Origin of the sequence: Sphaerisporangium sp. NBC_01403, from assembly GCF_045040145.1 — a bacterium.
Lineage (GTDB): Bacteria > Actinomycetota > Actinomycetes > Streptosporangiales > Streptosporangiaceae > Sphaerisporangium > Sphaerisporangium viridialbum.
Genome location: NZ_CP109534.1, coordinates 3,533,506 through 3,764,191, shown reverse-complemented (window position 1 = coordinate 3,764,191; position 230,686 = coordinate 3,533,506). Strand labels below are relative to the sequence as shown.

Sequence of the window (230,686 nt, the reverse complement as noted above, 5' to 3'; positions counted from 1 at the left end):
CAGCCCGGGCAGGTGCGCGAAGGTGCCCCACAGGCACTGCGAGTGCTGCGCGCCCGAGCCGATGCAGCCGCCCGCCGTCTTGATCACCATGGGCATGGCGACCCGGCCGCCGGTCATGTACCGGATCTTGGCCGCGGCGTTGTAGACCTGTTCGAGGCAGACGCCGATGAAGTCCACGAACATGATCTCGACGACCGGCCGGTAGCCCTCCATGGCCAGGCCCACCGCCATGCCGGTGAAGGCCATTTCCGAGATCGGGGTGTCGCGCACCCGGTCCCGGCCGAACGCCTTCTGCAGGCCGCGGGTGCTGCCGAAGACGCCGCCCTGCAGGCCGACGTCCTCGCCGAGCACCAGGACCCGGCTGTCACGCTCCATCTCAAGGCGCAGCGCCTCGGCGATGCTCTGCGAGACGTTGATGTTCCGTACGGCGGTGCCGGTGCTCATCAGATCAGGCCTTTCCGGGCGGCCGCGAACACGTGGTCGCGGGCGGTGGCGGGGTCGGGCAGTGGGTCGGCGCGGACCTCGGCGAGCGTGGCGGCGATCGCCGCCGTGACCTCCGCCTCAACCGCGTCCAGCTCGGCCTCGGTGGCCGCGCCGCGCGCCAGGATCCGCTCCCGGGTCAGAGGCAGCGGGTCCTGCTGCTGGCGGCGGCGGTCTTTCTCGCCCGCCGGGCGGTACAGGTCGAGGTCACCCTCGTAGTGGCCGCGGAACCGGTAGCAGGTGGCCTCGAGAACGGCCGGGCCGTGCCCGGCGCGGGCGTGCGCGACCGCCTCGCCGAACGCCTCCGCGACGGCCTCTACGTCGAGCCCGTCCACCCGCCGCCCCCAGGCGCCGTACGCGGCGGCCCGCTCGGCCAGCGTGGGCGTGGCCGTCGACTCCTCGAACGGCACCGAGATGGCCCACTCGTTGTTCTCGATCAGCACGACCAGCGGCAGCCGCCAGGCGCCGGCCATGTTGAGGCTCTCGTGGAAGCCCCCGGTGTTGGCGCCGCCGTCGCCGGTCACGCCGACCGCGACCGAGTCCCGGCCCTCGATCCGCGCCGCGTACGCGTGGCCGAGCGCCACCGGCAGGGTGGACCCCACGATGCCGGTGGTGGAGAACCGGCGTTCCAGGTCGAACAGGTGCATGTGGCCGCCGAAACCGCCGCACAGCCCGGTCGCCCGCTCGTAGATCTCGGCCAGCATCGGCCTGACCGGTACGCCCTTGGCCAGCGCGTGCAGGTGGTTGCGGTGCGTGCTGACCAGGGCGTCGTCGTCGCGCAGCGCACCGATCATGCCCGCCGCGACGGCCTCCTGGCCGATCCCGATGTGCAGCTCGCCGTGGATCTCCCTGGTGGGCACGCCCGCCAGGCACGCCTCCTCGAACCGGCGCATTCGCACCATGGCGAAGTATCGCTCCACCAGCGTCGGACCGTCCATGACCGTGGCTCCTTCTCTCTCGTTCCGGGTGCGCGTCGTGCCCTCGCCGTCCCGCCTCCCTAGTGGCTGGGACACGGTTGTTCCTCCAGCTCGACGACCGTGCGGGAAGGCGTCCAGCAGTACGCTGCACGACCCTCGGCGTACTCCGTGACCCGGCCGATCAGCTCGCCGCCCGCGGCCGTCAGCTCGGCCAGCGCGAGGTCGATGTCGTCCACCAGGTAGGCCGTGTGGCCGATTCCCGGCCACACCGGCAGCCGCGGGTCGGCTCCCGCCGGCACGTCGTGGAAGGCGAGCAGCTCAAGCCGCTGGCCGCTCACCGGCGAGACACACTGCGCGAGGTCGCAGCGGATGCCGGGCAGCCCGACCGTGGCGCGGATCAGGTCGGTCATGCCGCGTGCCTCGAAGACCACCTCGAAGCCCAGCGCCCGCCGGTGGAAGTCGACGGCCTCGTCCAGGTCCGGTACGACGACGCCGCTGTGGTGCCACGTCCAGGTGGCCACGGCGCCCGCGCGGGCCGGCCGGGGCATGGCGGCGGTGTACTCCCGCCAGCCTCCGTAGGGGGAGATGTCCAGGTGGACGCCCTCGGCCAGCTCGCGCGGGTAGAGGATGCCGCTGAGCACGCGGCCGTCGGCCAGCTCGACCGGACCCCGGTACAGACCGGGAGGCTCGCCGTCCTCGACCCGGCGCAGCACCTCGGCCGGAACCCGGTAGACCTCCCCGGCGACCGAGACGCCGCGTGGTCCGGCCTCGTGCGGCGGCAGCCGGTACATGCCGGGATGCACGTCGCCGATCGAGTGCACCCGGTAGTGCGGCGCGGTGCGCGCCTCGCCGAGGAATTCGGCGCCCGCCAGGTTGGGGTGCAGCGCGAGACCGCGCATCAGGGTTCCGTTGACGAAAAGGTCCACGGCCTCTTCGGTGTCCACGTGACTGCCCTCCAGGGGTGGTGGTCGGTGGTGGCTCATCGGGCGATCGCGTACGCGCTGCGCCGGGGGTCGGCGCCCGCGGCGAGGACGCGCCGCTCGCCGTGGCGCGGGGGGATCAGATCGCCCACGGACTGCACGGACCCGGCGTCGAACTCGTAGGCCGGCCAGGGCCGTACCCGGTGCCCGCGCGCGGCGAGGCCGTCGCGCACCGTCTCGGGGACGCGGTCCTCGACCAGCAGCAGGCCCTCCCCGGAAGGATGCGGGTGAAAGCCGCCCGGGTAGCTGGAGCCGAACACCCGCGGCGCCTCCACGGCCTGCTGCGCGGTCATGCCGAAGACCGTGCCGTTCAGGAACGCCTGGAGCATCGCCTGGACGATGACGTCGCCGCCAGGGCAGGCCATCGCGGTGACCGACGGGTCCGCGGTGCCTTCCGATGTGCACTCCGCGCCGCCGTTGAGGTCGCCCAGCGCGATCAACGCGGCCGGGGTGACGCACGGCCGCTTGCCGGGCGCGACCGCGTTCGGATGGCCCGCGACCAGGCGGCTCTGCACGCCCCGAGGGGAGCAGAGGATGCCCAGCCCGGGGATGATCGGCGCGCCGTCGATGGTGTCGCTGGGCGAGGACGCGAACGCGGTGCCGTCCCCGTCCATCACCACCACCGCGGTGGTGGAGCCCAGCCGGGGCGTGCCGGACGGCAGGGTCGGAAGGTTCGGCAGCGCACGCGTGCCGATCCTGGCGCGCAGCGCGTCCAGGTGGGCGGGGGCGAGCAGCTCGGCGGGATCGAGCCCGGTGTGCGCCGGGTCGCCGTAACACCGCTCACGCTCGGAGAAGGCCAGCTTGAGCGCCTCGGTCACCAGGTGCAGGTACTCCTCGCTGTTGTGACCGGCCGCCGCCAGGTCGTAGCCGTCCAGGATGCCGAGCGCCTGCGCGACGATCAGGCCCTGGCTCCACGACGGCGTGACGTGTACCGAGCGGCCGGCGAACCGCACGGCCGGAGCCGCCGCGACCTCGGCGGCGTATCCCGCGAGGTCCTCGGCGTCCAGGAAGCCGCCCGCGCCGGTGACGAACGCGGCGATGGCCCGCGCGGGCTCTCCCCGGTAGAACGCGTCATGCGCCGCCCGCAGGCCGCCCGCCCGGTCCGCACCTGCGCGCAGCGCGGCGCTCTCGGCGTCGGCCAACGCGCGCAGCAGCGCGGCGAGCTCGGGCTGGACCAGCCGCTCGCCCACTCGTGGAGCGCGCCCGCGCGGCCAGTACACCGACCGGCTGGACTCCCAGGCCCCGAATCCACGGCCCATCACGGCCAGGCTTGCGGCTGTGCGCATGTCGACGGGGAAGCCCTCCTCGGCCAGCGCGATCGCGGGAGCGGCGGCCTCGGCGAAGCCGATCGTGCCGAACTCCCGCAACGCGGTGATCCAGCCGGACGGCGCGCCGGGCACGATCGACGGCGCCCCGCCGAGCGGCAGCGCCCCGCCGTACCGGGCGAGCAGCGCGTCCAGGGTGGCCTCACGACCCCACACGCCGACCCCCGCCACGCTGTGTACGGTGCCGGACCCGGCCGGTCGGACCAGGATCGGCGCGATGCCGCCGAAGTTGGCCATGTCCACCTGCACCACGTTGGAGGCCAGGCCGGCGGCGACCCCGGCGTCCACCGCGTTGCCGCCGCGTCCGAGCACCTCGGCGGCGATCTGGCTGACCAGCGGGTGCCCGGCCACCACCGCCCAGCGCTCGCCGAGCAGCGTGGGACGCATCGACTCCGCTCCGGGGAAGACACCGGGCACGATCCCGCCGCCCATTCCGGCGCCCTTGCGAGGCGTTCCGTCCCGTCCCCCAGCACCCGCCCCGCCGTACGGCTCGGCGGCGTCGGAGCACTCGAACCCCTGCGCGATGGTCATCGTCCGTCCTTCCTCGTCCCGTCCCGCGGCCCGCCCGCGGCCGTCACGCCGCGCATCAGCCCGCGTACGGCGGGACCGGCATCCCGCGCACCCCGACGTCGGCGGCGAACACCGCTCCGGCCTCCGGCTCGGCTGCGAGCTGCCGCCCGTCCATCTCGACCCGGCCCGTGGTGATGTACAGCCGGTCCAGCTCCGTGCCACCGAACGCGCAGCTGGTCACCTGGCGGACCGGTAGCGGGACCGTCGCGTCGTGGCTGCCGTCCTGCCGGTAGCGGCGCACCTGCCCGCCGCGCCACAGCGCGACCCAGACCCCGCCCTCGGCGTCCACCGCGAGCCCGTCCGGCACCCCGGCCTCGTCCTCCACGGTGACCCACGCGCGGCGGCCGCTCGCCGTACCCGTGGCCGGGTCGTAGTCCAGCACGTCGACTCGCCGGGTGGCGCTGTCCACGAAGTACATCCGAGTGCCGTCCGGTGACCAGCCGATGCCGTTGGCGACGCTGGTCCGGTCCAGGATCCGCTCCGGCGCCGCCCCGCCGGGGGCGATGCGATGCAGCCCGCCGCGGCCGGGAAGCATGTCTGCGTCGAGTGTGCCGAACCACAGGCGCCCGGCCGGGTCCACTCCCGCGTCGCCGAGCCGGTTTCCCGCGGGCTCGCCCGGCACCTCGACCGTCCGCTCTTCCACGCCCGCCGCGTCGAGCAGCGTCAGGCCGGACCGCGCGGCCACGACCAGCCCTCCGTCCACGCGGGGCAGGACCGCGCTGACCGCGTGCCCGAACTCGCGGAACGAGGTCTCCCCGGTGTCCGGCACGTGCCGGTAGACCCGGCAGCGCAGCACGTCGACCCAGAGCAGCGTGCCGGTCGCCGTGTCCCAGGCCGGGCCCTCGCCCAGCAGGTCCTCGGCCCGGCAGACGGGCTCGGCCAGAACCGGAAGCACGCGCATCATGCCTCCACCCCGGCGAGCAGGCCGCGCAGCGGCTCCTCGTGCGCCGCGAGAGCGGTCAGCCGGGCGGCACGTGCGGCCCGGTCGGCGGCGAGCGTCGCACGCAGCCGCGCCCGCGCGGCGTCCGCCTCGGCATGGCACCGGGCCACCCCGGACTCCACCAGGCGGCGTCCCCCGCTGAAGACGTCGGCCACGTCCGTACGAGCCGTGTCGTACACGATCCGGTCCACCACGTCGCCGCGCCCGTGTCCGGACGCGACCGCGATCAGGTCGGCACGGTACCCCGGTGCGATCCGGCCCAGCCGTGCCCCGTGACCGGTCGCCGCGGCGCCGCCCTCGGTCGCCAGCGCGAGCACCTCCCGCGGGGTCAGCGGCCCACCCGCCCGTTCCGCGGTCGCCAGCGCGGCACGCATCTCCGCGAACATGTCCGGGGCGGACTCGTGCTGGCTGTCCAGGCCGAGCGCCACGTTCACCCCCGCGTCCAACCAGGCGCGTACCGGCGCGTCCCCGGACCCGAGCCTCCGGTTGGAGGTGGCACAGTGAACAAGCGCGGTACCGCGCCGCGCGAGCAGCCCGATCTCCGCACCGGTCAGCCAGACCCCGTGCGCCGCCGACAGGTTCGAGCCGAGCAGGCCACAACGGTCGAGCATCCCTGTCGGGTCCCCCTCCGCCGACCAGTCGCGCTGGTGGCGGCTCTCCAGCAGGTGGGTGTGGACGCGGAGTCCGCCCGCGGCGCAGCGCCGTAGCGCGGCGAGCGCCGCGTCCGAGCACCACTGGGGCGCGACCGGCGCGACGCCGAGCCGTACCCGCCGGGTGCCGCGCAGGTCGGCGGCGGCGAACAGACCGGGGAAGTCGGCGGGGGCCACGCCGCGCCCGGGCGCCGCCAGCCGCTCGGCCCCCCGCCAGGCGGCGTGCGCCCGTTCGGGCAGGAACTCGCTCCGGTCGGTGAGGCCGAGCGCCAACTCGGCGCGCAGCCCCGCCTTCTCCAGCGCGGAGACCACCGCGCCGACGCCCGCCGCGTACTCGTCCGGCGGGGCGAAGGTGTGGTGGATCGCCTGAACGGTCGTCACCCCGGTGGCCGCCAGGTCCGCTGCCGCCACCAGCGCGTCGTTATGGGGATCGAGCGCGGTCGTCCCGGTGAGCCGTACGACCCAGATCTCCAGGCACGCGTCGGCGACGCCCTGCTCGGCCAGTGGCAGTGCGCGCAGGTGCGAGTGCGCATCGGTGAAGGCGGGCAGGACGGTCCCGTCCAGGGTGACCGTACGGTCCGCCGGCACCTCGCCGGCCAGGTCGGCGAACGGCGCGACCCTGACCACCGTGCCGCCCTCCACGAGCACCCCGGCGTCCTCTACCTGTACGGCACGGGCGTGGGCCAGGAGAGCACGGCAGCGCAGGAGGAGGGGCCGCTGCCCGCGATGGGCGCCCATCACCGCGCCGCCCATCGCACCAGCCGCCGCTCCGCCACCGTGACCAGGGCGAAGACCAGCCCCGCCAGGACGGTGGACGTGAGGATCGCCGCCCACATCTTCTCGGACTCCAGCGCGAGCGCCGAGCTGATCACGAGCTTGCCGAGGCCGTTGCCGCCGATGACCCATTCGGCGGTCATCACGCCGAGCACCGCCGCGGGCGCGGCGATCCGCATGGCGTCGAAGAACGCCGGCATCGCCGCCGGCAGCCGTACCCGCCAGTAGACGGTCAGCGGGCCGCAGTCGAGCACGTGCATCAGCTCCAGCGCCTCCCGCTCGACCGAGCGCAGCCCGAGCAGCACGTTGACCAGCGTCGGGAAGAACACGATGAGCGCGGCCACGACCACCGTGGACGCCGTGCCACGGCCGAACGCCAGCGTGATGAAAGGCGCCAGCGCGACGATCGGGATCGCCCGCAGGGTCAACGCGAACGGATAGAGCAGCGCGGCGAGCACCGGCGAGGCCGAGATGAGCAGCGCCAGCACAAGACCGGCCGCGTTGCCCGCCGCGAAACCCGCCACGACGGACACAGCGGTGGCCCGGGCGGCGTCGAGCACCGCAGCCCAGTCCGCCGTCGAGACGATCGCGGTGGGAGCGGGCAGCACGTAGGAAGGCGTGCCGGTGGCCCTTACCACGACCTCCCATACGACGAAGGTCAGAAGGATCACCAGCGCGGAGCCGGCCAGGCCGCGGGCGCCCGAGGGCAGGCCGGGCGACCGGCGGCGCGCCCGGGAGAGTGTCTCGGTGGCCATGCTCAGCGCTCCTTCGCCGCGTCGACGGAGGCGTGCCACGGCGCTGCCACTCGCGCGACCAGCTCGAACACACCCACCAGCAGGCCGGTCACCGCGGTGGAGAGCACAAGCGCGGCCCACAGCTCCGGGATCTTGTAGCCGAACATCGCGTACAGCAGCGCGAGCCCGAGCCCCTGGTCCGCGCCGACCCATTCCGCGATCATCGCCGCGATGAACGCCGCCGGAGCGGCGATCTTGAGCGAGGCGGCGAACGCCGGCAGCGCGTACGGCAGGCGCAGGTGGCGCAGCGTGCGCAGCCGGCCGGTGCCGAGCACCTGGCCCAACTCGATCACCCGCGTGTCCGTGGCGCGAAGCGCCCCTGTGAGGTTGACCAGCACGGGGAAGAACGCGGCCAGCAGCGCCACCGCGGCCTTCGAGCCGAAGCCCAGGCCGAGCGAGGCGACGAGCGCCGGGGCGAGCGCGATGACGGGGATGCTGTACAGCATCAGCGACAGCCGGTACAGGCCGTCGCCGACCAGCCGGAACCGGTCCATGAGCAGCGCGAGCACCAGCGCGAGCACGACGCCGCCGGCGAACCCGGCCGCCGCCTCGCCCATGGTCGTCACGGTGTTGGTCAGGTAGCCGTCCCGGCCGCGCCACAGAGTGGCCAGGATCTCGGTCGGCGCGGGCAGCACCCCACCCGGACGGTAGAAGGCGCGTCCGCACGCCTCCCAGGCCAGGAGCACCGCCGTGTACCCGGCCACCGCGATCGCGACCGTGGCCCTGCGGCTGATCCGGCCACCGCCGAGCGCGCCGCCGCGGCTCATGGCCCGGTCCCCTCGTACGCCTCGGTCAGCAGCCGCGTCAGCGTGCGCTCGTAGGCGACGAACTCCGGTAGCAGCATGGTGTCCGCGTCGCGCGGGCGGGGCAGGTCGATCTGCAACTCGGCGATGACCCTGCCGGGCCCGCACCCCAGGACCACCACCTGGTCGGACAGGAACACCGCCTCGGAGACGTTGTGGGTGACGAGGATCGCGGTGGTGCCGGTCTCCAGCCAGATGCGCTGCAGTTCGTCGTTCATCTGCCGCCGCCGGATCTCGTCCAGGCCGTTGAACGGCTCGTCGAGGAAGAGCAACCTCGGCCGCAGGATCAGCGCGCGGGCGATCGCCACCCGGCGGGCCATGCCGCCGGAGAGCTTCGCGGGCAGAGCCTTCTCGAACCCCTTGAGGCCGACGAGGCGCAGCAGCTCACGCGCCCGCTCCTGCCGCTCCGCCTTGGCCACCCCGGCGACCTGCAGCGGCAGCTCGACGTTGGCCTGCGCGGTGCGCCACGGCAGCAGCACCGGATCCTGGAAGACGAAGCCGAACTCACCGGCCCGCCTGGCCTCCTCGGGGGACCGGCCGAACACCTCGACGGAGCCCGAGGTCGGGCGTACCACGTCGGCGAGGATGCGCAGCAGCGTCGACTTGCCGCAGCCGGACGGGCCGATCAGGGTGCTGAAGCCGCCCTCACGGATCGTCAGGGAGATGCCCTCCAGCGCGGTGAACGGCGTGCCGCCCACGTCGAACCGCTTCCCGACGCCCGTGGCGTTCACCACGCCGCGCGCCGTGCCGCCTGACACGTCGTCCTGCCGCGCCGGTACGCCTGCCCGGGCCCTCACGCCCGGGTCCCGGGTACCAGGCCGAGCAGCCGCGCCAGGTTGGCGCCTTCCACGAGCGCACGGTCGGCCTCGTCCGGAACGGCACGCGCGATCTTGGCGCGTTCCAGGTCGAAGTGGCTGCCCGGCCAGTCGGTGCCCATCACCAGGCGGGACGCGCCCAGCCGCCGGTAGGCCATCTGCACCTCGATGAGCTGGGTGCCCGAGGTCTCCAGGTAGATGTGCTCGTTACGCTCGGCGACGAGGATCGCCTCGTTGACGTTCCAGATCGTGCCCATGTGCGCGATCAGCACCGGTACGTCGGGGAACCCCTTGGAGATCTCCTCGATCGACAGCGGCGCGCAGAACGGGTCGTCCAGCGCGTTCACGAGGACCACCAGCCCAGCCTCCCGGCAGGCCGCGAAGATCGGGTCGAGCAGCCCGTGGTCCGCGAAGTGGTAACCGTGCATCGTCGGGTGCAGCTTGAGCCCCTTGAGGCCGTACTCGCGCCCGCAGGCCAGCACGGTCTCGACCGCGTCCGGGCGCCGGGGGTCCACCTGACCGAAGCCGACGATGCGATCCGGGTGCGCGGCGACCGTCTTCGCGATGAACGCGTTGTCGATCATCTGGCCGAGGGAGCAGCCCACAGCCATGTCGACCCCTGCGGCGTCCATCGAAGCGATCATGCTCTCGGGGGTGTAGGACTCGGCGGTCAGGTAGTCCGAGGTCCCCCCGGCCTGCCACACGTTGTTATAGGCGTCGATGATCACGGGTTCTCCGCTCGTGGTGGTACCGATCTGAGGTCGGCGGATCGGGCTTGCCGCCGCCGGGACTGCTCGGCCGTACCGGATATGCCGGGTGCCGCGTGCGGACGTCAGGTCAGCAGCGAGGTACGCCCGCCGTACGCGGCGTCCAGGACGGAGGTGGTGACCACGTCGGCGACGTTCGGCTTGCTGCTGATCGTGCCGGCCGCCGCCAGCTCGTCGATGATGTTCCGCATCTTCGCCGGGTCGACCCGAAGCACCCCCTTGGGCGAGGCGATCAGATCCTTCTGGAACTCGGCGGTGGCGGCCTCGTTGTCGGCGTCCAGACCGCTGGTGTTCCACTTGGTGGCCACGAGCCGCCCGATCTCCTCCGGGTTGGCGTTCATGTACTCGTAGCCCTTGATCGTCGCGCGCAGGTAGCGGACCAGGTCGTCGTGGTTCTTGTCCAGGTTGTCCCGTGTGGTCACCAAGACGTTCCCGTAGCTGTGCACGCCCAGGTCTTCCAGGTACAGCACATGTACGTCCACGCCCTGCCGCTTCAGCGCCACCGCCTGGGAGGTGGCGTACCCGGAGTACCCGGACGCCTGGCCGGTGGTCAGCTGCGTCGGATCGGTGCCGGCGGGGATGAAAGTGACGCCCTTCACCCCGGCCTTCTTCACCAGCGACTCGAACTGCTGGCGCGAGGCCTCGGTGACCGCGATCGTACGGCCGGCGAAGTCCTGGATGCCAGAGATCGGGTCGTCGGCCTTGCTGAGGATGGCGAACGGCGAGGTCTGGAAGATCGCGCCGTAGATCACCAGCGGCTGGCCCTTGGCCGCGGCCACCAGCACGTTGGTGTTGTCGTCGTCACCGGTGAACGCCTTGCCCGAGGCGATCTGCTGCCACGACAGGATGTTGGGACCGCCCGCGGTGAAGGCGGCCTCGATCTTCTCGGCCGCATAGTAGCCCTTCTCCTGGGCGGCGAAGTACCCGCCGAACTGGGCCAGTTTCAGCCACCCGAGCTGGGCGTTCAGCTTCAGCGTTCCGTCGGCGGATGTCGTGGTGGTGGAGCCGCCCGAGCAGGCCGACAGCAGCCCGCCCGCGGCGAGTAGCCCGGCCCCGGCGCCGAACAGTTTCAGAACGTCACGGCGTCCACGGGCACTTCCGGCGATTCGGGGCGAGGTCTCCATGGGGGTCCTCCGGGGGGATCGGTGGCAGGGAGGCTGCGGATGTGCAGCGGAACCTGCGGTTTCGTGCCCTCAACCCTCGCAACGCCGCCGTATTTTGGACAACAGCCGAATTGTCAGTGGATTGGCCGTAACACTTGACGAAGTGTCCATGGCGAAACAGCACGGCCGACGAACGGCAACGGCCGGTCCTGGCAGTTCGAGAGCCGCCCCCGTCAGGGAAGCAGGGCGCCGGTACAAGGAAGTACCACTAGCCTCCCGATCTGTGACATGCCCAGCTCAGGGCAGCCCTCGATCCGGCCGTCGGCCCAGCTTGGGACGCGGGGGATCGGATAGATTCCCATATGGAAAGTTCAGCCCTGTACGAGCTGTGTGACCACCTCGCCGATCGCGGGCCGCAGCTCGGCCGGTGGAGCCGGCAACTCGCGCACCAGCCGCAGCACGGCGACTTGCACACCATGCAGTTCTTCAGCATCTCGGACTTCAAGCTGTACGCCGCCGCCCAGCAGGCGGGTCTGCCGATCCCGTCATACGACGGGGACGATGTGGCCCGGCGCGCCCGGGACGACAACGCGCTCGCCGCGGCGCTCACCGTGGCGGCCACACTGACGGCGCAGTCGGGTCAGGCGCACACCAGCCCGCACGAGGTCAGCGGGCCTAGTCTCGGCACGGTCGTAGGGTCGATCCCGGCGGCGCGGATGAGCGACACGATCGCCGAGGCGCTCAATCGGCAGGTCGGCGCCGCCTACAGCGAGGCCTTCGGCCGGATGCTGCACTACCTGCGGCGGGCCCGGGTGAGGCGGGTGGACCTGCGGACGGCGGCGGCGCTGGGCTTCACTATGCCCGGAGAACCACCGAGGTGGCTGCCCGTGGCTCCCCTGGGTAGGTCTCCGCGCAGTCCGGCTTCGACCGCCTCTCCACCATCACCTGGACAGTGAAGAAGAAGTCCTGGCTGTGTGGGAACACGCACCAAGGTTGGGCGGACGCGATGTCGCGCATCACCGAGGCGCACAAGTACTGATCATCACTGTCTTTCCGGGAACGAGGTAATTCACCATGCGTGCCGTCACTCGCGCCGTCTTACCGGCTGTGATGATCGCGATCGTGGCCACCGCCGGCTGCGCGAGTGAGGGCCCACGGCTGACCGTCGTGAACCACGATGACGAGGACGACGTCACCATCGGCGTCACCCTGCCCAACACCGTCGCCCACCGGCCCTACTCGCTGGGAGGCTGGAGCATGTGCCTGGACCGACCCGGGGCCGTGAGCATCGAGAAAGCCGAACTGATACGCCCGGAAGGCGACATCCGCCTGGCGGCATTCTCCTCTCGCCTTCACGGCGATCACCCATTTCTGGGCAGCGAGAAAAAGCCGCTGACCTCGCTCGGGTTCCCCGCGCGCAGCCCGGCCGTCACCACCCCCTGCCCCAAACGCGGCCAGCACCCTAGTCAATGGGGGCCCACCACAGAACTCGGTCTGCAGTACACCAAGGACAGCGACGCCACCGCCCGCGCAGAGGGCGTCCGCCTCACCTACACCTCGGCAGGCGAGCGCCGCGTCGTCGACTTCTCCCTGATAGTCGAACTGTGCGCCCCCAAGGACACCACCACGACTAGTTGCAAAGAGATGTACAAAAGCCTGAACGACTCCTCCTGAAACGCCACCTCCCCTGAGGAACTCCCCCCACCGCCTTCCGGGGGAGGGACGCCATTTACCCCTTCGGGTACACCACCCGCCCCTTCGGAGGGAGGTACGCCGTTGGGCTCTTCGGGAGTGGAGGGACGCCTGGAGTTCTTTGAATCGCGCCGCCGGGCCGGACCGCCGCCCTCCCTGCCAATATGGATAGAGGTAGCAAACAGGCATAAAAGTCTGTGCTGAGGGTGGGGAAGGAGTCATCCCTTCGTGGGAGTAAGTGAACAGGATCCGCAGATCCCTGACCCCCAGGTGCGTGAGCGGGCCGGCGCCCGCCGCTACACCGCTGCTTACAAGGCCCGGATTCTGGAGGAGTACGACCGGCTCGATAAGGCCGGCAAGGGCGCGCTGATGCGTCGCGAAGGTCTGTACTCCTAGCTGATCTCCAGCTGGCGGACTGCGCGGGATCATGGTGCCGAGCAAGCACTGGCCCGGCCGGTCGGCCGCCCGAAGGCCGACCCGCAGGACAAGCAAATCGACGCTCTGCAGGCGGAGGTCGAGCGAGGGCCAGTTCCTCCATCCCGTGTGCGACCACGCGGGAGCGGAACCAACTGAGCCCCCTCGGACCTCCGAGCGTCGCCCCGGGGCCGCACATGGCCGGCAGGGGAGCCGGGTCCTTGATCACAAAGTGGGTGAATGGCCGGCGCTCGCTGATCCAAATCGGCGCTGGCTCTCGGAAAAGGAGTGACCAGGTCCGGGGAGTGCCGGCGATCATCCTGCTTGGCTGGCGCGCATGATCCACAGTCGACTGAGCAGAATCCTGGCCACGATGGTGGCGGCGGCCACCATGACCACATCGCCGGCACCGGCGCACGCCGCGGGCGACGCGGTCTCCAGGGTCGAGGCGTACCTGAACGGCATCAGGACGGAGCCGGGGAGGCTCCGTGAGTTCGCCTTCGACCTGCCGAAGGGCGCCGACGTCCACGCGCACCTGTCGGGCAGCGTGCCGACCCGGGGGCTCCTCGGCTCCGCCATGCGCGACGGCCTGTGCGTCGACACCACCTCCTTCGTCGCCTCGGCCCCGCCGTGCCGTGCCGGGCAGCGCCCGGCCCGTGACGCGGCCACGGACCTCTCGTTCGGCGACGACGTCGTGCGGGCGTGGTCGATGCAGGGCTTCACCCCGGGCAGCGAGTCGGGACACGACCATTTCTTCGCGGCGTTCGGCAAGTTCGGCGCCGCGTCCGCGCACAAGGGCGAGATGCTGGCCGCCTACGCCTCCCAGGCGGCGGCGGAGAACCAGTTCGCCCTGGAGGTAATGTTGTCCCGCCAGTCGGGGAAGATCGGGGAACTCGCCAAGAAGGTCGGGTTCAACCCCGATCCGGCGCGGCTGCGCGAGCGGCTGCTGGCCGGCGGCGCGATGGCCGCGATCGTCAAGGCGGCGCGCGAGGACGCGGACGCGGACCTGAAGGAGATGCGCGCCGCCCTTCAGTGCGGCAAGGAAGGCGCCGACCCGGGCTGTGCGCTGCCGCTGCGCTTCATCCTCCAGGTCACCCGCACGAGCGCTCCCGAAGTCGTCTTCGCCCAGATGGTGCTCGGGTTCGAGCTGGCCGAGGCCGACCAGCGCTACGTGGGCGTCAACCTGGTCGCCCCGGAGGACGACCCGGTCGCGCTGCGCGACTACCGGCTGCACATGAGCATGCTCGGGTACCTGCGCGGCGTCTACTCGAAGGCCCACATCTCCCTGCACGCGGGCGAGCTCGCCTCTGGCCTGGCTCCGGCCGCGGACCTGCGGTTCCACATCGGAGAGGCCGTACGCACGGGCAAGGCCGAGCGCATCGGGCACGGCGTCGACGTCGCCGGCGAGGACGGGTCGGCGGGCCTGCTGGCCGAGATGGCGCGCAAGCACGTGCTCGTCGAGATCGCCCTCACCAGCAACTGCCAGATCCTGCAGGTGTGCGGCGACCGGCATCCGTTCGCGGCGTACCGCGAGGCGGGGGTTCCCGTCACCCTCGTGACCGACGACGCGGGCATCGAGCACACCGACCTGAGCAGTGAGTACGTACGGGCGATCACGACCTACGGGCTGCGCTACGCCGATGTGAAGAGCATGGCGCGCGCCGCGCTCGACCACGGTTTCCTCCAGGGCCGCGGCCTCTGGCGCGCGCCCGACGACTACACTCCCGCGCCGGAGTGCGCGGGGACGCCCCTCGGTGGCGCGTCGCCCCCGGCCGCGTGCAAGGCCCTGCTGAAGGCCAGCCCCAAGGCGGGCGCCGAGTGGAACCAGGAGGCGGCCTTCACCGCCTTCGAGGACCGCTACGACGGCTGACACCCGACCCTGACGACCCGGCGCCCCCCGCCGGACATGAACGCGGGCGGCGGGGGTTGGAGGACGGCACAAGGGATCGGATCGGATTCGTCGTGGAGACCGAAGTAGCCGCGACGAGCGGTGCCTAGTGTTCGGGCATGCCTCGCCTCTCCCTCAGCGACCTCTACCGCATCGCGATGCCGGGGGACCCCCGGCTGTGCCCGGACGGGAGCGCCGTGGCCTACACGGTCACGACCGCCGACGAGCAGTCTGACGAGAATCGTTCCGAGATCTGGCTCGCCGCCCCCGGCGCCGAGCCGAGGCGCCTGACGGGCGGCCCGCGCGACTCCTCCCCGCGCTGGTCGCCCGGCGGGCGCTCTGTCGCCTTCCTCAGGGCGGTGGACGGAAAGCCGCAGGTCCACCTGCTGCCGATGGACGGGGGCGATGCTCGCGTCCTCACCTCGGCGCCGCTCGGCGCGGGCGCGGCCGTGTGGTCCCCGGACGGGACCATGATCGCGTACAGCGCGCCGCACGGCGACCTGAACCCGCACGCCCCCGTCGTGGCCGACCACCTGGAGTACAAGGCCGACGGCATGGGCCTGCTGCGCGGGCTGACCATGCACCTCTTCGTGACCACCGTGGACTCGGGTGAGACCCGGCAGGTCACCTCGGGCGACTTCCACGCGGGGGAGCCGTCCTGGTCGCCGGACGGCAAGCGGCTCGCCTTCACCACGAGCATGGAGGCCGACCGCGACCTGGCCGTCGGCGGCGCGGTCTACTCGGTGGACGTCTCGGGCGGCGAGCCCGAACGGCTCACCAAGGCCGACGTGATCTGCGCGGGCGCGTGGTGGCTGGGCGAACGGCTGCTGGTCGCCGCGTTCGGCGGTGGCCCGGTGGGCCACACCCGCCTGTACGACCTCGGGACCGACGGGCTCGTGGAGGTCGAGACGGGACTCGACCGCAACATCATGATGGGAGCCCCCGGCTATCCCGGTGCCGCGCCCCAGCTCGCGGGGGACGACCTGATCTTCTGCGCCAGGGACGGCGGCTTCACCCACCTCTACCGCGCACCCGGCGAGAAGATCATCGGCGGGGACCAGGTGGTCTCCGGCGTCAGCGCGGCGAACGGCAGGATCGCCTACGTCGCGGCGACCCCGCACAGCGCGGGGGAGGTCTACCTCACAGGCTTCCCTGGCGACCGGGCGGATGACGCGGGCACGACGCGGCTCACCGCCCACGGGCTCACCGGGGTCGAGCTGTTCACCCCCAGGGCCCGTACCTTCACCGCACCCGACGGCACGCCGGTCGAGGGGTTCGTGCTGCGGGACGAGACGCTCACCGGGCCGGGCCCGCTCCTGCTGGACGCGCACGGCGGCCCGCACAACGCCTGGGCGCCGGTCTTCGACGGCGTCCACCTCTACCACCAGGTGCTCGCCGCGCGGGGCTGGACCGTGCTGACCCTGAACCCGCGCGGCAGCGACGGGTACGGCGAGGCGTTCTTCACCGCCGCGCTCGGCGCCTGGGGCATCGCCGACACCGGTGACTTCCTCGGCCCGATCGACGAGCTGGTCGCCGAGGGGGTCGCCGACCCCGAGCGGCTCGCGGTCACCGGCTACAGCTACGGCGGCTACATCTCCTGCTGGCTGCCCACCCAGACCGGCCGGTTCAAGGCGGCCATTCCGGGCGGGTGCGTCAGCGACCTGACCAGCATGGCCGGCACCTCCGACGCGGGTCATTACCTCAAGACGCACGAGTGCCACGGCGACCTCGCGGCGCAGTCCCCGCTGACCCACGTCGCCCGGGTGACCACGCCGACGCTGATCCTCCAGGGGGAGGAGGACCACCGGTGCCCCGTCGGCCAGGCCGAGCAGTGGTTCGCCGCACTGCGCGAGCAGGGCGTGCCGGTGCGGCTGGTCCGCTATCCCGGCGGCTCTCACCTGTTCATCCTCAACGGCCGCCCGTCCCATCGGGTGGACTACAACGAAAGGATCGTCGAGTGGCTGGAGCAGTGGATACCGGTCGTTGGCACGCCCGTCTCGAAGGGCTGATCGCCGAATACGACGTCCCCGGCGCGAGCCTGGCCTTCCTGCACGAGGGGGAGGTGCACGAGTTCGCCGCGGGAGTGCTGAACACCGACACCGGGGTGGAGGTCACCACCGACTCCCTCTTCCAGATCGGCTCGGTCACCAAGGTGTGGACCGCCACGCAGATCATGCTCCTGGTCGAGCGGGGTGAGCTGACGCTCGACACCCCGGTCGCCGAGGTGCTGCCGGACTTCCGGGTGGCCGACCCGGAGGTGAGCAAGACCGTCACGATCAGGCACCTGCTCACGCACACCTCCGGCATCGACGGGGACCTGTTCCTCGACACGGGACGCGGCGACGACTGCGTGGACAACTACGTGCAGGCGTGCGCCGACCTCGCCCAGAACCACCCTCTCGGCGTCACCCACTCGTACTGCAACTCCGGGTTCATCATCGCCGGGCGCGTCGTCGAGCGGCTCACCGGCAAGGTCTGGGACGCCGCGCTGCGCGAGCAGATCATCGAGCCGCTCGGCCTGACCCACACCTGGACCCTGCCGGAGGACGTCCTGCGCTACCGCGCCGCCATGGGCCACATGGACGGCCGGCCCGCCCCCGCCTGGGGCCTGATGCGCTCCTGCGGCCCGGCCGGGCTGATCTGCGCCAGGCCCGCCGACGTCGTGGCGTTCGCCCGCGCGCACCTCGGCACCGGCCTGCTCGCGGACCCCCGGGCGATGTGGGAGCCGCAGGTGGACGTCCCCAACCCGTACGCCATCGGCAAGCAGTGGGGCATCGGCTGGATCCTGGACGAGTGGGACGGACGGCGGGTCGTCTCCCACGGCGGCAACACCATCGGCCAGGCGGCCATGCTCTGGATGGTGCCCGACACCGAGACGGTGGTCTGCGTGCTGGCCAACGGCGGCCACACCGGGGCCTTCCATCACGCCGTGGCCACCGAGCTCTTCGACGACCTGCTCGGCCTGGCCGTGCCGCCCGTGCTCGGACCGCCGGCCGAGCCGTTCGAGACCGACGTCCAGCGGTACGCCGGGGTGTACGAGCGGGCGGGCGCCCGGATGACGCTCACGGCCCGCGACGGCCGGCTCTCGCTGTACGCCGAGCCGACCGGCGCCCTGGCGGGGCTGCAGCCTCCGATGGAGTTCGACCTCGTCCCGGTGGACGACACCACCTTCGTCGGCCGCCCGGACGGCGAGCCGCAGTGGGTGTCGGCCGTCTTCTACGAGCTCGCCGACGGTTCCCCGTACGTCCACCTCGGCGTGCGCGCCACCCCGAAGATCGCCTGAGGAGCCCGGCATGTTCGAGGACCTGCGAAAGCGTTTCGACGAGGCGGCCCGGCTCCACGGTGTGCCGGGCGCCGCCCTCGCGGTGTGGAAGGGCGGCGAGCTCGTCGAGGTCGCCACCGGCGTGGTGAACAGGAACACCGGCGTGGAGACCACGCCCAACAGCGTGTTCCAGGTCGGCTCCACCACCAAGGTCTGGACCGCCGCCCTTGTCATGCAGCTTGTGGAGGAGGGGCTGGTCGAGCTGGACCGGCCGGTCCGCGAGTACCTGCCGGAGTTCGCCGTCGCCGACGGCGCGGAGAAGGTCATCACGGTCAGGCACCTGCTCACCCACACGGGCGGCTTCGACGGCGACCTGTTCGAGGACACCGGGCGCGGCGACGACTGCCTCGACAAGTACGTGGACTACCTGCACGGCGCCGGTCACGTGCACGCGCCCGGTGCCCTGTTCTCGTACTGCAACGCCGGCTTCTGCGTCCTCGGCGCGCTGGTCGCGCGGCTGCGGGGCGTCACGTGGGAGACGGCGATGCGCGAGCGCCTGCTGGAGCCGCTCGGCGCCACGCACTGGGCGCTGCTCGCCGAGGAGGCCGTGCTCTTCCGGGCGGCGGCCGGGCACGTCGGGCCCGAGGGGACGGTCCACCCGTCCTGGCAGATGCCGCGCTCCAATGCCCCCGCGGGCTCCACCATGTGCCTGGCCCCGCGCGAGCTGGTCCGCTTCGGCCGGATGTTCACGGCGGGCGGCCTGGCCGAGGACGGCACCCGGCTGCTGTCGGAGGAGTCGGTGGCCGCCATGCGCACCAGGCAGGTCGGCGTGCCCGGGGTCTCGGGGCTGCTGGCCGACCGCTGGGGGCTTGGGTTCGAGCTGTTCGACTGGGGCGGCGAGGTCTTCGGTCACGACGGCGGGACGATCGGGCAGAGCACGTTCTGGCGGGTCGTCCCTGAAGCGGACTTCGTCGTCGCGATGAGCGTCAACGGCGCCGGGTTCGCGGGGCTGCTCGCCGACGTGGTGCTGCCGTTGATACGCGAGGCCACCGGGCTCGCCGTGCCGGGCTTCCCGGTGCCGGCCGGAGCGCCTGCGGCCGTGGACCTCACCCCCTACACCGGCAGGTACGAGGGGCCGGTGATCGCCTACGAGGTGGCCGAGGCGGACGGCGGCCTGGAGGTGGTCATGATCCCCGGCGAGTTCATGGCCAAGGCGGGGACCCCGCGCACCACCACGCGCTTCGTCCACCACGGCGAGCACTCCTTCATCGCCGCGGAGCCGGAGGAGGGCAGGCACGAGACGCTCACCTTCGTGGTGGAGGACGGCCGCGCGGCCTACATCCACAACGGGCGGGCGCTGCGCCGTGTGCTCGGTGACTGAACACCTTCACCAATGATGTCCGTCTATGTCCACTATCGTACGAAAATGAGGGATCAGCCACGCGCCAGCCTGCGGCGCATCCTGGAGGATCTGGGGAGCACCGTGCTGGACGTGGCGGCCTCCCCCGGCGAGCTCGACGCCGAGGTCACCGGCGTGCACATCTACGACCCCCTCGATGAGCTGCTCCTGCCGGCGGGGGGCATCCTCCTCGCCGTCGGAGTCGACCGCGCCGAGCAGATCTGCACCCTGCTCGACGCGGCGGGCCCGGCGGCGGGCATCGTCGTCAAGCAACCGGTGGACGCCGACGACCTCGTCCGCGCGAAGGTCCTCGAGACCGGGGTGGCGGTGCTGGGCCTCACCAGGGCCGCCTCCTGGGCGCAGGTGGCCGCGCTGCTGCGCTCGCTGCTGGCCGAGGGCGAGCTCACCGGGGAGGGGGAGCCCCCGCTCGACGACCTGTTCGCGCTGGCCAACGCCGTGTGCGCGCTGCTGGACGCGCCGGTCACCATCGAGGACCGGTCCTCGCGGGTGCTGGCGTACTCCGGCCGGCAGGACGAGGCCGACCCGGGCAGGGTGGAGACCGTGCTCGGCCGCCAGGTGCCGGAGCGGTACCGGCGGATGCTGGAGCAGCGTGGATTCTTCCGGCAGCTCTACCAGAGCCGCGAGCCGATCTACATCGAGCTGGACGCCGACAGCATCAACCGGGCGGCGGTGGCCGTGCGGTCGGGGGACGAGATCCTCGGCTCCATCTGGGCGGCGGTGCGCGAACCGCTGAGCGGTCAGCGCCGGCAGGCACTCGCCGACGCCGCCAAGATCGTCGCGCTGCACGTGCTGCGGCAGCGTGCCGGGGCGGACACGCGGCGACGGCTCCAGGCCGACCTGCTGTCCACCGTGCTGGCGGGCGGCGGGGACGCCGCCGAGGCCGCCGGCCGGCTCGGCGTCGCGAGCGAGCGGCTGTGCGTGCTCGCCGCCCAGCTCAGCGGCGGCCCCGACCTCGACGCCGCGCGCAGGGAGAGCGACAGGCAGCGGTTCTGCGACGCGCTCGGCCTGCACGTCGGCGCCATCCATCCCAAGGCCGCCGCCGCGATGATCGGCTCGGTGGCCTACGCCGTGCTGCCGGTGCACGCGGGCGGTGAGGAGGAGGCGCGGGCCGTCCGGGTCGCCGAGAGCTTCCTGGCCCGCGTCGGTCCCCGGCACGCGGCCAACATCGGAGTCGGGCGCATGGCCCGCGACCTGGCCGAGGTGGCCAGGTCGCGGGCCGACGCCGACCGGGCGCTGCGGGTGCTGCGCGCCCGCGACGCCTCCGGCGCGGTCGCGGGCTACACCCGCGTGCACTTCGAGTCGCTGCTGCTCCAGCTCTCGGACCTGGTGCGGGCCGAGGAGCAGACCCCCACCGGGCCCTACCAGCGGCTCCTGGCCCACGACGCCGAGCAAGGCAGCGAGCTGGTCGCCACCCTGCGGGCCTACCTGGACGCCTTCGGCGACGTCAACGCCGCCTCGGCCAAGGTGCACGTGCACGCCAACACCTTCCGCTACCGGTTGAAACGGCTCATCGAGATCAGCGGCCTCGACATGGCCGACCCCGAGGCCCGGCTGGCCGTGACGCTCCAGATGCGGATCTTCGGGCGCTAGCACGACGAGCCTCCCGCTTTTCGTGGATGGGAACGAAGAAGGACGGCGCCGAACCGGCGAATGTGGGGCATCACCCCCAGCTTCCTGGAGCCCCGATGAGAAACACAGCAGCGGCGGCCGTGCTCGGCGCCCTCAGCCTGTTCGCGGCCGCCTGCGGTGGCACCGCGGGCACCGAATCAGGCGGATCCGCCGGCGGCGGCACGTTCACCTTCGCGATCAACAGCGACCCCGGCGTGCTGGACCCGGCCATGGGCGTGCTCTCGGTCACCAACACCGTGCTGTCGTTCGCCTACGACACGCTGGTCTACAACGGGCCCGATGGAAAGGTCCTCCCCGGGCTGGCCGAGAAGTGGGACGTCAAGCCCGACTCGGTGACCTTCACCCTCCGCAAGGACGTCACCTGCTCCGACGGCTCCAGGCTCACCCCCGCCGACGTGGCCGCGAACGTGAACCACATCGCCGACCCCGCCACCAAGTCGTCCGTCTACGGCGTGTTCATCCCCATCGGGATGAAGGCCGTGGCGGACGACGCGGCCGGGACGGTGACGCTGTCGACCCCCAAGCCGTTCGGCTTCATCCTGGAGAGCACCCCGCAGGTCTTCATCGTCTGCGGCAAGGGGGTCAAGGACCGTTCGGTGCTGGCCCACGCCACCTCGGGTTCCGGGCCCTACAAGCTCACCGAGGCGGTGCCGAGCGACCACTACACGTTCGAGGTGCGCGAGGACTACACCTGGGGACCCGGTGGCGCCACCACCAAGGAGTCCGGCCAGCCCGCCAAGATCGTGCTGAAGGTCGTGCCGAACGAGCAGACGGCGGCCAACCTGCTGATCTCCGGTGGCCTCAACGGCGCGGTGGTGTACGGCGCCGACCGTGCGCGGCTTGAGGCGCTTCCGGGGATGGGCAAGATGGTCCTGCCGGCGGGCAACGGGCAGTTCCTGTACCACCAGGGCGACGACCGTCCCGCCAAGGACCCGGCGGTGCGCAAGGCGCTCACCCAGGCGGTCGACCTCAAGGAGCTCGCCGGCATCGCCTCCGGCGGCACCGGCCGTCCGGCCACCGGGCTGGTGCTGGACCCGCGGCCCTGCCAGGGCGACACCGTCACCGGTCACGTCCCGGCCTTCGACGCGGCCGGCGCGGCCGCCGCGCTGGACGCCGCGGGCTGGAAGGCCGGCCCCGACGGCGTCCGCGCCAAGGACGGGAAGAAGCTGACCCTGCGCCTGCTGTATGGCACCACCCGAGGGGCGGGCGTCCAGGCCGCGGTCGAATACCTCGCGGCGGCGTGGAAGAAGGCGGGTGCCGACGTCACGCTGAACGGTGTCATCGACACCAAGCTGTCGGAGTCGCTCAACGTCACCCAGGACTACGACGTCGTCTGGCTGCCGATCGGTGTCACGCTCCCCTCGCAGCTCGTCGGGTTCATGTCGGGCCCGGCCGCCCCGAAGGGCGGCAACTTCGCCCACATCGCCAACGCCCGCTACGAGAAGCTGGTGTCCGAGGCCGTGCTCAAGCCCGGTGCGGAGGGCTGCAAGCTCTGGCTGGAGTCGGAGTCCGCGCTGTTCGAGAACGCCGACCTGGTGCCGGTCGTGGAGAACACCGTGCTCGTCGCCACCAAGAACGCGAAGTTCGAGCTGGTGGCGGGCCAGTTCTCGCCGACGTCCATCCGGATGACCGAGGCGGGCTGAGTGGCCGGAACCCCAAGCTCCCTCGTGTCCGGCCCGTCCGGCGGGCGGGCCGGCCGGATGCTCGCCGGCCGGGCGCGCGGCGCGTTCGTGCTGCGGCGCGTCGTCCGGTTCGCCGTCTCGCTGGCCGTGCTGCTCGTCGCGTCCTTCGCGATGATCCACCTCATCCCGGGCGATCCCGTGCGCGCCTCGCTCGGCCCGGCCGCGCCGGTCGAGCTGATCGCCGCCAGGCGTGCGGCGCTCGGGCTGGACCTGCCGATCCTGGACCAGCTGCTGTCCTACGTCCGCAACGTGCTCGGTGGCGATTTCGGCACGTCGTTCCTCACCGGGGAGCAGGTCGGCGACGTCATCGCCGCCCGGCTGCCCAGCACCCTCGCGCTCGCCCTGAGCGCCACCGTCGCGGCGCTGCTCGCCGCGGTGCCGCTCGGCATGTGGGCCGCGATCCGCACCGAGAACGGCCGCAACAGGGGCACCGAGGCGAGTTTCACCTCGGTGACCGGCGCGGCCGTCGCCGTGCCCGAGTTCTTCTACTCGATCGCCCTGGTGACCGTGTTCGCGATCGGGCTCGGCTGGTTCCCGCCCGCGGGCAGGGCGGGGCCCGAGTCGTACGTGCTGCCGATCGTCGCCCTGGCCGTCGCGCCCACCGCGATGATCGCCCGCATCTCCCGGGTGGAGACCCTGCGCGCGCTCGGCACCGACTACATCCGGCTGGCGCGCGCCAAGCGGCTGCCCGCCTCCCGGCTGTACGTGCGGCACGTCCTGCCCAACACGCTGACCGCGACCCTGACCGTGGGCGGGCTGCTGCTCAGCAGCCTGATCGCGGGAAGCGTGCTCGTCGAGTACGTCTTCGCCTGGCCGGGCCTCGGCATGCGGGTCGTGGAGTCCATCACCCAGAAGGACTATCCGGTCGCCCAGGGCGTGATCCTCGTCTACGGCGCGGTCGTGCTGGTGGTGAACCTCCTGGTCGACCTGCTTCTCGGTGTGGTCGACCCCACCTCCGCGCTGAAGGAGATTTGATGCGGCAGCTGCTGCGGACCCCCGCCGGGCTCGCCGGGACCATCCTGGTCGCGCTCATGGTGATCCTGGCTATCGCCGGGCCGCCGATCTGGGGCGCCGGAGCCGAGCGCATCGACTCCTCGGCCATCCTCCAGGGGGCCTCGGCCGCACACCCGCTCGGCACCGACAACCTGGGCCGCGACATCCTCTCCCGGGTGCTGGTCGCCGGGCGGCTCTCGCTCACCCTCGCCCTGCTGGCCACGATCATCGGCGCGGCGGCGGGCACCGTGCTCGGCGCGCTTCCCTCGGTGCTGCCCCGCGCCGCCGCCCGCCTGCTCACCGGCGCGGTGAACGCGCTGGTCGCCTTCCCTGGCCTGCTGCTCGCGATGTTCACCGCGGTGATCGCGGGGCTCGGCGCGCGAGGGGCCGTGCTCGGCATCGGCGCCGCCGTCGTCCCCGGCTTCGCCCGGCTCACCCAGACGCTCGCGGCCTCCGTCACCAGAGCCGACTACGTGTCCGCCGCCCGCATGCTCGGCGTCTCCCGGTGGCGGGTCATGACCAGGCACATCATCCCCAACATCGCGGAGCCGCTGATCCTCAACGTCACCCAGGCGCTGGGTGCCGCGCTTCTCGGGCTGGCCGGGATGTCCTTCCTCGGCCTCGGCGTGCAGCCGCCGTCGTTCGACTGGGGACGGCTGCTCTTCGACGGCTTCAGCCGCATTTACACCACCCCGGCGGTCGCCCTCGGCCCCGCAGTCGCCGTCGCGCTCGCGGGCATCGGCTTCAACCTGCTGGGAGACACCCTGGCGAACGCGGCGTCACGGCGTTCCGCGCCGGGCGGGAAGGCCGTACGCCCGCCCGTCCCCGATGCCGGCGGCCTCGGCGAACCCGACCCGGACGCGGCCCTTGAGGTGCGGGACCTGACCGTCTCCTTCCCGGGCGGGGTGACCCCGGTGCGCGGGCTGTCGCTGACCATCGCGCCCGGCGAGATCGTCGGCCTGGTGGGGGAGTCGGGCAGCGGGAAGAGCCTGACCGCCTCGGCGATCGGCGGGCTGGTGCCCTATCCGGGCGAGGTGAGCGTGGGACGGCTGCGGCTGTGCGGCGCCGACCTCGGCGAGCTGTCGGCGCCGGAGCGCCGCAAGCTGCTCGGCACGTCGCTCGCGATGGTCTTCCAGGACCCGATGGCCTCGCTCAACCCGGCGCTGAGGGTCGGCGGGCAGCTCGCTGAAGTGGCGACGGTCCACCAGGGCGCGAGCCGCGCCGAGGCCTGGACCAGGGCACTGGACCGGCTCGGACACGTGCGCATCCCTGAGCCGGGCAAGCGCGCCCGGCAGCACCCGCACGAGCTGTCCGGCGGCATGCGGCAGCGCGTGGTGATCGCGATGGGCCTGATGGGCGCGCCCCGGCTGATCATCGCCGACGAGCCGACCACCGCCCTGGATGTGACCGTGCAGCGGCAGATCCTCAGGCTGCTGCGCGAGGTGACCGACGAGACCGGCGCGGCGACGCTGTTCATCTCCCACGACATCGCCGTGGTCGGAGAGCTGTGCCACCGCGTCGTGGTGATGTACGCCGGGCGCGTGGTCGAGGAGCTGCCGGTCGAGGAGCTGGCCACCGGCGCCGCGCATCCGTACACCCGCGCGCTGGTCGCCTCGCTGCCCGACATGGAGACCGACAGGTCGCTGCCGCTCGCGAGCATTCCCGGCCGCCAGCCCTCGCCCGCCGACGTCACCGAGGGCTGCGCCTTCGCGGCCCGCTGCGCCCTGGCGACCGCCAGGTGCGCCGAGCGCCCACCACTGGCCGAGTACGGCAAGGCGCACCGCGTCGCCTGCTGGGAGGCATGATGATCATCAGGAACCTGACCGTGCGGTTCGGCGCGTTCACCGCCGTGGACGACGTCACGCTGGAGATCCCCGCCGGGGCGACCGTCGGCCTGGTGGGGGAGTCGGGGTCGGGCAAGTCCACGCTCGCCAGGGCGGTGGCCGGCCTCGTGCCGTACACCGGCGGCATCGACGGCGGCGATCCCCGGCGGATACAGATGGTCTTCCAGGACCCGCAGGCCTCACTCGACCCGCGCATGACCGTGGGCGCGTCGGTGGCCGAGGGGCTGCGCCTGCCCAGGGCCGCGCGCGGGGCGGAGGTGGAGCGGCTGCTGTCGCTGGTGTCGCTCCCCGCCGCGCTGGCGGGACGCTACCCGCGCGAGCTGTCCGGGGGACAGCGCCAGCGGGTGGCGATCGCCCGCGCGCTTGGCGCCCGTCCCGAGCTGCTCATCGCGGACGAGATCACCTCCGCCCTGGACGTGTCCGTCCAGGGCGCGGTGCTGAACCTGGTGCGCTCGCTGCGCGAGGAGCTCGGGTTCTCGATGCTGTTCATCTCGCACAACCTCGCCGTGGTGCGGTACGTCTCCGACGTCGTCGCGGTGATGCACCAGGGCAGGCTGGTCGAGTACGGGCCGACCGAGCAGGTGGTGGGCACGCCCGGGGACGGCTACACCCGCTCGCTCATCGAGGCGGTTCCCCGCCTCGGCCGGAGCTGAGAGCCCCCCCGGGGGGGCGTCTACCTGGTGACGGGGGCGGAGAGCCCGCCCCCGGGGGGTTCTAGGTGGTGATCCACTCGGTGGAGGTCGTGACCTCTTCGAGGATGTCCCGGACCGGCTCGACGCCGATGCCGGGCCCCGCCGGGACGTCCAGGTGGCCGTCGCGCAGCTCGAACGGCGGGGTGATGTCGGTGGCGAAGTAGCGGCTCGACCCCGAGGTGTCGCCGGGCAGGGTGAAGCCCGGCAGCGCGGCCAGGGCGACGTTCGCGGCGCGGCCGATGCCCGTCTCCAGCATGCCGCCGCACCACAGGGCGACGCCGTGGGCGCGGGCCAGGTCGTGGACCCGGCGGGCCTCGAGGTAGCCGCCGATGCGGCCGGGCTTGACGTTGATGATCGAGCAGGCGCCGAGGGTGATGGCGGCGGCGGCGTGCTCGGCGGACTCGATCGACTCGTCCAGGCAGATCGGGGTGGCGATCTTACGGGCGAGCGCGGCGTGCTGCACCATGTCGTCGTTCGCCAGGGGCTGCTCGATGAGCAGCAGGTCGAAGGCGTCGAGCTTGGCCAGGTGGGGGGCGTCGGCCAGGGTGTAGGCGGCGTTGGCGTCCACCTGGAGCGGCAGGTCGGGGCCGAAGCGCTCGCGGACGGCGCGGACGGGCGCCAGGTCCCAGCCGGGCTCGATCTTCAGCTTGATCCGGATGTAGCCCTCGGACAGGTAGCCCTCGACGGCGTCGAGCAGCTCGGGAACGGAGTTCATGATGCCGACCGACACCCCGCAGGGCACCCGGTCGCCCGCCGCGCCGAGGAAGGACGCGAACGACTGGCCGCCGGCGCGGAGCCGGGCGTCCAGCACCGCCGTCTCCAGGGCGGCCTTGGCCATCCGGTGCCCCTTGAACGGGGCCATGGCCCGGTTCACGCCGTAGGCGTCGGCGCCCGCGGGCAGGGCGGGGATGAGGAAGCGGCGCAGCGCCTCGGCGGCGCCGTCGGCGTACTCGGAGGAGTAGAGCGGCGCCGACATGGCGACGCACTCGCCCCAGCCCTCGGCGTCGGGCGTGACGACCCGCACGAGCAGCACGTCGCGCTCGGTCTCGGTGCCGAACGAGGTACGGAACGGCCCGACCAGCGGCATCGCGATCCGCCGCAGTTCGATACCAGTGATCTTCATGATGATGTGCCCCCGGCGATCAGGTAGTGCGTTCCACGACATAGCAGGACTTGGAATGGAACCCGGTGATCCGGGCGCCCTCGCGCAACAGGCCTTCCAGCACGTCGCGCACGGCGTGCCGCCACGCCTTGGCGGCGCCGGGATCGGTGCGGCGCAGGCCTTCGATGTCGCCGGGCACCGCCACGAGCACCGTCGCGGCGTCGGTACGGCCGGGGACCGGCCGTCCGTCCCGGTCGGCCAGCCCGATCACCGCGTCCGGCGGGACCTGCGGCGCGTACGGCTCCCGCCGGGCGGCGGCCAGCACCTGCGGCTCGGACAGCCGCCAGATGGCGAGCATCCGGTCCGACTCGTCCCCGGCGTTGATCGCGTCCTCCATGGCGCCGTAGAACGACGGCAGGTACTCCTCGGGACGCGCGCCGAGCTTGGCCAGGTTGAAGTGGGCGTTGCGGCGCACCAGCGGGTCGAAGGTCCAGGTGATCCGGTCCAGACCCCGGCTGAGCGCCCAGGCGCGCTGGTGCAGCTTGAGCGCGAACCCGATCCCCCGGCCGTCCGAGGCGCCGGTGATGTGCGAGTGCAGCACCTGCCCGGCCGGGGCCGCCAGGAAGGCGACCGAGGCGCCGGCGAGGCGGTCGCCCTCGTAGGCTCCGACCACGTAGTTGCCCGCGTGCGACAGTGCCCGCATGAGCTCCACGGTGATGGGCGCGCCGCCCGGGTCGGGGTGCCAGATGCCGTCGAAGAGCCGGTAGACCTCTTCGAACTCCTCGATGAAGTGCAGCTCGCGCAGCACCACGCCGGTCATCCGAGCACCGCCCCGACCAGTCCGGCGAGCAGCCTCGCGCGCACGGGCATCTCGGCGACCAGCGTGTGCTCGTGGGCCGCGTGCGCGCCGCCGCCGACCGCGCCCAGCCCGTCCAGGGTGGGACACCCGACGCCCGCGGTGAGGTTGCCGTCGGAGCCGCCGCCCACGGCCACCCCGCGCAACGGCGGCATGCCGAGGTCCCCGGCGATCCGGCGGGCCAGCTCGAACAGGCCGGCCGAGGAGGCCTCCTCCAGCGGCGGCCGGTTCGGCCCTCCACTCACCCGCAGCCGGGTTCCGGCGAGCCGCGGGGTCAGCGCCCGCACCAGCTCGTCCACCCGCTTCTGCTCCTCGCCGGTCGGGACCCGCACGTCCACCGACACCGAGGCCAGCTCGGGCACGGTGTTGACCGTCGCCCCGCCGGACAGCACGGTCGGGGTGACCGTGGTCGCCCCGTCGCCCATCGCCGCGAGCGCGATGATCTGGTGGGCCAGCTCGACGCCGGCGTTCGCCCCCGCCTGCGGCTCCAGGCCCGCGTGCGCGGACTTCCCGCGCGCGGTGATCTCGTAGGTGGAGACGCCCTTGCGGGCGGTCTTGAGCGCGCCGCCGTCCGCGGCGGCCTCCGGCACGAACGCGGCCGCGCACCCGCGCGCGGAGTCCTCGACCAGCGCGCGCGAGGTGGGAGAGCCGAGCTCCTCGTCCCCGGTGATCAGCACGCACACCCCCGAAAGGGAGGGCAGCGCGGCCAGCGCGTGGAAGGTCTGCACCAGCCCGGCCTTCATGTCGAACACGCCCGGCCCCCGGGCGACCCCGTCCGCCACCGACCAGGGGTGCTCGCGAAGCGTCCCGATCGGCCAGACCGTGTCGTGGTGGCCTACCAGCAGCACCCGGGGCGTGCCGAAGGTCCACCGCAGATGGCTGACCCCGGCGATCACGATCGTCTCCGGACGCGCGCCGAGCATTCTGGTCCCCTGGTCGGCGACCACCCCGGCGCTGCGGGCCACCGCGTGGTGGTCGGCCGAGAAGGACTCGCAGACGACGAGCTCCTCAAGGTCCTGGAGCATCAGGCCGAGGTTCACCGTGGCCGTCCCAGCTCCGCGCGGAACAGCCGCAGCACGTTGCCGCCCACGATCTTGACGATGTCGTCCTCGGGAAGGCCCCTCTTGGCCAGGGCCTCGGTCACCAGGGGCAGGCCGCGCGGCCCGTCGAGCCCCGGCAGGACGGCCAGGGGGTCGATGTCGCCGTAGCCGAAGTCCTCGCAGCAGGGAGGGGTGGTCTCGCTCATGACCTCGCGGACGAAGTCGGGGCCGAGGCCCACGTGGTCGATCCCGCCGACCCTCGCGACGTGCTCGATGTGGTCGGCCAGGCGGTCCACGGTGTGCTCGGCCGGGTCGTCCGACAGGAAGGAGGGGACGAAGTTGACGCAGACCACGCCGCCGGTCGCGGCGACGCCGCGGATCTGGTCGTCGGTGAGGTTGCGGTGGTGGTCGCGCAGCGCGCGTGCGGAGGAGTGGGTCGCCATCACCGGCCTGGTGGCCAGCTCCAGCACGTGCGCCACCCCGGAGGCGCCCAGGTGCGAGACGTCGAAGATCATGCCGAGGCGTTCCATCTCCCGCAGCGCCTCCACTCCGGCGGCGGTGAGCCTGCTGCCGGTGGCGTCCTCACCGCTGCCGTCGGCCAGGGCCGTACGGCCCCAGTGCGCGATCGAGGCGACCCGCACGCCCAGCCGGTGCACGGTGGACAGCAGCTCGACGTCGGCGTCCAGGCCGGGGGCGCTCTCCATCGCCAGCACCAGGGCGATCTTGTCCCGCGCGAGCGCCTCGTCGATCTGGTCGCCGTCCACGCACAGCCGTACCGCGTCGGGGTTGCCCTCGGCCAGCGTGTGCGCGCACTCGATCATGCGCAGGGTCTGCCTGAGCGCGCCCTCGGGGCGGTACTGGTCGTCGATGAAGACCGGCAGGACCTGCACGTTGACCCCGCCCTCGCGCAGCTGGGGCAGCCAGCGCTCGCGGAAGAACGACGCCCACCGACGCGGTGGCCTGGCCGTGACGGCCATCAGCAGGTCGTTGTGGGTGTCGGCGACCACGGCGCGGTGATGAAGATCAACGAACACGGACCAGCCCTCCGGTGGATGTTTGCCGCAACGGTATGACAAGGGAGGGTCACGGAATTCGTCCGCTTCACCTAAGCGGAGCGGGCTGTTCGTCCATTCGGCCAAGGGGCACGCGCAGGGCAGCGGCTCCAGCCGAAGTGGCCGCGCAGAAGGGTGAACTCGCCTCGTCGGACGGTCACCGGCAGCGGCCCGTCGTGAGGCCGGAGACCTTCCAGCCCGCTCCGGCGAAGGGGGACATGAACTGTGACAGCAGGTCGAGGGCGTACCCCTGAACCTGGCCTCCGGGGTCGAGCAGGCTCACCATCTGGGGGCCGTCCGCGCCGCGCAGCGTGATCGAGCCGGCCCGCCTCGCTGCGGCGAACCCCGGCCTGGTGTCGATCGACAGGCAGGCGATCGGGGTGGCGCCGACCTTGAGCGCCTGCCTGGCGCTGATCGGCCGCGTGCGCTGGTCGTAGCGCCGGAACTCCAGCGACGTCGCCGGGCCGAGCCTCAGCGTGTCCTTGAAGACGTCCTTGCCGACGCTGCGCGCGATGCGGACGTCCAGCTTCACGTCCGGCCTGAGGTCGATGCCGCCCGCGCGGATGTCGACGTGGTCGTACGCGCCCTCGAAGCCGGGGGAGATGTACCCGAGCTCGCTCGGCGCCCGCATCCCGAAGGGAATCCTGCCCGGCCGGATCCTCAGCCACGACATGCCGTGGACGCCCAGCGAGACGTCCTCGATCCTGCTCTGGCCGAGCGCGAAGTCACCGTCCAGCCGCAGGGCGAAGAATCCGGTCGTGTACGGGATGTCCTTCCGCACCGCCACCCGCTGCCGCTCCACCGGACCCACGGACAGGCCCGCGTGCACCTCCAGCAGCCTTGTCGCCACCGGCCGTGAAGCCAAGTCCACCGATAAATCGGGATTTATCTTGGCAGTGGTGTCGGAGGCCAGGTCCTTGACGACGAACGAGGCGTCGAGCAGCTCACCCCGCTCCGGCCGGTACACCTGTGACACCAGCGCCCCCTCGACCGCGAAGAGCCCGTCGAGCGTGTTCTCCCCGCCGTCCGCCTTGTACGCGAGCGCCGGCATCCGCAGGCCGGTCCGCGACGCGCCGTCGGCGTCGATCGTGAACGCGGCAGGCACGTCGGTGAACCGCGCGACGCCCGTGCCCGGCTTGGCCGCGCGGGGCGTGAGCGTGACCTCGGCGGTGAGCCGCCTGACCGCCGCTGAGTTCTGGACGCGGAGATGGGTCTTCTTGCCGTACGTGCCGTCGATCGCCACCACCGCGGGGACCGGGTCGACGAGGACCCGGCCCCGCACGACGCCGTACCGGTCACCCGTGTCGGCCTCCGCGAGCGCCTTCAGCGAGGTGATCGTCGCCGCCGGCTCGACCCGGTAGTTCACCTTGATCACGTTGGCGTCGCGCCCGTCGGCGTCCTTGCCCCTGCCGGCCTCGAACGGGCCGACCGACATGCCTGTGATGGAGCGCGGCAGCCCGTCCAGCGTGGCGAGCGCCCTGATCGGCACCGGCGCGAGGACCTCGCTGGCCAGGTACACCTCCAGCTTCCTGACCGCGGGCCGGTACCCGGAGAAGGAGAACGTCCTGCGGGCGGGGTCCACGGTCACCTTGGACGGGAGGCCCGCCAGGCTCACGAACCCCCGGACGCCGAAGCAACCCCGCGCCGCCGCCTCGCCCTTGGCCGCGTCCGTTGAGGCGCCCGTTCCCTTGTCCGCGGGAGTGCTCGCGCCCGCGCAGAACGGGCCCTGGTCCCCGGCGCAGTCCGCCGAGCCGGGGACGCAGCCGCCGTCGGCCAGCGCCACGCCGCTCGCCACCCCCGGCACGCCGGAGATGCCGTTGATCGCGGCCACCTTGCCCAGCCAGACCTGCGCTTTGAGGTCCATCCGCGCGCCACTGGCGCTGTAGGTGACCGGCCCGCCGCCGGCCGCGGACACCTCGATGCCGCCGGGGATCGGGCCGAGGGTGCCGAGCGCGCCGAACCGCAGGTCACCGGCCAGGTACACATCGGCGTCGAGCGCGACGGACTGCCGGGCCGCCTGGAAGGCCGCCTTGAACCCGGCGTCGCTCCCGCCGAACTCCACGCTGGTCAGGCCGTCCACCCGGACGCTGGCGTCCAGATCGCCGGTGGCCGCGCGATAGTGCGCGGCCAGGTGAGGCCCGGACGGAGCCCGCGCGCCGTCATGGTTGGTCACGGCCAGCGTCACCGAGCCCACCGGCCCGGAGACGCCACGGAAGCGGTACGTCCCGTCGCCCCACCCGGCCTCGAACCGCGCGGGCACGCCGGTCGCCTTGGCCGCGACGCTGAAGCGGCGGCCCTGGTAGTCCGCCCGGGCGAAGGCGAGGACCGAGGCCACCGGCCTGTCGGCGGTCCAGTCCAGGCGCCTGCCCGCGAGGTCGGCCACCACCGCGACGTGCCGGTGGACGTCACGTACCGTCGCGTGGACGTCCTCGCCGCCGGTCGGGCCGATCTCCGTCACGTACGCCCGGCTGGCGTACAGCTCGGCCTTCTTCAGGCTCGACGCCGTCGTGACCTCCGCCGACGACCGGTCGCCGAGCCGCCATGACCCGTCGACCCTGGACCGCACCCCGTACAGGCTGCTGTCGATGGTCGGCCCGGCCTTCACGTTGGCGTACGACGCGCGGAGCTTGCCGATCACTCCGCTCGCGCGGTACCGCGCCTTCTTCGCCGCGGGGTCCAGATCGACCTCGACCTCGCGCGGCGCGTTCGAGATGTCCATGCGGAGCAGGTGGGTGCGGTCCACGCTGGCGGCGGCCAGGAACGGCTGTCTCCCCGAGGCCAGCCTGAGCGTGGCGTGCGGCCTGGCTCCGTAGGTCACGTCGAACCCGGCCAGCGCCGACAGCCGGCCGGAGAGGCCCACCTGCCCGCCGTTCTTGATCATCGTGAGGTGGCTCCCGGCCGGCGTCGAGACGGCGCCCCCGTCGCGCTGGAGGACCAGCTCGACGCCGCCGATCTTCGAGCTGGCGGTATGCGTAACCCTGTTTCCAGCTATGTCGTAATAAATCCGCATGTGGGCTGGCAGGTCGGTCAGCGCCATCCGGAACACCGTCTTGGCCGCCGCCCGGTCGAAGTAGACGACGTCCACCGCCCTGGCCCGGGGAGCGGTGTCGACCGTGAAGGCCTCGGACCGGCCGTCCACCGACTCGTACCGCGCGCGGAAGTCGGCGGGGACGCCGGTCAGCGAGCCCTCGATCACCCTGCTGAGCCGCCCGTCGCCGTAGACGAAGTCGTGCAGCTCGGCCCGGCCCATGGGCGCCGTGCCCGCGAAGTGAACCTCCGCGCCGCCCTCGGACGGCCGGGTCAGCTCCACGCTGACCTGAGACCTCACCTTGTCCAGCACGACCTGGGTGAACCGTTCCTCGTACGGCTTCGCCGACCGCCCGGCGTCCAGCACCAGCGCGTCGAGCGCCGACGGCCCCGAGGAAGCGATCTTCATCGTGCCCTCGCGCCTGTCCCCGTCGAACCGCGCGCTAACGGTGAGCCGCTCGGGCACCGGGGACTGCCGCAGGCTGACCACCTTGGGATCGACGGACTCCCTGCCGTCCAGCCCCGCGATGCCCGCCACCGTCGCGACGGACGCGCCCGGCCGCGACCGTCGCACGCTCACCCGTACGTCCGTGACCGCGCCCTGCCCTGCCGCCGCGCCGAGGCGGTAGAGACCCCAGTCCGTGCCGGACAGCGACGCCCCGCGGTGGAACCCGTCGAACCCGATCGACAGCCGCCTGGCCATGGAGCCGTTCGAGGCGGGGATGTCGTACTGCGCCCACACCTGTGCCCTCAAAGCCCTGCCGTGGGTCTCGCTGGTCGCCAGCCGCGTGGTCGCCAGGCCGAGCCCCGCCGCCAGCCGGGCCGTCAGGTCGTCCCGCTGGCGGTCACGCCGGCTCTCGACCTGCCCGCTGGAGGAGTCCTTCGCGCCGGACGGGCCGAGCAGCCCGCCCGTCGTCCTGCCGAGCAGGGAGTCCAGCTCGCGCTGCGTGCTCGCGAGGGCCCTGGCCCTGCTCGCCACGTCGGCGGTGCTCAGCGACGGGACCACGCTCGCCAGCAGGTCGGGCGTGCCGTCCCCTGTCACGTCGGCCGCCACGGGCTTGACCAGCGGCTGCGGCGCCGAGCACGACACCGGCAGGGAGGGCGTCTCCGCGCACAGCCGGTAGGTGACCAGCGGGATGCCCTCCGGCAGCGCGCGGTAGAGCCCCGCGAGGTCCACGCCGGCCGGGGACTTGACCTTCGCGGCAGTCGCGCCGATCGCGCTCGCCGGGGGTTTGGACACGCTCAGGACCCCGGCCCGCTCGGTCGCGGGCAGTAGCCTGCTCGCGTCGGGACCGGGGCGACCGGCCGAGACCAGGCCCTCGGACCTCAGGCGCGCGGTGGCGTTCGCCGCCACCTTGCCGGCCAGTGCGGGCCCGGCCGGAGTGGTCACCGGCGGCGGCTCCGGCCCGATGGGCCGTGCCTGTACCGGCCGGGCGGCCAGGGACGGCCCGTCCGGCACGCTCACCTTGGCCTCCGGCGGGACCACGATCGCCGGCACGGGCTCGATCTTGGGCTTGCCCCCCGTGGCCGGTCCCGCACTGGTGGCGGCGGGAACGCTGGGCGACGAGGCGCCGGCGTGGGCGGCCGCAGGGGGAGCCAGGGCCACGGAACCGGCCAGGGACAGGGACGCGGAGATCACCCGTACCAGCGAGTGCCGTTGGAAAAGCGGCATGACAAGCTCTCCCCGTCGTCCGGATCGCCCACCGAGAAACACGGAAGGAAAGAGCCGACCACAGGGTGACACTTACCGTCAAACTCATCAAATTCATCTGAAAACTTGGCACGTTCCCGAGGCCAGGGGGCCGGGGGCCGTTCACGTGGCCCGGCCCGGCCGCCCGAAGGCCGCCGCTCCGCCGCGCGTGAGAGGCAGGGCCAGGTGGTGTTCCCGGCCCCGCCGTGTTCTCCCCCTTCTGGGGCCGTCTAGGGCAGGGTCCACTTCTGGTTGGGGCCGGTGCCGCAGTCCCAGATGGTGACGGGGGTGGCGTCGGCGGGGTTGTTTCCTGTGACGTCGAGGCATCTGCCGGAGTTGGGGTTGCGCAGGGTGCCGTCGCTCTGGGGGGTCCAGTCCTGCGCGGTGGTGTTGTTGCAGGTCCACAGCTGGACCTTGGTGCCGTTGGCGGTGCCGGCTCCCGCGACGTCGAGGCATTTGCCGAGGGCTTTGAGTTGCCGGCCGGTGACGGTCCAGGTCTGCGCGCCGGTTCCGTTGCAGGTGTAGAGCTGGATCTGCGTGCCGTCGGCGGTGGCGGCTCCCGCGACGTCCAGGCACTTGCCCGCGAGCCCCTTCACCGGACCGGTACGGGACGCGGGGTTGCCCTTGACGAGCGTGAAGTCGTCCAGGTCGAACAGGCCGGTACCGGTGCCGGTGTAGGTCAGGAACAGCGTCTGGACGCCCGAGGGCACGCCCGTCAGGTCGGCCTGCACGTCGGCGAAGGTCTCCCAGCCGCCGGTGTTCGGCACGTTCACCGTGCCGAGCACCGGGCCGGTGGCCGAGCCGGTCCTGACCTGGATCGCGCCCCCCGGGCCACCGGAGACGACCCTCGCCCTGATCCTGGTCACGCCGGTCAGGTCGACGCCCGCGTACGAGGACCAGTCGCCCGGGTCGATGAACCCGAGCGTCTTGCCGCCGTGCGCGCCGGCCTTGTCGAACGGGGTGGCGCCGCTCACTCCGCTGTAGGACTCCGCCTCGACGGTCCTGTCGCCCGTCGCGCCGAGCTCCTTGATCCGGATGTGGCGGAACGCGGCGTCGTCGCCGTCCCCGTGGTTCTGGATGCCGATGTAGCCCTGCTGGAGGCTGCGCGCCGGGTCGGTGTTGGTGAAGTCGTTGATCTTGACGCCGTTGAGGAGCACCTGGACGCGCTCGCCCTCGACCAGCAGCTCGTAGGTGTTCCACTCACCCGGCGGGTTCAGCGCGGCGTCGCGGGCGGCGAGGTCGGCCGACTTGAACCCGTAGACCGATCCGGTGGTGTGGTCGGGGGTGTCGGTCGCGTCGATCTGGATCTCGTAGCCGTTGTTGACGGCCGACCACGGGTCCGCGCTGGCGGGGAAGCCGATGAACACGCCCGAGTTGTCGTCGCCGGCCAGCTTCCAGTCGAGCTTCAGCGAGTAGGCGTGGAACTCCTTGGCCGAGTACCACAGCACGCCGAGCCCGCCGAAGGACGACAGGGTGGCTCCCGCGTTGGTGAACCCACCCGGCCCCGCCTGCGACCAGCCGGTCGTCGAGCCGTCGTACAGGTTGGTGTACCCGGTCTCCGGGCGGCAGTCGGCCCTGGTCTTGCCGGCCGCGTACCGGATGCCGCCGAGGAGCTGCGCCCGGAAGGCGCTCTCGCCGTACGACTCGGCGGTGTGCCCGCCGCCGGTGTAGAACGACCGCCCGCCGCCGTACGACTTGCACCACGTGGTGGGGTGGTCGCCGTTCATCGTGCCGCCGGAGTAGGACGACTCGTCGAGGGTGGCGAGCACGTGCGCGCTGGAGCGGGGGTTGGTCCGGTAGTTGTACCACTCGTCGGTGCGCGTCCAGCTCTGGCCGAGGTGCGCGGTCGCCGCGTGCGCCCGGTCCTCGACCTTGACGGTGGCCTGCTGGATCGCCGGGTGCGAGGAGAACCACGCGCCGACGAGTTCACCGTAGAACGGCCAGTCGTACTCGGTGTCGGCCGCCGCGTGGACGCCCACGAAGCCCTTGCCCGAGCCGACGTAGGACTGGAACGCGCTCTGCTGGGCGGCGTCGAGCACGTCGCCGGTGGTGCTGAGGAAGACGACGGCCGCGTACTGGGCCAGGTTGGCGGTGGTGAACGCGCCGCCGTCCTCGGTCGCGTCGACGGTGAAGTTGTTCGCCGCGCCCAGGTCACGGATGGCCTGGACGCCGGCGGGGATCGAGTCGTGCCTGAATCCCGCCGTCTTCGAGAACACGAGCACCTTGTAGGCGCTGTCGGCCGCCGTCGCCTGGCCCGTCCCGGTGCCGGCGATGATCGCTAAGGCCGCCGCGGCCAGGGTCAGTCCCCGGCGCAGGAGGTTTCTCATCGTGCGCTCCCTGTTGAAGGTGATGGACGCCGGAGCGCCTCCGGTGGGCGGGGCCGCGCGCCGGAGGCGCCGGGGATCAGGGCAGGGTCCACTTCTGGTTGGGGCCGGTGCCGCAGTCCCAGATGGTGACGGGGGTGGCGTCGGCGGGGTTGTTTCCTGTGACGTCGAGGCATCTGCCGGAGTTGGGGTTGCGCAGGGTGCCGTCGCTCTGGGCGGCCCAGTTCTGCGCGGCGGTGTTGTTGCAGGTCCACAGCTGGACCTTGGTGCCGTTGGCGGTGCCGGCTCCGGATATGTCCAGGCACTTGCCGAGGGCTCTGAGCACCTGGCCGGTGACGGTCCAGCTCTGCGCGCCGGTTCCGTTGCAGGTGTAGAGCTGGATCTGCGTGCCGTCGGCGGTGGCGGCTCCCGCGACGTCCAGGCACTTGCCCGCGAGCCCCTTCACCGGACCGGTGCGGGACGCCGGGGTGGTCAGGGTGAACGCGTCGAGGTCGAACAGCGCCCCGGCGCCGCCCTTGAACACCAGGTACAGCGTGGTGGTGCCGGCAGGCGCGTTCGTGAGGTTCCCCGTGACGTCCTGGAAGGTCTCCCAGCCGCCGGTCACCGGCACCGTCGCCGAGCCGAGCAGCGTGCCGGTGCTCGAACCGGCCCGTACCTCCAGCGTGCCGCCCACGCCGGCCGACGAGACGCGCGCGGTGATCGAGGTGGCGCCCTCCAGCACGTACGGCTGGAACGCGATCCAGTCGCCGTTGTGGATGTTGCCGACGGTCTTGCCGCCCTCGGCGCCCGCGTGGGTGATCGGGTCCACGCCGGACGAGGTGCCGTAGTGCTCGGCCTGGCGGTGCTTCGGCTGCAGCGTCGCCTGTGCGGTGCCCTTCAGGCCGCCCGCGTCGGTGTAGTCGGCGGCGAGGACGCCGAAGGTGTTGGCGTCGGTGGAGTGCTCGCCGTCCACCTGGGTCGTGATCGAGCCCGTGCAGCCGGTCTTCGAGGTCATGGCGTGGGCGTGCTGGTCATGGCCCAGCAGGTAGGTCACCGTGACCTTCGAGCAGTCGATCGCCCCGTCCTCGGGGTCGGTGACGGTCACCGCGTAGGAGACCGTGTCGCCGAAGGTGAACGGCTGCCCGTCCTTCGGCGAGGTGAACGTGACCTTCGGGGCGGTGTTGCCCACCGTGACGATCACGCTCGCGGTGCCGGTCGCGCCCTGGGCGTCGGTGACCGTCAGCGTGGCGGTGCGGGTGCCGGCGGTCGTGTAGGAGTGGGAGGGGTTGGCCGCGGTCGAGGTGCCGCCGTCGCCGAATGCCCACGCGTAGGTCAGGGGGCCGCCCTCGGGGTCGGAGGAGCCGGCGGAGGAGAAGTTCACCGTCAGCGGCGGCTGGCCCGAGGTCCTGTCGGCCGTCGCCTTCGCGGTCGGCGCCCGGTTGCCGCCCGCGATGTACTCGATGCGGTACAGCGCCGAGTTGGCGTCGCCGCCGAAGTAGCCGGTGCCGTAGTCGAGGACGTACAGCGCGCCGTCGGGGCCGAACGCCGTGTCCATCACCTGCTTGCCCGTGAACGGGAAGCTGGAGATGGGGCCACGCGAGCCGTTCGCCCCCACCTCGATCGCCTTGATCCAGCCGCGGCCGAACTCACCCGCGAAGAACACCCCGTCCAGGGACTGCGGGAACTTCACGGCGGAGTTCAGGGCGGCGTCGTAGTGGTAGACCGGGCCGCCCATGGGGGACTCGGAGCCGCCCCCGAACTCCGGCGGCGAGCCCGAGTCGCCGCCGTACTTGATCCAGGCCGCCTTCGCCGGCGGCAGGGTGGTCCTACCGGTGTTGCGGAACGAGTTGTTCGTCGCACCGCCCGCGCAGTCGAACTTGGCGCCGGAGGCTCCGGTGGCGAAGTCGTACTCGTTGTAGGTCTCCGCGACGGTGTTGTCGCCGGTGCAGTACGGCCAGCCGTAGAAGCCCGGGCCGGTGATGCGGTCGAACTCCACCTGCCCCCCCGGGCCCCGGGAGGCGTTGGCGGCGCCCGCGTCCGGGCCGTAGTCGCCGAGGTACACGACGCCGGTGGCCTTGTCCACGCTCATCCTGAACGGGTTGCGGAAGCCCATGGCGTAGATCTCGGGCCTGGTGGCCGCCGTGCCGGGCGGGAACATGTTGCCCGCGGGGATCGAGTAGGTCCCGTTGTCGTTCACCTTGATCCGCAGCACCTTGCCGCGCAGGTCGTTGGTGTTGGCCGAGGTGCGCTGCGCGTCGTAGGCGGGGTTGCGGTTGGCGCGCTCGTCGATCGGGTCGTAGCCGTCGGAGTCGAACGGGTTGGAGTCGTCGCCCGTGCTCAGGTAAAGGTTGCCCGCCGCGTCGAAGTCGATGTCACCGCCGACGTGGCAGCAGATGCCACGGTCGGCCGCCACGTCGAGGATCTTCACCTCGCTGCCCGCCTGGATCTTCCAGTCCGGGGTGAGGGTGAACCGGGACAGCCGGTTGACCCCCTGCCACGCCGACCAGTCCGAGCCGGTGGCGGGGGCGTCGCCGGCCGGGGTGGACAGCGGGGGCGCGTAGTAGAGGTAGACGCGCCGGTTGGCCGCGAAGGCGGGGTCCACGCCGACGCCCTGCAGGCCTTCCTCGTCGTGGTTGTACACCGCCAGCTTGCCGACCACGGTGGTGGTGCCCGCGGCGTCGGTGCGCCGCAGCGTGCCGTCGCGCGCGGTGTGCACGACCGAGCGGTCAGGCAGTACGGCCAGGGACATCGGCTCGCCCACCTCGTCGACGCCCTTGGCCAGGGTGACCTGCTGGTAGTCGGCCGGGTTGACGGCAACGGCGTTCGCGGCGGGCGCGCCGGCGGCCAGGACGAACGCCGCGCCGCCGGTCGCCAGGAGGGCGGACAGGGCCACCCTCAGTGTTGGTCTTCTCCTGCGGTGCACGGGAAGCCTTTCCGGTGCTGGGGGGTGTCGTCCAGGGGGCGGCCTGGACGTGGCCGTACGGCACGGCGCGTGCCCGCTGGAGGTCGCGCGCCGAGTCGGTGGGGGAGGTCGGCGTACCGGCTATCCGCGCCGGGGCGGTGATGAGGTCCTGTTTCCGGGGAATTACGGTTCTGTATCCTCCGGAGCCCTTCCGCCGTGACTCTAAGTTCTTTCGATACTTCCGTCTAGCCTTTAGTCCGAAATTTCAGGACTTTAGTTGTGAAAAACATAAGTCCATTCTCGGGAAGATCGATCTACCTGCGGAAGGGCGGGACGGCCGCCGCCCGGCGCGCGGCCGGAGGCTCGGAACGGTGCTTGACCTCAACCATGGTTCAGGTTTCAGACTGTCGTGGGTGGCGCGTCCCTCGCGCCCATCGCCGCGGTGTGACCACTTGGAGGGCCATGATGTCGTTGACACAGGTTGAGGTCGGTTACCTGGGCACGCAGATGCTCGGCCGGCTGGCGACCGTTCAGCCGGACGGGACGCTGCAGGTCAGCCCGGTCGGATTCTCGTACAACGCCGACCTCGGGACGATCGACATCGCCGGCCGGAACATGGCGGCCAGCAGGAAGTACCGCAACGTGGCCGCCAACGGCCGGGTCGCGTTCGTCGTCGACGATATCGCTTCGGTGAACCCGTGGCGGGTCCGGTGCCTGGAGATCCGCGGCTCGGGGGAGGCGATCGCGCGCCCGCTGGACTCCGCGACCGGAGGAGACGGACCAATCATCCGCATCCACCCCGGCCGGATCATCAGTTTCGGCCTCGACGACCCCGCCCTCGACCGCACCGGCCGACCCTGACCGAGGGCGACGTCATCTCAGGGCAGGGCCGGGGGGTCAGCTCACCTGGTGGGGCGAGGCGAAACTGCTTGCGGTCGGTGGTGCCGTCGTCTCGGGTGGCGTGCTCGGCCGCGGTCGCGGTGGCGTACTGCAGCAGCACGTTCACGCCCCAGGCCGCCTGCCCGCCCGGTCGGCGTGCTCCGGAGTTAGGCTCGGCGGGTGGTGACAGAGCTTGATCTCAAGTTGGACGACGGTCGCACGCTGCACGTCTACGACACGGGCGGTGATGGTCGGCTCGCCGTGTTCTGGCACCACGGCACGCCGAACATCGGCGCCCCTCCCGAGCCCCTCTTCCCGGCCGCCGCCGAGCTGGGCATTCGCTGGGTGTCGTACGACCGGCCCGGATACGGCGGCTCCACCCCCCGCCCGGGCCGGGACCTGGCGTCGGCGGCGGCCTGCGCCTCCGGCGTCGCCGACGCACTCGGCATCGGCCGGTTCGCGGTCATGGGCCATTCCGGCGGCGGCCCGCATGCCCTCGCGTGCGGCGCGCTGCTGCCCGATCGCGTGCTCGGCGTGGTCAGCGTGGCCGGCCTCGCCCCGTTCGGCGCGGAGGGGCTCGACTGGTTCGCGGGCATGACGCCCTCAGGCGCGGCGTCCCTGCGCGCCGCCGCCGAGGGGCGCGCGGCGAAGGAGAGGTACGAGGCGGGCGCCGAGTACGACCCGGAGATGTTCACCCCGGCGGATCACGCCGCGCTCGCCGGTGAGTGGTCCTGGTTCGGCGATGTCGTCGGCCCGGCCGTGGCCGCCGGCCCTGGCGGGCTGATCGACGACGACCTCGCCTACGTCGCCCCCTGGGGATTCGACCCCGCGCGGGTGACCGCGCCGGCCCTGCTGCTGCACGGCGGCCTGGACCGGGTCGTGCCCGGCCCGCACGGCGAGTGGCTGGCGCGCCACTGCCCATCGGCGGAACTGCGGTCGTCCCCGGACGACGGGCACAACTCGATCCTCCACTCGGCTCCGGCCGCCTTGAGCTGGCTCCGTGACCATGCTGAGTAGTGCCTGACCTGCGGTTATGTGTGATTCGATATGGATCCCATCCAGATATCGATATTAGACATCAACTGATTCGGTCTGCTTTGCTCCTGCTCTCTGCTGGACGAGAGCAAGGACGGCATCACATGGGGGGCCATGAGCGGCCGGGGGCCGTGTCGAAGGTCGTGCGTCTTGCCGCCGTGGGGACGGCGGCGGGCGTGCTGGTCGCGGGGATCGCGTTGCCGACGGTGGGGGGTGCGGGCTTAGGGCTCATGCAGGCGGCCAACGAGGTGAACCTCAGACCGAAGGAGCTCGCCGAGCCTCCACCGGCCGAGGTCACGATCGTGCAGGACGTCAAGGGCAACGAGATCGCGCGGTTCTACGAGGAGTACCGCCAGGCCGTCACGCTCGACGAGATCGCCGAGGTCATGAAGACGGCGATCATCTCGATCGAGGACTACCGGTTCTACGAGCACGGCGCGATCGACATCGAGGGCACGATCCGCGCGCTGGCCAAGAACCTGCAGTCCGGCGGGGTGAGCCAGGGCGGGTCGAGCATCACCCAGCAGTACGTCAAGCAGGTGCTGCTCAACTCCGCGGACACCGACAAGGAGAAGAACAAGGCGCTGGAGACGAGCTACGCGCGCAAGCTCAACGAGCTGCGGTACGCGATGGCGGTCGAGAAGAAGTACACCAAGGACCAGATCCTGGAGAAGTACCTCAACATCGCCTACTTCGGTGCCGGCGCCTACGGGGTGGAGGCGGCCGCCCGGCGGTTCTTCGGCGTCAAGGCGAGCGAACTCACCCTGCCGCAGGCGGCGACGCTGGCGGGCGCGGTGCAGGACCCCAACGCCACCGACCCCAACCTGGGCAGGAAGCAGCGCGAGCGGCTGCTGAACCGGCGCGACGTCGTGCTGCACCGGATGGCCGAGCTGGGCAAGATCACCCCGGCCGTGGCGGCCAAGGCGAAGGCCACCAAGCTCGGCTACAAGGGTACGAAGCTGCCCGGCGGCTGCGAGGCGAGCGACTATCCGTACTTCTGCGTCTACGTCCGCAGCGAGATCCTGAACAACCCCGACTTCGGCGAGACGGCCAAGGCCCGCGAGCGGTTCCTCAATCGCGGCGGCCTGACGATCAGGACCACGATCGACCCGGCCATGCAGGCGGCGGCGGACAAGGCGATCAGGGAGTGGGTCCGCCCCTCAGACGACCCGGTCGCGGCCGAGGCCCTGGTCCAGCCGGGCACCGGGGCGATCAAGGCGATGGCGGCCAGCCGGGCGTACGGCAGGCGCGGGTCCAAGAACCAGATCTCCTACAACCTCGTCGCCGACGCCGCGCACGGGGGCGGCGTCGGCTTCCAGGCGGGCTCGACCTTCAAGACGTTCACGCTGCTCAACGCCTTGCAGAAGGGCATGAAGCTCGACGACGGCTTCTCCGCGGGCGCCGGCTACCGGGCCTCCGGCTACTCGGCGTTCGAGAACTGCAAGGGCGAGAACATCGGCGACCCGACCCACACCGTCACCAACGACGAGGGCGGCCCCGGCTGGAAGACCCTGCGGACCGGCACCTGGGAGTCGGTGAACACCTTCTTCATGATGCTGGAGCAGCAGGTCGGGCTCTGCGGCACGGTCGAGACCGCGAAGTCGCTGGGCATCCACCGCTCCGACGGGCGCAAGCTCCAGGAGTACGAGACGTTCACGCTCGGCATCAACGAGATGGACCCCGTCACGGTGGCCAACGCGTACGCCGCGATCGGCGCCCGGGGCAAGTACTGCGCGCCGATGGCGATCAGCCAGATCACCGACAGGTACGGCAGGACGACGAAGTACCGGCCCAAGTGCCGGCAGGCGCTCGGCCCCGAGGTCGCAGACGCGGCGGCCGACGTGCTGTCCGGGGTGTTCACCAAGGGCACGATGCGGGCCGTGGGCGGCATCGGCCGCGACGCGGCGGGCAAGACCGGCACCACCGACGGCTACGCCACCGCCTGGTTCGCCGGGTTCACCCCGGACCTGGCCGGCGCGGTCAGCATCGGCGACCCGCGAGGCTCGGGGAACCACAGGCTGAGCGGCGTCACGATCGGCGGCCGTTACTACGGCTCGGTCTTCGGCGCCACGATCCCGGGCCCCATCTGGAAGCGGACGATGCTGGCGGCACTGAAGAACGTCGATCCGACGCCGTTCACCCCGGTCGATCCGGTGAGGTTCGGCGGCTGCGACCGCAACTGCCGCCCCGCCGCGCCCCCCTCGGCCGACGACGTCACCGAGACGGGCCCGTGAGGTCAGGACGTTCGCCGGCGTCTCCGAGCATGACGTCTAGCTGGATGTGGGTCTGCGGCGGCAGGCCACTCACCCGCGCGGCGGGCGCCGTCGTCGCCGTGGAAAGCGGGCTGTCCCCCGGGCGCTTGGTGAAGTTATTGCCTGGTCGGGAAGCCCTGGTCGGTTCTACTCGACGGTTGTGCGGGGAGTGGCCTCCGTTGGGAGGTAATGCCATGGCTGAGAGCAAAACAAAACCGGAGCTCCTCGACGAGAACGATGTAGTCGGGCTGTTGCTCCACCAGCACGCCATGATCCGCGACCTGTTCGCCGAGGTGGAACAGGCGACAGGAGGGGCGAGGGCAGAGTCGTTCGAGCGGCTGGTGCGACTGCTGGCCGTGCACGAGACGGCCGAGGAGGAGATCGTCCATCCCTACGCCCGGCGCAAGATCGACGGGGGAGAGGCGATCGTCGACGACCGGCTCCGTGAGGAGAACGAGGCCAAGCAGTTGCTCACCCTCATGGAGAAGCGCGGTACCGACGACCCATCCTTCGGGCCGAACCTGAATAAACTGCGCCGCGCGGTGACCGAGCACGCGGAGGCGGAGGAGCGCTACGAGTTCACCCAGCTGGTCAAGGAGACGACCGAGGCCGAGCGGCGGGCCATGGCCCTCGGGGTGAGGGCCGCCGAGGCCATCGCTCCGACGCACCCGCATCCCGGGGTGGAGACGGCGACGGAGAACGTCGCGATCGGCACTCCGGCCGCCATCATGGACCGGGCTCGCGACCTGATCCGCCAGGCGATGGGCAAGAAGAAGCAAGACGACTGATCCGCTACCGGGGGCGTATGGCTCACGGGCCGTACGTCCCTGAGGCGTGCCCGCACCATCGCGCCCGGCAGAGATGCCGTTCGACGGTTGAGGCTATCGGACCGCCACTGGACGGCGGGCTACACACACGTGTAGTTTTCTTCATGAGTGAGTAGTCGGTTGTATCCACATACAGGACGGATTCTCGGTGGCGACGAACCGATGGGACCCCGAAGACCTCACCGGTCGTGCCCGGATCAGGGACGCGGCGATGCGCCTCTTCGGCGAGCTGGGCTTCGAGCGCACGACGATCCGGGGGATCGCCGAGGCCGCCGGGGTGTCCTCGGGGCTGGTGCGCCACCATTTCGGCTCCAAGCAGGAGCTGCGCGAGGTCTGCGACGCGCACCTGGTCAAGGTGGTCCGCCGGCTGAACGCCGAGGCCCGGGCCGCAGGGGGCACGATGAACCCCGTCGCGGCGATGGGCCCCTACCAGCGGTATCTGGCGCGCGCCCTGGCCGAGGGATGGGCCGCGCCGCTGTTCGACGAGATGGTCGAGATGGGCGCGCGGTGGCTCGCGGACGCGGACAGGCACCGCCCCGACCCGCCCGACGTCGATCCGAGGGCCCGGGCGGCGGTGATCGCCGCGATGGCGCTGGGCGTCGGCGTCCTCCACCGGCACGTGTCCCGGGGGCTGGGCGTCGACGTGTCGAGCCCTGAGGGCGAGCGATTGCTCTACCGCGCCCTGATCGACGTCTACTCCCACCCCGTGCTCACCCCCGAGGAGGCCGCCTCGGCACGGGAAGCCCTCGACAAGGCCACCCAGGCGGACCGCGAAGCGCGCGAGGAGCATCCCGATGACTGACGCCATCTCGGTGGACTACGAGCGCGACGGCGCGGCGAACGCCGAGGTGCCGCGATGAACACGCTGACCGGCACCGGCGGGCTGGTCCGCCTCGCGCTGCGGCGTGACCGCGTGCTGCTGCCGCTGTGGGTCCTGCTCCCCGCAGTGTTCCCGCCGGTGTACCTGCCGGTCGGCTGACGCGATCTTCCAGGAGGACCGCATGGACAGGATCCCGATCGACTTCACCGGCGTGCGGGTCACCGCGCTCGTCGAGCTGTACCTCCGGTGGCTGGACGCCGAGGACCCGCACCCGATCCTCGGCGACACCTGGGCGGACCGGGTCGTACAGCGGCTGGACTTCGACTTCTCCCAGTTCACGCCCCTGGACATCGGCCGTTACGCCGTCGGCGTCCGGTCACGGGTGATGGACGAGTGGACCGCGGAGTACCTGTCGGGCAATCCGGACGCGGTGGTGCTGGACCTCGGCTCCGGACTCGACAGCCGGGTCTTCCGCGTCGATCCGGCCCCGGGGCATCACTGGTACGACGTGGACTTCCCGGACGTCATCGCGATCAGGGACCGGCTGTACCCCCCGCGCGCGGAGCACACCAGCGTCGGCGCGTCCGTCATCGACCAGGACTGGCTCGCCCGCATACCGCGCGACAGGCCCGTGATGGTGGTGGCCGACGGCCTCTTCCAGTTCCTCGGCGAGGACGAGGTGCGGCGGGTCTTCCGGCAGATCATCGACCACTTCCCGAGTGGGCGGTTCGTCTTCAACATAGGCGCGGCGCTCGTCAAGAAGCGCTATGAGAGCCGGCCTGAGCCGGTCTTCGCGAAGCACGGCGTCACCTTCGGGTGGACCATCGAAGGCCCGCGAGAGGCCGAGAAGCTCGACGACCGGCTCCGCTACGTGGACCAGCGGAGCCTGGCGGAGCCGACTTTGATCAAGCACGCCTCGCTGTACTACCGGATGGTGGTCGCCCTGGTCAGAGCGGTGCCGGCCTGGCGGAACAGCGGCTTCCTCCTCCGCTACCGCTTCTGACGAGCCCGGCGCGTCCGCGAGCGGCGGGACGTACGTGACGGTCCTCTCGCTCTACGTCCCGGACGCCCACGATTCTCCGCGTACGGCCGGTGCGCGCCGGCGTCGGTCAGGGGGCCGGGGTCAGGCCAGGCCGGCGTCGTGGGCCAGGAGGGCGATCTGGGTCCGGTTGTCGAGGGCGAGCTTGGTGAGGATGTGGGAGACGTGGGCCTTGACCGTGGCCACGCTCATGAACAGCTCGGCCGCGATCTCGGCGTTGCTCCGGCCCTGCGCCACGGCGAGGACCACGTCGTTCTCGCGGGGGCTGAGGGTGGCCAGCGCGGCGCGCGCCCGCTGGTAGGCGCCGGCCTGGACGGCCGCGCGGTCCATGAGCCGGCGGGTGACGCGGGGGGACAGCATCGGGTCTCCGGCGGCGACCCGGCGGACCGCCTCGACGATCAGCGGTGGCGGGGTGTCCTTGATCAGGAAGCCGCTGGCGCCGGCGCGCAGCGCGTGCAGGATGTTCTCGTCGGTGTCGAAGGTGGTCAGCACGATGACCTCGGGCGGGTGCCGCCGGCTTCGTAGCCTGCGGGTGGCGGTGATGCCGTCCACGCGCGGCATCCGCAGGTCCATGAGCACGACGTCGGGGGCGTGCGCGTCGGTGGCCGCGAGCACCTCGTCGCCGTCGGCGGCCTCGCCGACCACGGTGATGCCGTGGATGCCGTCGAGCATCATGGACAGCCCCGCGCGGACGAGGGCGTCGTCGTCGACCAGGAGTACGCGCAGCGGACGGCTCACGCCGGCCATGGTAGCCAGGCGCGCAGACGGAACTCGGCGGCGGTCGCCTCGTGGTCGAGCCGCCCGCCGGCGAGCTGCACCCGCTCGGTCAGCCCGACCAGACCGGTGCCCGCGCCGGGTGCGATGGGCGCCGCGGCCCCACCGGCGGGCAGCGGGTTGCGGATGTCGATCACGAGCCGGTCGCCGGGACGGCCCTCCAGCACCACTTGGACCGGCTGGCCGGCGGCGTGCTTCCTGGCGTTGGTCAGTCCCTCCTGCACGACACGGTAGGCGGTGCGGCCCGCGGCGGCGGGCAGGGCGGCCGCGTCCACCACCCCGTCGCGCAACCGCACCTGCCCTCCGGCGTCGCGGGACTCGTCGACCAGCCGGGGGAGGTCGGCCAGTGCGGGCTGCGGCCATCCGCCGGGGTCGTGGTCTTCGGCGGGGTCCTCGTCGCGCAGCAGGCTGATCACCTCGCGGAGCTCGTCGAGGGCCTGGTGCGCTCCGGCGCGGACCACTCCGGCGGCGCGGGAGAGCTGCTCGGGCGGGGAGTCCGGGCGGTACTCCAGCGCACCCGCGTACGTGGCCAGCAGGGACAGCCGGTGGGCCAGCACGTCGTGCATCTCCCTGGCGATGCGGGTGCGTTCCAGCATGCGGGCCTCTGCCACCCGCCGGCCCTGCTCGGCCTCGGCGCGGCGGGCGCGTTCGCGCAGCGAGTCGACCAGCGCGCGGCGCGCCTGGGCCAGCGTGCCCCAGCCGAGCAGCGCGCCGTACCCGACGGTGACCAGGGCCAGCCACCAGCCGAACGAGATGCCCCCGTTGGGCCGCGACAGGCCCTGCACCACGTGCGCCGCGATCCCCGCCGCCGCCGTCGCGGCCGCGACGGGGAAACCGCGCCGCTGGGCGACCTGCAGCGCGCCCAGGGTGGCCGGCGGGGTCGCGGCGGGCGACAGCGCTGCCAGCAGGGTGAGCGCCAGCGCGCCGGTGACCGGCCGCCACAGCAGGACGGGGGACAGGAGGCATCCCAGCACCCCTGACACGATGTCGAGGACCGGCAGCCCCCGCGCCGGGCGCGCGTCGAGCAGGCCCCAGATCGTCGGCGCGACCAGGGCGGCCATGCCGGCGATCACGCCGGCCACGACCGCGGCACGGGGGACGCGCCGCCGCACGGACTCCGCCTCCGCGTCGCAGTGGTTCTCGCCGTTCACCGGCCAAGGGTAGCTCCGGGCATCGGGACGCCGACACCTACCAAAGTCGGTGCCCGGCCCGACCGCGGTCGTACTCGCCGCCGCCGCACGCCCGATGCCGCGACCGGGCCGCGACGGGGACGCTGGGGGCGTGAACCAGACGGGACCGGCCGTGGCCGCCATCAGCGGATGCCCCGCCCGCCCGTTGTCGAAAGGGGAAGCGCAGTGTTGGGCGAAACCACTCCTGCTCATGCCACACCCGGTCGCGCCGGCCGTACCGCCGCGCGGCGGCCGCTGACGGTGGCCGGTGCGACGGTCGCGGCGCTCGCCGTCTGGGCGCTGGCCGATCCGGTGGCGGGAATCGATCTGGCCGTCCGGGCCGGCGGGGCGGTCCAGTCCGTAGGTCCGGCTTCGGTCGCGGTGGCGAGCCTGGTCGCGGGGCTGGCGGCCTGGGCGCTGCTCGCGTCGCTGGAACGGTTGACGAGCCGGCCGGGGCTGATCTGGACGATCATCGCGGTCGCGGTGCTCGTGCTGTCGCTGCTCGGGCCGCTCGGCGCGGTCGGCGCCGCGAGCACGCTGGCGCTTGCAGGCATGCACCTGGTCGTCGCCGCGGTGCTCATCCCGGGCCTCGGACGTTCGGCGCGCGGCTGACCGTACGTCGATGACGAAGCCTCCCAGGCCGCACGAGGGCGGGCCTGGGAGGCGTTCGCGGTGGTGACTAGTAGCGTTCCGCCACGCCTGAGTTGATCTCGGTGAGGGCCAGGGTGGCATCGGTGTAGCGGACGAGGTTGGACAGGGTCGGCGGCTGGGCCAGGGTGGTCTGCGCGTAGCGGACGGCGTCGCCGACCGTGTTCAGGTGCAGCCGCTGGGTCGTGATCGTACGGACGGCGGTGCCCGCGTTGATCCGGCGGGAGGCCATGTTGAACGTCGTGGCCAGCAGTTCCGCGCGCAAGGTGCGCGGCTGCGTCGCCGGGAGGAACAGGACGGCCGAGGCCTCCTGCTGGGACAGTGCGCCGTCGGCGGCGGAGCCGTCGGCCCCGTCGAAACGGGTGTCGGTCGCCTGCGTGCGGGCCAGCACCTCGGGCGTCCGCAGGTCCTGCCGCAGTCCCCACAGCGCCGAGAGCATCGGCAGCCTGCTGGGCGCGACCGCGGTGATCGAGGTCCGCGCCGATCCCGTCGCCGGGGGGAACGTGCAGCCGTTCGCCCCGCCGTAGGACAGGCTCGCCGTCCCGGTCACCGTGGCGCCCGCCTCCATCAGCAGGGTGGGCCGCGCGGTGAACGTGATGGTGCCCGACGCCCCGGCGGCGACCGTGGCGAGGTTCCAGGTCAGCGTCGTGGTGCCGTCGGCGTTCCTGGTCACGGTGGCCGGACGCGGCCCTGTTCCCTGGTCGAGGGCCTGGCTGTAGTAGACGCCGGCGGGCAGCGTGTACTTCAGCGTGGCCCCGGTCGCCGGGGCGCTGCCGGTGTTGCGATGGCCGACCGTGTACGTGATCGCCTCGCCCGCGTTCACCGAGGAGGTCGCCGTGGCGGTCACCGCCATGACTGGCGCGTGCACCTTGGTGGCGGCCGTGGCCGTGTTGTCGGCCAGCGTCTCGTCCAGCTCCGGCTCCCCTTCGGCGTTCCTGCCGGTGACCTTGGCGGTGCTGGTCAGCGTGCTGCCGTCGATGGCCGTACAGGGCACCGTGTACGTGAACGTCTCGGTGGCCGTCTGGCCGTGTGCCAGGTCGCTCAGCTGCCGGGTGACCGGGTCGCCCACGGGTGGCGTGAACGTGACCGAGGTCGCGGTGGACCTGCTTGCCCCCTTGTTCCCGATCGTCACGGTGGCGGTCACCGTGTCGCCGCCGGCGGCGTCGGGCTTGTCGACCGTCATGCCCGCGGTCAGGTCGACCGCCTTGACGCGGAGCACCGCGTCCCCGGTCAGCTCGGGCACGGCCGGGCCGTGCACGCCGTCGGAGAAGTAGCGGCTGCTGGTGAAGTCGTAGACCAGGCGGTCCCAGTCGGGGTTGCTGAGGAGGGTCTCATCACTGGCGGCCTTGTCGCAGTCCGGGCCGAGGGCCGTGATGCGGTTGATGTTGGCGGAGGCGCTGCTGGAGAACGGCGGCCCGTCGCCGGTCCAGTCGATCGGGTCGTCCGCCGGGCCTTTGGCCACCACGCCGCCGACGCCGTAGATGACCGGGCGGACGACGCCCGGGAGGCCCGGGTCGTTGGTCTCGTCGAGGTCGGTCTCCTTCAGGGTCGCCTTGCCGAACCGCTGGTAGTCGAGGGGGCGGCCGGGGTCGATGCCCGCGAACTGCCAGGAGTAGCTCATGACGCTCTGGTAGTTCGGCTTGCAGTTGACCAGGTCGACGGTCCCGTTGTCGTACCGGCCGCCGTGGCCGAGGCCGAAGGTGTGGCCGAGCTCGTGCAGCAGCGTCGCCTGCTCTGCGGCGGCGCGCCCGCCGACCTCGCCGAACATCTTCGTGGTCCAGCGGCCGAGGGACACGACGAAGTCGTTGGAGCCCCGGTCGTCCAGCTCCGCCCGGCCCGAGGTGGTCCCGCTGTCCGTCAGGCCGTTGATGAAGATCCCGTAGCGGAAGTGCAGCCGCTTGTACAGCATGATCTTGTCGCACAGCGGGCCGGCCCGGTCGGCGTCGGTGCCGAAGTTGCCGGTGGCGTCCGGGCCGCAGGCCTTGGCCGGGTTGCCCTGCTTGAGGTCGTCGAAGTCGTCGTACGTGCCGGGGGCGCGGGTGTCGCCGAAGTCGATCGCCTCGGCGAACGGCAGCTCCTCATCGGGTATCAGATGGAGTGCCAGGCCGTCGGCAGATGTCTGGGGGTTGGTCACCAGGGCGTTCGAGAACACCTGCTCGACCCTGGACAGCACGCCGTCCTGTGGCTTCTCGCCGCGCATCCAGTCGATCTCGGCGTAGATGTCGCGCCGGGTGGGGTCGGCGCCGAGGTCGGGCAGCGACAGGTCGATGACGTTGTCGTCGTTGAAGTCGACGCCGCGGTACTCCTCGTAGTCGGTGTAGCCGTCCCCGTCGGAGTCGGTGACGCTGTTCGGGGTGATCTCGATGCACACCTCCACGGCGGGCTGCGGGTCGCTCCCGAAGATCCCGCCGCCCGGCTCGCCGTTGCCGGTGACGCACTGGACGGACGAGGTCATGTCGCCCGAGACGGTGCCGTGGATCATGTTGACCTTGAACCGGGTGTAGGGATCGCCTGCCCGGGGGGAGGTGTCGGCCCAGTCGTCACCCGACGTGGAGTCGTGGTCCTTGATCAGGACGGAGATCTCCTGGTCGACGACCGTGGTCGGGACCTGCTGGGTCAGCGTCCAGAACGGCGCGACCTGCACCTGGTCCTCGGCCGCTCTCGGGGTGGTGAACGTGGGGAAGCCGGCGAAGGTGATCTCTCCGTAGAAGTCGGGGGCGCTCTCTCCGGCGCTTTCGAGTCCTTCGTTGCGGCAGGGATCGACGCAGCTCACCAGGAGGATGCGCACGGTGAGCGGCTGAGTGCTCGCCGCTCTTGCGGGTGTGGCGGTGGCGACGGTCAGGCCCAGGGTGATCATAAGGAGGGCGAGGGCCGTGCGTAGGGGGCCGGTAGACATACCGCCACCATCCGGCCCTTTGGACCGATCCAGCATGAGTACCCCCCTACTCAACCCGCCATCCCGCCCCCCAGACCACGCCTCGCGTCCGGTCGCCCGCTCGAACGTGCGGCATCCGGGGGCGAAGGCTCCTTCATCCCCGCGAGGGGGTGCGACGGCGTAGGAGGAGGCCGGTGGTGGCCGCCAGGAGGAGCAGGAGGCCGGCCAGCACGAATATGCGCCCGTCCGGGCCCGCGTCGCCGCCGCCCCCGGTCTCGGCGGCCCCCGCCGGGGTCTTCGTCACCCTGGTGTTGCCGACCCTTGCGACCTCGGTCTCCGTTTCGGTGGCGGTGGCGGTGGCGGTGGCGGTGGCGGTGGCGGTGGCGGTGGCGGTGCGGGTCGGTGTCGGGCTCGTGGTCGTCGGGGTGGGGCTGCTCGTCAGGCCGTCCGCGGTGACGGTGAGGTTGTAGGTCGTCAGGTCGTCCCGGTTCAGGACCTCGCACTCGATCGACCGCGTATCGGGGCGTGGCCCGAAGTTGATCGCAGCGGGCCTCACGGTTCCCGCGCCCGCGTTGGAAGTCTTCGTCTTCATGCCGACCACCTCTGTCGGCAGCGCGATGATCTCGCCCGCGCTGACCGCGCCGAGCGTGCCGACTCCGGTGGCGGAGGTCAGCTTGGTGATCCCGCTGATGGACGCGTACGCGTACAGGTTGAGGTCACCGGCCAGCCCACCGGCGGGCGCCTTCAACTCGGAGCCCTCGATGTAGGTGCCGCGCCAGCCGATGGTCATCTGCTCGCCCGTCCTGGCGTCGGCCGGCATCGTCAGCTCGACCTTGACCTTGATGTTCTGCGTCTCGGCCATGCCGGTGGCGCACCGGTACTCCACGATGTCGGTGCCGACGCGCGAGCCCTCTCGCGCCTCCGGGACGGCGGCGTGGGCCGGGTGCAAGGAGAGGAGTATGCCACCGGCGAGGGCGGCGGCGGGGAGAAGAACAGAGCGGACGCGCAAGTCGACTCCTGTCAGGACAGATGGGACGCAAGTGAAGACGCGGCCCGAGCGTGCTCGGTTGTCGGCGTCCGTCGCGCGTGATCGTCCCGAGATGCTCGTGGCGCTCCTGGACGGCGCCTCGGCGCGGGTACGCGTCGAGGCGCTCACCGGCCTGGTAGGGCTCGGCCGTACCGAGTACGGGCCGCGCTTCCTGGCCGAGGAGGCGTCGATGATGCGGCTGACCGCGCAGTGGGCGGTTCGCCGGGCGGGTGGGGGAGGCGGAGGGGGCCGTGCCGGTGGAGATCACTCGTCTGCTTCGCTGGCTCATCCGGAGCGGCCCGGGAACGGCCTGAACGACTCCCGGGGGATCACAGGTGGATCAGGCTGCCCAGGTGGTCGATGCCGTCGGCGGTCTCGTCGTCGAACCACAGGCCGCCGGTGCCGAGGTAGCGGAACCGGTGGACGCCCGGGGGGAGGATCACCGAGACGGTGCGGGTGCTGTTGCTGCGGCGCCGCAGTTCATGGCGCCCGGGGCACCAGTCGTTGAAGTCGCCCACGACGCTGACGACGCCCGAGGGATCGTAGGCGGGCAACGCGAAGGTGATGCGGGTCTTACGGCCGAACAGGGGGGTGCGCTTGAGCATCGAGGATCCTCCCGGGTGGTGACGGTTCCCACCCTTTCGCAACGCCACCCAGGGGAGATATACGGACGCCGGTGATGTAACACAGTCTTCACGCCCCCTTCCGATTCCCGCCCGGCCCTGCGAGCCGTCGCTCTGCAATGCGGTCACGCCCCCCCACATCCGTTGTCGATTGGTTGGCAATGCGGCGGGAGCACTGTCGGTGGAGAGGCAGCGTCGGAAGGTACAGGGGTCACCATGGGATCAGACGAGCGGCGGTTTCTCAGCGAGCCAGGAGCGGGAGACCGTGACGGGGTGGTTCCCACGCTGAGGTCCATCAGCGTGGCGGGGGACGGTTCGGTCTGGGGGCTGGATCCGGCGGGCGCGCTGGTCCAGAACACCGAGCACGCCGAGACCTGGCAGCCGCGTCCCGGCTCACCGGCCCGCGTCAGCGCGGCGGCGGACGGCTCGGTCTTCGGGGTCGACGAGAAGGGCGCGCTTCTCGTGTACAGCGGCATCTGGCAGTGGCTCGGCCCGATCCCCGGCGCGACGCTCGCCACCCTCGCGGCCGTGGACGCCGCGACCGTGTGGGGCGTCGACACCTCGGGGGCCGTCCACCGGTACGACGCCGGCGCAGCGACCTGGACCGCCGTTCCCGGCCCCGCGAAGGCGCCGGTCGAGGAGTTGCACGCCACCTCCGACGGGTCGGTCTTCGCCCTGGACGCGTCCGGGGTCCTGTCACGGCTGGATTCGTCGGGGTGGTCACCGCTCACCCCGCCGCCCGAGAGGCTGCGGTCGTTCGGCGCCGGCGCGTCCGGCTGGCTGTGGGGGATCGGCTCGTCCGGCGCGGTCATGCAGTACGACGGCGGGGACGCGTGGGAGAACGTGCCCGCCCCCGGCGAAGACCCCGTCACGTCGATCGCCTGCGGGGACGACATCACGGTCTGGGTGCTCGGCGACTCGGGCACGGTCTACGAGTTCGAGCCGAAGGGGACGCGCTGGACGGCGCTGCCCGCGCCGTCGGCGAAAGGCGTCGCGCGGATGTCCGTCGGCAGCCGCGGCAGCGCCTGGGTCGTCTGCCGCGACGACGGTGTCCAGCAGTACGTGCGGCACCTCAGCCTGTGGAGCACGGCAGGCCTCGACCTGCCGCTCGCCCGCCTGGCGGCGGTGGACCGTACGAGCCTGTGGGGACTCGACGATGCGGGCGGCGTCCACCGGGCGGAGCGTTCGGCCGACGGGTGGGGGCACACGGTGGTGCCGGGCAGGCTGAGCTGGATCTCCGCGGCCGGGAACGGCATCGTCTGGGGCGTCGACGCGGCGGGTACGGCGTACCGGTTCGTGGACGCGCCGGACTACTGGGCACCCGTCGCCCTCCCGGAGGGCAAGGCCACGAGGGTCTCGGTCACCGCCGACGGCGTGGTGATGGTCCTGTGCGGCGGTTCGGTCCTGCGGTACGAGCCTGACGACGGGGACTGGACCAAGGTCGGCACGCCTCCGGAGGGAACGTACTTCACCGACCTCAGCGCCATGCCGGAGGGCGCCGCGTACGCCGTCGACAAGGAAGGCGGGCTCCATCTCTACCTCGGCACCTGGTTCCCGGCGGGCGGCCCGGCGATCCAGGTGTCGGCCGGCGGGGGCGACGTGTGGGTGCTCGACTCGGAGGGCAGGCCTGTGCGGCGGGCGGCCTCGGGCGAATCCATGGAGGCGACTCACGGCAGGCCGGCCAAGGGCGTGGCCTTCTGGGACGCGGAGTCCGTCTTCGACGAGGCGCGGAGCACCCACCTCTGGATCGTCAACCGGGGCGCCGCGCTCGCAGGTCAGGAGCCCGAGGTCGGCGCGCGCCTGCTGGCGCTGGTGCAGCCGTTCAAGGGGAGGCTCGGCAACGCCTTTCACGACAACCTGTGCCAGGGGCTCAACGACGCGGACTTCCTGCCGCAGTACAACAACCCCATGTACGGCCAGGCCACGTACATGTCGCACTTCTACGACCCCGCGAACGACCGGAACTGGTTCGGGTTCAACTTCCCGACGGCGCTGACCGAAGGGACGATGTACTTCGAGCAGGCCGTCGCCGAGTACCAGGCCGAGCGGCTCGGCGAGGCGGGCTACGCGCTCGGCCTGGCCCTGCACTACCTGACCGACCTGACACAGCCGATGCACTCGGGGAACTTCATCGCGGGCATGTCGTGGCCGAACCCCTTCTACCACACCGACTTCGAGAGCTACGCCATGGAGATCCAGTCCACGGTCAAGACGCCCGCGAAGTACCAGGCTTGCGGGCTCGGCACATCGCCCGGACCGTACCTCGTCGTGGCGGCGAAGGCCTCGAAGCTCTACTACCGCAAGGTCGTGCAGGACCCCGTGACCCGCCAGTACGTGTGGTTCACCCCTGCGTACCAGAAGATGGCGGACATAGTCGTTCCCTCGCTCCTGTCGGACGCGGTGACGATCGTCTCGCAGTTCCTCGTGGCCTGGATGCGGCGGGCGCTCGATACCGGCCCCGGCTGGCACTGGGCCGACCTCGGGACCCCGCTCACCTCGACGGTGGCGCGGGGCATCGGGGCGGTGGCGGTACGGGAGAACGCCCGATCGGAGGGCCACCCGTACGTGTTCGTCCAGGGTGCCGACGGCCATCTCTGGCTGAACTGGCAGGACGACCGCGGATGGCACTGGAGGCACCAGGGCGGAGACCTGTCGTTCGGGGTCGGCGTCACCGCCATCCACGACACGCCGCAGGCGGACAGGCCGTACGTCTTCGTCCGCGGCAAGGACGAGAACCTCTGGATCAACTGGTGGACCGGCAAGGAGTGGGTCTGGACCAGGCAGGACGGCACGCCGACGGGGTGCACCGTCACCGCGGGCCTCGGCGCGGTGGCGCTCGCGCGGACGCCGAGCGCGGGAGCCCAGCCGTTCGCGGTCGTGCGATGCGACGACCGCAACGTGTGGGTGAACTGGTGGAACAGCGCTTCCAGCGTCTGGCGCTGGACGAACCTCGGTCACCCGCCCAATGTGGACGTCGCCCAGGCGATGGGCGTGCTCGCGGTGTCGGACGGGCAGAATCCGAACGAGCTCCTCCACGTCTACGTCCTCGGCACCGACGGACGGCTGTGGGGCTGCGTCTCCGACCTGGAGACCTGGCAGTGGACCGACCTCGGCGCGGTGCCCGGCCACGCCATCACCGGCGCGGCGGGCGCGCTGACCGTGCAGGACTGGGCCGGCCAGCCGAACAGGCCGTACGTGTTCGTGGTCGCGGACGATGGGCACCTGTGGGCCAACTGGTCCAACGGCACCGTCCGCCAGTGGAGGGACCACGGCTCAGCGGACGGCAGGCCGGTCAGGCTCGGCCTCGGCGCCGTGACCGTCCAGGACAAGCCCGGCGGTCTGCAGAACCCCATCGTCCTGGTCACCGACGGCGAGGGGTCGGTCTGGGCCAACCGCTGGACCGGCGGCACCTGGGTGTGGGAGCAGCACGGCGGGCTCAGCGCACAGGCCACGGCGGGGCTCGGTTTCATCACAACCAAGGAGTCGCCGACGGCGCCGCAGCAGCCGCGCGTCTTCATGGGGAGCGCCGACGGTCACGTGTACGCCAACTGGTACCGCTAGAGCCGTCCGGCCGGGTGGCACGGGACGCGTCCCACGCCACCCGGCTCAGGGTCGGACGACGAGCCAGAGCACCAGCGCGGCCACCGCAGCGAATGCGACATGTCCGTAGAGTCAGGGAGGTGTCAGGTCAGCGCCTCGCCGGCGGGCCGCAGTTCCCGCTCGTCGGCCTTGGGGGCGTCTGGCAGGTCCAGGCTGTCGCGCAGCTTGGTCGGCTTGAGGAAGAGCGTGGCGACGACGCCGACCACGCTGATCCCGGCGGAGACGAGGAAGATGTGCCCCGTGGCGTCGCCGTACGCCGCGCGGACGACCGTCCTCGCGGCCTCGGGCAGCGCGGCGAGGTTGAGGGAGCCGCCCGACGAGCCGGACGGCTGGATGCCCGCCTTCGCGAAGCCTTCCGCGATGCCGGCGGCCACCCGGTTGGCCAGGACCGCGCCGAGGACCGAGACCCCGAAGGTGCCGCCCAGTGAGCGGAAGAACGTGACGGCGCCGCTGGCGGCGCCCAGCTCCCGCAGCGGGACGGTGTTCTGGATGGCCAGCACGAGGTTCTGCATGGACATGCCGACGCCGATGCCCACCAGCAGCATCCCGCCCGACACGAGCACCAGCGAGGTCTCGTGGTCGATGGTGGACAGCCCGAGGAAACCGAGCGTGAGCACGATCGCGCCCGTCACGATGTACGGCTTGACGTGGCCGCTCCTGGATACGAGCCGCCCGGAGATGGTGGAGGAGAGCAGCACCCCGAGCATCAGCGGGATGGTCAGCAGCCCGGCCTCGGTGGGGCTGTAGCCCCGGCCGATCTGGAAGTACTGGCCCAGGAACACCGCTCCGCCGAACATCGCCATGCCCACCGCGAGGCTGGCGAGGATCGCCAGGGCGGGGGTGCGCCTGCGGACGATGTGCAGCGGCACCACCGGTTCCTTGACCCGCGACTCCACCCAGGTGGCGGCCGCCAGCACGAGCACCCCGCCGCCGGCGATGACCGCGGTCTGCCAGGAGATCCAGTCGAAGGAGTTGCCGACGAAGGTGATCCAGATGAGCAGGATGCTGACGCCCGCGGCGATCAGCGTGGCGCCCGCGTAGTCGACGCTGGTGTCCGGGCGGCGGACGGTGACGACGTGGAGCGTCTTGTGCAGCAGGACGAAGGCGATCGCGGTGAACGGCACGGCGATGAAGAAGCACCAGCGCCAGCCCAGCCACGAGGTGTCGGCTATGAGGCCGCCGAGCAGCGGCCCTGCCACGGTGGCCACGGCCATCACGGCGCCGAGGTAGCCGTTGTAGCGTCCCCGCTGCTTGGGGGTGATCATCGCGGCCAGGACGACCTGGACCAGGATCTGCAGGGCGCCCATGCCGAGGCCCTGCAGGGCGCGGAAGGCGATGAGCTGGCCGGTGTTCTGCGCGAACCCGCAGGCCAGCGAGCTGACCATGAAGATCACGATGGAGATCTGGAGGAGCAGCTTCTTGCTGAACAGGTCGGCCAGCTTGCCCCAGATCGGGGTGGACGCGGTCGCGGCGAGCAGCGACGCGGTGATCACCCAGGTGTACTGCGACTGGGTGCCGTCCAGCGCGCCGATGATCTGCGGCAGCGCCACCGACACGATCGTGCCGCTGATCATCGCCACGAACAGCACGAGGAGCAGCCCGCTCAGCGCTTCGAGGATCTGCCGGTGGCTCATCGGCTCCGCGTCGTGCGCGGTGACCGGTTGTGCGCTCACGCGCGACCTCCGATTCGGTCATTCAGGAAGGGACTCGAACACCATACATGCGCATTGGGCAAGTTTGCGCACTAGGCATGTTTGAAGCAACGGTAAGCTGTCCGTGTCATGACGACCACAGTCGGGTTGCGCGAGCGCAAGAAGGCCGAGACGCGGCAGGCGGTTCACGAGGCCGCGCTGCGGCTGGCCGTGGAGCACGGACTCGACCACGTCACCGTCGAGGCGATCGCCGACGCCGCCAACGTCTCGCGGCGCACCTTCTCCAACTACTTCGCCAGCAAGGAGGACGCCCTCCTCTACGGCGACGAGCAGCGCATCCGCCTCATGGTCGAGCGGGTCCGCGCCCGCCCCGCCGAGGAGCCGGCCTGGCGGGCGTTGAGCGAGGCCGTGCACGATCTCTACCGCGAAACGGGCGGACCCGAAAGGGAGTGGGCCGTCCGCGCCTCGCTCGCCAAGCGGCACCCCTCGCTGCTGGCGAGGCAGCTGGCCAACCACGCCAACCTCGAACGCGAGCTCGCCGAGGCCATCGCCCGGCGCGGCGACGCCGGCTCCGGCACCGGCACGCGGACCCGCGTGATGGCGGCCGCCTTCCTGGTCGCGCTGCGCATCGCCACGCACATGTGGACCGACGAGCACGAGTCGCGCACTCTGGGCGAGATCATGGACGAGGTCTTCGACGAGATGGCCCGGCCCTTCGACCGGTAGCGGGCGTCCCCCCGGCGATCGCGGACGAAAGCAGATTTTTTTCAACTTTCGTAACCTTACGGTGACCTGCTAAAAGCCTCCCCCGCTGAGGGTGATCGGCTGATTTGCCCGCTTGGGCGCCGAGAAAGCGGGCAGGCTTTCCCGCGCCATTGCAGCCGGACTCAGAGGCCGGAGGTGATCGTCGTCCGCACGGGCAAGCGAACGACTCTGTCATGCCGCAGTCGCTTCGGCGCGAGTTCGATCAGATCAGCCAGTTGGAGGACATGGTGACGCCAGCAACCCCTGACAAGCCAAACGAAGAAGTGTCGACCGAACCGGGCGGGCCACGCTGGCGCATCCCACGCCCACTGTTCTTCGCCGCAGCTCTCGTGCTGGCGGCGTCGGGCGGCGTCGAAGCGGCCGCGGCGTCGGCGTCATCGCCTACCACCCCCCCGACGGGGACGCCGACTCCCACGGCGACGATCAGCGAGACCCCGACTGAGAGCCCGACTGAGACCCCCACGGAAACGCCCACCGGGACCCCGACCGAAACTCCGACCGAAACCCCCACGGAAACGCCGACGCCGGCTCCCACCGTCACGGTGTCCGCCGCGGACGCCTGGCGCTTCATCGGCACCCCGCACGGCGAGTTCGTCGTGCCGGCGAAGGGCTGCGTCTTCCCGGTGCTGTTCACCCAGACCGGGCAGGCCACCGTCGTGGCCGAGGACGCGATCACCGTGAAGAGCCAGGACGGCTTCGAGAGGGTGTACGCGATCGGCGACGCCACCCGGACCGTGTCGGGACGGCGGGGCGACACCAAGGTCAAGCAGGGCGACTGGGTGTCGGTGACCTCCGTGGCCCAAGGCGACTCGACGCCGGTCCCGCCCCAGGACGCACCGACGCCGGTCCCGCCAGAGGACGCGCCGACGCCGGTTCCGCCTGAGGACGCGCCGACGCCGGTCCCGTCCCAGAGCGTGCCGACGACCGCGCCGCCTCAGGACTCCCCGACGGCCGTCCCGCCCCAGGGCGTGCCGACGCCGGTCGCGCCTCAGGTGGAGCCGACGACGGCCGCGCCCCAGGGGGAGACGACGACGGCCGCCTGGGTCTTCGATCTGACGCGGCCCAGCAAGAACTTCTGGCGCGGCAAGGGCTGGTGGGCTCCCAAGCACTGGCAGCCGGGCAACCTACAGTGGCGTGCCCCCAAGCCGTGCCCCACCGAGACGCCGGCCCCCACCCCCACCCCGACGGAGACCCCTACCGAGACCCCAACCGCGACTCCCACTGAGACCCCCACCGAGACCCCGACCGGAACCCCCACCGAGACACCGACCGAGACCTCCACGGCCGAGCCGACGGTGACCCAGACCGTGACCGTGCCCCCGAGCCCGGCCCCCTGACCCTCAGCGCCGGTCTTCCGCCAGTGGCCGCGGGCGCGCGCCCGCGGCCACCTGGCCCGGCCGTCCGCGGTGAAGGCCGGGAGCCAGCGTGAGCGTGACGGCGACGGAGGCCGCCGCCAGCAGGGTCATCGCCGTCGAGGGCGAGGTGAACTGGGCGAGGCTTCCCGCCAGGGCGGCGCCCACGCCCTGCATTGTCAGCATGCCGGCGGAGTGCAGGCCGAGCGCGTGCCCGCTCAGCTCGTCCGGCGTCAGCGACATCAGGCGCTCCTGGAGCAGCAGACTGGCCGAATACCCGACGGCGGCGAGCGTGACGGCCGCGACGGCGAGGGGCAGCGCCGGGCGCAGTACGAAGACCAGGTACGGGACGGCGAGCAGCAGGTACAGCGGGATGGGGAGCCGCTCTCTCCACCGGGTGGGGACGAACCGGCCGGTCAGGGTGTCCCCGGCCAGCATGCCGAGCGCGCCGCAGGCGAACAGCAGTCCCGCGTGCCGGGGCGCGTAGGAGACGTACAGGGACTCGCAGCCGACGACCAGCCCGTTGGGCACCCAGAGGGCGAGGTAGACGCGGCGGCGGGGGACCGAGGACCACAGCCGGGCGTTGTTCCGCCAGGTCCCGGCGATCGACGGGCGTCCGGCGGCGCGCGGGGGGCGCCCGCTGAGGCCGAACCGGGAGACGGCCGCGCCCGCGAGGTACAGGGCGGCGCCGACGAGCAGTGTGCCGCGCGGCGACAGGGTGGTCACGAGCACGCCTCCGGTCGCGAACCCGCAGATCTGCATGGTCCCGACGGACATGTTGAGCACCGAGCGGCCGAGCAGGTAGCCCTCCCTGGCGAGGATCTCGTTGAGCAGCCCGTAGCGCACCCCGCCGCCCAGCGAGGCGATCATCCCCTGGCCCAGGAGCACGGTGAAGACGGCCCACACGGGCAGGCCGGGGATGGCCAGAGCGGCGGTGGCGAGCCCGAAGACCAGTGCCAGGCCCGTCATCGCGGCGCGCGGCGGCAGCCGGTCGGCCGCCGACAGCAGCGTCGTCGCACCGACCACCTGCATGAGGGAGGGCCCGAACATGGCGAGGGCGGACAGCAGCGGCGATCCGGTCGCCGTGTAGACCAGCGTGCCCAGGGCAAGGCCGCTCACCGTCTGGGCCGCCACCTGCCCGGCGGACGCGAGGAAGAACGGCGTGAACTCCGGCGTCCGGAAGAGGTCTCGATAGGTGCGCATGGCCGGAGTCTCGGAGATCCCCCCGCGGGGACGTTATTGTTTCGCGGGGAGGCGAAACTTGGGCTGGTGGCAGGTCAACGCGGACACGCTCGCGGGCAGCCGGTTCGTCGTCTCCCCGCTGGCCGAGGCCATCGCGAGCCTGAAGACCCTGAAGCGGGGGACGGCCGCGCACCCGGGGGAGCGTGCCTGGCTCGACTCCCACCGGCCCGCCTACCAGGAGCGGCTGGCCCGTGATCCGATCACCGCGCTGCTCATACGGGCCGCGTTCGCGCCCACCTGGAACGCCGACTTCCTCACCCCCACGCCCACGGGCGAGAGTGAGACCACCTTCGCGCGGGAGCTGGGGCGCGTACGGGAGACTGCGCCCGAGAGCGCCCGCGCCGACCTGACCGTGTCGCTGGGCGGCCCGCTTCCCGCCCGGCTGAACCGCTCCGACCTGCCGGAACGCGCGGCCGACCTGCTGGAGTGGGTGTGGACGCGGACCGTGCTGCCGTACTGGCCGCGGCGCCGGCGGGTCATCGAGGCCGACGTCGTCGCGCGTACGGCGCAGTTGAGCCAGGGCGGGTGGGCCGCGGCCCTGGATGACATGCGCCCAGGGATGCGCTGGCTCGGGGAGAGCCGGCTGCAGATCAACACCCACGCCAACCCGCCGCGAGAGCTCGCCGGGGCGCCGTTGATGTTCGTCCCCGTCACCTCACGCGAGAGCTGGGTCTCGTGGGACGCGCACCGGTACGCCGTGGTGTACCCGTGCTCGGGCGCGCTGGCCGAGGCGGGCCGGGCTCCGGTGCCCGAGGCTCTGGGTGCGTTGCTCGGTCCCGCGCGTGCGGGCGTCCTGGTGCTGCTCGGCACGCCGAAGAGCACCACACAGCTCGTGGCGCTGACCGGCCAGGGGCTCGGGTCGGTGGGCCGCCACCTCAAGGTGCTGCTCGACGCCCGCCTGGTGCGGCGGCGGCGTGCCGGGCGCTCCGTGCTCTACTTCCGGACGGACGCGGGCGACGCCCTGGTGGAGGCCCAGGCCTCCTCGTGACCAGGTGCCCTGAGGCCGGTGTCCTGAGGCGGGTGTCCTGAGGCCGGTGTCCTGAGGCTCAGGCCGCGCCGGCGTCGCGTCGCGGGCGGGCGCCGGGGCCGCGCAGGCCGTCGAGGGCCGAGGTCAGCGACACCTCCAGGTAGGTGATGCGGTCGGTCGCCTGCAGCATGGCCGCGCCGCCGGTGACGGCGGTCAGGATGGCGGTGGCGGCCTGGTCGGCGTCGGTGCTCGCGTCGATCTCGCCGGCCTCCGTCAGGGCCCGTACCCCGGTGGCGAGGTAGGCGTGCCACCGGTCGAGCAGGTCGGTGACGATGGCCCGCGTCGCGGGGTTCCCCTCGCCGAGCTGAGAAGTGAGGGCCGACAGCGGGCAGCTCTGGCGCTGCACGTCGTAGTTCTCGATCACCCGCTCGCGCCAGGCCTGCCACTTGCCCCAGGTGGTCAGGTCGCCGAGCATCGGCTGCTGGTCGGCCAGCACCTGCTCGGCCTCGTGACCGGCCACGGCCAGCATCAGGTCGGCCCTGCCCTCGGGGAAGTAGTGGAACAGCTGGCTCTTGCTCGTCGAGGTCGCCGCCCGGATGTCGTCCAGGCTCACGTTCGCGAGGCCCCGCTCACGCATCAGCGTGGCCGCGCCCTCGACGATGCGCTGCCGGGTGGCAGCGCCCTTGGAAGTCAGCACTCGCTCCATGGACACCACGATAGAAGGCGCGCGGACCCTCGGGCGCGGCCGGAGCATTGGACCGTGCGGTCCAGATGCGTGCTAGCGTACTGGACTATGCGGTCCATTCGGTGGGCCGCCGGCACGTATGACCTGCGGATAAGGGGAGACAGCGGCATGGGCACACGCCTTTCGAACAAGACGGCGCTCGTCACGGGAGCCACCAGCAACATCGGGCGGGCCATCGCGGTCGCGTTCGCCGCCGAGGGGGCGCACGTCGTCGTGTCGGGCCGCAGCAAGGAGCGCGGCGCCGAGGTGGTCGAGCGGATCAGGGCCGCGGGGGGCCGCGCGGACTTCGTCGCGGTGGAGCTCGACGGCACCGCGAGGACCAGCGAGGCCCTGGCCGACGAGGCGACCCGCGTGCTCGGCGGGCGCATCGACATCCTGGTCAACAACGCCGGAATCTACCCCGGCTCGACCACCACGGACACCGACGAGGCGACCTTCGACCGGGTGTACGCGGTCAACGTCAAGGCGCCGTTCTTCCTCACCGCGGCGGTCGCACCCGCCATGGTCAAGGCGGGCGGCGGCACGATCATCAACCTCGGCTCGTGGGTCGCCCGCCTCGGCATCCCGGTCGGCGCGCTGTACAGCTCCACCAAGGGCGCGGTGGAGACGCTGACGAAGGCGTGGGCGGCCGAGTTCGGCCCCGCCGGCGTGCGCGTCAACGCCATCTCGCCCGGGGTGGTCCACACGCCCGTACCGGACGCCGCGCACCCGGGCGACGTCATGATGAAGGGCACTCCTGCCGGCGCCTCGGGCACGCCGGACGCCGTCGCGCACGCCGCGGTGTACCTCGCCAGTGACGAGTCGGCCTTCGTGCACGGCACGGTGCTCGACGTCGACGGCGGCCGCGTCGGCGTGGCCGTCATCGCCGCCTGAGGCATGGCGGTCCCGCCTGAGGCGCGGCCCGTCATGGCCGCCTGAGGCAGGGACGCGACGAGCGCAGGCGCACCGGGCCGAACAGGCCCGTCACGCGCTGGCCGGGGAAGACGAAGTGCGTGGGGCTCACGGCGTCGAGGTACGGCGCCAGGGTCCCGAGCACCAGGATCTCCAGCAGGTTCTCCCCCTCGGCCAGTTCGAGGTCGAACACGTACGGAGAGCACACCCGGATGCCGGCCCGCCCGCCGTTCAGGGTCACCTCGGCGGTGCCGCGCACGCGGCCGAGGTCCAGCACGGCCGAGCCGCCGGACGGGGCGCTGAGGCCGGTCCGGTAGAGGACGCCGCCGCTGTACTCCGCGAGGCCGAGCCCTTCCCAGTCGCCGAGCCCGATCGTCCCCGGGCCGCAGGCGAAGCGGATCGGCCCGGTCAGCGCGGCGCCGCCCTCGAATCCCGGGGAGGCGGAGATCCGCAGCTCGACGCGGGACGCCGAGCCGTCCAGCTCGACGACCGGGCCCTCGCCCAGCCGCACGCCGCCGGCGAAGGCGGTGACCTGGCCGTGCGCGGGGATCTCCATGGTGACGGCCCCCGGAGGGACGTCCACCCACAACCGCTCGACGCGCTCCTCCTCGTACCCGGAGCCGAGGGGCGGCACGGCGAGGACCGCGGGCAGGGCCGTCGCGCAGGACTCGATCCAGCCCGCGCCGGGAAGCGGGTGCGGGCGCCTGCGCAGGTGCAGGGCGGCCGGGTCGCCGTGCTGCCGCCTCCGCACCCGGGCGGAGGCGACCTCGCCGCCGGGCCGCCGGACGGTCCAGCCGGGCCCGGACACGGCGAGGCCGTCGACCAGCACGGCGCCCTCCGTCTCCACCGAGACGGTGTTGGGGCCGGGACGCAGCAGGTGGGAGACGTCGTAGCGGCGCACCCTCGGGATCTCGGCCTCCGCGTAGGGGTCGAAACCGCCCTGCCTGCCGGCCTCCTCGCCGTTGACCCGCACCAGGCAGGGGGACGCCGAGGCGACCTGCAACGGCTCGTACGGCGGTCCCGCCACCTCGACCACCGTCTCCAGGACGGAACCGGTGATCCACTCAGGACGCCGGGCCGTGGACGGATCGCGCACCAGCGAGACGTGCGCCCGGAGCGTGAGGTCCTCGTCGGGGGCGAGCCTGAGCAGCAGCAGGTGGGTGCCGGGTGCCAGCGGCGCCCGGCTCATGGCGAGATAGCCGGAATCGTCCAGCGGGACCTCGTCGCCGTCGACCCACGCGGCCTTCGCGGCGGGTGCGCCGACCACCAACGTGGCCTCCGAGGGGACGTCCACGCGGGCGTGGAACCAGGTGACCTCGCCCGGGGCGACGGTGCCGAAGTCCAGGAACTCCTCCGGCACGTGCCCCTTGGGGCCGAGGGTGTCCCGGTGGACGGGGTCGTCGTGGATGCCGCGCGCGGTGGAGTAGACCGCCGGACGCCAGCCCGCACCCGGGCCGGGCGGCGGGGCGGAGGCCGGAAGCGCGCACCACAGCCCGTGCGGCCCGAACGTCGCGTGGACCGGCTCGCCGTCCGCGTCCTGAAGCGTCCAGCGTTCGAGCTCGGAGGGGCCCGCGGCGCGGCCGAAGTCACCCCAGGTGTCGTCGAGCGTCGGGACGAGCTCCATCTCGAAGGTGTCGCCGAGATCCAGCTCGTGCGGGCGCGGCTCGTCCGGGGGGTCCGCCGGGACGTCCTCGCCGGTGAAGAGCAGCAGCGCGGCGGGCCCGTCGTCGAACGGCACGACCACCTCGACGGCGTCGCCGTTCGCCGTGTACGGCAGCGGGCGCGTCCGCCCGCCGAAGGGGCTCGCCAGCAGCGGGGTTCCCGAGACGCCCCGCACCGTGACGCGCATCTCGCGCCGGTACCGTCCGGGGTCGAAGTCGTAGGAGGCGTCCAGCCAGCCGAGCTCGACGCCGCGCTCGTCCGGCCTGCCGACGCCGACCCGGCTGGCCATCGGGGACGCGGCGGTGAGGAAGACGACCGTGACGCCGTCCACCTCACGCACCAGGGGAGGCACGGGAGCCGCGACACCCGGGACGAAACCGGCGAGGGCCGCGCCGAGGTCCCCGGGGGAGGCGGCGAACGTGGCCTGGCCGGTCGCGAACCGCTCACGAAGGCGGGCGACGGGCGATCCGGCGGCGAGACGCTCCTGCCCAGCTCCGACCGGTCCGCCCGGCCCCGGCGAAGGGGATACGGGCAGGGTGTCCTCGGACGGCGTGCCCACCGAGATCTCCGGGAGCGCGCCGACGGCGATCAGGCGGCCACCGGCCGCCGCGAACTCGTCGAGCCGCCCGGCGGTCCGCTCGTCCAGGACCGTGCAGGCGGGAAGGACGATCACCTCGTAGGACTCGCCGGAGACGGCCAGCCGGCCGCCGTCCACCTCGGCCCGCTGGACGGACTCGTCGTCGATCACGTCCGCGTCCAGGCACAGCAGGTCGAGCGCCCCCGGCACGGTCTGGAACCATGCCATGTCCCCGACCAGCTCGCGGTACACCCGCTGCGACCGTGCCGCCTCCTCCGTCGAACCCGCGGTCGAACCCGGCCGCACGCCCGCCTGCGCGGTGGCGGTGGGGAACAGGACGGCGATGTCGCACAGGTGGCGGCCGAGGGAGAGGGCCGCGCACAGCCTGGCCACCGCGTCGGCGAAGACGCGGTGGTGACGCCAGTACGGCTGACGCCAGTCGGTCGACGGCGGGGCCCACTCCCACCATCCCGCCTTGGTCGTGTAGTAGACGGCGTGCGGGTTGTACAGGTTGGCCCCGGCGCGCAGCCACGGGAGCAGCCAGTCGAAGGTCTCCTCCAGCGTGCCGCCCCAGCCGCTGGAGTGGAACGCCTCGATCCACGTCCGCGGCCTGCCGTACAGGTGGGCCAGCGAGGAGTGCAGGCGGGCGTCGCCGTGGTGGTCTGAGCCCGGGGCGCCGAACCAGCGGTGGGTGCGGGTGTAGTCGGCGTAGAGCTGGACGCCTTCGACGGGGTGCCCGGCGCGGGCGGGGTCCTGCTGGTCGCAGCCGTGCAGCAGGCCGTGCCTGTCGTGCCACTCGGCCAGCGGCCGGAAGAAGGCCTCCTCGGCCAGCTCGGCCCGGGTGCGGTGGTAGTCGCGCCAGAGCGCCGGCTCGTCCGCGTGTGCGCTCAGGCCGGAGGGGTCGCGCGGGAACTCGTAGCCGCGCCGGGCCGCGAACTCGCCGGCGAACGACTCCGACCAGGTGGGCACCGAGGGCAGCTCGTCCTGGAAGGACCCTGCGATCACACTGCCGAACCGGTGGCCGAGGCGGCGCTCGAACTCGCCGTGCACCCGGTCGATGAGCGTGGCGCACGCCGTACGGGACAGATAGTCGAAGCCCCGGCGGGACACGCTGCCGTCGGCGGCCAGCCACTGGCCGGCGAAGGAGGGGTTCTCCTGCACCAGCCGCGCCTGGAGGTCGGCGCCGGAGAAGCCGAGCTGGTCGTAGAACCACAGCAGGACGCCTAGCTCGGCCGCGTCCTCGCACACGCCGTCGAGCAGCTCCCACCAGGGCTCGGAGAAGAACGGCGGGTCGTCGGCGTCCGAGCCGAACAGCGGGCCGGACGGCGCGAGGTTGAGGATGACCAGGTTGTGCACCCCGCCCTCGGTCAGCCGCTCCATCTGCCACCGGAGCCGGTCGCGCCGCAGGGGCTCCCCGCTCCACCACCAGATGGCGGCGGGGGAGTGGCTGCGCGGAGGGTGCCGCAGCACGTCGAAGAGGTTCATCCCTTGAGCCCGCTGGAGAAGCCCTTGATCACGTAGCGCTGGAGCACCAGGAAGACCACGACGATCGGCAGGGCGCCGAGCACCAGGCCCGCGAACACCAGCCCGTAGTCCGACACGTACTGCCCGACGAAGCTGAAGATGCTCACCGGCACGGTCTCGAAGCCGGAGCCGCCGAGGTACAGCAACGGCGTGAAGAAGTCGTTCCAGATGAGCACCGCGTTGAGGATCAGGACGGTGCCGGTGATGGGCCGCAGCAGCGGGAAGACGACCTTGGTGAACGCCGTGAGGTGCGAGGCGCCGTCGATCTGGGCGGCGCTGGCGTAGTCGCGGGGGAGCGCCCGGATGAACCCGGTGTAGAGGAACACCGTGAACGGGAGCTGCACGCCGGTGTAGAACACGATCATGCCGAGGTGGGTGCCGATCAGGCCGAGGTCGGTCACCAGCCGGTAGAGCGGGATCATGCCGAGCTGGAACGGCAGCACGATGCCGAGCAGGAACAGGATGTACAGCCCGTAGCCCAGGCGCGACTGGGCGCGCGCCAGGAAGTACGCGGCGAACGACCCGAGGGCGATCAGCGCGACCAGGCTGACCACGGTGATCAGGGTGCTGTTGACCAGCGAGGGGCCGAGCGCCGCCGACGACCACGCGGAGGAGAAGTTGTCCATGGTCGGCGGCGCGGGCGGCGCCAGCGGCGCCCTGGAGATCTGCTCGGGGTCCTTCAGCGACAGCGTGACGAGCGCGTAGACGGGGAAGAGGAACGCCACCGCCACCGCGATCATGACGAGCTCCAGCAGGAAGGTCCTGGCCTTCACTGGGACACCTCCCGGGAGCGCAGGTAGTAGATCTGGACGAACGACACCGCGGCCACGAACAGCGCGAGCACCAGCGCGATGGCCGTGCTGTAGCCGAACTTGCCGTACACGAAGGCCTGCTTGTACAGGACCGTCGACAGCGTCTCGGTGGCGTACCCGGGACCGCCGTTGGTCGCCGCGAAGACCTGGTCGAACAGCTTCAGCCCGCCGATCGTCGACAGCATCAGGTTGATCGTCACGGCCGGGGCCAGCAGCGGCCAGGTGACGTACCTGAACCGCTGGAACGTCCCCGCGCCGTCGATCATCGCGGCCTCGTGCAGCTCCTTGGGCACGCCCTCCAGCCCCGCCAGGAAGATCACCATGGAGTAGCCCGCGTACTGCCACACGACCATGCCGGCGACCGACCACAGCGCGACCGACGGGTCGCCGAGCCAGTCGACCCGCAGCCCGAGCAGGCCGTTGAGCCCGGTGCCCGGGTCGGGGTTGTAGATGTACTTCCACAGGAAGGCCACCATGACCGGGCTGACGACCACGGGCGAGAAGAAGACGACCCTGAGCAGCGCCCTGCTCCTGATCTTCGTGTTCACGCCGAGCGCGAGCAGCAGCCCCACGCCGTTCTGCACGACGACGATCGCGACGGTCAGCAGCAGGGTGTTGCCGAGCGAGCCGAGCGCCTGCTCGTCGTCCAGGATGGCGCGGAAGTTGGACAGGCCGACGAACGACATGTCCCCGCCGATGCCGCTCCAGTCGGTGAAGGCGTAGACCACCCCGGCGATGCTCGGGTAGAGCACCACCGCCGCGTACACCAGCAATGCCGGGGCGGCGAACAGCCACGGCGGGGACAGGGCGCCGAGACGCCTTCCGCGCTTGGCCGCCGTGACGGTGGACGCCCCGGTGGGCTTGGTGATGACGCTCATCGTTACCGCTCCCTCGGCGGCCCGGCCGCCCAAGGGCCGGGCTGGGGGCCGCCGTCGTGCCTGATCGCTCGCCCGCTCACTTCGCGTAGGCCTCGTCCATCTTCTTCAGCGCCTCGTCGACCTTGATCTTTCCGGCGAGCAGGTCCTGGACCACCGCGAAGTGGGTGGGCTGCACCTCGGCGTTGGGCCAGCGCTGGTCCATGAACGGCACCGCGCGGTCCTTGGTGAAGGGCAGGAACGACTCCACCGCCGGGTCGATGGTGGAGCCGGCGTCCTGGGTCAGGGGGATCGCCGCGATGGCCTTGGCCCAGCGGTTGATGCTGTCCTGCCTGCCGAGGAAGTCGATGAACGCCTTGGCCTCCTCGACGTTCTGGGACTTGGCGCCCGCGCCGAGGCCCACGACCACGCCGGCCGGGATCCAGACCTGCGCGGGGTCGTCGGCGCCGGGCACCGGGAACATCGACAGGTCGTCCGGCGTCTTGGCCGCGTCGCGGAAGGCGGGGAGCACGGCCGAGACCTGGATGGCCATCCCCGCCTTGCCCGTCGCCACCATGGAGGTCTGCTGCTCGAACGTCGTCCCGTTGGGCTTGTCGTTGAAGAAGCCCCGTTGCTGCAGCTCCAGGTACATCTCCATGGCCTGGCGCCATCCCGACTGCGCGAAACTGGCCTGCCCGGCGCTCTGCTTGTCGTCGAAGCCCGGGTCCTTGGCGTACACCGTGGACGGCACCAGCGCGTAGGTGATCAGCTGGGTCACCCAGGGGGTCTGCGCGCCGAGCGCGATCGGGGCCACCCCCGACTTCTTGAGCTTCTCGCAGACCTGGAGGAACTCGCTCCACGTGGTCGGCAGCCGGTCGATCCCGGCCTTCTCGAAGACCTTCTTGTTGTAGATGGCCCCGATGACCGAGGAGCCGGCCGAGTAGATGTAGGTCTTGCCCTGGAGCTGGAAGGCCGGTTTGAACCCGGCGGGGATGGTGCTCGTCCACGACTGGGCGGACAGGTCGGCCAGCAGCCCGGCGGCGGCGATCTGCGACATCGACATCGCGCTGCCGCTTCCGGGGTACACCACGTGCAGGTCGGGGGCGTTGCCCGCGCCGAGCTGGGTGCGCAGCGAGGTCTGCACCTGGTCGGTCGGGGCGTAGGAGGCCGCGATCGACACGTTGGACCTGACCTGCTTGTAGGCGGCCAGCAGGTCCTCCATGGGGGCCTTCTGGTCGGCCACGCCCACGAACTTCAGGCTGGTGGCCCCCGCGGCGCCGGTGCCCGGCGTCCCGCCGTTCGAGGGCCTGGTGGAGCACGCGGCCAGCAGCGCGGCCGACGCCGCGCCGCCCATCACGCGGAAGAACTGGGCACGGCTGATCTTGGCCTGGATCAGCCGGTCGGTCTCACGGGTCATGCTTTCTCTCCTCGGACTAGCGTGAAACGGTGGTCCCCCGAGGGCACCCCGCGGGTGTCGCCGCCGGGCAGGTGGATCGTGGCGCGGGCCCCGGGCGGGATGCTCGCGTGCAGGTGGAAGGCCTCCGGCGAGCGCTCCCAGCGCACGCGGACCGTGCCGCGCGCCGACTCGTGGCTCGCCTCGGCCCAGTCGAGGTCGCCCGGCCTCGGCCGGATCACCACCTCGCTGTACGCGGTCGAGGAGGGCGCCTGGTCGATGCCGGCGACGCCGGTGTACAGCCATTCGCCCACCGAGCCGAGGGCGTAGTGGTTGAAGGAGTTCATGGACGGGGCCCCGACCCCGTCCCACCGCTCCCAGACGGTGGTCGCGCCGCTTCTGACCTGGTGAAGCCAGGAGGGCGCCCCCGTACGGCGCAGCAGCGCGTGCGCCAGGTCCTCCCGGCCCCAGGCGGACAGCACCGGGCACAGCAGGCCGACGCCCAGGAAGCCGGTCGCGAGCCCCGCCGCGGCCACCAGCTCGGCGAGCCGGTCCGCCGCCCGCCTGGCCAGCACCGACGGCAGCAGGTCGAAGGCCAGCGCGAGCAGGTACCCCGTCTGCGTGTCGCCCGCCACCCGGCCGCGCGAGTCCACGAACGTCTTGATGAAGGCGTCCCTGATGTCCTCGGCCAGCGCCTGGTACCGGTCGGCCTCCCTGAGCCTGCCGAGCACCCGGGCGGCGCGTGCGGTGAGCGCGGCGCTGCGGTGGAAGTAGGCGGTGGCGAGCAGCGGCCGGGGGGTCGGGGGACCCGGGGACAGCCAGTCGGCGAAGTGCGGCCCGACCTTGTCACGCCAGATCAGGTCCGGGGGTTGTGCTCCCGGACGAAGTCGACCCACCGGGCCATCGCCTCCACGTTCAGGAAGCCCGGGTCGCCGTAGACCCGGTAGAGGTGCCACGGCACCAGCACCCCCGCGTCCGCCCACCCGGGCGCGCCCTCGTCGGCGACCCCGGTGAGCAGCGGCGCGACGTTGGGGAACCCTCCTTCGGGCGACTGCGCGTCGGCCACGTCGTCCAGCCACTTGGCGAAGAACGCCGCGACGTCGGCGTTCAGGCACGCGGTCGGCAGGAAGACCTGCGCGTCGGCGAGCCAGCCCAGCCGCTCGTCGCGCTGCGGGCAGTCGGTGGGCACGCTCACGAAGTTGCCGCGCTGCCCCCAGCCGATGTTGGCGTGCAGCCGGTTCACCTCCGGATCGGAGCACGCGAAGTGGCCGGTCCACGGGGTGTCGCTGTGCAGCACCACGGCGTGGACGTCCCCGAGCTCGGTGAGGCCGGTCACCTCCGCGTAGCGGAAGCCGTGGTAGGTGAAACGGGGTTCGAAGACCTCGGCGTGCCCCGCGGAGACGAAGACGTCGGTCGCGTCGGCCGTCCTGAGGTTCGCGGTGTGCAGGCGGTCGCCGTACGCCGGGTCCCCGTGTGGCGCCGGGCCGTCCAGCGTCTCGCCGTGACGTATCGCCACGCGCCGCCCGCTCGGCAGCGGCGGCACGGCCAGGCGCACCCGGCCCGCGATGTTCTGCCCGAAGTCCACCAGATGGGTGTCCGGCGCGACGCGGGTGACCGAGCGCGGGGCGAGCCGCTCGAAGGCGCGTACCGGTTCGTCCCGGGAGGCCGTGAGGGTCGCGTGGTCGTCGCCGGTGACCGTCGCGGGGCGCCAGCCGGAGTCGTCGAAGCCCGGCAGGTCCCAGCCCGGAGTCTCCAGCCGGGCGTCGTGGCACTCGCCCTTGAGCAGGTCGGCGTACCTGATCGGGCCACGGGTGGTGCGCCACGAGGAGTCGGTGGGCACCACGCGGGTCGACCCGTCCTCGTAGCGGAGGTGGAGCTCGGCGACGAACTCGGGGAAGAGGCCGTAGTGCTGGCCCGCGCGGCGGGGCGCGAAGCCGACGAAGCCGCTCCACCACCCGTCGGCGACGGTCGCCGCCAGCACGTTGTCCCCGTCGCGTACGAGCCCGGTCACGTCGTACACCTGGTAGTGGACACGTCTGCGGTAGTCGGTCCATCCTGGGGCGAGCTCCGCGTCGCCCACCCGCTCGCCGTTGAGCCGCGCCTCGTACAGGCCCCTGGCGCTGACGTAGAGCCGGGCGCTCGCGGGCACCCGGGAGGAGAACGCGCGGCGCAACCGGGGGCAGGGCAGCAGCCCGTGGTCGTCCAGCGCCTGCTCGCCCCGCGTCGGCGGGTCGACGGGCAGCACCTCGGAGGGGTCGTGCGTGATCCACGAGGCCACCCACATGTCGTGTCCCGTCTCGAACCACGACTCCGCGCCGCCGCTCACGCCGTCGCGCGCCCACACCGTGACGCGCCATTCGTACTTGGTGCGCGGGCGCGGCGGCGGCCCGGCGTACCTGACGCTCACGGACGTGGCGTCCTCCACGCGGCCGGTGGACCAGACGGGCGCCCCCGCGTGGGTGACCTCGACGCGGTACGCCACGGGGTCGTCGGCCTCCCGCCGCGAGGCGAGCCGCCAGGACAGCAGGGGGGTGGGGGACTCCACGCCCATCGGCTCGGTGCGGTGCTCGCAGCGGAGCCCGTACGGCGTCAGCCTGTCCGGCCGTCCGGGCACGTCGGGCACCGGCACAGGGGCACCGGGGACGCGGGCGTCCGGTGCGGGCACGTCGCCGGGCATCAACTCGCTCCTCGCTACACCTTTGTTAAATCTAACGGACTATGGTGTGATTTTGTGATCGGTGGGTGGAGACTATGAGTCGCCCCCGCGAGTGTCAAGAGCGTGAGAGGACCACCGTCGCACATGGGTTCTGAGAACTTCGCAGGCGATCCGGCATGGGCCGGGATCGACATCGGCACGCAGGGAGTGCGGGTGACGATCGTGGACGACAGTGGCGTGCCGCTCGCCACGGGATCGGCCCCGCTGCACAGCTCGCGCGGACCGGGGCGCCGCCACGAGCAGGACCCGGAGAACTGGTGGCGGGCCACGCTCGCCGCGTGCGCGCAGGCGACGGCCACGGTCGACGCGCGCCGGATCCGCGCGCTCGCGGTGTGCAGCACCTCCGGCACGGTCCTGCTGGCCGACACCGCCCTGCGGCCGGTCTCGCCCGCGCTGATGTACGACGACGCCCGGGGCGCCCCTCACGTCGAGCGGGTGACCGAGGCGGGGCGGAGGGTGTGGGACGAGCTGAGCGTGCGCACCCAGGCGTCGTGGGCGCTGCCCAAGCTGCTCTGGCTGGCCGAGCACCACGGGCTGCCCTCGGGCGCCAGGCTGATGCACTCCGCCGACTTCGTGGTCTCCCGGCTGGCGGGTGAGCTCGTCGCCACCGACTCCAGCCACGCGCTGAAGAGCGGCTACGACTCCCTGGCCGAGCGCTGGCCCGAGGAGGTGCTGAGCCGCCTCGGCCTGCCCGTCTCCATGTTCGGGCCCGTGGTGCGGCCGGGCAGCCCGATCGGCCAGGTCGGGGCGGCGGCCGCGGAGCTCACCGGCCTGCCGGCCGGGTGCCTGATCGTCGCGGGCATGACCGACGGGTGCGCGGGGCAGATCGCGGCGGGGGCGCTCACGCTCGGGCAGGGGGTGTCGGTGCTCGGCACGACGCTGGTGCTGAAGGGGGTCAGCGAGCGGCTGCTGCACGACCCGCAGGGCGCCGTCTACAGCCACAGGCACCCCGACGGCGGCTGGCTCCCCGGCGGGGCGTCCAACATCGGGGCGGGGGTGCTCACGGCCGCCTTCCCCGGGCGCGACCTGGCGGAGCTCGACGCCCGCGCGGCCGGCTACGAGCCCTCGGGCGAGATCGTCTACCCGCTCACGGCCAGGGGCGAGCGGTTCCCGTTCTACCGGCCGGACGCCGAGCCGGTCACCGTGGGGCGCGCGGGGAGCGAGGAGGAGCACTACGCCGCGCTGCTCCAGGGCGTCGCGTACGGCGAGCGCCTCGGCCTCGCCGCGCTGGCGCTGCTCGGCGCGCCGGTCACCGGCACGCTGGCGCTCACCGGCGGCGCCACGCGCAGCCGCTACTGGTGCCAGCTCCGCGCCGACGTCCTCGGGATGACCGTGGAGATCCCGAGATACCCGCAGGCGTCGGTCGGCATGGCCGTGCTCGCGGCCTCGGCGGGCGGGTCGCTGAGCGGCACGGCGGGCCGCATGGTGCCGCCGGGGGAGCGGATGCGCCCGAGGCCCGACCGCGCGGAGCGGTTCGACAAGAGCTTCCGGCGCCTCGTCGAGGCGCTGGCGGAACGCGATTACCTGACTTCGGAACTCGCTGAGAAGGCGGTGGCATGACGACGATCTTCCTGGCCAGGCACGGCCGTACGGCCTGGAGCGTGGCGGGGCTGTACACGGGCGTGAGCGACGTGGAGCTCGACGAGAAGGGGCTGCGCCAGGCGGGGATGCTCGCCTCCTGGGCGGCGAAGGCCGAGCTGGGGGAGGTGGTCTCCTCGCCGCTGGTGCGCGCGGTGAGCACGGCCTCCGGGGCGGCGCAGGCCGCCGGGGTGCGCCCGCGCATCGATCCGCGCCTGCGCGAGGTCGACTTCGGCCAGGCAGAGGGGCGGCGGCGCTCCGACCTCGACCCCGAGGTGGTCGGGCGCTTCGAGGCCGACCCCGCGGCCCACCCGTTCCCGGGCGGGGAGGACCCGGTCGCCGCCGCGGCACGGGTCACCGGATGCCTGGCGGAGCTGGCCGGGCGCGGCTCGGGCAGGATCCTGGTGGTCGCGCACAACACCATCCTGCGGCTCGCGCTCTGCCGGCTGCTGGGCATACCGCTGGCCGACTACCGCAGGCGGCTGCCCCGGATCGAGCACGGGTCGGTGACCGAGCTGGGCTTCGGGGCGGAAGGCGCCGCACTCCGTAGTCTCAACGTGCCCTTGAGTGGTTAAGATGCGTGATCCACGAAGTCTTGGAGCGCGAGCGGTGAACTCCCGTCAGCACACGGCCACAGGGGCGACCCGCCGGCAGGCGATGGCCGAGCACGTCATGCGGCAGGGCTCGGCCTCGGTCACCGAGCTGGCGGAGACCTTCGCCGTCAGCGTCATGACGGTGCACCGCGACCTGGACGAGCTGGAGCGCCAGGGCATGGTCCGCAAGTTCCGCGGCGGCGCCACCGCGCAGGCGTCCACGGTCTTCGAGAGCAACATCGTCTACCGGCTCACCGCTCACCAGGCGGAGAAGGAGGCGATCGCCAGGCACGTCGCCGGGCTCGTCGAGCCGGGCAACTCCATCATGCTCGACGACTCCACCACCGCCCTGGCGGTCGCCCGCCACCTCGGGGAGGTCACCCCGCTCACGGTCGTCACCAACTTCCTGGAGGCGATCAAGCTGCTCACCGGGGTCCCCGGCGTGCGGCTGATGGCCCTCGGCGGCGAGTACCACCCGACGCACGACTCCTTCCTCGGGGTGGCGTGCGTGGACGCGGTCGAGGCGATGAACACCGACCTGGTGATCGTGTCGACCTCGGCGGTCTCCGACCGCTACGCCTTCCACCAGGAGCAGGAGATCGTGCTGGTGAAGCGCGCGATGCTCAACTCCGGCACCCGGCGCATCCTCGCGATCGACCACAGCAAGCTCGGCAGGGTGGCGTTGCACAGGGTCGCCCCGCTCGACCTGTTCGACACGATCGTCGTCGACTCCCTGGCGCCCGCCGAGGCCATCGACCGGCTGCGCGAGCGGCATCTCAACGTCCAGGTGGCAGAGATATAACAGGTCGCCTGTTAATTTTCACAGGCCTCCGGTAGCGTTTCCCGACATGTCAGGACTTAATGTGCTGGTGGCCGGCGACCACTTCATCCGGCCCCACGCCGTCTCCGAGGCGCTCAAGACGGCCCTGGGCGACCGCGTCTCGGTCACCGAGCTGGCCGGCCCCTGGCCCATCGAGCCGTTCGGCGAGGTGGGCGAGGTCACCGAGGCCTCAGGGGACGAGGACGAGCTGATCGCCGCGCTGCGCGGTGCGGAGATCGCGATCACCCAGATGGCCCCGTTCACCGAGCGGGTCCTGGCCGCCGCCCCCGGCCTGCGGCTGCTCGTCGTCACCCGGGGCGGCCCGGTCAACGTCAACCTGGAGCAGGCGGCGGCGCGCGGCGTCGCGGTCTCCTGCACTCCCGGGCGCAACGCCCCGGCGGCGGCCGAGCTCGCCGTCGCGCTGACGCTCGCCGTCCTGCGCCGGCTGAACGACGTGCACGCCACCATGGCCGCGGGCCAGTGGCGCTCCGACCTGTACGCCTACGACCGCTGCGGCGGCGAGCTGGACGGCACCGAGGTCGGGGTCGTCGGGTTCGGCGCCATCGGCAGGCGCGTCGCCGCCGTGTTCCAGGCGCTCGGCGCCAAGGTGCTCGTGGCCGACCCGTTCGCCGCGGCCGTGCCCGAGGGCATGGCCCTGGTCGGCCTGCGTGAGCTGCTGTCGCGGTCGCGGGTGGTCAGCCTGCACGCGAGGCTGGCCCCCGGCACGCGCGGCATGATCGGCGCGGCCGAGCTGGCCCTGATGCCCGAGGGCGCCGTGCTGGTCAACACCGCGCGCGGCGCGCTGGTGGACACCGGCGCGCTGACCTCCGCGCTCGCGTCCGGCCACCTCGGCGGCGCGGGCCTGGACGTGTACGACCCCGAGCCGCTTCCCGCCGATCACCCGCTGAGAGGCCTGCCGAACGTCCTGCTCGTCCCCCACCTGGCCGGGGCCACCCGCCAGACGGCCGACCGGGCGATCGGCATGGCCGTCCAGGAGGTGGTCCGCTGGACCCGCGGCGAGCCCCTCGCCTACGAGGTGACCAGGTGATCGTCGGAGTCGACGTCGGCACCTCCGTCACCAAGGCCGTCGCCTTCACGCTCGACGGCGAGGTCACCGCCGTCGCGGCCCGCCCCACGGTCCTCCGCCATCCCGCGTCCGGGCAGGTCGAGCAGGACGCCGAGCAGGTGTTCCGGTCGGTCGAGGGCGTCCTCGCGAACCTCGCCGTCGAGGGGCCGCTGGCGATGGGGATCACCGGCCAGGGGGACGGGCTGTGGCCGCTGGACGCCGCCGGGACGCCCGCCGCGCCCGCCATCTCCTGGATGGACGGCCGCGCGGCCGGCTTCGTGGACGCGTGGATGGCGGACGGCACCTTCGAGACGCTGTTCCGCCGCACCGGCAACGCGCCCTTCCCGGGGGCGGGCGCGCCGCTGCTGGCCTGGCTCGACCGGTTCAGGCCCGGCCTGCTCGACCGCACGGCCACCGTCGCGCGCTGTAAGGACATGGTCATGCAGCGGCTCACCGGGGTGCGCGTGACCGACATGTCGGACGCCTCCAACCTGTTCACGGACCCCCGCACGGGACGGAGGGATCTCGCGCTGCTGGAGGTGTGCGGACTCGGCCACCGGGCCGGCCTGCTGCCCCCCATAGCCGATTCCGGGCCCGCGGCTCCAGGGCCGCCGGTCGGCGAGCTGCTCGCCCCGGTCGGCGGCCTGCCGCCGGGCCTGCCGGTCTCCGCCGGACCGTACGACCTGCCGGCCTGCGCGGCCGGGGCGGGTGTGGCCGGGCCGGGGGAGGGCCTGCTCATCATCGGCACCACGCTGGCCTGCCAGGTCCACGTGGACCGGCTCGACCTCGGCGGGGAGCCCGCGGGCCAGACCCTGCTGTACGGCGGGTCCGGCGGGCCGGGCGGATGGCTTCGCGCCATGCCCGCGATGACCGGCACGGCCGCGCTCGACTGGGTGCTCCGCCTGGTCGGGGCGGGCCACGACGAGCTGGACGGGCTGCTCGCGGCAAGCCCGCCGGGGGCGCACGGCGTGCGGTTCCTGCCCTTCCTGTCCGCGGGAGGCGAGCGGGCGCCGTTCGTGGACCCCGGCGTGCGCGGGCGTCTCGACGGGCTGGAGCTGGCCAGGAGCAGGGCGGACGTCGTCAGGGCCGCGTGCGAGGGCCTGGCCTTCGCGGCCAGGCACTGCTTCGATGCGGCGGGGCTCACCGGCGAGGTCGCCGTGTGCGGGGGAGGAACGGCCTCCGAGGCCTGGCTCCAGATCTTCGCCGACGCGCTCGGCCGGCCGCTGCGGCTGGCCAGGGGCCCGGAAGTGGGGGCGCGGGGCGCGGCGCTGGTGGCCGCCCGGCGGTTCGGCCTCGCGCTGGACGAGGCCGCCTGGACGCGGGGCACCCGATGGTACGAGCCGCGCCACGACCGCGAGGACGGCTACCACCGCTACCTGGACGACGTCGCCGCGCTCCGCGCCATGTGATTGCCCGTGCGCAATTTAAAGTTAGGTCTTGTTAAAAACACATAGATCTTGATAAAAAGTGTGAGCTGTAGCAGATCGACTCCCGCCCATCCCCCCTCTGGGAGACCCATGGACGACGATCGGCGGCTCGCCGACACGCTCGGCGGCACGTCTCGCCGCGACTTCTTCGGCTTCACCGGTGCCGCGCTGGCACTGGCCTTCACCACCCGCCTGGCCGACCCGTGGACGCCTCGCTCCACGCCCGCCCGGTCGGCGGACTACCCCTTCCAGCTCGGCGTCGCGTCGGGCGACCCGCTGCCCGACGGAGTCATGCTCTGGACCCGCCTGGCCTCCCGGCCGCTCGAACCCCTCGGCGGCATGCCCTACGGCAGGCTGAAGGTCGAGTGGGAGCTGGCCGAGGACGAGGCGTTCACCCGCCGCGTCCGCCGAGGCTCCACGTGGGCCACCCCCGAGTACGGGCACTCGGTGCACGTCGACGTGCGCGGCCTCAAGCCCGCCCGGGAGTACTTCTACCGCTTCCGCTCCGGCACGGAGGTCAGCCCCGTCGGCCGTACCAAGACGGCGCCTGAGGCGGAGGCGAACCCCGGCCACCTGCTCATGGCGTTCGCCTCGTGCGCGTCCTGGCAGGACGGCTTCTACACCGCCTACCGCCACCTCGCCGTCGAGAGCCCCGACGTGGTGTTCCATCTGGGCGACTACATCTACGAGTACGGCATCGTCCAGTCGGGCGGCAACCGGGCCACCCCGGTGCCCGACCAGTTCCGGGTGCAGTGCGACACCCTCGACCGCTACCGCATCCAGTACGGCCTCTACAAGAGCGACCCGGACCTGCAGGCGGCCCACCAGGCCGCTCCGTGGATCGTCACCTGGGACGACCACGAGGTGCTCGACAACTGGGCGGGGCGCTACGGCCCCGGCGGCGAGGTCACCGAGCAGGACTTCCTCGTCATCAGGGCCAACGCCTTCCGCGCCTACTGGGAGAACCTGCCGATCCGGCTGCCGGAGACGCCGCAGGGTCCGGACGTGCGGATCTACCGCCGATTCCGCTTCGGCAGGCTCGCCGAGTTCAACGTCCTCGACACGCGCCAGTACCGCGACGACCAGGTCTGCGGCGACGGCCAGCAGGTCGACTGCCTGCCGCGGCTCGACCCCGCGCGCACGATGCTCGGCGACGCGCAGGAGAAGTGGCTGCTGGACGGGCTGGGGAGGTCGCGCGCCAGGTGGAACGTGCTCGCCCAGCAGATCGCGATGTGCCAGCTCGACTACGACCCGGGGCCCGCGCAGAAGCTCAGCATGGATCTGTGGGACGGCTACAAGGCCGCCAAGGACCGGGTGCTCACCGGGATCGCCCAGCGGCGGGTGAGCAACCCCGTCGTGCTCGCGGGCGACCTTCACAACAACTTCGCCGGTGAGCTGAAGGCCGACTTCAACGACCCGTCCTCCGCGACGCTCGGCGTGGAGTTCGTCGGCACGTCGGTCACCAGCGGCGGCAACGGCAACGCCGCGACCGGCCTGCCGGCGGGCGGCCGTGACCCGGTCAACCAGCACATCAGGTTCTCCAGCTACCAGCGGGGCTACGTCACCTGCGACATCACCCCCGGCCAGTGGCGGACCGACTTCAAGGTGGTCCCGTACGTGGACCGGCCGGACGCCCCGGTGTCGACGCGGGGCAGCCTCGTCGCCCTCGACGGCGTCCCCGGCCTGAACACTCCGTGAAAGGGGCCTCCGTGAAGGCGAAGTCTGTGAAGGGAAAAGCGACCATGCGCCGTCCACGTCTCGCCGCCGCGACGGCGGCCGCCACGCTGGGCCTGCTCACCGGGCCCGCCGCCGCCGCGGCGGGGGAGGGCGATCCCGGGCCCGCCGTGCGCTCACCGGAACCCGCGCTCGGGACGTCCGCCCAGGGGCCCGTCCTGCGCGTCCGCCCTGGGCAGCCGGACGGGCGCGGCGGGCTGGTGCCCGTCTCCGGCGCGTCCTCGCTGGTCGCTCCGCTGGGGGTGGATCCGGCCTGTCCCGCGAAGATCGAGCTCGGGGCGCGCAACGAGTCGCGCAAGGCCGTCTACGCCGACCTGTTCGTCGAGGCGTCCCCGCCGCTCGCCGCCTCCCGTCCGATGATCTCCAGCTACCTGCCCGCGGGGTACGAGCTGGGCGCCAAGGTGCTGGTCGGGGTCCCGCCCGGCACCCCCGCCGGCCAGTACGGCCTGAGCCTGAAGGCGGGCGGCCGGGAGCTGAAGGTGCCGGTCTCCGTCGTGGCGGTGGACGACCTCGACAACGGGGGGAACCTCGCGCTCAGACGGCCCGTCACGGCGTCGTCTCAGCACACCAACGCCAACTACCCGGCATGCAGCGTCGTCGACGGCGACCGGGGCTCCAACGGGTGGGCGGGAGGCAACGGCTGGAACGACGCCACCTCAAAGAAGTGGCCCGACACCGTGGACGTCGACCTCGGCGGGGCGCGGCCGGTGTCCCGCGTGGACCTCTACACGCTGAACACCGAGCGCTACCCCGCCGCCTCGGTCGGCCTGCGCGACTGGGACGTGCAGGCCAGGGTGGGCGGGGCCTGGCAGACCGTCGCCCAGGTGCGCGGCAACACCGGCGGGGTCGTCCGCTCCGACTTCGCGGCCGTCACCGCCGACGCCGTCCGAATCAACGCGCTCGCGTCGAACGGCGCCAACGACTACACCCGGATCATCGAGGTCGAGGTGTACGGCCCCTAGGCGTGGAGTGAGGCAGGTCAGGTGAGCGCGGGCTCCTCGATGAGGGCGACGCGGACGGCCGACGGGTCGCCGCCGGAGAGGGGCACCGCGAAGACCGCGGTCCGCCCGTGCGCCGCGTAGACCACGAACCGCAGGCCGTCCTCGTCCCACACGTCCTGGACGTCCGAGGTCAGCCGCGCGGACGCCGAGCAGTACGCGGGACTGCCGTAGAGCAGGCGCAGGGTGACCTCCAGCGGGACGTCCTTCGGTGACACCACGGCGAGCGGCCTGCGCAGCCGTACGAGGAGCCGGCGCAGGGGCGTCAGCCAGTGGCGGTCCAGCTCGGCCGAGAGCGCCAGCAGGGCGGCGACCTCCGCCAGGCCCACGACCGCGAGCGGCGCGTCCAGCGGGTACGGGCCCGCCCAGATCGCCGCGACGCTCATGGCGAGCAGCAGCCCGGCCCGGCCGAAGCCGCGCCAGTTGACCGGGCGGGCGTGCGCGCCCAGGCAGCCGCATGACGACGCGGGCGCGGCCAGGCGGGAGTAGGTGAGGTAGAGGAGGAATCCGGCGGAGACCCCCGTGGCGGCCAGGCCCGCGAGCGGCGAGGGCGGAAGCAGCAGCAACGCCGCCGCCACCGCGAGCTCCAGCACCGCGACGAGCCGGAGCGCCGGGACCGCCCGCGCCGAGCCGACCAGGCGGGCCAGGGCGGTCCGCCCCGCCTGCGCCCGCGTCCGCCGGCTGAGCAGTTTCATCAGGGCGGCCCAGAGCAGGAAGGGGCCGATCACGTACGGCTGCAGCGCGGCGATCCCGTGCATCTGCGGCTCCTAGTGGGGGGAGAAGACGGTGGCGATGTCGACTTCGTTGGTGTCCGGCCGCCAGGCGCCCAGGACCTGCACATGCTGGCCCACCCGCAGCTGCGACAGGTCGGCGGAGGGCGGCGCGTCGGAGTAGACGGCGACCGACTTGCCGGCCACGAGATGGCAGAGGATCTGCTTCCCGTTGTGGTCGAGGTGGACCTTCTCGCTGGTGATGTTCTGGATGTGGCCCTTGACGTTGACGATGTTGAACCACACCGACTCGGCGGCGAGCACGCCGTCCGGCATGCGAACGCCCCGGGCGTAGAGGCCGTCACCCGGCTTGGCCTGGTCGAAGGCGACGGGCCCCAGCTTCCACAGGCTCGTGCCGTCGACGACCCTGATGCGATGGAACACCCAGTTCGACCCGAGGACGAACAGCGTGTTGTCCTTGATGGAGCGGATCCGGCCCTCGGCGAAGTTCGGGTCGGGCGTGCCGGGCTCGACCTCGGGCGCCGCGTTGGCGAAGGCCGCCTCAGGGCCGAGCGACCCGAGCGCGGTGGCGGCGACGATGCCGGCCCCGCCGCCGAGCACGGCGGACTTGAGCAGTTGTCTCCTGCTGGTCATCGGACGCCTCCTAGGGGACCGAGATCTCGCACGGCCGCAGGCCGGTCGAAAGGCTGGCGATCCGGCTGTAGGCGGCCGGGGTGAGGTCGATCAGCCGGTTGCTGGCGCAGGTCGCGCCGCAGCAGCTGCGCTCGCCGCAGAACAGGTCGGTCTGCGGGCCGCAGTCGGCGATGGTGGTGACGACGCTGGTGCCGCTGCACAGGGCCGTGGTCCTGTGGCTGAACCCGCAGGTCCTCCGGGACATCGAGACGCCGCAGCTGTCGGGCCGGGTGATGGCCCAGCAGGCGTCGGAGGTGTTGGGCCAGGCGTGTTGCAGGCTCCCTGAGTTGCAGGTGCCGCAGGCTCCCTTGCCGGTGGTGCTGCACGGGCCCCAGGCCGCGCCGCAGCAGAACCAGGAGACCTCTCCTTGGACGGGTCCGAGTAAGTCGACGGGTGGGTCGGTGGACTGGCTGCGCGCCATGCGCGTTCTCCTTGGGGGTGAGGTGGGGGGTGAGGTCCGGAGTTCCCCGATCTGGTGGTGCAGTTGGCATGAAATTTCCTGACTTGTCCCATGAATAACATGTAATTAAATTTCGTCAATGCCCAAACTTGGGGCGCTTCGGCCCCGGCAGGGCGACCAGGGAACAGGGACGCGCGCGCCCGGCGGGTCGAGGGGACGTGCGCCCGGCGCCTTCGGGGGGTGCTCCGCGTGGCCGGGGTGTCGCGGTGCCATCGCGGCGGGGGAATGGCAACATAACTGTTCGGCTGGTATTCACCCCGTTCCACCGGAGGGGTAGGTCATTCCCGATTTAGCCTGACATGGCTTACCACCCCCCGTACGAAGGACAGTCATGGCCGTTTCCGCCGGCAAGGCACGCTCCCGCAGGGTGCTCCTCTCGATCGCGTCCGCCTTCGGCCTCACCGCCGGCCTGGGCCTGTGGTCAGGCACAGGGACGAGCTCCGCGGCCTCCGTGCCGTCGCCGAGCCACGTGGTCGTCGTCGTCATGGAGAACCACGCCTACTCGCAGGTCATCGGCAGCTCCAGCGCCCCCTACATCAACTCGCTGAAGACCGGCGGCGCCAACCTCACCCAGTTCTACGCCGAGACCCACCCCAGCCAGCCCAACTACTACGCCATGTTCTCGGGAGCCACCCAGGGCATCACCGGCGACGGCTGCGTCACGATCGGCTTCAGCTCCGCCGCGAACCTCGGCTCCGAGCTGATCGCGGCGGGGAAGACCTGGGCGAGCTACAACGAGGGCCTGCCCAGCCAGGGCTCCACGGCCTGCACCAGCAGCAGCGGGAAGTACGCGCAGAAGCACAACCCCTGGTTCGGGTTCCGCAACGTGCCCACCTCCACGGCCTACACGATGGCGCAGTTCCCGACGGACTACACCAAGCTGCCGACGGTCTCCTTCGTGGTGCCGAACCTCTGCAACGACATGCACGACTGCTCGGTGTCGACCGGCGACGGCTGGGTGAAGAGCAAGCTCGGCGCGTACGCGACCTGGGCGAAGTCCAACAACAGCCTCCTCGTGGTCACCTTCGACGAGGACGACAGGCTCAGCGGCAACCGCATCGCGGCCGTCGTCTACGGCCAGCCCGTCATCCCGGGCAGCACGTCCGCCACCACCTACAACCACTACAACCTGCTCCGGACCCTTGAGGACATGGCCGGCCTGACCGCGCACGCGGGCAACGCCGCCTCGGCCTCGGACATCACCGGAATCTGGAGCTGAGCTTGTACCTGGCTGAACGCGGCCCGGCCCCCGGCGCCACGTCCGAGGACGCGCCCCCACCCCGGGCCGGTCGGGCCGCTCAGCCGGGCCGGGCCGCCTGGGCGATCCCCGGGGCCGAGGCCCGATGACGACCCGGGCGCGCCTGGTCACGCTGCTGGTCGCGGTGGCGCTGCTGGCATCCCTCGCCTTCGCTTCGGTGTGGCACGCGGCGCGGCGGGCGGGAGAGCGCGACCGGGCACGGCCGGGCGGCCCGAGCGTCGCCCCCGGCGCCGTCACCCTCGACGGCGAGGGGCGGATGATCTTCCGCAACATGGCGTGGGGGGCGCACCGGGACGAGCTGGTCTCCGTGGCGGCCGCGGACCCGGGAGGGGCGCGCACCTCGGCCCCGATCCGCTGCCTGCGCTTCCACGCGGCGGCCGGCACCGGGGTCTGCCTGCGCAAGGTGGACGGCCCCATGCAGGAGACCTACTTCGCGTCGGTCCTCGACGTCCGGCTGCGGACGCTGCGCGACTACCCGATCGCGGGCATCCCGTCCCGCACGCGGGTCTCGCCGTCCGGGCACCTGGTCGCCTGGACGGTGTTCGTGGGCGGGGACTCCTACGCCGGGAGCGACTTCTCCACCCGCACCTCGATCGTCGACACCCGGACCTGGACGCCGACGCCGACCCTGGAGGCCTACGCGATCGTCAAGGACGGCAGGCCGTACCACGCCTCCGACGTGAACTTCTGGGGTGTCACCTTCGCCGACGACGGGCACTTCTACGCGACCCTCGCCACCAAGGGCGAGACCTACCTCGTGCGCGGCGACATCGCCGCCCGCACGGTCACCACGCTGCGCCCCAACGTCGAGTGCCCGTCGCTCTCGCCCGACGGTACGCGCCTGATCTTCAAGAAACGGGTGCCCGGTCTCAGCCCGGACGAGCCCTGGCGGCTGTACGCGCTGGAGCTGCGCACCATGCGCGAGACGCCGCTGGCCGAGCCGCGCAGCGTCGACGACCAGGTGGTCTGGGCGGGCGACCACACCGTGATGTACGCCCTGGCGGGCGACTTCGGCGCCGACCTGTGGTCGGTGCCCGCCGACGGGTCGGGCGCGTCCAGGCGGGTGGCCCTCGCCGCGCTCAACCCGGCCTTCGTCGGCTGAGGCCGGCGGCCGGAGCCCGGCGGGCGAGCAGGCGCGCGCGGTCCGGCCAGCGCACGGCGTACGCCCAGCCCGCCCGCTCGAACCAGCGGATCAGCCGGGCGCTCGGGTCGAGCTGCCCTCTGAGCACGCCGTGGCGGGCGCACGTCGGCTCGACGTGATGCCAGTTGTGCCAGCCCTCGCCGAGGGTCAGCAACGCCACCCACCGGACGTTGGACGAGCGGTCCCTGGTCATGAAGGGCCGCTCGCCGAAGGTGTGGGCGACGGAGTTCACCGACCAGGTCACATGGTGCACCACGGCGTAGCGGACCAGGCCGCCCCAGAACAGGGCGGTCCACATGCCCGCCCACGACATCGCCCACAGTCCCCCCGCCGCCGCCGGTAGCAGGAAGGACAGCACCGCGACGGCCGGGTAGGCGGAGTCGAACCGCCGGACGTCCGGATCGGCCATCAGGTCGGGCACCCAGTGCTCGCGGCTGGAGCGCCGGCGCGCGGTGAAGAACCACCCGACATGGGCGTGCGCCATGCCCCGCAGCAGGGCGGGGCCGCTGTCGCCGTAGCGCCACGGCGAGTGCGGATCGCCAGGCCGGTCGGCGTACTTGTGGTGGCGGCGGTGCTCTGCCGTCCACAGCGTGACCGGGCCTTCGAGCGCCATGCCGCCGGCCAGCATGAGCGCGACGCGCAGCGGCCTGCGGCACTTGAACGCCCGGTGGGTGAAGTGCCGGTGGTAGCCGATCGCGATGCCGAAGATGCTGATCAGGTACATGACGACGGCGATGACCACGTCGCGCGGGCCGACGCCCCACCCCCAGGCGGCGGGCACGGCCATGGCCAGGATCAGCACCGGCAGGACGACCAGGGCGATGAGGTAGGCGGTGCGGCGCCCGGCCGTGACCGTCACCGTCTCGGCCGTGCCTCGCTCCGGATGGGCCGGCGGGAAGGCCGACATGGTCATGCTCGCTCCCTGTGGTCGTCGGGTCACGTCTGGTGCGCGGTGCGGCCACCCATTCAACGGCCGGGCGGCCGGGCGGCGGGAGTTGCCTGGAAGTGACGCATCAATCACGTACGGCAGGCAAGGGACCGCAATCTGTAGCTATTCTAGGGTCGACGTGACTCGGCGTTCCATCACAACTACGCAAAGTGGCGGTCTCGGCCGGGTCGCGGGTCCGGTGGCGGTTCACACGTGAGACGGAGGGTCCTACGGCATGGGTGCTGTCGATCAGGCGACCGCGGGCGACCATCTGGAGCGGTACGACGCGGCCATGGCCCGCGATCCGATGTCCGCGTTCGCCCTCGTACGGGAGTGGATGCGCACGGACTGGCGCGCCTTCTTCGCGGTGCTGCGCGAGCAGAGGCCCATCTTCGTCACCCCGGCCTTCACCGTCGTGACCCGGTTCGCCGACGTCACCGAGGTGCTCTCCCGGGAGGAGGTCTTCTCGGTACGGGCGTTCGGGCCGCGCCTGGACGCCGCGCTGGGCGGTCCGTTCATGCTCGCCAGGGACGCCACCCCGATGAACTGGCGCGAGAAGGGCCTGATGCAGGTCATGCTCCCTCCCGAGGACGCCGCGCGCCTACGCGGGCTGGCCGGGCGCCTCGCGGACGAGGCCCTGGACGCCGCGTCGGGGCGAGGGCGCGTCGAAGCCGTCGGCGAACTGTTCCGGCACGTCGCCCTGCGCGTGTGCGCCGAGTACTTCGGGCTGCCCGGGCCCACTCCCGAGACCCTGTCGAGGTGGACCAGGGCCGTGGTCACCGACGGCTTCGCCAACTACCAGGGCGACCCCGAGATCCGGGCCGCGTCGGTCCTCGCGGGCGAGGAGATGATGGACTACCTGCGCGGGCTGCTCGCCGAACGCCGCGCCGCCCTCGACGCGGGGCGGGTGCCGCCACCCGAGGACGTCTTCTCGCGCCTCATCCGCACGACGCTTCCCGCCGAACTCGACGCCGGCGACGAGCGCATGCTGATCAACATGGCGGGGCTGCCCCTGGGGTTCCTGGAGAGCGGGCCCGGAGCCATGGCGGAGGCGGTCGAGCAGATCATGATCCGCCCTCACGTGCTGGCGCAGGCCGTGGAGGCCGCCGCCGACCCCGATCCGGCCCGGTTCGACGGCCATGTCTGGGAGGCGCTGCGGTTCAGCCCGTTCTTCAAGCTGCTTCCCCGCGTGTGCGAGCGCGACCACGTGCTCGCCGCCGGCACCCCGCGCCGTACGGTCGTCCCCGCGGGCACGTTCGTGCTCGCGGCCCCTGCCTCGGCCATGTTCGACGCCGACGCGGTGGAGGAGCCCGAGGAGTTCCGCCTCGACCGTCCGGGGCACGTCCGGCTGTTCTTCGGCCACGGCCACCACGCCTGCCTCGGAGTGCACCCCGCGAGGGCCGTCATCTGCGAGGTGGTGCGCCGCCTGCTCCGGCGCCCCGGCGTGCGCCTGCTCACGCCGCCGGACGGTGCGGTGGTCCGCGCCCACGGCATCTTCCCCGACCGGTTCGTCCTCGGGCTCGGCCCGCAGGGGAAGGGGGAGTGACGGTGGAGCCCAGCACGGCCAGAAGCATCGCGACCGACGGCGCCGCCAACCGTCTCAGGTTCCTGGCCCTGACGCGCGGACGCCCGTTGTGGGATCTCGCGCAGCGCGTCCAGCCCGTGCGGCGGCGCCTCAACGCCTCGCTGATCGACCACGCGGTGCGCGAGATGCCGCCACGGCCCGAGCCGCTGAGCACCATGGCCGACTACACCTCGTGGGCCTCGCTGACCGATCGCACGTTCAGCGGGCGTCACATGCCCCCGGTCGCGGGGGCCGGCGGCGGGCGCCCCACGCCGGAGCGCGCCGCCGACCTGTTCACCCGCGGCGACACCATGATCCCGTGTCCCCGGTCGACCGTGCTGTTCGCGTACTTCGCCCAGTGGTTCACCGACGGGTTCCTGCGCGGCGACACCAACGTCCCGAGGGACCCGCGCAAGAACAGCTCGAACCACCACATCGACCTGAACCAGCTCTACGGGCTCGACGCCAGAGCCACCGCCGCCTTGCGCACCTTCGAGGGCGGGCTGCTCAAGAGCCAGACGCTCGACGGCGCCGAGTTCCCTCCCTACCTCTGCGAGAACGGCGCCATCAAGCCGGAGTTCTCCGCGCTGAGCGTGATCCGCTTCGCCGAGCTCACCGTCGCGCGGCGCGACACGCTGTTCGCCACCGGCAGCGACCGGGGCAACATCCAGATCGGCTTCACCATGCTCACCGTGCTGTTCCTGCGCGAGCACAACAGGGTGGCGCGCCTCCTGGCCCGCCACTATCCGCGCTGGGACGACGAGCGGCTGTTCCAGACCACCCGCAACATCCTCATCGTGCTGCTGATCAAGCTGGTGGTCGAGGAGTACATCAACCACATCACCCCGTACCACTTCCGCTTCACCCTCGACCCTCGGCTGTCCACCATGCTGGCCCGCGCTCCCTGGCACCGCGAGAACTGGGCCTCGGCGGAGTTCAACCTGGTGTACCGCTGGCACAGCCTGATCCCCTCCACCCTGTGCGTGGGCGGCAGGGAACTGCCGATGGCGGACACCTTGGTCGGAGGAGCGCTGATCCCCGGTCCCGGTCTCGGCCGGCTGTTCGAGGAGGCGTCCCTGCAACGGGCCGGTCGCATCGGCCTGTTCAACACCGACCCCGTGCTGCGCGAGGTCGACATCGCCAGCGTCGCCGAGTCGCGCGCGCTGAACCTCGCCCCCTACAACAGCTACCGCGAGCACTGCCGCTTCCCCCGCGTGCGCCGCTTCGAGCAGGTCTCCGGCGACGCGCGGGTGGGCGAGGCGCTCCGCGAGCTGTACCGAGGGGTGGACGACCTCGATCTGTACGTCGGCCTGTTCGCCGAGGAGCCGGGGGACGCCAACGCCATGCTGCCGCCGCTCCTCACGAAGATCATCGCCATCGACGCCTTCTCGCAGGCGCTGACCAATCCGCTGCTGGCCTCCCGGGTGTTCACCACCGCGACCTTCTCCCCGTACGGCATGAAGATCATCGCCACCACGCGCACGCTGTCCGACGTGCTCCACCGCAACGTCCCCGAGGACCCTCGGCCGCGCTTCGTGAGCCTGACCAGGCGGGAGGAGCGGTGAACGACCGCGGCGCCCCGGCGGCGAGGCCGCTGCGCACGGCGGCCCGCGAGCTGGCCGAGATCGGGGCGGCGATCCAGGAGACCTCCGCCCACGCCACGGCGGCGCTCGCAGACGGCGCCGTGCTCGGCGCGCTCTGGCGCGCCCCGGCCGAGGGCTACCGCGCGCAGCGTGCCCTGCTGCGCGCGGTGACCGATCGCCGAGGGCTCGGGTACGCGGTCGCGGGCGGCCGGCTGGGCGGGCTCGCGGCCAGGGCGGGCGGCATGGTGGGCGCCGAGAGCCTGGCCGTGCTCATCCTGGCGACCTCGCTGCGGCTGCGCATCGCCGCCGTCACCGAGGACCACCCCGAGCTGGCCGGCGACCCTCTGATGGGCAGGCTCATCGAGGCGGTCGGCGCCGACCGCGACATCCAGTCGCTCAGGGCGCTGCGCGCCCTGCTGAAGGACCGCGGCGCGGTGCGCACCCTCAGCGGGCTCGCCCCGGTCTTCGGCGAGGTTCTCGCCCTGCGGGCCCTGCTGGACGAGAACCCCCTCAACGACACCGCCGCGTGGCTGATCGCGACCGGGGGAGGGTACGCCACCGCCGATCCCATAACCGGCATGAGCAACAGGGCCATAGCGGTGCTCGACACCGGGGAGGGGGCCGCCCGGCGCCTGGAGCTGGACGCCTCCGAGGCCGCGCGGCTGACCTCCCACGGGTCGCTGCTCGGCTTCCTGCGCAACATCGGCGTCGTCGGCACGACCGGGCGCATGCTGATCCAGAGCGTCACCGGCCCGGACGGGGTGGTCCGCCACGTCGTCCAGGTGCCCGGCATGAGGCCGGGGCGGCTCGACAACGACACCCCGCAGGATCTTCTCGGCGCCTTCAGCAGCGCCGTGCTCGACAGCGGGCCCTACAGCCGCGCGCTGGTCAAGGCCATCGACGACTCCGGCATCCCGAGTGGAGCCGAGATCGCCCTGATCGGGCACAGCGCCGGCGGCGCGGCCATCATGAACCTCGCGCAGGACCCTGCGTTCTGCGCCCGTTACACCGTCACCCACGCCGTGGCCATCGGGTCGCCGGTCGACTTCAAGAGACCCGCCGACCCGCGCACCTGGGTCGCCAGCGTCACCAACCAGCACGACATCATCCCCACCCTCGACGGGCAGGGCGCGGGCGGCTGCTTCGACCTGCACCCCGGCTGGTACGTCGTGGACTACTCCGACGCGACCCACCTGTTCCCGATCTGCCACAGCATCGAGCACTACACCGCCAACATCGCCGACGACCTGCCCGAGGCCCGCGACCACATCGACCAGGCTCTCACCCCCTACCGGGGACCGGTCACCCGCTCACAGGCCTACCTCCTGTTCGACCATGTCCCCTACCCCGAGGGCTTTCCCTTCCTCACCGTGCCCACCTACCGGGCCGCCACGCCGGACGGGGCGATCGAGCTGCCGATCAGATGCCAGGACGGAGCCGCCCTCACGGCGTACTTCGCGGTGGATCCCGGTGCGGCGGCGGCCCTGCTGGAGGGCACCGGGCTCGGGCCCGCCGTCCAGGTCGCGGGGCGCGCCCTGGTCGCCGTCCACGCGTCGTCCAACCGGCGCACCAGCATCGGGGCCTACCGCGAGGTGAGCCTCGGCATCGTCGTGCACGACCCGTGGCGGGCCACGTCGCTCAGGGTGTGGCCCGACCTGTTCAGGAGGGCACGCCGCCGGCGCTCCGGCAGTGGGCTGCTCGGCTCCGTGGTGGACACCGAGGCGGTGTCGGCCGTGCCACCGGAGGTCTGGGGGTGCGAGCCGGCTCTGGCCGACCTTCGGATCGAGCTCACCGCGAGGTCCTTCCGCATCGCGGCCGGCGGCCCGGACGGCGGGTTCCTGTCCTTCCGTGGCCGGCTGGGCCCGGGAATCCCGGTGAGGGCCCCCGATCTGGTCGGCTATTCGCACCACGAGGGCACCACGCTGCGGTCGTGCGTCGAGACCCGGGGCCGGGGCCGGGTGCATCCGGCGCCACGGGGCCGCCTGGTCGTCGGGCAGGCGGCTCACCCCATGGCCGGGCACCTGCGGGCGCTGGGCCTCGACGGCGCCCGCCCGGTGCTGTGCCTGTCCGCCCTCGCCAACCAGACGCTGCGGGGCGCAGGTGTCCCGGTGCGCACCACCTGACCGAAGGAGCATTCCGGATGCCCGCCGTTCCAGAAGCGATCGCCGTCCACGCCGGGGTCCTGCGGTCCGACGCCCTCGTGCTCGCCGACTGCGCCGAACGTCTGCGCGACATCGAGGCCCGGCTGGAGGCCGAAGGCGCCGCGCCCGCGTGGCTGAGGGAGACCGTGAACGCCCACATCGCCGCCTGCCTCACGGCCTCCGCCGATCTGGCCGAGGCGGCGACGCGACTGGACGTCTACGCCGACCGCACCCGCCGCTGACCCGCCCGCGCGGCTCGGACGGACGCTTCCTGGCATTCGGCCACTCGGACGCGGGCCCCGCCCGTCAGCGGCGGACGAGGGTGTTGTGGAAGGACCTGACGAGCCACTGGCCCGACTGCTTGACGACGATGCTGGTGTTCCACGAGAGGGTGTTCGGGTGGCAGGTCCGCTCCGAACCGAAGAACACGCAGCCCTTCCTGATGATGAAGGCCGTCGAGGGGTTCAGCAGGTGGATCTTCTCTTCGACGGTGTGGATGCGGCTGTTCTTGAGCTGGTTGCCGAGGTAACGCTGGAACTTGGTCCCGATCTCGTCGCGGGTGCGCAGGTGATCGCCCGTGACGTTCACGAAGTCGGCGTCCGCGGTGTACGTCGCGGCGTACGCCTTGCCGTTGCCTCGGGCCCAGGCGTCGGCCTGCTGCTGCCAGAGCCGGGCCAGGGCGGCGAGCTCGGTGTCGTAGGTACCCGCCGGTCGCGAGCCGGCCGGTGCCGAGCGCGCGTGGCTCGCCGGCGTCGTGGTCCCGGTGGGCGTGACGGCGGCGTTCAGCGCCATACCGAGCCCGCTCGCGAGAGCCAGGCTGATCGTTCTCCTCGCGTATCGATGAATGCCCATCTGTGCCCCGTTCGAAGATGGTGAGGGAGGCGTTTCCCCTGTGACCCGGGCCGTGTGGCGGCTCGCGGTCAGTCTCTGGAGAATTTCCTGAACGACGGGAGCGGCGCGTTCTGCTGCCGCATGAGGGTGTTGTGGAAGGACGTGACCATCCAGCGGCCCGAATATTTGACGGCGAGGCTGGTGTTGATCGATCGCGTGTCCGGGCGGCAGGCCTTCTCGGCGCCGTAAAGCACGCAGTCCTTCCGGAGGATGATCGCCATCGTGGGAGACACGAAGCGCACCTCTTCCTCCATTCGGAGGATATGAGTGTTCTTGAGGTGATTATTAAAGTAGTACTGGATTCTCGTGGCTATCGAGTCGCGGGTGTGGAAGTGCTCGCCCCTGATGTTGATCAGGTCGGCATCGGTGGTGTAACTCCTGGCGTACGCTCCGGCGTCCCCCCGGGCCCAGGCGTCCGCCTGCTGCTCCCAGATGCGGCGCAGAGCCGCGCGGTCTGTGTCGGTCTGGTCCTTCCGCGGCACCCCTGATACGGCCGGTGCCGCCGCGTCCACGGCCGGCGTCGTGGCTTCCCGTGGCGTGGCGGCGCCGATCAGCGCCATCCCGAGCCCGCCGATGAGAGCCAGGCGGATAGTTCTCATCTTGCATCGATGAATGTCCATCCATGCCCCCGTTTGAAGTCCGTGCGTAAACCTATAAGCGGTTCCCCTTCCTTAAGGGCGGCGTCGTGCGAGTCCTCTACCGGTATTCCCCTATGTGTCCGATTTAGTACATCAGGTGGGATATGCCCTATCGCTCGGTGCGCGGAAGGGGCCGAAATGAACCATGTCCCGGGAGGTGTGGCGCCACCCTGGCGAGGAGAGCATCTCTAGCGAGCCTCCGTTGCCGGGGGCGGGGGCCGCGACAATGCGGCAAGGGGGGATGACCTATGCGGATAGCTGTACTTGGGATGGGTCACATGGGCCGCGCGGTGGCCGGCCGGCTGCTCGCGCAGGGGTACGACGTGGCGGTCTGGAACCGTACGCCCGGCAGGGCCGCCGAGGTGACCGGCGCCGGGGCGGCCGAGGCGTCCTCGCCGGCGGAGGCCGCGCGGGGCGCGGAGGCGGTGCTGATGTCGCTGGCCGACGACCGCGCCGTCCTCGACGTCATGGAGGGGCTGACCGGGCTCGACGCCGATCCCGACGGGCCGATCGTGGTCGACATGAGCACCGTCTCCCCGGAGACCTCCCGCAGGCTCCGCGACATGGTCCCCGGGCGCCGCTTCCTGGCGGCGCCGATCATCGGCGCGCCGCAGACCGTCTTCGCGAGCATGGCCTCCAGCCTGGTCGGCGGCGACCGCAGGCTCCTGGACCGGCTGGAGCCCGTCTGGTCGCGGGTCTTCTCCGTCCACTGGTACTGCGGCGAGGACCCCGGGAGCGCGACGGCCTTCAAGCTGCTCAACAACTTCCTGCTGATGTCAGGAGTCGCCGCCCTCGCCGAGGTCGTGGCCGCGGCCGAGGCCGCCGCGCTGGACATGAAGCTGCTGCGCGAGGTGCTCTACCAGTGGCCCACCATCCCGCCCGCGATCCTCAACCGCGTCGACGACGTCATCGCCGGTGAGCACAAGGGGTGGTTCCCCACCCGGCTCGGCGCCAAGGACGTGCGGCTGCTCAACGAGCTCGCGGAGTCGAACGGGCTCTCGCTGCCCATCGCCCGTGTGGTCGAGCGGCGCTACGAGCAGGCGGGGGAGCGCGGCTGGACCGAGGCCGACATCGCCGCCGTCGTGGAGGTGGTCCGCGCGGAACGCCGCCAGGAACCGGGCGTCCCCACAGCGGCGCCGGGCCGGGCATGAACGAGAGGCGGCACCCGGTCATGACCGGGGACACCACCGCCAGGCCGGCGACGGCGCTGGTCACCGGTGCGAACCAGGGCATCGGGCGCGAGATCGTCGCGCAGCTCGCGGAGCTGGGCATGACCGTGCTGCTGGCCGCCAGGGACCCGCGCCGCGGTGAGGAGGCGGCGGCGGAGCTGCGATCGGACAAGGCCGACGTGCGGGCGATCCAGCTCGACGTCACCGACCGCGCGTCCGTCATGGCGGCCGCGCGGCACGTCGGCGATCACTTCGGCGTGCTCGACGTCCTGGTCAACAACGCGGGGATCCTCGGCGACCTGCCCGGGCAGGATCCCGGCGGCGCCGAGGTGGACGTCGTCAGGGAGGTGTTCGAGACCAACGTCTTCGGTGTCATCAGCGTGACGACCGCGATGATCCCTCTGCTGCTGCGCTCGGCGGCGGGACGCGTCGTCAACGTCACCAGCGGCCTCGGCTCGCTCACGCTGATGTCCGACCCGGACGGCCACTTCGCCCGGCGGCCACCCTCGCTGGCCTACGTGCCGTCCAAGACCGCGCTCAACTCGCTGACCGTCCAGTACGCCAAGGCGCTTCGCGAGCACGGCATCCTGGTCAACGCGGCGGACCCCGGCCCGTGCGCGACCGCCTTCACCAGGGGCGTCCCCGGCCTCACCCGCACCGCCGCCGAGGGAGCCGCGGTCGCGGTGCGGCTCGCCACCCTCGGCCCGGACGGCCCGACCGGCGGCTGCTTCGGCGAGGGAGGCCCGCTTCCCTGGTGAGCCGAGCCGCCGGCCCGCCCCGCCATGGAGGCGGGACGGGCCGGCGCGGGTTCAGGCCACTACGGGGTGGCCTTGTCGGGACGCTCGGAGATGCGGATGGCGTTGACGATGGGATCGCCGACCCGCTCGGCGAACCGCACGTTGAGCTGGCCGTCGGTGACCTTCACCGTGTACTGCCGGTTGACGGCGGTGTACGTGCCGGCCTCCAGGGCCAGGTCCAGCGCGGGGATCGCGAGCTGGCCCTCGACGATGACGTCGAAGACGCGCTTGCCCTCGCGCATGCTGCGCGTCTCGGCGAAGCCCAGCTCGACGGTGTACGTGCCGTTGGGCACCTGGTCGAACCGGTACTCCAGCATCTTCTCGCGGGCACGCTTGAACAGCTCCTGCTCGGTGGTGCCCTGGATCGGCTTGCTGCTCGTGCTGGTGCTCGTACTCGTGCCCACGTAGCCCGACCCGCCCGCGACGTACTTGCGGTCGGCGGTCCAGCGGTCGCCGGCGGCGTCGAGGAGGTCCTTGGTGGCGCCCACGTCGATGGCCACCTGGTGCTTGGGCACCACGACGGTCACGAGGACCTCGATCTGCGGGTTCCTGCCGCTCGCCGAGCGCACCAGCAGCCTGCCGGTGCGCACGGTGCCCGGCTGCACGCCCGCGCTGGAGGCGGTGACCTTCAGCGTCACCGACTTGCCGGTGGCCAGATCGCCACCGGCGGGCGTCACGGCCAGCCAGCTCTGCGCGGGATCGGTCACGACGGTGTAGGCCGTGGCCGTGCCCAGGTTGGACAGCTCGACCGTGCCCGTCCTGGTGGTCCCGGCCGGCATCACCAGGGTCAGCTCGCCGACCGAGGCCGTCACGCGGCCGGTGGCCAGGGCGGTGTCGACGCGGGTCACGGCCCCGGCGGTGATCGTGACCTCCTGGCTGAAGGTCCCGTAGTCGGCCTTGGAGACCTGGACCGTGTAGTCGCCCACGAGGATCTGCCCGAGGAACGTGCCGTCCTCCCCGGTGGTGTAGGTCGCCACGTCGCCGACCTTCACCGTCGCGCCCGGCACCGGCCTGCCGTCGTTGGCGTCGGTGACCGTGCCCCTCAGCAGCCCGTGCCGGCTCGCGGCGAAGGTCAGGCTCTGGCCGTCGGTCAGAGCGGCGCTGTTGTAGGAGTACTGCAGCGCGTCGGTGCCCCCCGCGTTCTCGACGCCGATCGTGGCGCTGGTGCCGGAGGCGCGCTCGTTGGTGACGCCCCGGTAGCGGTACCCGATGGAGCCGTCCTCGCCGAGCAGCGCCGAGAACGAGATGCGCTGGCTCGCGTCGGAGTAGAACCGGGCGCCGCGCCATTCGACGACGAAGGTGCGCTTGGGCGCGGTCCCGATGGTGGCGGTGTAGACGCCGGACTGGTCGTCCAGCACCAGGTCGTCCCAGTAGGGGTAGACCGCCCCGTTGGGCGCGGCGGTGGAGGGCAGGGACGTGTTGTTCGCCGTGGTGCTGGAGGCGGTGAAGCTCAGGAACCCGTTGCTGCTGATCCACCCGCCGGTGTAGCCGGTGCCGTAGAAGGGGAAGGTGAACGGCAGCGTGATCGGCTGGGCCGCGTCGTCTCCGGTGAGCGCCTGCTTGGCGGTGCCCGCGACGTAGGTCTCCGAGCCGGACGTGCAGGTGTAGCCGAAGGTGTCGGCGCGGCGCGGGAGCTCGATGTCCTTGGTCAGGTCGCCGTTCACCGTGATCGGCACGGTGAGGCCGCCCGCGCACCGGGACAGCGGCGTCGTCTTCAGGTCGTAGGCGCCGTCCGGCAGGGTGAGCCGGTAGTGGCCCGCGGCGTCGGTGACCGCGCTGACCGGGGTGCCCACCGCGGCGACCGTGGCGCCCACCTCGGGCGCGCCCCCGGCCGTGACCGTTCCCGACACCGTGCCCGAGGGCCGCGGCGCCATCGTCACGTCCTCGGTGGCCGTCTGGTCGGCCACGACGGTGACGGTCGCGGTGGCGTCGTCGTACCCGAACTTCTGGGCGGTGAGCCGGTAGTCGCCCTCCAGCAGGCGGGGCAGCGCGTACGTCCCGTCCTGCGCGGTGGTGATCGTACGGCTCAGCGGACCGGTGACGGTGAGGGTGGCCCCGGCGACCGGCGAGCCCGCCGCGGTGACCGTTCCCTTCAGGCCGCCGAGCGCCCCGGTCGGCGCGGCCTGGACCGCCGCGAGGGCGTCGAGCCTTCCCTCGCCCCAGATGTTGTTGTCGGCGGCCGTGCCGCCGCAGCGGGTGTCGTCGACGTCGATGGCGGTACGGTCGAGCAGCGCCCTGGTGCCGGCGATGTCGCCCTGCAGGGCGGGGGAGGCCGACCACATCAGCGCCACCGTGGCCGCGAGGTGCGGGCTGGCCATCGACGTGCCGGAGAAGCTGTCGTAACCGCCGGGAATGGACGAGCGGACGTCGACGCCGGGCGCCGCGAGGTTGGGCTTGATCTCGCCGTTCTCGCCGGAGCCCCGGGTGGAGAAGCTGGCTATGGCGTTGTTGACGTCGAACGCGCCCGCGCTGTAGCTGGAGATGTACTGGCCGGGGGAGCCGCTGGAGTTGCAGCCGGCGTTGGTGACGTTGCCGTTGGCGAAGGCGGGGAAGATGCCCGCCGCGACCCACGCCTCGACGATCTCCTTGTACCAGGGGTCGAAGCCCGCGCCGCCCCAGGAGTTGTTGACGATGTCGGGTGCCAGGTCGGGGCGCGGGTTGCGGCCGTTCAGGTCGGTGGGGGCGAGCATCCACTGGCCGGCGGCGAGCAGGGAGGCGTCGGTGCAGCTGTTGGTCTCGCACCCCTTGGCGGCGATCCACTTCGCGCCGGGCGCCACGCCGATGGTGTTGGCGCCGCCGTCGCTTCCCACCATGGTGCCCATGGTGTGGGTGCCGTGGTCGTTGTTGTCGCACGGCGCGGCGCTCGGGCACACGCCCGCGGGGTCGAACCAGTTGTAGTTGTGGTCGAGGGTCCCGTCGGTGTTCCTGCCGCGATACTGGGCGGCCAGCGCGGGGTGGTCGAACTGCACGCCGCTGTCGATGCTGGCGACCACGATGCCCTCGCCGCGCACGCCGAGCTCGTTCCACACCTTCGGCGCGTTGACGCGGTCGATGTTCCACTCGGTCGCCTGGACCTTCGCGACCGCCTTGCCGGGCAGCGGCTCGGGCAGCTTGGTGACGCGGGTGGGCTCGATGCGCTCCACCTCGGGCAGCTTCGCGATCTCCGAGGCCAGCTTGGCGCCGCCGGTCACCTGGACGGCGTTGGCGATCCAGAACGGGGTGAAGTCGGCGCGCTCGGCGGTGAGGAGCGCGCGCAGGCCCGCCTGGGACGAGGCGGCCAGCTCGGTCTTGGCCCGGAAGACCTGCTCGGCCTTCTCGATCTTGGTCTTCGCCCGGCGGGCCGAGCTGAGGTCGGCGTCGCTCTTCAGGCGGACCCAGAAGGTGGCCTTGTCGTCCGCCGCCAGCTTCGCGAGGACGGTTTTGTCGATCTTGTCCGGGTCGGGCGCGGCCTGGGCCACTCCCTGGGGTAACAAGAGGGTGAGAGCCGTGAGGGTCCCGATCAGGACCGCTCGCAGTCGTCGTGGGGCGATGGACACGCGATCTCCTTCACGCCGGGCGGGGGTTTCCCGCCGGGGAAAGTGACGTGGGCGGAGCGACGTGATCTTTACCGCCCACGTGGAGAATCGTGAATCGATCATGTCGACTTTTCAAGGACTTGACTCGCCGAAATGCGATTTGTCATAAAAATTAACGCGAACCCCCGCCGGCCCGTACGGACCGGCCCTCGTCAGAACCCCTGGGCGAGCCGGTAGTACGCCTGGTTCCAGCGCAGCTCCTGGGCGAACCCGCGGGAGGTGGTGGCGGCGTCGATCAGGACCAGCTCGACGCCGAGCATGTCGGCGAAGTCGGCCAGCTCCTCGGCCCCGACCGCCGCGGAGAGCACGGTGTGGTGCGGAGCCCCGGCGGTCAGCCACGACTCGGCCGAGACGCGCAGGCTGGGACGGGGCCTCCATACGGCCCGGGCGACCGGCAGGCTCGGCAGCGGCTCGGCGGGGGCGACCACGTCGATCTCGTTGGCCACCAGCCGGAACCGATCCCCCATGTCGGCCAGGCCTGCCACGATCGCGGGCCCGGGCCGGGCGTCGAACACCAGCCGCACGGGGTCCTCGCGCCCGCCGATGCTCAGCGGGTGGATCTCGCACGAGGGCGTTCCCGAGGCGATGGACGGGCAGACCTCCAGCATGTGCGCCCCGAGGATGACCTCCTCGCCCGGCGTCAGGTGGTAGGTGTAGTCCTCCATGAAGGACGTGCCGCCCGCGAGCCCCGCCGACATGACCTTCATCGTGCGCAGCAGCACCGAGGTCTTCCAGTCGCCTTCGCCGCCGAACCCGTAGCCGTCGGCCATCAGCCGCTGGACCGCGAGCCCCGGAAGCTGCCGCAGCCCGCCGAGGTCCTCGAAGTTGGTGGTGAACGCCTTGAAGCCGCCGTCCGCGAGGAAGTGGCGCAGCCCCAGCTCGATGCGCGCCGCGTACCGCAGCGACTCGTGCCGCTCACCGCCCGCCCGCAGCTCCGGGGCGACGAGATAGCCGTCCTCGTACTCCTTGACCAGCGTGGTCACCTCCGCGTCGGAGGCCGCCGCGACCGCGCCGACCAGGTCGTTGACGCCGTAGGTGTTGACCGAGACGCCGAACCGCAGCTGCGCCTCGACCTTGTCCCCCTCGGTGACCGCGACGTCGCGCATGTTGTCGCCGAACCTCGCCACCCTGAGCGAGCCCACGTCGGCGCGTCCCGCCGCGGCCCGTGCCCAGGCGCCGACGCGCGCCACCACCGCCGGGTCGCTCACGTGCCCCGCCACGGTCTTGCGCGGCACGCCGAGCCTGGACTGGATGTAGCCGAACTCGCGGTCGCCGTGCGCGGCCTGGTTGAGGTTCATGAAGTCCATGTCGATGGAGCTCCACGGCAGTTCCCTGTTGGCCTGGGTGTGCAGGTGCAGCAGCGGCCTGCGCAGCGCGTCCAGCCCGGCGATCCACATCTTGGCCGGTGAGAAGGTGTGCATCCACGCGATCAGGCCGCCGCAGTCCTCGTCGGCGTTGGCCTCGAGGCACACCCTGCGGATGGCCGCCGCGTCGGTCAGCACGGGCTTCCACACGACCTCGAAGGGCAGCGACCGGCCGAGGGCGGCGGCGATCTCCTGGGACTGGCCGGCCACCTGCCGCAACGTCTCCTCGCCGTACAGGCCCTGGCTGCCGGTCAGGAACCAAAGCTTCACAGGTGACTCCTCTGTCCATAGACGTTCTGGTAGCGGTCGTGCAGACGGTCGATGTCGGCGGGCGCGATCGGCAGCGGCTCGCCGAGCTGCCGCGCCACGTGCACGGTGCGGGCGACGTCCTCGCACATCACGGCCGCCTTGACGGCGGCCTCCGGCGAGTCGCCGATGGTGAACACGCCGTGGTTCCGCATGAGCACGGCGGGGGAGCGGTGGCCGGACAGCGTGGTCACGATGCCCTTGCCGATGTCGTCGCCGCCGATCAGGGCGAACGGCCCGACGGGGATCTCGCCGCCGAACTCGTCGGCCATCGCGGTGAGCACGCAGGGGATCGCCTCGCCGCGCGCGGCCCAGGCCGAGGCGTAGGTGGAGTGAGTGTGCACCACGCCGTTCACCTGCGGCAGGTGGCGGTAGGCGTAGGCGTGCGCCGCCGTGTCGCTGGAGGGGGAGAAGCCGCCCTCGACCAGGTGGCCGTCCAGGTCGCACACGACCATCGACTCGGGGGTCAGGTCGTCGTAGGAGACCCCGCTCGGCTTGATGACGAACAGGTCGCCGCCGGGCGGCCGCCCGGAGACGTTGCCCGCGGTCCAGGCGACGAGGCCGTAGCGCACCAGCTCGGCGTGCAGCCGGCAGACCGTCTCGCGCAGCTCTTCCAGCATCATGCTCTCGCCTCGTCCCTGACCGCGCGGAGCCGGTGCATGAGCTCCCCGCCGGCGAAGTGGTCGTGCAGGCGGCGGTACTCGGCGTACAGCCGGTCGTACGCGCCGGCGCGCGCGGCGTCCGGCACGTACGCGGCCGTCGTGCGCCTGCCCATCGCGGCCGCGGCCCCGGTGATGTCGTCGTACGCCCCGGCCGCGACGGCGGCGTGGATGGCAGAGCCGAGCGCGGGCCCCTGCTCGGAGCCGATGGCCGACAGCGGGCGGCGCAGCACGTCGGCGTAGAGCTGCATGAGGAAGGGGTTCCTGAGCAGCCCGCCGGCGACGACGAACTCCTCCACCGGCACCCCTGAGCTCTCGAACGCCTCCACGATGACGCGGGCGCCGAACGCGGTGGCCTCGATGAGCGCCCGGTAGAGGTCCTCCGGCCTGGTGGCGAGCGTCTGGCCGACGACCACGCCAGAGAGGTTGTGGTCCACCAGCACCGAGCGGTTGCCGTTGTGCCAGTCGAGCGCGACCAGCCCGTGCGCGCCGACCGCCTGCGCGGCGGCCAGCGAGGTCAGGTACTCGTGGACGCCGAGCCCGAGCCCTTCGGCCCGCTCGGTGTAGGAGGCGGGCACCGAGGTCTCGGCGAACCAGGCGAAGATGTCCCCGACGCCCGACTGGCCCGCCTCGTACCCCCAAAGGCCCGGGACGATCCCGTCGCGCACCACCCCGCACATGCCCGGCACCTCCGCGAGCCGGTCCGAGGACATGACGTGGCAGGTGGAGGTGCCCATGATGGCGACCATCTGGCCCGGCCGCACGGCGTCCGCGGCGGCGGCGGTGACGTGCGCGTCGACGTTGCCGACCGCCACCGCGACGCCCTCGGGCAGGCCGGTCCACTCCGCCGCCCTGGCGGTCAGCCGCCCGGCCAGGCCGCCGAGCGGGGACAGGTCGTGGCCGAGCTTGCCGGTGAAGCCGGCGAACCCCGGGTCGAGCGCGGCCAGGAAGTCCTCGGAGGGGTAGCCGCCGTCCTGGTGGATGCCCTTGTACCCGGCGGTGCAGACGTTGCGGGTCTCCACTCCGGTGAGCTGCCAGACGATCCAGTCGGCGGCCTCGATCCATCGCTCCGCCAGGTGGTAGACCTCGATGTCCTCCTGGAAGACCTGCAGGCCCTTGGCGAACTCCCACTCGGAGGAGATCTTCCCGCCGTAGCGCGGCAGCCAGGGCTCGCCGCGCTCGGCCGCGAGCGCGTTGATCCGGTCGGCGTGCGGCTGGGCGGCGTGGTGCTTCCACAGCTTGGGCCAGGCGTGCGGGCGGCCGGGCAGCAGCTCGCACAGCGGCGTGCCGTCGGCGGTGGCGGGCAGCACGGTGCACGCGGTGAAGTCGGTGCCGATGCCGATGACGCGCGAGGCGGGCACCCCGGCCACGGCCAGCGCCTCCGGCACGGCGGTGCGGAGCACGTCGATCCAGTCCCTCGGCGACTGCAGCGCCCAGTCGGGGCCCAGGCGCACCCCGCCGCCGGGCAGGGTGTCCTCCATGACCCGGTGGGCGTACTCGTGGACCGCCGAGCCCAGCTCGGCGCCGTCCTCGACCCGCACCACGACGGCGCGGCCGGACAGGGTGCCGAAGTCCACGCCGATCACATAGCGATTTTCGTTAACGCTCACATTGACTCTCAGGATCGGGGTCATGGTCAGTGCCGCTCCTTGCGGGCGCCGATCAGGCGCTGCAGGAGGATGAACGCGAACAGGAGCAGGCCGATGAAGATCTTGGTCCACCAGGAGCTGAGGGTGCCCTCGAAGCTGATGATCGTCTGGATCAGCCCGAGCACGAGCACGCCCAGCACGGTGCCGAGCAGGTAGCCCGAGCCGCCGGTCAGCAGCGTGCCGCCGATGACCACGGCGGCGATGGCGTCCAGCTCCATGCCGACAGCGTGCAGGCCGTACCCGGACAGCATGTAGAACGAGAGCAGCACCCCGCCGAGCGCCGAGCAGAAACCGCTGATCGTGTACACCGCGATCTTGGTCCGGGCCACGGGGAGCCCCATGAGCAGGGCCGACTGCTCGCTGCCGCCGACCGCGTAGACGTTCCTGCCGAGCCGGGTGTAGTGCAGCACGTACGCCCCCACCAGCACGGTGACCACCGCGATCACCACGCTGGGGGAGACCCAGACGCCGGCGCCCAGGGGCACCTTGGTCTGCGCGAACGCCGTGAAGGTCGGGTCGGTGATGGAGATGGACTCGGTGCTGATCGTGTAGCACAGGCCCCGGGCGAGGAACATCCCGGCGAGCGTCACGATGAACGGCTGGATCTCGAAGTAGTGGATGATCGCGCCCATCCCCAGGCCGAGCGCCGCGCCGATCACCAGCACCAGCGCGATCACCGCCGGGGCGGGCCAGCCGTGGTGCGTGACGAGGCTCGCCGAGATCATGGTGGACAGGGCGACCATCGAGCCGACCGACAGGTCGATGCCCCCCGTCAGGATCACGAACGTCATGCCGGCCGCGACCACGAGCAGGAAGGCGTTGTCGACGAAGACGTTGAGCACGACCTGGCCGCCGGCGAAGCCCCTGTACCGGATGCCTCCGGCGGCGAACATCGCCGCGAGCAGGCCGGTGGTCACAAGGACGGGCACGTACTTGCGCGGCAGCGCGCGGCCGGCCGCCAGGATGCCGGCGGTCGTCATGCCGGGACCCTCACCTTCTCCTTGGGCGCCGACGGCGCGCGCGGGGGACGCCGGCGGCGGCGGAACGCCTTCTCCCGGAAGGCCGGGGACTGCAGCAGGCACACCAGGGTCACCACCAGCGCCTTGAACAGCAGTGTCGTCTCCGGCGGCACGCCGATCGAGTAGATGGTGGTGGTCAGCGTCTGGATGACGAGCGCGCCGAGCACGGTGCCGGACAGCGAGAAACGGCCGCCCGCCAGCGAGGTGCCGCCGATGACCACGGCGAGGATGGCGTCCAGCTCGATCCACAACCCGGCGTTGTTGCCGTCCGCGCTGGAGACGTTCGAGCTGACCATCAGCCCGGCGACGCCCGCGCACAGCGCGCAGAAGGTGTAGACCATGATGATCACCCCGCGCGAGCGGATGCCGGCCAGGCGGCTGGCCTCGGCGTTGCCGCCGACCGACTCGATCAGCAGGCCGAGGGCCAGGCGGCGGGTGAGGAAGGCGGTGAGCGCGAGCACGGCGAGCACGACGATGATGCAGAACGGCAACGTGAGCCAGTACCCGCCGCCGATGAGCTTGTAGGTGGTGCTGTTGACCGTGATGATCTGGCCGTCGGTGACGAGCTGCGCCAGGCCGCGTCCCGCGACCATGAGGATCAGCGTCGCGATGATCGGCTGCATGCCGGCCCCGGCCACCAGGAAGCCGTTCCACGCGCCGAGCAGCGAGCAGAGCGCGAGGGTGACCCCGGCGGCGGCCAGCACGCCGCCCGCGGAGTTCTGGTCGGGCAGGTCGCTGATCCGCAGGCACGCCAGCGCTCCCGCGATCGCGACGACCGAGCCGACCGACAGGTCGATGCCGCCGGTCGCGATGACGAGGGTCATGCCGAGCGCGACGAGGATCAGGGGTGCGCCGAACCTGGCGATGTCCACCAGGCTGCCGTACAGGTGGCCGTCCTTGATCTGGACGGACAGGAAGCCGTCGGTGAAGGCCAGGTTGAGCAGCAGCAGCGCGACCAGGACGACCACGGGCCACAGCAGCCGGTGCCGCAGCAGGGTCGTCATGAGGGGCCTCCGCTCGCGATGGTCTCCATCAGCGCCTCGCTGGTCAGGTTCCCGCCGTTGGAAAGCTCCGCCACCAGCCGGCGGTCGCGCAGCACGCCGACCCGGTGGCTGAGCCGCAGCACCTCCTCCAGCTCGGCGGAGATGAACAGGACGGCCGTGCCGCCGTCGGACAGCTCGGCCACCAGGCGCTGGATCTCCGCCTTCGCGCCGACGTCGATGCCGCGCGTGGGCTCGTCCAGGATGAGCAGGCGCGGCCGCAGGATCAGCCAGCGCGCGAGCAGCACCTTCTGCTGGTTTCCGCCGCTGAGGTTCCTGACGAGCCGCCCGGGGTCGGCCGGGCGGATGTTCAGCGCCGCGATGTACCTGCCGACCAGCTCCTCCTGCCTGCCCCGCGGGATCGGCCTGGTCCAGCCACGCGTCGCCTGCAGGGCGAGGAGGAGGTTCTCGCCCACGGTCAGGTCGGGAATGAGCCCCTCGGCGCGCCGGTCCTCCGAGCAGAAGGCGATGCCGTGGCCCATGGCGGCCCGCGGGGTGCGCAGGGCGGCCTGCTCGCCGTCGACGCGCACCGAGCCGGTGCTCGCGTGGTCGGCGCCGAACAGCAGCCTGGCGATCTCGGTGCGGCCCGAGCCGAGCAGCCCGGCCAGGCCGACGACCTCGCCCTTTCCGATGGTGAGGGTGAAGGGCTCGATCGCCCCGGCCCTGCCCAGCTCCCTGGCCTCCACCAGCGGCGGGCCCTCCCGCGCCGGCGGCCTGCCCTCCAGCTTCTCGAGGTCGGCCAGCTCGCGGCCGATCATCTTGGCGACCAGCTCCACCTGCGGCAGCTCACCGGTCGGGTACTCGCCGACCAGCCTGCCGTTGCGCAGGATCGTCATGCGGTCGGCGATCTCGTAGACCTGGTCGAGGAAGTGGGAGACGAACAGGATCGCGATGCCCTGGTCCTTCAGGCGCCGCATCACCCTGAACAGCTGGGCGACCTCGCCCGCGTCGAGGCTGGACGTGGGCTCGTCCAGGATCAGCACCCTGGCCTCGACGTCCACGGCCCTGGCGATCGCCACCATCTGCTGGACGGCGAGCGAGTAGGAGGAGAGCGGCGCCGCCACGTCGAGGTCGAGCTCCAGGCGCGCCAGCAGCTCGGCGGCCCGGCGGCGCGTCTCCCGCCACCTGATGCGGCCGAGCCGGCGTGGTTCGCGGCCGATGAAGACGTTCTCCGCGACCGAGAGGTTGGGGCAGAGGTTGACCTCCTGGTAGACCGTGCTGATCCCCGCCCGCTGGGCCGCCAGCGGGCTCGCGAAGGCGACGCGGCGGCCGTCCAGCTCGATCTCGCCCGCGTCGATGTCGTGGACACCGGTCAGCACCTTGATCAGCGTCGACTTGCCCGCGCCGTTCTCTCCCATGAGCGCGTGGACCTCGCCCGGCAGCAGCCGGAAGTCGACGCCGTCCAGCGCCGTCACGCCGGGGAACCGCTTGCCGATCCCGCTCATCCGCAGGATCGGGTCCGGTGTGGCCATGGCGCCCTCTCCTCTTCCTCGTCGTCGTACGGGACGGGCCGGCTGTGGCGGCCCGCCCGGGATCAGTACTTGCGGCTGGGCAGGGCCTGCTTGGCCTGCTCCTGGGTGAAGGCGGTCTCCTCGGTCACCACGCGGGCGGGCACCTGCTCACCCTTCACGACCTTCTTGGACAGGTCCATGAGCTGCGGGCCGAGCAGCGGGCTGCACTCGACGATGTAGTTGATCTTTCCGTCCGCCAGGGCCTGCATGCCGTCGTGGACGGCGTCAATCGTGATGATCTTGATGTCCTCGCCGGGCACCTTGCCGGCGCCCTCGATGGCCTCGATGGCGCCGAGGCCCATGTCGTCGTTGTGGGCGAACAGGACGTCGATCTTGGGGTTGGCCTTCAGGAAGGCGTCCATGACCTCCTTGCCCTTGGCCCGGGTGAAGTCCCCCGTCTGCGAAGCGATGATCTTGAATTTGGGGTCGGCGGCGATGACCTGGCCGAAGCCGGCCTTGCGATCGTTGGCGGGAGCCGAGCCGGTGGTGCCCTGCAGCTCGACGATGTTCACCGGGTCCTTGACGTCCTTGTACTGGTCGACCAGCCACTGGCCGGCCTTCTTCCCCTCCTCGATGAAGTCCGAGCCGAGGAAGGTCCTGTACAGGCTGGTGTCCTTGGAGTCCACGGCGCGGTCGGTGAGGATCACCGGGATCCTGGCGTCCTTGGCCTCCTTCAGCACGGTGTCCCAGCCCGACTCCACGACGGGCGAGAAGGCGATGACGTCGACCTTCTGCTGTATGTAGGAGCGGATCGCCTTGATCTGGTTCTCCTGCTTCTGCTGGGCGTCGGAGAACTTCAGCTCGACGCCCGCCGCCTTGGCCGACTCCTGGACCGACTTGGTGTTGGCGGTGCGCCAGCCGCTCTCCGCGCCGACCTGGGCGAAGCCCATGGTGATCGTGCCGTCGCCGCCGGAGGTGGCGCCGCCGCTCCCGCAACCGGCCAGAGCTGCCGCCAGGGCGGCGGACAGTAACAGCGTCGTGATTCTCTTCACCACTGTGGGGGTCCTTCCTGCTGTGAGCGCCGGGTCCGCCGTCCGGACCGGGCGCCCTGGTCATGTCGCGGACGGTCGGCGCGGAGAGAAGGTGCCGGTCCCGGGATGGTCGTCCCTTCCGTCATCTGGGCAAGACTGTGAACGCTAACAACAATGCCGGTCAAGCGATTTCAGGGTCACGGTATGGTTACGTCGAAACGTGCCGTTAACCGTCCTCGACCGCCGGAACCCCCGCGATTGTGCGCGCTAACAGCGCGACCTCGCCCGTGTCACCGCCCGCCGGGGCATGGGTGTCACGCGGCTCGACCGGCCCTGGGACACTGGCACTGCGCCGTGGGCCGCACGGCCGCCGCGCGCGGCCGGCCCGTACAACGACCGAGTGAGGTAGCCAGTGAGCACAAGGAGCGTTCGCGAGCCGGCCATGACGGACGTCGCACGCCTCGCCGGAGTCTCGCACCAGACGGTGTCACGGGTGCTCAACGGTCACCCGAACGTCCGTGAGCAGACCCGGCTCCGCGTGCGCGCCGCGATCGCCGAGCTGGGCTACCGCCCGAACCGCGCGGCGCGCATCCTGGTCACCGGGAAGTCCCAGGTGATCGGCGTCATCGCGCAGAGCTCCACGCTGTACGGGCCGATGTCGATGCTGTCGGCGTTCGAGCAGGCCACCGGCGCCTCGGGGTTCGCCGTGAGCGTCGGCAGCGTCCGCAGCCTCGATCGCCGCTCCGTGGCCGAGGCCGTCGAGCGGCACCTGGACCAGCGGGTGGCCGGCATTGTGATCATCGCGCCGGTGGTCGCCGCCAACGAGGCCCTGGACGACCTGCCGGCCGACGTCCCGCTAGTCACCATCGACGGCGATCCCGAGCGGTCGATCCCGCTGGTCACCGTCGACCAGGAGGCCGGCGCCCGCGACGCGACCCGGTTCCTGCTCGAAGCCGGCCACCGGACGGTGTGGCACGTGTCCGGGCCGGCCGACTGGTTCGACAGCGCCGGGCGGGTCAGGGGGTGGCGGCGGGCGCTCGAGGAGGCGGGCGCCGAGGTGCCGCCGCTGGTGTCCGCCGACTGGACGGCCGCCTCCGGTTACCAGGCCGGGCAGATGCTGGCCCGGATGGACGAGGTCACGGCGGTCTTCACCGCGAACGACCACATCGCCCTCGGCCTGCTGCGGGCGCTGAGCGAGCGCGGCCGTCGAGTCCCGGGCGACGTGAGCGTGGTGGGCTTCGACGACGTGCCGGAGGCCGGCTACTTCATCCCGCCGCTGACCACCGTCCGCCCGGACTTCAACGCCGTCGCGACGGCGAGCCTCGGCGTGCTGCTGCGGCAGATCGACGAGGGGGAGCGCGGGTGCGAGCGGCGCACCATCGCGCCGGAGCTCGTCGTGCGCGACAGCGTCGCGCCGCCGCGCGGGTGATCGGGCCCCGCCTGCCGCCGGTGACGCCCACCTGCCATTGGTAACGCTCACTCGGACCGGCGCCTATTAGGAATTCCTGGCCCGCGAGGGTTTCCGCCTTGTTACAGCGAAGTTATCGGACGCTATTGACAGGCAAATTGTTAGCGATAACACTAACCGCTCAGGCGTAGGGCGCAGAACGCTCGCCTGACAGGGATACGGGAGGTCGCCGTCCATGCCGGCCGGGCGCGCTCTGGGCCCGGCCCCCGGTCGCGGGCCGCCTCTGCCTCGGCCGATCCAGCGCGGGCCGCGCCCGAGGTCTCCGCCGGGCGCCCGGTTCCACCCCCGCATCGGGCCACCCCACCTCAAGGAGCAGAACGATGAGATTCGGAAGACTGGCGACGGTGGTCTCCGCCCTCGCGCTGGCCTCGGTCACGACGGCGTGCGGCTCCACGCAGAAGACCGCCGACATCCAGGCCTCGTCCGGCACGGCGGGCAACGCCGGCGCCCTGGTGGGCGTCACCATGCCGACCAAGTCGTCGGAGCGCTGGATCCACGACGGCGACAACGTCAAGGCGAGCCTTGAGAAGCTCGGCTACAAGGTCGACCTGCAGTACGCGGAGAACGACATCCCGACCCAGGTCAACCAGCTGGAGAACCAGATCACCAAGGGCGCCAAACTGCTCGTCATCGCCTCGATCGACGGCACGGCCATCACCACGCAGCTCCAGGAGGCGGCCGACAAGCACATCCCGGTCATCGCCTACGACCGGCTGATCCGCAACAGCCCGAACGTCGACTACTACGCCACCTTCGACAACTTCAAGGTCGGCGTCCAGCAGGCCACGTCGCTGCTCGTCGGCCTGAAGCTCAAGACCGCCGACGGCGCGGACGGCTCGGCCAAGGGCCCGTTCAACGTCGAGCTGTTCGCCGGCTCGCCCGACGACAACAACGCCACCTTCTTCTTCAACGGCGCGATGTCGGTGCTGCGGCCGTACATCGACAAGGGCACCCTGAAGGTCAAGAGCGGGCAGACGGACTTCAAGACCGTCGCCATCCTGCGCTGGGACCCGGCCACCGCGCAGAAGCGCATGGAGGACCTGCTGACCAAGACCTACAGCGGCGGCGCGAAGGTCGACGGCGTCCTGTCGCCGTACGACGGGCTGTCGATCGGCATCCTGTCGGCGCTCAAGAGCAACGGCTACGGCACCTCCGGCCAGCCCTACCCCATCGTGACCGGCCAGGACGCCGAGCTGGCCTCGGTGAAGTCGATCATCGCCGGTGAGCAGTACTCCACCATCTACAAGGACACCCGCCAGCTCGCGGACGTCACCGTGAAGATGGCCGACACCGTGCTCAAGGGCGGCAAGCCCGAGGTGAACAACACCAAGGACTACGACAACGGCAACAAGGTCGTCCCGTCCTACCTGCTGGAGCCGGTGATCGTCGACAAGACCAACTACCAGAAGAACCTCGTCGACACCGGCTACTACACCCAGTCGCAGCTGGGCTGACCCACCGGGGTGCGGCGCGGCGCCGACGGCGCCGCACCCCCGCCGTGACATCACGAGAGACGTGAGCGAGATGACCGACGACATTCTGCGGATGCGTGGAATCACCAAGACATTTCCCGGAGTCAAGGCACTTCAGGACGTGAGCCTGTCCGTGCGCCGAGGGGAGATCCACGCCATCTGCGGTGAGAACGGCGCGGGCAAGTCGACCCTGATGAAGGTGCTGTCGGGGGTCTACCCCCACGGCTCGTACGACGGTGAGATCTCCTTCGACGGGGAGCCGTGCCACTTCTCCGGCATCAGGGACAGCGAGCAGCGCGGGATCGTCATCATCCACCAGGAACTGGCGCTCTGCCCCCAGCTGTCGATCGCCGAGAACATCTTCCTCGGCAACGAGCGGGCCACGCGCGGCCTGATCGACTGGAACCGCACCAACCACGAGGCGCGCGAACTGCTGGAGCGGGTCGGGCTGCCGGAGAACCCCGTGACCCCGGTGGCCGACATCGGCGTCGGCAGGCAGCAGCTGGTGGAGATCGCCAAGGCGCTGTCCAAGGAGGTGCGGCTGCTGATCCTGGACGAGCCGACGGCCGCGCTCAACGACGAGGACTCCGCCCACCTGCTCGAACTGCTGCGCGGCCTGCGCGACGGCGGCATCACCTGCGTGATCATCTCGCACAAGCTGAACGAGATCGCGGCCATCGCCGACTCCATCAGCATCCTGCGCGACGGCCGCATGATCGAGACCCTCGACATGAAGGCCGGCCAGGTCACCGAGGACCGCATCATCGCGGGCATGGTGGGCCGTGACCTTTCGCACCGCTTCCCGCCGCACGAGCCGAACATCGGCGAGGAGGCGCTGCGCATCGAGGACTGGACGGTCCACAGCCCCACCCAGCGCGGCAGGGTCGTGGTCTCGGGGGCCGGCCTGACCGTGCACCGGGGCGAGATCGTCGGGCTCGCGGGCCTGATGGGCGCCGGGCGCACGGAGCTGGCCATGAGCGTCTTCGGCCGCTCCTACGGCACCGGCATCACGGGCCGTGTCTACCGGGACGGGCGCGAGGTCCAGATCCGGTCGGTGCGCGACGCCATCAGGCACGGCATCGCCTACGCCACCGAGGACCGCAAGCGCTACGGGCTGAACCTGATCGAGGACATCAAGCGCAACATCTCGGCGGCCGAGCTGTCCAAGCTGGCCCGCCGGGGGTGGGTCAACGAGAACGAGGAGTACCGGGTCGCCGAGGAGTTCCGCGGGAGCATGAACATCAAGGCGCCCAGCGTGCTCAGCGTCACCGGGAAGCTCAGCGGCGGCAACCAGCAGAAGGTCGTCCTGTCCAAGTGGATCTTCACGGACGCCGACGTGCTCATCCTGGACGAGCCGACCCGCGGCATCGACGTGGGCGCCAAGTACGAGATCTACTCGATCATCAACCGCCTGGCCGACCAGGGTAAGGCGGTCCTGGTCATCTCCTCGGAACTGCCGGAGCTGCTGGGCCTGTGCGATCGCATCTACGCGCTCTCGGCCGGCCGCGTCACCGGCGAGGTCCGCCGCGAGGACGCGACGCAGGAACGCCTGATGCACTACATGACGAAGGGACAGGAGTAGATCCGATGAGCGGCATCTCCCACGCCGGCGCCGAGGTCGTCCCGGGCGGGGACTCCGGTCCCGCGCAGCCGCCGAGCCGCGCGTCGCTGCTCGGCATCTCGCTCAACGTGCGGCAGAGCGGCATCTACATCGCGTTCGCGCTGATCGTCGTGCTGTTCTCCGTGCTGACCGACGGCGCCCTGCTGGAACCGCAGAACATCTCCAACATCATCGTCCAGAACTCCTACATCCTGATCCTCTCCATCGGCATGATCCTCATCATCATCGCCGGGCACATCGACCTGTCGGTGGGCTCGGTGGTCGCCGTCACCGGCGCCGTCGCGGCGGTGCTGATGGTCAACTACGGCGTCCCCTGGCCGCTCGCGCTGCTACTCACCCTCGTCGCGGGCGGGGTCATCGGCGCCTGGCAGGGCTTCTGGATCGCCTACTACGGCATTCCGGCGTTCATCGTCACCCTGGCCGGCATGCTGCTGTTCCGCGCCCTCACCCTCACCGTGCTGGGCAACCAGGGCATCGGCCCCTTCCCCGACCCGGTCCGCACCCTGTCCAACGGGTTCACCGACGGCTACCTCGGCAACATCGGGCTCGGCCCGCTGGGCGGTGCCGACCTGTTCAGCCTCCTGCTCGGCGTCGTCGCGGTCGCGGGCATGGTGGCGGCCCAGTGGCGCACCCGCGCCGCGCGGCTGCGCTACGGCCAGGGCGTCGACCCGCTGCCGCTCTTCCTGCTCAAGATCGTCGGTGCGGGTGCGGTGGTCATCGCCATCGTGGTGCAGCTCGCCCGCTTCAAGAACCTGCCATGGGTGCTCGTGCTGCTGGCGCTGCTGGTGCTGGGTTACTCCCTGGTCACCACCCGCGCGGTGTTCGGCAGGCGTATCTACGCCATCGGCGGCAACCTGCAGGCGGCGGTACTTTCCGGCGTCAAGGTCAAGTCGGTGGTCTTCTGGATCTTCGTCAACATGGGCGTGCTCTCGGCCCTGGCCGGCGTGATCTTCGCGGGCCGGCTCAACCAGGCGGGGCCCACGGCGGGCAACGCGTTCGAGCTGGACGCGATCGCGGCGGCGTTCATCGGCGGCGCGGCTGTACAGGGCGGCGTGGGCAAGGTGGTCGGCGCCATCACCGGCGGCCTCATCATGGGTGTGATCAACAATGGCATGTCGCTGATCGGGTCGCCCAGCGAGCGGGTCATGCTGGTCAAGGGCATCGTCCTGCTCGCCGCGGTCGCCTTCGACGTGTGGACCAAGCGCCGCGCCGGAGCGGCCCGCCGGTGAAACCCGCGCCGAGGCGCCTGACCTGCGCGCCTCGGCCGGCCCGGACCTCGAAGCGGAGCTCTCGTGGACTCCGATACACCATCACGCAGTGTCCTTGACGCCGTAACGCGGATAGACCACGCCGTTGCCGCGCCAAGAATGCGAAGTGATGGTATCGCGTTCCTATATTCATGGTCTGATTACCGGCCTTTCCTGCTTGAGGACATAGGCGGCGGCGGGCTCTTCAGGGACACCGAGGGCGTCGCGACAGGCTGGGCCGGGTCGGTGAACCCCCGCGGGCCGGGGTCACTCGTCGGACTTGAACTGGTAGGTGGCGGGAGGCGCGAACGACGGGTCCGGCTCGCCGTACACCAGGGCGATCTGCAGGTGCGGCTTCAGCACGATCGCGGCCGGGTCGCCGTCGAGCTTCTGGCCGTTCACGTAGGTGGTCAGCGTCTTGCCGTTGCCGGCCTTCAGCGTGCCGATCTGGCCGGCCTTCAGCGTGACGCCCCACTCCGTGAAGATCTGGCCGAGGGTGTAGGCCGTGCCCTTGACGTCGGTCTCGATGTGGATCACGCCGCGGGTGTCGTGGGTGTGGACGGCCGCCATCTCCTCTGACCCGGGGTCGATGCCGATGTCGGCGGCGACGGGGACCGGCTTGCCGTCGACGTAGACGTCGAGGTGGGAGTGGTAGTGCTCGGCCATGCCCATGGGCCCGAACTTCAGGCCCGCGGCCAGCACCAGCGGCTTGGGGTTCGAGGGCGCCTCCCACGGCGGGGGCCCGCCGTCCGGAGGCGGCGTGCGGTCGGCGAGGAGGCCGTATCCGAGCCCGCCCAGCGCCAGCACGGCTACGGCCGCGCCGATCACGGCCGCCGTCATGCGGCGCCGGGGCCGGGCCGGCTCCTCGGCGGGCATCTCGGCCGGCTCATCGGACGGCACCGGCGCCACGTACTCCGGGGTCTGCTTGGTCTCGTTCAGGGACATCGGCCGCCTCCACCACACCTGAATGCTTTAGCTGTACCCATGCGTCATACATTGCCGTTTTCGCGGTGGCTTCATTCACCCGCATATCCACCGCATAATCGATGGGCGCGTGAACACACCATTGCACCGGTCGAATTCCGTTGCCCGGCGAATTGAGATTACCGCGACGATCGCGCTACGGGCGGGGCGCGGCGCTGGCAGGAAGTAGCCGGATATAAAGCGTCATCGGGCGCCGAGGAGGCTCCTCCTCGCGGAGCACGCCATGCCGATCGGCAGCGGCCATGACCGGCCGGCCTCGTTTCAGCCCGCGTATCCGGTGAAGTACGGCCACAGGGCGTGCTCCAGAAAGCACGCGAGGATCTTGACGGCGGACCACCAGGCGGGCGGAGGCGCCGGGCGGGTGCCCGCCCGGCGCCTTCTGTTCAGACCAGGTCGAACTGCTCCCAGGTGCCGATCGCGGCGCGGTTGGCGATCAGCGGCTGAGCTCCGGCGTTCTCGGCGCACACGTACTGGCCGTTGGCCTGTGCCCTGAGGCTGATCGAGCCGTTCGGGTTGGTGACCAGCTGGAAGGTCTCCCACGGGCCGACCGCGGCGCGGTTGGCGATGAGCGGCTGAGCTCCGGCGTTCTCGGCGCACACGTACATGTTGTTGACCTTGGCCCGTAGCGCCACGTTGCCGTTGCCGAGGTCGACGCGCTCGAACTGCTGCCCGGCTCCGACGGACGTCCCGTTCGCGATCAGCGCCGAGCCGTTGGCGGCGGTCACGTACCGGCTGTTGGCCCTCGCGCGCAGGGCGACCACCGAGGAGGCCGGGGAGGTGGTCACGCTCACTGCGTTCGACGCGGCGGAGGTGTTGCCGGCCGCGTCACGAGCGGTGACGGTGAAGCTGTACGCCGTCGAGGGGGTCAGCCCGGTCACCGTGTACGGCGTGCCGGGGGCGGTGGCCACGACCGTGCCGCCGCGCAGCACCTGGTAGCCGGTCACTCCCACGTTGTCGGTGGAGGCCGTCCACGAGAGCGACACGGTGGTGGCCGTCTTCCCGGTCACCGTGAGGTTGCCCGGCGTGCTCGGCGGCTGCTTGTCCCCGCTGACCGTCGGTTGGGTGGGGCGGGTGGGGGTGAGGGCGATCTGGCCCTTGAGCATCCGGCCGCCGTCCCCGGTGAGGCGCAGGTAGTAGTCCGAGGAGCACTGGGTGCCGTCCTCGTCCAGGGCCAGCATGCCGGAGTTGGTGGGGACCATGGCCAGGGTCTCGGCGCTCTTGGCGATCTGGTTGCCTTCGTTGTATTCGTCGAACATGGAGATGTAGATGCCCTGGGCGCCGACGCGGACCATGTTGTAGAACTGGCGCCACATGAAGTCGCCGTGGGCGCGCTGGCGGCTCTTGACGTCGCCGGGTAGGACGCAGGGCTGGTAGTCGATGCCGTGGGCGTTGCAGTCGGCTTGGTCGGGTGCGTTGATGTTGGTGTAGAACCTGTCGGTGTCGGCGATGTTGCCGATGCGCCCGACCATCCAGGGCGAGATCATGTTGAAGGCGCGGTAGACGTCGCCGAACCCTGGGCGTGAGTCGTTGATGCCTTCGCGCCAGTAGGTGGGGACTCCGCCCATGACGTAGTAGCCCTGGTTTTTGAACCAGTTGAGGACCTCTAGGCAGGGGGCGGGGGCGAAGGGGCGTTGCGGGTCGTTGAAGCCGAAGCCCCAGATGCCGACGACGGGTTTGCCGTTCTGTTTGGCGTAGGCGGGGGAGGCTGTCATGGCCGCCATTTTGTTGGTCCAGTCGGTTTTGATCTCCGGTTGCATGTTGGTCCAGTCGGAGACGTCGTACATGATGTAGAACTTGCGGCCGTTGGCCTCGGCGGCGGAGCGGACTTTGGTCGCCATGGCGTCGCGGGTGGGGCCTTCGCCGCCCATGGGGTTGAAGCGTTGCAGGGCGGCGGTGTCGATGTTGTTCTCGCGCATCCAGCGGAAGTGGGTGTCGACGGTCTGCTGGTCGTAGGAGGAGAACAGGGTGGCCGGTTGCCCGTTGCCGAGGTTGGCGTAGGCGGTGGGGTAGGTGCGCTGGTATTCGCGCGTGTCGGGCCAGGCCACGATCGTGGTGTTGGACGGGGAGGGGGGCTGGCCCATGTTGGCGCTCCAGTGCCACCATCCGTTGATCGGTGCGGTGTCGCCCGGGCAGGCGAACCATCCCTGGTATCCCACGGTGATCTTCCCGACCACATCACCCACCGGGCTGGCCGCGCTGGCGGCGCTGGTCAGCGCGGACGCCAGCTGCGACGACGACACCGCCGCCAGAGCGGACCCGGACACCACGGAAGTCATGAACCTCCGACGCGAGACGGCCACGTGAACTCCTTCGGGTAAGAGCGACTGTTCGTGCACGCCGCGCCCGCTGGAGGAGGTGTCGGTGAGAGCCCGGACGCCCAGATCGGCGGTCGTCGCTGATCGCGATCGGAGCCGGACGGGCCGGACGGCGATGAGCGCGTGCCGCGTCAGCAGGGAGAGCTCCACGGCCCTCTCCGTGCGGATCGGGCTTCTTCGACAGAACGCCACCAGAAGACACGAAGCGGTGAATGTCATCGCCGAATTAACATCGGACCGCTTGCGAGCATCCTGACAGGATCTGACATGTGAACGCAATACTTGAATAATGCGCTGGAAACGCGTTCGGGCGTCCCGGGAGGGAATGCACAGCTCACGGCCCTGGAATGGATCGGTCCACGGTGAGGTCAGGGTCTGTCGCCGTTCGGGTGGCTCGCGCGAGTCATCGGATCTCTCCGTACCTGGCCGGACGACGTCGAAACGGATCAGGCTCAGGCAGGGGAGGGCTCAGCCGGCCATGCCCAGGGCGAGGCGGGCGGCCAGGCCGGTGTTCCTGCGGTGGCCGAGCTGCCGCACCGCCATCTCCAGCGCCTCCCGCCGGCCGACGAGCACCACCCACGACCTGGCCCTGGTGACCAGGGTGTACAGCAGCCTGCGCCGCAGCATGACCCCCTTGGCCTCGGCCACGATCGGCGCCACCACGAAGGGATACTCGCTGCCCTGGGAGCGGTGCACGCTGATCGCGTAGGCGTGGGTCAGCTCGTCCAGCTCGTCGAAGGAGTACTCGACGGTCTCGCCGTCGTCGGTGCGGATCTCGACCAGCCGCTCCTGGGCGCTCACCGCCGTGACCGTGGCGGTCTCCCCGTTGAACACGCCCTTGTCGTAGTTGTTGCGGACCGGCATGACGCGGTCGCCCGCCCTGAAGACCGACGGGCCCGACCAGTGCTCGGCCGCGCCCTCGCGCGGGGGGTTCAGCCGCTCCTGCAGCCTGCGGCCGAGCTCGGCGGTGCCCGTGGCGCCCTTGCGCATCGGGCACAGCACCTGGACCTGGTCGGCGCCGATGTTCTGCTTGCGGGGGATCGCCTCCGTGGCCAGGTGGACCACCCGCTCGGCCACCCGCTCCGGATCGTCGAGCTCCTCGAACCAGAAGCCGCCCCGGCCCGGCAGCGCCGGCAGCTCGCCCGCCCGGATGCGGTGGGCGGCCTGGACGATGCCGCTGTCGCCCGCCTGCCGGAAGACGCGGGTCAGCCGGATGCGCGGCACCTCCTCCACGCGCAGCAGGTCGGCCAGCACGCTGCCCGGGCCGATGCTGGGAAGCTGGTCGCTGTCGCCGACCAGCAGCAGGTGGCTGCCCGACGGGATCGCGGCCGTCAGCCGGGTGGCCAGCTGCAGGTCGAGCATCGAGGCCTCGTCCACCACGATGAGGTCGGCCTCCGCGGGGGACTGCTGGAACAGCGTGCCCTCCTCGGGCTCCGGCTGCCGGGCGAGCAGCCGGTGCACGGTCATCGCCGGCAGGCCGGTGAGCTCCGACAGGCGCTTGGCCGCCTTGCCCGTCGGCGCGGTCAGCGTCACCGTGCCGCCCATCGCCCGCACCGTCGCCGCGACCACCTTCAGCGTGTGGCTCTTGCCGCAGCCCGGACCGCCCGTCAGGACGCACAGAGTGCTGGTCAGGGCGAGGTTCACGGCCACCCGCTGGTCTTCGTCCAGCCCCTCGTCCTCCGCGAACGGGCGCAGCGGCAGCGTGGAGCGGGCCCGCCACAGCCTGGTCAGCTGGGCCGCCAGCCCGACCTCGCGGCCGTGCTGCTCCTTGGAGTACACCACCACCTGCCCCGGATCGGACGGAGAGGGCTCGGCGACGACCCGCCGCTCGGCCACCAGCGCGTCGACCGCCCGGTGGACCGGCTCGTCCTCCTGCTCGACCAGGCTCGCCGCCTGGGCGACGAGAACGGGCAGCGGCAGGAAGCAGTGCCCGTCGCGCGCGGCCGCGGCCTCCAGCCGGTCGAGGACCGCCGCCTCGACGCGCCGCGGGCTGTTCTCCGGCACGCCCGACCGCAGCGCGATGCGGTCGGCGGTGTGGAAGGCGATGCCCCTGACCTGGCCGATCAGCCGGTAGGGGTCGGAGACCAGGACGTCGTTCGCGTCGTCGCCGTACACCTGGTAGATCTTGGCGGCGAGCAGCGGGCTGACGCCGAAGCCCTGCAGGACGACCATCAGCGAGGCGACGGCCTTCTGCTCGGCCCATGCCTGGACGATCTGCGCCTGCCGCGCGGCGCCGATGTTGACGACCTCCGTGAGGCGCTCTGGCTCGGTGTCGATGACGGTGAGCGTCTCGTCGCCGAAATGGCTGACGATGGCGTGGGCGAGCCTCGGCCCGATGCCGCGGATCAGGCCCGAGCCGAGGTACAGCCTGATGGCGCGCACGGTGGAGGGGACCACCCGCTCGCACCGGGTGACCAGCAGGCGGGTGCCGTGGCGCGGGTGCTCGTCCCAGTCGCCGGCCAGGCGCAGCGTCTCGCCCGGCTGGACCCCGGCGAGCGCACGGCCCGAGGCGACGAACCCGCTCAGCCCCTCGGCGCTCATGCGCGCGACCGTGTACTCGTCCTCGCGGACGAACACCAGCTGCTCGACGGAGGCCTCGACCTCCGTCAGGCGCGGCTTCGCGAGCACGGTCACCGTACGCTCCCCGGGATCAGGTGCGGGTACTTCTCCGCAGGACCCTAGCGCGCGCCTGCGACAGTCCAGGACGTGTCCTCGGCCGGCGCGAGACGAGCGGGGTGGTTCACCGCCGGCTGATGACCGAGTCGCCGACGGCGGCCTCGGTCTGGGCGACGAGTTCCCGCAGGGGCAGTGGAAGGGCGGACATCGCGCCGGACAGGTACGCGGGGTCCTCTTCCCAGAGGACGAGCCGGCCGCCGCCGGTCGCGGCGAGCAGTCCGAGCAGGACGCCGTCCTGGGCGTCGAGCGGCTGGCGGCGCTGGATGGCCAGGTTGAGGCGGCCGACGGGCCACGCCGCGATGTTCGGGTCGACCGGCGCCCGCCTCCGGGTCAGCCGCCCCCTCGGCGGGCCCAGCAGCCCTTCGGCGGCCATCCGGGCCTCCACGTCGGCATGCGCCGTACGCGCGAGGAACTGCAGCCAGGTCCGGAATCGATGCGAGGGCTCCGCGACGATGTGCTCCAGGGCGCTCTGGGTGACCGCGTCGCCGGTGGGCGCCGTGTCGAGGGGGGCGAGCCGTATCTGCCCCGCCGCCAGCCCTACGGTGACCCGTCCGGCGAGCATGAGCTCGCCCACGAGGGCGGCGGCCAGCCCGAGCCCGGTCAGCCGGGGAGCCAGCCGCATTCGACCGGTTATGTCGTCGTGCATAACAAAGAACAGGTCGTTGGCCAGCCGGAGGCCTGAATGATCGACTTCAACCACGAATGGCGATCGTATAGCTGAATTATCAATTCTGTCATTACGTGAATGAAGTTCTAGTTCGAGGTCCCGGTGAGGGCCGTGGGAATTCGGCCACCCGGCCGCCTGGGACCTTCGGCGGTGGGGCGGCGAGCGGCGTGCCACCTGCTGGGGTCCGGCGAGCGGACGCGCGAATTCGGCCCGACCCAAATCCATGACCTGCACGGCGCCGAATACCTGATAGGGGGTGCCCGGCCTGGCGCCGATCCGCCAATCGACGGCCAAGAATGCGTACCTCCCGGAATGCGGACGCGCCACCGGCGCCCGGCACCGTCAAAGCGTTAAGAGGTGGTAACGAAATGAACTCAACTGTTCTTGACGAACCGAATCGACGTGCCCGCAGCCATTGTGTGCTAAGGACGGCGACGCCCTCGCCGAAGGCCGGCCCGGCCCGGGAAGGGACGCGTTCGTCCGAGCATGGGCCGCCGGAGGCGGTCACCCAAATGGGAGGTGAACGCCCTGCGGAGTGCGGACGCCGCGGCCGTACGGGGAAGCACTGCGGTAGGGGACCGGTCTCGACGGCCGATGATCGAGACCGGTTCCCCTGTTCGAGGTGGTCGGTCCTTGGTCAGTTCTGCCCTGCGGCGATGGCCTCGAACTGGTCGGCGGCGGCGACGGTGGGCTCGTCGGCCAGCAGTGCCTCGCACAGCGGGGCGCTCAGCGCGAAGTCGGGTACGCCCGCGGCGGCAAGCGCCGCGACGTCCTCCCGGGAGCGCAGGCTCGCCGCGAGCACCCGCGTCCCCGGCCCGGACAGGGTCCCCGGCTCCGGCACTTCCCGCGTCCCCGGCCCGGTCAGCTCCCGGGTGCGCGGTTCCGACAGGATTCGGTGCATCAGGATGGTCTCGGCGACGCCGTCGTGGCCCTGGTCCGTCATGCGGCCGACGTACGGGGCGATGAAGCGCGCGCCGGCGGCGTCCGCGAGCAGCGCCTGGGTCGCGTGGTGGACGGCGGTGACCAGTACGGGCACGTCCTCGTCCGCCAGGACGCGCGCGGCGGTCAGTCCCTCCCGCGTGGCGGGGATCTTCACGACCGCCTCCGGTCCGAGGCCCCGGATCCGCCTGCCCGCGGTGACGATCTCCCCGGCGGTGGTGCCCAGCGTCTGCATGAAGACCTGCCTGGCACCCGCGCCCGTCGCCCAGGCGAAGACGGCGGGAAGGTCGGCCTGGGTCAGCCCGGCGCGGGCGAGCAGCGCCGGGTTGGTGGTGACGCCGGCGAACAGGCCGGTGGCCAGCAGGGGCTCGACGGCCGAGCGCTCCGCGGAGTCGACGTAGAGGGTCATGGGTCCATTCCTTTGCACGGATCGGTGGACGGTTGGTGCGCGAATCGGACGGGTGGATGCGCGGGGGTTGACGGTGGATCCGCGGACGGTCGGTGCGCGATTCTGTGGAGGAGGCCGCGCGATTCTGGAGGGGGTTGCCCGATTCTGTGGCGGCTGCGCGATTCGGGGATGGCGGCGGGTCAGGCGTTGTGGGCCTGTACGTGTTCGGCGAGTCGCAGGTAGCGCTCCATCAGCGCGGATGAGCCGCCCGGCCGGGGGTCGACGGTCGCGGCCGGAGGCGGGCACCACGCGTCGCGTACGTCCGTGATGGCGGAACCGGAGAGCACCGCCGCCGCCTGGACGCAGGCGCCCCGGGCGCTCGCCTCGGGAGCGTCCCGGGTGATCACCGGGCGGCCGAGCACGTCCGCGAGCACCTGCCGGTAGGCGAGGGAGCGGGCGCCTCCTCCGGCGGCGACGACCTCGCCGGAGGTCGGCACGCCGGCGGCGTCGATCGCCCGGTGCCCGCGCACCAGCCCGAAGATCACGCTCTCGAACACGCTGAGCGCCAGGCCCTCACGCGTCGAGGCGGTCGTCAGGCCCGCCATCACCCCCTGGGCGTTCGGCAGGTCGGGGCTGCGCTCGCCGTCCAGGTAGGCGACCAGCGTGGGCCGTGCCCCGCCGGGGTCGGCGGCCAGCGCGAGGTCGCCCAGCGCCTGGACGTCGACCCCCAGTAGGCGGGCGAAGGTGTCGGTGACCTTGGTGGCGTTGAGCGTGCACACCAGCGGCAGGTAGCCCCCCGCCGCGTCCGCGACGCCGTCCACCCAGCCGGTGGGGTCGAAGACGGGATCGGCGCTGACCGACAGCACCACCCCCGAGGTGCCGAGGCTGTAGGCGACGTCGCCGGTCCGGAGGCCGAGACCGACGGCGCCGAGATGCTGGTCGCCGCCGCCCGGCCCCACCGGCACACCGGGCCGCAGCCCGAGCTCCGCGGCCGCCTCGGGAAGCACGCGCCCCGCGGGTTCTTCGGGGCCCAGCACCCGGGGCACCGCCGCGTCCCAGTCGACGTCCCGCGACACCAGCTCGGCGAGCAGGTCGGTGCGCCATCGGTTCTCGAACGCCGCGTAGTAGCCGGTGCCGGAGGCGTCGGACCGGTCCGTGACGCGCTCGCCGGTCAGCCGGTACGTCAGCCAGTCGTGCGGCACCAGCACGGTGGCGAGGCGTCGCAGGTTGGCGGGCTCGTGCTCGGCGAGCCAGGCGAGCTTGGTGACGGTCAGCGCGGCGGTCGGGGTCAGGCCGGTCGCGCGCACCCAGTTCCCGGCCCCGTAGCGCGCGACCAGGGCGGACGCCTGCGGCGCGGACGTGGTGTCGTTCCACAGCTTGGCGGGCCGCAGGACCCGGCCGGCGGCGTCGAGGGCCACCAGGCCGTGACACTGGGCGGTCACGCTCACGGCGTCGATGGAGCCCGGCCGCACGCCCGCGTCCCGGCAGGCCAGGTCGAGCGCGGCGGCGAAGGCGCCCCACCACGCCGCGGGGTCCTGCTCGCTGAGCGGCGGGTGCGTCACCGGGTGCGGGGCGCGGCCGGTCCCGAGCAGCGCGCCGCCGTCGGCGTCGCGGAGCTCCACGGTGCAGGACTGCGTCGAGCTGTCGACGCCTGCGACGACGGGCATGGTCAGACCGTGCCCCTCGGAACGTCCCCAGGAACCGCCGCGCCGGCGTCGAAGGTCAGCGCGGGCAGCGGGTCGGGGGCGTCGCCGATCTGCCCCACCGCCCCCGACGGATGGCTGTGCAGCACCTGCTCCCACCCGTAGCCGCGCAGCCTCATCAGCACGTACGCGAGCGCGTCGCCCCACACGGCGGTGACCAGCGTCGAGCCCATGGCGATCACCTCGCCGGGGTCGACGCCGGGCGGGCTCTCCAGCTTGACCACCAGGTCGGCGCGGTTCCCGAGCTCGGAGTCCGTGACCGCGGTCAGGGCGATCACCCGCGCGCCGCGCTCCTGCACGCGCGTGGTCAGGTCGTTGATCTCCTTGGACCCGCCGCCGCGCGAGATCGCGATCAGGACGTCGCCCGCCGTGACGGCTCCCATCGTGCCGTGCAGGGCGTCGGCGGCCTGGATGAACAGCGCCGGGGTGCCGCAGACCGACAGCAGGTGGGCCATGCGCCTGGCCACCGCCCCGGAGGTTCCCGCCCCCGTGACGAACACCTTGCCCTCGCAGTCGTAGAGCAGGCGGGCCGCCGTCACGAAGCTGTCGTCGAGCTGGTCGGCGACCGACAGCACGCCGCCCGCTTCCCGCCGTACGGCTTCGCGGCCCTCGGACAGCACATCATTCGCAGCGGCGGCCATCACTGTTCTCTGTTGCCTTTCCTGGGGGGCGGGTCCGGGGTGGGGGATCATGCCGCACCCCACGCGACCCGCCGGAGTTTGACCAGCGAGAGTTCGGAGGCGAGCTGGGTGCCGCCGTCGCACCGCCCGTGCGAGAACGTCACGACGTCGTCGGAGACGTCGAGGATCTCCTCCTCCTCGCTCGACACGACCACGACGGTCATGCCCTGCTCGGAGGCGAGGCGGCGCAGCAGGCGATGGATCTCGGTCTTCACGCCGATGTCCACGCCCTTGGTGGGCTCGTCCAGGAGCAGCAGCCGGGGCTCCTGCGCCAGGGCGCGCGCCAGCAGGACCTTCTGCTGGTTGCCGCCGGACAGGCTGACGACCGGGGCGTCCCGGTCGCCGCGCACGTGGAGCTGGTCCATGAACCGGGTGGCGCTCCGCGCCATGGCACGGCGGTCCAGCACGCCGTACCTGGAGAAGCCGTGCAGCACGGGCAGGACGACGTTGGTGGCGGAGTCGAGCTCGGGCACGATCCCGTCGACCTTGCGCTCCTCGGTGAGGTAGACGACGCCGGCCCGCTGCGCGTGGGAGGGGTTGCGCGGCCGGTACGGCTCGCCGAACAGCTCCACCCGCCCGGCGTCGATCCCGTCCAGTCCGACCAGGGCGCGCAGGAACTCCGTGCGCCCCGACCCGATCAGGCCGTACACGCCGAGGACCCGCCCCGGGTAGGCGTCCAGGGAGACGTCGCTGAGACCGGGCCCCCGGAGGCCGCGCACCCGCAGGCTCGGCCGGGCCCCGTCGGGCGGGGGAGAGACCGGACGCCGTCCCTGGGGGCGCCCTCCGGCCAGGTCGACCAGCTCCTCCGCCGGTAGCTGGTCGTACTGCCCGGCCTCGGCCAGGTGGACGGCGGCCTCCTCGCCGGCGATCGCGCGGACGACGTCGGCGCGGTCGACCTCCTCGACCGGCCCGGCGATCCTGACCTGGCCGTCGACCAGGGCCACGACGGAGTCGGCCACGGCGTACAGCTCGTCGAGCTTGTGGTCGACGAGCAGCACGCCGAGCCCCGACTCCCTGGTCAGGGACTTGATCAGTTCGAGCAGGCGGTCGACCTGCTCGCCCTCCAGGCTCGTCGTCGGCTCGTCCAGGAGCAGGAAACGGGTGTCGCGCTCGGTGGCGACCGCGATCTCCAGGAGCTGGCGGGTGGCCACCGGGTAGTGGCCCAGCGGCCGGTCCACGTCGACCCGCAGGCCGAAGCGGCCGACCAGGTCGCGGGCCGCCCGGCGCATGCCCTCGCCGTCGAGCGTCCGCGTGCCGCGCCGCCGCTCGCGGCCGAGGAACACGTTCTGGGTGATCGTGAGGTTCGGCAGGAGCGACAGCTCCTGGTAGACGGTGGAGATGCCCGCCTTCAGGGCGACCGCGGGGCCGGTGAGCGCTATCCGGCCGCCGTTGACGCTGATCGTCCCCTCGTCCGGCCTGGTCGCCCCGGAGAGAGTTCTGAGCAGGGTGGACTTGCCGGCGCCGTTGTGCCCGACCAGCCCGACGACCTCGCCGGGCCGGACGGTGACGGTCACGCCGGAGAGCACGGGGACGCCGGCGTACCGCTTGACGATCCCCTCGGCGCGCAGGCCCTCCGCCGGTACGGGGGGCGCTCCTCCGGCCGGGGTGGCCGTCGCCGTCGGCCCGTTCACTCAGCCCACCTCGCCCGGCGCGGGCGTCTGGCCCTTGGTGTAGAGCTTGAGCGGGCGGAGGATCTGCGCCTCGGGCTTGGTGCCGCCCAGCCAGGCGGAGATCTGCTCGATCACGCGCTTGCCGTAGTCCTCGGGCTCCTGGGCCACGCACGCCGGGTACTGGTCGGTCAGCGGCTCGTCGGCCGCGCAGAAGCCGTAGACCTTGACCTTCTTGCCGCCGCTCTGGATGGCCTGGAGCGCTCCATAGGAGGCGGGTCCCGTGCTGGTGAACAGGACGTTCACGTCCGGGTTGCCCTGGAGGAGCTCGGTGGTCGCGGCGAGGCTGTCGTCGGGCTTGACGTTGCCGTCCACCTTGGCCACGACCTTGGCGTTGGCGTCGGCGGCGATGGTGTCCTCGAAGCCCTTGTCCCGGGCGACGACCGGGCCCTCGTCGGGCTCGGTGATGAAGCCGACCTTGAGGTCGGCGTCGGCGCCGAGGTCCTTGAGCACCTGCTCGGCGACCTGCTTGCCGCCCGCGGCGTTGTCGGCGCCGAGGTACTGGACGATGCTCGCGCCCTGGGCCTTGAGCGCGGCGTCGTCCACGGTGACGTTCACGGTGAACACCGGCACGCCCGCGTCGTTGGCCAGCTTCACGATCGCCGCGGCGGGCTCGGACTTCACGGGGTTGAGCGCGAGCGCGCACGGCTTCTTCTGGAGCATCGCCTGGACCTGGGCGAGCTGGGCCGCGTCGTCGTCGTTGGCGATCTGGACCTCGGTCTTGAAGCCCGCCGCCTGACCGGCCGTCTCGAAGCCCTTCTTCATGGCCACGTAGTAGGGGTTGGTCAGGTTGGGGAGCGCGACCGCCACGTACTTGGACTCGGCGGAGCACGCCTCGGGCCGGGGGATGCCGCCCTCGGGTGTGCCGGCGCCGGCCTGGGCGCCGGTGTCGACCCCCGTGCTGCATCCGGCGAGGGTCAGCGCGGCGAGCGCCGCGCCGGCGGCGAGGGAGAAACGTCGCTGCATGTGGAATTACCTCCGGTTTTCGAGAGAAACAGCGCCTTCGCCAGGCGAGAGGGATTCGAGCGGTTCATGCGCTGTCGGGCCCGGGGGACCGGAACGGCTGAACAGCCGGGAGAAGTCTGAGAGTGAGAGCTTGCGGCGATAGGTGTCGAGGCTGACGCCGAGCAGGATGATGACGCCGATGACGAGCGGCTGCCAGAAGCTGTCCACGCCGATGACGTTCATGCCGTTGGACACGGTCGCGATCAGCACCGCGCCGAGGAAGGCGCCGGGGATGGAGCCGATGCCGCCGAACAGGCTGACGCCTCCGACGACGGCCGCCGCGATGGAGAAGAACAGCTCGTTGCCCGAGCCGGCGGTGGGGTAGCCGACCATGAGCCGGCTGGTGGTGATCAGGCCGCCGAACGACGCGCACAGGCCGCTGACCGCGTAGACCAGCATGGTGGTGCGCCCGATCCCGATGCCGGCGAGGCGGCTGGTCTCGGTGTTGCCGCCGACGGCGTAGATGTGCACGCCCGTCGCGGTCCTGCGCAGGAAGAAGGTGAGGACGCAGGCGGCGACGATGACCAGCACGACGGGCATCGGGATGCCCAGCAGGGAGCCCCGGCCGATGACCGCGAACATCGGGTCGGTGACCGAGACCGACTTGGCGCCGGTCATGATCTGCGGGATGCTCGCGGCGATGCCGAAGGTGGAGAAGGTCACGATGAACGGCGGGAGCTTCAGGTAGTGGATCACCGCGCCGTTGAACAGGCCGACCGCGATTCCTGCGAGAATGGCCACCAGCGCGGCGATCGGCCACCCGGCCCCTGCCTTCATGACGACCGCCGCCAGCATCCCCGTCATGGCGACGTTCGACCCCGTGGACAGGTCGATGCCTCCCGTCAGGAGCACGAAGGTCTGCCCCAGGGCGAGGAAGGCGATGACCGCGCCGTTGAGTAGCAGGATCTGCAGGTTGTCGACGGTCCGGAAGTTCCCGGACAGCAGGCTCATGACGAGGGCGACCAGGATCAGGATTCCGAAGATCCCGACCTCGTCCGGCATACGGCGTGATCTCACAACTGCCCCTCCCGAGCTTCGCTCATATGAGCGCCAGAGACGCTCGTTTGTGTACTATAGGGTCTATCAAAGTCCGCTAACAAGGCGCACGCGGTCGCAGTGAGGTAACGAATGAGCAATCCAAGCGCTCATATGAGCGCCATTGCCAAGGTGACTCCCGCCGAAAGGAGGCTCATGGCGACCGTCGCGAGACGCTTCTACATCGATGACGTCTCGAAGGTGGAGATCGCCAAGGAGCTCGGGCTCTCGCGGTTCAAGATCGCCCGGCTCCTTGAGCAGGCGAAGAGCACCGGAATTGTGACCATCACTCTAAGGGACGCCGGATATGTCGACGACGTCATGTCCGCCCAGCTCAGCGCACATATGCGGCTCCGCGAGGCGATCGTCGTCGAGACCCTCGGCACCGACGCGCAGGTGCGCGGCCAGGTAGGTGCCGCCGCCGCGACCCTGCTCACCGAGACCCTCCACGCCGGCGACGTCCTCGGCCTGGCGTGGGGCAGAACCCTCACCGCGATGACCGAGGGCCTCACCTCCCTGCCGCCGGTCTCGGTCGTCCAGCTCACCGGGGCCGTCGGCTCCGACCTCGCCGAGTCACCGGTCGAGGTCGTGCGCAAGGCGTCGCTGAGCGCGGGCGGCAAGGCGCACCCCATCTTCGCGCCGCTGGTCGTGGAGGACGCGGCGACCGCCGCGGCCCTGCGGCGGCAGACCGACGTCGCCGCCGCGATGCGGCTGTTCGCCCGGGTGACCGTCGCCGTGGTCGCCGTCGGCTCGTGGAACCCGCCGATCTCGCAGCTCCGCGAGGTCATGTCCGAGGCCGACCGCGCCGAGCTCGCGACCAGGGGAGTGCAGGCCGAGGTCGCCGGCATCCTCATCGACCGCCACGGACGCCTCGTCGGAGAGGACTTCGCCGAGCGGTGCCTGTCCATCAGCGCCCAGGAGCTCCGGCGGGTGCCGCGCGTCATCGCGGTCGCCGCGGGCGCCGACAAGGCCCAGGCCGTGCTCGCGGTGGCCCGTTCGGGGCTGCTGTCCTCCCTGGTGACCGACCGCGCCCTCGCCGAGGCCGTGCTCCGCGAGCCCTACGACCACCCCGCCGGTGGCTGAGCGCATGCGCGTCGCGGGTTCGATGTGGTCGGTCCCCCCAGCCGCGCGGGCCGGTGAGGCGCACCGGCTACGCGAGGCCGGCCTGGAGGTGCTGCACTGGGACACCACAGACGGCGTCTTCGCGCGCGAGGGCGGGTTCTCGGTCGAGGCGGCCGCCGCGATGACCGCGGAGACCGGGCTGCGCGCCGAGGCCCACCTCATGGTCACCGACCCGCTCGCCCGGCTCGACGCGTGGACCGGCTTCTGCGAGCTCGTCGTCGTCCACGCCGAGGCCGAGGGGTGGCGGGCGGCGCTCGACCGCATCGAGCGACGCGGTTCCCGGCCCGCCCTGGCCCTGTCCCCTGGCACCCCCGCGACGTCCGTGCCCTCGCGCGAGCTGGCCGTCCTCACCATGTCGGTCGTCCCGGGGGAGGCCGGCGCGACGTTCGACGAGTCGGCCCTCGCCACCGTGCGGGCCCTCCGGGAGGCCGCCTCGGGAGCCCCCCGCCTGCTCGGGCTCGACGGCGGGGTGACCCGCGACATCGGCATTCGCGCCGCGGCGACCGGCGCCGGGTGGCTGGTCAGCGGCACCGACCTGTTCCGTTCCCCGGCCCCCCGAGCCTGGCTCTCCGACGTACGCGACGCCCATGGCCCGCCCCATGACTGATCGCGAGCGCGGCCGGTCGAGAGAGCCTTCAGCGGCGGCGCGGACGGCCGGTCAGATCTCCACCAGCACCTGGTTGAGTGACTTGCGCACCAGGTCGGGGACCTCGCAGTCGTCCGCGGGGTAGCCGACGGGGATCACCGCGAAGGGCTTCTCGTTGCGGGGCCTGCCCAGCACCTCGCACAGGAACCGCATGGGGCTCGGGGTGTGCACGAGCGCCGCGAGCCCCGAGAGGTGCAGCGCGCTGATCAGCATTCCCACCGCGATGCCGACGGATTCGTCCACGTAGTAATGCTTGCGGGTGGTCCCGTCGGCGGCCAGGTAGAAGCGCTGCTGGAACACGACGATGAGGAACGGGGCGTCCGTGAGATGCGGTTTGTGGTCGTCGGTGCCCAGGGGGCGCAACGCGTTGAGCCATTCCTCGCCCAGTCGCCCGGCGTAGGAGACGCGTTCCTCCTCCTCGGCCGCCGCACGGATCCGCCGCCGTATGCCGGGGTCCTTCACCAGGACGAACGTCCAGGGCTGCTGGTGGGCACCGGACGGCGCGCTCGACGCCACCGCGATCGCGTCGCGGACGATCTGCTCGGGTACCAGGTCCTCCGAGAAACGGCGGACCGACCGGCGCTCGTCCATCCGGCGGCGCAGGTCGGCGGCCGTGGCCAGCCCTTCCGTCGCCGGTATGCGTCGGGGGCGGTAGGAGACCCCCCTGTACTCCTGCCCGTGGGTAGGTTCCCACGCTGGTGTCGACATGATTTGACAATGACAGAATCTCCCCTTCTGTCCACCCACTGCGATGCCCGGCGTCAGGAGCGGAGGGCGCCGGCGGTTTCGTGCTCTCTGGCCGCGGGGGTGGCGTCCCTTCTGGTGAAGGCGAGGTAGATGACGAGGGCCAGGATCGTGACGAGGAAGAGGGCGCTGGTCACGATGGTCCCGAGACCGAGGCCGCCGTCGTCACGGGACTGTGACAGGTAGTCGCCGATGGAGGCGCCCAGCGGGCGGGTGAGGATGTAGGCGATCCAGAAGGCGAGCACGGCGTTCAGCTTGAGGCCGAAGCGCGCGACGGCCACGACCGCGATCAGCACGCCGAAGCCGACCGCCGACAGGGCGTACCCCAGGTCCAGGCTCTCCGCGACGAGGTCGCCGGCCGCGGTGCCGAGGGCGAAGGTGAACAGGATGGCCAGCCAGTAGAAGGCCTCCCGCCGGGTCGTGTAGATGGTGTGGATGGACAGGGTCCGCTCACTGGCGTACCAGGCCGCGAAGGTGGCCGCCAGCGCGACGGCGAACGCGAGGGTGGTCGTCTCCAGCGAGACGCCGAGGTTGTCGGTGAGGTTGTCGGTGATCAGCGTGCCCACGACACTGATCAGGACGACCGCGAGCCAGTAGATCCCCGGCTCGTACTTCCTCGCCCTGAACTGGAAGAACAGGGCGATGATCAGAAGAACGCCCATGACGTAGGTCGTGCTGGTCAGCCCCAGGTTCAGCTTCCCGTTCAGGAAGTCCGCCGCGGTCTCGCCCACGGTCGTGCAAAGGATCTTGATGATCCAGAAGTAGATCGTGATCTCGGGAACCTTGTTGAGCGTCTGGCGGGCCGCTGACCTGGCCCCCGGCCGCCTGTCGGTGGTCATCATGGGCGCCAGGCTGGCACAGCTCACCTGAACGCAACCTGACTGCGTCACCGGCCCCGTCAGGCGCGCGGCAGTCGCACCTGGAACAGCCCTCCGGCCGTGGAGGGGACGGCGACGACGTCGCCCCCGGCGGCGCGGGCCAGCCTGCGCGACAGCGCCAGCCCCAGCCCCGAGCCCTGGCGGAGGTGGGCGGCGCTGCCCCGGTGGGCGGGCTCGAAAATCGTCTCCTCCTCGCCCGCCCGCACGCCGGGACCGTCGTCGGCGACCGTGAAGACCACCGCGCCGTCGTCCCCGGTCACCGAGAGGGTGGCGTGCGCCCGGCCGTACGCGACGGCGTTCTGCAGGAGCGGGGCGAGCATGCGCGACACCAGCTCCTCCTCGCAGCCCACCCGCAGCGCGGGGTCGGCGGGGGCCTCGACGCGGACCCGGCCGTCCACCGCCGCGAGCACGTCGCCGACCTGGCATCCGGCGGTCTCGATCTCGGTACGGGAGAACTCCAGCAGCGTGTCCACCACCCGGGTGAGATCACCGGCGTCGGCCACGACCGCCTGGAGGGCGGTGCGCAGCTCGGCGTGCGGGCGCTCCCGAAGCAGCGCGATCTCCGCCTCGGCGCGCAGCCTGGCCAGCGGGGTCCGCAGCTCGTGGGCGATCTCCGCGCTCAGCCGCCGCTCGTGCCGGAGCGTCGCGGCCATCCGGTCGAGCAGGACGTCCAGGTTCGCGGCGAGCTCGGTGAGCTCGTCGTGCGGTGGCCCGAGCGCGAACCGGTGGTCGAGGTCCCGCTCGCTCCACTCCAGTGCCTGCTGGGTCATCGCCGCCACGACCCTGAGCGCCGCCGTGACCACCCGCCGGGTCAGCACCAGCACCATGAGCAGCACGACGGCGTCCAGCAGGAGGGCGGCCAGCAGGGCGATCCACTCGCTGTGCTCGTACGGCACGCGTGACACGCTCACCACGACGGTGCCCCGGCCGAGCGCGGGCCGGGCGAGCAGCCGCACGTCGCCCGCGTCCCGGAAGACGGCCGCCTTGGTGCCCCGCAGGCCCGCCGCCGCGGCGGCGACCTCCGGCGCCGCGTGCGGCTCGACCACGACCCGGCCCGAGGCGTCGAAGACCCACGCGTTGGTGTCGACCACCTCGTCCAGCGGCAGGTCCTCGACGACGAGGCCGCCGCCGGTGAACTCCAGGGTGGCGAGGACGGCCTCGGCCCGCGAGCGCAGCACGAGGTCGGCGTCGCGGTCGAGGCCGTGCGACAGGACCAGCAGGAACCCGGACGTGAGCACGAGCAGCGCGACGGCGACGGACGCGGTGGTGAGGAGGACGAGGCGTCGGCGCATCACGAAATCCCAGCTAGGTGGTGGCGCATCATGAGATCCGGTAGCCGACGCCGCGGACCGTGGTGATCGCGTCCTCCCTGCCGAGCCGGTCGAGCTTGCGCCGCAGCCTGGTCAGATAGGCGTCCAGGGTGTTGTCGTGCACGATCGCCCCGTCCGGCCACGCCGCCGCGGTGAGCGCGCGCCGCCGGACGACCACGCCGGGCTGCGCGACCAGCGTGGCCAGCAGGCGGAACTCGGTGGGCGTGAGCTGTACCGAGCGGTCGCCCTCGGCGACGGCGTGCCGGGCGGGGTCCAGGCGCATCCCCGAGGCGGGGGAGCGGGGGGCGCCGCGCCGGGCCAGCGCGCGGAGCCGTACGACCAGCTCGGCGAAGGCGAACGGCTTGGCGAGATAGTCGTCGGCGCCCGCGTGGAAGCCCGAGAGCAGGTCGTGCAGGTCGCCCCGGGCGGTGAGCAGCAGCACCGGAGCCCGCACGCCCCGCGCGCGCAACGCCATCACCACATCGCGCCCGTCGGCGTCCGGCAACCCGATGTCCACCACCAGCAGGTCGGGCGGCTCGTCCTCCACGTTCCGCAGCAGCTCCGCCCCGCTCGACACGCTCGTGCCCACCTGGAAGCCCTCTTCCGCCAGCCCTCTGGCCACCAGCGCCCGGAGCTGGGCGTCGTCCTCCAGGATCGCGACGGTGCAGCTCACCCCATCACCGCCCGGCCGCCGGGACGGGGGCGGTCACCGTGGTCTCCGGGCGTCACAGGTCGCGCAGGACGGTCAGCGGGGAGCGGCTCGCGGCCCGTACGGCTCCCGCCCCGGCGGCCAGCAGGGCGGCCAGGCCCAGCCCGGCCACGCCGCCGACGTAGGTCCACGGCACGGCGAGGTGGCTCGGGGCCGGGTCGAAGACCCCGGTGAGGACGGCGACGAGCATCTGCGACAGCGCCCATCCGGTCGCGGCGCCGAGGACCGCCGCTCCCAGGCCCACGAGGCCGACCTCGGCCCAGATGAACGCGCCGAGCTGGCGCGGCCGGGCGCCGAGCACCCGAGCGAGGGCGAAGGTGCGGCGGCGTTCGGTGAAGCCGAGGATCAGCAGCAGGCCGGTGGCCGCGACGGCCAGCGCCAGGCCGTACCCGAGCTCGATCGCGGTGAGGCCGGTCAGGTCCACCGCCGTGAGGCTCGATCCGATGACGCGGCGGGTGGTCTCCAGATCGGAGATCTTCGGTGTGGGGCCGAGCATCGCGCGGAGCCGGTCGGCGACCACGTGCGGCGCCGTGCCGTCGGTGCTGACCAGGAACGTCGTGTCGGAGGCGCCGTTCGCCGCCAGGTAGGAGGAGTTGGCGACCAGGAAGCTGTCACGGGGAGCGGTGGGGAACTCGGTGACGATCCCGGCGTAGTGGAAGGGGACGACGCGCCCGTCCTCGGTCCGGAGCCGGAGCAGGTCGCCGGGGCGGAGCTGGAAGTCGTTGACGGTCTCCTGGCTGACCAGGATGGCGTCCGGCCGCAGGGCCAGCCGCCGGACGACCTCGGCGGCGGTGTGGCCGGGGAAGTAGGCGTCCTGGAGGTGGGTGGCGGGCAGGATGGTCTCCGGGCGCACGCCGTACAGGTCCTGCAGGTCCGCCCCGACGTAGGCGAAGCGGTGCTGGAGCGGCTCCACGCGCGACACGCCAGGCACGGCGGCGAGCTGCCGCTCGGTCGCCGACGACCGGGTGACGGTCACCTCGGCGCCGTTGGTCAGCTCGGCGTCCACCTGGGCCTGCTGCCGGTAGGTGGCGCCGAAGACGGCGGTGGAGACCGCGAAGGCCACCGCGAGCGCGGCCAGGGTCACGGTACGGGCCAGGGGCCCGCGCTGCCGGGCCAGCGTGGCGGAGACCGTGCCCGCGAGGCCCGACGCCAGGGGCCGGGACAGGCGCGTGACGACCGGCCGTCCCGGGCCGAGCAGCAGGCGGGTGAGGCGCCAGATGAGCAGGCCCGCGCCCGCCCACAGCAGTGCCGGGCCCGCGAACGCCCAGTAGTCGACCGAGATCTGCGGCAGCCCCTCCGGGACCAGGACGAGCTGGTAGCCCTTCCGGCTGGTCGCCCAGAACACCAGCAGGGACGCGGCGATCAGCCACAGGTCGAGCCCGTAGCGCAGCCACGCGGGGGAGCGCGTGACCGGGGCGACAGGACGGCGGGCGGCGGCCACGGTGGTGGACCGGAGCGCCGGCAGCAGGACCGTGCCGCAGGCGACGAGCAGCCCCATCACGGACGCCGCCAGAGCCCACCCACCGGCTCCGCCGAAGCCGGGCGACCCGTACAGCGCCCATCCCGTCAGCGCGGTCACGGCGAGACCGGCCAGCGCCCCCGCCACGCCGATCACCAGCGCCTCGGCCAGGGCCAGCCGTACGAACGTGGCGCGCGAGGCTCCCCGGGTGCGCAGCAGCGCCTGCTCGGCCGCGCGCCGCACGGCCCCCGACCGGGTGACCAGCGCGGTGAGCAGGATGGCGAGCACGACCCCCGGCACGCCGAGGAACAGGAACAGCACCTGCGAGTACAGCGCGTCCTCGCGGGCGGCGCCGAGCGCGGCGCCCAGGTTGTCGCCGACCAGCCCCGCGCCGGCCAGGCGGACCGAAAGGTTGCGGGCCGCGCCGGTGACCCGGGTGTAGGCCTCGGCCGGGTCGGCGGGAAGCCGGTGGTCGACGCGCACGTGGAACTGGGTCCTGACGTGGCCGGGGGGAAGCGCGTCGAACAGCCGGTGCCAGTCGGCGGCCGGGAGCAGGAGCACGTTGTCGGGCGGCGCCTGCGGCTGGGCGGTGGGCGGCGCGCCGACGCGCTGGAACAGCGAGTCCGCCTCGGGCAGTTCCACGACGCCCGAGACCTTCACCTGCGCGTCGGGCAGCCCGGGCCTGCGCACGATGACGGTGGACCCCGGGGCGGCGTGCAGGTTGGCGGCGGTCTGCTGGGCGAGCAGCGCGCCGGTGGGCGCGCCGGTGAGCAGGCGCAGCTCGCCGGGGAAGGTGGCGGCGTAGTCGGCGGGCAGGCCGAGGACCTGCCCGGCCCCGGTGGTCAGGGTCTGACCGGCCTGGTGGGCCTCGAACCCGCCGACCCCGGCGAAGTCCACCCGCCGCGAGGTGCCGGGAAGCGGCCCGGGCAGGGTCGCCCCTGACCGGGTCTCGACCTGCCAGTCGACCGGCACTCGCTGGATGGAGCGGGCGGTCATGGTGGCCTTGGCCGTGCTGAGGAACACCCCCAGCGAGGCCGGCAGGGCCACGGCCATCGCGATGCCCGCAGCGGCGGCGGCGAGCCGGCCCGTACGGCGGGCCAGCAGGCCGCGCAGCCAGATCAGGATGAGCATGTGAGGTCTCCTCGCAGCACGCCGGCGCGCATCTCCCACCGCCGCGGCAGCCGATCGGCGATGAGCGGGTCGTGGGTGGCCACGACCAGGGCGGCGCCGAGTTCCTCGGTGACGCCGGCGAGCAGGTCGATGACATGGAGAGCGAGGGCGGAGTCGAGCTGCCCGGTCGGCTCGTCGGCGATCACCAGGCGCGGGGACGAGGCCAGCACGCGGGCCACCGCCACCCGCTGCGCCTGCCCGCCCGACAGCTCCTCGGGCAGCTTGCCCGACAGGTCGTGAACACCGACGGCCTCCAAGGCGCGCAGAGCCTTGCGCCTCGCCTCGGCCTCCGGGTATCCGGCGATGAGCAGCGGCAGCGCCACGTTCTCCACGGCGTCCAGCGGCGGCAGCAGGCTCGGCCCCTGGAAGACCACGCCGATCCGCCCCTGCGGGCGGTCGTCCAGGGCGGGCCAGCGGATCGTCCCCGCAGTGGGCCGGTCGAGCCCGGCGAGCAGGTGGAGCAGCGTGGTCTTGCCGGAACCGGAGGCGCCGGTCACCGCGACCCGGTCGCCGGGCCGCAGCGCGCAGGTCACGCCGTGCACGGCGACCAGCGCCCCGGTGCCCCTGCCGTACGTACGCGCCACGTCCTCGCAGCGCACGAGCTCGTTCATGTCACCCGTCCGTCCTTCAGCGTGATCACCCGGTCGGCCAGCCGCCGTACGGCGGGGCTGTGCGAGGCGATGACCACAGCGGTGTTCTGGGCCGCCCGCTCGCGGATCAGCTTCAGCACCGGGGTCTCGCTGCGCTGATCCAGCTCGCCGGTGGGTTCGTCGGCGAGCAGCAGGGCCGGCCGGTTGGCCAGTGCGACGGCCAGCCCGGCGCGTGCCGCCTCGCCGCCGGAGAGCCTGCTCGGCCGGTTACGGGCCCTGCCGGACAGCCCAAGGCCGCCGAGCAGCTCGTCACGCCAGCCGGGGGCGGTCCGCCCGGCCAGCCGCTGCGCGAGGTCCACGTTCTGGGCCACGGTGAGGTGCTCGATCAGGTTGCCGCTCTGGAACAGCACCCCGACCAGCCGCGCCCGCAGGGCGGCCCTCTCGGCCTCGGGCCGGTGGCTGATCCGGTGGCCGTCGATCCGCACCGTGCCCCCGTCGGGGTCGTCGAGCCCCGCCAGGCAGGCCAGCAGCGTGGACTTGCCCGATCCGGACGGGCCGGTGACCGCCACCACCTCTCCTGGCGCCACCTCCAGCGAGACTCCGCGCAGGGCTCGGGTCTCCTCCTCGGCCGCCCGGTAGAAGCGGTAGAGCTCCTCGGCCCGCAGGATCACGGCGTCCACCGGAAGGAGTCGGATATGGTGCGCCACGGATCGACGTTGTCCGCGCCGACCGGCCCCGACAGGGTGAGCACGGCTTCGCCGCCGTTCCGGCTGAACTCGTAGCGCTCCACCTCGTCCCTGACGACCTTGCCGGTCACCGGATCCGGCGCGCTGTCGGCCCGGTAGACGATCCTCGTGGCCGTGCCCCCCTTCCTGGCCACCTGCTCGGTCTTCCGGACGCCGGCGCTCGCGATCGGGCTCGGAGACGCCTTGAGGAACTCGACGCGGACGCTGTTCAGCTTGTCGGTGAAGCTCGCCCCGGTCGCCAGATCCGTGCGCGCCCACCCTTCCGGCACCTTGACCTCGTACGACCCGTCCGGGGGCCGGTAGGCGAGGAAGACCGTGTCGTCGGGGATGTCACCTGGGGGGCTGGACTCGGTGGGGTGCGAGGTCGGTGCGGCCGAGGCCGGAGGCGAGGGGGCCGGCGGCGACGAGGGGGCGGCGGCCGGCGTTCCGCCTCCGCACCCGCCCAGCACGCCTGCGACGGCGATCGCCAGCACGTAGTGCCGTACTCTCATGCGCCCCAAGGTAGGAAAAGCCAGGACAGCGCCCGCTCAGCCCTCGGTTAGCGAGATGCTCACCCTTGCGCGGCTCGGCACGGGACCGGCCGCCGCGACCAGGCGAACCGGCCGGCCACACGTGGGCCTCCGAATCGTCGATCATCGGCTTGCCATCGGCCTGACCTGGTCATTTCTCGGAAACGAGTCACCATCCGATAAGGCTTGGGAGCTTCGGTTCCCTAGCGTTGAAGCATGGAGATCGACGTGGTGCTGCCCTGCCTGGACGAGGAGGCGGCCCTGCCGTGGGTGCTCGCGCGGATGCCGCGCGGCTTCCGCGCGATCGTGGTGGACAACGGCTCGACCGACGCGTCCGCGCGGATCGCCGCCGAGCACGGGGCGAGGGTGGTGTACGAGCCCCGGCGGGGGCTCGGCGCCGCCTGCCACGCCGGGCTGATCGCCGCGACCACGGACATCGTGTGCTTCATGGACGCCGACGCGACCCTGGACCCCGAGCAACTACCGAGGGTCGCCGCGCCGATCGTGGCCGGCGAGGCTGATCTGGTCCTCGGCCGCCGCGTGCCCCACCTGGGTGCGGCGTGGCCGGTGCACGCCCGCCTGGGCAACGCCGTACTGGCCGGGAGGCTGCGCCGCACGACCGGCGCCCCCCTGCACGACCTCGGCCCGATGCGGGCGTGCCGGCGCGCCGAACTGCTGGCGCTCGGGGTGGCCGACCGGCGCTTCGGGTACCCGCTGGAGATGGTCCTGCGCGCGGCGGCGGCGGGCTGGCGGATCGGTGAGGCCGAGGTGGACTATCTGCCCCGGGTGGGCCACTCGAAGGTCACCGGCACCGTACGAGGGACGTTGCGGGCGATGGGCGACATGCGCCGGGTGATGGCCGGCCGGGACAGCGTCTCCTGAGACCGGGGCGCGCACGGGATGAAGCCCATGGTCAGGACGCCTTCCGGCGCCGTCGATCGATATCGGGCAGAGCGAAGGGGGAGATTGGGAGAGCGCTCTCCATGTCCGAGACTGCCTGGGGGGATCGACGATGTCAAGACTCTTTCCTCGCCGGCTCGAAAACCGCTGCTCAGGCGCGGGTGGCTTGTCCTGATGAGGCGTATCCCCTGCAAGGCACCCCCTGAGTCGCCTCCGGCCGTCGCCGCCCGGCGGATGATCGCGGGACGATGCCGTTTCACGGGTGTGAACAGGACGTTTCAGATTGGTGGAGCCGGGTGTCTTGACAAGCATTGACATGGGCGGCCAATCTCGTTGGAGAGCGCTCTCCCGCCTGCCGTGCCCGTCGGCAGGACACCCCCCATCAGAAGGAGAGGCCGTGCATTCGTCTCGAAGTCCAGTCCGGTTCCGCCTGGGACTGGTCACCGCCACGCTGATCGCGCTCGTCGCGGCCGGCCTGGCGATCGTCGCCCCTGCCATGGCGGCGGACAGTCTGCTGTCGCAGGGCAGGCCCGCGACGGCGTCCTCCGTCGAGGCAGGAGGCACCCCCGCCGGAGCCGCCGTCGACGGCCTCGCCACCACCCGCTGGGCCAGCGCGTACAGCGACCCGCAGTGGCTCCAGGTCGACCTCGGCGCCACGGCGACGGTCTCCCAGGTCGTGCTGAACTGGGAAGGCGCGTACGGCAAGGCCTTCAAGATCCAGACCTCCGCCAACGGCACGACGTGGACCGACATCTACTCGACCACCACCGGCACCGGCGGCAACCAGACCCTCAATGTGTCCGGCAGCGGCCGCTACGTCCGGATGTACGGCACCGCGCGCGGCACCGGGTACGGCTACTCCCTCTGGGAGTTCAAGGTCTACGGCACGGGCGGCAGCGGCTCCACGCCCATCCCCAGCCCGACGTTCACCGACCTGGTGACCCACCACGAGTTCCAGGCCAACTGCTCGTTCACGCAGAACCGGCCCGACGACCCGATCGTCTTCCCGGGACTCCCCGGCGCCTCCCACATGCACACCTTCGTCGGCAACACCACGACCAACGCGAGCAGCAACCTCACGTCACTGCTGGCGGGCGGCACGTCGTGCACCAACCCGCACGACAAGTCGGCCTACTGGTTCCCGAGCTTCTACAACGGCAACACGCTGGTCCAGCCGACGGGACTGCAGGTCATCTACTACAAGTCCGGCATCCTGGAGTACTGGCGGGTGCAGAACTTCCCGCAGGGCCTGCGCTTCGTCGTCGGAAGCCCCAGCGCCACGCTGGAGCAGTTCCGCGACTCGCCCGGCGCGGTCGAGGGCTTCGAGTGCGGGAACATCTCCAAGGTCTGGGACATCCCCACGTCCTGCCCGGCCGGCAGCCAGGTGAACGTCCGCTTCCAGGCGCCGAGCTGCTGGAACGGTGTCGACCTCGACAGCGCCGACCACAAGAGCCACATGGCGTACCCCGTCAACGGCTACTGCCCGGCCACCCACCCGGTGGCGGTGCCGATGCTCGAGTTCAAGATCGCATTCCCGGCGAGCGGTGACCTGTCGCAGGCGCGGCTGGCCAGCGGTCGCGGTTACTCGTGGCACTACGACTTCTTCAACGCGTGGGACAACATGGCCATCCTCAACGCCCTGGTCACCCACTGCATCAACGGCGGGCTCCAGTGCGACCCGCGCGGTTACGACCTGTACCACCCGAACCGCGGCGCCGCCCTCACGCCGAACTTCGAGCTTCCCTGACCATCCCTCCTGTTCGGCCCCGGCCCGGCATGGCCGGGGCCGAACCCGTCCCGATCGTCCCCCGCTTACGTCGCGGCCGGGTGAGAGGCCCCGGCGGTGACCGGGGCGTCCCAGTCGATCCGGTAGCGCTGCTCGGCGCCGAGGGTCTTCTCCGGGTTGAGGAAGGTCTTCATCGCGATGGGCATGAGCAGCCTCATCATCGCGATGGCCCCCGGCCCTAGCGCCTTGCTGTTGTTGGTCTTCGCCGCCCGCGCGGCGACCTTCTCCACCCTGTGGCGGCGCAGCCGCTCGTACGCGGCGAAGGCGGCCGGCACGTCGGGCAGGTCGCGCAGGCAGCGGGCGAGCTGGACCGCGCTCTCGATGGCCAGCGACGCGCCCTGCCCCGAGCTGGAGGACGGCGCGTGCGCCGAGTCGCCGACCAGCACCATCCGGCCGCCGTGCCAGTGCGGCAGCCTCGGCATGATGTCCATCGAACCGAGCGCGAACAGCCGGTCGGCGCTGGTGTGCTCCAGCAGGTCGCGCCCGGGCACGTCGCCGGCGTAGACCTCGCGCAGCCGGCGTAACCACTCGGCCGAGGGCACCTCGCGCGCCTGGGCGGACGTCATCGGCTCCTTGTGCGGCAGGTTGCCGAACCACGCGGTGGTGCCGTCGGGCTGGCTCCAGTACCCGAGGAACGCCCGCCTGCCGAAGACGAAGTACGTGGCGTCGGGCCGGCTCGATGCCGGCCCGCCGCAGTGCCATCGCGGTGACCGGGCCGGCGATGCCGCCGCCGATGACCAGTGCTGTCCTGACCGCTGTCATGTTCCGCTCCCGAAGATCTCCTGCCAGGCCCGGACGTGGTCCGGGTGCTCGAGCGATTCGATGAGGCCCGTGACGAAGCGGCACTCGGCGTCCAGCACCGCGAGGCGGTACTCCTCCTCCACCAGGAACACCCAGGCGACGCCGTCCTCCGAGGCGGCCTGGACGATGGCGCGGGTCTGCCGCACCTGCTCGGTCAGCGCCGAAAGGCGCCGGCCCAGCAGCGCGGCCGACTCCATGGGCGGCAGCACGCTCAGCAGAGACAGGGCGACCCCGAACTGCGGGTACTCCTCCCGCGGGGTGGCGACCAGTTCGCGCATCCAGTCGTAGAACTCAGTGTCAACTATTTTCATCCTCGGCCACGGCCGAGGCGATCCCAACAGGATCCCTGGGTCCCGGTGACGCGTGCGCGTCCGTCCGTCCGTCCACGGCGGAATGGGGAAAATACCCGGGGCGGGAACATCGGCGACACCGTGAGCGGTTCGGCAGGATAGAAGCTGATCTGGGGGTGTGAGCGGATGGCAGGAAGCCGAACGCTGAAGCGGGTTCTCACCGGCGGTGCCGCCGTGGCCGCGGGATGGGCGTTGCACGACATTCCGGCGGAACTGGGCGCGCGTCCCCTCCGGTCCGGGGAGGAGCGGGCCGCCCGCATCCTGCGGTCGCCGCAGTTCAAGGACGGCGCCTTCCGCAATCCCATGCCGGGGGAGACGGGCGTGCCCTCCGGGCCTCCTCCCGGCCTCGTCCGCGAGATGCTCACCGGGCGCGACAAGCGCCGCCCGTCCGCCCCCGTGCCGCTGGTGGCGCCGTCGCGGGCGGTCCCCTCACCGGACGGGCTGGGCGTCGTGTGGTTCGGTCACGCGTCGACGCTGGTCGAGATCGAGGGACGCCGCGTGCTGCTCGACCCGGTGTGGAGCAAGCGGGTCTCGCCTTCGCAGCTCGTCGGGCCCAAGCGGTTGCATCCGGTCCCGGCAGGCCTCGGCGCGCTGCCCGAGGTGGACGCGATCGTGATCTCGCACGACCACTACGACCATCTCGACCTGGCGACGGTGCGCACGCTCACCCGCGTCCAGTCGGCGCCGTTCCTCGTGCCGCTGGGCATCGGCGCGCACCTGGAGAAGTGGGGAGTGCCGAGCGAGCGCGTCATCGAGCTCGACTGGGAAGAGGAGGCGCAGGTCGCGGGCCTGCGGTTCACCGCGACCGCGGCCAGGCACTTCTCGGGACGCACCCTGTCCCGCAACGACACGCTGTGGGGATCCTGGGCGGTCGCGGGCGCCGGGCGCAGGGTCTTCTACGCCGGAGACTCCGGTTACTTCGACGGCTACGCCCGCATCGGCGCCGAGCACGGCCCGTTCGACCTGACGCTGATGCCGATCGGCGCGTACAGCCCGGCCTGGCCCGACATCCACATGAACCCGGAGGAGGCGGTCAACGCCCACATCGACCTCGGCGGCGAGCTGCTGCTGCCGGTGCACTGGGCCACGTTCACGCTCGCCCTGCATCCGTGGGCCGAGCCGGTCGACCGGCTGTGGCGGGAGGCCAAGGCGCGCGACGCCCGCATCGTGGTGCCACGGCCGGGCGAGCACGTCGACGTCGACGCGTCGCCCGCCGTGGACGGCTGGTGGGAGACCGTGATCTGAGCCGTGCCGGGTGAGTCCGGGCCTGGCCGGACTCACCCGGCGGCGTCGTTCAGCCGTCGATGCGGTGGGTGGTCCAGAACGACGACAGGTTCACCGAGGTCGCGGCCTGGGCGGCGGCCTTGAACTCGGCGGTGGTCGAGACGCCGTACCAGTGGGACGCGGCGTAGTTCCTCAGCAGGTTCTCCATCGCCGTGGTGCCGATCGTGCGCCGCAGGTCGTGCAGCGCGCACTTGCCGTAGGTGTACACCACGGTTCCGTACCGGCTCGAATGGGCGTCCCAGTAGGCCATCGAGTTGCTGATCTTCTCGGCCGACGACTGCCAGGAGACGTTGTTCCAGCAGTTGGTGCCCGAGATGTTGTTGTACAGGTCGGTCGCGTAGTCGGTGAACGACTCGTCGAGCCACGGGCTGGTGTACTCGTCGTCGCCGACGATGCCGTACCACCACTGGTGGGCCAGCTCGTGCGCCAGCGCCGTGGAGCTGACGATGTCCAGCACGAAGCCGGGATACTCCATGCCGCCGAACCAGAAGTTGTTGTCCAGCACCACGTCCGCCTCGCCGTACGGGTAGGCCCCGAACCGCCCCGCGTGGGCGACCAGCGAGTTCTTCGCGGTGGTCATCATCGAGCCGGCGTTGGTGGAGCTGATCGAGCTCACCCGGTAGACGTTCACCACCACGCCCGTGGTCGTGGTGCTGGTCGTCTTGACGAACGGCCCGGCCGCCCAGGCGAACTCGCGCACCTTCTTGGCGGTGGCCGTGGTGACCGTACGGCCCGACGTGCCGGGCGTGTCGACGGACGTGCCGGTGGCCGGCACCAGCAGCGAGGTCGGGTGGTCGAGCGTGACCGAGTAGTCGCTGATCAGCCCGTAGAAGGACTCACCGTTGTTGGAGTACGGGTCGAGGTGCCAGCCGCTGCCGTCGCGGACCGCCAGCACCGGCAGCGCGTTGCCGATGAAGTTGTAGGAGCCGTCGCGGCCGAACCGGTCGGCGCCCGCGGGCACCACGATGCTCAGGTCGAACCCGACCGAGGCGCTCTGGTTCTGGTTGAGCGGCGCGGGCAGCGCGATCTTCAGCGCGGTGCAGGAGACCGACAGCGGGGACGGTGTGCCCCCGGTCACGTTGGTCACGGTGATCGGCGTGGACGGGCAGCTTCCGTGGTAGTTGTCCCACAACCGCAGGTAGACCTCGGCCAGCGGGTCCGCGGAGGGGTTGGAGAAGGTGACGCTCTCGTGCCCGGTCCAGGTGCTGCCGGAGGCGTTGCTGGTCAGGGTGACCGTGTAGGAGGGAGACGACGGAGTTCGGGTGCCGTCCACCGCGAAGGCGGCCGGTGGAACACCCCAAACGACGAAGAGTACGGCTGCCGCCGTAGAAATCAGGACTCGTCGCATCATTAGGACGGTTCTCCCTTCGAGCACCGGGACCCCCGATCTGCCGACGTAATGTAACTTTTTGTCAAATGCCGGTCAATGATCGCTTTTCAGCGGTTCTAGTGCGGAACTGTCCCCGCCCGCGGCGGGCGCCGCCGGGGCGGCTCTGACCGAAGGGTTCAAGGTCGCCATGACCGCTGTGACGAGCATGGCGGCGGAGAGCACCAGCACGGCGGCGACGGGGCCGGCCTCGGCGAGCAGGTAGCCGGCACCCAGAGAGCCCAGCGGCATCACGCCCCAGCTCACCGTCATGGAAGCGCTGCCGACCCGGCCCAGCAGCTCGTTGGGCACCAGCGTCAGCTGGAAGGTCCCTATCACCACGTTCCACATCGGACCGATGAACGACGTGGCGGCGCCGATCGCGCCCAGCGCCCACCAGTTCGGCGCCACCGCGAGCAGGGGCAGCAGCGCGGCCCAGATCCAGTTGACGCCGATCACCACGGACCTGGGCGTGAACAGGTGGTGAAGCCACCCGGCCGCGATCGCCCCGAGCAGCCCGCCGCCGCCGTAGATGCCGAGCATCAGGCCGATCTCGGTGGACGAGGCGCCCTGCTCCCGCGCCAGGACGACCAGCACCAGGCTGAGCCCGGCGAAGATCAGGTTACTCGCGGCGACCAGAACGACCGCGGCCCGTATCAACGAGTGACCCCACAGCCAGCGCAGCCCCGCGGTGGTGTCCCGCCACAGTGACCCAGGGGGCGTCGCCCTCCTGTCCTGCAGGTCGCGCCGGACGAACAGCAGGGCCACCGAGGCGACCAGGTAGGAGATCGCGTGGGCGACGAACGGCAGCGCGTGGCCGATCCCGAACAGCAGGCCCCCCAGCGGCGGCCCCGCCAGGGCGGCACCCCGGCCCTTGGCCTCGTTCTGCGCGATCGCGGCGGGCAGCAGCGGCGCCGGCACGATCTTGGGGAGGGCGGCCTCCTCGGCGACGCCGAAGAACACGAAACAGGTTCCCTGGACGAACACGGCGATCGCCAGATGGGTCAGGGTCAGCGCCCCCAGCCAGAAGGCGACCGGGATGCTCGCGATGGCGGCGCACGCGGTCAGCTGGGCGGCCAGCATGATGCGGCGGCGGTTCCAGCGGTCCACGAGCGTGCCCGCCGGCAGGTGCGCGACCAGGTAGGGCACGGTTGCGGCGGCGCCGACCAGCCCGGCGTCCGCCGGGGAGCCTGTCATGGCCAGGACCAGCAGCGGCGCCGCCGTCGCGCTGATCCGGGTGCCAAGGGTGGACACGATCTGGCCGCTCCACAGGGCCATGAAGTCCCGGTTGCGCCAGAGCGACTGCCTTCGTGCGGTGGGGGGTGTCATGTGGTCTCTTCCTGGTCGGGGGTGGGGAAGGCATGGAAGACGACGGTGATGTGCCGGGCTTCCGGTGGCGCCTCGTCGGGGTCCCTGCGCCAGCGACTGAGCAGAGCGATGTACTCCTCGGTGAAACCGGCCAGTTCCTCGGCGGTCAGTGTGGTGCCGCCCAGAGAGGTCATCGCGGCGTCGCCGAACGCGCCGTAGGCGTCCTCGCCGGCGCGGAAGGCCGCCAGCTCGGCCTCGGCGCGGTGCTGCCACTGGCGGCCGACCTCACGCGCCGCGACCTCTGCCTCGGCCTGCAAACCCCGGGGCAGGCGCAGGTCAAGGGGAACGGAGCGCCAGTACTTGCGGCGCCCGGACGAGCGTGCCGTGTCCTGTTCGATGAAGCCGTACCGCGCGAGCTGCCGCAGGTGGTAGCTCGTGGCGCCGCGGTCCTCGCCGAACTCGGCCGCCAGGATGGCCGAGGTGGCCGCCCCGCGATGCTGGAGCCGCGTGAGCAGCCGCTGCCGCAGCGGATGCGCGAGCGCCTTCAACGCCTCCACATCAGACAGCTCGCGACGTCGTATCTCGTGCATGATGAGAAGATATCAATGCAAAGACTTCTTCTCATAGCCCGAGATAGACTCGGCAGCGTGATCGTCCGCCGCCCCGGCCGGAGGCGGCCGCTACGGCAACATCCCCCTGTGGCCTGGGCCGAGGTGACCTGACGTACGGTCCTTGGCCGGAACCGGGTGTGGAAACCGGGCTACAACGGTCCTCTTCCGGCGCGTCACCCCGCCGTGGGCGGCGAAGTAGAGGCTCCAACCCGTCACGGTGAGTTGCGGTTCGGCTACGCATGGGTATCGTTTCGGCACGCGCGAGATCTCGACGTTGTGCACGCGCTCAGCGGTGCGGGCCCGACCGGGCCGCTGAAGCGGGCACCCGACTCTTACCTAATGATCCGGGGAAGCCCCCCGGCGGAGCTGGGCGAAACGAGACCGGAGCGGCTCGTACGGACCGCTCGCCGGGCCGGCGTCGGCCGTGCTCGCGTCCCCCGTCCATCTCCCCAAGTGCTGAGGTGTCGTCGTGATCGGTTTGTGGCGGAAGATACGAAAGACGGGCCGGATGGCCGAGCCGTCGCCCGAGCGGGCCGGTGGCGACACCGTGCCGGCGGCGGCCGAGCTCGGCGGTTCCGTGCAGATACGGCATGTCGACGCGGGCTCGTGCAACGGGTGCGAGGTGGAGATCGCCTCGGCGTTCGGGCCGGTGTACGACGCCGACCGCTACGGGGCACGCCTGGTGGCCTCGCCGCGGCACGCGGACGCGCTGCTGGTGACGGGTCCGGTGACGCGCAACATGGAGGTCGCCCTGCGGCGCAGCCACGAGGCCGTCCCCGAGCCGCGCCTGGTGATCGCGCTAGGCGACTGCGCCAGGAACTGCGGGGTGTTCGCCGGGGCGTACGGAGTGGTCGGCGCGGTCAAGGATGTGCTGCCCGTGGACGTCGAGGTGCCGGGATGCCCGCCGGAGCCCGGAGCCATCGTCGAGGCGCTGCGCGGGCTGACCGGCCGGTGAACGCCGCTGGAACGTTCCTGACCTCCGCGCTGGCCCTGTGCCTGGCCTCGGCGCTGGCCGGGGTGGTGACCCCCCGCCGCGCCAGGCCGCTGGTGACGGGCGTGACGATGGCCTGCGCGGGCGCGGCGGGGGCCTCGGCCGGCGTCGCGGCGCTCGCCGGGCAGACCTGGACGGCCTGGCTCCCCGGCGTGCTCCCCCTGGCGGGCGCGCGTCTCGCGCTCGACCCGCTGGCCGGGACGTTCGTCGCCGTCACCGGCGCGGTGGCCGTGTGCGCCGCGATCTACGGCATCGGCTACACCCGGCACGGGCTGGACGGCCGCGTGGCGCAGGCGACGCCGCCGCTGTTCCTGGCGGCCATGCTGCTGGTGCCCGTGGCGGCCAGCGTGGGCACGCTGCTGGCGGCCTGGGAGCTGATGGCGATCACCTCGCTGCTGCTCGTGCTGGCCGAGCACGCCCGCCGGGCCGCCGTGGGCGAGGCCGCGCTGTGGTACGCCGTGATGACCCACCTCGGCTTCGTGGCGATCCTGGCCGGGCTGGCCGCCTTCGCCGCCGGGGCGGGGGGTGACTCGTTCGTGCGGCTCCGGGCGGCCGAGCCGTCTCCCGCCCTGTCCGGGGTGGTGTTCCTCGCGACGCTGGTGGGCTTCGCCTCCAAGGCCGGCATCGTGCCGCTGCACGTCTGGCTGGCGCGGGCCCATCCGGAGGCGCCGAGCCAGGTGTCGGCCATGATGAGCGCGGCCATGGTCAACATGGGCGTCTACGGCATCGTGCGGGTCGGCATGGACCTGCTGCACGGCGGCCCGGCCTGGTGGTGGCTGCTCGTGCTCGCGATCGGCGCCCTGTCGGCGCTGTTCGGCGTCCTGCAGGCGACGGTCGCCTCCGACCTCAAGCGGCTGCTCGGCTACTCCACCACCGAGAACATGGGCTTGGTCCTGATCGGCGTGGGCGCGGCCGGGTTCCTCGCCGCCTGCGGGAACCCCGTGCTCGCGGGCCTCGCGCTGGCCGCCGCGCTGCTGCACGTCGTGAACCATTCGGCGTTCAAGACGCTGCTGTTCCTCTCGGCGGGCTCCGTCCTGCGCGCCACCGGCACCCGCGACCTGGACGCGCTCGGGGGGCTGCGCGGCCGCATGCCGTACACCACAGCCCTGTTCGCGGTGGGCGCCCTGGCGGCCTCGGCGCTGCCGCCCGGCAACGGGTTCGTCAGCGAGTGGCTGCTGCTGCAGAGCCTCATCCATTCCCTGCCCAGCTCGGGCGTGACGGGGGCGGTGACGATGCCGGCGGCCGTGGGGGTGATCGCGCTGACGGCGGGCCTCGGGGTCGCCACCTTCGTCAAGGCATTCGGTGTGGGGTTCCTCGCCCGTCCGCGCACCCGCGAGGCCGGGCGCGCGGCCGAGAGCCCGCCCGTCATGCTCGGCGGCATGGCGCTCGCGGCGGCGTGCTGCGCGGGCCTGGCGCTCGCGCCCACCGCCGTCCTGCCCGCCCTCTCCCGCACGGTCGCCACCTTGCTTCCCGGATCGGGCGCGGTCGGGGGAGAGGTGACGCTGCGGCTCACCAGCACCGCGGGGACGATGTCGCCGTTGCTGCTGGCCGCCGCGCTCGTGATCGCCGTGGTCGGCGCGCTCGGCACGGTACGGACGCTGGCCCGGCGGCGGGCGCGGCGGCCCGCGCGGCTGTGGGACTGCGGGGCGGGGCCCATGTCACCGCGCATGGAGTACACCGCCACCTCGTTCGCCCAGCCGTTGCAGCGGGTCTTCGACAACGTGCTCGCGCCCGAGAGCGACCTCGACGTCACCCCGGCGAAGGAGTCGGCGTACATCGTGGAGAGCGTCCAGTTCCGCGCCCGCGTGCACGACCGCGTCGAGCGGCGCCTGTACGACCCGGTGCTGGCCGCCGCGGCCTCGATCGGCCGCCGTGCCACCAGGCTCGCGGACGGCAGCGTCCACCGCTACCTGGCCTACGGGTTCTACGCGCTCACCGGCATGCTCATCGTGCTGGCGGTGGTCTGGTGACCGCCCCGGGCGGCCTGGTGGGCCTGGTGGGCCTGGTGGGCGCGGTGGCGCAGGTCGTGCTCGTGGCCGTCGGATCCCCGCTGCTGGCCGGGCTGATGCGGCAGGTGCGCGCCCGGCTGGAGGGGCGGGCGGGCGCCGGGGTGGGTCAGGCGTGGCGTGACCTGCGCAAGCTGTCCAGGAAGCAGGCCATCACCCCGCACGGCACCGGGTGGGTGTTCCGGATGGCGCCCCTGGTGCTCGCCGGGACCGCCCTGGTGGTGGCCGCGGTGATGCCCCTGGTGACCACCCGCTCGCCGTTCGACGGGGTGGCCGACCTGTTCGCCGTGGCCGCCCTGCTGGCCCTCGGGTCGGTGGCGCTGGCCCTCGGCGGGCTGGACACCGGCACGGCGTTCGGCGGGATGGGCGCCAGCCGCGAGGTCACCGTGCTGGCGCTGGTCGAGCCGACCATCCTGCTGTCGGTGTTCGCGCTGTCGGTGCGGGCGGGGTCCACGAACCTCGGCGTGATCGTCACCTCGGCCCTGCGGAATCCGCTGTCGGTGATCTCTCCGGTCAGCCTGCTCGCCGCCGTCGCCCTGGTGGTGGTCACCATGGCCGAGACCGGGCGCATCCCGGTGGACAACCCCTCGACGCATCTTGAGCTGACGATGATCCACGAGGCGATGATCCTGGAGTACGCGGGGCCCGACCTGGCGCTGATCGAGTGGGCGTCGGCGATGCGGCTGTCGGTGCTGCTCGGGCTGCTGGGCAGCCTCTTCGTCCCCTGGGGCATCGCCACCGCCGGGGCGGGGCCGGGCTCCGTGGCCCTGGCCATGGGCCTGCTGGTGGTCAAGGTCGCCGTGCTCGGCACGGTGCTCGCCGCCGCCGAGGTGTTCATGGCCAAGCTGCGCCTGTTCCGCATCCCCGAGCTCCTGGCCGGTTCTTTCATGCTGGCGCTGCTGGCCGTCGCCGCTTCCTGCTTCCTCACGTGAGATGACATGAACGAATCGATGTACGTGCCCTTACTGGATCTCGCCTGCGGGGCGTTCCTCCTCGCGGGGGTGCTGGTGCTGGGGCGGCACGACCTCGCTGCCATCGTCCGGCTGTTCGCCTGGCAGGGCGTCGCCCTGGCCGCCATGGTGCTCGTGCTCGCGGCGCACGAGGGGTCCGCCGAGCTCGCCGTGGCGGGCGTCGCGGTGGGCGGGCTGCGCGCCGGGCTGCTGCCGCACCTCATGCGCCGCGCGCTGGTGGCCGGGGGAGAGGACCGCGAGAGCAGGCCGCTGGTCAACGTGGCCACCTCGTTGCTGGTGGCGGCCGTGCTGGCGATGGTGGCCTACGACATCTCCCAGCCGCTGGTGCGGCTCACGCCCACCCCGTCCACCAGGGCGGTGCCCGTCGCCCTCACCGTGCTGCTGGTCGGGTTCTTCGTCCTGGTCAGCAGGCGCAGGGCCCTGTCACAGGTGGTCGGGTTCCTGCTGATGGACAACGCCATCACCGCGACCGCGTTCCTCACCACCAGCGGGGTGCCGGCCGTGGTCGAGCTGGGCGTCTCGCTGGACGTGCTGCTCGCCGTGCTGGTGCTGCAGGTCCTCACCACCCGCATGCGCGCCGCGTTCGGCGGCACCGACCTGGACGAGCTACGGGAGCTGCGCGACTGATGGACATCCCTCAGGACAAGCAAGAGACGGTGTCCGGCCGTACGTCTCGCCGGCCGCTGTGCGGGGAGGTCGCGTGAGCCTGCTCGTGATCACGCCGATCCTGTTCCCGCTGCTGGCGGCCTGCGGCTACGCCGTGTTCGGCTGGCGGGGCGCGACGGCCTGGCTGGGCGCCGGGGCGGCGGCCGGTTCGCTGGGCGGCGCGGTGGCGCTGGCCGTGGCCACCGCCGCCCAGCCCAGGACGGCCCTGTCGGGGTTGCTGCGGGCCGACGCGCTGAGCGCCTTCATGCTGATCGTGATCGGCGTGGTGGCCCTGCTCGCGGCGCTCGCCGGCCCCGCGTACCTGGCCGCCGAGCTCGCCGCCGGGCGCACCGGGCCCCGTGCCACCCGCCGGTACGGCGTCCTCACCCAGGCCTTCGTCGCGGCCATGGCGGTCGCGGTGCTGGCCGCGAGCCTCGGGGTGCTGTGGGTCGCGGTGGAGGCCACCACGATCCTCACCGCGTTCCTGGTCGGGCACCGCCGTACGCGGCAGGCCGTGGAGGCCGCCTGGAAGTACGTCGTGATCTGCTCGGTCGGCATCACGCTGGCCCTGCTCGGCGTGGTGCTCACGCACTACGCGGCCCTGCACGCCGGAGTGCCGTCGGCCGGCGGGCTCGACTGGGCGGTGCTGTCGGGCGCCGCGGCCGATCTGGACCCCGGGGTGATGCGCACCGCCGTGGTCCTGCTCGTGCTGGGGTTCGGCACCAAGGCGGGGCTGGCGCCGATGCACGCCTGGCTGCCCGACGCCTACGGCCAGACCCCGGCGCCGGTGTCGGCGCTCATGTCAGGGGTGCTGCTGTCGGTGGCGTTCTACGCCATCCTGCGGGTGAAGGTGATCGCCGACGTCGCCCTCGGCGCGGGGTTCACCCGCACGCTGCTCATCATCGCGGCCCTGGCCTCCCTGTCGGTCTCGGCGGCGCTGCTGCTGGCCCAGCGCGACTACATACGCATGATCGCCTACTCCAGCATCGAGCACATGGGCCTGGTGGCGCTCGGAGCCGCCGTCGGCAGCCGGCTCGCCATGGTGGCCGTGCTGCTGCACATCCTCGGGCACGGGCTCGGCAAGTCGGTGCTGTTCCTGTGCTCCGGCCACATCCAGCAGGCCTTCGGGAGCAGCAGGATCGCGGCGGTGAGCGGCCTGGCCTCCCGGGCTCCGGTCCTCGCGGGCGCCTTCGGCCTCGGACTGCTCGCCCTGCTCGGCATGCCCCCGTTCAGCCTGTTCGCCAGCGAGCTCGGCATCGCCCGGGCCGGGTTCACCGCCGGGTTCGGCTGGGCGGTGGCCACGGCGCTGGCGTTGATGCTGGTCATCGGGGCCGGCGTCCTGTCGGGCGGGCGGCGCATGCTGCTCGGCGCGCCCCCGCCGGGAGGCGCGGCGATACGGCTGACCCGCGCCTCCGCCGTGCCGCTGGTCGCGGGCCTGCTCGCCTGCGCCGTGCTCGGCGTCGTGGCGGGCCCGCTGCGCCCGCTGCTGGAGGCCGCCGCGACCATGGCCGGAGCGACCCCGTGACCGGCCGTCTCATCGTGAACGTGCGGGCCGGCGAGCTGGCCGACCGGACGGCACGGCTGCTCGCCGGCGGCTACCGCCTGGCTCTGGTGGCCGCCCACGAGGACCCAGGGGCCCTGCGCGTGGTGTACCTGTACACCGCGGGGGCGCCGGACCGGCGCGCCGAGCTGCACGTGCACCTCGACCCGTACGAGCCGGCGATCCCTAGCCTCGCGGGGCTGTCCTTCCCGGCGGGCCGGTTCGAACGGGAGATGCGCGACCTGTACGGCATCGTCCCGATGCGCCATCCACTGCCCCATCGCCTGGTCCGCCACCACCACTGGCCGAGGGGCTGGTACCCCATGCGCGCCGACGCCGGGCCGCCGCCGGAGTTCGGCGACCCCGAGGGCCCCTACCCCTTCCTCACGGTGGGGGGCCCGGGCGTGTACGAGATCCCCGTCGGCCCGGTTCACGCGGGGCTGATCGAGCCGGGCCACTTCCGGTTCTCGGTGGTGGGGGAGACGATCCTCAAGCTCAAGGCCCGGCTGTGGTTCGTGCACCGGGGCATCGAGAGGCTGTTCACCGGGCGCGACCCGGCCGAGGGCCTGGAGCTCGCCGAACGGGTCAGCGGCGACACCTCCGTCGGGCACGCCCTCGCCTACTGCCTCGCGGTGGAGGAGGCGACCGGGTGCGTCGTCGAGGCCGCGGCGCAGCGCGGGCGGGCCGTCCTGCTCGAACTGGAACGCCTCTACAACCACGTCACCGACATCGGCGCACTGTGCAACGACGTGGGCCACGGCATCCTCAACGCGCACTGCGGGCGCGTACGCGAGCGGCTGCTCAGGCTCAACGCCGAGGTGACCGGCCACCGGCTGCTGCGCGGCGGGGTGAGGCCCGGCGGCGCCGCGCTGCGCGCCCTGCCCGACCTCGCCACGCTGCGTGCCGTCGGCGCGGAAGTGGCCGAGATCGCCGGGCTGGCGCTCGGTCACACCGTCGTGACCGACCGGTTCGCGGGCACGGCCGTGCTGACCGCCGAGGCCGCCGGGGACCTCGGCGCCCTCGGGTATGTCGCGCGTGCCAGCGGCCTGGCGGTGGACGCCCGCCAGGACCATCCCTTCACCGACCTCGGGCCGTTCTCGGCGGCCACCCGTTCCGGCGGGGACGTGCTGGCCCGGTTCCAGGTCCGCGCGGAGGAGATCGCCACCTCCGTCGAGCTGATCGCCCGGCTGTGCGAGGGGTCGGCGCCGGGGGAGACGGGCGGCCGGCCGCCCCGCGCTGGGCGGGCGAGCTCGGGTGTCGGCATCGTCGAAGGCTGGCGGGGGACGATCACGCACCGGGTGGAGCTGGCCGCCGGCGGCACGCTCAGCCGGGTCAAGATCGTGGATCCGTCGTTCTTCAACTGGCCGGCGCTCCCCGTGGCGCTCGGCGGCGCGATCGTCCCCGACTTTCCCCTGGTGAACAAGAGCTTCAACCTGTCGTACGCGGGCAATGATCTGTGACCGGGCGGGGTCCGCGCGAGGGGCGGGCCCCGCCCGGCGGCCGGTCAGAGGTCGCCGTTCTCGATCGCTTCCTTCAGGCCCGCCTGCGTCTCCTGGTGGGAGGAGACGCCGTTGGTCACGGTGAAGTCGATGAGCAGGATGCTCGCCTCGAAGGTGAGGTGCTCGGTGACCCTCGTCCGGCCGTCGCCCAGGTCCGCGAAGACGATCTTCTGGTGCGTGACGACGTTGGGCAGCGACCAGCTGTCGGTCTCGTAGTAGTAACCGCTGTGGTGGATGCGCTGCTGTGCGTGCGTCTTGCTGGTGATGGGCAGGCCCGCGACGACCGGGATCTCCTCGATGGCGGTGAAGTCGATGTAACGCGTGTCGTCCTGGACCCGGTCCTTGTGGGTGACCACGCGCTTGAGGAACGAATGCAGGCCGACATGGTTGTTGACGTTCGAGTACGCGGTGAACACGTGCTCGATCGGCGCGGCGATTTCAATGGATATATCGCGCTTTACCTGGCTTCTTCCCGTGATCGGGAGGGGGGCGCTCGCGCACTGGTAGAACTTGTAGAAGTCCCACGCGGCCTGCCATTCGGCGGCGAGCTGGGCGTCGGTCTCGGGTGTCTCGGCCCGGGCGGGGCCCGAGAACGCGGTCGCGACGAGGGCTGCGGCGAGGAGGGGGGCGGTGAAAAGCCGGAGGAGCTTCTTCATGGAACCTCATGCCAAAAGGGGCGAACAGGGCGAATGCTTTATATCCGATGTGATCGTGGTTGATAAAGCACCGCCCGCCCGGGCATCCCCCGTGGCGGGCCAGAAGAAGGAGACCGGATCACCGCCGTGCTCGGGTGACGGCGGGCCCTCCGCCCGGAGGCGGGGGCGGCCGTCACGGGTCGCGGAGAGGTCCGATCGGCGGGGTCAGGCCCGCGTCATCGCGTCGAGGGTCTCGGTCATGTGCTTGCGCAGCTCGTTCAGGCGCACCTCGATGATGAGGGAGGCGATCTCGGGGTTGGCGGCGATCATGTCGCGCAGGCCGCTGCCGCCGGGGCCGTGCTCGAAGCTGTGGCGGACGATGGTCTTGTCCGGCGAGTCGGCGGGCTCCAGGTCGTAGCGCCAGCGTGACGAGGGGAGCTCGGGGCCGTGCTCGCCGTCCAGCACCACCCAGGCGAACGAGCGGGGGCGCTCGGCCTCGGTGACCACGCAGGTCACCGTCCACACGCGGCCCTCTCTGCGGTTGCGTCCCTCGAACCGCGTGCCCGCCACCGCCACTGAGTCGTCGCCGTCGAGCCAGGCCCCGTACTCGCACTCGGGGCTCCAGTCCCCGATGCGAGACACGGTCGTGACGAGGTCCCAGAGCTGCGCCGGCGGGACGCCGACGATGGTCTCCAGGTCCACCCGTATACCCGTGACGCCGTAGTCCTCCATGCTGACCTCCGCACTCTCGTGGCACCTCACGCGGCGCCGTCCGTCTCGACCGGCTCGTGACTCCTACGATGAACCAGCGGCCCGTAAGGGGCCAGTTCGACGCGGAAAGCAGGGGTCTAAGGGGTAGCGGCCGCGAAGCCCCGAGCCGCGGTCCTGAGCTCTTTACTCTTAGGAAACTTTCCTTTATATTCCTGGCATTCCCCCAGCAAAGGAGTGTCGGCATGCGAAAAACGATCATGGTGGTGGCCACGGCGTTACTAACCGCCGGGATCACGGTGTTCGCCGCCTCACCAGCCCTGGCCCACGGTTACATATCCTCACCGCCGAGCCGCCAGGCCATGTGCGCCCAAGGGCGCGTCGCCAACTGCGGCGACATCATCTACGAGCCGCAGAGCGTGGAAGGGCCCAAGGGGCAGCGGAACTGCCACGGCGGTGTAGCCCGATTCGCCCAGCTCAGCGACGAGAGCAAGCCGTGGCCCGCCACCTCCGTCGGAACCACGGTCACCTTCAACTGGGTGCTCACCGCCCGGCACGCGACCAGCACCTGGGAGTACTACATCGGCGGCACCCGCGTCGCGGTGTTCGACGACCAGGGCCGCCAGCCCGGCGCGACGGTCTCGCACACCGTGAACCTGGCCGGCTTCAGCGGCAGGCAGAAGGTCCTCGCGATCTGGAACATCGCCGACACGGTGAACGCCTTCTACTCGTGCGTCGACCTGCAGATCGGCGGCGGCGGGAACCCGACTCCCACGCCCACCCCGACCCCCACGCCGACTCCCACGCCGACGCGGACGCCCACCCCGACGCCCACCACGACCGCTCCGGGCGGAACCTGGACCGCCGGCACCGCCTACGCGGTGGGTGACCAGGTCACCTACAACGGCGTGCGCTACCGCTGCCTCCAGGCCCACACCGCGCTCGCGGGCTGGGAGCCGCCGAACGTGCCGGCCCTGTGGCAGAAGGTCTGACCCGCTGATGTCCTGCCGGGCGCCGCGTCCCCAGACGTGGCGCCCACCGGGAGACGCGGTCCTCCCGGTGCTCCACGGGGTCTCCACGCTGGAGGTATCTGATGAGACGCGCTGCCCTCGCCCTCGCCGCAGCCGTGAGCCTGCTGGCGCTTCCCGCCTGCGCGGCCGCCACCGCCACGCCCGGATCGCCGCCGGCGGACGCCACCTCGGCACCGGCACCGGCACCGGCCGCGACCGGGCCGGTCAACGACGCCGACGTGATGTTCCTGCAGATGATGATCCCGCATCACCGCCAGGGAATGGCGATGGCCGACCTGGCGAGGACCCGTGCCGTACGGGGCGAGGTGCGGACACTGGCGATGGCGGTCGAGACCACCCAGGGCGACGAGGTGCGCGCCATGACCGCGTGGCTGCTCGGCTGGGGCCGTCCCCTGACGGCGGACGCCCGCGCGCACGACGCCCACGGCGGCCTGCACGCCACCAGCCCCGAGGAGATCACCACGCTCGCGAAGATGACCGGCGCCGAGTTCGAGCGAAGGTTCCTCAACGTGATGATCGCCCACCAGACCAACGCCATGGAGATGGCGCGCGCAGAGGTCGGCGCGGGGATGAACGCCCAGGTGAAGAGCTTCGCCCACCGGATCGACCAGTCGCGCCTGGCCCAGGTCAGGCAGATGCTCGGCGAGCTGAACTGACCGGTGATCTCCGGCCCCCGGCCGGCACGATGACCTCGTCGGCCGAGGGCCGCGGCTAGCTAGGTGTGAGGGGTGGCGGTCACCTGGTCCACCGCCTACTGAGGCGAAGGCCCGTCCCCCGGCCGGGCCTGGGCCTCCCGGGCGGAACGTACGGAGATGTCGGCCAGCCGCGCGGCGACCCCGGTGAGGGCGCGGCCCGAGGGATGCACGAGCCACAGTGTGCGACCGAGGTCGACGTCCACGACGGGGACCGGCACGATCCTCCTGCCGGCGATCTCGCCCGTCACGGCGAGGGAGCTGAGCACCGCCGGTCCGACGCGTTCGGCGACGGCGGCCTTGATGGCGGTGGTGGACGACAGCTCCAGCAGAGGCTCCGCCAGAGGACGCGCGGCGCGCTTCCGCAGCGCCTGTTCGAGGTGGCGCCGCGTCCCCGAGCCGCGTTCACGGCTGACGAGCGGGGTGGCCGCCAGTTCGTCGGGAGTGATCCCGGAGCGGCGCCGGGCCCACGGATGGTCCGGAGCGACGATGACGGTCAGCGTGTCGTGGCCGACGACGCGGGTCCGCAGCCCCTCGGGCACGTCCGGGCCCTCGACGAAGCCGACGCGCGCCGCGCCACTCAGCACGGCCGCGGCGACATCGTCGGAATTGCCCGCCGTCAGCGCCACCGAGGTGTCCGGGGCGGACGAGTGGAGGGCGGCGAGCCAGCGGGGGAGCAGGTACTCGGCGACGGTGAGGCTGGCCGCCACCGGAAGCCGGTCGTCGTGGATCCCGCGCAGCGAGGTGATCCCGGCGTCCAGCGACCAGGCGGCCTCGACGGCGGCGCGGGCCCAGTCGGCGACCAGGGCGCCCTCGTCGGTGAGGCGGGAACCACGGGCGGAACGCTTGATCAACGCGATTCCGAGGCGCCGCTCCAGGCCGCTGATCCGCGCGCTCGCGGTCGGCTGGGAGATGGCGTGGGCACGTGCCGCGGCGCCGACGCTGCCCAGCCGGGCGACCGACAGCAGCAGGTCGAAGGCGGCGAGATCGCTGACCCGGCTCGGCAAAGTCATAGGCCGAGTCTATGGATGCATCCGGTAACGGCCTCTACCGAGCCCGATACGCCGCCACCAGGCTGGACCCATGTCACCTGTGACCTTGTTCCCTCCTCACGCCGGACCCGCTCGCGGCGCGCGCCTCCCCTTCGGGCTGCTGCGCGAACTGGAACGCCCGGCCGACCTGTTCCGGCACCTCGGTCCCAACTGGTACGCCTCGGTCATGGGCACCGGCATCGTGGCCAACGCGGCGGCGACGCTGCCGGTGCACGTGGCGGGGATGCGGACGACGGCCACCGTGGTCTGGGCGCTTTCGGGGCTCCTGCTGGTGACGCTCACCGCCGCCTGGTCCACGCACTGGATCCGCCATCGCGCCGAGGCCAGGGCACACGCCGCCCATCCGGTGATGGCCCACTTCTGGGGAGCGCCCGCGATGGCCCTGCTGGCGGTCGGAGCCGGAACGCTCACGCTGGGGCGCGACTGGATCGGGCTTCCGGCCGCTCTGACCGTGGACATAGCCCTGTGGTCGGCGGGAACCCTTCTCGGCCTCGTCACGAGCGTCTGGATTCCCTACCGGATGATGTCGCGCCACACGTTCGCCGCGGACGCGGCGTTCGGCGGGTGGCTGATGCCGGTGGTGCCTCCGATGGTGTCCGCCTCCACCGGAGCCCTGCTCGTCCCGTACGCGGCGGCCGGCCAGGTGCGGTTGACCCTGCTGCTCGCCTGCTATGCGATGTTCGGCATCAGCCTCTTCGCCGGCCTCATCATCACCACCCAGATCTGGACCCGGCTCGTCCACCACACGATCGGCCCCGCGGCCATGGTGCCCACGCTGTGGATCGTCCTCGGACCGCTCGGCCAGTCGGTGACGGCGGCCAACCTGCTCGGTGGCGTCGCCGTGAGCGCCCTACCGCACCCCTACGCCGCCGCCGCGCGGGCCTTCGGGCTTCTCTACGGCCTGCCCACCTGGGGCTTCGCGATGGCGTGGCTGGCCCTGGTCGCCGCCGTCACCGTGCGGACCGTCCGCGAGCACCTGCCCTTCTCCCTCACCTGGTGGAGCTTCACCTTTCCCGTCGGCACGTGCGTGACCGGCACCAGCGCTCTCGCGGCGACCACCGGCTCGGTCGTCCTCCGGGTCGCGGCCGTGATCCTGTACGCCTGCCTGGTGGCGGCCTGGTTCACCGTCGCCCTGCGTACGGCCGGTGAGAGCGCCCGTGGTGCGCTGTTCCTTCCGCCTTCGCCCGCGACGCGCCCGTCGTGACAGCGCTACACGTACCCGGGCGTACGAGCGACCTGCGGGACGGGCCGGCAGGGGCGAGGAAGCGGTCGGCCATGCGCAGGGCCGGGTCTGGGCACCGCTCTACGAGGAGGAGTGCAGCGAGGCCAAAGGCGTTCAGGCGTTCGATCGCTTCCTCCTCCCCAGCATAACGGCAGGTCGCGTCGTCAGCCCCTCTCCGGGGCCGCCCGCTCGCGCACCAGCACGTCCACGCCGTCGAGGATGCGCTCCAGCCCGGACCTGAAGTCGGCCAGCGGATCGGCCTCCTGCTGTCCGGCGTCATCGTCGAGAACGCCGTAGGTGACGATCTCGGCCAGAGCGGGGAAACGCTCGGCGTCGACCAGGCGGGCGAGGGTCTCCCCGTACCCGCTCATGACGTCCTCCCCGCCCGCGTCGGGACCGGCGTGGAGGGCGCTCGCCGAGAGCTGCGCCACGCCCCGCACATAGTGCATCACCAGCAGCATCACCGACATCTTGTCGTGCGGGCGGAGCGCCGTGCCGCCGAAGGTGCGCAGGCCGGCGTCCATCCAGGCGAGCTGCCCGGGATCCAGCGGCGGGCGGTGGGTGACCTGGAGGATCCACGGGTGGCGGTGGTAGACGCCGAGCAGTTCGACGGCCCACCCGGACAGCGCCGCGCGCCAGTCGGACGGCGCGGTGTCGAACACCGGAGGTGGTCCGGGGGCGGCGTCCATCATGAACGCCAGCAGTTCGTCCTTGCTGGCGACGTGCCGGTACAGCGACATCGTGGCGCAGCCGAGTCGCTCGGCGATGCGCGCCATGGACAGGGCCGACATGCCGTCGGCGTCGGCGATGTCGATGGCCGTCGCCACGATCCGCTCCAGGCTGAGGGCCTGCGCGGGCCCCCTGGTGCGTCGTGGCGACCGGCCCCAGAGGACTTGCAGCGTGTGGGGCAGCTCGCCGCGGGTGTTCTCGCTCATCGGGCCCATCCTATCGTCCTGCGTATCTCATACGCATGGCGTATTCCATACATTCTGCGTATGAGATACGCTCTGCGTACGCAATACGCATCCAGCGCCCTTCGATCGGAGCCGTCATGCCCACGACCACGGAAAACCCGCCGTCGCCCCCCACCGGTGCTCCTCAGGTCCGGACCCCGAGACGCAAGGCCTGGTGGCGGCGGCCATGGATGGCGCCGCTGGGCTTCTTGGTGGTCGTCTTCCTCGCGTTCTCGTTACCGCCGTACCTCACCGGCGATCCCGGCCAGTCGCGGGTACCGCAGCCCCCTGGGTTCCCGGCGCACTACCCGCTGCTCGTGGCGCACGTGATGTTCGCCTCGATCGCGATGCTCACCTGCTTCATGCAGGTGTGGCCCTGGTTCCGCCGGCGTCATCCCGTCGTCCACCGGTACACCGGCCGGGTCTACGTCTTCGCCGGCGTGCTTCCCGCGGGTCTGACGGGGCTGATCGTCGGGGCGCGTACGCCCTTCGGGCCGGTGCTGGCGGTCAGCGACGTGATGCTGGCCCTGCTGTGGCTCGCGTTCACCGCCACCGGCTACCGGATGGCCCGGCAGCGGCGGTACGTCGAGCACCGGCGCTGGATGCTGCGCAGCTTCGCGCTGACGTTCTCCATCATCACCAACCGGATCTGGGGCGTGATCGCGACCGTGGTGCTCAGCCCGTCGCTGGAGACCACGTTCCAGGGCAACGAGACGATGCTCGCCTGGACCGTCTCCGCCCTCTCCGGCTGGCTGGGGTGGACGGTCACCCTCCTGGCCGTCGAATGGTGGCTGGAGCGCGGCGACGCCAGGAAGCGCCGGGCCCGGGTCGGCGCGCGCGGCGCCTGACCGTACGTCCGGCAGGTGGTGGCGGGTGCACCGCAGGCCCCGGCGCCTGTCTCCTAGCTAGCTATAGCTAGAGGACGTCGGCGAGGGGCAGCCGGAGCTCGAACCGCGCGCCCCCGGCGGCGGAGGGCCCGACGTTGATGGACCCGGAGTGGGCGTGGGCCACATCGCTGGCGATGGCGAGGCCGAGGCCCGTGCCGCCGCGGTCGCGGCTGCGGGACGCGTCCAGCCGGGTGAACCGTTCGAAGATCCTCTCGCGGTCGGCGTGGGCGACCCCGGCGCCGTCGTCGGAGACCGTCAGCACGGCGGTGGTCGCGTCCTGGTACACCTCCACCGCCACGGTGTGCTCGCCGTGCCGCTGGGCGTTGTCCAGGAGGTTGGCCAGCGCCCGGTTGAGCTGGCTCGGCACGGCGTTGACGATGACCCCGTTCTGGAGCGAGACCTTGGTGGGAAGCCGGTCGGTGCGTTGGTCCAGGGCCATGCGGACCAGCTCGCCGAGATCGATCTGCTTTCGCAGGGCCGCCGCGGTGGCGTCGACGCCGGCCAGGTAGAGCAGATCGGTCACGATCTGCTGCAGGCGCTCCACGTCGCCGAGCATGCGGTCGAGCAGCTCCTCCAACTGGGTGTCCTCGGGATGCATCTGCGCCTCCTCCAACTGCAGGCGCAGCCCGGCGAGCGGGGTGCGCAGCTCGTGGGAGGCGTCGGTGACGAACTGCCGTCGCACCTGCACGGCCTGCTCCAGCCTGCCCAGCGTGCGGTTGGCGGTACGGGCCAGCTCGGCGACCTCGTCGTCCCCGGGAGGCTCGGGGACCCGGCCGCTGAGGTTCTTGAAGGTGATCTGGGCGAGCTGGGACCGGATGCTGTCGACGGGCCGCAATGTGTGGCCGACGACCTTCCAGCTGGTCCAGCCGGCCAGGGCGATCAACGCGGCCGTCTGGGCGCCAACAAGGGTGGCGATGAAGCCGGTGGACTGGATGTTGGCCGCCCGCTGCCCGGCGTAGACGACGGAGGAGCTGGGCGTCGCCCCGACTCGCAGCGCGGTGAGGCGCAGGCAGCCCGGCTGCGGATTGCCGCAGGTCTGCAGGTCCTTGATCGGGTCATCGGGGGCGGGCCAGACCATGCTCATCGGAGGCTGGCCCTTGGCGGCGTGGGAGGCGGCGATGACCTGCCGGCTCGGCCCCACGACCTGCACCAGGTCGATGCCGGGGACGACGGGCACGAGGACCTTGGACAGGTGCCCGGCGTGGATGGCGGCCGCGACCGCGCTCACCTCCTCCCTGGTGTCGTGCCAGACCGAGTCGGCGAACATCTGCTGGATCACCGTGCTGACGATGAGGGCCATCGGCACCAGCACCAGGGCGGTGATCAACATGGTCAACAGCGTGATCCGTCCGCGGATCGACCGTGGGCGCAGCCTCAGAGGCGAGAAACCCATATATCCAACCTACGTGAGCTGGTCAAACGTTCCCGAATCGGTCCCGCCCGTGCCGCCCTCGCGGGCTCGGGGCGATCAGTGGAGCAGGCCGGACCGGCGCGCGTCGAAGGCCAGCCTCTCGCGGTGCTCGGGGTGGGCGATGGCGATCAGCCGTCGCGCCCGCTCCGCGATCGACCTGCCGCGCAGCTCGGCCACTCCGTACTCGGTGACCACGTTGTCGACCATGTTCTTGATCGTCGTCACGACGGACCCCAGGGTCAGCTCGGTGCGGATCCGCCCGAGGCCCTTGCTGGTGGTGGACTTCAGGACGATGAACGCCTGCCCGCCCTGCGACCACATCGCGCCCCGCGCGAAGTCGGCCTGCCCCCCGCTGGAGGAGTAGTACCTGCCGGCGATCGTCTCCGAGGCGCACTGCCCCATCAGGTCGACCTCGGTGGTGGCGTTGATGGACACGAAGTTCGGCTCGCGGGCGATCACCATCGGATGGTTGACCTGGTCGACCGGCAGCAGCGCCACCGACCCGTTCTCGTCCAGGAAGTCGAACAGGCGCCTGGTGCCGACGCAGAACGTGGTCACGTGCTTGTTGCGGTAGTGGCGCTTGCGCGTCCCGGTGATCACTCCCCGCTGGATCAGCTCCATGATCCCGTCCGAGAGCGCCTCGGTGTGCAGGCCGAGGTCGCGGTGGTCCCTGAGGGCGGCCAGCAGCGCGCCGGGCGTCCTGCCCACCCCCACCTGCAGGCAGGATCCGTCGCGGATCCGCTCGGCGATGTGGCCGGCGATCCGGCGGTCGGCCTCGTCGGGCTGGTGGACGGGCAGCTCCTGCAGCTCCCGGTCGGCGCGGATCCACCCGGCGACCTGGCTGACGTGCACCTGGTTCTGCCCGAAGGTGTGCGGCATCCGGGCGTTGACCTCCAGGAAGAACGGCACCTCGCCGATGAACGCCGCCGTGTAGTCGGCGTTCGTGCCCAGGCTGAAGTACCCGTGGCGGTCCGGCAGGCTGGCGGCCGCCAGCACCAGCGAGCACCTGGTGGACTCGCGCAGCAGCTTGGGCATCTCGGAGAAGTTGTTGGGCACCAGGTCGCAGGTGCCGTTCCAGTAGGCCTGCCTGGATCCCGGGCCGAGGTAGTAGTCGACGTGGCGCAGGTGGTCCCCGCACTCGCCGCGGATGTACGCGCGCTCGCGGAAGGGGTCCATGCGGTGGACGCGCACCCCGTCCAGCTCCCGGTAGTGGGCCTCCAGGGTGTCCAGCAGGACCACCGGCTCGCCGTTGGCGATCGGCACGATCAGATCGGCACCCGGCGGGACGTGCGCCAGCACGTCCTCTGGCCGGCCGGCGTGCTTCCAGCCGGTCTGGGCCGTCGCGGCGGGGTGGACCTCCTCCACCGCGGTCAGCCCTCCCCGCGCGGGCGGTGACCGCCGGTGCGTGGCACGGGCTTGACCAAGAACCGCCCGTTCCAGCCCGGACGGACGCGGCCCCGCGCCCCGGGCTCCGGTTCGCGCGCGACCTCGGCCCGCGTGCCAGGCTCGGGGATGGGCTGCTTCATGGCGGGCTCCCCATCGGCTCTGCGATGCGCCGGCGAACGCGGTCAGGTGTCCATCCGCCGATTCCGCCAGTTTATGGAGGCGTCCCTCCCGATTGGCCAAAATGCCCTTATCGGCGAGCCAATATCAAGGCCGCCGCGCGGGATCGCCTCAGCTCGCGGCCCGCGTGCCGGCCAGGCGCGCCAGCTCGGGAAGGACCACGCCGAGCGGCGCGTCGAGGGTGAGCGCGGCGTAGCCGTCGCCCCGGGTCGGGCCCTGGTTGACGATCGCCACCGGGATGCCGAGCTTGGCCGCGCGCAGCACGAAGCGGCGGCCCGACATGACGGTCAGCGACGACCCCAGCACCAGCAGCAGGCGCGCGCTCTCCACGAGGGCGAAGCACTCCTGCACGCGCTCCGCGGGGACGGTCTCGCCGAAGAAGACGACGTCCGGCTTGAGCATGCCGTCGCACGCCCGGCATCCGACGGTGCGGAAGCCGTCGACCTCGTCTTCCCGCAGGTCGGCGTCGCCGTCGGGGTTGACGGCGGTCACCCGGGCGTCGAACCACGGGTTGGTCTCCCGCAGGCGGAGGTCCAGCTCCTCGCGCGAGCTGAGATCGCCGCAGTCCAGGCAGACCACCTGGCCCAGGCTGCCGTGCAGCTCGACGACCGCCCGCGCGCCGCCCGCCTGGTGCAGCCCGTCGACGTTCTGCGTGACGATGCCGCCCACCAGGCCCTCCCGCTGGAGGCGGGCGACGGCGAGGTGGCCCTGGTTCGGCGTGGCCCGCGCCACGGCCCGCCACCCGACGTGGCTGCGGGCCCAGTAGCGCCGCCTCGCCGCCGGGTCGCCGACGAACGTCTGGTACGTCATCGGGGTGTGCCGGACGAGGGCCCCGCTCGGCCCCCGGTAGTCGGGGATGCCCGACTCGGTGGATATGCCCGCCCCGCTGAGCACCACGACATCGCCCGCCGCGAGCAGCCTCGCCAGCGCGTCGGTAGTTTCGGTCACCTCCCCATGCTGCCGCACCGGCCAGGGTGCGCGGAATCCGGATCCCGCGGGTTCGGGCCGGGCCCCTGAAGGTCCGGTGGTTCCCGCTCCCGGGGACGGGAGCGGGAACCCGAGGTCACCCGGCTAGGCGGGGGTGACGGTGTAGGTCACTCCCGCCTGCGTGGCGAAGGTGATCACGTCGTTGGAGACGGTCTGGCCGACGCTGCCGCCGCCCGTCCTCGTGACCGCGATCGGGCGGCCGGGCCACGGGTTGGCCAGGCGCACGGTGCGGCCCGCGTCGCTGGTGATGTCGACGTAGGCCGCCTGGCCGCCGCTTCGCGCGCTGGACACCACGAAGCCGTCCTTCGCGCGGAGCTTCACGAACGAGCCGTTCTTGCCCGAGGGCCAGACGGGGAAGACCCGCATGACGCCCCCGTCGCTCTGCAGGAGCATGTCGTTGAGCGCCTCGACGGCGCCGGACTTCTCCAGCCCGTGGGAGGGGTCGGTCATGCGCAGGTTCGGGGCCATCCTTCCGTTGATCTGGGCCTTGAGCTTGTCGATGAGGCTCTGGGCCGGGTAGCCCACCCGCGCGGCCTGCGTGAACACCTTCGGGAAGCTGTTGTCCTGTCCCCAGGAGTTCATCACGTCGAGCGTGGTGATGCCGATCTGCCGGTCGGCGGCGGGGGAGTTGACGCCGAGCGTCTCGCCGGGGTGGACGAACTCCAGGTTGATGGTGTTGTCGCCCGGGTGGATGTCACGGGTGTCGCCGCCGGTGATGGTGCCCGGGTCGGCGAGCGCGTACACCGTCTGGCCGTTGTAGGTGGTCTTCGGGGTCGGCGCCAGGTGCTGCAGGATGTTCTGCCAGGTCGAGCGGAGCCCCGAGTCCACGTTCAGCTCGGTGCTCGCGCTGATCAGCGAGCTGAGCAGGTGCTTCAGCATGCCCACGTCGGCGCTGGAGTTCCTGCCCCACAGGCCCTCGTGGGGGCCGGTGTAGAGGTTGTACCGCTGCGCCCCGGCGTCCCATTCGAGGTAGGACTCGAAGAACGCGGCCACCTCCTTCATGAAGGGGTACGCCTTGCCGGACAGGAAGTCACGGTCCTGGGTGTACTCGTAGTACGAGATGTACTGCGTGACGGTGAACAGCGAGTTGCCCACCTGCTGGTGGTAGTTGTCGTCGGCGGTGGCGCCGAACGGCGCGATGCCGACGGGGAACAGCACGCCGCTCGGCACCCCGCCGCTGGGGAAGCGCCTGCCGATGTAGTCGGGCTTGACGCGGTTGAGGTCCTGCTGGGCCCGCCGCCTGGCCTCGGGCAGGTAGGCCGCCACCAGGTCGTAGTACGGCAGCGCCAGCTCGGGCCGGTTGCTGGAATAGGCGCCGTAGAAGTTGGCCATCCAGTTGTAGTTGAGGTGCATGTCCCCGTTGAACGAGGGGAAATCGGTGGTCGCCCACAGACCGTAGAGCCCGGGCGCGGTCTTGCCCGCCCGGCTGGCCGACCCCAGCAGGTAGAGCGCCCCGTAGTAGTACCTCTCCAGCGTGTCGTCGTCGAGGTCGACGTAGGACTTGAGCCAGTACTGCTTCCACCAGTCGACGTGCGCGTTGTAGAGGCCGTCGATCGAGCCCGCGCTCTGGGCGTCGGCCAGCGAGCGGGCCGCGGGCGCCGGGTCGGCGGGGTTCTGCCCGCCTCCGGCGACGGCGGTGACGATGGTCGCGGTCTGGCCCGCGGGCAGGTCGAAAAGGATCTTGCCCGCCGCCCCGCTCGCCGTCGGGGCGCCGGCGAGGGTGCCGCCGATGACGCGGGTGGCGAGCGACGCCCGGGAGACCCAGCGCGAGCCGGTCGCCGTCTGGCGCGTCGCCCACACGGTGTTGCCCGAGACGCCGGCGGTGCTGGTGAAGCCCGAGCGCGGGTCCGGGGAGCCCGTGGAGGTCTGCGCCTGGAGCCGCACGGTGGAGGAGCCGAGGGACTGGACGCGCGTCACCACGAGGTTGTCGTTCGCGGCGGTCCAGGTCCTCATCGACACCGGGGTGCCGCCGATGGTCATCGAGGTGTCGACGTCACCCTTGAGGATGTTCTGCTCCTCGGTGAACGGGCCGGACTGCGGCGGGGAGCCGGGACCGGAGTACAGCTCGAACTGGCCGATGCGGGCGCGCGGGTTGGCGGCCGAGTCCGGGGTGGTGCCCTGGGTGGGCTCGGTGATGTTCAGGCGGACGTACCGGGCGCTGACCGAGGCGATGGTCCTGTCGGTGACGGCGGCGGTGTTGTTGGTCACCGTGTCGACGGTCGTCCAGGTCGACCCGTTGGGGCTGGTCGCGAGGGTGAAGTTCTTGGTGTTGTTGGCCGTCTCGGCCGGGCGGGCCGCCGAGTCGTGGCGCAGGACGTAGCGGGTGAAGGTCTTGGTGGTGCCGAGGTCCAGGGTGAGGGTCTGGGGCTTGCCGATCTCCGAGACCCACCCTTCGTACCCCGGCCCCCACTGGCCGCTGACGGCCCGGTTCGGGGGGAAGCTCGGGTGGGAGCTGGAGGCGGTCGCGGTGGCCCCGAGGGCGAGGTTCGGCGAGCCCGACCCTGCGGCGGGCGTGATCGTCACCGCGCCGAGCGAGACCAGGGACGGGCCGGGGTTGCCGGTCCAGAAGTTCCCCTTGGACACGTAGAACGTCTTGTAGCCGTCGCCGCCGCCGGAGGTGACGCCGACGTCGCCGTTGCCGAGCAGCGCCGTGTCGGGCATCGTCCGGCTGACGGAGTTGGAGTACGCCTGGGTGGTCCAGCGGCCCTTGATCGCGCCGACGATCTGCTGTACCTGGGTCCATTGCTGGTCCGGCGCCGGGGTGGCGGCGTGGGCCGGTCCGGCGGCCGGCACCGTGGTGGCGAGAGCGATGGCGAGCGCTGCGGGTAACAGGATGCGCCGTGATCTTCGCATGCGCGGTCCTTTCAGTGGCGGTGGGTGTGATCGGTGTGCCGGATGTCTCCTGGGTGTTCGAAGCCGGGCATGAGGATCGCCCGCGCGCAGCGGGCCTCGGCCCACAGCGCGAAATGGCGCCGCCGCCGCGCGTCCAGCAGGAACGCGCGGATGCCCGGCGCGGCCCGCTCGAAGGGGACCTCGGGGGACCGGAACGGCCCCGTGGTGAAGGTGTGGCCGCCGAAAGGCCCCACGACGGCGCCCTCGGGGGCGGCGAAGACCGCGCGGGCGGCCGGCTCGGCGAGCTCGCCGGCCGTCACGGCGTACCACCGGCCGCCGTTGACCGGGCGGCCCTCGTGCCGGTGGGTCACCAGGCGCGCCGGCCGCGGCCGGTACCTGTCCTGGTTGGCGGCGTAGTAGCGGCGAACCTCAGCCTCGTCGGCGGTCACGCGGGCGGTGAGGTCGCGGTAGAGCGCCTGGGCGAGCCGGTCGCCGGAGAGTACGGCCGCCATGACGCTGCCGAGTTCGAGCCTGGCCGTGGCGTCCAGCTCCAGCGGCGGGCCCGCGCCGGGGGTGAGCCCGCGCGCGGCGGCCTCCCCGGCCACGACGCGCTCGGCCACGAGGATCTGGGTCACCCACCTGCGCAGCTGGCGGCCCTCGGTGGTCCCCTCCAGGGGCAGCAGGCCGCCGCGCGGCCCCCGGCGCAGCAGGCGGACGCGCCGGTCGACCTCCTCGACCGTGATCGGCGTCTCGCCGACGACGGCGGCGATCACCGGGGGGCCCGGATCCGCACCGGCACGGCGGGGGAGTAGGACACCCGGCCGAACCACATGCACTTGACCAGGAGCCACCACGCCCCCGGCCGCGCCCCGGGCGGGACGTCGAGCGCCACGCGCAGCTCGCCGTCCGATCCGGCAGGCACGTCGACCGGGTGGACGGCGGGCCCGGCCAGGTGCCACGTCCCCCACGGGCTGATCACCTGGGCCTCGCCCCTGATGTCGAACCCGGCGGTGTTCCTCAGCCGTACGGTCCACAGGCCCTTGTCCCCCGGAGCCAGCTCCAGGGCGTCCTCGGCGAACTCCACCGCGAGCAGCCCCGGGTCCACCCCGCCGGCGGGGCGGCCCCGGCCGTCCACGAAGACGACGTCCTCCTGGACCTGGCCGCCGTGGGCGAGCCGCACCGCGACCGGCCACGGCCCCGGCCCGGCGCCGGATGGCGGGGTGAGGGCGACGTCGAACGAGGTCCAGGCCCCGGGGGCCAGCCGCACCGGGCGGTCGGAGAGGGAGGCGTCCCAGCCGGGCGGCGGGACGACGCGCACCTCGCCCTCGGCGGGCGCGTCGGCGAGGTCGCTGGCGAGCGTCACCCGCAGCCGCGCCGGGGCGCCGGGATCCGCCGTGAGGCGGGCGTGGACGCTCATCGGCTGGTAGCCGAGCGGTGCCGAACCCCTGTTGTGCAGCCAGAAGCGGGAGAACACCGGCTGGGCGGGCTCGGCCGTACGGCCCAGCGTCTCGCCGGGCTCGGCGGGATCGGTCGAATCGGCGTCGCGGGTGCGCAGCACGTACGTCGCGATCTCGCCGGGGCCGAGGCGGGCGTGCAGCAGGCCGTCGCGGATCTTGGCCTCTCCGCTCTCCACCTCCAGCACGTCGGCGGTAACGGCTCCCGCGAAGGACAGCAGCGAGCCGAGCCGGAAGCCGGCCTCCCGGCCGTGCGGCTCGTACAGGCGGGCGCTGACGGCGCGGCGCGGGTCGGCGGGCTCCCGCCGGCCGTGCGCGGTGGGGTTGCCCGCCGCCTTGAACGCCGCCAGCACGGCCGCGCCCGCCGGCTCGACCGTCAGCAGCGACGCCGACGGCGGCAGCGGGCCGTCGTGCGCCTCCTCCAGCAGCGCCCGCAGCGGGTGGTTGAAGTCCTGCGCGCGCGCCACGATCCCGGCGTCGCGCCAGTCGCCCGCCCCGGAGGCCACCGCGTAGTCGAAGGAGTGGCTCCAGTGCTGGAGCTGGAAGCCGCTGCCGTCGGGGGCGGTCCGCCTCGGTGGGTCGATCCACACCCCCGAGGGCCAGCCGGTGCACGACCGCATGAGCGACAGGTGCAGGCGTCCCGCCGTGTCCACGGCGAACCCGGGAATGCCCCGGTTGAGCACGGCGACGGTCCGGTGGTCCAGCCCGGCGTCCTCGTACGGCGCGGCGCCGCCGTCCGCACCGGCGTGCTCGCCCCGCGCGGGGTCGTACGGCCGCACGGCCTCGATCACGTGCCCGGCCAGGCCGGCCAGCACGGGCGCGATCGCCGCCTGGATGTCACCGTCGGCGGCGATCACCAGCACCGGCAGGTCGGCGGGCGCGCGCAGGTCGGCCTCCGGGTGGAAGGTCTTCGCCACGCTCCGCGCCGGCGGGATCCACAGGGACGCCACCCCGTCGGCGGCCAGAAGGCGGGCCAGCTCCTCCCGGTAGCACGGGTCCGCGGCGTCGAGGACCGAGGCCGTGAACGCGTTCTCGCCGGGGCCGCCGACGGCGATGCGGATGTCCGGCAGGTTGGAGTCGAAGGAGAGCAGCCCGTAGCGGGTCCCCCCGGCGTGGGTGCAGGTCGCGGTGACGCCCGCCTGCGCGAGCCGTACGGCCAGCTCGCGGCCGAGCTCGGCGGTGTCGTCCTCGCGGGGGACGACGATCTCGGCCACGCCGAAGGCGTGGAGCCCCTGGGCGGCGCCGCCGGGGGAGCGCGGGGCGATCCGCGCGGCCGAGCTCAGGCCGAACCACTGGTGGGCCGGGTTGTCCAGCGTCCAGGGGTGGCGGGCGGCGTCGACGTCGGGATGGGCGAACGACCGCCCGACGACGGCGTGCCCGACCTCCGAGACCGGCTTGGCACCGGTGACGGCGCACGGCCACCGTAGCCGCAGCAGCTCGTCGGCGCCGTCGAAGCCGTCGATGTGGGTGGCGCAGTCCACCCGTGCCACGCCGTGCCACAGGGTGATCACCTGGGTGTAGGCGATCGGGCCCAGCGCGCCGGTGACGGTGACGCGCTGGCCGAGGGGCGAGGTCTCGGCGAGGACGGAGCGCGCGGGGGCCGCCGCCGACCCCACCGAGGTCCCGGTGGGCAGCAGGTGCCAGGGGCCTTCGTGGAACACCGGGTGCTCGGTGTACTCGTCGTACAGCACGATCTCGTTGCCCACCTCGCCCGGGGTGACCAGCTCGTGGCCGGTGGCGAGGTCGACCAGGCCGCTGACGGCGCCGCCCCGCCCGGGGTCGACGGTCAGCCGGTGGTGGTCGTTGGCGATGGTGAGCGTGTCCAGGCGCCGCCACCGCCCGGGCTCTCCGTCCGGACAGGACGCCAGGTGGTAGGTGCGGTAGCCGGCCGAGGGGACGCCGGCCGCCAGGAACGCCAGCTCGGCGTGGACGCCGTCGGAGTGCTCGACCACGACGGGAACGGGGGCGCCGCTCTCGTCGGTGAGGCCGTGGAACGGCAGGGGGACGGTCACGCGTGCCACGTCGGTGCGCTGCCACCCCATGGCGTTGAACACGGTGACGGACGCCCCCTCGCCGCGGGTGTCGACGCGGGCCGACAGGTGGCGCAGCGCGGCGTCGTGCACCTCCCTGGCCAGGTCGTACGCCTCGCGCCAGCCGGCCAGCAGGTCGAGGTACACCTGGTCGGACTCGGTGCCGGTGATCGCGTCGTGGTGCGCCCCGTACATGAGCTGCCGCCAGGCCTTGTCCAGCGCCGCCTCGGGGTAGCCCGCGTCGCCGTGCAGGCAGGCCAGCGCGGCGAACCTCTCCGCGTCGAGCAGCTCGTTCTCGACGGCGCGCTGGGCGAGCTTGGTGTCGATGTAGGAGACGTCCTTGCCGGTGTAGACCGGGTTCATGTCCCTGGTCTGCGGCGACAGGCGGGCGCCGGTGGCCGCCAGCTCGGCGGAGACGGCCGCGAAGAAGTCGCGGGGCAGTGCGCACACGAACCGGGGCCAGGCGTAGCGGGCGTTCCAGTCGCGGTGGATCTCGGTCAGCCACTTGTTGGGCGGGCTGTAGTCGGTGCCGACGGGCACGAGCACGTTGCGCGTGGCCGCCACCTTCTTCATGCGCAGGTACAGCCCGTACACCGACTCCTCGGCGTCGGCGAGCGTCTGCGCGGAGTCCATCGACCAGCCGGCGCTGTAGTGGGCCGCCATGTAATGGGTGAGCAGCCCGCGCCCGCTGGGGGAGATCCACTCGAACTCGCTGCGGAACTGCATGCCGGAGAGGTCGCCGTGCGGGGTGTCGTAGGTGCCGATCTCCAGGGCGGGGCCCCACTGGTGGAAGGGGCCGCGTGCCCACGCGCTGGAGGTCAGCCCGGCGTCGGCCATCAGGCCGGGGAACTGCGGGTCGTGCCCGAAGGCGTCGAGCTGCCAGGCGGTGGCCGGCTCTCCGCCGAGGATGTCGCGCTGGAAGCCGATGCCGTACACCGCGTTGCGGATCGTGGTCTCGGCGCCGGTGAGGTTGGTGTTCGGCTCGTTGTACGTGCCGCCCATGATCTCCAGGCGTCCCTGGGCGACGAGGTCGCGGATGATCTCACGGTTCTCCGGGAAGGCGTCCCAGTAGGGCTTGAGGTAGTCCACCTCGGCCAGCACGAAACGGTAGTCGCCGTCGCGGCGGGCCAGCTCCAGGTGCGCGTCGATGAGCTGGAAGGCGGTGAACTGGAAGCTCATCCGGATGTCCTGCGCCTCTGGCTGCGCGTCCCACTCGCTGGCGTAGCCCGCCTGGGTGTTCCACCACACCGGGTCGTAGTGGAAGTGGGACACCAGGAAGACCGTCCAGCCCGGCTCGGCGACCGTGACGGTGCCGGAGGCGGTGGCCGTCCCCCCGCCGCCGGCGGCCTCGACCAGGACGTCGAGCACGGTGCCCGCGGGGGCGTCGGTGGAGAGGGGCACCTCGTGCACGCCCGAGCCCGCCACCCCCCGCAGGTGCCCCCGGGCGCCGCCGGACACCCGCACGTCGATCGGCTCGGAGGAGGTCGCGGAGGTCCTGACCCGGAGGACCTGGCGGGGGGCGTCGTCGGGCCCGGCGAACAGCTCGGTGGACTCGACGGCGTCGATCGTCAGCATGGCGGCCCTTTGCATGGTGGGGGACGGGCGGGAGGGGCGAGCGGGCGGCTATCCCTTGACCGCTCCTCCGGTCAGGCCCTTCACGAAGTTCTTCTGCAGGGCGAGGTAGAACACGAGGATCGGCAGCGTGGCGAGGAACATGAAGGCGAACACCGCGCCGAAGTCCGACTGGTGCTGGCCGATGGCCCGGTATACGCCGACCGTGACGGTGGTGCCGCTGTCGGGCCCGAGGATCACCAGCGGGGTCAGGAAGTCGTTCCAGATCCACACGCCGAGGAAGATCAGCACGCTGGCGGAGGCCGGGCGCAGCAGGGGGAACACCACCTGCCAGAACACCCGCACCTTGCTCGCGCCGTCGAGCTCGGCGGCCTCCTCCAGCTCCAGCGGGACGCTCCTGACGAACCCCATGAACAGCAGGACGCCGAACGGCACGTAGTAGCCGACGTTGACCAGCACGAGCCCCTGCAGCGTCGACATCAGGTCGAAGGCCTTGAGCACCGTGGTCACCGGAGCGAGGATCACCGGCGCCGGGATCATCAGCCCGCACAGCAGCGTCACCAGCACGACCTTCGCCAGTACGTGCCGCGACCTGGCCAGGTAGTGGCCGAGCATGGCGGACAGCACCGTCAGGATCGTGATCGACAGGGCGGTCACCGCGATGCTGTTGATCAGGCCGTAGGTGAACAGGTGGTCGGGCCGCGACAGGACGGCGGTGATGTTGTCCAGCGTCGGGGGCAGGGGAAGGCCCGCCGGGTCGGGCACGATGTCGGCGCCCGGCTTGAAGACGTTGACCAGCATCAGGTACAGCGGGAGGAAGAAGGCCGCGCCGACGAACAGGGCGACCAGGGGCCGCAGCCAGGCGTGCGTCCGTGCGTCGATCACTGCGTCACCTCGCGTCGCTGGAGCACCCTGAGCACGATCACCGAGACGGTCGCGACCAGGGCGAGCATGACGGCGGCCATCGCCGAGGAGTAGCCGATGTGGTTGCCGGAGAAGGCGGTCTGCACGACCTGGAAGGCCATGGTGGCGGTGGTGCCGGTGCCGGGGCCGCCGTTGGTGATGACCTGGATCTGGTCGTAGGCCTTGAACCCCGTGATGAGCAGCATCACCGTGTTGATCGTCAGGGCGGGGGCGAGCATGGGCCAGGTGACGTTGCGGAAGCGGGCCATCGGGCCGCACCCGTCGATGGCCGCGGCCTCCCGCAGCTCGCGCGGCACGCCCTGCAATCCCGCGAGGTAGACCACGACGCAGAAGCCGAGCATCTGCCAGGTGATGATCCAGGCGATGGAGTACAGCGCGATGTCCGGGTCGGACAGCCAGCCGGGCGGGTGGTCCGCCCCGAGGCCGCGCAGCGCGGAGTTCAGCAGGCCGTCGTCGGTGAGGACGGCCTGCCAGATGACGCTGATCACGACCGAGCTGAGCACGACGGGCGTGAAGAACACGCTGCGCAGGGCGAGGTAGAGCTTGGTCGGGCGGTCGAGCAGCATCGCGATCAGCAGTCCGCCGGCATTGGCCAGCAGCGTCACGATCACGGTGATGATCACCGTGTTGCGCAGCGCCTGGAGGAACTCCGGGTCGCCGAACAGGTCGGTGTAGTTGCGCAACCCCACCCAGAGCGTGGGCGGGTTGAACGGGTTGCGGTTGGTGAAGCTGTAGTAACCCGTCATGCCGATGGGCACCAGGACGAACAGCACGTAGGCCAGCAGTCCCGGGAGGGCGAACAGGCCGAAGCGTCCCAGCTGCGGGGTGAGGCGGGAGCGCCTTGAGGGACGCTCCCGCCGGGCGGCCGGCCGTCTTCCGGCCGGGCCGCCGCCAGGTGATGGACGGGACGCCGCGAGGGGTGCCCCGCCGCGCGCCGCGTGCTCGATGTCTGTCATGTGTTCGGTGCCCGGTCCTACTGGGTGGCCTTGGCCCACTGGTCGTCGAGGTAGGCCGCGAACTCCTCGGCCGACTTCTTGCCGGTGACCAGGTCCTGCACGGCCAGCGCGGCCTTGTCGGCGAGGCCGGGCGGCAGCGAGCCGTCCCCGGCCTCCTGCGAGAAGGCGTTCACGATGGAGGAGTCCTTCATGCCCTGCTGGTAGATGTCGACGGTGGCCTGGTAGACCGGGCCCATGTCGGACGGCGCGGTGTAGCCCTTGATCGCGGGGATCGACCCGTCGGCCTTGACGAACGCGTCGTTGTTCTCCTTGTCCTCGTCGAAGGCCAGCGCCCACTTCTTGGCGAGGCCGACGTTGGGGGCCGAGGAGCTGACCAGGGTGCCGCCGCCGGTGAAGGTGGGCGTGACGGGGGAGCCGTCGTCGGACGGCCAGGGGAACGCGCCGATCTCGAAGTCCGGCTTGGTGTTGTCGGCCGAGGTCGCGAACCACGAGCCCATGGGGTACATGGCGCCCTTGGCGTCGCGGAACGCCTGCTCGGTGTCGGCGTAGGAACGGCTCAGTCCGGCGGGGTCGATGTACTTCCGCTTCGCGAGGTCGGCGATCTTCTTCGCGGCCGCGGTGAAGTCGGGGTCGGTGAACTTCACCTTGCCGGCGGCCCGCTGCGTCAGCCAGTCGGGGGTCTTGCTGTAGACGTCGGTGGCCACGGTGCCGGTCAGCGGGTACATGTCGGCCCAGGTGTCCGCGCCGCCGCCGCCGACCACGAACGGGGTGATGCCCTTGGCCCTGAGCTTGGCGCTCGCGTCCAGCAGCTCCTGGTAGGTCTTGGGCGTCGAGGCGATCCCCGCCTTGGTGAAGGCGTCCTTGTTGTAGTAGATCACCGGGATGACCTGCGTGTTGTACGGAAGCTGGTAGACCTTGCCGTCGATGGCGCCGGCCTTGGGCGCGATGAAGTTCGTCAGCTCGGCGTCGGTGAACGCCGCGAGCTTGCCCGCCTGCGCGAACCCCGCCGGGTTGACCGACTGCAGGATGTCGGGAAGGTGGCCAGAGGCGTCGAGCTGCTTGGCGTAGCCCGTGCGGTCGACGTTGGGCGACACCAGCTTCTTGATCGTGACGCCGGGCACCTTGGCCGAGGCCCTCGCGATCGCGGCGTCCCAGAACTTCGCGTCCAGGTTGGGGGTCTCGAAGACCAGGAACGACAGGGTGACCTTCCCGTCCGAAGAAGGGGTTTCCGCCGGCCGGTCGCCCACCCCGCATCCGGCCACCGCGAACGTCGCGGCCACGCACAGAACAACGGATCTGCGCACTGCACAGCCCTCCTTGCACGAGTTCCGGCTCCCCGAAGCCCGGTCGAGATAACGTTATCCCGAAAGGTAGAGTGTTACTACGAGGTTTCAAAGAGCGAGGGCGGCAACAAGTTGGTCACAGCAGCACGCGTCCGGTCGTCCCGATGATGGCCAAGAGCGGCGATCATCAACATGATGGCCTCATGCAGGCAGAGGGAAACAGCGGGCGCCGCCCCCGGAGACCGACCATGGTGGACGTCGCCCGCGAGGCCGGGGTCGCGCTGCGCACCGTCTCGCGCGTCGTCAACCAGGACCCCACCGTCGGGCCCGAGCTCGTCGAGCGCGTGCACGCCGCCATCGCGGCCCTCGGCTACCGGCCCGACGAGCGCGCCCGCCACCTGCGCCTCGGCGTCACCGGCACCCTGGGCGCCGCCGTCCGGCAGCTTTCCCACGTCAACCCGGTGCTGCGGGCCGTCGAGCGCGCCGCCCGGGAGGCGGGCCTCATGGTGCTCGCCGCCTCCACCGAGGACGACGAGCGGCTCGAACGCCGCGTCGTCGAGTCGATGTGCCGCCGCAGGTTCGACGGCATCATCCTGGAACCGATCGGAGTCGACCACGGCTACCTGCTTCCCGAGCTGGCGGCAGGCCTCTCGCTGGTCGCGGTCGACCGGCCCGTCCTCGGGCTCGACGTCGACTCGGTGATCTCCGACAACGTCGCGGGCATCGAGGCCGCGTACGCCCACCTCGCCGCCTTCGGCCACAGCCGCGTCGCCTACATCGGCGACGACGAGCGCATATACACCGCCCAGGAGCGCGCGAAGGCGTTCCGGGCGTGCGTCGCGGCGCGCGGCGGGGCGCTCGACGGCATGGCGTACACCGGCAGGATCGAGCGGGACCGCATCCGCTCCGCCGTCGCCGCCGTGCTCGAAGGCCCCTCGCCGGCGACCGCGATCATCACCGGCAACGCCACCATCAGCGTCGAGGTGCTGCGCAGCCTGGCCACCGTCCCCGAGAAGGTCGCCATCGTCGGTTTCGACGACTCCGAGCTGGCCACCCTCCTGCGTCCTGACCTGACCGTGGTCGCGCAGGACGACACGGCGATCGGCAGCACGGCGATCGACATGCTGCGCGCCCGCATCGCCGACCCCGCCCGCCCGGTCCACCGGGTGACCGTGCCGGTGGAGCTCGTGCGGCGTGGATCGGGGGAGATCTCCCCGGCCTCGTGAACGCCCGCCCGGCCGGTCTCCGCCGCGGAGGAAGAGGTGCCGCAGCGGGCGATCACGGTGCCGTCCGGGCACGCCTCGACGCCGCCGAACTCGTGCAGGACGTCGGCCTCGCCGCCGGAGCGCTCCACGTAGCAGCACAGGCCGATGCCCAGCGGCGCGGCCTCGGGGTCCGCCCGGCGCAGGGCCTGCTCGGCCCGCCACCGGTCGTAGCCGAGCGTCGCGAGCGCCGCGCATAAAGCCACCCGGGTTCCCCGGCCGTGCGGATCCCGCCGGGGAACGGGGCGTGTCTCAGAGGTGCGGCGCCGGGCTCAGGACGCGTAGGCCTCCAGTTCGTAGATCCTCGCCGCCGTGTCGCTGTCGCTCGTCGGGGTGAGGACGTTCAACCGGATGTACCTGGCGGTGACCGGCGAGAAGGTGTGGGTGGTGACGTCGGCCGTGTTGCCGCGCGCCGACGCCACCGTGGTCCAGTTCGTCCCGTCCGTGCTCACCTGGAGGTCGAAGTCGCGGGTGTTCCAGCTCGCCTTCTCGCCGCCCGCGCCGGAGTGGCGCACGACGAAACGCCGCAGCGTCTGGGCCGACTGCAGGTCGACGCGCAGCCACTTGCTCGCCCCGAGGGAGCACCACTTGTCCGCCGGGCCGCCCGACACGGTGCCGTTGACGGCCTTGGCCGGAGCCTCGTTCGCCGCGCACTGGCTGTCGGCGGTGGCCGGCTTGTTCAGCGCGAGGTTGGTCCCGCCGGTCTGGCCGGGCACGTAGAGGCGGATGTCGGTGAGGCTCGCGCTGCCCTCGTACACGTTGGTGTACAGGTCACCGATGACGAAGTAGTCGGGGTAGGCCGAGCCCGAGGGCCACTGGCTCGGCCAGGTGGTGCTGCCGTGGGCGTCGTTCTGCACCAGGTTCCCGTTGAACCGGCCGTCGTACTCACTGGCCTTGACGTTGTAGTGCCAGATCGGGTCGTTGCCCACCACGAAGTTGCGGTGGAAGCGCAGCGTCTTCTGGCCCGCGCGGGCGAAGTTGCCGCTGGCCTCCAGCGTGTAGCCGGTGGCGTCGCGCTCGATCGCGAAGGTGTAGAACTGGTTCGGCATGAGCTCGGGCTGAAGTTCTGCCGCCGACGAGAGCTGCTGCTCGGCGACGCCGCCGGAGCAGCTCGTCATGAACCACTGGGAGTTGCCGGGCAGCCCGCCGGGGCCCGGGGTCCAGTTGGGCATCCCGCTGATCCACATGTTGACGGTGTTGAAGCTGCTGTCGCGGTAGTTGTAGTACTGGTTGGTGGCCGAGTTGCACACCCGGCCGCCCGTGCCGGTGCCCACCCGGTCGGGGTGCTGGGAGAAGGCGTCCATCAGCACCTTGCGGTGGTAGTGCCAGAAGTGGTTGTTGCGCGGCGCCGGGTTGGCGAAGTCGACGATCGACAGGAAGTGGTAGCCGTTGTAGCCGTACGGCCCCTGCCGCACGTCCTGCCACTGGCAGTAGGGCACCGACGCGTCCCCGCTCCAGCCGGGTGACTTCGAGCCCTCTCCCCACGGGTGCTGCGTCTTGCAGCCCACGGTGCTGTAGCCGTTGGTCCGCCCGCCGTAGTCGATCGTGCCGTTGCGCTTGCCGCCGAAGTCCAGGGTCTTCAGCTTGTACTCGATGCGGTACTGATCGGGCAGCTTGTCGGTGGGCCTGAAGATGGCGCCGCCGGTGGACTCCGGCACGTTCAGCACCGCCACGTGCTCGCTGCCGAGCGCCTGGGTGGTGATCGACGGCGGGGACTCGATGACGCCGTCCTTGTTGAAGTCACGCGCCGACAGCGAGGCCGTCAGCCAGCCGTCCTTCCCGACCTTGAAGTCCTTGCGGTAGGTGGCGAAGGAGTTGAAGGCGGTCGTCCACGGCGGCCCGTAGTCGTTCTTGTACCACTGGCCCGCGTCGTCGGTGATGGTGTCGAAGGGAGAGCTGTAGGTCTCCTTGACCCACGGGGTGCTCGCTCCGGTGAGAGGCGTCGAGAAGTCCTCGTTGTAGAGCAGGGTCCAGCCGGGTCGGGTCGGGTCGTCGGCCGCCACCCCCTTGACGGCCGGGCCGGGGGCGGTGGCGCCCGTGGCGGGCGCGCCCGAGGTGAGCGAGCCTGCGATCACGAGGCTCGAGGTGACCGCGGCGATGGCCGCCCCGTGCACGACTCGTCTGACGGTTTGTCGCATGAGTGGTGTCCTTCTGTAGACGGGGTGAAGCGCTGGTCGTCCCGCGCGCGACGCGAACGGCGTCCCGCGCGGCGGTCGTGGTGGCGTCGCCGCCCGCCACCTGACCTGGGCGTCGGTTCGAGACCTCCCTAGAAGGCGCCGTTGGGGTCGTAGTACTGTGCCGCGTTCTCCTTGGTGACCCTGGGGGAGGGGACCACCGTGTCCTTCTCCACGGTGGCGCCGCTAAGGATCTCCACCGCCCGGTCCAGCCCCATGCCGCCGATGATGTCGGCGTCGTTGAGGCCCGTGACGGCGTAGTTGGTGCCGTCGAGGATGGCCTTGAGCGCCTCGGCCTGCCCGTCGACGCCCGCGATGATGACCTGCTTGGACTTCCCGGCGTCGGCGATGGCGCGCTGGGCGCCCAGGCACATCGCGTCGTTCTCGCAGAACACCGCGTCGACGTCGGCGTTGGTCGCCAGCAGGCTCTCCATCACCGACAGCCCGCCGTCCGATCCCCAGTTGCCGAAGTCGGGGGCCTCGACGAGGGTGATCGACGGCTTGCCCTGCAGGACCGACTTGACCCCGTTGGTACGGGCCAGGCCGATGCTGTTGTCGGCGGGGCCGCCCTTGATGATGGCGACCTTGCCTCCGCTCGGGAGCTTCTCGGCGATGAACTCGCCGTCCTGCCTGCCGATCGCCTCGTTGTCGGGGCCGATCCAGCTGGTGTACTCGCCGGTCTGGAACTTGCGGTCGACCAGGACCACCGGCTTGCCGGCCGCCTTGATGGCGTTCAGCGCCGCCGGCGCGGACTCCAGCGGGCCGCCGGAGATGATGACGGCGTCGACGTTCTTGCTCAGCAGGTCCTCCACGTTGGACGCGAGCTTGGCCGCGTCGCCGTTGGCGTCGGTGCTGATGACGTCGATGTTGCCCTTCTTCTTGGCCTGGGCCGCGATGGCCTTGTCCATGCCGCTGAAGTAGGGGCCGCTCAGCAGGAAGTTGGCGACGCCGATCGTGTAACGCCCGTCGCCGGCGGCCGTGCCTGGCTTGCCCGGCTCGGACGAGCAGGCGGCCAGGCCGGCGGCGAGGACGCCGGTGACCAGCACGCCGCACAGCCTCTTCATGTACATGCGGGAACCTCCGATGGTGTGAGGTGTCAGGAACGCACCCGATTGGTGCGCTGGACGAGGATCACGGCGATGATGATCAATCCTTTGAGCACCTGCTGCCAGAAGCTCTGCACGCCGTAGAGGTTGAGCAGGTTGTTGATCAGCACGAGGACCAGCACCCCGCCGAAGGTCGCCCGTGTGGAGCCGCGCCCGCCCGCCAGGCTCGCGCCGCCGATCACGCACGCGGCGATCGCGTCGAGCTCGAACGCCACCCCCACGCTCGGCTGGGCGATGCCGACCCGGCTGCTCAGGATGACGCCCGCCAGGCCGGCGCAGGCGCCGCTGATGGTGTAGGCGAGGATCACGTGGCGGCGCACGTTGATGCCGGCGAGCCGCACGGTCTCCGCGTTGCCGCCGATGGCGACGATCGAACGGCCCGCCGGGGTGCGCGTGAGGAAGACCCCTCCGGCCAGGAACACCGCGAGCATGATGAGCGTGCTCAGTGGGAGGGGGCCGGCCATGGCGGAGCCGAGCGTGAAGAACGCCGGATCCTCGGGGGCGATGGGCACCTCGGAGTACACGAACGCCAGGCCCCGTACGGTGGTCAGCGCGGCCAGCGTCACCACGAACGGCGCGAGCCCGAACCTCGCCACCAGCGTGCCGTTGACCAGCCCGAAGCCCACGCCGGACGCCACGCCCACCAGCATGGCCAGCGGGATGGGGATCCCGGCGACCAGGCCCGCGGTGACGATGCCGGAGAAGGCCACCACCGACCCGACCGACAGGTCGATGCCGCCGGTGAGGATGACCACGAGCATGCCGAACGCGAGCAGGCCCGTGGTGACCATCTGCTTGAGCAGGTTGGTGAGGTTGGCCGGGGTCAGGAACGTGTCGGAGGTGAGCGCCGCCGTCCCGGCCATCAGCACGATGAGCGCGACGAAGGCGGCCTGCACGGTGACGTCACGGCCCCCCAGGACGAGCCGGGGGAGCCTCCTGCCCGTGGCGGCGGCCGGGGCGGGCCCGGCGAGCTGGTCGGTCATGCGGCCCTTCCGATCGCGTACGTGAGGACCTCGTCCTCGGTGGCCGTGTCCGAGCGGGCCTCGCCGCTGATACGGCCCTGGTTCATCACGAGGACCCGGTCGGTGGCGCCCAGGACCTCGGTGAGGTCGGAGGAGATGAGCAGGACGCTGAGGCCCTCGCGGGCGAGGCCGTCGATCATGCGGTAGATCTCGACCCTGGTGGCCATGTCCACGCCGCGGGTCGGCTCGTCCAGGATCAGCACGCGGGGCCCGGCCAGCAGCCACTTGGCCAGCACGGCCTTCTGCTGGTTGCCGCCGCTGAGGTTCACGGCCGGCATGGAGGCGCACCTCGGCGGCTGGATGTCCAGCCGGTCGATCATCTCGGCCACCTTGCGGCGCCGGAGCGCCACGTCGATCAGCGGGCCGCGCGTGGTGGCGCGCAGCGTCGTGAGCATGATGTTGTCCGAGACGCTCATGCCGAGCACCAGGCCGCTGCCCTTGCGGTCCTCGGTGACCAGCGCCAGCCCGGCCGCGATGGCCTCGCCCGGCGTGCGGAAGTCGCCGGAGCCGTCCGCGGCGCGCACCTGGCCGGAGGTCGCGGGCTCGGCGCCGAACAGGCACCGGGCCAGCTCGCTGCGGCCCGAGCCCACCAGGCCGAACAGCCCCACGATCTCCCCGCTGTGCAGCGTGAACGAGATGTCCTCGAACTCCCCGGCCCGGCCGAGCCGCGACACGGTGAGCGCCGCCTCGCCGGGCCCGGCGCGGCGGCCCGGGTAGATCTGCTCCAGGCGGCGGCCGGCCATCATGCCGATCAGCTCGCCCTCGCTGGTGCGCGCGGGCTCGGTGGTGCCGATCACCAGGCCGTCCTTGATGACCACGATCGAGGTGGCCAGCTCCAGCACCTCGGCGAGCCGGTGGGAGACGTAGACGACGAGCACGCCTCGCTCCCGCAGCCGCCGGATCAGCGCGAACAGCGCCGCGAGGTCGGTGCCGGCCAGCACGGCGGACGGCTCGTCCAGCACCAGCACGCGGGGCTCGTCCACCAGCGCCTTGGCGATCTCGACCATCTGCTGCCGTGCCACCGACAGCCGGCCCGCGGCCGTACGCGGGTCGATCGCGCCGAAGCCGATGCCCTCCAGCAGCTCCTTCGCCCGCGCGTGCGCCGCCGGCCAGTCGATGAGCCCGGAACGGCGGCGCGGGAAGTTGCCCATCAGCAGGTTCTCGGTGACCGAGAGCTGGGGCACCAGCGTCAGCTCCTGGTAGACGGTCCGTATGCCCCGCGCGTGGGCGTCGTGGGGCGAGCGCAGCTCGACGCGCTCGCCGTCCATCCACATCTCGCCCTGGCTCATGGGCTGCGCGCCGGCGAGGATCTTGATCAGGGTGGACTTGCCGGCACCGTTCGCGCCCACCACGGCGAGCACCTCGCCGCGGCGGCCCGCGAGGTCCACCCCGTGGAGCACCCGCACGCCGCCGTAGTCCTTGCGCACGCCCCGGAGTTCCAGCATCATCCGAAGGCCCCCATCAGCACCATCGTCTTCTGCCGGGTGAAGTCCAGGACGGTCTCGTGCAGGCCCTCGCGGTAGCCCCCGGTGTCCTTGGTGCCGCCGAAGGGGAGGTTCTCCGCGCGCAGGGCGGTGGAGCCGTTGATCACCACTCCGCCGACGTCCAGCAGCCGTGCGAGCGTGAACGCCCGCGACACGTCCCGCGTGAAGACCGCGGCGTGCAGCCCGTACGGGGACTCGTTGGCCAGGCGCACGGCCTCCAGGGGGTCGGTGAAGCGGGCGACCGGCGCCACCGGGCCGAAGATCTCCTCGGCGAAGGCCTCGCTGCTCACCGGGACGTCCACGAGCACCGCCGGGTCGACGAACGCCCCGCGCCTGCCGCCCCCGGCGACCAGCCGGGCGCCGTCCCGCACGAGCCTTCCGACGGCCGCCTCGACGCGCTCCGCGGCCTCCTCGGCGATCAGCGGGCCGACGTCGGTGGACTCCAGCAACTGGTCGCCCACGCTCAGCTTGGCGGTCTGGCCGAGCAGGGACTCCACGAACGCGTCGTGGACGCCGTCCTGCACGTAGACCCGCTTGACCGCGCAGCAGATCTGCCCGTTGCCGCGCGCCAGCCGCCCGAGCACCACGGCCTGGGCGGCGGCCTCGACGTCGGCGTCATCGCACACGATCAGCGCGTCGTTCCCGCCGAGCTCCAGGAAGACCTTCTTCAGGGTCGCGGACCCGAGGCGCGCGATCTCGCGGCCGGCCGCGGTGCTCCCGGTGAGGCTGACCGCGGCGATCCCCGGCGACTCGGCGAGCGCCTTGGACACCGCCACGCCGCCGGTGACGACCTGGTGCGCGTGGCTGGGCGCGCCCGCGAGCTCGACCAGCTCGGCGACCCGCGTCAGGGCGAGCGGGCAGCGCGACGGCGGCTGCACGATGACGGCGTTGCCCGCGGCGAGTGCGGCGGCGGCCTTGTGCGCGTACAGCTCGACCGGGTAGTTGAACGGGACGAGCGCCGCGACGACGCCGAGCGGCTCGCGCGTCGTGACGGCGAGGTGCCGCTCCAGGCCGGGCACGGCGTCCAGCGGGATCTGCCGGCCGAAGAGCCTCGTGGCCTCCCCCGCGTACCCGCGGAAGATGCGGATCGCCGCCTCGACCTCGCCGCGGGTCTGCGGCAGGGGCTTGCCGTTCTCCCCGGCGAGAAGCACGGCCAGGCTCTCGGCCTCGTCCTCCATCAGGCCGGCCACCCGGCGCAGCAGGTCGGCGCGTTGGTGGGCGGGCATGGCGGCCATGGCGCGCTGGCCCTCTCGCGCGGCGTCGACCACCGATGCCACGCGCGCGGCGTCCATGGCCTCCACCTCCCCGAGGGGCTCTCCCGTGCCGGGGTTGCGGACGACGATGACGTGACCGGCTGGCGATATGGCGGCGGACATCCGTTTCACTCCTCGGGTGTATCGGCTTCTCGATCGGGGGCTGCCGGGGGACCGGCGGCGGTCAGGGGTCCCTGGCCTCGGCGTACGGCGCCCGCCCCGCCGCGGGCTCCCCGCGCGCGGGGGAGTTCCCGTTCTTCGCCACGTAGCCGATCCGGCGGCTGATCTCGGCGGCCATCGCGAGCGCGGAGGGCGCCAGGCGATGGCAGTCCTCGACGCTGAAGCGGTTGGCCGGCGCGGAGACGCTGAAGGCCGCGACCGGCTGGCCCGAGGCGTTCATGATCGGGAGCCCGAAGCAGCGGACGCCCTCCTCGTTCTCCTCGTCGTCGATCGCGAACCCCCGCGCCCGTACGGCGTCGAGCTCGTCCAGCAGCGCGTCGCCGGTGAGGGTGCGCGGCGTGCGGCGGTCGAGGGGACCGGCCGTGATCTCCGCCCGGCGCCGCTCGTCCAGCAGCGCGAGCACGGCCTTGCCCATCGCCGTGCAGTGCAGGGGGACACGGCTGCCGATGCGCGAGACGAGGCGCACCGACTTTGCGCTCTCGACCTTGTCGATGTAGACGATCCGGTTCCCCGCGAGGATGCCGAGGTGGACCGTCTCGCCGCTGAGCTCGACCAGCGCGACCAGGTACGGCCGCGCCGCGGCCCGCAGCCCGTCCTCCTCCAGGTACTGCCCGGCGAGCGTCACCAGGGTGACGCCGAGGTGGTACGAGCCGGCGGCGTCCCTGTCGAGCACGCCGAGTTCGAGCAGCGAGGTGACGTACCGGTGCGCGGTGCTGACGGCGACGCCCGCGTGGCGGGCCAATTCGCCCAGCGTGATACCGGCCCTGCCCGTTTCGGACACGGCTTGGATGAGTTCGAACGCCTTGTCGACGCTCGACGACTTCCGGCCACCTTGCATTCGAGTTACTCGAATCTATTTTCATAGCGCTGCAATTTTTTGCGATGGTTACATCGGATGTGCTTGGTGTCAAGCCCCCCTCTTGGGTGGCGATTCCGGGGGTTTTGAGGGGTATATGACGGATATATAGCGCTATGTCCGCTAGTGTCATCCGGGATTGGTTGGATGAGACACCCGAGGTGTGGGATGGCACGTGCTCTCGCCTGCGAGATCACGTCTCCGCAGGCTCACTGTGAGCATCGCTAGTTGCTCGATGCCATCCGGTTCTTGCGGTCACTGTCGTCGCCGACGGACAGCAGCATCGCCTGCGCGCGATGGTCGGAAAGCCCCTGCGGGTCGAGGAGGCGGTAGCCGTGGATGCGCGCCGAGGAGGTGAAGGTCCAGTCGAGCCGCCACAGGGCCGGGCCGGCCGCGGGCCACGAGGCGGGATAGAGACGACGATCGTCGTCCGCGCGGGAAAGCCGGTCGGACAGCCATTGGATATCTCCCATGGCGCCCGTGGTGTTGAAATCGCCGGACACCAGGATCGCGTTGCGGTTGGCCTCCACATCGGCCGCGAGACCGCGGAACTGCGCCTTGCGGGCGGCGTCACGGCCGTGCAACTCCGAGTAGAACTTCGATGTCAGGGGATTCTCGTCCAGCATGTACTGAGTGGGAATGTGCACGTTGTAGACCGAGATTATCGACGTGCCTATTCGCAGGTCGGTGCGCAGCGTCTTGGCCAGCAGGAATGCCGAATTCCACGCCGCCCCCGGGCCGAGGGCCACGGCCGGTCCGACCGGTGGGGAGGCCGCGACGGGAAAGCGCGACAGCGTCACCAGCTCGCCTTCCGCGGCGATGTGGTAACCGGGAAACTCCCGCCGCAGCCGGGCCAGATCGTCGACCTGCCGGGGCGTGCCGTCCGTCCAGTGCAAATACTCCTGGAGAAGGTAGACGTCGGCGCGCTGGGCCTTCAGGAAACCGTAGAACCGCTCAGGATCGTCGTCCTGATCCCAGTACTCGGTGTTCCACGACATCACGCGCACCGCTCCCGCCGGAGCGGCGGGAGCGCCGGGGCCCAGCGGGCCGAGGTGGAGCCCGCTCTGGCCGGCGCCGAGGGCGAGGGAGGCGGCGGCCAGAGCGGAGCACCACCACCGCCGCGACCGGCCCGCCAGCGGCGCGGCGGCCAGCAGCAGGAGCGGGCCGGCGAGATAGACCAGCGGGGGCACCAGATCGGGGAGCAGCCACAGCCAGAAGCGGCCGGACAGCACGCGGTGCAGCACGACGAACAGCAGCCACGCCACGGTGACCCCGATGACCAGCCGGACCCGCCACCGAGGGGCGCCTCCCACGCCGGGCTCCACCGTGCTCAGCCTCGGGCCCCGAGGGCGGCCGGCGCCGGGGTCTCGTACAGCCTGCGGAACCGCGTGGACACCAGCCACTGCACGGCGCCGGCCGCCACGCCGCCGATGATCACCAGGTTCACCAGGAAGTGCACGCCGACGAAGAACAGGCCGAACAGCGGGCAGCGCCTGGAGAACACGAACCTGTACATCCCCGCGTCGCAGGCCAGCGACACGGCCAGCAGGAGCGCCGGTACGGCCGTGGCCACCGGGCCGAGCACCAGCGGAAGCGGCAGGGCGGCGACCGCGAGCAGCGCCGCCACCGACGCCCAGGCCCGTGAGGCGGTCTCGTACCCCCGCGCGAACCGCCGCCTGCTCGCGTACAGGGGAACGCGGGTGCGGCCGCGGTGGAAGAGCTTGCGCAGCAGGGCGGGCAGTTCGCGGTCGTGGCCCATGCGCCCGTGGATGGCCGAGGTGATGAGCACGGTGTGCCGCCGGCTCAGCCGATGGCCGTAGTCGACCTCCTCGGTGTGCTTCAGCAGCGGGTTGAACGGCCCGGTCTCGGCGAACACCTCCGCCCGGATGGCGAACATCGCCGACCACAGGAAGGACACCTCGCCCTCCGAGCCGATCGACCAGTAATGGTGCTGGAGCGAGCGGTAGTCCTCGACCCTGGTGGAGCGGATCAGCGGCTCGGGGTCCTCGATGCCGCACGCCGCGCCGAGGCCGGGATCGGCGCGCAGCAGCGCCACCCCGGTGGCGACGGCGTCGGGCGCCAGCGCGACGTCGGAGTCCACGAAGAACAGTATTTCGCCGCTCGCCCACCCCGCGCCGGTGTTCCTGGCGACGGCGGGACCGCTGTTGACCGGAGTGCGTATGACGGTCACCCCCATGGACTCCGCGATGCGCACCGACTCGTCGGTGCTGTGGTCGTCCACCATGACGATTTCCAGGGGGGCGTAGGACTGTTCCTGTACGGCCTTGAGGCACAGTGGCAGGAATCGCGCGTGATTGTAGTTGGGAACGATCACGGTGACCAGCGGAGGGCGCGGTTCCACGGTTTACCTCACCTTCGGTTTCGGGTTCGGGAGCGTTGACGCGGCGGCGTTCTCGTTCGCGGCCAGGGAGACGGCCATGTCCTGGAGGTGGTGGCTCGACAGGCCCTCGGGGGAGCGCAGGGCGTACCGGTGGACGTCGACGCCGGGGGAGGTGAAGGTCCAGTCCATCCGCCACAGCCGCAGGCCGGCGAACGTCAGCGTCGCCGGATAGAGCGGCCCTCCGGCGCGCGCCGCGTCGTTCAGGTGGCCGAGCCGGCGCGTGTATCCCATGCCGGGCAGCAGGTTGAAGTTCCCCGAGGCCAGCACGGGGTTGGCGTTGCCGTCGACGTCGGTGACGAGCTCGCGGAGCTGGGTCGCCCGCGCGGCGTCGAGCAGCCTCATCGACCGGTAGAAGTCCCCCGTCAGCGGGCTGGAGCTCAGATAGAGCATGTCGTAGAGATGCACGTTGTAGACCGACAGGACGCGCCCGCCGACGCGTAGATCGGTGCGCAGCGCCGCGCGTCTCCAGTTCGTCGCGACCGGGTTCGGAACCGTCCCCAGCGCCAGGTCACGCACGATGGGGAATCGCGAGATCGTGAGGAGCCCGTCGGCGGTCGCGAAATAGCGGGAGGGGAACTCCCGGCGTAGCTGTTCTCCGTCGTCGATCGGCGTCGGCGCCCCCGGCCCGCATCCGGAGTGCTCCTGGAGCAGGTAGACGTCGGCACTCCACTTCTTCAGATAGCGCAGGAAACGGGCGGGGTCGTCGGTGGTGTCCCAGCAGAAGGTGTCCCAGGACACGACGCGAAGCGCGCCGGGCGGCACGGGCCCGTCCAGGCCACCGCCCCACGGCGCCCGCAGCCCCGCCTGGTCCAGGCCGAGGACGAGCGCGGCCGAGGCGAGCAGCGCCGTCCACCACCGGGCCCGCCCGGCCACCCGCGCCCGGCTCAGCGCGAGCACCCCGACGGCGGCGAGCAGGGCCACCGGCAGCAGCGCGAACAGCAGCGGCGGCACCATCAGGTCGGGGATGACCCACACCCAGGTACGGCCGCTGAGCAGCCGGTGCAGCACGACGAGCGCCGCCTCCGCCGCCGCCAGGCCGACCAGTGCCCGTTCGAGGCGGGACAGCCGCGCGCGGGCGAGCAGGAGCGTCGCCACCGCCCAGAGCACCGCGAGCGGCGCGGCGAAGAACACCACGAGCGGCGCCGCGCCCCCCCACCACCAGAACCGGCCGGTCAGCCAGTTGGCCAGGGTGAAGGCCGCCCACAGCGCCAGGATCCCGAGCGCCACCAGGCCCGCCCGGCGCGGCACGCTCATGCCGTCGCCCGGTCCCTGACGCGCAGCCAGAACGACGCGGGAAGGTAGGTCTCGGTGAGCGCCACCCGGTGCCACAGCGGGTCCACCAGGCCGCGCAGGCGCTCGTCCCCCTGGATGAACGCGTTGGGCAGCTCGACCTCGAACAGGGCCGGGTTCGCCAGCAGGAAGGCCGCGAGCAGGTACTGCTCGGAGTAGTGGCGCCAGCGCCACTCGGGCGGATAGTCGCTGGGCAGCAGGATGTCGTGGAGCTGCACGAGCACGCCCGGCCGCAGGAGCGGCAGGATCTCGAAGAAGAACACCGTCACGTCCGAGCCCATGAACACCCGGTGCGAGCCGTCCAGGAAGACGACGTCGCCGGCGTCGAGGCCGGCGAAGACCTCGGGGTCGACGTGTTCCAGCGGGCTGCGGACCACCGTGTCGCACAGCGCGTCGATGTTCGCGCGCGGCGCCGGGTCGATCGAGGTGACGTGCGTGCGGAGGCCGTGGTCCTCGATGGCGCGGCGGGCGAACTTCGTCGAGTTGCCCGACCCGATCTCGACGTACCGCCGAGGGCCGGTCTCGGCGAGGAAGCCGTAGAGGGCGAGGGCGTCCAGCGGCGGCAGCCATCCGTTGTCCCAGTACGGCGTGGTGCCGTCCGGGCGGTCCCGCAGGGGGATCGCGGCGAGGTCGGGGCCGAAGGCGAGGAAGCGGGCGAGCCGGTCGGCGTAGCGCTCGCGGCCCGCGTCGAGCAGGGCCGCGATCTCCGGGTGGTCCGGCCTGCCGTAGCCGAACCTCGGCTCAGGGCGCACGGGGTGGTCGAGAAAGATCGGCCGGCGCATGCCGAAGGCGGACAGCACCACGCCGTGCACGGCCGGATGCCGCTCCAGCCACTCCAGTGGCCGGTCGGCGAAGGGCAGGGCCGCGAGCATCCTGAGCACGGCGCCGGTCACTGGCCCCGAGGGGAGCTGCCGTACGAGGTGGCGGGTCTGCCCGCGGCGCGGGGTGAGCGGAACGGGGCCGCTGTGCGAGGTCATGAGGGCGAGGCTCCTTCTGCGCGCTGGTCGATGAGGGGGGAGGGGCGGGCGCGTCGCCGGCCCGCCCAGGCGAGCAGGCCGAGGACGGCCGCCGTGGACGCGACGTCGCCCACGGTGATCAGCACCCGGCTGAGGGCCACGAGCGTGACCAGTCCGGGGCCGGTGAGCAGGGTGGCGACGGTCAGCCCGAGCACGGCCTCGCGCACGCCGAGGCCGGACGGCATGACCAGGGTGAGGATCCCGGCCACGGTGGACAGCGCGAAGCCGCCGATGCCCACGGTCATGGCCCCGGAGACCGGCGCGCCGAGCGCGACCGCGAGCACCGTCACGTGCAGGCCGCTGACCAGCCAGCCCACCGCCATGAGCCCGGTGACCGCGAGCAGGGTGCGCCGCCGGGGCAGCACGAGGGTCCGCTCGCCCCGGCGCAGGATCCGCTGGGCGAGCCCGAGCAGCGTGCCCAGCAGCCGGGGAGCGGCCAGCGGTACGAGCGCGGCGGCCAGCATCGGCAGCAGCGCCCACCAGATCGGGTCGGACGCCACGAGCCAGGGCAGGGCGACGAGCCCGGCCGCGAGCCCCGCGACCACCGCGAGGCCCTGGCTGGCCACGAACGCCCCGGCCAGCCGGGCCGGGGGCTCGCCGAGCGGCCGGGCCTGCGCCGCGTGCGCCACCGCCGGCCAGACGCCGCCCGGAAGGTAGCGGGTGAGCCCGGCCAGGAAGAAGACGCGGACCGCGACCGGCAGGGACAGGCGGGTGCCCAGCCCGGCCAGCAGCATGCGCCAGCCGAAGAACCCGGGCACGCCGCCCACCGCCGCCAGCGCCGCGGCGAGCAGGGCGTTCCCCCAGCCCACCAGCCGCAGGCTCTCGCCGAGCCCGTCGCGCACGCGCCACAGCTGGTAGCCGAGGAACCCGAGCACGAGCAGGTAGGCGGCCACGCGCAGCCCGGCGAACACCCTCTGCCGGGTGGTGCGGCGCACGGCCGTCATGCGGGCGCCTTGGCGTACAGGCGCCGGAACGACCGCGACGTCAGCCACTGCAGGATCCCGACGCCGGCCCCGGCGGCGATGGTCAGGTTGACCAGGAAGTGCATGCCGACGAAGAACAGCCCGAACCCGGCCTTCCGGCCGGCGAACACGAACCGGTACATCCGCCGATCGATGGCCAGGCAGGCGGCGAACATCAGCACCGGCAGCGCCGCGGTCCAGGCGGCCCCGGTCAGCAGCGGCACGGGCAGGGTCGCGGCCGTCAGCGCGGCGGCCAGGCTCGCCGCCGACTCCGGCGAGCCGACCACGCCGGGGGCGTACTGCCGTTGCAGGAAGAACGGCACGTGCAGGCGGGTGCGGGTGAAGACCTTCCGCAGCGCGACGCGCACCGTGGCGTCGTCGTCGTGCCGGCCGCGCACGGCCGAGGTGAGCCGCACCTCGTACCGGCCGGTGAGCCGCTCGCCCACGTCGGCGCCCTCGGTCTGCAGGAGCTCGGGGTTCCACGGCCCGACCTCCGCCCACACGGCGGCCGGTATCGCGATGATGGCGACCGGCAGGAACCCCTTGATCGGGCCCTCGGCGACCCGGTACCAGTAGTGGCGGTACAGGGTCCGGTACTCCTTGACCAGGCTGTCGCGGTTGAGCGGGACGGGCTCGTAGTTGCCGCAGACCGCGCCGATCCTGGGGTCGGACCCGAGCAGCGCCACGGCCTCGGCGACCGCGTCGGGGGCGAGGCCCACGTCGGAGTCGAGGAAGAACAGCACCTCACCCCGCGCGTGGTCCGCGCCGAGGTTCCGCGCGACGCTCACCCCGCTGTTGCGCGGCGTGCTGAGCACCCGCACCCCGAGCGACCTGGCCACCTCCACGGAGTCGTCGGTGCTGCAGTCGTCGACGTAGATGATCTCCAGCGGGGAGTACGTCTGCGCCTTGACGGCCTTGAGGCACTGCGCGAGCACGTTCCCGTAGTTGTAGTTGGGGACGATGACAGAGACGAGCGGCGCGGAGGCCATGGTTCACCAGCCTTTCGATGGATCGACCGCGCGCCGGCGTGCGGCGGCGCGATGGGAGGGCCCGAAGGAGGAGTCGAGCGCGGCGCGCACCCATCCCACGGCGGCCCCGCCGACCAGCGCCGCGTGGGCGAGGAGGTGCACGGCGGTGAAGTAGGCCAGGAACCCCGGCCCCCTCTCCCGCAGGACGAAGCGCGACAGCGACGGGTCGGACACCGCGAACAGGACGAGGAAGGCCGCCGGCAGGGGAAGCGCGGGCGGCCACGCCAGGCCGAGGGGCAGCGTGGCCATGGTCAGCGCGGCGGCGAGCACGCCGCCCGCGCGGTTGACCACCAGGGCGTCGCGCCGCAGCCGGTTCCGCGCGGAGAAGCGGAGCAACTGCGCGCGCCGGTACTGCTCGGCGAGCAGGGGCAGCAGCCGGTCGGCCTCGTCGTGGCGGCCGGTGACCTCGGCGGCCAGCCGGATGCGGTGGCGCGCCAGCAGGCGCTCGCTGTACTCGTCGTCCTCGGCGCAGCGCAGGTTGTCGTCGAACGGCCCCACCTCCTCGAACACCGCGCGCGGTAAGGCCGCGAGGGCGAAGACGGCGGTCGAGGTCAGGCCCACCGCCCGGCTGAGCGCGTGGTGCAGGTGCAGCGTCCGATAGGTCTCCACGGGGCCGTCGTCGATGAGCGGCTCCTTGGCGTAGACGCCGTACACGCAGCCGCAGCCGGGGTCCTCGCCCAGCAGCCGCACCGCGTTCGCCACCGCGTCGGGGGCGAGGCCGACGTCGGAGTCGAGGAAGAACAGGATCTCGCCCCTGCTCGACGCCACCCCGGCGTTGCGGGCCGCCGACACCCCCCGGTTGTACGGGTGCCGGACGAGCGTGCAGGGGAACTCACCCGCGATGACCCGCGAGCGGTCCGTGCTGGCGTCGTCGACCACGACCACCTCGATGTCGCGGTAGGTCTGCGCCAGCGCCGCCGCGAGGCAGGCGCGCAGCGTCTTCTCGGAATTGTGGGCCGGGACGATGACCGACACCAGGGGGGAGGTCCTGGGCACGACTGCCGCCTTTCGCGTTGCCGGGGTTCATCGGAGGATCGCCTCGGCCAGCGCCGGATGCCGGGCGAGCACAAGGGTCGTGCCGAGCACGACCGCCAGCGCCAGGCCCGTGGCCGCCAGGCCGCGGTCGCGCAGCACCGCCCGCACCGGGTCGCCCCCGCCGCCCTGGACGAGCACCACCTGCAGGTAGCGGAACAGGGCGAACAGCGCGAAGGGCGTGCACAGCAGCATCGCCGCCTGGCCGTACGGCCCGAGGGGCGCCTCGGTGCTCAGGTAGATCAGCCCGGCGACCGCCGTGAGCACGCAGGTGAGCTGGAGGAGCTGGTTGGCCAGCTCCACCGAGTAGCCGCGCAGCGCCGGCCGGTGCGCCGCCCCCGTCTCCAGCAGTTCCTGGCGCCGCTTGCCGATGACCAGCAGCAGCGACACCGAGAACACCGTGACGAGCAGCCAGCCTGAGACGCGTTCCCCGATGGCCACCGACCCCTGGACGACGCGCAGGGCGAAACCCAGCGCGACGGCGCACACGTCGATGAGGGGGATGTGCTTGAGCGAGCGGCTGTAGGCCACGTTGAGCACCAGGTAGGCCAGCAGCGGCCAGTACGGCCTGCCCGGCCCGAACCCGACCAGCACGCCGAGCAGGGCGAGCAGGGCGGTGCAGTACAGGTAGCCGGCCCGTACCGAGACGTGCCCCGCGGCGATCGGACGGTGGCGCTTGGTGGGATGGGCGCGGTCCCGGTCCCGGTCCGCGATGTCGTTGCCGACATAGACGCATGCACCGGCCAGGACGAACCCGGCGACGGCCCATCCGACCTCGCCGAGCGCCGTGAGGGTCCAGGTGCCCGCGTCGGCGAGCGCGATGGGGACGAGCAGGAGGCTCTTGGCCGCGTGCAGCGGCCGGATCAGGGTGACCAGGCTCGCGAGCGTCCCCGGCCGGCCGCCCGCCGTCTCGCCCGCGGGCGGCTCCGGCCTCTGCGCCATTCCCTGGGGACCGGGAGGGTCGATGACACGCATGTGGACCTCCGGCCCGGGTCAGAAGAAGACCTTCGCGAGCGACAGCGCGCCCTGCCGCCAGGCGTCGCGGCTGGTACGCCCGCCGCGCGCCGCCGGCTCCGCGTTCTCCCGCCACCAGGCGTACGTGCGCAGGATCGCGTCCTGGTTGGAGAGCCCCGGCTCGAAGCCCAGCCGCTCGCGGGCCTTGTCGATGCTGACGTAGGAGTCCGCGAGCAGCTTGTACAGGAGCCGCTCGTACACCGGCGACAGCCGCGTCCTGCCGAGGAGCCGCAGGACGGCGAGGGTGGGTTTGGCCGGGAGCGGCACCACCCGCCCACCGTGTCCGGCGGCGTCGAGCACCGCCTGGAAGTCCTCGCGCAGGGTGGCGAACACCGCCGCGGCGATGTTGTAGGTGTCGCCGGCGACCTCGGCGGGCGCCTCCAGGGCGCGGACGACCGCGTCCACGAGGTCGTCGATCGCCAGCATCTGGATGCGCACGTCGCCGCGGCCGAGCATGGGGAAGTGGCGCCCCTCCTCGGCCCACTCGAACAGCATCGCGAACAGCCCCATGCGTCCCGGCCCGAGGAAGGTCTTGGGGCGCAGGATCGGCACGCACATCCCCTCCGCCCGGAACTTCTCCGCCACCTCCTCCGCCGCCGCCTTGGCGGCGCTGTAGTGATCGACCGGCTCGCGGGGATGGTCCTCCGGCGTGGGCACCAGCTTCGGCAGGCCGTACACGGCCGTGGAAGAGATGTGCACGACGCGCGGCACGCCCGCCCGCTGACCGGCCCGCAGCACGCTGCGGGTGCCCCCGACGATCACGTCGCGGATCTGGTCGGGCGAGTAGCTCGGCAGCGCGGCGGCGCAGTGCACCACGGCGTCCGCCCCGGTCACGAGCTCGGTCATCAGCGCGGTGTCCCGGATGTCCCCGGTCGCGTACCCGGCCGCCGGGCACTGGCCCGGACGGGCGCGCAGGTCGACACCCAGCACGTCGTACCCCGCGCCCGCCAGGCGCTGGACCAGGTTCGCCCCGAGCATGCCCGAGCTGCCTGTCACTACGACCCGGACGGCCATCGCGGCGCCACCTTCTCCCGTACGAACCTGGCCAGCAGCCGGGGAAGGCCCTGGGCCAGCGTCTTGTCCAGGCTGTCGAGGAAGTACTCGACGTCCGCGGGCTCGACGACCAGCGGCGGCGCGGCCACCAGCGGGTTGTCGCCGTTCAGCGTGTAGTAGGTGTAGACGCCGTGGTCGCGGTACAGGGCGTCGATGACCGAGCAGGTGATCAGCTTGACGCGGATGTGCGGGTCCCTGAGGAGGCCTCCGGGGGCGAGCTTGGCGGCCAGGTCGAGGATCTTCGGCCCCCCGTCCAGGAAGATCCCGTACAGCGCGCCCGAGCCGCGTACGCCGGCCACCGTGTCCGGGTGCTCCTTGCGGATCCGCTCCAGGCCGGGCGCCAGGACGCGCTCGATCTCGCGTGCGCGTCCGGGGTAGTCGTCCTCGACGACGATGTTGAGCGCCTCGATCGCGGTGGCGGTCTCCTCGCCGAACCCGTAGTAGGTCGTGCTGGTGCTGTGCACGAGGGAGTCGGCGAGGTTGTCGTAGGCCTTGCGGAAGACCCGTTCACGCGCGACGTACGCGGAGATGGAGGACTTGCCGCCGCCGAACGACTTGGAGGTGGTGAGGACGTCCGGGATCAGGCCGGGGTAGCGCATGAAGTAGAAGAGGCTGCCGGTCTTGCCCCACCCCGTGTAGATCTCGTCGAAAATCAGCACGATGCCGTCGGCGTCGCAGAGCTCCCGCAGGCCGCGGAGGAACTCCTCGGAGCAGGAGCGCATGGTGGACGCGCTGAAAGGCTCGACGATGATCGCGTACACGTCGCAGCCGCCGTCGCGCGCACGCGCCGAGGCCGTCGCGGCGCGCACGGCGTCGAGGTCGCCGTAGGGGAAGGCGACCACTCCGGGGATCCCGGGAAAGCGGAAGCGCTCCTGCGTGCCGGTGAGGGTGCCAGAGCCCAGCAGCTTGCCGTGGAAGCCGATGTCGGCGCGCAGGATCGTCTGTCTGCGCCCGCCGTGGTACTTGTAGGCCAGCTTGACCGCGCCCTCGACCGCCTCGGCGCCGGAGTTGGGGAAGAACGACATGGTGAGGTCGCCGGGCAGCAGCTGGGCGAGGTTGTGGCCGAGCGCCGCCACGTACGGCGAGAAGTACGTCTTGTGCACCTCCATCCGCCGCTCCTCCTGGAAGCGTCTGCGGGCGGCCAGGATGCGCGGGTGGTTGTGGCCGTGGTTGAGCACGCCCACGCCGCCGGTGAAGTCGAGGATCCGCCGGCCGCCGCGGGTCCAGATCCAGGCTCCCTCGGCGCGCTCGACCAGCTCCCTGCCGAAGCCGAGGGATGTCATGAGCGAGACCTGGCTGCGGCTGACGTGTTTCCGGTACAGATCGTGAACGTCTTTCGCCGTCAAACGCTCGCATTCGTCGAGGCTGATCAATTCGGACACGCGCACTCTCTTTCTGTGTCGTCGGACACGAGATTCGACGGGACCGGAAACTCGGGCGGCGAAATGGCCAGACCTGAAAGGGGTTTTCTGTTCGGCGGTCGCGCGTTCACGGGCGATCCTCCTCGGCCGGCTCCGGCGTGACCCCTAATGGGCCCCACGCTTGGTGCTCATCGACCACGTCTGGAACGGAGTCGGATTGACAATGCGGCCCGGCAGTCAAGGCGGGGTAAGGCCGCGGCTTGACATGAGGGGTGCGCGCATTTCATGCAGTGAGACGGGGCGGTCACCAGGTGGACGGAGCGGGCGGCGCGCGGCCGGGTCGATCGCGGCGCCCGCGTGTTCCACTGGGCCTTTCACCTGCCGATCCACCACGCAGGCCCGCCGGCCTCGCCGGCGCGGCGCGCGGGTCTCAGGATCCGAGAAACACTCACAACCGACGTGACACGCGAGGAACCACGGAGAAATGCGGGGTGATGTGGCGAACGATGACCTTGGAAGGGGTCGCGATGTGGCGAACGATGACCTGAGAACCGATCGCGAAGTGCCGGACGATGACCGGGGAACGCGTTACGCGAGCCTCCATCGCCGTCATTCGTAATGGGGCCGGAAGGCCAGGTCCCAAATCGCGGGAGAGGCGAATATATGACGCCGAAGAACAGGACGACCCCGGCCGCAGCTATTTGTGAGGACTGTGTGATAGTGGCGGGCCATGCGGTTTCGTGTCCTCGGCACGCTTGAGGCCCGCTCCGGCAGCAATCGGCTGGTCCGGCTCGGCGCGGCCAAGCAGCGCGCGCTGCTGGCGGTCCTGTTGCTGAACGTCAATCGGCCCGTGCACGTCGACCGGCTGGTCGAGGCTCTGTGGCCGCAGCGGCCACCTCGTACGGCGGCGGTCGCGCTGCGCACCTACGTGTCCGCCCTCAGGCGGGTGCTCGGGCTCACCGACCCCGCCGATGCCCCGCTTCTGTCCACCGTGCCAGGCGGCTATCAGATGCGGCTCTCCCCGGCCGACCTCGACCTGCTGACCTTCGAGGAGCTCGTGGCCCAGGGGCAGCAGGCCATGGCCGGCGGGCGGCCGGTGCTCGCGGCGGAACGGCTGCGGCGGGCGCTCGGGCTGTGGCGCGGCCGGCCGTTCGAGGACGTCGCGCTGGATCCCCGGCTGGGAGCCGAGCTGATCCGGCTGGAGGAGCGCAAGGCCGCCGCGCAGGAGACCTGGATCGATGCCCAGCTCGCACTCGGCAACCACGGCGACCTGCTCGCCGAGCTGGGGGAGCTGGTGGCGGAGCAGCCGCTCAGGGAGCGGCTGCGGGCCCAGTGGATGCTCGCCCTGTACCGCTCCGGCCGCCAGGCAGAGGCCCTGCGCGCCTACCGCGACCTGCGCGGGCAGCTGGTGCGGGAGCTGGGCGTCGAGCCGAGCCCGCCGTTGCAGCGGCTGCACCGCCAAATACTGACCGGTCACCCCGACCTGGCCCCGCCCGTGGTCGGGGCCGGCGCCCGGCCCGGCCCGCCCCCGGTGCCGCGGCAGCTTCCCCGGGACATCCCGAGCTTCACCGGCAGGGCGGCGGAGCTGGCCCGCCTGCGCGCGCTCGTGCACCAGGCCGACCGGCCGGGCGCCCCGGTGATCGGCGCCATCGACGGCATGGCCGGGGTCGGCAAGACCACCCTCGCGGTGCACGCCGCGCACCGGCTGGCCGGGGGGTTCGCCGACGGGCAGGTGTTCGTCGACCTGCACGGCTTCACGCAGGGGGTGTCGCCGGTCTACCCGGCCGACGCCCTGGAACAGCTCCTGCGTTCCCTGGGCGTGCCGGGCGAGCAGATCCCCCACGACCTGGACGCCCGCGCCGCGCTGTACCGGAGCCGGCTGGCCGGCAAGCGCGTGCTCATCCTGCTGGACAACGCGGCCGAGGAGGCCCAGGTGCGTCCGCTGCTGCCCGGCGCGCCCGGCTGCCTGACGCTGGTGACCAGCCGCAGGCGCCTGACCGGGCTGGAGGACGTGCGGCCGCTGTCCCTGGACGTCCTGCCGCGTGGCGACGCGCTCGCTCTGTTCACCAGCAGCGCGGGGGAGCGGCGCGTGGCCGGGCAGCCGCCCGAGCTGCTCACCGAGATCGTCGAGCTGTGCGGCCGGCTGCCGCTGGCGATCCGCATCGCCGCCGCCCGGCTGCGGGGCCGGCCCGGCTGGACGCCGGCGCACCTGGCCGACCGGCTGCGCGACCACCAGCACCGGCTCGGCGAGCTGGAGGTCGGCCGGCTCAGCGTCACGGCCACCATGGACCTGTCGTACCACCACCTCAGCCCCGGCAGGCAGGGCATGTACCGGCTGCTCGGCCTGCACCCGGGGCCCGACATCGAGCGCCACGCCGCGGCGGCCCTGGCCGGCACCACCCCCCAGCACGCGAGCCGGCTCCTGGACGACCTCGTCGACGCCCACCTGCTGCACGAGCCGGTGCCGGGCCGGTACTGCTTCCACGACCTGCTACGCGCGCACGCGACCGCCACGCTGGCCGACGAGGACACCGACGCCGACCGGCGCACCGCGCTCACCCGGCTGTTCGACCACTACATCCACACCGCCTCGGCCGCGATGGGCCTGGCCCATCCGCACGAGCCCGGCCACCCGCCTCCCGTACGCACCCCCGCCGGGCCCGCGCAGGCCCTCCACGACCAGGCACGCGCGGTGGAATGGCTGGACGCCGAGCTGACCAACCTGCTCGCCACCGTCGTCCACGCCGCCAGGCACGGCTGGCCCGCCCACGCCCTGCACCTGTCGGCGACCCTGGACCGTCACCTGCGCACCCGCGCCCACTACACCTACGCCCGCACCCTGCACAGCAACGCCCTGCAGGCGGTGGCGTGCGCGCACCGCGATCTCGGCCGCCACGAGCAGGCCAGGAAGCTGTGGCAGCGCGCCCTGGACCTCCTCACCGACCTCGGCGTCCCGGAGGCGGACCCCGAACGGTTCCCGTAGCCGCGTTTGAGTAGGGGCCTACTCATGCGCCGGCCCCCGCCCGCGGCGAAAGATCGGGATGACCGGGAGGACGCCGCGACATGCCGGCGTGCTCCCGCATGGCGGCATGCGAGGGCGACCGCGTCGGCGGTCGCCGGGATGGGGAAGTGCGGTGAACGTCCTCTTGGTGATGGTCTTCGTGGCCGTCGGCCTCGTCCTGCTCGGCCGGTGGCTGCGCGGGAGGAGGACCGGGCGTCCGCTGACCGTGGAGGAGAAGGCCCCCACCTTCCAGGTGGTGACGCTGGGCCTGCAGGGTTCCGGCAAGACGCTGCTCCTCGCGAGCATGTACCACCGGCTCAAGGCGCCCGCGGGCCAGTGCTACTTCCTCACCGCTCCGCACGACGACGTGCTGCTGCTCAACCAGTGGTACGCCCAGATGGTGGACACGGCGGCCTCCGGCGACTGGCCGCGCGGCACCGCCAAGGGGGAGAGCCGGCAGTTCACTTTCACCGTGAAGACCCACATGGCGGGCACGGCGCTCACGATCCTGCGTCTGAAGTACCTGGAGTACGCGGGAGAGCTGCTCACCGAGATCCAGGACGCGGGCTCCACCAGGCAGAAGGAGCTGTTCGCCCAGATCGACTCGGCGGACGCGCTGATCGGCGTGATCGACGGATACCGGATCAGGCAGCACCTGGACGGGCATCCCGCCGGGCCGCTGCACCTGGAGCGGACGCTCAACGCACTGCTTCCGGTGATGATCGAGGCGACGGCTCCGATCAGCTTCATCATCACCAAATGGGATCTGCTGACGGAGCTCCATCCCGATGAGAGCACTCGGCTCGGCATCGTGCACAACCTGCTCATCTCCAACGACCTGTTCCGGTCGCTGGTGAGCCTGCACAGCGCAGAAAGGGTGGTCCGGCTGATCCCGGTGAGCGCGGTGGGCCCCGGCTTCGCCGAGGTCGACGCGCGGGGTGAGATCGTCAAGGTCTCCCGGGCCCCGGCGCACCCGGCCAACGTGGATGTCCCGCTGTCCGCGGTGGTCCCCGACATGTTCGACCAGGTCGAGAGCCGGCTCAACAGCGAGGCGCGGGCGGCTCTGAGCGCGGAGGTGCGCAGGCGGAGCCGGCAGGGCGCCCTGGAGGCGCTGGCCTCCGCGAGCCTGTTCGCCGGGCAGATGGCGGGGCGCGCGCTGCTGGCCGCCTTCGGCCCCTCGGCGGCGGTCATCGGCGAGTCCATGCTGGGGCTGTTCCTGGACTCCCGGCTGGGCGGGCGCGGGGACGACGGGATCCGCCTCGACCAGGAGCTGAGCGAGGCCGAGCGGCGCGTCGAGACCCTCCGCCTGGCACGGCGCAGGGTCCTGTACGACATGCGGCGCAAGGTGGACATGATGGAAGGCCGGCTGCCGTACTCCAGGCTCTCGGACGGCCACATCCGGGACGGGATCTGACATGGGCGACGGCTCCTCCGCCCGCGGCTGGCCGTTCCTGGTCGCCCGGGGCCGCCACCGCGGGTACCGGACCCTGCTGGCCCCGGGCTTCCTCGTCGCCGAGCGGGACCACGGTGTGCTGGACGACTCGGTGGTGCCGAGCCCCCACCAGGACCGGGCCACCGTCATCGAGGTCGTGACCGGCGCGGGACGCCGGCTGGCCGTCGCGCACGCCACCCATCTGGTCACCTCGGCCGACATCGCGGAGCCGGGCGCCCCGCCCTCCGAGCAGGAGCCGCGCGACCAGCACAGCCGCCCGCTGCAGCTGATCTACGGGTTCGTCTGCCTGGACGGGCCGGTCGGCGAGCCAGACCGGGAGGATCTGCGGGTGTGCCGCCAGGCGTCGCTGGGCACGTACCGCCGGTTCCTCGGCGACGAGGAGGGGTTCACGGTGGAGCCCAGCGAGGACTTCCCGCTGCGGTCGCCGGTCGTCCGGCGCCCCGCCGCGCCCGTGCGGCGGCCCGCGCAGGTGTCGCCGATGAGCGGCTACGACGACCGCGTACGGCCGCGGGCCGGCTGGGGGACGGTCCTGGCCGCCGCCGGAGTGCTGCTGGTCGCGGTGATCCTGGCGGTCGTGTGGTTCACCCGCCCGGGACCGCGCGTGGAATGTCCCAGGCCCGAGCAGAAGATCGCCTCAGAGTCGCAGTGGCCGTCCGGCACGCCGGCCGCCACCTGCCTGGAGGACGGACGTCCGAACGGCGGTGAACCGGCCGGACCCCCGAGGTGAGACCGGCCGCGCGCGGTCTCACGCGGCGCGCGGTCTCACCGAAAGGGTCATGTGCGTACTCCACGGATTCCCGATGCGCCGGGTGCGGAAAGTTTATCGGGAGAGCGCCGGGGGAGTAGTCCCTTCCTCCGCGTGCGAGCGCCGACCGCTCGGTTCGCTCCGTCGCCTGCGCGTCCCGAATACGCGCGCCTGAAGGAGGGACGCCCGGCCAGAATTCGGTGTGCGCGTTTACCGGGAGCCGAGGCGACAGGAGAGCCGATTCGATGAGCAGCCAGGCAGGGCCCGCACTCACCCACCCGTTACGACAGCCGACCTTCTTGCGGCTCTGGGCGGCCAGCTTCTTCACCGAGGTCACCCGGTGGGGCCTGCTCATCGCGGTGCCGCTGTACGCACTGAGCCTGACCGGGTCGGCGCTGATCACCTCCACCGTGGCCATGCTCGGGCTGCTGCCGAGCCTGGTGCTCACGCCCCTGGCAGGCATCTTCGCCGACCGGTGGAACCCCGCGCGGTTCCTGGCCGGGCTCGCGATCACTCGCGCCGTCCTGCTGCTGCCGCTGCTTCTCGTGCAGGACACGCGGCACCTGTGGATCCTCTACCTGGTCGCGGCGGCCGAGGCGGGGCTCACCGCGATGTTCGAGTCGGTGAAGAACGCCCTGCTGCCGACCGTGGTCGCGCCGGCCCAGCTCGTAACCGCCAACGCGACGATCAGCCTCAACTCCAACCTCGGACGCCTGGTCGGCAGCCCGCTCGGCGGGCTGATGCTCACCTGGGCCGGGATCAACGGCGTGGTGGCCGCGGTCGTGGCGCCGCTCGTCCTGACCGTGCCGCTGGTGATGACGATCTCGGGCACCCGGTCCGCCAGCCCCCCGCCCGGCCCCGGCACCGCGTTCTGGCGGGAGTCGGTGGCCGGCCTGCGGACGATCTGGGCGTCGGGCCGGCTGCGCGCCGTCACCATCGTCGTCAGCCTCATGTCCGTCGCCCAGGGAATGTTCGTCATCCTCTTCCTGCTGTTCGTCACCGACCTGCTGGGCGGGGGCGAGTCCGAGGCGGGCCTGCTCCGCGGCGTGCAGGCGGTCGGCGGGCTGATCGGCGGCGCGCTGGCCGGGGTCATCGCCCGCAGGCTGAACATGAACCAGTTCGTCAGCCACGGCCTGATGATCTTCGCGTTGATCAGCCTGGTCATCTGGAACTCCGCGCTGCTGACCACCGCGCTGTGGGTCTACGTCGGGCTGTTCATCCTGGCGGGAGCGCCGGGAGTGTGGATCATGGCGGGCTGGCTGTCCGTGGTGCAGCGCGCCACGCCCGCCGACCTGCGCGGCAGGGTGATGAGCAGCTTCCTGGCCCTGTCCGACGGCCTGCAGGCCCTCGGCATGCTGCTCGCCGGCGTGCTCGTCGGCTTCATCCCGACCCTCGGCCTGCTCGACCTCCAGGCGGCGATCCTGTTCCTCGCCTCCGTGCTGGCGTGGCGGACGCTCACCGGCGACCGGGCGGACGTGCCCGCCGAGGTCGTCCAGCCGAGCGAGGAATCCCGCCCGGCCTGACGCCGGGCGGGACCTCGGACCGACACCCGACGCCAGGACGCTCCTGGTCTCAGCAGCCGCAGGCGATCGCGCCGACGGGCGCGGTCAGCGGGTCGGCGGGCCGGATCACCCGCCCGGCCCCGCTCTCGACGGCGAAGCCCTCGCGCACCCAGTACTCGTAGCCGCCGATCATCTCCTTGACCCGGTGGCCCAGCCGGGCGAGTGCCAGGGCGGCCCTGGTCGCGCCGTTGCATCCCGGGCCCCAGCAGTACGTCACCACCACCGCGTCCCGGGGGATCAGGGCCGGCGCCCGTTCGGGGATCCAGGCGGTGGGCAGGTGCACGGCGCCGGGGAGGTGGCCCTGTTCCCAGGACTCGGCGCTCCGCGAGTCGATCACGATCAGCCCGGGGACCCCGGCCTCGAGATCGGCGTGCACGTCGGACACGTCGGCCTCGAAGCTCAGGCGGGCGGCGAAGTGGGCGGCGGCCTCGTCTGGGCGGGCCGGAGCGGTGGAGAGGACAGCGGACATGCCGACGATCCTTCCCGCCCGCGCGCCGGGCCGACAGTGGCATGAACGGCTACCATCGATAGGATCCCGCCATGCTGATCCGGCGGGAACGCGGCCCGTCCGTCGCCGTCCTCGCGTACGAGGGCATGTCGCCGTTCGAGACCGGCATCGTCACCGAGGTCTTCGGGCTGCCCCGTCCCGAGCTGGACGTGCCCTGGTACGACCTGAAGGTGTGCGCGGAGCGGCCGGGCCCGCTGCGCATCGTCGGCGGCGCGACCATCGGCACCGAGCACGGCCTGGACGTCTTCGCCTCGGCGGGCACCGTGATCGTCCCGGGGGTCGGCGACGTGTGGGGTGAGTGCTCGCCCGAGCTCGTCGCGGCGCTGCGCCTGGCGCACGACCGGGGCGCGCGCATCGTGTCCATCTGCTCGGGGGCGTTCGCGCTGGCCGCCGCCGGCCTGCTGGACCACCGCCCCGCGACCACCCACTGGCAGTACGCCGACCTGCTGCGACGCCGGTTCCCCCTGGTGAAGGTGGACGCCGACGTCCTGTACGTCGACGACGGCGACGTGCTCACCAGCGCGGGCAGCGCCGCGGGCCTCGACCTGTGCCTGCACCTGGTGCGCCTCGACTACGGCCCGGCCGTGGCGAACACGGTGGCGCGGCGGCTCGTCGTCCCGCCGCATCGCGAGGGCGGGCAGGCCCAGTTCATCGAGGCGCCGGTGCCGCGCGACCTGGAGGACGACCGCATCGCCCGGAGCATGGCCTGGGCCCTCGCCAACCTGGGGCAGGAGATCACCGTGGAGACCCTCGCCGGCCGGGCTCACATGTCCGCCCGCACCTACCTGCGGCACTTCGCGCGCCGCGCAGGCACCAGCCCGATCCGCTGGCTCATCGCCCAGCGGATCCAGGCCAGCCTTCCGCTGCTGGAGAAGACCTCCGCGCCGATCGAGGAGATCACCCGCACGGTCGGGTTCGCCAGCCCGGTGACCTTCCGGTCGCACTTCGTACGGGCGATGCGCACGTCCCCGTCGGCGTACAGGCGCGCCTTCCGCACGGCCGCGCCCTAAAGCGGCGCATCACGCGGCGAGGCGGCGGGACAGGCGGTGGCCGGCGCGTTGCATCGGCCTCTCGACGAAGCGGTAGGTCAGCCAGCTCGCGGGCAGCACCACGGCCACGAAGAGCGTGGCCATGAGGAGCTGCACGGGGAGCGGAGACCAGCGCAGGTCCCCGGTCAGCGCGACGTAGTACTTCAGCAGCGGGTGGTGCAGCAGGTAGAGCGAGTAGCTGATCAGCCCGAGCCAGGTGAGGAATCGGGGGACCCGCCGGTGCCTCAGGGCCATCGCCCCCGCGAACGTCGCGCCCGCCAGCGCGATCGTGGTGATCCAGACGTCGGGCCGGATCCACCACCAGCCACCCTGGACCGCCCACACCGGCGTGAGCGCCACGAGCACCACGGTCGCGATCACCGGCCAGAAGGCGCCCGCGCCGCGCTCCCACCGGTAGATCGCCGTGCCGGCGAACATGACCGCGACGATGACCACGCCGAACCAGGGCACCCTGCTGCTGAGCAGCAGCAGGACGAGTGCCGTCACGCCCAGCACGCAGGCGGCGGCCGTACGGAGGCGGTCGGAGATCACGCAGGCCAGCCCCACCGCGAACACCGCGCCCGAGGCCCAGGCCAGCCAGCCGCCCGCGAGCGGCGGGCCGGGCAGCACCAGCGCGGTGGCCAGCGCCGTCAGGCCGAACAGCAGGGCGAGCACACCGCTGCGCTGGTGCACCCGGCTCACGAACAGCGCGGTCACCAGCAGGTAGAACACCATCTCGTACGACAGCGTCCACATGGTGTCCACGACGCCGCCGACGCCGATCACGTCCAGCAGCATCGTCGCGTGGGCGACCACCGTGGACGGCTCGCGCGGCACGGCCCCGCGTACCGGTATCCACCAGGCCAGGGCGAGGACCAGGCCGATGACGACGAGGTAGATCGGGTAGAGGCGGAAGACCCGGTTGATCCAGAAGGCCCTGACGTCCCCGTGCCGCTCCAGCGACGCGGGGATGATGTACCCGCTGACCAGGAAGAAGACGAGGATGCCGTAGAGCCCGGCGTTGAACCAGTAGGGGCGCAGCGACGGGACGACCCAGGGCAGCATGTGCTCGGCCAGCACGGCTATCGCCCCGATGCCCCGTAGCGCGTCAAGCCAGGCGAGACGGGTCGAAGAGGACGTCATGGCGGGTGTGGTCACGGTCCTGGCGATCGACACCCGCACCAACTTACCGAACGGGCTCGGCTCGAACCCGATCAGGAGTCAACATAGCGGGCGTCACAGGCCGGTGACGGCTCTCCGCCGAGCGACGTCGCCCCGCGCGAACGTCCGGACGCGCGGTTGGTAGCGTGAAGACGAGTCTGTAGTCCGGCAGCCCGGACGTAACGACCGATCGTGATACGACCTGTCCGCGCTTCTGAGACCGGCCGCGGGCCGGGGGCGCGAGGCCCCTGTGGAGAGGCCCTGTTGCCGGTCAGGAGCGCCGATCCGGCCCGGTGATCAACCCGCCGCGTGGCCGTCGCGCCCGGCCGCCGCCGTCCGGAACGAGCGGAGGAGTGATCATGACCGCTACGCCATCCGTCACGCGGAGATCGATCGCCAGCGTCAACCCGTACAACGACCAGGTGATTCGCGAGTTCTCCGCGATGACAGAAGAGGCGGTCGACCGGGCCGTCGAGGCGTCCCACGAGGCCTTCCAGGCCTGGCGGGGGCTCGCCCCCGCCGAGCGCGCGGCCGTCGTCCGCATGGCGGGCGAGCTGATCATCGAGCGCCGCGACGAGTTCGCCCGCATCGTGACCCTGGAGATGGGCAAGCGCATCGGCGAGAGCTACGGGGAGGTGGACCTCGTCGCCGACATCCTGCGCTACTACGGGGAGCACGGCCCGGATCTTCTGGCCGATCGGCCGCTGCCGATGGAGGAGGGCACGGCCGTGGTGGCCAACCGGCCGCTCGGGCCGCTCCTCGGCATCATGCCGTGGAACTATCCGCTCTACCAGGTGGCCCGCTTCGCCGCCCCGAACCTCGTCGCGGGGAACACCATCCTGCTCAAGCACGCCAGCAACTGCCCGCAGTCGGCGATCATGCTGGAACGCCTGTTCCGCGACGCCGGCGCCCCGCACGGCGTCTACACGAACCTGCTGGTACCCGCCGCCGGGATCGGGCGGGTGATCGACAACCCGGCGGTGCAGGGCGTCTCGCTGACCGGCAGCGACCGCGCCGGCGCGCGCACGGCCGAGCGGGCCGGCCGCAACATCGACAAGACCGTGCTGGAGCTCGGGGGAAGCGACCCGTTCATCGTGCTCGACGGCCTGGACTTCGAGCGCACCGTCGACGCGGCCGTGGTCGGACGGCTGTCGAACATGGGGCAGAGCTGCGTGAGCGCCAAGCGGTTCATCATCCTCGCGGATCTCTACCAGGAGTTCGTCGAGCGGCTGCGCGACCGGTTCGCGAGGCTGGTCCCCGGTGATCCGATGGATCCGGCGACGACCCTCGGGCCGCTCTCCTCGGAGGAGGCCGTCGACAACCTGGTCAGCCAGGTGCGGGACACGGTGGCCCACGGGGCCAAGCTGGTGATCGGCGGCGGGCGCCTCGACCGGCCGGGCGCGTTCATGGAGGCGACCATCCTCACCGAGGTCCGGCCGGGGATGCGGGCCTATCACGAGGAGCTGTTCGGCCCCGTCGCCGTGGTGTACCAGGTCGCGGACGACGACGTGGCGGTCTCGCTGGCCAACGACAACCCGTACGGCCTGGGCGGCGCGATCTTCTGCAGGGACCTGGACCGGGCCCACCGGATGGCCGAGCGGCTCGACACGGGCATGGTCTGGATCAACCACCCGACCTCCTCGTGCCCCGAGCTGCCCTTCGGCGGCATCAAGTGCTCGGGGTACGGGCGTGAGCTGTCCGACCTGGGAATCCAGGAGTTCGTCAACAAGAAGCTGATCAGGACCTTCGAGACCACCTCGGCGATCGGCTTCGCGACCGGCTGACGCTCGCCGGGCTGTGAAGTGAGCGCCGAACGGCCCGCCCGGTAGGGCGGGCCGTTGCCGTTCAGGTGGATCGAACCCCGTCGATGGTCCGGGCGCGCCGCTGAAAGCGCCCCTTCGACGCCGCCTTCAGGCGCCAACCGGCCCGCCGTCCGCGTCCGCACTCCGAAGGACCCGCGGGCCTCGCGCCGCCGCCGCCCGCCCCGCCGTCTCGGCCACCTGTACGCCGCGGTGGCGGGCTCCCTCGTGCTCTGCGAACTCGCCGGGATGGCCTGAGTCGTCGCAAGTTCTTGCACGTCATTTGCTTGTTATTTCAGAACTATTTCCGTCTATTGCAATGATGTATCGAGTAATGCCAGGATGATGCAAGCGGTTCGCTGTTGCGTCGGGGACGACTCGTGCCGCTGCGTGCCTTCTGGCGTGCGGTTCCCGCCTCGTCGCGTCACCCAGACGGCGCGTTGAAGCACGGATGTCCGCACCGCAACGAAAAGGAGTTCACGTGGCCGTCTCGCGTCGGAGGTTCATGACTTCCGTGGTGTCCGGGTCCGCTCTGGCGGCGGTGTCGTCGTCGCAGCTGGCGTCCGCGCTGACCAGCGCCGCCAGCGCGGCCAGCCCGGTGGGTGATGTGGTCGGGAAGATCACCGTGGGATACCAGGGATGGTTCGCCTGCCCGGGCGACACCGCACCGATCAACGGATGGTGGCACTGGAGCGCCAACATGGGCCAGCCCCCCTCCCCGTCCAACACCACGATCGTGGCCTGGCCCGACACGCGCGAATACCAGCGCACCTACCCCACCGCCTACGCCAACCTCGGCAACGGGCAACCGGCCACCCTGTTCTCCTCCTACGACCAGCAGACCGTCGACACCCACTTCCGCTGGATGCGCGAGAACAACATCGACACCGCCGCCCTGCAACGCTTCAACCCCATGGGCGGCGAAGGCCCCACCCGCGACGCCATGGCGACCAAAGTCCGCTCCGCCGCCGAGGCCAACGGCCGCAAGTTCTACATCATGTACGACGTCTCCGACTGGACCAACATGCAACCGGAGATCAAAACCGACTGGACCAACAAAATGGCGGCCATGACAGCCTCCCCCGCCTACGCCAAACAGAACGGCAAACCCGTCGTCGGCATCTGGGGCTTCGGCTTCAACGACCCGCAACGCCCCTTCGCCCCCGCCCCCTGCCTAGAGGTCCTCAACTGGTTCAAAAACCAGGGCTACTACGTCATGGGCGGAGTCCCCACCTACTGGCGCGAAGGCATCAACGACTCACGCCCAGGGTTCGGCGACGTCTACCGCGCCTTCAACATGATCTCGCCCTGGATGGTCGGGCGCATCGGCAACATCGCCGACACCGACAGGTTCTACACCAACATCAACGCACCCGACCAAGCCGACTGCAACGCCCACGGCATCGACTACCAGCCCTGCGTCCTACCCGGCGACGTCAAGAGCCGCCAGCGCGCCCACGGCGACTTCATGTGGCGCCAGTTCTACAACATGGTCCGCGTCGGCGCCCAGGGCATCTACATCTCCATGTTCGACGAATACAACGAAGGCAACCAGATCGCCAAGAGCGCCGAGACCCTGGCCATGGTCCCCACCAACTCCGGCATGCTGGCCCTGGACGAGGACGGCACCCCATGCTCCTCGGACTACTACCTGCGCCTCACCGGCGACGGCGGCCGGATGCTCAAGGGCCAGATCGCCCTCACCCCCACCCGCCCCACCCAACCGACGGTGAACGGCGGAGCCGACACCAACCTGGCCCGTGGGAAGGCGACGTCCGAGAGCGGCCACGTGCAGAGCTTCGGCTCCTCCAACGTGGTGGACGGTGACCCGAACAGCTACTGGGAGAGCGCGAACAACGCGTTCCCGCAGTGGGTGCAGGTCGATCTGGGGGCGGCGGCCTCGATAAGCCGGGTGGTGCTGAAACTTCCGCCGTCCTCCTCCTGGCAGGCGCGTACGCAGACCTTGTCGGTGCAGGGCAGTTCGAACGGGTCGTCGTTCACAACGATCGTGGGTTCCGCCGGGTACAACTTCAGTCCGTCGTCGGGGAACTCGGTGACGATCTCGTTCGCGCAGACCTCGGCCCGGTACGTGCGGCTGAACTTCACCGCCAACACCGGCTGGCCCGCGGCCCAGCTGTCGGAGTTCGAGATCTACGGCACCACGGGCGGCGGTGGCGGTGACACGCAGCCGCCGACCGCGCCGGGCAACCTCACGGTGACCGGGAAGACGGCCACCACCGTGTCGCTCTCGTGGACGGCCTCCACCGACAACGTGGGAGTGACCGGCTACCAGGTGCTCCGCAGCGGCACGGTCGTCAACGCCACGGGCACCTCGTACACGGTGACCGGGCTCAACCCGGCGACCGCGTACAGCTTCACGGTCGCCGCGCAGGACGCCGCGGGCAACACCTCGGCCGCGTCGAACGCCGTGAGCGTGACCACGGACGCGGCGCCGAACACCAACCTGGCGCGGGGCAAGGCGACGTCCGAGAGCGGCCACGTGCAGAACCTCGGCTCCTCCAACGTCGTGGACGGGGACGCCAACAGCTACTGGGAGAGCGTCAACAACGCGTTCCCGCAGTGGGTGCAGGTCGATCTGGGGGCGGCGGCGTCGGTCGGCCGGGTGGTGCTGAAGCTTCCGCCGTCCTCGGCGTGGCAGGCGCGTACGCAGACGTTGTCGGTGCAGGGCAGTTCGAACGGTTCGTCGTTCACGACGATCGTGGGCTCCGCCGGGTACAACTTCAGTCCGTCGTCGGGGAACTCGGTGACGATCTCGTTCGCGCAGACCTCGGCCCGGTACGTGCGGCTGAACTTCACCGCCAACACCGGCTGGCCCGCGGCCCAGCTGTCGGAGTTCGAGGTCTACGGGGCTTGACGCGACGCCGGCTCCGGGCACGCGGCTCCTGCGACCTCGTGGGGCCGGAGCCGGTGTGATACGACTCGGCGGCGGCATCTGGTGACGCCGCCGCCGAGGTCCGCGTCCGGCTCGGCTCCCGGACGCCGCCCCTCACTGGTGAAGGCTGGTCCAGACGGCGAGCGCCGTCCGCCACGCGACCAGCGTGATCTCGAGCCCCAGCCGCAGCCATTCCCGTCGTTCACGGTCCGAGTGCCTGCGGTCGTGTCTTTTCCGCCTCTCGCCCATCTGGTCCCCCTCTGTCGTACAGGGCCGGTTCGCAGGCGGACATCCGGGCCGGGCTCCGCCTTGTGTGCCGCTCTCGATCGAGCGTCCCGCGCGGGGAAGGGCGAACCCTGGCCGAAACCGGGGGGCTGGTCTGCGAGCCGTTTTCGGGTGCGGCCATGCCGGGCGCGGCGTTAGGTGTCATCTCAGGTGCTCGCGCCGGCGACAGGAGTAGGGCTTCGGCCGCGGTGCGGGAATGTCGCACCTCACGCGCGCGAGTGTTATTGACATGATCGTACCCAGGGGTAACAGGCCTATAACCTGCGGAGATCGGCTACCTCGCCGCCGGAGCCGATCACCTTGCCGCGGCTCGGCCCGCTCTCGTGGCGCGTCCGGTCCAGGGCCGTCACGTAGTAGGTGTACGTGCCGCCGGGCGAGGCGGTGGCGTCGGTGAAGGAGGTCCCGCGCGCGGTGCCGAGCAGGTTCCGCGCGTCGGCGAGAAGACACGGGTCCGCCGGAGGCGAGCCGTCGACCCGGTAGACGGCGTACGAGGCCGCGCCGTGCGAGCCTCCCCGCCGCCACGCCACCGCGACCCCTTCGGGGACGCGGGTCACCGACTTGAGCGAGGGCGGGTGCGGCGCGGTCGCGGTGCCGTACGCCGGTGTCAGCGCGGGCCTCGCGTAGTGGTCGGCCGCCATGCGCCCGATGGCGCCGATCCGGTCGGCGCGGACGTCCTTGGCGCTGAAGAAGACGTCGCCGAGCACCTCGGGAAGACCCCGGTTGTAGTACAGGTGGTCGCTGAGCTCGCCGGGCCGCTGCCACGCCGGGTCCTGGCCGGCCACTCCCGCGCGGTAGGCGGCCTGCCCGACGAACAACCGCACGCCGGTGTCCCGCACCACGCCGGCCCACCAGGCGGTGAGCGCCTTGTAGTCGGCGACGGGGAACCCGATGTGCCAGTAGACCTGCGGCGTGATGTAGTCGATCCAGCCCTGCTTCACCCAGAGCCGGGTGTCGGCGTAGATGGCGTCGTAGGACTGCAGCCCGGAGGTCGCCGAGCCGAGCGGGTCGGTGGAGGCGTTGCGCCAGATGCCGAAGGGGCTGATGCCGAACCTCACCCAGGGCTTGGCGGCGTGGATCCGGCGGTCCATCTCGCTCACCAGCAGATTCACGTTGTTCCGCCGCCAGTCGCCGATGTCGGTGAAACCGCCACCGAACTCCGCGAACGTCGACGCGTCGGGAATGGTCTCGCCGCTGACCGGATACGGATAGAAGTAATCGTCCAGGTGCACGCCGTCGATGTCATAACGGGTGACCGCGTCCATGATGGCGTCCTCGATGAAGGCGCGCACCGAGGGGATTCCCGGGTTGTAGTAGAGCTTGCCGCCGTAGGCGAAACGCCAGCCGGGGTTCCGCCGGGCGGGGTGGCCCGGCACCAGCAGGTCCGGGTCGGCATTGTTGGCGACGCGATACGGGTTGAACCACGCGTGCAGCTCGATGTCGCGCGCGTGGGCCTCCCTGACCATGAAGGCCAGTGGGTCGTATCCCGGGTTCGCGCCCTGGGTGCCCGTGAGCCACTGCGACCACGGCTCGTACCGTGACGGCCAGAACGCGTCGGCCGTCGGCCTGACCTGGACCACGACGGCGTTCATGTTCCGCTGCTCCGCGAGGTCGAGCCAGGAGCGGAACTCGGCCTGCTGCGCCGCCACGTCCAGGCCCGGCCGGCTCGGCCAGTCGATGTTGGCCACGCTGGAGACCCACATGGCGCGGAACTGCCGCTTCGGGGTCGCCGGGTCGGTGGGGCAGCCGCCCGGTCCCGGCGGAGGGTCGCCGGGCGCCGTCATCGAGGGGGCGGGACCGCCGGCCGCTCGCGCGGGGGCCGCCGGGGCGAGGGCGCCGGCGAGGAGGAGGGCGAGGGTCATCGCCGCCGCGGCGCCGGTGGCGGCGAGCCGCCCGGCGATGCCGCGATCGGGACCTGTCGTGGTGAACCGCTCATGGCTCGCTCGATACGTGGTCACAGAAGGAAAGTTTCAGTGCCTTCTAAGGGAAGTGCAATAGTCTTCAGTGCGATTCCTTCCGGCGAATGGCCGCCCTTCCCCGCGCCGATTACCTGGACCGTGCCATCGCGGCCGAGGGTCCTGAGGTGCGGGCGAGAATTTTCGTCTACTGGGTAAGTAATGTCAATTATCGACATTTGTCAGAAATGCTCTTAATGTGCAGCCGTCGGCACCCCCCAAGCAAGGAGCACCAATGACAGCGCCTTCGTCCCGATTAGCCATATTCGTCACCTGTGTCCTGGCAGCTTTCCTGGTCGCCGCCGGCGGCCCGGCGCTCGCCGCGCCGGAAGCCCCCCTGGCCGCCGCCTTCGCCCGGGCCGCGGCCGCCCAGGATGTGCCCCGCGACCTGCTCGTCGCGCTGGCCTACTCCGAGACCCACCTGGACGGACACGGCGGCAAGCCCAGCGCGAGCGGCGGCTACGGCGTGATGCACCTGGTAGCCAACCGCACCACGCACACGATCGAACGGGCGGCCGAGCTGGCACGCCTGCCGGTGGCCACCCTGCGCGCCGACACCGGCGCGAACATCCTCGGCGGCGCGGCACTCCTGCGGTCGTACGCCGACGAGGCCGGGCTGGACGCCGCCGCGAGGAAGGACGCGGGCCGGTGGTACGCCGCCGTGGCCAGGTACGGCAACGCCACGACGTCCGAGGTCGCCCGGCTCTACGCCGACACCGTCTACGAGCTCCTCGGCCGGGGGGTCCGGGCCGCCGGGGTGACGGTCGCCCCTCAGGAGGTCACGGCCGACCGGGGCGCCTACGCCCAGACGCTGGACCTCAACGCGCAGGCCGCGAGCCCGGACTACCCGGCCGCGAGCTGGGTGGCCGCGAGCTCCTCCAACTACACCGCCTCCAGCCGCCCGTCGAGCTACGCGATCGACCGGGTCGTCGTCCACGTGACCCAGGGCTCGTACGCGGGCACGATCTCGTGGTTCCAGAACCCCAGCGCCCAGGTCTCGGCGCACTACGTCGTCCGGTCGTCCGACGGCGCCGTCACTCAGATGGTGCGCGACAAGGACATCGCCTGGCATGCCGGGAACTGGGACTACAACACCAGGTCCATCGGGATCGAGCACGAGGGCTACGTCAGCGACGCCTCGTGGTTCACCGACGCGATGTACCGCTCCTCGGCCGCGCTGACCCGCGCCATCTGCGACAAGTACGGCATCCCCAAGGACCGCTCGCACATCATCGGGCACAGCCAGGTGCCCGGCGCGACGCACACCGACCCCGGCCAGTACTGGGACTGGACCAAGTACATGCAGTACGTCACCGGGGGTGGCGGCACCGAGTGGTCGGTCACCGTCGACAACGCCACCGCCGGGAAGTTCACCGCCGGCGTGAACTGGGGCACCTCCACCTACTCCGCCCAGCGTTACGGCGCCGACTACCGCTACGCCACCCCCGTGGCGGCGAGCGACCCGGCCTGGTACCGGGCCGCCCTCCCGGCCTCGGGCGCCTACCGCGTGGAGGTCTGGTATCCGGCCGACCCCGGTTACAACAGCTCCGCGCCGTACATCGTCGCCACCTCCGGCGGCAACCAGACGGTGTACGTCGACCAGCGCGCGGGTGGAGGCGGCTGGCGAAGCCTCGGCACGTTCTCGCTCAACGCGGGCGACTACAACGTCGTCGGGCTGAGCAGGTGGACCTCCGGCACCGGCTACGTCGTCGCGGACGCCGTGCGCATCGTCCGGCTCTGAGGTTAGGGACGAGGGTCCTTCGCACAAGGGGACTTGGACCCTGTGCCGCGCCACCGCGCCGGAGGAGCCTTGGAGCGAGAGGCGATCTCGCCCCGAGACTTCGCCACGTGCCGCCGGCCAGGTGCGACGCCACAGAAAGAGGATCCTCATGAACGACCGCATGGCCCCTCCCGTACTGGAAGAGCTCGACGCCGACGAGTGCCTGAGGCTCATCTCCCCGGGCGGTGTCGGCCGGGTCGGCTTCAACACGCCCACCGGGCCCGTCGTGCTCCCGGTCAACTACACGATGCACGACGGGGCGGTGCTCTTCCGCACCGCGTTCGGCGGGCCGATGGACGAGGACCTGAGCACCGGGGTCAAGGGCGTCGAGTTCAAGATCGCATTCGAGGTGGACCACATCGACACCGCGTCCCGCGAGGGCTGGAGCGTCCTCGTCCGGGGAGCGGCTCACCGCGTCTCCTCGGAGGAGGAACTGGCCGCCGTGAGCGGCTCCGCCGTGGAGCCCTGGGTCGGCGGCGAGCGGCGGCTGTACATCCGGGTCACCCCCGTGCAGCTCACCGGCCGCCGCATCCACCGCTGACCGGCCCCGCCCGTTCCCCGGCCCACTACCGCTGGAGGACTCAGGGGGAATAGCGTCCAAGGCATGATTCGCGTGTTCCTGGTGGATGACCATGAAGTCGTACGGCGTGGCGTCGCGGCGCTGCTGGAGATCGAGGACGACATCGAGGTCGTGGGGGAGGCCGGGACGGCCGAGTCCGCGGTCGCGCGCATACCGGCGCTGCGGCCGGACGTCGCGGTGCTCGACGTCCGGCTTCCCGACGGCAGCGGAGTGGACGTCTGCCGTGAGGTCCGCTCACGCGTGCCCGGGCTGGCCTGCCTCATGCTCACGTCGTTCGCCGACGAGGAGGCGCTGTTCAACGCGGTGATGGCGGGCGCCGCCGGGTACGTGCTCAAGCAGATCCACGGCTCCGACCTGGTCGGCGCCGTACGGACGGTGGCGGCCGGCCAGTCGCTGCTCGATCCGGAGACCACCGCGACCATGCTGCGGCGGCTGCGCGACCAGGCGGGCCAGAAGGACCCGCTCGCCGCCCTCACCGCCCAGGAGCGGCACATTCTGGAGCTGATCGGCGAGGGCCTGACCAACCGCCAGATCGGCGACCGGCTCTACCTGGCCGAGAAGACCGTCAAGAACTACGTGTCCAACCTCCTGGCCAAGCTCAACATGCAACGCCGCACCCAGGTCGCCGCCCTCGCGGCCCGCCTGAAGTCCACCCACCCGGCCCCCAGGAACGACACGGCCGACTGAGGCACAGGGGACGGCATGCCTCGGCACCCTGCGAACAGGAGCGTGACCCGACCTCTGGCGCACAGCCGCATGTCCCACTTCGCAGCGCTCGGCCCCGCCGCGTTACGAACGCGGCGGGGCCGATTCGCCGACACCGTCCTTGGTGAGGGACGGATGCCGCCGGGTGCCATCAGGGGCCTACTTGAGGATGCGGTGCCGGCGAACGATCTGGGTGTCACCCCACCACCGGCCGATGCCGAGCGTGTCACCGGCGCCGACCAGGGCCAGCCCCGCGAGCACGAGGGCGTAGATCAGATGCTCGTCCAGGAACGGGTTGGTGGCCAGCGGGAGCTCGGCCGCCCACATGAACACCAGGAGCACGCCGCCCGTCGCCGCGGCGATCCTCATCCCGGCCCCCAGCACGAGGGCGGTGCCGATGCCGAGCAGGCCGATCATGAACAGCCAGTCGACCCATGCCTGGCCGGCCAGGCCGCCGAAGAACCCGCCGAGCGCATGGCCGCTGGTGCCCTTGAGGAACCCGGTCGTCGGGCTGCCCCCGTGAATCCAGGCGCGGTCGGCAGGGGTGGCGAAGCCCCAGCCGAAGGCCTTGTCGAGGAAGGCCCAGAGGAAGATCCATCCGATGGCGATACGGGTGACGGCCCAGACGTGATCGGCGGCGCGCGACCTCGCCTGCGGAGGGGCGGCGTTCACGACGGGAGTGCGGGGGGCGGCGTCACTGGGGTGGCGTCCTTCGGTGAATGCCATGGCTGGCCCTTTCAGCGCGGGGGTCACTGTTTTCTTCCACCCCAAGCACACCGTTTCCACGCCCTGGCAGGCAGTGCCATACGGCTCACCCCCTCCCGCAGGACTTCCCCCTGAATAGGGACCTTCGCCCCTGTCCCGGGGCCCTGACGCGATCCCCGAGCCGTCAGCTTAGGGAGGCCAGCTCTTGGCCTTAACCAATGTTGAGGACAAGTTAGGCTCGGGGCATGCCTCGTGCACGTACCACGTTCCACGAACTGACCGTCGGCCAGCTCTCGGGCCGCAGCGGCGTAGCGGTGTCCGCGCTGCACTTCTACGAGCGCCACGGTCTGATCACCAGCACCAGGACGGCGAGCAACCAGCGCCGCTACGCCCGCGACGCTCTGCGCCGCGTCGCCTTCATCCGGGCCTCCCAGCGCGTCGGCATCCCTCTGGCCAAGATCCGCGAAGCGCTCGACGAGCTCCCGCACGAGCGCACCCCCACCCGCGACGACTGGGCGCGGCTGTCCACCGTCTGGCGGACCGAGCTCGACACCCGCATCGCCCGGCTGCTGGCGCTTCGCGACAACCTCACCGACTGCATCGGCTGCGGCTGCCTGTCTCTGCGCACCTGCCACCTCGCCAACCCCCGTGACGTCCTGGCCAGCGAGGGCCCCGGCGCGCGGCGCCTCCTCGACTGCTCCGGCGACCGCCCGGCCGGCTCATCGCCGGACGCCGTCGGCCAGCCACCGGCGGACGACGGCGTAGGCGAGCGGCAGCGGAACGGTGCCCGCGCCGAGGCCCACGTCGACGAGCAGGTCGAAGACCTCACCGCGCCGGGCTGCGGTGGCGATTGCGGCGTCGATGAAGCCGGGTGACTGGGCGGCGCGGGCGAGCACGTCGGTGGTGCGCAGGTGGCGCCCGAGTGCCTTCCTGACCCCGCGCCGGTACGCGGGCAGCGGGTCCCCGGCCGCCAGCACGGCCGCCTCGCCCGCGAGCCGGCCGGACAGCAGGGCGTAGTAGATGCCTTCGCCCGTGAGCGGGTTGATGAGGCTGGCGGCGTCCCCGGCGAGCATCACGCGGCCGGCACCGAGCCTCGGGCGGCCGGGCGACAAGGGCAGGTGGTGGGCGCGCAGGTCGCGGGCGGGCAGGTGGGGCAGCAGCTCGGCGAGCCGTCCGTGCAGCACCTCCCGGCCGGGCAGTCCCGTGGCGCGCAGCCGGGGCAGGAGCATCCCGAAGCCGACGTTGGCGGTGCCGTCGCCGACCGGGAACGACCACGCGTACGCGGGCCATCCCTCCTTCTGCATGGCGATGAGCTGGACGTCGTCGTCCGGGGGCACGTCGGCGTAGCCTCGGACGGCGATCGCGACGTGCTTTTCCGGAGTGGCGGGGACGCCGATGAGGCGCCGCACGGCCGAGTTGGCTCCGTCGGCGGCGACGACGGCCCGCGCGGCGATGACCCCGTCGAGGACGACGTGACCGTCTCCGCCGTCGCCTGGGGCCAGCGCCCGTACGCGGTGACGGCGCACCTCGACGCCCAGCGCCCGGGCTGCGTCGACCAGGCGCGCGTCGAAGACCTCGCGGGGGACGACGTGGTTGGGCCGGGCGACGGTGGCGGTGACCCGCGCGCCGCCGGGCGAGATCACCGTGAGGCGCCGCGTCGGCCGGTAGTCGGCTATCAGGTCGGGTACCCCGAGCAGGGCGAGCTCGTCGCGGCCGTGGGCGGCGATGCCGTCGCCGCACGCCTTGTCGCGCGGGAAGTCCGCCTTGTCGAGCAGGAGCACCCGCGCGTCCGGCCGGAGGCGTTTCGCGCCGAGGGCGGCCGCGCTCCCGGCGGGGCCGCCGCCGACTACCACCAGGTCCCACATGTCGTCCACCCTGGACAGCCTGCCACCTCGCGTACGGGCGAAACCGGCGCGGCCCGGTCAGCGCGCGGCGCGCAGCGCGTCGCGGGCGTCCATGAGGGCGAAGCCGAGCAGGTTGAGGCCCTGCCAGGTGGCGGGGGAGGCGGCGCGCTCGTCGCCGGCGGCGAGCCCGATGCCCCAGACGCGATCGACCGGGCTGGCCTCGACCAGGACGCGGGCACCGGTGCCCAGCAGGAAGTCCCCCAGCTCGGCATGCTGCCCGAACTTGGCGATGTTGCCGCGCACCACGATCTGGTAGCGGTGCTCCTCCCAGACGGCCTCGTCGAAGCCGCGGACCTCCCGGCCGAGCTTCTTGGCCTCGCCGGGGTGCCCGGCGGCGAGGATGCGCGCGGCGGTGCCGCCGTCGCCGAACAGCCAGGCCTTGTGCGCCATCATGTAGTGCTCGGCCGACCTGAAGACGTGCCCGTCGTCGGTGAAGGCGATCTCCCACCACTGGCTGAGGCATCCGGCGCCGACACCGCCGTCACGCGGTGGATGGTGGCCCCAGAAGAGGAGGTAACGCAGGCGCGTGCCATGCCGCTCGGCGGTGACGGCCTCGGCGACCGAGCGCGGGAGGGTGGTGAGGTCGGACACCCCCTTACCGTGCCATGTGAGGCCGCCCCCGGCCAGTCGATCGTGCCGGCGAGGTCAGGCGGGGCCGCCGCGAGGTCAGGCGGGGCCGCCGAAGTCGCCGGCGTGGTCGGCGGCCCACTGGCGGAAGGTGGTCGCCGGGACTCCGGTGACCTCCTCGACGGTGGAGGTGACCGGCTCCGGCGGCGACGCCACCATCTGGGCGTGCGCGCCGAGGACCCCCTCCGCCAGCGAGGCCGGCCAGCCCTGGGCGACCATCTCCCGGCGTGCCGCCTCCGGCGTGATCTCCTCCCACCGCACCGGACGGCCGATCGCCTCGCCGATCGCGCGCACCTGCTCGACCTGCGTCAGCGTCTCGGGACCCGTCAGCACGTATCGGGCTCCGCCGTGCCCCTCGCCGGTGAGCGCGCTCACGCCCACGGCCGCGATGTCGCGCTCGTGGATCAGCGCCCTGGAGGCCGCTCCGTGGACCCAGCGGACGACGCCCGTGTCGCGGATCTGCGACGCCCACATCAGGGTGTTGGTCGCGAACCCACCCGGACGCAGGAACGTCCACTCCTGCCCTGACCGCTCGACCAGCTCCTCGAGGCGCGCGTGCGACCCGGGGATCGTGTCCGGATCCGCCTCGGCGGACGCGCCCTTCGCCGACAGGTAGACGATGTGGCCGGCGCGCTTGGCGATCGCCTCGACGGCCGCGGGCGCGGCGTGGTCGGCCGACAGGGTGGGCCATACCAGGAACACCGATTCGACCCCGTCCAGTGCGGCGTCCAGGGTCGTGGGGTCGGCCAGGTCGCCGCCCGCGATCTCCGCGCCCGCAGGGACGCGGGCCGAGGCGGGGTCCCGGCTCAGCACACGTACGCCGGCGCCCCGCTCCAGCAGCTGGGACACTACGTGCCGGCCCACGTTGCCGGTGCCCCCGGTAACCAGGATCATCAGGATGCCTCTTTCCTCGTACGCCGCGCGTGATGTCCCGATCAGCATCTGACATCAACTTTGGTTGAGGTCAAGCCGCGGCGTTCGGTGAGCGAGATTCGCATCGAGGCGAAGTCTGTTCGCCGGGTCAGGGTTCCGTGGAGAAGACCTCGACGGAACCCCGCCGGGCGTGGTCAGGGGCGCAGCGCCGCGAGCTGCCGTTCGAACGGCACCACGGCGTCGGCCCGCTCCGTGGTGGCCCGCAGGCGCGGCACCAGATCGGCCAGCTCCTCAGAGGCTCGGACGATCCGGCCTGCGAGGTCGTCGCCGGTGCCCGCGCCCGCACCCCAGTCCTCCGAGGAGGCGTACACCGCGGTGGGCACCACGATGGCGCGCAGGTAGGCGAACAAGGGGCGCACCGCGTGTTCGAGCGCGAGCGAGTGGCGGGCCGTGCCGCCGGTCGCGGCGATGAGCACGGGCTTCCCGGTGAGCGCGGTGTTGTCCATCACGTCGAAGAACGACTTGAACAGCCCGCTGTAGGAGGCGGTGAAGATCGGGGTCACGGCGATGAGGCCGTCGGCCTCCGTGACCGCCTCCAGCGCCTCGCGCAGCCTGGCGCCGGGGAACCCCGTCACCAGGTTGTTGGCGATGTCGGTCGCCAGGTCGCGCAGCTCGACCACGCGCACCTCCACGGTGTGCTCCTCGGCGAGGCGCCGCCTGGCCCCCTCCAGCAGGCGGTCGGCCAGCAGGCGCGTCGAGGAGGGCCGGCTGAGTCCTGCCGAGACGGCCACGAGCTTCAGGGACGTCATCTGCTCCTCCATGGGGTGCTGGCGCGTCAGGAGGGGGAGCCGGCGGCGACCGGCTCCTCGCTCGCCTCGGCGTCGCGGCGGGCGACGAGGGCTTCGTGGGTGGGCCCGTCCGGCACCTGGGCCGGTCGCCCTGAGGCGAACTCCCTGCGCAGCACGGGGATGACCTCCTCGCCGAGGATGTCGAGCTGCTCCAGCACGGTCTTCAGCGGCAGGCCCGCGTGGTCCATCAGGAACAGCTGCCGCTGGTAGTCGCCGAAGGACTCCCTGAAGGTCAGCGTCTTGTCGATGACCTCCTGCGGGCTGCCCACCGTGAGCGGCGTCTGGTCGGTGAACTCCTCCAGCGAGGGGCCGTGGCCGTACACGGGCGCGTTGTCGAAGTACGGGCGGAACTCCCGCACGGCGTCCTGGGAGTTCTTGCGCATGAACACCTGCCCGCCGAGCCCGACGTACGCCTGCTCGGGGGTGCCGTGGCCGTAGTGGGCGAAACGCTCCCTGTACAGCCGGATCAGGCGGATGAAGTGCTCCTTGGGCCAGAAGATGTTGTTGGCGAAGAACCCGTCCCCGTAGTACGCCGCCTGCTCGGCGATCTCCGGGCTGCGGATCGACCCGTGCCAGACGAACGGCGCGACCCCGTCGAGCGGCCGGGGCGTTGAGGTGAAGCCCTGCAGGGGCGTGCGGAAGTTGCCCTGCCAGTCCACGACGTCCTCGCGCCACAGGCGGTGCAGCAGGGCGTAGTTCTCGATGGCCAGCGGGATGCCCTGGCGGATGTCCTGCCCGAACCACGGGTAGACCGGCCCGGTGTTGCCCCGGCCGAGCATCAGGTCGACGCGCCCGCCCGCCAGGTGCTGCAGCATCGCGAAGTCCTCGGCGATCTTCACCGGGTCGTTGGTGGTGATGAGCGTCGTGGCCGTGGAGAGGATGAGCCGCTCGGTGCGCGCGGCGATGTAGCCCAGCATGGTCGTGGGCGACGACGGCACGAACGGCGGGTTGTGGTGCTCGCCGGTCGCGAAGACGTCGAGGCCGACCTCCTCGGCCTTGAGCGCGATGGCGACCATGGACTTGATCCGCTCGTGCTCACTCGGTGCCTTGCCCGTGGTGGGGTCCGTGGTGACGTCACCCACGGTGAAGATCCCGAACTGCATCGCGCTCATCCATCCCTCATGTCGTTGAAGTTTCAACCGTCCTAAGCGTATCGGCGCAGTGACTTATTCCGGCCAGGACGGCCTGACGGCGGTCATCGGCGGAGCGGCGATCGTTGCGAACTCGAGGTTCGGGGACATCCAGGCCACGGCGGCACACCGGGTCGTGGAGAGGTGAACCCGGCGGGGCCCGGGTGCGCGTGCCGGCGCGCCCGGGCCCCGCCCGACGGTCAGGTGCGGGTCCACCTCTGGTTGGCGCCGCCGGTGCAGGTCCACAGCTCCACGAGCGTGCCGTTGGCGGTCGCCTCACCGGTAACGTCCAGGCACAGGCCCGACTGCACGCCGGTGACCGTGCCGTCGGCGTTGAGGTTCCACTGCTGGTTGGCGCCGCTGCCGCAGTCCCAGATGATGACCCTGGTGCCGGGAGCGGTGCCGCCCGCCTCTGCGTCCAGGCACTTGTTCCCGTACACCTGGAGCTGCTTGCCCGAGGTGAGGTTCCACTGCTGGTTGGCGCCGCCGTTGCAGTCCCAGATCGCCACCTGCGTGCCGTTGGCCTGCGACTGGGCGGGGACGTCGAGGCAGCGGCTCGACGCCGCGCTGCGCAGCACGCCGGACGAGCCGTTGCCCGGGCCGGGCGTGATGGACAGGTTGTCGAACTGCGCCGTCTCGGTCGCGCCGGTGCCGATGCCGGCCTGGCCGGCGCCCCACATCGCGTCGGTGACCGTGCCCACCGTCACGCCGTCGATCTTGGCGGTGATCGTGGAGCCGGAGAAGCCCAGCGACAGGGTGTGCCACCGGTTGGTGCCGAGGGCGGCCACGGTGCCGCTGCGCAGCGTCGTGACGGCGTTGTCGGCGGTGTTGCGCTGGATCGACCAGGCGCCGGCGTCGGTGACCCGCAGGTAGTAGGCGTTCTGCCCGGCCGGGCCGTAGTGCTGCGTGCCCCCGCGCCCGATGAGCTTGACGTAGCCCGCCTGCTCCAGCAGGACGTCGGAGGAGACGGTGTAGTTGTTCCAGTTCACGTCGCCGAGCAGGGCGTACGGGTCGTAGTCCCCGTCCCACGTGATCGGCATGCGCGGGGCCATCTGGCGCACGCACCTGCCCGCGCGTCCCGCGCCGCAGGCGGTCACCTCGAAGGCCCCCTGCTGGTCCATGAGGTACCTGGCCTCCTTGCCGACCGCGTACCCGTCGTAGTTGTCGGAGTACGGCAGCGCCATCGACCCGGACGCCGGGCTCGTGGCGGTGCCCTTGCCCTGGCCCGTGGTGGTCGTGACCGTGTACACGCGGCCGGGCTGGACGGTCAGCGAGTACGCGCCGCCCGAGGGTGTGAGGTCACTGCCGCGTACCAGATGGTCGGCGGGGTTGGCGGAGTTGAGGTCGGTGGACCACACGTGCACGGTGCCGGTGGACAGGCCGCCGGTGACGGTGAAGTTCAGCGTCTGGGCCGCGCTCGCGTCCACGGTCTCGATGATCGTGCTGTAGCCGGAGTTGTCGGGGGACTTCAGCGAGACGTAGCTGCCGTTGGTGCGGACCCCGCCGATGTAGCCGCTGGAGGAGTCCAGGTAACGCCAGCCGGGTGCGGTGAACTGCGTGGTCTGCGCCATCGTCCAGGCGTTCTTGCCGACCGCGTAGTAGCCCGACCACGGCTGGGGCGCGATGGCGACGCCCATCGTGGGCCACGGGATGTTCGGGGTGATGGCGGCGACGATCGGCCAGTTGAGGTAGGCGGTCATCTTGCCGTCGATGTAGTCGCGGTTGATGCCGCGCGCGAGGGCCTTCGAGCCGTCGTTGTAGTCGTCGGAGCCGTTCTCGCTGGCCCACAGCTGCTTGCCGGAGTTGACGGCGTTGGTGGAGCTCGGGCAGTTGGTCTGGGCGCTGCGGTAGCCGCACACGTAGTGCGATCCGAAGATGTCCACGGCGTTGCGGAAGGCCGTGTTGTTCACCGCGTCGTCGGCCGCGCCCCACCCGGTGTCGTCGGCCACGATCTTGACGTTGCCGAAGCCGTTGGCGTCCAGGGCGGTGTTCAGGTTGATGTACCAGTTGAGGTCGCGGCCCCGCTCGTTCCAGCCGCCCAGGTAGTCGATGGTCAGCCCGTGGCTGTTCTTCGCGCACTTCAGCCAGTCGACCAGATAGTTCACCATGTCCTGCGACCAGAAGTTCCCGTTGCCGATCCACCCCGGGGCGCCCCACGACAGGCCCGCCAGCTTGATGTTCGGATTGCGCGCCTTGGCCTGCTCCATCAGCCACCACTCGTAGCCCCGCCCGCAGTCGAGGTCCGCGGCGGTGTGCCGGTGGCTCGGCTCCGCGCCGCTGGTGGAGTTGGTGTCGCCGCCGATCTCCACCTTCAGGATCTGCACGGCCGCGCCGTAGCCGGGCTTGAACATGTAGTCCAGGATCTGCCCGCGCTGGGGCTCGGGGTAGTCGATGAGCAGGCGGCTGTTGCCTCCGCCGCCGCTGATCGCGCCCACGCCGTCGAGCGTACGGCCGCCGGAGCCGCCGTTGATCGTGATGGACGTGGCCGCCCTTGCGGGCGTCTGGACGACGAGGACGGTCACGAAGGACACCATGGTGAGCAGGGCGAGCGCCATGGAGCGAAGCCCGCCTGCTCTGTGGTTCCTGAAGGCCGGGCGAGGAACGGATCCTTGAGCCATGGGGGGTCCCTTCAGAAGGGTCTGTTTCAGCGCGGTGGCACCCTCGGCCGGGTGCCACATAAAGCACCAGATTCACACTTGATTGAACACCGGCGCCCCCTACTGAATAGCGGCCCATCGGTCAAGTCAAGCGGTTGCGTGTGGGCAAATGTACGAACATGATGAAAGCTGTGCGGGCGGAAGTGCGCGCCGCGCCGGGCTCAACGTGCTGACGCCGCCATCGTGTTCGCCTGGTCCCTGGAGATGTCGTAGGACGCCCCGCAGAAGGTGCACTGCGTCTCGTACTTCGTCCGTACGGGAAACAGCGGGATGAAGAACAGGGTGAACTTGGTCACGCGCTTGGACAGGACCTGCGCCGCCACGTTGCCGCAGTGGCGGCAGGCGCCCGTCAGCACGCCGAGCCGGTGGATCAGGGTACGGAAGCCGAAGAGGATGAGCATCACCCACACCTACCCGACGCGACCCGTCCGGCATCTCGCGCATCGGCCCCGGTCTTGGGGCGTCATCCCTTCCCGTCGCATCCGCGACTCGCCGTTCCGTCCAGTTGGGCGGCGGAGGTTCCGGGCGGGGGCGTGGTTCGCCGCACCCAGGGTGTTCCCGGGTCCGGCAGCTCCGGCCATGGCGATACCGCCTCGAACAGGTGCCGCCATGGCGGCACCGGGCCCGCGTGCCTCAGGTAGTGGCGCAGGAGCCCGGCCGCGGCCCGCGCGTCGACCAGGGCATCGTGCCGGCCGTTCAGCGGGACGCCGGCCGCGGCGCAGCAGCTCGCGAGGGTGCGGGGATCGCCGGGCAGGAAGTGGGCGGCCCAGGTCATCGTGCAGACTCCGAGCCGGTGGTCAAGGGGCACGTCGACGCCCAGGAGGGCGAACTCGTAGGCGACGAACCGGGCGTCGAACGGGAGGTTGTGCGCCGCCACGACGCGCCCGCGCAGCAGCGTGGCGACGGTGCCGGCGATCTCCCTGAAAGTTGGGGCCTTTTCCGCCTCGGCGACCGTTATGCCGTGAACATGCTCGGGGCCGAGGTCACGTTCCGGATTCACCAGGGTGGCCCACTCGCCCGTGACCTCGCCCGCCGGGTCGAGATGTACGAGACCGATTTCAATGATTCGGTCATTCTCCGAGGTCCGAAATCCCGTTGTCTCCACATCGACGACCGCATAACCAGGCGACTTCGATATCGGCCCCATGAGCGGACTTTACGGTGAGCATCGTCTGGGTGGAACCGGCATTTCGCTGGCATGAATTCGCGTATGCCCCGTCTTCGCCGCCCCCGTCCGCCGTACCGATCGGAGCGCCGTCGCCCACCGGCCCGCCCGTCGGCGCGGTGAGGGAGCCGACGAATATAGCACCGACAACTTGAGTAGTCTTGACAACTCAGCTTGTCGGTGAGAACGTTGAGTCATGTTCGAAGTGGCGGTGATCGAAGACCCGGCGGCGGCCGAGGCCTCGCTGGACCCGGTGCGGTCCCGGTTGCTGGCCGAGCTGGCCCGGCCGGCCTCGGCCACGATGCTGGCCGCCAAGATCGGCATGCCTCGGCAGAAGGTGAACTACCACCTCAAGGCGCTGGAACGGCACGGCCTCATCGAGCTGGTCGAGGAGCGCCGCAAGGGCAACACCATCGAGCGGGTGATGGTCGCCACCGCGGCCTCGTACGTCATCTCGCCGGTCGCGCTGGCCGCGGTGGCCCCCGACCCCGCCCGCTCGCCCGACCAGTTGTCGGCGCGCTGGATGCTGGCCGTCGCCTCCCGGCTCGTACGAGACGTGGGCGAGCTGGTCACCGGCGCCGCCAAGGCCCGCAAGAAGGTGGCCACGTTCGCGATCGACGGCCAGGTGCGGTTCGCCTCCGCCGCCGACCGCGCCGCCTTCGCCGAGAAGCTGGCCGAGGTCGTCACCGCGCTGGCCGGCGAATACCACGACGAGACCGCCGAAGGTGGCCGCGTCCACCGCGTGATCGTCGCGCTTCACCCGCAGGTGCGACCGGAGATATCCGAGATATCCGAGGTCGCGGGAATAAAGGAGTCGTAATATGACCCACCCATTCGAGTTGCGCAAGGAAATCGAGCTGCGGGCGACTGCGGAACAGGTGTGGGAGGCGGTGGCCACCGGGCCGGGCCTGGACTCATGGTTCATGGGGCGCAACGAGATCGAGCCCGGCGAGGGCGGCAAGACCAGGCAGTTCTTCGGCGACTACCCGGCCGAGGCCACCATCACCGCCTGGGAACCGAACAGTCGCTTCGCCTTTCGCAGTGGCGAGGGCGAGCACGGCACGTTCATGGCGTTCGAGTATCTGATCGAGGGGCGTGACCAGGGCGGCACGGTGCTGCGGATCGTACAGAGCGGCATCCTCGGCGACGGCTGGGAGGACGAGTTGGACGCATTGCACAAGGGCTGGGACATGTACCTGCACACCCTTGACCAGTACCTCACCCACTTCCCCGGCAAGTTCGCGCTCGTGGTCTTCGGCGCCCGTCCCCAGGCGGGCGGCGGCGAACCGGTCTGGCAGGTGCTCCAGCGCGGTCTCGGGATCAGCGGCGAAGTGGTGCAGGGCGACCGGGTGCGGCTGACCCCCGAAGGGTTCGAGCCCATCGAGGGTGTCGCCGACTACGTGGCCCCCCGTTTCCTCGGGGTGCGCACCGGTGACGGGCTGTACCGGTTCATCTTGGGAATGCACGACACGGTAGTGGTCGGTCACCACCTCTTCGCCGACGACGCCGACCCCAAGGAGGCCGAGCTGGCCTGGCAGGACTGGCTCGCCAAGCTGTTCGCCTAGAACCACCTCCGCTTCACCGACGAGGGCGGCGCTCAGCCGACCTACCAGAGCCACCGAGATACGTGCCACCGAAGGTCACCATGGCAATGGATGAGAGTACGAACCCACAGAGTGTCGACGAGGGTGAGCCCTTCGACGTCGACTCCCAGGCGGCCGAGCCGCGCGGCCGCCTGGGCTGGTCCGGAGACGACAACGCCTCTGGAGAGCACGGCGGTGCCGCCGGGGAGGACGGCGCCGCCGACAGCCGGGGCGCTTCCGAGAGCCGGGGCGCCGACGGCGCCAACGGCAGCGCCGGAGCCGCCGAGAACCACGACTCCGGTGACGGCCCGGCCGCCGACCAGGGCGACCTTGCCGGCGACCACGGCGAACCCGCCACCGATCGGGGCGAGCACGCTACCGATCAGGGTGGTCCCGCCGCCGAAGGCCGGACCGACGAAGGTGGCCCGGAGGACCGGCGGCTCCCTGGCGAGGACGACATCGGCGGCGATTCCCAGGGCTCCAACCGGTCGTTCCTCCTGGGCCTGGCCTGGTGGCCGTGAGCCGCCGCCACGCCCGCGGTGGGTTGTAGTGCGGGACGAACCTCCCGCACTACCGCACGTCCGAAGTCCCGCCCGTCTGAACCACCGCACCTCCGATCCACCGCACCTCCGATCCACCGCACGGCCGAAATACCGCTCTCCTGAAGTACCGCTCTCCTGAACTACCGCGCGTCTGAACTACCGCACGTCTGAGCTGCCGGCCCAACGCGTCGCCGCATCGCGGTCACGCTTGGCCGGCGGGCCGGCACCGCCGGCCCGCCGCCGGAGTGGAACCCCGACGAGCCGGTGCCCACCGCATGGTGCGGTGTCGGTGGGCACCGGCCGTCGGCCCACGTCCGTACGCCCGCCTCCGTTCGCGCCTTCCCCCGCGCGACCCTGCGCGTGCCCCCTGCCGCGCGCTCCCCACCGCGTGCCCGTGCTGCGTGCCGAGTGCCCCGTGCCGCGCGCGCTTCTGTAGCGGGCGGCCTTCGGCCGGAGCGGTGACCGGAGCGCCGGAATTCCCTCGTAAACCGGCCTTGGTGGGCGAGAAGCGTATCGATAACGAGTGGATAGTGACCCCTAATACCTTCGTTATTGCGAGCAGGAAAACGGCACGGACGTGAGCCGCCGCCACAAACGAGGGGTCAGCTGAAATGAGCAAGTTCGTGAAGAACATCGCCGCCCGGGTCATCGTTTGCACCGTTCTCGGCATCGGCGGTGTCGCGGTTGTCAGCTCCATGGCGATGGCCGAGACCGCGTCCACGGCCACGGATTCCACCCCCACGCTCACCCCGTCGCCGACCCCCACCCCGACCCCGCCCACCACCGACAACACGCCTTGGGGCTGATCGTCCCCCCTCTGGGCGGGCTCGAATGCGGCCGGAGCGAAATCGCTCCGGCCGCATTTTGCATTTCCGGCTGACTGGCTATTTGGCATGACATCTCGAACGCTCCGGGCCCCGGGCGTTCGACCGCGCCCTCTTTGTCCGGGTCGATGAATAGGGGAAATTCCTCCGCTATCGCCGTCCTCCGGACCGTACGGGTTCGCGTTGGGTCCGCACGGCCAGGAGGTACGCGCCGGGGTGTGAACCTCGACCGGTAGCGCCCGCGTCCGAACTCGGTCCAGGCGGTACCCATGGCCCCGCGTCCGAACTCGGTCCAGGCGGTGCCCATGGCCCCCGCGTCCCGACTCGGTCAGGGGGTGCACATGGCCGAGACGCGGGACGCCGTGTCCCAGGTGGTGCCGGCTGCCCAGCGGGCGCCGGCGTCCCAGGTCGTGGCGGCTGTGCGGATGGTCGAGCCGCCGATGGCGAGGCCACAGGCGACGGATGCCGTGGCG

General features: G+C 71.8%; 186 protein-coding genes and 1 pseudogene (2 of these 187 running past the window's edge). 75 read left to right on the top strand and 112 right to left on the bottom strand.

Annotated elements, in window-relative coordinates:
• The 11 genes from OG589_RS17215 to OG589_RS17165 all read right to left on the bottom strand — a co-directional run.
• Nucleotides 1–444: the 5' end (the start) of an alpha-ketoacid dehydrogenase subunit beta gene (locus tag OG589_RS17215; protein WP_405150231.1), read on the bottom strand. It extends 573 nt beyond the left edge of the window; only the first 444 of its 1,017 coding nucleotides appear in the window; its start codon is at nucleotides 442–444; the stop codon falls past the left edge of the window.
• The gene (locus OG589_RS17210; protein ID WP_405150229.1) at nucleotides 444–1,418 is read right to left on the bottom strand and encodes a thiamine pyrophosphate-dependent dehydrogenase E1 component subunit alpha; all 975 of its coding nucleotides are present in this window, start codon (nucleotides 1,416–1,418) and stop codon (nucleotides 444–446) included. The genes OG589_RS17215 and OG589_RS17210 overlap by 1 nt, the downstream gene beginning before the upstream one ends.
• Before the next feature lie 59 nt (nucleotides 1,419–1,477).
• Entirely contained in the window at nucleotides 1,478–2,341 is an 864-nt protein-coding gene (locus OG589_RS17205; protein WP_405150227.1) for a VOC family protein, read from the bottom strand.
• A gap of 35 nt (nucleotides 2,342–2,376) precedes the next feature.
• Complete coding sequence (locus OG589_RS17200; RefSeq protein ID WP_405150225.1) at nucleotides 2,377–4,233, bottom strand: gamma-glutamyltransferase family protein; 1,857 nt, start codon at nucleotides 4,231–4,233, stop codon at nucleotides 2,377–2,379.
• Between the two features lie 55 nt (nucleotides 4,234–4,288).
• Entirely contained in the window at nucleotides 4,289–5,176 is an 888-nt protein-coding gene (locus tag OG589_RS17195) for an SMP-30/gluconolactonase/LRE family protein (RefSeq protein ID WP_405150224.1), read from the bottom strand.
• Nucleotides 5,173–6,615 (bottom strand): amidohydrolase family protein, encoded by a 1,443-nt coding sequence (locus OG589_RS17190; protein WP_405150222.1) that lies wholly within the window; start codon nucleotides 6,613–6,615, stop codon nucleotides 5,173–5,175. The genes OG589_RS17195 and OG589_RS17190 overlap by 4 nt, the downstream gene beginning before the upstream one ends.
• Complete coding sequence (locus tag OG589_RS17185) at nucleotides 6,600–7,391, bottom strand: ABC transporter permease (RefSeq protein WP_405150220.1); 792 nt, start codon at nucleotides 7,389–7,391, stop codon at nucleotides 6,600–6,602. The genes OG589_RS17190 and OG589_RS17185 overlap by 16 nt, the downstream gene beginning before the upstream one ends.
• A gap of 2 nt (nucleotides 7,392–7,393) precedes the next feature.
• A complete protein-coding gene (locus OG589_RS17180; protein WP_405150218.1) occupies nucleotides 7,394–8,197 on the bottom strand; it encodes an ABC transporter permease in 804 nt (267 codons plus the stop codon).
• On the bottom strand, nucleotides 8,194–9,030 hold the full coding sequence (locus OG589_RS17175) for an ABC transporter ATP-binding protein (RefSeq protein ID WP_405150217.1): 837 nt from the start codon (nucleotides 9,028–9,030) through the stop codon (nucleotides 8,194–8,196). The genes OG589_RS17180 and OG589_RS17175 overlap by 4 nt, the downstream gene beginning before the upstream one ends.
• Complete coding sequence (locus tag OG589_RS17170; protein ID WP_405150215.1) at nucleotides 9,027–9,776, bottom strand: amidohydrolase family protein; 750 nt, start codon at nucleotides 9,774–9,776, stop codon at nucleotides 9,027–9,029. Before OG589_RS17170 ends, OG589_RS17175 begins: the two co-directional genes overlap by 4 nt.
• 104 nt (nucleotides 9,777–9,880) lie before the next feature.
• Nucleotides 9,881–10,939, bottom strand: a complete 1,059-nt coding sequence (locus OG589_RS17165; RefSeq protein WP_405150214.1) for an ABC transporter substrate-binding protein — start codon at nucleotides 10,937–10,939, stop codon at nucleotides 9,881–9,883.
• A 341-nt stretch (nucleotides 10,940–11,280) separates the two neighbouring features.
• Between OG589_RS17165 and OG589_RS17160 the strand changes: the two genes are divergently transcribed.
• The 12 genes from OG589_RS17160 (at nucleotide 11,281) to OG589_RS17105 (ending at nucleotide 26,395) form a co-directional block, all read left to right on the top strand.
• Nucleotides 11,281–11,874, top strand: coding sequence for a hypothetical protein (locus OG589_RS17160; RefSeq protein WP_405150212.1), 594 nt, complete (start codon nucleotides 11,281–11,283; stop codon nucleotides 11,872–11,874).
• 151 nt (nucleotides 11,875–12,025) lie between these two features.
• Nucleotides 12,026–12,592: a hypothetical protein gene (locus OG589_RS17155; RefSeq protein WP_405150210.1), complete on the top strand. Its 567-nt coding sequence runs from the start codon at nucleotides 12,026–12,028 to the stop codon at nucleotides 12,590–12,592.
• A gap of 246 nt (nucleotides 12,593–12,838) precedes the next feature.
• Nucleotides 12,839–13,006 carry a hypothetical protein gene (locus OG589_RS17150; protein WP_405150208.1) on the top strand — a complete coding sequence of 56 codons (168 nt, stop codon included), beginning with the start codon at nucleotides 12,839–12,841 and terminating at the stop codon, nucleotides 13,004–13,006.
• Nucleotides 13,007–13,361: 355 nt separating this feature from the next.
• Nucleotides 13,362–14,894, top strand: coding sequence for a hypothetical protein (locus tag OG589_RS17145; protein ID WP_405150206.1), 1,533 nt, complete (start codon nucleotides 13,362–13,364; stop codon nucleotides 14,892–14,894).
• 137 nt (nucleotides 14,895–15,031) lie between these two features.
• Nucleotides 15,032–16,921 carry a S9 family peptidase gene (locus OG589_RS17140; RefSeq protein WP_405150205.1) on the top strand — a complete coding sequence of 630 codons (1,890 nt, stop codon included), beginning with the start codon at nucleotides 15,032–15,034 and terminating at the stop codon, nucleotides 16,919–16,921.
• A complete protein-coding gene (locus OG589_RS17135) occupies nucleotides 16,870–18,195 on the top strand; it encodes a serine hydrolase domain-containing protein (RefSeq protein ID WP_405150204.1) in 1,326 nt (441 codons plus the stop codon). Before OG589_RS17140 ends, OG589_RS17135 begins: the two co-directional genes overlap by 52 nt.
• 10 nt (nucleotides 18,196–18,205) lie before the next feature.
• Complete coding sequence (locus tag OG589_RS17130) at nucleotides 18,206–19,555, top strand: serine hydrolase domain-containing protein (RefSeq protein ID WP_405150202.1); 1,350 nt, start codon at nucleotides 18,206–18,208, stop codon at nucleotides 19,553–19,555.
• Nucleotides 19,556–19,600: 45 nt separating this feature from the next.
• Nucleotides 19,601–21,184 (top strand): PucR family transcriptional regulator, encoded by a 1,584-nt coding sequence (locus tag OG589_RS17125; protein WP_405150200.1) that lies wholly within the window; start codon nucleotides 19,601–19,603, stop codon nucleotides 21,182–21,184.
• A gap of 95 nt (nucleotides 21,185–21,279) precedes the next feature.
• Complete coding sequence (locus OG589_RS17120; RefSeq protein WP_405150199.1) at nucleotides 21,280–22,866, top strand: ABC transporter substrate-binding protein; 1,587 nt, start codon at nucleotides 21,280–21,282, stop codon at nucleotides 22,864–22,866.
• A complete protein-coding gene (locus OG589_RS17115; RefSeq protein WP_405150197.1) occupies nucleotides 22,867–23,880 on the top strand; it encodes an ABC transporter permease in 1,014 nt (337 codons plus the stop codon).
• Nucleotides 23,880–25,703 (top strand): dipeptide/oligopeptide/nickel ABC transporter permease/ATP-binding protein, encoded by a 1,824-nt coding sequence (locus tag OG589_RS17110; RefSeq protein ID WP_405150196.1) that lies wholly within the window; start codon nucleotides 23,880–23,882, stop codon nucleotides 25,701–25,703. The genes OG589_RS17115 and OG589_RS17110 overlap by 1 nt, the downstream gene beginning before the upstream one ends.
• Nucleotides 25,700–26,395, top strand: a complete 696-nt coding sequence (locus OG589_RS17105; RefSeq protein ID WP_405150195.1) for an ABC transporter ATP-binding protein — start codon at nucleotides 25,700–25,702, stop codon at nucleotides 26,393–26,395. The genes OG589_RS17110 and OG589_RS17105 overlap by 4 nt, the downstream gene beginning before the upstream one ends.
• Nucleotides 26,396–26,456: 61 nt before the next feature.
• Here OG589_RS17105 and menC read toward each other — a convergent pair whose 3' ends face one another.
• From menC to OG589_RS17070, 7 genes are all read right to left on the bottom strand, one after another.
• A complete protein-coding gene (gene menC / locus OG589_RS17100; RefSeq protein ID WP_405150193.1) occupies nucleotides 26,457–27,557 on the bottom strand; it encodes an o-succinylbenzoate synthase in 1,101 nt (366 codons plus the stop codon).
• Nucleotides 27,558–27,576: 19 nt separating this feature from the next.
• Nucleotides 27,577–28,356 carry a GNAT family N-acetyltransferase gene (locus OG589_RS17095; RefSeq protein WP_405150192.1) on the bottom strand — a complete coding sequence of 260 codons (780 nt, stop codon included), beginning with the start codon at nucleotides 28,354–28,356 and terminating at the stop codon, nucleotides 27,577–27,579.
• Nucleotides 28,353–29,432, bottom strand: a complete 1,080-nt coding sequence (locus OG589_RS17090; protein ID WP_405150190.1) for a M20/M25/M40 family metallo-hydrolase — start codon at nucleotides 29,430–29,432, stop codon at nucleotides 28,353–28,355. The genes OG589_RS17095 and OG589_RS17090 overlap by 4 nt, the downstream gene beginning before the upstream one ends.
• Nucleotides 29,429–30,466, bottom strand: coding sequence for a dipeptidase (locus OG589_RS17085; RefSeq protein WP_405150189.1), 1,038 nt, complete (start codon nucleotides 30,464–30,466; stop codon nucleotides 29,429–29,431). Before OG589_RS17085 ends, OG589_RS17090 begins: the two co-directional genes overlap by 4 nt.
• A 175-nt stretch (nucleotides 30,467–30,641) precedes the next feature.
• On the bottom strand, nucleotides 30,642–35,183 hold the full coding sequence (locus OG589_RS17080; protein WP_405150187.1) for a hypothetical protein: 4,542 nt from the start codon (nucleotides 35,181–35,183) through the stop codon (nucleotides 30,642–30,644).
• Nucleotides 35,184–35,431: 248 nt separating this feature from the next.
• On the bottom strand, nucleotides 35,432–37,528 hold the full coding sequence (locus tag OG589_RS17075; protein ID WP_405150185.1) for a ThuA domain-containing protein: 2,097 nt from the start codon (nucleotides 37,526–37,528) through the stop codon (nucleotides 35,432–35,434).
• A gap of 76 nt (nucleotides 37,529–37,604) precedes the next feature.
• Nucleotides 37,605–40,397: a carbohydrate-binding protein gene (locus OG589_RS17070; RefSeq protein WP_405150183.1), complete on the bottom strand. Its 2,793-nt coding sequence runs from the start codon at nucleotides 40,395–40,397 to the stop codon at nucleotides 37,605–37,607.
• Nucleotides 40,398–40,871: 474 nt separating this feature from the next.
• Here OG589_RS17070 and OG589_RS17065 point away from each other — a divergent pair, with 474 nt between their 5' ends.
• The 7 genes from OG589_RS17065 (at nucleotide 40,872) to OG589_RS17035 (ending at nucleotide 47,222) form a co-directional block, all read left to right on the top strand.
• On the top strand, nucleotides 40,872–41,267 hold the full coding sequence (locus OG589_RS17065) for a PPOX class F420-dependent oxidoreductase (RefSeq protein ID WP_405152059.1): 396 nt from the start codon (nucleotides 40,872–40,874) through the stop codon (nucleotides 41,265–41,267).
• Between the two features lie 198 nt (nucleotides 41,268–41,465).
• Nucleotides 41,466–42,302 (top strand): alpha/beta fold hydrolase, encoded by an 837-nt coding sequence (locus tag OG589_RS17060; RefSeq protein ID WP_405150182.1) that lies wholly within the window; start codon nucleotides 41,466–41,468, stop codon nucleotides 42,300–42,302.
• Between the two features lie 122 nt (nucleotides 42,303–42,424).
• Entirely contained in the window at nucleotides 42,425–44,554 is a 2,130-nt protein-coding gene (locus OG589_RS17055) for a transglycosylase domain-containing protein (protein ID WP_405150180.1), read from the top strand.
• A 212-nt stretch (nucleotides 44,555–44,766) separates the two neighbouring features.
• Nucleotides 44,767–45,360 carry a hemerythrin domain-containing protein gene (locus tag OG589_RS17050; RefSeq protein ID WP_405150179.1) on the top strand — a complete coding sequence of 198 codons (594 nt, stop codon included), beginning with the start codon at nucleotides 44,767–44,769 and terminating at the stop codon, nucleotides 45,358–45,360.
• Between the two features lie 187 nt (nucleotides 45,361–45,547).
• Complete coding sequence (locus tag OG589_RS17045) at nucleotides 45,548–46,201, top strand: TetR/AcrR family transcriptional regulator (RefSeq protein ID WP_405150177.1); 654 nt, start codon at nucleotides 45,548–45,550, stop codon at nucleotides 46,199–46,201.
• 54 nt (nucleotides 46,202–46,255) lie between these two features.
• Nucleotides 46,256–46,378 (top strand): hypothetical protein, encoded by a 123-nt coding sequence (locus tag OG589_RS17040; protein WP_405150176.1) that lies wholly within the window; start codon nucleotides 46,256–46,258, stop codon nucleotides 46,376–46,378.
• A gap of 22 nt (nucleotides 46,379–46,400) precedes the next feature.
• Entirely contained in the window at nucleotides 46,401–47,222 is an 822-nt protein-coding gene (locus OG589_RS17035) for a class I SAM-dependent methyltransferase (RefSeq protein WP_405150174.1), read from the top strand.
• A 120-nt stretch (nucleotides 47,223–47,342) separates the two neighbouring features.
• On the opposite strand, the gene OG589_RS17030 is transcribed toward OG589_RS17035, so the two are convergent.
• Nucleotides 47,343–48,005, bottom strand: coding sequence for a response regulator (locus OG589_RS17030; protein ID WP_405150172.1), 663 nt, complete (start codon nucleotides 48,003–48,005; stop codon nucleotides 47,343–47,345).
• Nucleotides 47,993–49,183, bottom strand: coding sequence for a sensor histidine kinase (locus OG589_RS17025; protein ID WP_405150170.1), 1,191 nt, complete (start codon nucleotides 49,181–49,183; stop codon nucleotides 47,993–47,995). Before OG589_RS17025 ends, OG589_RS17030 begins: the two co-directional genes overlap by 13 nt.
• Before the next feature lie 204 nt (nucleotides 49,184–49,387).
• Here OG589_RS17025 and OG589_RS17020 point away from each other — a divergent pair, with 204 nt between their 5' ends.
• The gene (locus OG589_RS17020) at nucleotides 49,388–49,813 is read left to right on the top strand and encodes a DUF6069 family protein (protein WP_405150169.1); all 426 of its coding nucleotides are present in this window, start codon (nucleotides 49,388–49,390) and stop codon (nucleotides 49,811–49,813) included.
• Nucleotides 49,814–49,880: 67 nt separating this feature from the next.
• Here the strand turns inward: OG589_RS17020 and OG589_RS17015 are convergent, their stop codons facing one another.
• The 3 genes from OG589_RS17015 to OG589_RS17005 form a co-directional block, all read right to left on the bottom strand.
• The gene (locus OG589_RS17015) at nucleotides 49,881–52,745 is read right to left on the bottom strand and encodes a CARDB domain-containing protein (RefSeq protein WP_405150168.1); all 2,865 of its coding nucleotides are present in this window, start codon (nucleotides 52,743–52,745) and stop codon (nucleotides 49,881–49,883) included.
• 133 nt (nucleotides 52,746–52,878) lie between these two features.
• On the bottom strand, nucleotides 52,879–53,733 hold the full coding sequence (locus OG589_RS17010) for a hypothetical protein (protein WP_405150166.1): 855 nt from the start codon (nucleotides 53,731–53,733) through the stop codon (nucleotides 52,879–52,881).
• Nucleotides 53,734–54,080: 347 nt separating this feature from the next.
• Nucleotides 54,081–54,356: an isoamylase early set domain-containing protein gene (locus OG589_RS17005; protein ID WP_405150164.1), complete on the bottom strand. Its 276-nt coding sequence runs from the start codon at nucleotides 54,354–54,356 to the stop codon at nucleotides 54,081–54,083.
• 234 nt (nucleotides 54,357–54,590) lie between these two features.
• Between OG589_RS17005 and OG589_RS17000 the strand changes: the two genes are divergently transcribed.
• Nucleotides 54,591–57,935 carry a tectonin domain-containing protein gene (locus tag OG589_RS17000; protein ID WP_405150163.1) on the top strand — a complete coding sequence of 1,115 codons (3,345 nt, stop codon included), beginning with the start codon at nucleotides 54,591–54,593 and terminating at the stop codon, nucleotides 57,933–57,935.
• Nucleotides 57,936–58,057: 122 nt separating this feature from the next.
• Here OG589_RS17000 and OG589_RS16995 read toward each other — a convergent pair whose 3' ends face one another.
• Nucleotides 58,058–59,608, bottom strand: a complete 1,551-nt coding sequence (locus OG589_RS16995; protein ID WP_405152058.1) for an MDR family MFS transporter — start codon at nucleotides 59,606–59,608, stop codon at nucleotides 58,058–58,060.
• Nucleotides 59,609–59,755: 147 nt separating this feature from the next.
• On the opposite strand from OG589_RS16995, the gene OG589_RS16990 reads away from it, so the two are divergent.
• Both OG589_RS16990 and OG589_RS16985 read left to right on the top strand, forming a co-directional pair.
• Nucleotides 59,756–60,352 (top strand): TetR/AcrR family transcriptional regulator, encoded by a 597-nt coding sequence (locus OG589_RS16990; protein WP_405150161.1) that lies wholly within the window; start codon nucleotides 59,756–59,758, stop codon nucleotides 60,350–60,352.
• 581 nt (nucleotides 60,353–60,933) lie between these two features.
• Complete coding sequence (locus OG589_RS16985) at nucleotides 60,934–61,728, top strand: hypothetical protein (RefSeq protein WP_405150160.1); 795 nt, start codon at nucleotides 60,934–60,936, stop codon at nucleotides 61,726–61,728.
• 3 nt (nucleotides 61,729–61,731) lie between these two features.
• Here the strand turns inward: OG589_RS16985 and OG589_RS16980 are convergent, their stop codons facing one another.
• Nucleotides 61,732–62,946, bottom strand: coding sequence for an MFS transporter (locus OG589_RS16980; protein ID WP_405150158.1), 1,215 nt, complete (start codon nucleotides 62,944–62,946; stop codon nucleotides 61,732–61,734).
• A gap of 58 nt (nucleotides 62,947–63,004) precedes the next feature.
• On the opposite strand from OG589_RS16980, the gene OG589_RS16975 reads away from it, so the two are divergent.
• A complete protein-coding gene (locus OG589_RS16975) occupies nucleotides 63,005–63,973 on the top strand; it encodes a transcriptional regulator (RefSeq protein WP_405150156.1) in 969 nt (322 codons plus the stop codon).
• A 58-nt stretch (nucleotides 63,974–64,031) separates the two neighbouring features.
• Here the strand turns inward: OG589_RS16975 and OG589_RS16970 are convergent, their stop codons facing one another.
• Nucleotides 64,032–64,658: a TetR/AcrR family transcriptional regulator gene (locus OG589_RS16970; RefSeq protein ID WP_405150155.1), complete on the bottom strand. Its 627-nt coding sequence runs from the start codon at nucleotides 64,656–64,658 to the stop codon at nucleotides 64,032–64,034.
• A 147-nt stretch (nucleotides 64,659–64,805) separates the two neighbouring features.
• Here OG589_RS16970 and OG589_RS16965 point away from each other — a divergent pair, with 147 nt between their 5' ends.
• Complete coding sequence (locus tag OG589_RS16965) at nucleotides 64,806–65,570, top strand: SDR family NAD(P)-dependent oxidoreductase (RefSeq protein WP_405150154.1); 765 nt, start codon at nucleotides 64,806–64,808, stop codon at nucleotides 65,568–65,570.
• 31 nt (nucleotides 65,571–65,601) lie between these two features.
• Here the strand turns inward: OG589_RS16965 and OG589_RS16960 are convergent, their stop codons facing one another.
• The 6 genes from OG589_RS16960 to OG589_RS16935 all read right to left on the bottom strand — a co-directional run bounded on the left by OG589_RS16960 (nucleotide 65,602) and on the right by OG589_RS16935 (nucleotide 75,087).
• The gene (locus OG589_RS16960) at nucleotides 65,602–69,312 is read right to left on the bottom strand and encodes a hypothetical protein (protein ID WP_405150152.1); all 3,711 of its coding nucleotides are present in this window, start codon (nucleotides 69,310–69,312) and stop codon (nucleotides 65,602–65,604) included.
• Complete coding sequence (locus tag OG589_RS16955) at nucleotides 69,309–70,124, bottom strand: carbohydrate ABC transporter permease (RefSeq protein WP_405150150.1); 816 nt, start codon at nucleotides 70,122–70,124, stop codon at nucleotides 69,309–69,311. Before OG589_RS16955 ends, OG589_RS16960 begins: the two co-directional genes overlap by 4 nt.
• On the bottom strand, nucleotides 70,121–71,041 hold the full coding sequence (locus OG589_RS16950) for a carbohydrate ABC transporter permease (protein WP_405150148.1): 921 nt from the start codon (nucleotides 71,039–71,041) through the stop codon (nucleotides 70,121–70,123). The genes OG589_RS16955 and OG589_RS16950 overlap by 4 nt, the downstream gene beginning before the upstream one ends.
• Before the next feature lie 76 nt (nucleotides 71,042–71,117).
• Nucleotides 71,118–72,434, bottom strand: a complete 1,317-nt coding sequence (locus OG589_RS16945) for an extracellular solute-binding protein (protein WP_405150147.1) — start codon at nucleotides 72,432–72,434, stop codon at nucleotides 71,118–71,120.
• Nucleotides 72,431–73,306 carry an alpha-L-rhamnosidase C-terminal domain-containing protein gene (locus OG589_RS16940; RefSeq protein ID WP_405150146.1) on the bottom strand — a complete coding sequence of 292 codons (876 nt, stop codon included), beginning with the start codon at nucleotides 73,304–73,306 and terminating at the stop codon, nucleotides 72,431–72,433. The genes OG589_RS16945 and OG589_RS16940 overlap by 4 nt, the downstream gene beginning before the upstream one ends.
• Nucleotides 73,267–75,087, bottom strand: a complete 1,821-nt coding sequence (locus OG589_RS16935) for a family 78 glycoside hydrolase catalytic domain (RefSeq protein ID WP_405150144.1) — start codon at nucleotides 75,085–75,087, stop codon at nucleotides 73,267–73,269. Before OG589_RS16935 ends, OG589_RS16940 begins: the two co-directional genes overlap by 40 nt.
• A gap of 123 nt (nucleotides 75,088–75,210) precedes the next feature.
• Here OG589_RS16935 and OG589_RS16930 point away from each other — a divergent pair, with 123 nt between their 5' ends.
• From OG589_RS16930 to OG589_RS16900, 7 genes are all read left to right on the top strand, one after another.
• On the top strand, nucleotides 75,211–76,686 hold the full coding sequence (locus tag OG589_RS16930; RefSeq protein ID WP_405150142.1) for an FGGY-family carbohydrate kinase: 1,476 nt from the start codon (nucleotides 75,211–75,213) through the stop codon (nucleotides 76,684–76,686).
• The gene (locus OG589_RS16925) at nucleotides 76,683–77,279 is read left to right on the top strand and encodes a histidine phosphatase family protein (RefSeq protein WP_405150140.1); all 597 of its coding nucleotides are present in this window, start codon (nucleotides 76,683–76,685) and stop codon (nucleotides 77,277–77,279) included. The genes OG589_RS16930 and OG589_RS16925 overlap by 4 nt, the downstream gene beginning before the upstream one ends.
• Nucleotides 77,280–77,313: 34 nt before the next feature.
• Nucleotides 77,314–78,099 carry a DeoR/GlpR family DNA-binding transcription regulator gene (locus OG589_RS16920; RefSeq protein WP_405150138.1) on the top strand — a complete coding sequence of 262 codons (786 nt, stop codon included), beginning with the start codon at nucleotides 77,314–77,316 and terminating at the stop codon, nucleotides 78,097–78,099.
• Nucleotides 78,100–78,145: 46 nt separating this feature from the next.
• Nucleotides 78,146–79,165 (top strand): 2-hydroxyacid dehydrogenase, encoded by a 1,020-nt coding sequence (locus OG589_RS16915; protein WP_405150136.1) that lies wholly within the window; start codon nucleotides 78,146–78,148, stop codon nucleotides 79,163–79,165.
• Nucleotides 79,162–80,592: an FGGY family carbohydrate kinase gene (locus OG589_RS16910; RefSeq protein WP_405150134.1), complete on the top strand. Its 1,431-nt coding sequence runs from the start codon at nucleotides 79,162–79,164 to the stop codon at nucleotides 80,590–80,592. Before OG589_RS16915 ends, OG589_RS16910 begins: the two co-directional genes overlap by 4 nt.
• Nucleotides 80,593–80,700: 108 nt before the next feature.
• Nucleotides 80,701–82,308 carry an alkaline phosphatase D family protein gene (locus OG589_RS16905; RefSeq protein ID WP_405150133.1) on the top strand — a complete coding sequence of 536 codons (1,608 nt, stop codon included), beginning with the start codon at nucleotides 80,701–80,703 and terminating at the stop codon, nucleotides 82,306–82,308.
• A gap of 44 nt (nucleotides 82,309–82,352) precedes the next feature.
• Nucleotides 82,353–83,306, top strand: a complete 954-nt coding sequence (locus tag OG589_RS16900) for a discoidin domain-containing protein (RefSeq protein WP_405150131.1) — start codon at nucleotides 82,353–82,355, stop codon at nucleotides 83,304–83,306.
• Between the two features lie 17 nt (nucleotides 83,307–83,323).
• On the opposite strand, the gene OG589_RS16895 is transcribed toward OG589_RS16900, so the two are convergent.
• The 3 genes from OG589_RS16895 to OG589_RS16885 are packed head-to-tail and all read right to left on the bottom strand — an operon-like array spanning nucleotide 83,324 to nucleotide 85,166.
• Nucleotides 83,324–84,100 carry a MauE/DoxX family redox-associated membrane protein gene (locus OG589_RS16895; protein ID WP_405150129.1) on the bottom strand — a complete coding sequence of 259 codons (777 nt, stop codon included), beginning with the start codon at nucleotides 84,098–84,100 and terminating at the stop codon, nucleotides 83,324–83,326.
• 9 nt (nucleotides 84,101–84,109) lie between these two features.
• Nucleotides 84,110–84,706: a cell wall protein gene (locus OG589_RS16890; RefSeq protein ID WP_405150128.1), complete on the bottom strand. Its 597-nt coding sequence runs from the start codon at nucleotides 84,704–84,706 to the stop codon at nucleotides 84,110–84,112.
• A 10-nt stretch (nucleotides 84,707–84,716) separates the two neighbouring features.
• Nucleotides 84,717–85,166, bottom strand: coding sequence for a hypothetical protein (locus tag OG589_RS16885; RefSeq protein WP_405150126.1), 450 nt, complete (start codon nucleotides 85,164–85,166; stop codon nucleotides 84,717–84,719).
• 370 nt (nucleotides 85,167–85,536) lie between these two features.
• Between OG589_RS16885 and OG589_RS16880 the strand changes: the two genes are divergently transcribed.
• Nucleotides 85,537–86,424: an alkaline phosphatase family protein gene (locus OG589_RS16880; protein ID WP_405150124.1), complete on the top strand. Its 888-nt coding sequence runs from the start codon at nucleotides 85,537–85,539 to the stop codon at nucleotides 86,422–86,424.
• A 124-nt stretch (nucleotides 86,425–86,548) separates the two neighbouring features.
• On the top strand, nucleotides 86,549–87,565 hold the full coding sequence (locus tag OG589_RS16875; protein WP_405150123.1) for a hypothetical protein: 1,017 nt from the start codon (nucleotides 86,549–86,551) through the stop codon (nucleotides 87,563–87,565).
• Here the strand turns inward: OG589_RS16875 and OG589_RS16870 are convergent.
• Nucleotides 87,543–88,517, bottom strand: coding sequence for an acyl-CoA desaturase (locus tag OG589_RS16870; RefSeq protein ID WP_405150121.1), 975 nt, complete (start codon nucleotides 88,515–88,517; stop codon nucleotides 87,543–87,545). The genes OG589_RS16875 and OG589_RS16870 overlap by 23 nt on opposite strands.
• A gap of 250 nt (nucleotides 88,518–88,767) precedes the next feature.
• Between OG589_RS16870 and OG589_RS16865 the strand changes: the two genes are divergently transcribed.
• Genes OG589_RS16865 through OG589_RS16850 form a run of 4 tightly spaced genes read left to right on the top strand, consistent with a single transcriptional unit; the run spans nucleotide 88,768 to nucleotide 94,062 of the window.
• Nucleotides 88,768–90,078 carry a cytochrome P450 gene (locus OG589_RS16865; RefSeq protein WP_405150119.1) on the top strand — a complete coding sequence of 437 codons (1,311 nt, stop codon included), beginning with the start codon at nucleotides 88,768–88,770 and terminating at the stop codon, nucleotides 90,076–90,078.
• Between the two features lie 2 nt (nucleotides 90,079–90,080).
• Nucleotides 90,081–91,661, top strand: coding sequence for a peroxidase family protein (locus OG589_RS16860; RefSeq protein WP_405150118.1), 1,581 nt, complete (start codon nucleotides 90,081–90,083; stop codon nucleotides 91,659–91,661).
• Nucleotides 91,658–93,802 (top strand): hypothetical protein, encoded by a 2,145-nt coding sequence (locus OG589_RS16855; protein ID WP_405150116.1) that lies wholly within the window; start codon nucleotides 91,658–91,660, stop codon nucleotides 93,800–93,802. Before OG589_RS16860 ends, OG589_RS16855 begins: the two co-directional genes overlap by 4 nt.
• Before the next feature lie 17 nt (nucleotides 93,803–93,819).
• Nucleotides 93,820–94,062, top strand: coding sequence for a hypothetical protein (locus OG589_RS16850; RefSeq protein WP_405150114.1), 243 nt, complete (start codon nucleotides 93,820–93,822; stop codon nucleotides 94,060–94,062).
• Between the two features lie 64 nt (nucleotides 94,063–94,126).
• On the opposite strand, the gene OG589_RS16845 is transcribed toward OG589_RS16850, so the two are convergent.
• Nucleotides 94,127–94,672, bottom strand: coding sequence for an SgcJ/EcaC family oxidoreductase (locus tag OG589_RS16845; RefSeq protein WP_405150112.1), 546 nt, complete (start codon nucleotides 94,670–94,672; stop codon nucleotides 94,127–94,129).
• Nucleotides 94,673–94,740: 68 nt separating this feature from the next.
• Nucleotides 94,741–95,310, bottom strand: coding sequence for an SgcJ/EcaC family oxidoreductase (locus OG589_RS16840; RefSeq protein ID WP_405150110.1), 570 nt, complete (start codon nucleotides 95,308–95,310; stop codon nucleotides 94,741–94,743).
• A gap of 287 nt (nucleotides 95,311–95,597) precedes the next feature.
• On the opposite strand from OG589_RS16840, the gene OG589_RS16835 reads away from it, so the two are divergent.
• Together OG589_RS16835 and OG589_RS16830 are read left to right on the top strand one after the other, a co-directional pair.
• Complete coding sequence (locus OG589_RS16835) at nucleotides 95,598–96,500, top strand: NAD(P)-dependent oxidoreductase (protein WP_405150108.1); 903 nt, start codon at nucleotides 95,598–95,600, stop codon at nucleotides 96,498–96,500.
• 20 nt (nucleotides 96,501–96,520) lie between these two features.
• Nucleotides 96,521–97,276, top strand: coding sequence for an SDR family oxidoreductase (locus OG589_RS16830; RefSeq protein WP_405150106.1), 756 nt, complete (start codon nucleotides 96,521–96,523; stop codon nucleotides 97,274–97,276).
• Nucleotides 97,277–97,335: 59 nt separating this feature from the next.
• Here the strand turns inward: OG589_RS16830 and OG589_RS16825 are convergent, their stop codons facing one another.
• The 8 genes from OG589_RS16825 to OG589_RS16790 form a co-directional block, all read right to left on the bottom strand.
• The gene (locus OG589_RS16825) at nucleotides 97,336–100,851 is read right to left on the bottom strand and encodes a S8 family serine peptidase (protein ID WP_405150104.1); all 3,516 of its coding nucleotides are present in this window, start codon (nucleotides 100,849–100,851) and stop codon (nucleotides 97,336–97,338) included.
• A gap of 191 nt (nucleotides 100,852–101,042) precedes the next feature.
• Entirely contained in the window at nucleotides 101,043–102,524 is a 1,482-nt protein-coding gene (gene araA / locus OG589_RS16820) for an L-arabinose isomerase (protein ID WP_405150102.1), read from the bottom strand.
• Nucleotides 102,521–103,183, bottom strand: a complete 663-nt coding sequence (locus OG589_RS16815) for an L-ribulose-5-phosphate 4-epimerase (RefSeq protein WP_405150100.1) — start codon at nucleotides 103,181–103,183, stop codon at nucleotides 102,521–102,523. Before OG589_RS16815 ends, araA begins: the two co-directional genes overlap by 4 nt.
• The gene (araB, locus tag OG589_RS16810) at nucleotides 103,180–104,853 is read right to left on the bottom strand and encodes a ribulokinase (protein ID WP_405150098.1); all 1,674 of its coding nucleotides are present in this window, start codon (nucleotides 104,851–104,853) and stop codon (nucleotides 103,180–103,182) included. The genes OG589_RS16815 and araB overlap by 4 nt, the downstream gene beginning before the upstream one ends.
• A 2-nt stretch (nucleotides 104,854–104,855) precedes the next feature.
• Nucleotides 104,856–105,848, bottom strand: a complete 993-nt coding sequence (gene yjfF / locus OG589_RS16805; RefSeq protein WP_405150097.1) for a galactofuranose ABC transporter, permease protein YjfF — start codon at nucleotides 105,846–105,848, stop codon at nucleotides 104,856–104,858.
• On the bottom strand, nucleotides 105,845–106,891 hold the full coding sequence (locus tag OG589_RS16800; RefSeq protein ID WP_405150095.1) for an ABC transporter permease: 1,047 nt from the start codon (nucleotides 106,889–106,891) through the stop codon (nucleotides 105,845–105,847). The genes yjfF and OG589_RS16800 overlap by 4 nt, the downstream gene beginning before the upstream one ends.
• Nucleotides 106,888–108,399 carry a sugar ABC transporter ATP-binding protein gene (locus OG589_RS16795; protein ID WP_405150093.1) on the bottom strand — a complete coding sequence of 504 codons (1,512 nt, stop codon included), beginning with the start codon at nucleotides 108,397–108,399 and terminating at the stop codon, nucleotides 106,888–106,890. Before OG589_RS16795 ends, OG589_RS16800 begins: the two co-directional genes overlap by 4 nt.
• 62 nt (nucleotides 108,400–108,461) lie before the next feature.
• Nucleotides 108,462–109,433: an ABC transporter substrate-binding protein gene (locus tag OG589_RS16790; protein WP_405150092.1), complete on the bottom strand. Its 972-nt coding sequence runs from the start codon at nucleotides 109,431–109,433 to the stop codon at nucleotides 108,462–108,464.
• A gap of 418 nt (nucleotides 109,434–109,851) precedes the next feature.
• On the opposite strand from OG589_RS16790, the gene OG589_RS16785 reads away from it, so the two are divergent.
• The 4 genes from OG589_RS16785 to mmsB all read left to right on the top strand — a co-directional run bounded on the left by OG589_RS16785 (nucleotide 109,852) and on the right by mmsB (nucleotide 115,199).
• The gene (locus OG589_RS16785) at nucleotides 109,852–110,838 is read left to right on the top strand and encodes a LacI family DNA-binding transcriptional regulator (RefSeq protein ID WP_405150090.1); all 987 of its coding nucleotides are present in this window, start codon (nucleotides 109,852–109,854) and stop codon (nucleotides 110,836–110,838) included.
• Nucleotides 110,839–111,197: 359 nt separating this feature from the next.
• A complete protein-coding gene (gene chvE / locus OG589_RS16780; RefSeq protein WP_405150089.1) occupies nucleotides 111,198–112,331 on the top strand; it encodes a multiple monosaccharide ABC transporter substrate-binding protein in 1,134 nt (377 codons plus the stop codon).
• 70 nt (nucleotides 112,332–112,401) lie between these two features.
• Nucleotides 112,402–113,931: a multiple monosaccharide ABC transporter ATP-binding protein gene (mmsA, locus tag OG589_RS16775; protein ID WP_405150088.1), complete on the top strand. Its 1,530-nt coding sequence runs from the start codon at nucleotides 112,402–112,404 to the stop codon at nucleotides 113,929–113,931.
• Between the two features lie 5 nt (nucleotides 113,932–113,936).
• Entirely contained in the window at nucleotides 113,937–115,199 is a 1,263-nt protein-coding gene (gene mmsB, locus OG589_RS16770) for a multiple monosaccharide ABC transporter permease (RefSeq protein WP_405150087.1), read from the top strand.
• A 285-nt stretch (nucleotides 115,200–115,484) separates the two neighbouring features.
• Here the strand turns inward: mmsB and OG589_RS16765 are convergent, their stop codons facing one another.
• From OG589_RS16765 to OG589_RS16720, 10 genes are all read right to left on the bottom strand, one after another.
• Nucleotides 115,485–116,162, bottom strand: coding sequence for a hypothetical protein (locus OG589_RS16765; RefSeq protein WP_405150085.1), 678 nt, complete (start codon nucleotides 116,160–116,162; stop codon nucleotides 115,485–115,487).
• A gap of 422 nt (nucleotides 116,163–116,584) precedes the next feature.
• Nucleotides 116,585–118,666 (bottom strand): fibronectin type III domain-containing protein, encoded by a 2,082-nt coding sequence (locus OG589_RS16760; RefSeq protein WP_405150084.1) that lies wholly within the window; start codon nucleotides 118,664–118,666, stop codon nucleotides 116,585–116,587.
• A gap of 318 nt (nucleotides 118,667–118,984) precedes the next feature.
• The gene (locus OG589_RS16755) at nucleotides 118,985–121,150 is read right to left on the bottom strand and encodes an ATP-dependent RecD-like DNA helicase (protein ID WP_405150082.1); all 2,166 of its coding nucleotides are present in this window, start codon (nucleotides 121,148–121,150) and stop codon (nucleotides 118,985–118,987) included.
• Nucleotides 121,151–121,256: 106 nt separating this feature from the next.
• Nucleotides 121,257–121,892: a GPP34 family phosphoprotein gene (locus OG589_RS16750; RefSeq protein WP_405150080.1), complete on the bottom strand. Its 636-nt coding sequence runs from the start codon at nucleotides 121,890–121,892 to the stop codon at nucleotides 121,257–121,259.
• Nucleotides 121,893–122,496: 604 nt separating this feature from the next.
• Nucleotides 122,497–123,207 carry a transaldolase family protein gene (locus tag OG589_RS16745; protein WP_405150078.1) on the bottom strand — a complete coding sequence of 237 codons (711 nt, stop codon included), beginning with the start codon at nucleotides 123,205–123,207 and terminating at the stop codon, nucleotides 122,497–122,499.
• 179 nt (nucleotides 123,208–123,386) lie between these two features.
• Nucleotides 123,387–124,853, bottom strand: coding sequence for a xylulokinase (gene xylB, locus OG589_RS16740; RefSeq protein ID WP_405150076.1), 1,467 nt, complete (start codon nucleotides 124,851–124,853; stop codon nucleotides 123,387–123,389).
• Between the two features lie 2 nt (nucleotides 124,854–124,855).
• On the bottom strand, nucleotides 124,856–125,530 hold the full coding sequence (locus OG589_RS16735) for an SIS domain-containing protein (protein ID WP_405150074.1): 675 nt from the start codon (nucleotides 125,528–125,530) through the stop codon (nucleotides 124,856–124,858).
• Nucleotides 125,531–125,577: 47 nt separating this feature from the next.
• The gene (locus tag OG589_RS16730) at nucleotides 125,578–127,200 is read right to left on the bottom strand and encodes a sugar ABC transporter ATP-binding protein (RefSeq protein ID WP_405150073.1); all 1,623 of its coding nucleotides are present in this window, start codon (nucleotides 127,198–127,200) and stop codon (nucleotides 125,578–125,580) included.
• Nucleotides 127,201–128,202: a substrate-binding domain-containing protein gene (locus OG589_RS16725; RefSeq protein WP_405150072.1), complete on the bottom strand. Its 1,002-nt coding sequence runs from the start codon at nucleotides 128,200–128,202 to the stop codon at nucleotides 127,201–127,203. It lies immediately after the preceding gene.
• A gap of 6 nt (nucleotides 128,203–128,208) precedes the next feature.
• Nucleotides 128,209–129,258 carry an ABC transporter permease gene (locus OG589_RS16720; protein WP_405150070.1) on the bottom strand — a complete coding sequence of 350 codons (1,050 nt, stop codon included), beginning with the start codon at nucleotides 129,256–129,258 and terminating at the stop codon, nucleotides 128,209–128,211.
• A 174-nt stretch (nucleotides 129,259–129,432) separates the two neighbouring features.
• Between OG589_RS16720 and OG589_RS16715 the strand changes: the two genes are divergently transcribed.
• Together OG589_RS16715 and OG589_RS16710 are read left to right on the top strand one after the other, a co-directional pair.
• The gene (locus OG589_RS16715; RefSeq protein ID WP_405150068.1) at nucleotides 129,433–130,359 is read left to right on the top strand and encodes a sugar-binding transcriptional regulator; all 927 of its coding nucleotides are present in this window, start codon (nucleotides 129,433–129,435) and stop codon (nucleotides 130,357–130,359) included.
• A complete protein-coding gene (locus tag OG589_RS16710; protein ID WP_405150067.1) occupies nucleotides 130,352–131,005 on the top strand; it encodes a hypothetical protein in 654 nt (217 codons plus the stop codon). The genes OG589_RS16715 and OG589_RS16710 overlap by 8 nt, the downstream gene beginning before the upstream one ends.
• 51 nt (nucleotides 131,006–131,056) lie before the next feature.
• Here OG589_RS16710 and OG589_RS16705 read toward each other — a convergent pair whose 3' ends face one another.
• From OG589_RS16705 to OG589_RS16670, 8 genes are read right to left on the bottom strand one after another with little or no spacing between them, the layout of a single operon-like run.
• The gene (locus OG589_RS16705; RefSeq protein ID WP_405150066.1) at nucleotides 131,057–131,752 is read right to left on the bottom strand and encodes a nitroreductase family protein; all 696 of its coding nucleotides are present in this window, start codon (nucleotides 131,750–131,752) and stop codon (nucleotides 131,057–131,059) included.
• A 53-nt stretch (nucleotides 131,753–131,805) separates the two neighbouring features.
• The gene (locus OG589_RS16700) at nucleotides 131,806–132,630 is read right to left on the bottom strand and encodes a hypothetical protein (RefSeq protein WP_405150064.1); all 825 of its coding nucleotides are present in this window, start codon (nucleotides 132,628–132,630) and stop codon (nucleotides 131,806–131,808) included.
• 56 nt (nucleotides 132,631–132,686) lie between these two features.
• On the bottom strand, nucleotides 132,687–133,958 hold the full coding sequence (locus OG589_RS16695; protein ID WP_405150062.1) for a sensor histidine kinase: 1,272 nt from the start codon (nucleotides 133,956–133,958) through the stop codon (nucleotides 132,687–132,689).
• Nucleotides 133,959–133,986: 28 nt separating this feature from the next.
• Complete coding sequence (locus OG589_RS16690) at nucleotides 133,987–134,649, bottom strand: response regulator transcription factor (protein WP_405150060.1); 663 nt, start codon at nucleotides 134,647–134,649, stop codon at nucleotides 133,987–133,989.
• Between the two features lie 52 nt (nucleotides 134,650–134,701).
• Nucleotides 134,702–137,275, bottom strand: a complete 2,574-nt coding sequence (locus OG589_RS16685) for an FtsX-like permease family protein (protein ID WP_405150059.1) — start codon at nucleotides 137,273–137,275, stop codon at nucleotides 134,702–134,704.
• The gene (locus tag OG589_RS16680; protein WP_405150058.1) at nucleotides 137,263–137,925 is read right to left on the bottom strand and encodes an ABC transporter ATP-binding protein; all 663 of its coding nucleotides are present in this window, start codon (nucleotides 137,923–137,925) and stop codon (nucleotides 137,263–137,265) included. The genes OG589_RS16685 and OG589_RS16680 overlap by 13 nt, the downstream gene beginning before the upstream one ends.
• Entirely contained in the window at nucleotides 137,922–138,584 is a 663-nt protein-coding gene (locus OG589_RS16675; protein ID WP_405150056.1) for an ABC transporter ATP-binding protein, read from the bottom strand. The genes OG589_RS16680 and OG589_RS16675 overlap by 4 nt, the downstream gene beginning before the upstream one ends.
• A complete protein-coding gene (locus tag OG589_RS16670) occupies nucleotides 138,572–139,141 on the bottom strand; it encodes a hypothetical protein (protein WP_405150054.1) in 570 nt (189 codons plus the stop codon). Before OG589_RS16670 ends, OG589_RS16675 begins: the two co-directional genes overlap by 13 nt.
• A gap of 234 nt (nucleotides 139,142–139,375) precedes the next feature.
• Between OG589_RS16670 and OG589_RS16665 the strand changes: the two genes are divergently transcribed.
• Nucleotides 139,376–140,041, top strand: coding sequence for a glycosyltransferase family 2 protein (locus tag OG589_RS16665; RefSeq protein WP_405150052.1), 666 nt, complete (start codon nucleotides 139,376–139,378; stop codon nucleotides 140,039–140,041).
• A 415-nt stretch (nucleotides 140,042–140,456) separates the two neighbouring features.
• Nucleotides 140,457–141,806: a DUF1996 domain-containing protein gene (locus OG589_RS16660; RefSeq protein ID WP_405150050.1), complete on the top strand. Its 1,350-nt coding sequence runs from the start codon at nucleotides 140,457–140,459 to the stop codon at nucleotides 141,804–141,806.
• 65 nt (nucleotides 141,807–141,871) lie between these two features.
• Here OG589_RS16660 and OG589_RS16655 read toward each other — a convergent pair whose 3' ends face one another.
• Nucleotides 141,872–142,411, bottom strand: a complete 540-nt coding sequence (locus tag OG589_RS16655; RefSeq protein WP_405150048.1) for an FAD-dependent monooxygenase — start codon at nucleotides 142,409–142,411, stop codon at nucleotides 141,872–141,874.
• A gap of 192 nt (nucleotides 142,412–142,603) precedes the next feature.
• Nucleotides 142,604–142,957 carry a hypothetical protein gene (locus OG589_RS16650; RefSeq protein ID WP_405150046.1) on the bottom strand — a complete coding sequence of 118 codons (354 nt, stop codon included), beginning with the start codon at nucleotides 142,955–142,957 and terminating at the stop codon, nucleotides 142,604–142,606.
• Between the two features lie 165 nt (nucleotides 142,958–143,122).
• Here OG589_RS16650 and OG589_RS16645 point away from each other — a divergent pair, with 165 nt between their 5' ends.
• Nucleotides 143,123–144,241, top strand: a complete 1,119-nt coding sequence (locus tag OG589_RS16645) for an MBL fold metallo-hydrolase (protein ID WP_405150044.1) — start codon at nucleotides 143,123–143,125, stop codon at nucleotides 144,239–144,241.
• 49 nt (nucleotides 144,242–144,290) lie between these two features.
• Here OG589_RS16645 and OG589_RS16640 read toward each other — a convergent pair whose 3' ends face one another.
• The 3 genes from OG589_RS16640 to OG589_RS16630 all read right to left on the bottom strand — a co-directional run bounded on the left by OG589_RS16640 (nucleotide 144,291) and on the right by OG589_RS16630 (nucleotide 147,544).
• Nucleotides 144,291–145,631 carry a M1 family metallopeptidase gene (locus tag OG589_RS16640; RefSeq protein ID WP_405150042.1) on the bottom strand — a complete coding sequence of 447 codons (1,341 nt, stop codon included), beginning with the start codon at nucleotides 145,629–145,631 and terminating at the stop codon, nucleotides 144,291–144,293.
• Nucleotides 145,632–145,703: 72 nt separating this feature from the next.
• On the bottom strand, nucleotides 145,704–146,975 hold the full coding sequence (locus OG589_RS16635) for an MFS transporter (RefSeq protein ID WP_405150040.1): 1,272 nt from the start codon (nucleotides 146,973–146,975) through the stop codon (nucleotides 145,704–145,706).
• Nucleotides 146,972–147,544 carry an ArsR/SmtB family transcription factor gene (locus OG589_RS16630; protein ID WP_405150038.1) on the bottom strand — a complete coding sequence of 191 codons (573 nt, stop codon included), beginning with the start codon at nucleotides 147,542–147,544 and terminating at the stop codon, nucleotides 146,972–146,974. The genes OG589_RS16635 and OG589_RS16630 overlap by 4 nt, the downstream gene beginning before the upstream one ends.
• Before the next feature lie 529 nt (nucleotides 147,545–148,073).
• On the opposite strand from OG589_RS16630, the gene OG589_RS16625 reads away from it, so the two are divergent.
• The 6 genes from OG589_RS16625 (at nucleotide 148,074) to OG589_RS16600 (ending at nucleotide 155,178) form a co-directional block, all read left to right on the top strand.
• Nucleotides 148,074–148,520, top strand: a complete 447-nt coding sequence (locus tag OG589_RS16625; protein WP_405150037.1) for an NADH-quinone oxidoreductase subunit B family protein — start codon at nucleotides 148,074–148,076, stop codon at nucleotides 148,518–148,520.
• The gene (locus OG589_RS16620) at nucleotides 148,517–150,526 is read left to right on the top strand and encodes a proton-conducting transporter membrane subunit (RefSeq protein ID WP_405150034.1); all 2,010 of its coding nucleotides are present in this window, start codon (nucleotides 148,517–148,519) and stop codon (nucleotides 150,524–150,526) included. Before OG589_RS16625 ends, OG589_RS16620 begins: the two co-directional genes overlap by 4 nt.
• Nucleotides 150,523–151,494 (top strand): respiratory chain complex I subunit 1 family protein, encoded by a 972-nt coding sequence (locus OG589_RS16615; RefSeq protein ID WP_405150032.1) that lies wholly within the window; start codon nucleotides 150,523–150,525, stop codon nucleotides 151,492–151,494. The genes OG589_RS16620 and OG589_RS16615 overlap by 4 nt, the downstream gene beginning before the upstream one ends.
• 6 nt (nucleotides 151,495–151,500) lie before the next feature.
• Nucleotides 151,501–152,160 (top strand): hypothetical protein, encoded by a 660-nt coding sequence (locus tag OG589_RS16610; protein WP_405150031.1) that lies wholly within the window; start codon nucleotides 151,501–151,503, stop codon nucleotides 152,158–152,160.
• Nucleotides 152,161–152,233: 73 nt separating this feature from the next.
• Nucleotides 152,234–153,703 (top strand): proton-conducting transporter membrane subunit, encoded by a 1,470-nt coding sequence (locus OG589_RS16605; RefSeq protein ID WP_405150029.1) that lies wholly within the window; start codon nucleotides 152,234–152,236, stop codon nucleotides 153,701–153,703.
• Nucleotides 153,700–155,178, top strand: a complete 1,479-nt coding sequence (locus OG589_RS16600) for an NADH-quinone oxidoreductase subunit C (RefSeq protein ID WP_405150028.1) — start codon at nucleotides 153,700–153,702, stop codon at nucleotides 155,176–155,178. The genes OG589_RS16605 and OG589_RS16600 overlap by 4 nt, the downstream gene beginning before the upstream one ends.
• A 44-nt stretch (nucleotides 155,179–155,222) precedes the next feature.
• Here OG589_RS16600 and OG589_RS16595 read toward each other — a convergent pair whose 3' ends face one another.
• Both OG589_RS16595 and OG589_RS16590 read right to left on the bottom strand, forming a co-directional pair.
• Complete coding sequence (locus OG589_RS16595) at nucleotides 155,223–155,873, bottom strand: SRPBCC family protein (RefSeq protein WP_405150026.1); 651 nt, start codon at nucleotides 155,871–155,873, stop codon at nucleotides 155,223–155,225.
• 204 nt (nucleotides 155,874–156,077) lie between these two features.
• A complete protein-coding gene (locus tag OG589_RS16590; RefSeq protein ID WP_405150025.1) occupies nucleotides 156,078–156,584 on the bottom strand; it encodes an SRPBCC family protein in 507 nt (168 codons plus the stop codon).
• A gap of 221 nt (nucleotides 156,585–156,805) precedes the next feature.
• Between OG589_RS16590 and OG589_RS16585 the strand changes: the two genes are divergently transcribed.
• Together OG589_RS16585 and OG589_RS16580 are read left to right on the top strand one after the other, a co-directional pair.
• Entirely contained in the window at nucleotides 156,806–157,552 is a 747-nt protein-coding gene (locus OG589_RS16585; protein ID WP_405150023.1) for a lytic polysaccharide monooxygenase, read from the top strand.
• A gap of 101 nt (nucleotides 157,553–157,653) precedes the next feature.
• A complete protein-coding gene (locus OG589_RS16580) occupies nucleotides 157,654–158,247 on the top strand; it encodes a DUF305 domain-containing protein (RefSeq protein WP_405150021.1) in 594 nt (197 codons plus the stop codon).
• 95 nt (nucleotides 158,248–158,342) lie between these two features.
• Here OG589_RS16580 and OG589_RS16575 read toward each other — a convergent pair whose 3' ends face one another.
• Nucleotides 158,343–159,296 (bottom strand): LysR family transcriptional regulator, encoded by a 954-nt coding sequence (locus tag OG589_RS16575; protein WP_405150020.1) that lies wholly within the window; start codon nucleotides 159,294–159,296, stop codon nucleotides 158,343–158,345.
• A gap of 70 nt (nucleotides 159,297–159,366) precedes the next feature.
• Between OG589_RS16575 and OG589_RS16570 the strand changes: the two genes are divergently transcribed.
• Nucleotides 159,367–160,539, top strand: a complete 1,173-nt coding sequence (locus tag OG589_RS16570) for a TDT family transporter (protein ID WP_405150018.1) — start codon at nucleotides 159,367–159,369, stop codon at nucleotides 160,537–160,539.
• A 182-nt stretch (nucleotides 160,540–160,721) separates the two neighbouring features.
• Here OG589_RS16570 and OG589_RS16565 read toward each other — a convergent pair whose 3' ends face one another.
• The gene (locus tag OG589_RS16565; protein WP_405150017.1) at nucleotides 160,722–161,492 is read right to left on the bottom strand and encodes a TetR/AcrR family transcriptional regulator; all 771 of its coding nucleotides are present in this window, start codon (nucleotides 161,490–161,492) and stop codon (nucleotides 160,722–160,724) included.
• A gap of 116 nt (nucleotides 161,493–161,608) precedes the next feature.
• On the opposite strand from OG589_RS16565, the gene OG589_RS16560 reads away from it, so the two are divergent.
• Nucleotides 161,609–162,358: a DUF2306 domain-containing protein gene (locus tag OG589_RS16560; RefSeq protein ID WP_405150015.1), complete on the top strand. Its 750-nt coding sequence runs from the start codon at nucleotides 161,609–161,611 to the stop codon at nucleotides 162,356–162,358.
• 67 nt (nucleotides 162,359–162,425) lie between these two features.
• Here OG589_RS16560 and OG589_RS16555 read toward each other — a convergent pair whose 3' ends face one another.
• The 10 genes from OG589_RS16555 to OG589_RS16510 form a co-directional block, all read right to left on the bottom strand.
• Nucleotides 162,426–163,727: an ATP-binding protein gene (locus OG589_RS16555; RefSeq protein WP_405150013.1), complete on the bottom strand. Its 1,302-nt coding sequence runs from the start codon at nucleotides 163,725–163,727 to the stop codon at nucleotides 162,426–162,428.
• A 138-nt stretch (nucleotides 163,728–163,865) separates the two neighbouring features.
• Nucleotides 163,866–165,173: an acetyl-CoA hydrolase/transferase family protein gene (locus tag OG589_RS16550; protein ID WP_405150012.1), complete on the bottom strand. Its 1,308-nt coding sequence runs from the start codon at nucleotides 165,171–165,173 to the stop codon at nucleotides 163,866–163,868.
• 5 nt (nucleotides 165,174–165,178) lie between these two features.
• The gene (locus tag OG589_RS16545) at nucleotides 165,179–165,334 is read right to left on the bottom strand and encodes a hypothetical protein (protein ID WP_405150011.1); all 156 of its coding nucleotides are present in this window, start codon (nucleotides 165,332–165,334) and stop codon (nucleotides 165,179–165,181) included.
• 148 nt (nucleotides 165,335–165,482) lie between these two features.
• A complete protein-coding gene (locus OG589_RS16540; protein ID WP_405150010.1) occupies nucleotides 165,483–166,319 on the bottom strand; it encodes an NAD-dependent protein deacetylase in 837 nt (278 codons plus the stop codon).
• 123 nt (nucleotides 166,320–166,442) lie between these two features.
• Nucleotides 166,443–169,211 carry a glycosyl hydrolase family 95 catalytic domain-containing protein gene (locus OG589_RS16535; protein ID WP_405150009.1) on the bottom strand — a complete coding sequence of 923 codons (2,769 nt, stop codon included), beginning with the start codon at nucleotides 169,209–169,211 and terminating at the stop codon, nucleotides 166,443–166,445.
• An 11-nt stretch (nucleotides 169,212–169,222) separates the two neighbouring features.
• On the bottom strand, nucleotides 169,223–169,963 hold the full coding sequence (locus tag OG589_RS16530; RefSeq protein WP_405150007.1) for a hypothetical protein: 741 nt from the start codon (nucleotides 169,961–169,963) through the stop codon (nucleotides 169,223–169,225).
• On the bottom strand, nucleotides 169,960–174,249 hold the full coding sequence (locus OG589_RS16525) for a glycoside hydrolase family 38 C-terminal domain-containing protein (protein ID WP_405150006.1): 4,290 nt from the start codon (nucleotides 174,247–174,249) through the stop codon (nucleotides 169,960–169,962). The genes OG589_RS16530 and OG589_RS16525 overlap by 4 nt, the downstream gene beginning before the upstream one ends.
• A gap of 48 nt (nucleotides 174,250–174,297) precedes the next feature.
• Nucleotides 174,298–175,131 carry a carbohydrate ABC transporter permease gene (locus OG589_RS16520; RefSeq protein ID WP_405150004.1) on the bottom strand — a complete coding sequence of 278 codons (834 nt, stop codon included), beginning with the start codon at nucleotides 175,129–175,131 and terminating at the stop codon, nucleotides 174,298–174,300.
• Complete coding sequence (locus OG589_RS16515) at nucleotides 175,128–176,126, bottom strand: carbohydrate ABC transporter permease (protein WP_405150002.1); 999 nt, start codon at nucleotides 176,124–176,126, stop codon at nucleotides 175,128–175,130. Before OG589_RS16515 ends, OG589_RS16520 begins: the two co-directional genes overlap by 4 nt.
• Before the next feature lie 17 nt (nucleotides 176,127–176,143).
• Entirely contained in the window at nucleotides 176,144–177,430 is a 1,287-nt protein-coding gene (locus OG589_RS16510; RefSeq protein ID WP_405150000.1) for an ABC transporter substrate-binding protein, read from the bottom strand.
• 182 nt (nucleotides 177,431–177,612) lie between these two features.
• Here OG589_RS16510 and OG589_RS16505 point away from each other — a divergent pair, with 182 nt between their 5' ends.
• Nucleotides 177,613–178,635 (top strand): LacI family DNA-binding transcriptional regulator, encoded by a 1,023-nt coding sequence (locus tag OG589_RS16505; protein WP_405149998.1) that lies wholly within the window; start codon nucleotides 177,613–177,615, stop codon nucleotides 178,633–178,635.
• 308 nt (nucleotides 178,636–178,943) lie between these two features.
• On the opposite strand, the gene OG589_RS16500 is transcribed toward OG589_RS16505, so the two are convergent.
• From OG589_RS16500 to OG589_RS16425, 16 genes are all read right to left on the bottom strand, one after another.
• On the bottom strand, nucleotides 178,944–180,809 hold the full coding sequence (locus OG589_RS16500; protein WP_405149996.1) for a discoidin domain-containing protein: 1,866 nt from the start codon (nucleotides 180,807–180,809) through the stop codon (nucleotides 178,944–178,946).
• A 128-nt stretch (nucleotides 180,810–180,937) separates the two neighbouring features.
• Nucleotides 180,938–181,915: a substrate-binding domain-containing protein gene (locus OG589_RS16495; protein ID WP_405149994.1), complete on the bottom strand. Its 978-nt coding sequence runs from the start codon at nucleotides 181,913–181,915 to the stop codon at nucleotides 180,938–180,940.
• 26 nt (nucleotides 181,916–181,941) lie between these two features.
• Nucleotides 181,942–182,934, bottom strand: a complete 993-nt coding sequence (locus OG589_RS16490; RefSeq protein WP_405149993.1) for an ABC transporter permease — start codon at nucleotides 182,932–182,934, stop codon at nucleotides 181,942–181,944.
• Complete coding sequence (locus tag OG589_RS16485) at nucleotides 182,931–184,421, bottom strand: sugar ABC transporter ATP-binding protein (protein ID WP_405149992.1); 1,491 nt, start codon at nucleotides 184,419–184,421, stop codon at nucleotides 182,931–182,933. Before OG589_RS16485 ends, OG589_RS16490 begins: the two co-directional genes overlap by 4 nt.
• A complete protein-coding gene (locus tag OG589_RS16480) occupies nucleotides 184,418–185,833 on the bottom strand; it encodes an aldehyde dehydrogenase family protein (RefSeq protein ID WP_405149990.1) in 1,416 nt (471 codons plus the stop codon). The genes OG589_RS16485 and OG589_RS16480 overlap by 4 nt, the downstream gene beginning before the upstream one ends.
• Before the next feature lie 61 nt (nucleotides 185,834–185,894).
• Nucleotides 185,895–186,728 (bottom strand): IclR family transcriptional regulator, encoded by an 834-nt coding sequence (locus tag OG589_RS16475; protein ID WP_405149988.1) that lies wholly within the window; start codon nucleotides 186,726–186,728, stop codon nucleotides 185,895–185,897.
• 242 nt (nucleotides 186,729–186,970) lie between these two features.
• Nucleotides 186,971–188,059, bottom strand: coding sequence for an endonuclease/exonuclease/phosphatase family protein (locus OG589_RS16470; RefSeq protein WP_405149986.1), 1,089 nt, complete (start codon nucleotides 188,057–188,059; stop codon nucleotides 186,971–186,973).
• Between the two features lie 17 nt (nucleotides 188,060–188,076).
• The gene (locus tag OG589_RS16465) at nucleotides 188,077–189,108 is read right to left on the bottom strand and encodes a glycosyltransferase family 2 protein (RefSeq protein ID WP_405149984.1); all 1,032 of its coding nucleotides are present in this window, start codon (nucleotides 189,106–189,108) and stop codon (nucleotides 188,077–188,079) included.
• Nucleotides 189,109–189,111: 3 nt separating this feature from the next.
• Nucleotides 189,112–190,401, bottom strand: coding sequence for an endonuclease/exonuclease/phosphatase family protein (locus tag OG589_RS16460; RefSeq protein ID WP_405149982.1), 1,290 nt, complete (start codon nucleotides 190,399–190,401; stop codon nucleotides 189,112–189,114).
• Nucleotides 190,398–191,414 carry a class I SAM-dependent methyltransferase gene (locus OG589_RS16455; RefSeq protein ID WP_405149980.1) on the bottom strand — a complete coding sequence of 339 codons (1,017 nt, stop codon included), beginning with the start codon at nucleotides 191,412–191,414 and terminating at the stop codon, nucleotides 190,398–190,400. Before OG589_RS16455 ends, OG589_RS16460 begins: the two co-directional genes overlap by 4 nt.
• On the bottom strand, nucleotides 191,411–192,397 hold the full coding sequence (locus OG589_RS16450; protein WP_405149978.1) for a hypothetical protein: 987 nt from the start codon (nucleotides 192,395–192,397) through the stop codon (nucleotides 191,411–191,413). The genes OG589_RS16455 and OG589_RS16450 overlap by 4 nt, the downstream gene beginning before the upstream one ends.
• The gene (locus OG589_RS16445) at nucleotides 192,394–193,404 is read right to left on the bottom strand and encodes a glycosyltransferase family 2 protein (protein ID WP_405149976.1); all 1,011 of its coding nucleotides are present in this window, start codon (nucleotides 193,402–193,404) and stop codon (nucleotides 192,394–192,396) included. Before OG589_RS16445 ends, OG589_RS16450 begins: the two co-directional genes overlap by 4 nt.
• A gap of 3 nt (nucleotides 193,405–193,407) precedes the next feature.
• Nucleotides 193,408–194,439 (bottom strand): glycosyltransferase family 2 protein, encoded by a 1,032-nt coding sequence (locus OG589_RS16440; RefSeq protein ID WP_405149975.1) that lies wholly within the window; start codon nucleotides 194,437–194,439, stop codon nucleotides 193,408–193,410.
• A gap of 27 nt (nucleotides 194,440–194,466) precedes the next feature.
• The gene (locus OG589_RS16435; RefSeq protein ID WP_405149973.1) at nucleotides 194,467–195,450 is read right to left on the bottom strand and encodes a UbiA prenyltransferase family protein; all 984 of its coding nucleotides are present in this window, start codon (nucleotides 195,448–195,450) and stop codon (nucleotides 194,467–194,469) included.
• An 18-nt stretch (nucleotides 195,451–195,468) separates the two neighbouring features.
• Nucleotides 195,469–196,503 carry an NAD-dependent epimerase/dehydratase family protein gene (locus OG589_RS16430; RefSeq protein WP_405149971.1) on the bottom strand — a complete coding sequence of 345 codons (1,035 nt, stop codon included), beginning with the start codon at nucleotides 196,501–196,503 and terminating at the stop codon, nucleotides 195,469–195,471.
• The gene (locus tag OG589_RS16425) at nucleotides 196,485–197,924 is read right to left on the bottom strand and encodes an aspartate aminotransferase family protein (RefSeq protein WP_405149970.1); all 1,440 of its coding nucleotides are present in this window, start codon (nucleotides 197,922–197,924) and stop codon (nucleotides 196,485–196,487) included. The genes OG589_RS16430 and OG589_RS16425 overlap by 19 nt, the downstream gene beginning before the upstream one ends.
• Nucleotides 197,925–198,633: 709 nt before the next feature.
• Here OG589_RS16425 and OG589_RS16420 point away from each other — a divergent pair.
• The 4 genes from OG589_RS16420 (at nucleotide 198,634) to OG589_RS16405 (ending at nucleotide 204,625) form a co-directional block, all read left to right on the top strand.
• Nucleotides 198,634–200,886, top strand: coding sequence for a BTAD domain-containing putative transcriptional regulator (locus tag OG589_RS16420; protein WP_405149968.1), 2,253 nt, complete (start codon nucleotides 198,634–198,636; stop codon nucleotides 200,884–200,886).
• A 151-nt stretch (nucleotides 200,887–201,037) separates the two neighbouring features.
• Complete coding sequence (locus OG589_RS16415) at nucleotides 201,038–202,318, top strand: hypothetical protein (protein ID WP_405149967.1); 1,281 nt, start codon at nucleotides 201,038–201,040, stop codon at nucleotides 202,316–202,318.
• A 1-nt stretch (nucleotide 202,319) separates the two neighbouring features.
• A complete protein-coding gene (locus OG589_RS16410) occupies nucleotides 202,320–203,084 on the top strand; it encodes a hypothetical protein (protein WP_405149966.1) in 765 nt (254 codons plus the stop codon).
• Between the two features lie 263 nt (nucleotides 203,085–203,347).
• Complete coding sequence (locus OG589_RS16405; RefSeq protein ID WP_405149965.1) at nucleotides 203,348–204,625, top strand: MFS transporter; 1,278 nt, start codon at nucleotides 203,348–203,350, stop codon at nucleotides 204,623–204,625.
• Nucleotides 204,626–204,674: 49 nt separating this feature from the next.
• Here the strand turns inward: OG589_RS16405 and OG589_RS16400 are convergent, their stop codons facing one another.
• Nucleotides 204,675–205,133, bottom strand: a complete 459-nt coding sequence (locus OG589_RS16400) for a rhodanese-like domain-containing protein (protein ID WP_405149963.1) — start codon at nucleotides 205,131–205,133, stop codon at nucleotides 204,675–204,677.
• Between the two features lie 71 nt (nucleotides 205,134–205,204).
• Between OG589_RS16400 and OG589_RS16395 the strand changes: the two genes are divergently transcribed.
• Nucleotides 205,205–206,182: a helix-turn-helix domain-containing protein gene (locus OG589_RS16395; protein WP_405149961.1), complete on the top strand. Its 978-nt coding sequence runs from the start codon at nucleotides 205,205–205,207 to the stop codon at nucleotides 206,180–206,182.
• 9 nt (nucleotides 206,183–206,191) lie between these two features.
• On the opposite strand, the gene OG589_RS16390 is transcribed toward OG589_RS16395, so the two are convergent.
• On the bottom strand, nucleotides 206,192–207,376 hold the full coding sequence (locus OG589_RS16390; protein ID WP_405149959.1) for an acyltransferase family protein: 1,185 nt from the start codon (nucleotides 207,374–207,376) through the stop codon (nucleotides 206,192–206,194).
• A gap of 344 nt (nucleotides 207,377–207,720) precedes the next feature.
• Between OG589_RS16390 and OG589_RS16385 the strand changes: the two genes are divergently transcribed.
• Both OG589_RS16385 and OG589_RS16380 read left to right on the top strand, forming a co-directional pair.
• Nucleotides 207,721–209,145: an NAD-dependent succinate-semialdehyde dehydrogenase gene (locus OG589_RS16385; RefSeq protein ID WP_405149957.1), complete on the top strand. Its 1,425-nt coding sequence runs from the start codon at nucleotides 207,721–207,723 to the stop codon at nucleotides 209,143–209,145.
• A gap of 496 nt (nucleotides 209,146–209,641) precedes the next feature.
• The gene (locus tag OG589_RS16380; protein ID WP_405149955.1) at nucleotides 209,642–212,035 is read left to right on the top strand and encodes a discoidin domain-containing protein; all 2,394 of its coding nucleotides are present in this window, start codon (nucleotides 209,642–209,644) and stop codon (nucleotides 212,033–212,035) included.
• A 557-nt stretch (nucleotides 212,036–212,592) separates the two neighbouring features.
• Here OG589_RS16380 and OG589_RS16375 read toward each other — a convergent pair.
• On the bottom strand, nucleotides 212,593–214,293 hold the full coding sequence (locus OG589_RS16375) for a glycoside hydrolase family 10 protein (RefSeq protein ID WP_405149953.1): 1,701 nt from the start codon (nucleotides 214,291–214,293) through the stop codon (nucleotides 212,593–212,595).
• A 232-nt stretch (nucleotides 214,294–214,525) separates the two neighbouring features.
• Here OG589_RS16375 and OG589_RS16370 point away from each other — a divergent pair, with 232 nt between their 5' ends.
• The 3 genes from OG589_RS16370 to OG589_RS16360 all read left to right on the top strand — a co-directional run bounded on the left by OG589_RS16370 (nucleotide 214,526) and on the right by OG589_RS16360 (nucleotide 217,337).
• A complete protein-coding gene (locus OG589_RS16370) occupies nucleotides 214,526–216,031 on the top strand; it encodes an N-acetylmuramoyl-L-alanine amidase (RefSeq protein ID WP_405149951.1) in 1,506 nt (501 codons plus the stop codon).
• Between the two features lie 148 nt (nucleotides 216,032–216,179).
• A complete protein-coding gene (locus OG589_RS16365) occupies nucleotides 216,180–216,611 on the top strand; it encodes a pyridoxamine 5'-phosphate oxidase family protein (protein ID WP_405149950.1) in 432 nt (143 codons plus the stop codon).
• 63 nt (nucleotides 216,612–216,674) lie between these two features.
• On the top strand, nucleotides 216,675–217,337 hold the full coding sequence (locus OG589_RS16360) for a response regulator (RefSeq protein ID WP_405149949.1): 663 nt from the start codon (nucleotides 216,675–216,677) through the stop codon (nucleotides 217,335–217,337).
• Nucleotides 217,338–217,514: 177 nt separating this feature from the next.
• Here the strand turns inward: OG589_RS16360 and OG589_RS16355 are convergent, their stop codons facing one another.
• Entirely contained in the window at nucleotides 217,515–218,081 is a 567-nt protein-coding gene (locus OG589_RS16355) for a hypothetical protein (protein WP_405149947.1), read from the bottom strand.
• Between the two features lie 224 nt (nucleotides 218,082–218,305).
• Here OG589_RS16355 and soxR point away from each other — a divergent pair.
• Nucleotides 218,306–218,752, top strand: a pseudogene (soxR, locus tag OG589_RS16350) (redox-sensitive transcriptional activator SoxR); the annotation flags it as partial.
• 27 nt (nucleotides 218,753–218,779) lie between these two features.
• Here the strand turns inward: soxR and OG589_RS16345 are convergent.
• The 8 genes from OG589_RS16345 to OG589_RS16310 all read right to left on the bottom strand — a co-directional run bounded on the left by OG589_RS16345 (nucleotide 218,780) and on the right by OG589_RS16310 (nucleotide 227,246).
• The gene (locus OG589_RS16345; RefSeq protein ID WP_405152057.1) at nucleotides 218,780–219,925 is read right to left on the bottom strand and encodes an NAD(P)/FAD-dependent oxidoreductase; all 1,146 of its coding nucleotides are present in this window, start codon (nucleotides 219,923–219,925) and stop codon (nucleotides 218,780–218,782) included.
• Nucleotides 219,926–219,982: 57 nt separating this feature from the next.
• The gene (locus tag OG589_RS16340; protein ID WP_405149946.1) at nucleotides 219,983–220,555 is read right to left on the bottom strand and encodes an NADAR family protein; all 573 of its coding nucleotides are present in this window, start codon (nucleotides 220,553–220,555) and stop codon (nucleotides 219,983–219,985) included.
• 75 nt (nucleotides 220,556–220,630) lie between these two features.
• Entirely contained in the window at nucleotides 220,631–221,485 is an 855-nt protein-coding gene (locus OG589_RS16335; protein WP_405149944.1) for an NAD(P)H-binding protein, read from the bottom strand.
• Nucleotides 221,486–221,658: 173 nt separating this feature from the next.
• Nucleotides 221,659–222,273 carry an FMN reductase gene (locus OG589_RS16330; protein WP_405149942.1) on the bottom strand — a complete coding sequence of 205 codons (615 nt, stop codon included), beginning with the start codon at nucleotides 222,271–222,273 and terminating at the stop codon, nucleotides 221,659–221,661.
• Between the two features lie 26 nt (nucleotides 222,274–222,299).
• Nucleotides 222,300–223,415, bottom strand: a complete 1,116-nt coding sequence (locus OG589_RS16325; RefSeq protein WP_405152056.1) for an LLM class flavin-dependent oxidoreductase — start codon at nucleotides 223,413–223,415, stop codon at nucleotides 222,300–222,302.
• 227 nt (nucleotides 223,416–223,642) lie between these two features.
• Nucleotides 223,643–225,997, bottom strand: coding sequence for a ricin-type beta-trefoil lectin domain protein (locus tag OG589_RS16320; RefSeq protein WP_405149940.1), 2,355 nt, complete (start codon nucleotides 225,995–225,997; stop codon nucleotides 223,643–223,645).
• A gap of 263 nt (nucleotides 225,998–226,260) precedes the next feature.
• Entirely contained in the window at nucleotides 226,261–226,500 is a 240-nt protein-coding gene (locus tag OG589_RS16315) for a zinc-ribbon domain-containing protein (protein ID WP_405149938.1), read from the bottom strand.
• Nucleotides 226,501–226,562: 62 nt separating this feature from the next.
• Nucleotides 226,563–227,246: an exonuclease domain-containing protein gene (locus tag OG589_RS16310; protein ID WP_405149936.1), complete on the bottom strand. Its 684-nt coding sequence runs from the start codon at nucleotides 227,244–227,246 to the stop codon at nucleotides 226,563–226,565.
• A gap of 214 nt (nucleotides 227,247–227,460) precedes the next feature.
• Between OG589_RS16310 and OG589_RS16305 the strand changes: the two genes are divergently transcribed.
• From OG589_RS16305 to OG589_RS16290, 4 genes are all read left to right on the top strand, one after another.
• On the top strand, nucleotides 227,461–228,084 hold the full coding sequence (locus OG589_RS16305) for an ArsR/SmtB family transcription factor (RefSeq protein WP_405149934.1): 624 nt from the start codon (nucleotides 227,461–227,463) through the stop codon (nucleotides 228,082–228,084).
• 1 nt (nucleotide 228,085) lies between these two features.
• Nucleotides 228,086–228,829, top strand: coding sequence for an SRPBCC domain-containing protein (locus OG589_RS16300; RefSeq protein WP_405149932.1), 744 nt, complete (start codon nucleotides 228,086–228,088; stop codon nucleotides 228,827–228,829).
• Nucleotides 228,830–228,915: 86 nt separating this feature from the next.
• Nucleotides 228,916–229,368, top strand: coding sequence for a hypothetical protein (locus tag OG589_RS16295; protein WP_405149930.1), 453 nt, complete (start codon nucleotides 228,916–228,918; stop codon nucleotides 229,366–229,368).
• A gap of 632 nt (nucleotides 229,369–230,000) precedes the next feature.
• Nucleotides 230,001–230,195: a hypothetical protein gene (locus OG589_RS16290; protein WP_405149928.1), complete on the top strand. Its 195-nt coding sequence runs from the start codon at nucleotides 230,001–230,003 to the stop codon at nucleotides 230,193–230,195.
• A gap of 346 nt (nucleotides 230,196–230,541) precedes the next feature.
• Here the strand turns inward: OG589_RS16290 and OG589_RS16285 are convergent, their stop codons facing one another.
• Nucleotides 230,542–230,686, bottom strand: the 3' portion of a protein-coding gene (locus OG589_RS16285) for a hypothetical protein (protein WP_405149926.1). It continues 59 nt past the right edge of the window; only the last 145 of its 204 coding nucleotides appear in the window; its start codon lies beyond the right edge, outside the window — the gene reads right to left on this strand; it ends in the stop codon at nucleotides 230,542–230,544.

Bases quoted from the DNA above. Each gene is read 5' to 3' on its own strand.
- OG589_RS16300 (WP_405149932.1), top strand. From the start codon at position 228,086: ATGACCCACCCATTCGAGTTGCGCAAGGAAATCGAGCTGCGGGCGACT.
- OG589_RS16880 (WP_405150124.1), top strand. From the start codon at position 85,537: ATGGCCGTTTCCGCCGGCAAGGCACGCTCCCGCAGGGTGCTCCTCTCG.
- OG589_RS16625 (WP_405150037.1), top strand. From the start codon at position 148,074: ATGGCCGAGCCGTCGCCCGAGCGGGCCGGTGGCGACACCGTGCCGGCG.
- OG589_RS16420 (WP_405149968.1), top strand. From the start codon at position 198,634: ATGCGGTTTCGTGTCCTCGGCACGCTTGAGGCCCGCTCCGGCAGCAAT.
- OG589_RS16990 (WP_405150161.1), top strand. From the start codon at position 59,756: ATGACGACCACAGTCGGGTTGCGCGAGCGCAAGAAGGCCGAGACGCGG.
- OG589_RS16715 (WP_405150068.1), top strand. From the start codon at position 129,433: ATGGCGACCGTCGCGAGACGCTTCTACATCGATGACGTCTCGAAGGTG.
- yjfF (WP_405150097.1), bottom strand. From the start codon at position 105,848: ATGACGACCGCCGGCATCCTGGCGGCCGGCCGCGCGCTGCCGCGCAAG.
- OG589_RS17190 (WP_405150222.1), bottom strand. From the start codon at position 6,615: ATGGGCGGCGCGGTGATGGGCGCCCATCGCGGGCAGCGGCCCCTCCTC.
- OG589_RS16515 (WP_405150002.1), bottom strand. From the start codon at position 176,126: ATGACAGACATCGAGCACGCGGCGCGCGGCGGGGCACCCCTCGCGGCG.
- OG589_RS16965 (WP_405150154.1), top strand. From the start codon at position 64,806: ATGGGCACACGCCTTTCGAACAAGACGGCGCTCGTCACGGGAGCCACC.
- OG589_RS17080 (WP_405150187.1), bottom strand. From the start codon at position 35,183: ATGCCGCTTTTCCAACGGCACTCGCTGGTACGGGTGATCTCCGCGTCC.
- OG589_RS16980 (WP_405150158.1), bottom strand. From the start codon at position 62,946: ATGCGCACCTATCGAGACCTCTTCCGGACGCCGGAGTTCACGCCGTTC.
- OG589_RS16410 (WP_405149966.1), top strand. From the start codon at position 202,320: ATGGGCGACGGCTCCTCCGCCCGCGGCTGGCCGTTCCTGGTCGCCCGG.
- OG589_RS16460 (WP_405149982.1), bottom strand. From the start codon at position 190,401: ATGAGCGTGCCGCGCCGGGCGGGCCTGGTGGCGCTCGGGATCCTGGCG.
- menC (WP_405150193.1), bottom strand. From the start codon at position 27,557: ATGAAGATCACTGGTATCGAACTGCGGCGGATCGCGATGCCGCTGGTC.
- OG589_RS17185 (WP_405150220.1), bottom strand. From the start codon at position 7,391: ATGGCCACCGAGACACTCTCCCGGGCGCGCCGCCGGTCGCCCGGCCTG.
- OG589_RS16595 (WP_405150026.1), bottom strand. From the start codon at position 155,873: ATGAAGAAGCTCCTCCGGCTTTTCACCGCCCCCCTCCTCGCCGCAGCC.
- OG589_RS17095 (WP_405150192.1), bottom strand. From the start codon at position 28,356: ATGACCGGCGTGGTGCTGCGCGAGCTGCACTTCATCGAGGAGTTCGAA.
- OG589_RS16925 (WP_405150140.1), top strand. From the start codon at position 76,683: ATGACGACGATCTTCCTGGCCAGGCACGGCCGTACGGCCTGGAGCGTG.
- OG589_RS16545 (WP_405150011.1), bottom strand. From the start codon at position 165,334: ATGAAGCAGCCCATCCCCGAGCCTGGCACGCGGGCCGAGGTCGCGCGC.
- OG589_RS17035 (WP_405150174.1), top strand. From the start codon at position 46,401: ATGGACAGGATCCCGATCGACTTCACCGGCGTGCGGGTCACCGCGCTC.
- OG589_RS17040 (WP_405150176.1), top strand. From the start codon at position 46,256: ATGAACACGCTGACCGGCACCGGCGGGCTGGTCCGCCTCGCGCTGCGG.
- OG589_RS16450 (WP_405149978.1), bottom strand. From the start codon at position 192,397: ATGACGGCCGTGCGCCGCACCACCCGGCAGAGGGTGTTCGCCGGGCTG.
- OG589_RS16315 (WP_405149938.1), bottom strand. From the start codon at position 226,500: ATGCTCATCCTCTTCGGCTTCCGTACCCTGATCCACCGGCTCGGCGTG.
- OG589_RS16745 (WP_405150078.1), bottom strand. From the start codon at position 123,207: ATGACCCTCTACGTCGACTCCGCGGAGCGCTCGGCCGTCGAGCCCCTG.
- OG589_RS16800 (WP_405150095.1), bottom strand. From the start codon at position 106,891: ATGACGACCCTGCTGCGGCACCGGCTGCTGTGGCCCGTGGTCGTCCTG.
- OG589_RS16490 (WP_405149993.1), bottom strand. From the start codon at position 182,934: ATGACCGACCAGCTCGCCGGGCCCGCCCCGGCCGCCGCCACGGGCAGG.
- OG589_RS16500 (WP_405149996.1), bottom strand. From the start codon at position 180,809: ATGCGACAAACCGTCAGACGAGTCGTGCACGGGGCGGCCATCGCCGCG.
- OG589_RS16665 (WP_405150052.1), top strand. From the start codon at position 139,376: ATGGAGATCGACGTGGTGCTGCCCTGCCTGGACGAGGAGGCGGCCCTG.
- OG589_RS17130 (WP_405150202.1), top strand. From the start codon at position 18,206: ATGTTCGAGGACCTGCGAAAGCGTTTCGACGAGGCGGCCCGGCTCCAC.
- OG589_RS17160 (WP_405150212.1), top strand. From the start codon at position 11,281: ATGGAAAGTTCAGCCCTGTACGAGCTGTGTGACCACCTCGCCGATCGC.
- OG589_RS16445 (WP_405149976.1), bottom strand. From the start codon at position 193,404: ATGGCCTCCGCGCCGCTCGTCTCTGTCATCGTCCCCAACTACAACTAC.
- OG589_RS16795 (WP_405150093.1), bottom strand. From the start codon at position 108,399: ATGGCCACACCGGACCCGATCCTGCGGATGAGCGGGATCGGCAAGCGG.
- OG589_RS17145 (WP_405150206.1), top strand. From the start codon at position 13,362: ATGATCCACAGTCGACTGAGCAGAATCCTGGCCACGATGGTGGCGGCG.
- mmsB (WP_405150087.1), top strand. From the start codon at position 113,937: ATGAGCGGCATCTCCCACGCCGGCGCCGAGGTCGTCCCGGGCGGGGAC.
- OG589_RS16865 (WP_405150119.1), top strand. From the start codon at position 88,768: ATGGGTGCTGTCGATCAGGCGACCGCGGGCGACCATCTGGAGCGGTAC.
- xylB (WP_405150076.1), bottom strand. From the start codon at position 124,853: ATGCCCGTCGTCGCAGGCGTCGACAGCTCGACGCAGTCCTGCACCGTG.
- OG589_RS16635 (WP_405150040.1), bottom strand. From the start codon at position 146,975: ATGACACCCCCCACCGCACGAAGGCAGTCGCTCTGGCGCAACCGGGAC.
- OG589_RS16355 (WP_405149947.1), bottom strand. From the start codon at position 218,081: ATGGCATTCACCGAAGGACGCCACCCCAGTGACGCCGCCCCCCGCACT.
- OG589_RS16430 (WP_405149971.1), bottom strand. From the start codon at position 196,503: ATGGCCGTCCGGGTCGTAGTGACAGGCAGCTCGGGCATGCTCGGGGCG.
- OG589_RS16785 (WP_405150090.1), top strand. From the start codon at position 109,852: ATGACGGACGTCGCACGCCTCGCCGGAGTCTCGCACCAGACGGTGTCA.
- OG589_RS16840 (WP_405150110.1), bottom strand. From the start codon at position 95,310: ATGAGAACTATCCGCCTGGCTCTCATCGGCGGGCTCGGGATGGCGCTG.
- OG589_RS17075 (WP_405150185.1), bottom strand. From the start codon at position 37,528: ATGAGAAACCTCCTGCGCCGGGGACTGACCCTGGCCGCGGCGGCCTTA.
- OG589_RS16305 (WP_405149934.1), top strand. From the start codon at position 227,461: ATGTTCGAAGTGGCGGTGATCGAAGACCCGGCGGCGGCCGAGGCCTCG.
- OG589_RS16290 (WP_405149928.1), top strand. From the start codon at position 230,001: ATGAGCAAGTTCGTGAAGAACATCGCCGCCCGGGTCATCGTTTGCACC.
- OG589_RS16580 (WP_405150021.1), top strand. From the start codon at position 157,654: ATGAGACGCGCTGCCCTCGCCCTCGCCGCAGCCGTGAGCCTGCTGGCG.
- OG589_RS17030 (WP_405150172.1), bottom strand. From the start codon at position 48,005: ATGGCCGGCGTGAGCCGTCCGCTGCGCGTACTCCTGGTCGACGACGAC.
- OG589_RS16915 (WP_405150136.1), top strand. From the start codon at position 78,146: ATGTCAGGACTTAATGTGCTGGTGGCCGGCGACCACTTCATCCGGCCC.
- OG589_RS17000 (WP_405150163.1), top strand. From the start codon at position 54,591: ATGGGATCAGACGAGCGGCGGTTTCTCAGCGAGCCAGGAGCGGGAGAC.
- OG589_RS17015 (WP_405150168.1), bottom strand. From the start codon at position 52,745: ATGTCTACCGGCCCCCTACGCACGGCCCTCGCCCTCCTTATGATCACC.
- OG589_RS16670 (WP_405150054.1), bottom strand. From the start codon at position 139,141: ATGAGAGTACGGCACTACGTGCTGGCGATCGCCGTCGCAGGCGTGCTG.
- OG589_RS16630 (WP_405150038.1), bottom strand. From the start codon at position 147,544: ATGCACGAGATACGACGTCGCGAGCTGTCTGATGTGGAGGCGTTGAAG.
- OG589_RS16680 (WP_405150058.1), bottom strand. From the start codon at position 137,925: ATGAACGAGCTCGTGCGCTGCGAGGACGTGGCGCGTACGTACGGCAGG.
- OG589_RS16455 (WP_405149980.1), bottom strand. From the start codon at position 191,414: ATGACCTCGCACAGCGGCCCCGTTCCGCTCACCCCGCGCCGCGGGCAG.
- OG589_RS16650 (WP_405150046.1), bottom strand. From the start codon at position 142,957: ATGAAAATAGTTGACACTGAGTTCTACGACTGGATGCGCGAACTGGTC.
- OG589_RS16640 (WP_405150042.1), bottom strand. From the start codon at position 145,631: ATGATGCGACGAGTCCTGATTTCTACGGCGGCAGCCGTACTCTTCGTC.
- OG589_RS16575 (WP_405150020.1), bottom strand. From the start codon at position 159,296: ATGACTTTGCCGAGCCGGGTCAGCGATCTCGCCGCCTTCGACCTGCTG.
- OG589_RS16685 (WP_405150059.1), bottom strand. From the start codon at position 137,275: ATGCTCATCCTGATCTGGCTGCGCGGCCTGCTGGCCCGCCGTACGGGC.
- OG589_RS16325 (WP_405152056.1), bottom strand. From the start codon at position 223,415: ATGCAGTTCGGGATCTTCACCGTGGGTGACGTCACCACGGACCCCACC.
- OG589_RS16400 (WP_405149963.1), bottom strand. From the start codon at position 205,133: ATGTCCGCTGTCCTCTCCACCGCTCCGGCCCGCCCAGACGAGGCCGCC.
- OG589_RS16435 (WP_405149973.1), bottom strand. From the start codon at position 195,450: ATGCGTGTCATCGACCCTCCCGGTCCCCAGGGAATGGCGCAGAGGCCG.
- OG589_RS16525 (WP_405150006.1), bottom strand. From the start codon at position 174,249: ATGCTGACGATCGACGCCGTCGAGTCCACCGAGCTGTTCGCCGGGCCC.
- chvE (WP_405150089.1), top strand. From the start codon at position 111,198: ATGAGATTCGGAAGACTGGCGACGGTGGTCTCCGCCCTCGCGCTGGCC.
- OG589_RS16475 (WP_405149988.1), bottom strand. From the start codon at position 186,728: ATGCAAGGTGGCCGGAAGTCGTCGAGCGTCGACAAGGCGTTCGAACTC.
- OG589_RS17200 (WP_405150225.1), bottom strand. From the start codon at position 4,233: ATGACCATCGCGCAGGGGTTCGAGTGCTCCGACGCCGCCGAGCCGTAC.
- OG589_RS16560 (WP_405150015.1), top strand. From the start codon at position 161,609: ATGCCCACGACCACGGAAAACCCGCCGTCGCCCCCCACCGGTGCTCCT.
- OG589_RS16310 (WP_405149936.1), bottom strand. From the start codon at position 227,246: ATGGGGCCGATATCGAAGTCGCCTGGTTATGCGGTCGTCGATGTGGAG.
- OG589_RS17120 (WP_405150199.1), top strand. From the start codon at position 21,280: ATGAGAAACACAGCAGCGGCGGCCGTGCTCGGCGCCCTCAGCCTGTTC.
- OG589_RS16700 (WP_405150064.1), bottom strand. From the start codon at position 132,630: ATGATGACCACCGACAGGCGGCCGGGGGCCAGGTCAGCGGCCCGCCAG.
- OG589_RS16900 (WP_405150131.1), top strand. From the start codon at position 82,353: ATGCGCCGTCCACGTCTCGCCGCCGCGACGGCGGCCGCCACGCTGGGC.
- OG589_RS17210 (WP_405150229.1), bottom strand. From the start codon at position 1,418: ATGGACGGTCCGACGCTGGTGGAGCGATACTTCGCCATGGTGCGAATG.
- OG589_RS16495 (WP_405149994.1), bottom strand. From the start codon at position 181,915: ATGTACATGAAGAGGCTGTGCGGCGTGCTGGTCACCGGCGTCCTCGCC.
- OG589_RS16570 (WP_405150018.1), top strand. From the start codon at position 159,367: ATGTCACCTGTGACCTTGTTCCCTCCTCACGCCGGACCCGCTCGCGGC.
- OG589_RS16945 (WP_405150147.1), bottom strand. From the start codon at position 72,434: ATGACCCGTGAGACCGACCGGCTGATCCAGGCCAAGATCAGCCGTGCC.
- OG589_RS16405 (WP_405149965.1), top strand. From the start codon at position 203,348: ATGAGCAGCCAGGCAGGGCCCGCACTCACCCACCCGTTACGACAGCCG.
- OG589_RS17180 (WP_405150218.1), bottom strand. From the start codon at position 8,197: ATGAGCCGCGGCGGCGCGCTCGGCGGTGGCCGGATCAGCCGCAGGGCC.
- OG589_RS17105 (WP_405150195.1), top strand. From the start codon at position 25,700: ATGATGATCATCAGGAACCTGACCGTGCGGTTCGGCGCGTTCACCGCC.
- OG589_RS17125 (WP_405150200.1), top strand. From the start codon at position 19,601: ATGAGGGATCAGCCACGCGCCAGCCTGCGGCGCATCCTGGAGGATCTG.
- OG589_RS16705 (WP_405150066.1), bottom strand. From the start codon at position 131,752: ATGTCGACACCAGCGTGGGAACCTACCCACGGGCAGGAGTACAGGGGG.
- OG589_RS16725 (WP_405150072.1), bottom strand. From the start codon at position 128,202: ATGCAGCGACGTTTCTCCCTCGCCGCCGGCGCGGCGCTCGCCGCGCTG.
- OG589_RS16950 (WP_405150148.1), bottom strand. From the start codon at position 71,041: ATGAGCGTCATCACCAAGCCCACCGGGGCGTCCACCGTCACGGCGGCC.
- OG589_RS16885 (WP_405150126.1), bottom strand. From the start codon at position 85,166: ATGGCGCGCAGCCAGTCCACCGACCCACCCGTCGACTTACTCGGACCC.
- OG589_RS16995 (WP_405152058.1), bottom strand. From the start codon at position 59,608: ATGAGCCACCGGCAGATCCTCGAAGCGCTGAGCGGGCTGCTCCTCGTG.
- OG589_RS16610 (WP_405150031.1), top strand. From the start codon at position 151,501: ATGAACGAATCGATGTACGTGCCCTTACTGGATCTCGCCTGCGGGGCG.
- OG589_RS16850 (WP_405150114.1), top strand. From the start codon at position 93,820: ATGCCCGCCGTTCCAGAAGCGATCGCCGTCCACGCCGGGGTCCTGCGG.
- OG589_RS16645 (WP_405150044.1), top strand. From the start codon at position 143,123: ATGGCAGGAAGCCGAACGCTGAAGCGGGTTCTCACCGGCGGTGCCGCC.
- OG589_RS16970 (WP_405150155.1), bottom strand. From the start codon at position 64,658: ATGGAGCGAGTGCTGACTTCCAAGGGCGCTGCCACCCGGCAGCGCATC.
- OG589_RS16345 (WP_405152057.1), bottom strand. From the start codon at position 219,925: ATGTGGGACCTGGTGGTAGTCGGCGGCGGCCCCGCCGGGAGCGCGGCC.
- OG589_RS16385 (WP_405149957.1), top strand. From the start codon at position 207,721: ATGACCGCTACGCCATCCGTCACGCGGAGATCGATCGCCAGCGTCAAC.
- OG589_RS16590 (WP_405150025.1), bottom strand. From the start codon at position 156,584: ATGGAGGACTACGGCGTCACGGGTATACGGGTGGACCTGGAGACCATC.
- OG589_RS16895 (WP_405150129.1), bottom strand. From the start codon at position 84,100: ATGCACGGGATCGCCGCGCTGCAGCCGTACGTGATCGGCCCCTTCCTG.
- mmsA (WP_405150088.1), top strand. From the start codon at position 112,402: ATGACCGACGACATTCTGCGGATGCGTGGAATCACCAAGACATTTCCC.
- OG589_RS16395 (WP_405149961.1), top strand. From the start codon at position 205,205: ATGCTGATCCGGCGGGAACGCGGCCCGTCCGTCGCCGTCCTCGCGTAC.
- OG589_RS17140 (WP_405150205.1), top strand. From the start codon at position 15,032: ATGCCTCGCCTCTCCCTCAGCGACCTCTACCGCATCGCGATGCCGGGG.
- OG589_RS17195 (WP_405150224.1), bottom strand. From the start codon at position 5,176: ATGATGCGCGTGCTTCCGGTTCTGGCCGAGCCCGTCTGCCGGGCCGAG.
- OG589_RS16870 (WP_405150121.1), bottom strand. From the start codon at position 88,517: ATGACCATGTCGGCCTTCCCGCCGGCCCATCCGGAGCGAGGCACGGCC.
- OG589_RS16830 (WP_405150106.1), top strand. From the start codon at position 96,521: ATGACCGGGGACACCACCGCCAGGCCGGCGACGGCGCTGGTCACCGGT.
- OG589_RS16330 (WP_405149942.1), bottom strand. From the start codon at position 222,273: ATGACGTCCCTGAAGCTCGTGGCCGTCTCGGCAGGACTCAGCCGGCCC.
- OG589_RS16365 (WP_405149950.1), top strand. From the start codon at position 216,180: ATGAACGACCGCATGGCCCCTCCCGTACTGGAAGAGCTCGACGCCGAC.
- OG589_RS16565 (WP_405150017.1), bottom strand. From the start codon at position 161,492: ATGAGCGAGAACACCCGCGGCGAGCTGCCCCACACGCTGCAAGTCCTC.
- OG589_RS16845 (WP_405150112.1), bottom strand. From the start codon at position 94,672: ATGGGCATTCATCGATACGCGAGGAGAACGATCAGCCTGGCTCTCGCG.
- OG589_RS16505 (WP_405149998.1), top strand. From the start codon at position 177,613: ATGCAGGCAGAGGGAAACAGCGGGCGCCGCCCCCGGAGACCGACCATG.
- OG589_RS17065 (WP_405152059.1), top strand. From the start codon at position 40,872: ATGTCGTTGACACAGGTTGAGGTCGGTTACCTGGGCACGCAGATGCTC.
- OG589_RS16930 (WP_405150142.1), top strand. From the start codon at position 75,211: ATGGGTTCTGAGAACTTCGCAGGCGATCCGGCATGGGCCGGGATCGAC.
- OG589_RS16835 (WP_405150108.1), top strand. From the start codon at position 95,598: ATGCGGATAGCTGTACTTGGGATGGGTCACATGGGCCGCGCGGTGGCC.
- OG589_RS16485 (WP_405149992.1), bottom strand. From the start codon at position 184,421: ATGATGCTGGAACTCCGGGGCGTGCGCAAGGACTACGGCGGCGTGCGG.
- OG589_RS16295 (WP_405149930.1), top strand. From the start codon at position 228,916: ATGGATGAGAGTACGAACCCACAGAGTGTCGACGAGGGTGAGCCCTTC.
- OG589_RS16585 (WP_405150023.1), top strand. From the start codon at position 156,806: ATGCGAAAAACGATCATGGTGGTGGCCACGGCGTTACTAACCGCCGGG.
- OG589_RS16360 (WP_405149949.1), top strand. From the start codon at position 216,675: ATGATTCGCGTGTTCCTGGTGGATGACCATGAAGTCGTACGGCGTGGC.
- OG589_RS16960 (WP_405150152.1), bottom strand. From the start codon at position 69,312: ATGAACCTCTTCGACGTGCTGCGGCACCCTCCGCGCAGCCACTCCCCC.
- OG589_RS17165 (WP_405150214.1), bottom strand. From the start codon at position 10,939: ATGGAGACCTCGCCCCGAATCGCCGGAAGTGCCCGTGGACGCCGTGAC.
- OG589_RS17050 (WP_405150179.1), top strand. From the start codon at position 44,767: ATGGCTGAGAGCAAAACAAAACCGGAGCTCCTCGACGAGAACGATGTA.
- OG589_RS16935 (WP_405150144.1), bottom strand. From the start codon at position 75,087: ATGCCCGGCGACGTGCCCGCACCGGACGCCCGCGTCCCCGGTGCCCCT.
- OG589_RS16735 (WP_405150074.1), bottom strand. From the start codon at position 125,530: ATGGCCGCCGCTGCGAATGATGTGCTGTCCGAGGGCCGCGAAGCCGTA.
- OG589_RS16480 (WP_405149990.1), bottom strand. From the start codon at position 185,833: ATGTCCGCCGCCATATCGCCAGCCGGTCACGTCATCGTCGTCCGCAAC.
- OG589_RS16320 (WP_405149940.1), bottom strand. From the start codon at position 225,997: ATGGCGCTCGCCCTGCTCACCATGGTGTCCTTCGTGACCGTCCTCGTC.
- OG589_RS16905 (WP_405150133.1), top strand. From the start codon at position 80,701: ATGGACGACGATCGGCGGCTCGCCGACACGCTCGGCGGCACGTCTCGC.
- OG589_RS16335 (WP_405149944.1), bottom strand. From the start codon at position 221,485: ATGATCCTGGTTACCGGGGGCACCGGCAACGTGGGCCGGCACGTAGTG.
- OG589_RS17055 (WP_405150180.1), top strand. From the start codon at position 42,425: ATGGGGGGCCATGAGCGGCCGGGGGCCGTGTCGAAGGTCGTGCGTCTT.
- OG589_RS16655 (WP_405150048.1), bottom strand. From the start codon at position 142,411: ATGACGTCCGCCCAGGCGCGCGAGGTGCCCTCGGCCGAGTGGTTACGC.
- araB (WP_405150098.1), bottom strand. From the start codon at position 104,853: ATGACCCCGATCCTGAGAGTCAATGTGAGCGTTAACGAAAATCGCTAT.
- OG589_RS17110 (WP_405150196.1), top strand. From the start codon at position 23,880: ATGCGGCAGCTGCTGCGGACCCCCGCCGGGCTCGCCGGGACCATCCTG.
- OG589_RS16815 (WP_405150100.1), bottom strand. From the start codon at position 103,183: ATGATGCTGGAAGAGCTGCGCGAGACGGTCTGCCGGCTGCACGCCGAG.
- OG589_RS16370 (WP_405149951.1), top strand. From the start codon at position 214,526: ATGACAGCGCCTTCGTCCCGATTAGCCATATTCGTCACCTGTGTCCTG.
- OG589_RS17005 (WP_405150164.1), bottom strand. From the start codon at position 54,356: ATGCTCAAGCGCACCCCCCTGTTCGGCCGTAAGACCCGCATCACCTTC.
- OG589_RS16765 (WP_405150085.1), bottom strand. From the start codon at position 116,162: ATGTCCCTGAACGAGACCAAGCAGACCCCGGAGTACGTGGCGCCGGTG.
- OG589_RS16695 (WP_405150062.1), bottom strand. From the start codon at position 133,958: ATGCGCCGACGCCTCGTCCTCCTCACCACCGCGTCCGTCGCCGTCGCG.
- OG589_RS16875 (WP_405150123.1), top strand. From the start codon at position 86,549: ATGACGACCCGGGCGCGCCTGGTCACGCTGCTGGTCGCGGTGGCGCTG.
- OG589_RS16890 (WP_405150128.1), bottom strand. From the start codon at position 84,706: ATGACCAGCAGGAGACAACTGCTCAAGTCCGCCGTGCTCGGCGGCGGG.
- OG589_RS16555 (WP_405150013.1), bottom strand. From the start codon at position 163,727: ATGTTGATCACCGCCCTGGTGCTGGTGCCGATGGCCCTCATCGTCAGC.
- OG589_RS16535 (WP_405150009.1), bottom strand. From the start codon at position 169,211: ATGCGAAGATCACGGCGCATCCTGTTACCCGCAGCGCTCGCCATCGCT.